We start from the raw sequence: 230686 nt of genomic DNA on the forward strand, positions 1-230686 counted from the left end.
GAGAAAATTATAGAAATACAAGAGAAATTAAACAATAGACCAAGAAAAAGATTTAATTTTGAAACACCTAATTATATGTTTAATCAAAAAGTTGCATTTATAACTTGAATCCTGCAAAGAAAAAAACCGGCGAAGAAAAAACAGTACGTGAAAGAGTGGAAGAAATAGAAGATGCGACAGGAGCAACATTTTAATAGGGAGGCAAAATCCATTTTAAGTATTGCTGAATGCTTCACTCTGCGCTTCATTCCTTAGGCTTTTCCTATTGGGATTGGATTAGTGCGAAAAATGACGCAAGGCAATCTAAATTTGTCTTATATCAACAGAATGATCACTTGGCGACAACCTTTTTTGTGTACTTTGTGCATCCATTAACCGGAAGTATTTATTCCTTTTATATTTTTTATTTACAGTAAAGCCTCTCATTTTTTGAGAGGCTTTTTTATTGTATAAATATTTTAGATTTCTATCGCCTAAAAAACTAAATCTTGAAGGTGATTACCGGTTTGATGGTATGATTTACTAAGTCTTCACTAATGCTACCGTTAAAAAAATGCGCTAATCCAGTTCTTCCATGTGTGCATAGGCCGATTAAATCAGCATTGATAGAATTAGTAAAATTGAGTATTCCGTTTTCAATGTTTGAATCGTTGAAAATGTGCATGGAATAGTTTTTTACATTAAAATTGGTCGCAAAATCATTCATTATTTTTTCCGCGGCAATGGTAGTTTTGAAGCTATTGGGAGTGCATATCATTACTAAAAACAGATTTGCATCAAAAATTTCGGTGAATTCAACCATTTTTTTAAACGGTTTTTTTATTTCTTGCGAAAAATCAGAGGCGAAAACGAAATTTTTAGCTTCAAATTTTGCAGGATCTTTTTTTATAACTAAAACCGGAATATCAGAAAGGCGTACCACTTTTTCGGTATTGGAGCCAATAAGAATTTCTTCAATTCCTGAAGAACCGTGGGAGCCCATAATGATTAAATCTATTTTATTTTTTTTGCTGAATGCTAATATGCCATGGGAAGCTCTCTCGAATTGGACGGTTTCTATAACCGATATTCCGTCAAGAAAGGGACTTTCCTTGATTTTTTGTAACGTCTCGTTTGCTTTTTTGATAAATAACATTACTTCCGGAATGTCACTTCCGCCTGAAACAGCATCGCTCATTTGGCTTGGTAATTCCAACATATGCAGCAAGAAAATTTCAGACTTATTTTTTTTTGCAATTTGAGCAGCTAGCTTTAAAGCGTTCTCGGCGTGTTTTGAAAAATCAGTTGGTACTAAAATTCGTTTCATAATTAAAAGGTTTAAATTATGGGAAAAAAACTATTATTTTATGACTTAATAAAGGTAAGAAATATTTTAACAGTAATTGATTATTTATTTTTATAAAAAAAAACACTATATTTGCACCGTTATTTATTAAAATCTAGATAATGAGGGGACTAAGTGTCCCCTCTTTTTATAAAAAATATGACATTTAAAGAAAAAGTAAATACAGTACTGGCGGAAGCCCTTTTAGATAAGCCTTCGGTTTTTCTGATTGACTTGATTATTACAGATGCTTTTAAGGTTATTGTGACCTTAGACGGAGATAATGGAGTGGTTTTGCAAGATTGTATAGACGTTAGTCGTGCAATAGAGAATAATATTGACAGAGAAGAACAAGATTTTTCTTTAGAAGTAGCTTCGGTTGGAGTTGGTTCGCCTCTAAAATTTGTGCGTCAGTACAAGAAAAATATTGGCAGAACATTGATTGTTAAGACTGGGTCAGAAATAATTGAAGCAGAATTAGTGGATGCTAATGATGATTTTGTAATTTTGTCGTGGAAAGCAAGAGAGCCTAAAAAGCTAGGAAAAGGAAAAGAGACAGTTCAAAAAGAACTAAAACTGCCTTACGCAGATATAAAAGAAGCAATTGTTACAGTAACATTTTAATTAAAGAATTCGCATGGAAAATTTAGCATTGATCGATTCATTCTCAGAGTTTAAAGATGATAAACTTATTGATCGTGTAACGCTTATGGCAATTTTGGAAGATGTATTTAGAAATGCATTGAAGAAAAAATACGGTTCAGATGATAATTTCGATATTATTATAAATCCTGATAAGGGAGATATGGAAATTTGGAGAAGAAGAGTAATCGTTGCTGACGAGGATTTAGATTTTGAAAACGAAGAGATTACTTTGACAGAAGCAAGAAAAATTGAAGCTGATTTTGAAATTGGTGAAGAAGTTTCTGAAGAAGTAAAATTAATTGATTTAGGAAGAAGAGCTATTTTGGCCTTGCGTCAAAACTTAATTTCTAAAATTCATGAGCACGATAATACGAATCTTTATAAGCAATTTAAAGATTTAATTGGCGATATTTATACTGCCGAAGTACACCATGTGCGTCCTAGAGTTGTAATTTTGGTTGATGATGAAGGAAACGAAATCATTTTGCCAAAAGAAAAACAAATACCTTCTGACTTTTTCCGCAAGGGAGATAATGTTCGTGGTATAATTGAAAGTGTTGAATTGAAAGGGAATAAACCTCAAATTATTATGTCTAGAACTTCAGAGAAGTTTTTGGAAAAATTATTTGAACAAGAAATTCCTGAAGTTTTTGACGGTTTGATTATGGTTAAAAAAGTGGTGAGAATCCCAGGGGAAAAAGCGAAAGTAGCCGTAGATTCTTATGACGACAGAATTGATCCTGTAGGCGCCTGTGTGGGTATGAAAGGTTCTCGTATTCACGGTATTGTTCGTGAATTAGGAAATGAAAATATTGATGTTATAAATTATACCAGCAATATTCAATTGTTTATAACTAGAGCGCTAAGTCCGGCTAAAGTTTCTTCTATTAAAATTAATGAAGAGACAAAACGAGCAGAAGTGTTCTTAAAACTGGAAGAAGTTTCTAAAGCAATTGGTAGAGGTGGGCATAACATAAAGTTAGCTGGTTTATTGACCGGATACGAATTAGATGTTATCAGAGAAGGTGATGTTGCCGGTGCAGCCACTGATGATGATGATGTTGAATTAACAGAGTTTTCAGATGAAATTGAAAGCTGGGTTATCGAAGAATTTGCAAAAATTGGTTTAGATACTGCAAAAAGTATCTTGAAACAAGATGTAGAAGATTTAGTAAGAAGAACAGATCTTGAAGAGGAAACAATTCAAGAGGTAATGAGAATATTGAAAGAAGAATTTGAGAGTTAATCAATCTGTCTTCAACGATAAACATGCCACTTTACATTGAATTCTTACTCGGTAGGTATCGAGTTGGGAGTAAAGTGAGGAATAACAAAAAAGGTAATAATAAAAAGGTTTTATGTCTGAAGAGAGAATTATTAGAATAAACAAAGTTTTAAGGGAATTGAATATTTCTTTAGAAAGAGCTGTGGATTATCTAAAAGATAGGGGAATTGCTATTGAAGCAAATCCAAACACAAAAATTTCTGATGATGTATACAATGTCTTGTGCGGTCAGTTTGCTGGTGACAAAGGGAATAAAGAGGCTTCTAAAGAAGTAGGGGAAGAGAAGAGAAAAGAAAAAGAAACTTTGCGTTTAGAACGAGAGAAAGAAATCGAAGACAAACGTAAACTTGAGGAAGAGCGTCTAAAACAACAAGAAGTTATAAAAGCGAGAGCAGTTATAGCAGGTCCTGTTCAAGTGGGTAAGATTGATCTTAATCCAAAGAAAGCTATCGTCGTTCCGCCTGTAAAAGCTGTTGAGAAAACTGTAGTTCCTGTGGCAAAAGCACCTGAGGTAAAACCGGTTCCAAAAGAAGTTTCAGCAGAAAAACCTTTGCAAGAAAAAGTTGTTTCAGACAAAAAAGAGGTAAAACCTGTTGTTGGGATTAAAGAAGTGAAATCAGAGGCTGTTAAAGAAGTCGCTGCCGAACCAAAAGAGACAGTAAAAGCGGAGATAGTTAAAACGGATGAAGCGCCAGTTGATGAAACCATCACAACGCAATATCAAAAACTATCGGGAACTACTTTGACGGGTCAGATAATTGATTTATCTCAATTCAACAAACCAAAAAAGAAAAAAGAAGAACCAAAAATCACTCCGAATAAACCGGGTGCTCCAGGTTCGGCTGCAGCCAATGCAAATAAAAACAAGCGAAAAAGGATTGCTCCTAAACCGGGTGCTCCAAGACCGCCGGCAACACCGGGAGTTCCTGGTGCTCCAAATCCTAACAAGATTACACCTAATGTAGGTGGTGGAGGTTTCAATGCTAACAGAAGTGCAAGACCTGGTTTCGTAAAAGGAAACAGACCTGCTATTGTTGCAAAAGTGGAGCCTACAGAAGAAGAAGTCAAAAATCAAATTAGAGAGACTTTAGAGAAACTACAAGGAAAAGGTGGTAAATCTAAAGCTGCTAAATATAGAAGAGATAAAAGAGATACGCACCGTCAGAAATCTGATGATGAGCAAAGAGCTATTGACGAAGGAAGTAAGACTATTAAAGTTACTGAGTTTGTTACTGTAGGTGAAATTGCAATCATGATGGATGTGCCAATTACTAAAGTTATTGGTACTTGTATGTCACTTGGAATCATGGTTACCATGAATCAGCGTCTTGATGCAGAAACATTGACTATTGTAGCTGATGAATTTGGTTATGAAGTTGAGTTTATTACTGTTGATATCGAAGAAGCAATTCAACTAGTTGCAGATAAAGAAGAAGATTTAGTCTTTAGAGCACCTATCGTTACTGTAATGGGTCACGTCGATCACGGTAAAACATCGTTACTGGATTACATTCGTAAAGAAAATGTTATTGCAGGTGAATCAGGTGGAATTACACAGCATATTGGTGCCTACGGAGTAACATTGGATAACGGACAAAAAATCGCATTTTTAGATACGCCAGGACACGAGGCTTTTACAGCGATGCGTGCCCGTGGAGCTCAAGTAACGGATATTGCTATTATTGTAATTGCAGCTGATGATGACATCATGCCACAAACAAAAGAAGCGATCAGCCATGCTCAAGCAGCAGGTGTGCCAATTATTTTTGCTATCAATAAAGTGGATAAGCCAAATGCTAATCCGGAGAAAATTAAAGAGAAATTAGCAGGTATGAACTTACTTGTTGAAGATTGGGGTGGAAAAATTCAATCTCATGATATCTCTGCAAAAGTAGGAACAGGTGTAAAAGAATTATTGGAAAAAGTATTGTTAGAAGCAGAACTTTTAGATTTAAAATCTAATCCAAATAAAGCGGCGTCAGGAACTGTTGTTGAAGCGTTCTTAGATAAAGGAAAGGGATATGTTTCTACTATATTAGTACAACATGGAACTTTAAAAATTGGAGATTATATGTTAGCTGGTAAGCATCATGGTAAAATTAAAGCCATGCATGATGAACGTGGGAATATTGTTACTGTTGCAGGTCCTTCGACTCCAGTTTCTGTTCTTGGTTTAGACGGTGCAGCAACTGCCGGTGATAAGTTCAATATTTTTGAAGACGAAAAAGAAGCAAAACAAATTGCATCTAAACGTTCTCAATTAATGCGTGAGCAATCAGTACGTACACAAAGACATATTACGTTAGATGAAATTGGACGTAGAATTGCATTGGGTCAATTTAAAGAATTGAACATTATCCTTAAAGGAGATGTGGATGGTTCTGTTGAAGCATTGTCTGATTCCTTCTCTAAATTATCTACTGAAGAAATTCAAATTAATATTATACATAAAGGTGTTGGAGCAATTACTGAAACTGACGTTATGTTGGCTTCTGCTTCTGATGCGATCATTATCGGATTTAATGTTCGTCCTGCTGGAAACGCAAGACAATTGGCAGACAAAGAGGAAATTGATATTCGTTACTATTCTATAATCTATGCAGCTATCGATGACTTGAAAGATGCGATGGAAGGAATGTTAGCTCCTGAGATGAAAGAAGAAATTCTGGGAACTGCCGAAATTAGAGAGATATTCAAAATCTCGAAAGTGGGTTCTATTGCTGGAAGTATGGTTATGGATGGTAAAATTGTTAAAAATGCTAAAATGAGAATTATTAGAGACGGTGTTGTTGTCTTTACTGGAGAATTATTAGCGTTGAAACGTTTCAAAGATGATGTAAGAGATGTCGCTAAAGGATATGATTGTGGTATTCAAGTAAAAGGATACAACGACATTGAAGAAAGAGATGTTATTGAATCCTACCATGAAGTAGCAGTTAAAAAGAAATTGAAATAAAATTTCGATATATTTATAAGAAATCCCGAGCAATCGGGATTTTTTTTGTTTCATGGTAACCCAGTTGTCAGGAGTGAGAGTTTTTTGGGTTTTATTTGGGCGTGCCACCAGCTAGAAAAAAGGGCTAGCAATTTACCGGTCATTGCCCTTTTTCCTACCCGCTGTCGGGCTATCCGCGCTACAGGGTAGCTAGCTTCTATCCCTCACGCAGGATTGCAATAAGAATGGCGTTTATCTATTTCAATAAAAATTGTAAGAAAATTTTAATATATTTGAGAAATTATAAAAACGCAACAAACTTTCGCTAATCTATCCAAATAGGTTGCGCTTTGCGAAAGTTTGTTGCGGGTACATGTAAGTTGTGCGCTATATTGCCAAAAAAAAACTGAAACATAAAAATGAATTTTAAAGATAAAATTGTACTTATTACAGGAGCAAATTCAGGAATAGGAAATTCGCTAGCAGAGAAACTAATTGCTGAAAAATATTTTGTGATTGGAACTTCCAGAAATGGGAAAATTGAAAATATTCAATCTGAAAACTTATTCGTCGTGGAATTAGATTTGACGAATCAGAAATCAATTGAAAATGCAAACACAATAATTAGAAGTAAATTCAACGGAATTGATATTTTGGTCAACAATGCAGGAATTGCTCCAGATTTGGATAAAACTGAACCAGATTTAGAAAGTTTGAGATCAACTTTTGAAACGAACGTTTTCGGACTTGTAAATTTCACTGAAACTATTTTAGATTTGGTAAATCAAAATGGAAAAATTTTAAATATTTCTTCAATTATGGCAACGTTGAACATAATATCAAAAATCGATTCAACAGCATATAGAATGTCGAAATCTGCGTTAAATATGTACACGAAAACTTTATCTGCAAGATTGAAAGTTAGAAATATTGATGTTAATTCAATTCATCCAGGTTGGGTAAATACAAAATTATCAACAGAAGGCGCACCATTAAAAACGGAATTTTCTGCAAACGGAATATTTAAATTGATAGAAACCGAAATGGAAACTGGAACTTTTTGGAACGCTGAATTGCAAGAAAAAATGTTGTGGTAATAAAAAATACAGCACACAACATTTAAACAGCTATTACAACGGATTTGGGCATTTGGCTTAATGGGAAAGTGGTTTTGTATTTGGGATGATTTGGCAAACCTTGAAGGCGCTGATATGCATTAAATATCTTGAGTTGGATAGTGCATTTTTTGCAAACTGTACCCACAAACAAAATCAAGTAATACAAACAAAGCCACTTCTTACGAAGTGGCTTTGTTGTGTAAAAAATGTAAGTATTGCGATAGATTATAAATTTTAAAATAGAATCTTCTTATTTGCTAGGTTTTATCAGGAGTATATTTTTGTATTTTTTTCTAATGTCAACCAAATTGCGTTCCGCTTCAATGCGAGTTTTAAAATTACCAACCCATACTTTATAATTAGGCGTGTTGAATACTATAGTTCCGTCGGTATCAGTAAATTCTTGCTTAAAGCTTCTCAACGTCTTTTTTGCATTTTCGCTGTCCCCACTAAATATTTGAATTTTATAACGGTCATTTACAGGGGCTGAAACATTTGATTTTCGCTTATCGTTTAATAATTGTTCAAATTTTGGGTCTTGACTTACTCTAACTTTTGCGTCTTGAGCATGCAGATAACAAGATGTAATTAGTAAACTTAGAGTATAAAAAATAACTTGTTTGGGAGCTAAAATTCTCATAATGTGATTGTTTTTATGCAAAAATAGTATTTATAGAATGAAACATAATATTAAATATTATTTAGAATTAATATAAATTGAATTTAAGACTATTTTACGTTTTTGTGAACAGTTCTTAAGTCGTATTTTTGTGCAAGTTTTAAAGAATGTATTAGTTTTTTCTAAAAGTATTACTAGAAAAAACCGTACCAATTTTAGTAGATAATCATTATACTATATGAAAAAGGTGGGTAACCATAATTCGATCACAAGAAAATTATATTTAAGCTTAGGGCTTACTTTAGTTTTCTCCTTAACATCAATTGCACAAGTTGCAGCCCCAGCGGCGGCAACACCAGCTCCAGCAGATGCTGTTGTTGCGTCAGGTGGTGACCCTGTAAAGGGAAAAGAGCTTTTTAATGCTAATTGCGCTGCATGTCATAAATTGGATGCCAAAGCAACAGGACCTATGTTGAGAGGTATATCTGCAAAGCATGAAATGCCTTGGCTTTACAAGTGGATTAAAAACAGCTCTGAATTGATAAAATCAGGTGATGCCGCTGCGGTAAAAGTATTTGAAGAAAACAACAAGTCGGTAATGACTGCTTTTCCTCAATTAACAAATGCTGATATCGACAATATTATTGCTTACACTTCGGAGCCAAAAGCGGAAGCTGCTGCTGCTCCTACGGGGACTGCTGGAGTTCCTGGTACTGCTGCTCCAGAAAATGCTATTTCAAACAATGTTATTCTAGGTGCGTTAGGTTTAGTTATGGCAATGTTGGTGGTTATGCTGTTGTTGGTAAATAAAGTTTTGTCTAAGGTGGCGAAAGCAAATGGAATAGAGGTTGCTCCAAAAGAGCCTACTATGCCAATTTGGAGAGCATTCGCAAAAAATCAATTTTTAGTTCTGGTTACTTCAATATTTTTACTGTTGACGGGAGCGTATCTGGTATATGGTTTCTTGATGCAAGTAGGAGTAGATCAGGATTACGAACCAATTCAGCCAATTCATTATTCTCACAGAATACATGCTGGTAGCAACGGAATAAGTTGTAAGTATTGCCACTCTTCTGCTAGAGTTAGTAAGCATTCTGGTATTCCTTCTTTGAATGTTTGTATGAATTGCCATAAAAATATTGCAGAGGTTTCTGATACAACGGCTACGCCAGAATATTCTAAACCTTTCTATGATGGTGAAATCCAAAAGTTATACAAAGCAGTGGGTTGGGATCAATCTACTCAAAAATATACCGGAAAAACGGAACCTGTAAAATGGATTCGCATTCACAATCTACCAGATTTTGTTTACTTTAATCACTCACAGCACGTAACTGTTGCGGGCATCGAATGTCAAACCTGTCATGGTCCTGTTCAGACGTACGAAGTGATGAAACAATTTTCTCCACTTACAATGGGTTGGTGTATTAATTGTCACAGAAAAACGGAAGTTAAAATGGAAGGCAATGAATATTATACCAAAATTCATGAGGAACTTTCTAAAAAATACGGTGTAGACAAATTGACTGCAGCGCAAATGGGAGGTTTAGAATGTGGTAAATGCCACTATTAATCAAATTATTAAGATTTTAATATTTATATATGTCATCAAACAAAAAATACTGGAAAAGTGTTGAAGAACTAGACGAAAATAGTTCTATTGTTGAGGCGCTTAAAAATAACGAATTTGTTGAAGAAATTCCTACTGATGAATTTTTAGGAAATAATGACGCTTTGTCATCTTCGTCAACATCACGTCGTGACTTTTTAAAGTACGTTGGGTTTAGTACTGCAGCAGCTACGCTTGCAGCTTGTGAAGGGCCGGTACACAAGTCAATACCTTATGTTCTACAACCAGAACAAATCATACCTGGAGTAGCGGATTACTATGCGACTACTGTTTTTGATGGTTTTGATTTTGCTAATCTATTAGTAAAAACACGTGAAGGGCGTCCTATTAAAATAGATAATAACACTATTGCAGGAGCGAAATTTGCTGCCAATGCTAGAATTCATGCGTCGATATTGTCATTATATGATAGTATGCGTTTGAAGGAACCTAAAATTGAGGGTAAAAATTCAACTTGGTCAGCTGTTGATTCGAAAATAAAGTCAAGTATTGCTGATGCGAAAGCAAAAGGTGGCCAAATAGTATTGTTGACTAATACATTGGCAAGTCCTTCAACAGAAGAGTTGATTGCGCAATTTATTAGTAAAAACCCAAATGCTAAACATGTTGTTTACGATGCGGTTTCTTCATCAGAAGCATTAGATGCTTTTGAGGCTGTTTATGGTGAAAGAGCTTTGGTTGATTACAATTTTTCAAAAGCCTCACTTATAGTTTCTGTAGGTGCTGATTTTCTTGGTGATTGGCAAGGTGGAGGATATGATTCAGGTTATGCTCAAGGCAGAATTCCTAAAAACGGAAAAATGTCTCGTCATTTTCAGTTAGAATCAAATATGACTTTATCTGGTGCTGCTGCTGACAAGCGTTTCGCAATGTCAACTGCAAATCAAAAACAAGCATTAGTACTTATGCATAATGTCATTACTGGTTCTTCTGCAGCTGTGAATTTAGATGATAAATTTAAAGATGAAGTTACTAAAGCGGCTCAACAATTAAAAGCTGCTGGTTCAAAAGGAGTATTGGTTTCTGGTATTCAAGATAAAAATGCTCAGCTATTAGTTTTGGCTATCAATCAAGTTTTGGCTAGTGAAGCTTTTACTACTTCAGGAACAAGACAAATCAGAAAAGGTTCTAACCAAAAAGTTGCTCAATTAATCAATGATATGAAAGCGGGAAGAGTTCATACTTTAATTATGAGCGGCGTTAATCCAGTTTATACTTTAGCAGATAGTAAAATATTTGTTGAAGCACTTAAAAAAGTAAAGACATCTGTTACTTTTTCCTTGAAAGAAGATGAGACTGCTTTACTTGCTACAATTGCAGCACCGGCTCCACATTATTTAGAGTCTTGGGGTGATTTGAGTTTAACTAAAGGTTCTTACAGTATTACTCAACCGACAATTCGTCCTTTATTTGATACTAAGCAATTTCAAGAAGTTCTAATGTCTTTGAATGGTATTACCGGCTCTTACTACGATTTTGTAAAAGCAAATGCTTCAACAATCGTTTCAGGTTCTACTTGGAATAAAGTATTGCATGACGGTGTTTATGTTGGTCCTGTATCATCAGTATCTGGTGGATCAGCTGATTATTCTGCTGCCGCTAATGCATTGGCTCAATCAAAACCAGCACAAGCTTTTGAATTAGTATTGTATACTAAAACAGGATTAGGAGATGGGCAACAAGCGAATAACCCTTGGTTACAAGAATTGCCGGATCCAATAACAAGAGTTTCTTGGGATAATTATGTTACTGTTTCGAATGCCGATGCTAAGAAATTAGGATTGTCTAATGAAATTGTTGCTAATGGTGGTTTGAATGGTAGTTATGCTACTATTACAATGATTGATGGTTTGAAATTAGAAAATGTTCCAGTAATAGTTCAGCCAGGACAAGCTGTTGGAACTGTTGGTTTAGCTTTGGGTTATGGACGTAAAGCGGCCTTAAAAGAAGAAATGCAGGTAGGTTTAAATGCTTACTCGTTATATAAAGGCTTTAATAATGTGCAGTCTGTATCATTAGCTAAGGCAGATGGAGAACATGAATTTGCTTGTGTTCAAGGTCAGAAAACATTAATGGGAAGAGGGGATATCATTAAGGAAACTACTTTAGAGATATTCAATACTAAAGATGCGGAATTTTGGAACAAACAACCAATGGTATCCTTGGATCACAAAGAAGTAGCGGCTACGTCAGTAGATTTGTGGGGTTCATTTGATCGTTCAACAGGACATCATTTTAACCTTTCGGTTGATTTGAATGCTTGTACTGGATGTGGAGCTTGTGTAATTGCCTGTCATGCTGAAAACAACGTTCCGGTTGTTGGAAAAGCAGAGGTTAGAAGAAGTCGTGATATGCACTGGTTGCGTATTGACAGATATTATTCTTCTGAAAGTAGTTTTGCTGGAGATAACGAAAGAAAAGAAAATATAGCTGGTTTGTCAAGTTCATTGTCTACATTTAATGAAATGGAAAAAGCTGGAGATAATCCTCAAGTTTCTTTCCAACCTGTAATGTGTCAGCATTGTAATCATGCGCCTTGTGAAACGGTTTGTCCAGTTGCGGCAACATCACACGGTCGTCAAGGTCAAAACCAAATGGCTTATAACAGATGTGTTGGTACGCGTTACTGTGCTAACAACTGTCCTTATAAAGTGCGTCGTTTTAACTGGTTCTTGTATAACAAAAACAGTGAATTTGATTATCATATGAATGACGATTTAGGACGTATGGTATTAAACCCAGATGTTAATGTTCGTTCTCGTGGTGTTATGGAAAAATGTTCTATGTGTATCCAAATGACACAGGCAACAATTTTAAATGCAAAAAGAGAAGGAAGAGTAATCGTAGATGGAGAATTCCAAACCGCTTGTTCAAATGCTTGTTCTACCGGAGCAATGAAATTTGGAGATGTAAATGATAAAGAAGCCGAAGTGACTAAATTAGCTGCTGACGATAGAATGTATCATTTATTGGAGCATGTTGGAACAAAACCAAATGTGATTTACCATGTTAAAGTTAGAAATACCTAGTACAAAAAATAATTAATTAAGAATCAATATAAAGGATTATGTCGTCTCACTACGAAGCAACCATTAGAAAACCCTTAGTTATAGGTGATAAATCTTATCACGATGTAACTGTAGATGTAGCTGCGCCTGTTGAAGGTAAAGCAAACAAACATTGGTGGATTGTATTTTCAATTGCATTAATAGCCTTCCTTTGGGGATTAGGTTGTATCATTTACACTGTATCTACGGGTATTGGAACATGGGGATTAAATAAAACTGTAGGTTGGGCTTGGGATATCACTAACTTCGTTTGGTGGGTAGGTATCGGTCACGCAGGAACTTTAATCTCAGCCGTATTATTGCTTTTCCGTCAAAGATGGAGAATGGCAATTAACCGTTCTGCGGAGGCAATGACCATATTTTCAGTAATACAAGCCGGTTTATTTCCAATCATTCACATGGGTCGTCCATGGTTAGCGTATTGGGTTTTACCAATTCCGAATCAATTTGGGTCATTATGGGTGAATTTTAACTCTCCTTTACTTTGGGATGTTTTTGCAATTTCGACTTATCTATCTGTTTCATTAGTTTTCTGGTGGACCGGTTTGTTACCTGATTTTGCAATGTTGAGAGACAGAGCGATTACTCCTTTTAATAAACGTGTCTATTCTATATTGAGTTTTGGATGGAGCGGTAGAGCGAAAGACTGGCAGCGTTTCGAAGAAGTTTCTTTGGTTCTTGCAGGTTTAGCGACTCCACTTGTACTTTCTGTGCACACTATTGTATCGATGGACTTTGCTACTTCGGTAATACCAGGATGGCATACAACAATTTTCCCTCCTTACTTTGTTGCTGGAGCTGTTTTCTCTGGATTTGCAATGGTGAACACCTTGCTTATCATTATGAGAAAAGTTTCTAATCTTGAAGCTTACATTACGATTCAACATATAGAATTAATGAACATTGTAATCATGATTACGGGTTCTATTGTTGGGGTTGCCTATATTACAGAGCTTTTTATAGCTTGGTATTCAGGAGTTGAATACGAGCAATATGCATTCTTAAACAGAGCAACAGGACCTTACTGGTGGGCATATTGGTCAATGATGACTTGTAATGTTTTCTCTCCACAATTTATGTGGTTCAAAAAATTAAGAACAAGTATTATGTTTTCTTTTATTATTTCAATTGTTGTAAATATTGGAATGTGGTTTGAAAGATTTGTAATTATCGTAACTTCATTACATAGAGATTATTTACCATCTTCGTGGACAATGTTTTCACCGACATTTGTTGACATTGGGATTTTCATTGGAACAATAGGTTTCTTCTTTGTGTTATTTTTATTATATTCTAGAACATTCCCTGTAATTGCTCAAGCGGAAGTAAAAACAATATTAAAAGGAACTGGAGATCATTACAAAAGAGAAAGAGAAGCAAATAAAGATTTACATCATGAGTAATAAAGTAATATACGCCATTTATAATGACGATGATATTTTGATGGACGCGGTTAAGAAAACCAGAGCAGCTCATCATCATATTGAAGAAGTTTTTACTCCATTTCCGGTTCACGGATTGGATAAAGCGATGGGACTTGCTCCTACAAGATTAGCCATATGTGCTTTTATCTATGGATTGTTAGGGTTGTCATTTGGAACCTGGATGATGAACTACATAATGATTCAAGATTGGCCTCAAGATATTGGTGGGAAACCAAGTTTTAGTTATATTGATAACATGCCGGCTTTCGTGCCGATTATGTTTGAAGAAACGGTATTTTTTGCTGCTCACTTAATGGTTATTACTTTTTATATGAGAAGTAAATTATGGCCTTTCAAAGTTGCCGAAAATCCAGACGTTAGAACTACAGATGATCATTTTTTGATGGAAGTTGCTGTAAATGATAATGAGGAGGAATTGATCTCATTTTTTGAAAGTACAGGGGCGGTAGAAGTTAAAGTAATTGTAAAGAATTAATTGTCGATATGAAAAGTCTATATAAAATAACATTTTTAATTTGTATTACTATTTTAGTTTCGTCTTGTCATAATAATTCAAGACCTAATTACGAATACATGCCTAATATGTATGAGCCCGTAAGTTATGAAACTTATGAGGAATCCAGTGCATTTAAGAACGGTAAGGAGGGTCAACTTCCTCCGGAAGGAACTATAGATAGAGGTTTTGAACCTTATGAATATGAAAATTCTACTGCAGGATATGATTTAGCAAAATTAAATTTAAAGACACCTCTGGATACTATATCTGAAAAAGATGTTGAAAAATCTAAGGAGTTATATGATATTTATTGTGCTATTTGTCATGGTACTGAAGGTAATGGTAAAGGGAAATTGGTAACACAAGGTAAATATCTTGGTGTTCCTAGCTATAAAGATAGGGTGATAAATGAAGGAAGTGTTTTTCATGTTCAAACTTACGGTTTAAATTCAATGGGGTCTTATGCGAACCAATTGAATTCACATGAACGTTGGTTAGTAGCAACTTATGTTATTAATCTGAAAGCTAAATTATAATTGTTGAACAAACTGATCGTATTAGATATGTATACATTTTCAAGTAAATTAAAAACATTTTCTTTTGTCTTAATGGCTGTTGGTCTATTAGGAATTGGATATGGTTTTTTAACTGCACCAAAAGATATTCAAGAAGTAGAACAAATTCTTGCTGCCGAAAGTAATGGTGGCCATGGTGAAGCTAAGCATGAAGCGACTACTTCTGCTGAACCCTCACATGAAGCTGCTGCTAACCAAAGTGAAGCTACCGAAGAGAAAAAAATGGAAGAATCTCATGAAGCGGCTGCTTCTGCGGATGATACTACTAAAGTTACTGAAGTTTCACATGCTGCGCCAATTCACGTTCAAGAAGCACCTAATAAGGGAGGACATGATGTCGCTGAAGCTGCGGAACATAAAGAACATGCAGAGCATGTTTTGCATCAATTACAAAATAAACCTTGGGCATCATTGTATGTAGCTTGTATTTTCTTTATGCTGTTATCAATGGGAGTTTTGGCTTTTTATGCCATTCAACAAGTAGCACAAGCTGGTTGGTCTCCTGTTCTGTTTAGAGTTATGCAAGGAATAACAGCGTATTTACCAGTAGGTTCTGTTATATTTTTTATTATACTTGTGATTTGTGGATTAAATATTTTCCACTCTAATAGTTTATTTATCTGGTTAGATCCGGAAGTTGTTGCACATGATAAAATTATCGCTAATAAATCGGGGTATTTGAACTTTCCTTTTTGGATTGTTAGGGCAGCAATATTTCTTGGAGGATGGAATTTATATCGTTATTTTTCTAGAAAAAATTGTCTAGCACAAGATGAGGCTGCAGATAATCTTAACTATAAGAAGAACTTTAAAATGTCAGCTGGGTTTTTAGTTTTCTTTATTGTAACGGAATCTATTATGTCATGGGACTGGATTATGTCTATTGATCCACATTGGTCCAGTACTTTATTTGGATGGTATGTTTTTGCTAGCTTCTTTGTAAGTGGTATAACTACTATTTGCTTAATTAGCTTGTACTTAAAGGCTAAAGGATATTTAGAATATGTTAATACAAGTCATATTCATGATTTGGCTAAGTTCATGTTTGGTTTCAGTGTATTCTGGACTTATTTATGGTTTTCCCAATTCATGTTGATATGGTACGCTAATATACCAGAAGAGATTACTTATTTTGTAACTAGAATTCAATTGTATAATCTTCCATTTTTTGGTGCAGTAGTTATGAATTTTTTATTCCCAATATTAATATTAATTAACACTGATTTCAAAAGGATTTCATGGATATTAGTAATGGCTGGTACGGTAATTTTATTAGGACATTATATAGATTTCTTTAATATGATTATGCCCGGAACAGTTGGAGACAGATGGTTCATTGGTGTCTCAGAAATTGCATCAGTTCTTTTCTTCCTTGGATTGTTTATTTTTGTTGTTTTCACGGCATTAACTAAAGCTCCCTTGTTGCCAAAAAGAAATCCATTTATAGAAGAGAGTAAACATTTTCATTATTAATATTTAAAATAAATAAACAGATGACAAGTTTGTTGGTAATTATAGTTTTAGTTTTATTGGCTGTTGCTTTATGGCAATTGACGAAAATATTTGACCTTACTCAGGTAGGGGCAAATTCGGACAGTTCGCAAGTAGCTTCTGATAATGATAATAATGTACAGGGTTATTTGATGTTTGGTTTCCTAGCATTCCTTTATATATTCACAATATATGGTTTGTTTAAATGGGGTCCGTTAGTTCTTCATACACCTGCTTCTGAACATGGTTCTTTAGTAGATAGTTTAATGAATATTTCATGGGTACTTTTATTTATAGTTCAGGCTATAACTCAGGTTTTGTTGCATTATTTTGCTTTTAAATATAGAGGTAAAAAAGGGCAAAAAGCTTTGTATTTTGCTGATAACAATAAATTAGAGGCACTTTGGAGTGTTATTCCGGCAGTAGTTCTTGCAGGTTTGATTCTTTATGGACTGTATGCCTGGACAAATATTATGTTCATCGATGAAGAGGAGGATACAGTTGTTGTTGAATTGTATGCACAACAATTTAAATGGACAGCTAGGTATGCTGGGCCTGATAATGTTTTAGGTAAAGCTAATGTTAGGTTAATAGAAGGTGTTAATACACTTGGTGTTGATTTGTCTGATCCATATGCTCAGGATGATATTGTAATTAGTGAATTGCATATACCTAAAGGTAAAAAAATTCATTTCAAAATGCGTTCACAAGATGTTTTGCATTCTGCTTATATGCCTTATTTTAGAGCGCAGATGAACTGTGTTCCAGGAATGGTAACGGAATTTGCTTTTACACCTATTTATACTACTGATGAGTATAGAGAATTACCGTTTATGGTGGAAAAAGTTGCAAATATTAATGCTATAAGAACTAAGAAAAGTGCGGAACTTGTTGCAAAAGGAGAAACAGCGTTAGATCCTTATGCCTTTGATTATTTATTGCTTTGTAATAAAATATGTGGTGCTTCTCATTACAACATGCAAATGAAAATAATCGTTGACACTCCTGAAGATTATAAAAAGTGGTTACAAGAAAAAGCTACAATAGTACAAGAAGTAAAAACAGCGAAAACTCCGGCAGCCCCTGTTGATGATGCTAAAGGATTGGATTCTACTAAAGGTAAGGATACTGCAGCAGCTGTTGTTAAAATAGCAATGAAATAATTTATTAAGAAAATTTAAAGTAAACGTATATGTCAGCAGAAGCTCACGATCACGGACACGATCTAGAACACGAACACCATCATAAAGAGACTTTTATTACTAAATATATTTTTAGTATAGATCATAAAATGATTTCCAAGCAATACCTAATTACAGGTATTATTATGGGTGTTATTGGTGTGGGAATGTCAATGCTTTTTAGAATGCAATTAGCTTGGCCTGAAGAATCTTTCAAAATCTTTAACGTATTATTAGGTGATAAATTTGCTCCTGACGGAGTAATGGCAAATGATATTTATTTAGCATTGGTGACTATTCACGGAACCATCATGGTTTTCTTTGTGTTGACCGCAGGTTTAAGTGGAACCTTTAGTAATTTATTAATTCCACTTCAAATTGGGGCAAGAGATATGGCTTCTGGATTCATGAATATGGTATCCTATTGGTTGTTTTTTGTTTCGGCTGTAATTATGTTGTGTTCTTTGTTCGTTGAAGCGGGTCCTGCATCTTCTGGATGGACAATCTATCCTCCTTTAAGTGCATTACCTCAAGCTATTCCAGGTTCGGGTATGGGAATGACTCTTTGGTTGGTTTCTATGGCGATATTTATTGCATCATCTTTAATGGGGTCATTAAATTATATTGTTACAGTTATCAATCTTAGAACTAAAGGTATGACAATGACTAGATTGCCATTGACAATATGGTGTTTCTTTGTTACAGCCATTATTGGGGTTGTTTCATTTCCTGTTCTATTATCGGCGGCTTTATTATTGATTTTCGACAGAAGTTTCGGAACTTCTTTCTTCCTGTCTGATATCTATATTGCTGGTGAAGTATTGCATTATCAAGGCGGTTCACCAGTATTGTTTGAACACTTATTCTGGTTCTTAGGTCACCCTGAAGTGTATATCGTAATTTTACCTGCAATGGGAATTGTTTCTGAAGTTATGGCTACTAATTCACGTAAACCTATATTTGGTTACAGAGCGATGATTATGTCTGTTTTAGCTATTGCATTTTTATCGACAATTGTTTGGGGTCACCATATGTTTATATCAGGAATGAATCCATTTCTAGGTTCTGTATTTACGTTTACCACTTTGCTGATTGCGATTCCTTCTGCTGTAAAAGCATTTAACTGGATTACAACTTTATGGAAAGGTAATTTACAATTGAATCCAGCAATGTTATTTTCAATTGGTATGGTTTCTACTTTTATTACTGGTGGTTTAACTGGGATTATTCTTGGAGACAGTACTTTAGATATTAACGTACATGATACTTATTTTGTTGTAGCTCACTTTCACTTAGTAATGGGTATTTCTGCACTTTACGGTATGTTTGCTGGGGTGTACCACTGGTTTCCTAGATTATACGGAAGAATGCTTAATAAAAATTTAGGATATGTTCACTTTTGGGTTTCAGCTATTAGTGCTTACGGGGTGTTTTTTCCAATGCACTTCATCGGTTTAGCGGGATTACCAAGACGTTATTATACAAATACGAACTTTCCGTTATTTGATGATTTACAAAACGTAAACGTTCTTATAACTACATTCGCTTTAATTGGTGGTATTTTCCAATTGGTTTTCTTGTATAACTTTTTTAGTAGTATTTTCTACGGTAAAAAAGCGGTTCAGAATCCTTGGAAATCTACTACTCTTGAATGGACTGCGCCAGTGGAGCATATTCACGGTAACTGGCCAGGTGAGATTCCTGAAGTACACCGTTGGCCTTATGACTACAGTAATCCTGCACATGATGTGGATTTTGTACCTCAAAATGTTCCAATGAAAGAAGGTGAAGAAGTTTTACATCACTAAAAGTTATATAATCAAGCCTCTGCGAAAGCAGAGGTTTTTTTTTGGCTTTTTCTATTAGTAGCTTTTTTTTGCGACCTTTTTTTGGAACCTCTTTTTTAATTCTGACTGCATTTATACTTTATAATTTAGAATTCAAATTTGCTTTCTTATCTTTGTTAAATGAATGAAAATTTAGACCCAACGACTAATGGTTATAATTCTGAAGAACTTGATCTTGAGAAAAGATTAAGGCCCCTTTCTTTTGATGATTTTGCCGGTCAAGATCAAATATTAGAGAACTTGAAAGTATTTGTTCAGGCTGCCAATCAAAGAAATGAAGCGCTGGATCACACTCTTTTTCATGGTCCTCCGGGTTTGGGGAAAACTACGTTGGCTAATATCCTTGCCAATGAATTAAATGTAGGAATTAAAATTACTTCCGGACCTGTTTTGGATAAACCTGGTGACTTGGCCGGTTTGCTGACCAATCTTGAAGAAAGAGACGTTTTGTTTATTGACGAGATCCATCGTTTAAGCCCTATCGTTGAAGAATATTTATATTCGGCAATGGAAGATTTCAAAATAGACATCATGATTGAATCCGGTCCTAATGCAAGAACAGTTCAAATCAATCTGAATCCTTTTACCTTAATTGGGGCAACAACTCGATCCGGTTTGTTAACAGCTCCTATGAGAGCTCGTTTCGGAATTGCTTCCCGTCTTCAATATTATACGACTGAATTACTGACATCCATTGTTGAAAGAAGTGCCAGTATATTTAAAATGCCTATTTCTATGGAAGCAGCTATTGAAATCGCAGGCAGAAGCAGAGGAACTCCGCGTATTGCCAATGCATTATTGCGAAGAGTGCGTGATTTTGCTCAAATCAAAGGGAATGGAACCATTGACATTGAAATTGCTCGCTATGCCTTAAAAGCGCTTAATGTTGATGCTCATGGTTTAGATGAAATGGATAACAAAATACTGACAACAATCATCGATAAATTTAAAGGTGGTCCAGTTGGTTTATCAACTTTGGCAACAGCCGTATCCGAAAGTAGTGAAACCATTGAAGAAGTCTACGAACCTTTCCTGATTCAAGAAGGTTTCATCATGAGAACACCCAGAGGAAGGGAAGTTACCGATAAAGCATATAAGCATATAGGGAGAATAAAGACCAATATTCAAGGTGGTTTATTCTAGTTTTGGAGCTATTTACTTCGTCAGTTCGCTACGCTCGTGCCCGGCTATTCGCTAAATCTATCTCGTTAAAAAAAAGTGAGAGGATGTCGCTTCAAACGAAGTTCACTGAACACCTATAAAAGTAGAAGTTAAGTGAAGTAATCACGGATAGAGTATAGAGTGCAAACTTAAAATATTTAAGTCATTATTCAAAAATCTAAATATACAGAATTCATTAAATCCGAAGCAAAACGCCTTGGATTTTTGGCTTGTGGCATATCTAAAGCCGGGTTTTTAGAAGAGGAAGCACCAAGGTTAGAAAATTGGTTAAACAAAAATAGAAATGGAGAAATGTCATATATGGAAAATCATTTTGACAAACGATTAAATCCAACTTTACTTGTTGATGATGCGAAGTGTGTAATTTCACTTTTACTAAATTATTATCCGGATCAATTTCAAAAGTCGGATTCTTATAAAATCTCTAAATATGCGTATGGACAAGATTATCACTTTGTAATCAAGGAAAAATTGAAAGAATTACTTTTTTCCATTCAGTCTAATATCGGAGATGTTTCTGGGCGCGCATTTGTAGATTCGGCGCCAGTACTTGATAAAGCTTGGGCTGCCAAAAGTGGTTTAGGTTGGATAGGCAAAAATAGTAATTTATTGACTCAAAAGGTAGGTTCTTTTTACTTTATTGCGGAACTTATTGTCGACTTAGATTTAGATTTTGATAATGCCACAACTGATCATTGTGGAACTTGTACTGCCTGTATCGATGCTTGTCCCACACAAGCCATAGTCGCTCCGTACATTGTCGATGGTAGTAAATGTGTCTCCTATTTTACAATCGAACTTAAAGAAAATATTCCTCAGGAAATGAAAGGTAAGTTCGATGATTGGGCTTTTGGTTGTGATGTGTGTCAAGATGTTTGTCCCTGGAATAAGTTTTCGAAACCACACAATGAACCTCTCTTTAATCCAAATCCGGAATTGCTTTCAATGTCCAAAAAAGACTGGAGAGAAATCACCGAAGAGACTTTTAAAGTAGTATTTAAAAATTCTCCTCTCAAAAGATCCAAGTTTCAAGGAATCAAAAGGAATATTGATTTTTTACAATAGAAGCTATTTTTTTTTAAAAGTAGATTCTCTTGCTATCACTTTTGTTTCGAGTTCTATAGTTCTAGGTGTAAAAGGAATTTCTTTTTTGTGACAATTCATTTCTTCTAATAATAATTTAAAAGAAGTTACTCCCATTTCATGACTAGGTTGGTCAACTGTACTAAGTTTAGGGGTTAGTACTCGAGACATAAACCAATTACTAAAGCCTATTACGGCTACTTGTTCCGGAATTTTAATTCCGATATCATTAAAATAAGAAAGTACTCCTACAGCAACAAGATCTGTAATGGCAAATATTCCTTCAACATCAGGATGGTCAGCCATTATTTGTTTTGCAAAATCTATTCCCTCTTGAAAAGTTACTTTTTCACATGTATAGACCAACGAAGCATCAAAAGGGATGTTGTTTATTTCTAACGCTTTTTTATAACCGATAAAACGGTCAATGGCATTTTGAGGATTTAAGGGGCCTCTTATATGGGCAATTTTCCGGTAGCCGTTATCTATTAAATGCTGAACCGCATTTCTGGCGGCAAGTTGATCGTTAATAACGACCTTAGAACTATGAATCAACTTTGCAATTTTGTCAAATTGCACAAACGGGATCTTCCGTGCTATAATTTCCTTAAGATGGCTGTCATCATTAGATTCGTTAGAGAGAGAAATAATTATTCCATCTACTCTTTTGTTAATTAGTAAGGCGACCTGTTTTTTTTCTAATTCTAATGATTCATTTGATTGTAGAATGATAACTAAGTAACCATTTTTTTCAGCTTCAGCAACAATCCCATTTATTACATTTGAAAAAAAATGATGAACGATTTCGGGAATAATTAAGCCAATTGTTTTTGATTCTTTTGTTCTTAGATTGACAGCAAAAGAATTAGGGCTGTAGTTGAGTTTTTTTGCTAATGAAATAACCGCATCTTTGGTTTTTAAACTAACGTCTGGATAGTCTTTTAATGCTTTAGAAACTGTGGTAATGGATATACCCAGTTTTTCTGCAATTTCTTTAAGAGTAGCTTCTTTCATGAGACAAATATGGTAAAATATTTTTTTATATCAAATCGAAAACGTTTTCGGTATTTCGAAAACGTTTTCGATTGTGTAATTCATTATTTTATTTCTTTATAATTATATATTTGACAATAAAACTAACTAAAATTTATTAACTAAATTATTTCAAAACCATGAAAAAACCTAATTTATTAATCAGGCAAATAGGCATGATTGTAGCTTTACTGCTATTTAATCTTTCTTTTGCACAAAACGCTACCGTAGCAGGAGTGGTTTCGGATGTTAATGGAGCACCAATACCAGGTGTTAATATTTTGATTAAAGATTCGTCAAAATCAGTTGTGACTGATATTGATGGAAAATATAATTTTTCAAATCTTCAAAATGGTACTTTTGACTTTATTGCTTCATACATTGGTTATAAAAATGTTGAGTTTAAAATTGATGTAAATGGAAATTTGATTAAAAATATTACATTAATCGAAGATACTAATGTGCTTGATGATGTTATAATTACTGGGGTAATTAATCCAAGAACAAAAATTAAATCGAGTGTTTCTATTACATCAATGAATACAAAGGAAATTGAGCAATCAGCACCAAGATCAACTGCTGAGATTTTTAGGACTATTCCAGGAATACGTTCAGAATCATCAGGAGGAGAAGGTAATTCCAATATTTCTGTCCGTGGGGTGCCAATATCATCTGGAGGTTCCAAATATTTACAAATTCAAGAAGATGGGCTTCCGGTATTATTATTTGGAGATATTGCTTTTGCAACAGCCGATATTTTTACAAGGTTTGATGGTAACGTAGCCAGAATTGAAGCTATTCGTGGAGGCTCAGCTTCAACTTTGTCTTCAAATTCTCCTGGAGGAATTATCAATTTCATTAGTAAAACAGGGAAAACTGAAGGAGGAACTTTAAGTACTACTTTTGGGCTAGATTATGAAAATTTCAGAACTGATTTAGATTATGGGACTAAAATAGGTGATGGATTGTATTTTCATGTAGGTGGTTTTTACAGATCAGGTGAAGGTGTTAGAAAAACAGGATTTAATAGCAATAATGGCGGTCAAGTAAAATTCAATGTTACAAAAGAATTCGAAAAAGGATCAGTAACAGTTTATGCTAAATTTTTAAATGATAGAGCAGTAGCATATATGCCAATGCCTGTTCAGGTTTCTGGAACTAATGCAAATCCAAATTGGACGAGTGTAGATGGCTATGATGCTACAAGAGGTGCGATGCAATCTATTTATTTAAACCATAATGTAGGACTTGGTACAGAAGGAAATGTAAGAAGAGAAAAAGTTGCTAATGGAATGCACCCTATTTCAAAATCCATAGGGGCAAATGCTACTTTTGATTTAGATAATAACTGGAAAGTTTCAGATAATTTACGTTACTCTGCAAACAGTGGCGGCTTTATATCTCCTTTTCCTGCTGAATTGGGTACAGCTTCTGCTATCGCAAGTTCTTTTGGTGCGGGTGCAACGCTAAGTTATGTAAATGATGGGACTGCTTTTAATACTCCTAATGGTTTAGTTGCTAGAGTTCATATGTTTGATACACAATTGAATGATATGAGTAATTTTATGAACGATTTGAGATTGACAAAAAAAATAGATAATGTAGGAATCACTTTTGGGTTTTTCAAATCAATGCAAAATGTTTCTATGTCTTGGCTATGGAATTCTTACCTACAAGAAGTATCGGATACTAATCCTCGTTTAATTAATGTAACGGATGTTAACGGTAATCTCTTGTCAGAGAATGGGCTCTATGCATATGGGACTCCTGCTTGGGGAAATTTAGCTAGAAATTACGACACGCAGTATAACGTGTCTGCCCCTTACGTAAATGTTTCATTTGATGCTTCTGAAAACCTTTCTTTTGAAGGTGGGGTACGATATGATAATGGAAAAGCCACAGGTTCTTTTACCGGGGGGACAGCGACACAATATGACATCAATAATGATGGAGTACTATCTGCACCGGAAAACAATGTATTTGCTGTGAATACTGCTAATGAAACTCCAGTTAATTATACTTACGACTATTTTTCATACACGTTAGGTGGAAACTATTTGTTAAATACGAAAAAATCGTTATTTGCTAGAGTTAGTAGAGGCGTTTCCGCGAAAGCTGATAGAATTTTATTTAGCGGATTGGATTATTTAGACGGAAATAAAATCAATGCTCTCGACTTTTTAATGCAGACAGAAATTGGCTATAAACAAAAATTCGATAGAGGATACCTTTATGCCACTGCCTTTAGTTCTAAAACAGATGAGCAAGCGGGTTATGAGGCTGGAGCAAATGTAATTAGACAAAATAATTACAAATCTTTAGGATTAGAATTAGAGTCAGCGTATGATTTGTCAGATAACTTGAACCTAAGAGGGTCTATGACGTATACCAAAGCAGAAATTACATCCGGCACTGATGAAGGAAATGAACCAAGAAGACAGCCTAAATTAATGTATGGTGTAATGCCAACGTTTAAATTTATGGATAGAAAAAACACATTAGGATTAAGTTTTATTGGGCAGACTAAAGCCTTTGCTCAAGATTCAAATCAACTCGTAATGAATGGTTTTGTAATTGTAAATGGTTTTGTTGAAGTTGGTTTGACAAAAGGGTTATCAGTAAATCTTTCTGGTAATAACATATTCAATACATTGGCAATTACGGAGTCAGAAGAGGGAAGTATAACTGAGAATACGGTAAACTACGTAAGAGCAAGATCATTGACCGGAAGATCAATTTCTATGGCCTTGTCTTATAGATTTTAATGAAATGTTTCATGATTAGTTAATTGTTGGGCAATTCCTATATTTTTAAATATAGGAGTTGTTTTTTTAAAATTAAAAAAAGAATAGGAGCATGTTTAAAAAGGTAAAACTCAATTTTTGGCAAATATGGAATATGAATTTTGGGTTTTTCGGAATTCAATTCAGTTTCGGGTTGCAACAAAGTAACATGAGTGCGATTTATAAATATTTAGGAGCTGATGAAGGTAGTTTGCCTATGTTATGGCTTGCAGGACCTATTACAGGTTTAATAATTCAGCCTATTGTTGGAGCGATTAGTGATGGCACTTGGTCGCCAAAATTTGGTCGCCGAAAACCATTTTTCCTTATAGGAGCTTTAATATCAAGTTTTGCGTTGCTGGTCATGCCTTTTTCTAATTCTATTTTTATGGCTGCGAGTTTGCTATGGATTTTAGATGCTGCAAATAATTTAGCCATGGAACCTTATCGTGCTTTTGTAGCCGATAAATTAGATCAAAAACAACAATCATTAGGTTTTTTAATGCAAAGTTTCTTTACAGGATTAGGTATTACATTGGCTAATTTCACACCCGCTATTTTAGTAGCATTAGGGGTTTTGGCAATTACGGATAAATTATCAAATGGGATTCCAACGTATACTTATTGGGCTTTTTTCATTGGAGCATTTGCTTCTATTGTATCGGTTCTGATTTCAGTTTTTACAACAAAAGAATATCCGCCTACTGATGAGGAGTTAGCATTGATTAATGAAAAGAAAAAACAAAATATTTTTAATACGGTTTTAGTTGACATTGTAAAGGCTTTCAAAACAATGCCCTTAACAATGAAACAATTAATACCCGTTAAATTCTTTACTTGGTATGCTATGTTTTGTTATTGGCAATACATCACATCCACACTTTCAATATCTATTTACAATACAACAGATCAGGCGTCACAAGGGTTTTCTAAAGCACAATTGTTGACAGGTAGTTTAAATGGGACCTATAATATAATTTGTTTTATGGTTGCTTTTTTACTGGTTCCTTTAGCACTTAAAATTGGGGCAAAAGGAGTTCATTTTTTTGCTTTATTATTGGGTGGAATAGGTTTATTGAGTATTCCGTTTTTAAACAATGTAGATGTTCTATTTGTAATGCACAATCCATTTGGACGAAACGTAGCAGTGACCACCATCTTTTTATACTCATTTGGTTTAGGGATTTCTTGGGCTTCTATGATGGCTATGCCTTATCAGCTTTTGGCTGGTTCTATTCCAAAAGATAAAACAGGTATTTATATGGGGATTTTTAATATGTTTATTGTAATACCAATGGCAATTCAAGTGTTGACAATGCAATATTTTGTGTATGATTTATTAGGGAGTAATCCATTAAATGTGATTAAATTAGCTGGTGTTTTTTTAATTTTGGGGGCAATTTTTACTCTTTTTATAACTGTTAAAAACAGAAAAGAAGCGATAGTATAATGAAAAATATAGATTATAAAAAAGCAATTGAATTATTGCAGAATGCTTCGTCTAAAGAAGGATTTTTAGCAAGCGCTCAAAACATTTCAAATTACAAAAGAGTTTGGGCTAGAGATGGAGTAATATGTGGTTTGGCAGCTTTAGCTACAGCTGATGAAAAATTGATTGAGACCTTTGGTAACACATTAGAAACATTAGCAAAAAATCAGCATTATAATGGTACAATTCCCTCAAATGTAATGACAGATGGAGATGTTGTAGAAGTGAGTTATGGAGGTTTAGCCGGAAGGGTAGATGCAGTGACTTGGTTTATTATTGGTGTTTGTCAATACGCTTTTTATAAAAAGGACCAGGCATTTATTCAAAAATATGATAGTAACATTCAAAAGTGTTTACAGCTTTTAGAAGCATGGGAATTTAATAATAAACATTTGCTTTATGTCCCTCTTTCAGGAAATTGGGCGGATGAATACATAACGGATGGTTATGTATTATATGATCAATTATTGAGAGTATGGGCTCTAAAAAGTTATAATTATTTTTGTAAAAGTGATTTGATAGCAGGTAAAATTGAACAAATAACGCAACAGTTAGCAATTAATTTTTGTCCTGATTCAGTAGGAGAGAAATACCATGAAAGGGCATACAAGGAAGCTAATATTCAAAATTTCATGCCTTGTTCGTTTTCGCCATCGGGTTATAAAATGCAGTTTGATGCTTTTGCGAATTCCTTAGCGCTACTTTTAAATATAGGGACAACTGCGCTTCAAGAAAATATTTTGTCATATTCTTTAGGTTTAAAAAACAAAATGCCATTAAAGTTATTGCCCGCTTTCTGGCCGCCAATAAAAGAAAATGATATCGACTGGAAGTTGCTTAAGAATAATTATAAATACGAATTCAGGAACTTTCCAAACGAATTTCATAATGGCGGAAGTTGGTCAATGGTTAATGGGTTTTATGGACTTGCGTTATTGAATTCAACAAAAAAAGAAGAAGCTATTGAAATACTGGAAGCTATAAATGCTATTAATAAAATTGAGAATTATAGTTTTTATGAAAACTTCAACAGTAAAACCCAATTGCCTAATGGGGTTTCGTATTGCGCATGGAGCGCAGCTGCAACCGTAATGTTGCATCAAAGTATTTATAGTGATTTTAAATATTTAGTTTAATAAAATGAAAAAATCTATTGATATAATTTGTATTGGGGAAGTTTTAATTGATTTTATTGGTCATCAAATTGATACTTCCATAAATAGAACTAAAGATTTTCACCGATTTTTAGGTGGATCCCCTACAAATGTTGCTGTTAATGCAACAAGATTAGGCTTGAATTCAGTTTTAGTAGCTACTTGTGGTCAAGATGGATTAGGAGAATATATTGTTCGTAAATTGAAGGCGAATAATGTCATTACTTCTCATGTAAAAAAAATTGATCATATGCCAACTTCGGTAATATTTGTTTCTAAATCTACGGGGACTCCTGATTTTATTCCATTTAGAGAAGCTGACTCTCAAATTGACCCGAGTCAAATTACAGATGATTTACTTGAAAGTGCTAAAATTTTTCATACAACTTGTTTCGCATTAAGTAAAGATCCTGCTCGCACCACAATTCTTGAAAGTGCTAAAAGAGCGAAGCAATTGGGACTGAAAACAAGTATTGATATTAATTTTTCGGAACGAATTTGGAATGATAGAGACGAAGCTAAATTGGTATTAAAAGAGTATTTAGCAACGGATCCTTTAGTGAAACTAAGTGAAGACGACTGCTACAGGTTATTTTCAGAATCAAAAACGGAAGATTTTATTTTTGAATATTTTCATAACTTGGGCGCTTCAACTATTTGCTTGACAAAAGGGAAAGAAGGAGTAGTTTTATCAGATAAAAAATTTGGGCTTTTTCATCAAAAAGCAATTCCAGTTCTTGAGATAAAAGATGCGACAGGTGCCGGTGATGCTTTTTGGACAGGTTTTTTGTATGCACAGCTTTTGAATAAAAATTTTAATGATACTATTACTATAGCGCAAAAACTAGCAGTGCTGAAATTACAAAATGTTGGTAGGCTTCCTGCTGATATTGACATTAGTTCTTTTATAGAATTGGAGTAATAAACCTCCGAAAGTTATTCTTATTAGAATTTATTTCCTTTTTATGTTTTTTTTTTTAACTTTATGGTCAACTTAAATTTTCGGTTATGACTGTAAATCAAATATTAAGCACAAAAGGAAAGGAAGTACATTCGATAGTTTCTACTATTACTGTATATGAAGCCTTAAAAGTGATGGGAGAAAAGAATATTGGAGCGGTATTAATAATTGAAGATAATGTTTTAAAAGGAGTTTTATCTGAAAGAGATTATGCCAGAAAAATTGTTCTTAAAGACAAATCTTCAAAAGAAACTTTCGTTCATGAAATTATGGAAAGAGAGGTGATTACCGTAAAGCCATCGGATAATATTGACTATTGTATGGAATTGATGACTGCAAGAAGAATAAGACATTTGCCGGTTTTGTTAGAAGGCGAGATTGTGGGGGTTGTCTCCATAGGTGATGTGGTAAAGGCGATAATCGAACTTCAAAAAAACACCATTCAATATCTGGATTCTTACATTAGTGGAAGCAAAATGTAATCGGGATTAAATTATAAATTAAAGTAGCTGCAATTTTTCGCAGCTATTTTAATTTACACATAATGACTTAGGCTGTTTTTTATAAAAGAATAAGATAATAGCTTAATTTTTGGACCAAGTGGTATATCTTTGTGAACTAGGATAAAATGTAAAAAATGGACAAAAACAGCAAAAGAAGAGAGGCATTATTATACCACGCAAAGCCTACTCCAGGTAAAATTCAAGTAGTTCCCACTAAAAAATATGCAACCCAAAGAGATTTGTCTTTGGCCTATTCGCCTGGTGTGGCAGAACCATGTTTGGAAATTGCAAAAGATGTAAACAATGTATATAAATATACCGCAAAAGGAAATCTTGTTGCTGTAATCACAAATGGAACTGCAGTTTTAGGACTGGGCGATATTGGTCCTGAAGCATCCAAGCCAGTAATGGAAGGTAAAGGTTTATTGTTTAAAATTTTTGCTGATATAGATGTTTTTGACATTGAGATTGGAACTAAAGATATTGAAGAATTTATCCAAACAGTCAAAAATATTGCGCCAACTTTTGGTGGGATAAATCTGGAGGATATCAAAGCACCTGAATCTTTTGAAATAGAAAGACGATTGGTTGAAGAATTAAATATTCCGGTGATGCATGATGATCAGCATGGAACTGCAATTATATCATCTGCAGCTTTGTTGAATGCATTGGAATTGGCAAATAAAAAATCAGAAGATGTAAAGTTAGTAGTTTCAGGAGCGGGCTCAGCAGCTCTTGCTTGTGCTAATTTGTATGTTTTGCTTGGAGTGAAAATTGAAAACATATTAATGTTCAATAGTAAAGGGGTATTAACAAAAGACAACAAATCACTTTCTGATTTACAACAAAAATATGCAAAAGACATCGCACCAATTAGTCTTGAAGAAGCATTAGTTGGAGCGGATGTTTTCTTAGGTTTGTCAACTGGAGACATTATGACTCCACAAATGTTATTGGGGATGGCTGAAAATCCAATCGTTTTTGCTATGGCAAATCCGGATCCCGAAATAGATTACGACCTTGCTATTGCAACTCGTAAAGATGTTATTATGGCAACCGGCCGTTCTGATCATCCTAATCAGGTAAATAATGTTCTTGGATTTCCATATATCTTTAGAGGTGCGCTAGATGTTAGGGCTACCAAAATAAATGAAGCGATGAAAATGGCAGCGGTAAGAGCTCTTGCGTTATTGGCCAAAGAATCAGTTCCGGAGCAGGTTAATGTTGCTTATGGAGCAACTAAGTTGATTTTTGGAAGAGAATATATTATTCCAAAACCATTTGACCCTAGATTGATTACTATAGTAGCTCCAGCCGTTGCTAAAGCAGCTATGGATTCTGGTGTAGCATTGAATCCTATTACAGATTGGAAAAAGTACGAAGAAGAGCTTTTAGACCGATTGGGGAATGATAACAAAATGGTTAGATTGATTACCAATAGAGCCAAAATGGATCCTAAAAGAATCGTTTTTGCGGAAGCCGATCATTTAGATGTTCTTAAAGCGGCGCAAATTGTATTAGAAGAAGGTATCGGTTTTCCAATTTTACTCGGGAACAAAGAGATTATTTTGGAATTAAAAGAAGAACTAGGTTTTGATGCTGAGGTTGAAATCATAGATCCAAAAGAAAAAGTAGAAGAGCCTAGAAGAAATAAGTTTGCTACTACCTATTGGTCATCCAGACAAAGACGTGGGATTTCACTTTTGGATGCTCAGAAATTAATGCGCGAAAGAAACTATTTCGCAGCCATGATGGTCAATGAGGGAGAAGTAGATGCATTAGTGACAGGATATTCCCGAAGTTATCCATCTGTGGTAAAACCAATGTTGCAACTTATCGATAAAGCTCCCGGAGCTTCGCTTGTTGCTACGACAAATATGATGATGACCACTCGTGGACCTATGTTTTTATCGGATACAGCTATAAACATTAATCCTTCAGCAGATGATTTAGCAAAAATTGCTATTATGACTGCTAAAACAGCGAAGATGTTTGGAGTAGAGCCGGTGATAGCAATGATTTCCTATTCTAATTTTGGGTCTTCAACAAATGAAAGTGCTTCAAAAGTGAGAGAAGCCGTAGCTTATTTGCATAAAAATTATCCCGAAATGGTAATAGATGGAGAACTTCAAGCTGATTTTGCTTTAAATCCGGAAATGTTAAAAGCAAAGTTTCCTTTTTCTAAACTAGCAGGTAAAAAAGTAAATACTTTAATTTTTCCAAATCTTGAATCGGCGAATATTACTTATAAACTATTGAAAGAGTTAAATAAAGTGGACTCAATAGGACCAATTATGTTAGGAATGGGGAAACCGGTTCATATATTTCAATTAGGTGCAAGTGTAGAAGAAATGGTAAATATGGCGGCTATTGCTGTGATTGATGCGCAAGAAAAACAAAAGAAAAAACAAGTTTAAGCGGTAATTTTTTTTGCAATAAAAAGATTTATAAAGATAAATTTGGTAAGATAATTTGTTAATTTTGTTATATTTGGTGACTTAAAAAAATAACAATGATAGCACATTTACAAGGGAAATTAGTAGAAAAGTCACCAACACAGGTAGTTCTTGATTGTGGCGGTGTTGGATATCATGTGAATATTTCTCTGCATACTTACTCCTTACTTCCTAATGCTGACTTCATAAAATTATATACGCATCTTCAAATAAAAGAAGATGCGCATACTTTGTTTGGGTTTGTAGAAAAATCAGAAAGAGAGATTTTTAAATTATTATTATCAGTTTCTGGTATTGGGGCCAGTATTGCCAGAACCATGTTGTCATCATTAGATCCCATACAAATAACAAATGCTATTGCATCAGGAGATGTAATTACCATTCAATCCATAAAAGGAATAGGTAGTAAAACGGCCCAAAGAGTAATACTTGATTTGAAAGAAAAAGTGTTAAAATTGTACGATTTAGACGAAGTTTCTTTATCGCACAACAATACAAATCGAGATGAAGCGTTATCTGCTTTGGAAGTATTAGGTTTTGTTCGAAAAACTTCAGAACGAATTGTAGAAAAAATTGTAAAAGAGGATCCAGACGCTACTGTTGAATCGATTATTAAAAAAGCTTTAAAAAACTTATAAAAGAGACTCAAAAAACGGATTATATGCATAAAATTTGTATTTTTTTGCTAGTCATATTTTGTGGTTTTGTATCGCAAGCCCAGGTAACACCAGCCGTTCAGGATACAGTTAAAACTGGTTTTTCTACTGGGAAAGTCCAACTTAAAAATCCCCAAAGTATTCTTTCAGCTTATTCTTATGACCCTGTCACAGATAGGTATATTTATACCAATTCTATCGACGGTTTTTCTATTGACTATCCTATTATATTAACTCCAAAAGAGTATGAAAACTTAGTTTTGAAAGAATCCATGCGGGATTATTTTAAGAAAAAGGTTGATGCTATGGAGGGGAAAAAAGAAGGAAGTGAAGAAGCTAAAAAAGATTTACTGCCACGATATTATGTAAAATCGGGGCTTTTCGAATCCATTTTCGGGAGCAATACCATTGATGTGAAACCAACAGGATCCGTAGAAATGGATTTGGGATTGCGTTACACAAAACAGGACAATCCCTCATTCTCTCCCAGAAACAGATCAAATCTTTCTTTTGATTTCAATCAAAGGATAAGTATGAGCTTGATGGGGAAAGTAGGGACCCGACTCAACGTAAATGCGAATTACGATACGCAATCTACTTTTGCTTTTCAAAATTTAATAAAGTTAGATTACGCTCCTACTGAAGATGATATTATTCAAAAAATTGAAGTTGGAAATGTAAGTATGCCTTTGAATAGCTCGTTGATTAGAGGTGCTCAAAGTTTATTTGGTGTAAAAACGCAATTGCAATTTGGTAAAACGACTGTGACTGGCGTATTTTCAGAACAAAAATCGCAAACCAAAAGCATAGTTGCTCAAGGAGGAGGAACGATTCAGGATTTTGAAATTTTTGCACTGGATTATGATAACGACAGACACTTTTTCTTATCACAATATTTCAGAAATAAATACGATGCTTCCTTAAAAAACTATCCTTTTATTGATAGCAGAGTTCAAATTTCAAGATTAGAGATTTGGGTTACCAATAAACAAAATCGTGTAACCACAACCAATAATAACCTACGAAATATCATTGCCCTTCAGGATTTAGGGGAAGGACAATTGACTGATTCGAATGGTAACCCAATAAATGATAATGAAGTGGTGGTGTTAGATCCTTCCACCGGAATTTTTAATAACCCAATTAATTCTCCTTCTGATAACTCCAATAACGATTATGACCCTGCACAAATAGAAGCCGGAAGTGGTTTGTTAAACAATAATATACGTGAAATAGTGACCTCAAGTTCGGGTTTTAATGTTACTGTAAGCGAAGGTCAGGATTATTCTAAACTGGAAAATGCCAGAAAATTGAACCCTAATGAATATACCTATAATGCTCAATTAGGATATATTTCGTTACAACAACGATTAGCCAATGATGAGGTTTTAGCGGTAGCATATCAATATACGATTGGTGACAAAGTTTATCAAGTTGGGGAGTTTGGAAATGATGGTGTAGATGCGACTATTGTAACGGGAACTAATCAATCAGATCAGGCAATTATTACGCAGAGTTTGATTTTGAAAATGTTGAAAAGTAATTTGACCAATGTCAAAAATCCGGTTTGGAACCTGATGATGAAAAATATTTATCAGATTCCAGGGGCGTATCAGGTGAAACAGGAAGATTTTAGATTTAATATCCTTTACACGGATCCTTCTCCATTAAATTATATAACCGAAGCAAAAGATGCTGCTGGAAATCCAGTTCCATTTCCTGAACCAGATCCATTAAAAACACCTAAGGAAAACGAAGAAAATAAAGTTGCTGAAACCCCTTTACTTAAAGTGTTCAATTTAGATAAGCTTAATTATAATAATGATCCACAAACAGGAGGAGATGGGTTTTTTGATTTCATGCAAGGCTTGACCATAGATGCTCAAAACGGGAGAATTATATTTACAACTAAAGAGCCCTTTGGAGAATTATTATTTTCTAAATTATCTAATACTGGTTCAGCAGAAAATTATAATATAGAGAGTAGCTATAATCCAAATCAAAAGAAATATGTGTTTAGAAATATGTATCGTAACACCCAATCCGGGGCTTTAGAAGATAGCGATAAAAACAAATTTTTATTAAGAGGAAAATATAAATCTACTGGTGGTGATGGAATACCAATAGGTGCTTTTAATGTTCCCAGAGGTTCAGTGGTAGTAACTGCCGGAGGAAGAATTTTAGTTGAAGGAATAGATTACAGTGTCAATTATCAATTGGGAAGAGTTCAAATTCTGGATCCTTCACTTCAGGCGTCGAATACGCCAATTAATGTTTCTTTGGAAAACAATTCCATTTTTGGACAACAGACCAGAAGATTTATGGGTGTTAATGTGGAACATAAAATTTCAGATAATTTTTTAGTTGGTGCGACTTTTTTAAAAATGAGTGAAAGGCCATTTACACAGAAATCAAGCTTTGGTCAGGAATCTGTGAATAATACTATTTTTGGATTCAACTCTAATTTTTCTACTGAGGTTCCATTTTTAACCCGATTAGTAAATAAATTACCAAATATTGATACAGATGTCCCTTCGAATCTTTCCATAAGAGGAGAAATTGCATTTTTGAAACCGGATTCGCCAAAAGCAGATCGTTTTGAAGGAGAGTCTACTATATATGTTGATGATTTTGAAGGTTCTCAATCGACCATCGATATGCGTTCTCCGTTTGCATGGAGTTTATCATCGACACCAGAAAGAAACGCTAGCAGTACTTATGATTTCAATGCCAATGCTAACGATTTGAGTTATGGTTTCAAAAGAGCAAAAGTAGCCTGGTATTCAATTGATCCTATTTTTTATACCCAAAAACCATCTGGAATTTCAAATGAGGATTTATCTTTTAATACGACCAGAAGAATTTATAGTGAAGAATTGTATCCTTTAACGGATATCGCACAAGGACAATCTCAAGTTGTTAACACATTGGATTTAAGTTATTATCCTTCTGATCGAGGACCTTATAATAATAGTTCCAATTACAATACAAGCCCGTCATCAAATTTTGGTGGGATTATGAGATCATTGAATTCTACTAATTTCGAGCAAGGAAACGTTGAGTACATTCAGTTTTGGGTATTAGATCCGTATGTAGGAAACGGAGAAATTCCTCAAACGAATACAGGTAAAATTTATTTCAATTTAGGGGAGATTTCTGAGGATGTATTGAAAGATGGAAGAAAACAATATGAAAATGGTCTTGGTCCAGATCAAATACTGGCAAATCCACCGTCTGTATGGGGAGATGTGCCTGCTTCGCAATCATTAATCTATGCTTTTGATACCAATGTTGATAATAGAAACAATCAGGATGTAGGTTTGGATGGTTTGACTAATGCCAAAGAAGCTACAACTTACAATAATTTTGCATCTGAGCCGGATCCCGCAGCAGATGATTACACGTTTTATTTGAACGCATCAGGAAATGTTACAGATCGATATAAAAAATACAATGGTGTGGATGGAAACTCCGCTGTTGATATTAATGACCCCAATAGAGGGGCCTCTACGGTTCCAGATGTGGAAGATATTAACAGAGATAATACTATGAATACGATTAACGCGTATTATGAATATAGTATTGATGTCAAACCCAATATGAGTATCGGTCAAAATTATATAACTGATATTAGAAATACTCAGGTCACTTTGGCAGACGGTTCTGTAACTGACGGAAGATGGATTCAGTTTAAAATTCCTGTTTCACAACCCGAAAACACCATTGGGAATATTTCGGACTTTAGATCAATACGTTTTATGAGAATGTTTATGACTGGTTTTAATGATCAGGTAACAGTTCGTTTTGGAGCTTTAGATTTAGTTAGAGGAGAATGGAGACGATATACAAATACACTGGATTTTAATGATACCAATGTCGCTGATGACAAAACGGATTTAGATGTATTGGCGGTTAATGTCCAAGAAAATAATGAAAGATGTCCGGTAAATTACATTACCCCTCCAGGGGTAGTAAGAGAACAATTGTACAATAATAATACGGTTATTAATCAAAATGAACAATCATTATCTCTAAGAATATCTGGTGATGGATTGGAACCAGAAGATTCGAGAGCTGTTTTTAAAAATGTGAGTATCGACATGCGTCAATTCAATAAATTAAAAATGTTCTTGCATGCTGAATCTTTGCCAAATGAAATCGCACTTCAGGATAATCAAATGGTCGGTTTTATTCGTTTTGGAAATGACTTTACCCAAAATTTTTATCAAATTGAAATTCCTTTAAAAGTTACGGTTCCTTCCTCAACTTCGAGTTCTGATTGTTCGGCTTTAAGTGCAGAAACAGTTTGGCCAGAAGAGAATGAAATTGATTTGTCTTTGGCGTTATTGACTCAATTGAAGATTCAAGCGATGAGTATTGATCTAAACACATTGCCTTTAGATGGGATTTATTATAAAATTGAAGATGAACTTGATCCGTTATTATCTAATAAACCTAATAAATTAAGATTAGGGATAAAAGGAAATCCTAATTTTGGACAAGTCCGAACTTTGATGGTTGGTGTTAAAAGTAATGAGACTCATCAGGATATTAAGGGCGAGGTTTGGTTCAATGAATTGCGTATTGCCGATATGGATAATCAAGGCGGTATGGCTGCAGTAGTGAATGTGGACTCGAACCTTGCGGATTTTGCTACTGTTTCTGCCACAGGGAAAATGAGCACTATAGGTTTTGGAGCGTTAGAACAAGGGCCAAATGAAAGAAGCCGTGAAGATACAAAGCAGTACAATATCGTAACAAATTTAAATCTCGGAAAATTATTGCCTCCAAAATGGGGCGTAAATTTACCTTTTAATTATGCCGTTGGTGAAGAAATGATTACCCCGGAATATGATCCTTTTAATCAGGATATTAGGCTAAAACAATTATTAGACAATACAGATAATCAATCCGAAAGAGATAATATTAAAAGCAGAGCAACTGATTATACAAAACGAACAAGTATCAACTTTATAGGAGTGCGAAAAGAAAGAAGCCCGGAGCAAAAACAACATGTTTATGATGTAGAAAATTTCACTTTTTCTCAATCTATCAATGAAGTGGAGCGGCATGATTTTGAAATCGAAGATTATATCGATCAACACGTAAGCTCCTCTGTTGATTATGGCTTTAGTTTTCAACCCAAATCAGTTGAGCCGTTTAAGAAAACAGCTTTCATGAAAAAAAGTGATTATTGGAAATTGTTAAGTGATTTTAATTTTAATTATTTGCCTTCCAATATCTCATTTAATTCTAATATTAACAGACAATACAATCGCCAACAATTCAGACAGGTTGAAGTTGAAGGAATAGGACTCGATCCTTTGTATCGGAGAAATTTTGCATTCAATTATCAATATGGATTTAATTATAATTTGACAAAATCATTAAAATTAAATTATACGGCTTCATCCAGTAATATTGTTAAAAATTATTTGAACCAGAACAATGAACCTATTGATACTTTTACTATTTGGGATAGTTATTGGGATATTGGAGATCCTAACCAACACATGCAACAATTGGTGTTAAACTATGAAATACCAATTAATAAAATTCCGCTTTTTAGTTTTGTAAAAGCTAATTATACCTATACTGGAGACTACAGTTGGCAACGTGCTTCTAATGCGTTGTCTCAAATAGAAATTGATGGGAACAACTATAATTTAGGTAATACGATTCAAAATGCAAGTTCAAATAATTTGAATGCTGCGTTCAACATGGATGCGTTATATAAGTATTTAGGATTGTCGAAAAACACGAATAAATCAGTGGCTAAGCCAAAGGCAGCTGTTCCAAAACCTGGTGAAAAAGTGGTGAATACAAATAACCAACAACCTGCGAAAAGCAATGAATTTGTAGATGGTTTGATTGGGGTTTTGACGAGTGTTAAAAATATTCAGATGAATTACACGCACAATAGTGGGACAATATTACCCGGATATACTCCAGGGGTTGGGTTTTTAGGGTCATCAAGACCTTCATTAGGTTTTATTTTTGGAAGTCAGGACGATGTGCGATATGAAGCGGCCAAGAACGGGTGGCTTACCACTTACCCTGATTTTAATCAGAACTATTCTCATGTAACTAATGAATTGTTTAAAGCTACAGCAAACGTTGATTTGTTTCCTGATTTAAAAATTGATTTATCTTTGGACAGAGCATTTTCTGAAAATTTTTCAGAGCAATACGATGTTACTGATGGACAGTATAATCCTCGCTCTCCATATAGTTACGGACTTTTTTCCGTATCGACTGTTCTAATAAAAACTTCGTTTTCAGTCAGTGATGAAAATGGATCTGCTGCATTTGATGATTTTAGAATTAACAGACTCGCAGTAGCAAATCGATTAGCTTCTCAAAGAGGAATAGATGTAAATAACCCGGCTAATCTTGATGCTGAGGGATACCCGTTAGGATATGGTAAAAATAATCAGGCGGTATTATTGCCTGCTTTTCTAGCCGCTTATTCCGGTTCTGGTGCTTCAGATGTTTCCCTTGGAATATTCAGGAGTTTTCCATTGCCAAACTGGGCTGTAAAATATAATGGTTTGATGCGTTATAGTTTTTTCAAAGAAAATTTCAAACGTTTTTCTATGCAGCATGGGTATAGAGCTTCGTATACGATTAATGCTTTTAGATCTAATTTCGAATATGATAAAACTCCGGATGGAGTGGATGCAAGTGGAAATTTTTTCAATAAAACAATTATGTCAAATATCAATTTAGTGGAACAATTTAGTCCGCTTGTTAGAATGGATTTCGAATTAAAGAGCTCGTTAAAGGTATTGGCTGAAATCAAAAAAGACAGAGCGTTGTCGATGAGTTTTGATAATAATTTATTGACCGAGGTAAAAGGGATAGAATATGTTGTTGGACTAGGATATCGTTTTAAAGATGTGATTTTTTCTTCCAGATTGGCAGATAATCCTACAGGAATTATTAAAAGTGATATTAACATAAAAGGGGATTTGTCGTATCGCAATAATCAAACAATTGTTCGTTACTTGGATTATGATAATAATCAATTAGCCGGTGGACAAAACATTTGGTCTATAAGAATCACTGCAGATTACGCGTTCAGTAAAAACTTAACGGCAATTTTCTACTATGATCATTCCTTTTCGAAAGCCGTAATCTCCACTTCATTCCCTTTGACAAACATTCGATCAGGATTTACGATGCGTTATAATTTTGGTAATTAATATTTCAAAAATCTAAACAAGATTTGAATAGAGATTGTTACATTTGTGGTATAAAATTTCAATTTTCAAACAGTAATTTTCAATAAATATTTTTATGAGTATACCAGCAAATTTAAAGTACACAAAAGATCACGAATGGGTTAGTTTAGAAGGTGATATTGCAACAGTAGGAATTACCCATTTTGCACAAAAAGAATTAGGAGATATCGTATATGTTGAGGTGGAAACTTTGGACCAAACTTTAGAAAAAGATGAGGTTTTTGGTACAGTTGAAGCAGTGAAAACAGTTTCTGATTTGTTTCTTCCTTTATCAGGGGAAATTATTGCCTTTAATGATGCATTAGAAAGTACACCGGAAGTGGTGAATTCGGATCCTTATGGAGCCGGATGGATGATAAAAATTAAAGTTGCAAATATGGATGAAGTTGATTCGTTGCTTTCTGACGAATCATACAAAGAACTTATTGGTGCCTAAAGGACTGTATTTTTGGATTGCATTATCTTGGACTGTTGTTATCGCTTATTTTTGTCTAACGCCATCAAGTAATCTTCCAAGTATAAGTATACTCTATTTAGACAAATTTGTACACGCAAGCTTTCATTTTGTATTTACCCTATTTTGGTTTTTGTTTTTAAAAAAACAAATAAACAGTACAAATGCCATTAAACCTTTAGGTTTGTCATTTGTACTTTCTATTTTTTTTGGAATAGGAATTGAGTTAGTGCAAGGATTATGCACAACAACCAGAAGAGGAGATGTAGTTGATGTTTTGGCAAATATGACAGGTGCAATTCTAGCGGTTTGTGTCATTCTAATATTTAGTAAGTATCAGAGGTTAGATAAAATTTAGCAGATAGTATAATCCCACCTAGGTGGGATTTTTTGTACTTATACATTTCTTTGCCAAGGAAGGATTTGTTAAAAGAGGTTGCAAGTTTAAAAAGTAAATGTTTATAGTAAAAATATGTGAATTTAAAATGTATTTTTGCTGATTAGACCTTATCTTATCATAAAATTAAAAGAACAATGAATATTAAGCAATATCTGGATTCAACCTATTTGAAAACGGCAACGCAAGCTGGGCTTAGTGAAGTTGAGAATATTATTGTGGTCAAGAAAAATATTCAAGAAGCGATTGAAGAGCAATTTAAACTCATAATGATTCGCCCTGATATGGTTTCATTGGCCAATAAAATGATTACGGCGGCTAATTCAACTTTGCAAATAGGAACTGTAATTGATTTCCCTGAGGGAAAGTCAGGCCTGGAAGATAAGCTTGATGAAGCGATTCAGGCAATTAAAGATGGAGCAGATGATTTAGATTTTGTTTGTAATTACGAAGCATTTAAAGATGGTAATCTGGATTTGGTAAAAGATGAGATTTTAAAATGCACACAATTAGGTTTAGAAAATGGTAAAGTTGTAAAATGGATTATAGAAGTTGCTGCACTTGATGATAAACAAATTATACAATTGTCAGCTTTTATTAAAAACATTGTTGTTTCAAATTTTAAACAAGAATCATTTCCTAATGTTTTTGTAAAATCATCCACTGGCTTTTATAAAACAGAAAACAATTTGCCTAATGGCGCCACGATTCCTTCTATTATTATGATGCTGGAAAATGCTTCGCCACTTTCGGTTAAAGCAGCAGGAGGAGTGAGAACTTATGAGGAGGCAGTTGAGATGATTCGGTTGGGTGTAAAAAGAATAGGCACTTCGGGTGCAAAAACAATTGCTAATGGGCAAAATTCAAACTCTGAGTACTAAATTCACAAAGAAAAGCAATATGAAAAAAGGTTTGTCAACTATACTTTTGTTATTTTATTCATTTTTTATTTATTCACAAGATGTAAATAACAGTTCGTTACAATCAGATCCTTCTGCTGAGCGGTTTCCTGTTTTTCCAAACTGTGAAAACCTGCAGAGTAATGAATTAAAAACTTGTTTTTATAATAAAGTGCTGGATTTTATTTTTCAAAATTTTGAAGTCCCGGAAAATTTAATACAAGCCAATTATCAAGGTAATGTAAAAGTGCTTTTTGAAGTGGACAGTAACGGTTCTTTCAAAGTTATTTATACGGATGCCATTGATGAAAATTTAATAAAAGAAACAAAAAGGGTCTTTGCTGTATTTCCAAAAATTAAGCCTTCAACTTATAATGGAAAACCGACCTACTCTAAATATACCATTACAATTGCAATACCGTTGAAAAGTCCGGAACAGTTAGCTTCTGAAGCACTTGTTCGAGCAGAAACGGTAAAAAACGATACAAAAAAATTAACGGAACTGGATAGTATAGTTTATAAAAAATTCAGAAACCCTGAGTTTGAAAGCCATTTGAATGTTCCTTTTTCTCATAGTTATTATTCTCAATTTGATGCTTCTTTAAATCAGGTAGGCAGTAATAATCATACTGCATCCAAACCATATACTTATGCAGAGGTTTCAAAATATTATGATCTTAAAACGGTTAATGATAAGCTTAAAAAAAACACTTCTGGTTGGTGGACCAGGAAATTATGGAACGAAAGTTTGGTTGAAATTCAAGGGGAAGGCTATTGGTTTACATTAAATCCGATATTGGATTTACAAGTTGGCAAAGCATCTCAGACCGAAGCGGATTACACCTATGTAAATACACGAGGGTTAAATTTTCGTGGTGGTATTGGGAAACAAATTAATTTCACTACTACGGTTTTTGAAAGTCAGGGGCGATTTGCGGATTATTTCAATCGTTATGCGGAGTCTATAAGGCCAGCGGGTGGGAATCCTGCAATTATTCCGGGTATGGGAATTGCTAAAAATTTCAAAACGGATGCATACGATTTTCCTTTGGCGGAAGCCAATATAACTTTTGCTCCCAGTAAACATTTTGATTTGCAATTGGGTTACGGCAGGAATTTTATAGGAGATGGATACCGATCTTTATTAGAAAGTGATGGGGCGAGTCCGTATCCATATTTCAAAATCAACACGAATTTCTGGAAAATAAAATATACCAATACGTATATGTGGCTTAAAGATGTTCGCCCGGAGGTTACACTTGAAAGAACGTATGCCACAAAATTCATGGCGAACCATTATTTGAGTTGGAATGTGTCGAATAAATTTAATCTTGGTTTGTTTGAATCGGTAATTTGGACAAACACGAACGATAGAGGATTTGATGTAAATTTTGTGAATCCAATTATATTTTATCGTTCGGTTGAATTTGCTTCTTCGGCTAGAAGTGGAAATGCCGTTTTAGGGTTGACCTATAAGTACAAATGGAATAATCAGATAAATGCGTACGGACAATTTATTCTTGATGAATTTTCTCTTGGGGATGTTAAAGAAAGAGATAATAGCTGGAAAAATAAATTTGGATACCAATTAGGGGTTAAATATTACAATGCTTTTAAGGTTGATAATTTAGTATTGCAGTTAGAATACAATCATGTTCGTCCTTATGTGTATTCTCACAGCAATCCTATTACAAATTACGGACACAACAATCAAAGTGTTGGACATCAATGGGGAGGGAATTTCAAAGAATTTTTAGCGATTGCCCGTTATCATAAAGGAAGGTATTTTGGAGATGCGAAATTCACAATAGGAACTCGAGGGTTGGATTTTGATACGGTTGATGATAGTTACAATTATGGAGGAAATATTTATAAGGATTATGATGAAAATAGACCTTTTGATTCAGGAGTAAAAGTGGGGCAAGGGAATAAAACGGCCGTTTTTATAGCAGATATTCAAGGAGGATATTTGATAAATCCATCTACAAATTTAAAACTTTTTGGAAGTTATATTTACAGAAGTTTTGATCCCGAAATGAATACAGCAACCACATTTAATCAAAGTACGAATTGGTTTACATTGGGTATACGTTCCGATGTTTTTAATTGGTATTTTGATTATTAGCTTTAATTATATTTCTAAAAAATCTTTTTTATGAATTGTTTTTTGTCAAATCCCTTTTGATGAACTACTTTTGCAAAAGTTTTTACAAAGCAAATAAACATTAGCATTGAACGCAACACAAAATACCCTTTCATTAAAGTCCGTCTACATTGATTTCCGCGAGATAACTAAGGCACGTCTCGCTGTTAGCGTAGTGTTTTCGTCTATTGCAGGCTTTATGCTTGGGATTACTGATATTCATTCTTTTAGTTGGATGGTATTGTTGAAACTTGCCGTAGGAGGGTATTGTATGGTAGGGGCTTCTAATGCTTTTAATCAGGTCATTGAAAAAGATTTAGACGCATTGATGGATCGAACAAAAAATCGTCCGGTTCCGGCAGGAAGAATGTCTTCCAATACAGCTTTGATTATTGCAAGTCTTCTTACTATTATTGGAATTGTATTGTTATATACAATCAATTCTCAAACCGCCATGTTTGGTGCAATATCTATTTTTCTTTATACGAGTGTATATACGCCTTTGAAAACAATGACTTCATTGTCCGTTTTTGTTGGAGCTTTTCCTGGTGCAATTCCTTTTATGTTGGGATGGGTTGCTGCAACCGGAGAATTTGGGATAGAAGCTGGAACTTTATTTTTGATCCAGTTTTTTTGGCAGTTTCCTCATTTTTGGGCCATCGGATGGTTTTTGTATGAAGATTATGAAAAAGCTGGTTTCTTTATGTTGCCTACGGGGAAAAAGGATAAATCAACCGCTTTACAGATTATTTTATATACGGTTTGGCTTATTATAGCTTCGCTTTTACCGGCTTTGGGTTATACCGGGCAGTTGTTTATTACTCCGATAGCTGCCGTTTTAGTGTTTTTATTAGGTCTTTGGATGCTTTATTATGGAGTGCAGTTATACAAAAAGAGAAGTGCTAAAGCAGCAAGAACCTTGATGCTGGTGAGTGTTTTGTATATTACTTTGTTACAGTTAGTGTATATATTTGATAAATTTTTAAGATAGTTATGGAAATCACAATGACAACCGCAGAAGAACACAAATCTAGAACGGCAAGATCTTATAAGTTACTGTTGCTTTTTGCAATGGTGAGCATGATAATGATGTTTGCGGGACTTACTAGTGCTTATGTAGTAAGCAAATCTAGAGCCGATTGGTTGAAAGACTTTCAGTTGCCAACAGCATTTTACTTTAGCACAATAGCAATTATAGGATGTAGTGTTACTTTTCATTTAGCGAAAAAAGCGATTCAAAAAGACAACCAAAGTGCCACTACTAAGTATCTTTTGTCTACTTTAGCATTGGGAATATTGTTTGTTATTTTGCAATTTGTTGGGTTCGGACAAATAGTGGAAAACGGGTATTATTTTACCGGAAGTGAAAGTTCAATAACGATGACATTTCTGTATGTTGTTACCGTTGTACACTTGATTCACCTTGCTGGTGGGGTGATTTCTCTTCTTATTATAATTTATAATCATTTTAAACAAAAATATAATTCATCTCAAACCCTTGGAATTGAACTGGGTGCAATGTACTGGCACTTTCTTGATTTATTGTGGGTTTATTTGTTTTTATTTTTATATTTCTTTAAATAAGAAAAAAACGTAAATTTGGGAACTTTTTAACGAATAACTTTTATGGAAGCGACAGTTACTACTGCAAATAGTGAAGAGAAAACTTGGGGAGGCGGCAATGAGCCAATGAAATCAAGTTATGGTAAATTAATGATGTGGTTTTTTATCGTATCAGATGCCTTAACGTTTTCTGGATTTCTAGCGGCTTACGGATTTTCTAGATTCAAATTTATCGAAACTTGGCCTTTGGCCGATGAAGTGTTTACACACTTTCCATTTATGCATGGGGTATCTGCTCCAATGTACTATGTGGCATTGATGACTTTTATTTTGATTTTTTCATCAGTAACAATGGTTTTGGCCGTTGATGCTGGTCATCAAATGAAAAAAGATAAAGTTGTTATTTATATGTTCTTAACCATTATCGGAGGTATGATTTTCGTTGGATCTCAAGCCTGGGAATGGAAAAATTTCATAAAAGGGGAATATGGTGCAATCGAAACAAAAGGAGGTAGTTTACTTCAGTTTGTGGATAAAGAGGGGCATCGAGTAGCTCTTGCTGATTTTGCAGCCACGCGACCAGAAGAAAGAGAACAATTGACAAGAAGTAAAGGAAAATGGTTCATGTCAGAATCTTCTTTGCCTTCTTATTCAGTTGCTGAAGTTCAGGCTGGATTTAAGGCACACCCGGATCTTTTGATTAGAACAGAGGTGATCACTAAAGAAAAGCAAAAAACAATTCTTTCCAGAAAAGATTCTGAATTGAGATTGACCCAAGCCAGCTTAGTAGTTGAAGGAGCCAATTTAACTCACAATGAATACGGAAGTAAATTATTTGCTGACTTCTTTTTCTTTATAACAGGGTTTCACGGGTTTCACGTATTTTCTGGGATAATTATAAATATTATAGTATTCTTTAATGTCCTTGTAGGGACTTACGAGAAAAGAGGAAGTTACGAGATGGTCGAAAAAGTGGGGTTGTACTGGCACTTTGTCGATTTAGTTTGGGTATTTGTATTTACATTTTTCTACTTAGTTTAATTTTAGATTTATCATTATGTCACACGAACATGTTTCTAATACAAAGAGAATTTGGACCGTTTTTGGTCTGTTGTCTGTAATAACGATTGTTGAGGTAATTTTTGGGATTATTAAACCAGATGTTCTTCACATGAATAGTTTTATGGCAATGAGTTTACTAAACTGGTTGTTTATAATCTTAACACTTGTAAAAGCATATTATATTGTATGGGCCTTCATGCACATGGAAGGCGAAAAAAGTACTTTAAAAAATGCAGTTGTTTTACCAGTAATTTTTCTAGTATTATATTTGCTTTTCATTCTTTTGACTGAAGGGAATTATATTTATGAGGTTTTTAAGAATTCTACTATCAAATGGAATTTTTAACAAGATATTAATTCAAAAAAAGGGTGCGCATTGCGTGCCTTTTTTTATTTTTGTACTTTAAATAATATTAAAATAATGAAAAAAAATATCGTTCTTTTTGTCCTTTTTATTTTGCCTATTGTTGCTTATCTTTTTTTTGCTTCAGGAATAAATAGTTTTACTAAGTTACCTGTAATTACTCCTAAAGTTGCTGATTTTGGGCAATGGAAATCTCTAAATGGAGAAAAAGTTAGTTTGGATAATAAAATTACTATTTTAGGATTTTCCGGCACAGAATTATTAAAAAACAGAGGTAATTATTTCAACTTAAACGAAAAAATTTACCAAAGATATCATGATTTCCAAGACCTTCAATTTGTTGTAGTTTGTCCATTAGGAACCGAAAATGAAGCCGAAAAAATTATAGACGCTTTAGATGATTTTACCGATGTTTCTCAGTGGCATTTCCTTTTTACTACTCCTCAGGAAATTAATGCCTATTATGATCAGCTAAATTTAGTTGGAAAATTAGACAAGAACTTAGGGACTCCAAATGTCTATATCATTGATAAAGAAAGAAGCCTAAGAGGAAGAAAAGAGAAAAAAGACTACAAAGAAGGATATAATACGTTTCATTTAGCCGAGTTGAGTAATGAAATGTTAGATGATTTTAAAGTGATTCTGTATGAATATCGTGCCGCGCTCAAAAAAAATAAGAATGCCACTAAAAAACTTTAATTCTTAGAAAATATGCTTAAAAATAAATCATATATAGGGATTTCATTTATCATCCTGCTTTTTGGGATATATGCTGTGCCAAAAATAGTAGAAAGAATACAGAATAATGATGTCGTAAAAGGAGATCGTTTGGATCAGATTGGTTCAACTGCAAAGGAAGATGGAAAATTAGTGAAAATTGGTCCGGCTCCAAAGTTTGAATTGGTGAATCAGGATAATAAAAAAATTACTAATGACACGTATAAAGGAAAAGTATATGTTCTTGAGTTTTTCTTTGTCACTTGTCCTTCAATTTGTCCAAAAATGAACCAGAGTATGTTGGCTATTGAAAATAAATTTTTCGGGAATCCAAATTTCGGAATTGTTTCTATCACCATAGATCCAGTGCATGATACTCCCGAAGTTTTGAAAGCGCATGCGAAATTACTGGGTGTTAAGTCATCTAATTGGAATTTCTTGACGGGTGAAAGAGCTTATATTTTTAATTTAGCTAACAAGGGTTTTAATCTTTATGCTGGTGAAAACAGTAAAGTAAATGGCGGTTTTGAGCATTCTGGCTTGTTTGCCTTGATAGATAAAAACGGAAATATTCGTTGTAGAAAAGATAATTTTGGGAATCCGATTTTGTACTATGACGGTCTAGATAAAAAAGGAGTAAGAGATATTCAACAAGACATTAATATTTTATTAAAAGATTAAAATGAAAGATAATTCGATCGAACAAAAATATAATAAATGGATTATTATCCTTTCCATACTTATACCAGTAGCTGTTGCCATACTTTTTAAAGTAAAACTTAGGGATTTTGGTATTCATGTTGCTCCTTTGCATTTTTTGCCATCTATATATGCTGGAATTAATGGTGTTACTGCTGTTTTATTAGTCTCGGCCGTTGTGGCTATCAAAAACGGAAAAAGAACGCTTCATGAGAATCTGATGAAATCAGCAATTGGTTGCTCCATTGCTTTTTTAGTGTTGTATGTTGTGTATCACATGACAACCGATTCCTCCATATTTGGAGACATAAATCACAATGGTGAATTAGACCTTGCTGAAAAATTGAATGTGGGGAATTTAAGGTTGGTTTATTTTTTAATTTTAATCACGCATATAATTTTATCAATTGCTATTATTCCATTAGTTTTAGTGACCTATGTACGCGCTTTGGCCGCTAAATTTGATAAACATAAAAAAATTGCCAAAATTACGTTCCCAATATGGTTATATGTTGCCGTTACCGGTGTAATTGTGTATTTAATGATTTCCCCTTATTATGTTCAATAAATTAAGTAATCAGCGTTTAGTATTCAGCATTCAGTCTTCAGTGTTCAGCATGAAATATTTTCTTTTTATTTTTTGCTTTCTGTTTTTTGGAGTTGCATCGTATGCGCAATGTGCTATGTGTCGTGCTGCATTGACTAGTGAAGGAAATACTGCAAAAGCGGCAGCCGTAAATGACGGTATTGTATATTTAATGGTAATTCCTTACCTGCTTGTTGGCGGTATTGGTTATGCTGTTTATCGAATGAGAAAGAATAAAAGTTAAGCTTCAGTTTCAAATAAAAAAATCAAAAAGCACTTTGCCTGAAAGGCTCCCACCCCTTGGGGAGTGGAAGGGATGTTTACTTCAACCCGTTTACGGATACATTTACGCTTCCTTTTACTTTTATAAAAGCGATTATTGCTTGATTGGTTAATTCAATTTTTTGAAATTGAATGTCTTCCATTTTTCCGTTTACATATACGCCTGGAATTGGTGAATAATTTTTTAAATAACTCATCATGCTTTGTTTGCCTTCTTCTAAATTTGGTTTTATTGAGTAGCGACAACTCTGTTGAATTTTTCTTAAAACCAATCCTTGAGTAAGCCAGTTTGCAGTGCGCATTAATTTGTTTTTGGTGTCAAGAGCATAGTCTAATTGATCAAAAAACACTTCTTTGGTTTGTTTATCATACTGCGGGAAACCTGCTAAATAAATGATTCCGTTAACAGATCCCATTACGTCTAAAGCGATTATCATTTTGCCTTTTTTTTGCCAAATGGCTACGTTTTGTACTTTTATTTTATTGCTGCCAGAGCCAAATTCCTGCCCATAAAAATTCTTGGTCATTATTTTTGAAGCCTCTTGATACGTTGAAACGGCAACTATAGTAGCGTTTATTTCCTCGTGGATTTTAGTGACAGATTTCAAAATGATTTTTGTCGCATCAAATTTGGATTCCGGTTTACTTCCTATTAAAGTTTCCATGTTGCATTTCATTCCCATTTCTAGCAGGAACGTATCGTTTTTCAATTTGGCGGTAGTAGAATAAATTTCAATGGGAACAATCCGAAGCCAACTTAGGTAAACGTCAATCAGTAGAAAAGGCGTGCAAACCTTTTCTAAAGCTTTCAAAACGTTAGGTTTAAAATCCATTGATTTTTCAATTGCACTGTCAATCTTCTTTTCAATTTTTGATTTAAAAAGTTTAACACCTGGTTTAATTAGATAAGTTACGGGTAGATTTTTACCAAAAACGGTCATCGTAGGACTTTCATTCCAATTTAATGATTTTAGCTCTGTAGTTGTATTTAGCTTCCAATTGGTCAAACTGACATCGCTTAGCAAAGTCACTACGCCGTTTAGATTGAATTCTCTGGTATCGTAAAGTGAAATGCCAAGTTTTTTTGTGCCAATTCTATATTTTACGATAACTTTTAATGGTAAAATTGTTTTTATTCTTTCTCCGGAAAGCCCATGGTCGTTCACGATAGTAATGGGTGCCAGTTTCCAAACTTTCATTTCAATATCATCGTCTTCAATGTTGTTGTCTTCATAAATCAAACCATTCAATAATGCGTTAGTTTGGTTCTCAATGTCCTTCAGTTTTACACTAATGGGCAAATTAATAAAGGAAGGCACATTTTCGTAAACTAAAGGAATGGCATCGTCAGGTTCCGGTTTTAGGGTCGCTATTTTTTGGGAGGTAGAACAGCCAGAAATCAATATGATAAATAGAACAACAAGCAGTATTGAAAAGAATTTCAGCATTTTATTTTAGTTTGAAGCAACAAAATTAAGAAAACAATTATATTTTAGGGTTAAACTGTAACATTTTCATAGCTATTATGTCTTATTGTTATATTATCTTAAAAATTAACAGAATCAGCATTGAATTTAAAAGCGAATTTATAGCTTTTTATAAAATTTAAATTAAAAATTAATGCCTAATAAATTGATTGTAAAATGAATAAGTTAATCCTTAAAAAGATAATTAGTTTTTAAAAAATTTTAAATTTGTGCAGTACCTTTGCTGCGCTTTTATCAAATGAATATGAAAAAAAAGAGTTGCATAAGTTTCGTTTTTATTGTTTTGTTTGGGCTGTCAGCTCAAGCGCAATCTAAAAAGTGGACCTTGGAAGAATGCGTAAATTATGCGGTGCAAAATAATATTTCCATCAAGCAAACCGAATTAGATTCTAAAACGGCAATGATTGATAAAAAAGGAGCTGTAGGTAATTTTTTGCCCTCGGTTAATGCTAATGCTTCTCACTCTTGGAATATTGGTTTAAATCAGGATATTACCACAGGACTTTTAAGAAATCAAACCTCGCAGTTTACTTCAGCAGGTGCAAGTGTGGGTATTGATATTTATAAAGGAATGCAAAACCAAAACACACTGCGAAGAGCCAATCTTTCAATAGTTGCTGCGAAATATCAGTTGTTAAAAATGAAAGAAGACGTCGCGTTAAATGTTGCGAACGCTTTTTTGCAAATCCTTTTTAATAAAGAAAATCTAAAAGTGCAACAGGAACAAAAGGCGTTTAATGAAAAGCAATACACCCGTTCTGAAGAATTGGTAAAAGCGGGATCCATTCCTCGTGGGGATTTATTGGATATAAAAGCTACTGTAGCGTCCAATAATCAAAGTGTTATTGCTGCAGATAATGCGCTGTTGATTTCTAAATTAAGTTTAGCGCAATTATTACAGTTAAAAGACTTTGAAAATTTTGATGTGATTGATGATACTTCAATTAAAGACGAAAATAATATTTTGGCCCAAACTCCTACAGCTATTTATGATAAGGCCAAGGAAAGCAGAACGGAATTAAAAATTGCCCAAACTAATTTAGAAATCGCTCAAAAAAATGTGGCTATTGCAAAAGGTGGTTTTCAGCCTACATTGCAAGCATTTTATAATTTTAACACTAGAGCTGGATATTCTGATAGAATTGTTGGTTTTGGTCCAGATACGAATAAGCCAACTTCAATTGTTGGTTATGTTGATGGAACGAATCAAAATGTATTGCAACCTAATTATACGCCAATTTCAGGAAAGGCATTGCCTGTTTTTGATCAATTTAGCGATAATAAAGGGCAATCTTTTGGAGCACAGTTATCGATTCCTATATTTAACGGGTTTTCAGTAAGAAATAATGTGGAGCGTTCTAAAGTAAGTTTAGAGAGATCAAAAATCGCATTAGAACAACAGGATTTAGATTTGCAAAGAAATGTGTATACCGCATTTACGGATGCAAAAGGAGCTTTGAATGCGCATGAATCTTCCATTGTGGCATTAGAGTCCAGACAGGAATCCTATAATTATGCTAAAGAAAAATATGCTGTTGGTTTAATGAATTCATTTGATTTTAACCAATCGCAAACCTTATTGTCAAATGCGCAATCTGAAGTTATTAGAACCAAATACGATTATATTTTTAAAATTAAAATACTGGAATTCTATTTTGGAATTCCAATTATCAAAAACTAATTTAACATGTCAAAAAAAACAATTTATATCTTAATTGGTAGCGTCGTAGTAATTATAGCATTATTGGTTGTACTTTCAAAAACGGGAGTTATTGGTAATAAAGATAAGGGAAAAGAGGTAGAAATAACCAAAGTGGATTCGTCAACAATCATCGAAACTGTTTCGGCTACAGGGAAAATTCAACCTGAAATAGAAGTAAAAATATCTTCAATGGTTTCCGGAGAAATTATTTCATTGCCTGTAAAAGAAGGACAAGTAGTGAAAAAAGGAGATTTACTGGTAAAAATCAATCCAGATTTATATACATCTGGTTTAAATAGAACAGTCGCCAATTTATCAGGAACTAAAGCTGGATTAAGTCAGGCGGATGCCTCTTTTAAAGAAGCCAAATCAAGTTACGACAGAAACAAAACTTTGTTTGAAAAGGGAATTATATCCAAATCAGATTGGGACAAAGCAATCGCTTCTTTTGAAGTGGCCAAAGCATCAAAACAAACTGCTTACTATAATGTTCAAAGCGCTTCAGCTTCTGTAAATGAAGCCAAAGACAATCTTGGACGTACCATTATTTATGCTCCCGCAGATGGGACGATATCTATGCTTAATGTTGAATTAGGGGAACGTGTTCTAGGAACGCAACAAATGGCAGGAACCGAAATAATGAGAGTGGCCAACTTGAATAATATGGAAGTTGAAGTAGATGTGAATGAAAATGATATTGTAAAAATAAAAGTCGGCGACGAAGCGAAAGTGGAAGTTGATGCTTATTTGAAAAAACAGTTTAAAGGAATTGTTACGAGTATTTCTAATTCGGCAAGTTCTTCTTTAACGGCTGATCAGGTGACTAATTTTAAAGTAAAAGTTAGAATACTTAAGGAATCATATCAAGATTTATTAGAAGGCAGACCATTGACTTATTCTCCTTTTAGACCAGGAATGACAGCGACTGTTGATATAATTACCAAAACAAAAAATAATGTTTTGTCCGTGCCAATCAGTTCAGTGGTCGTAAAATCAGATACTGCTGCGGTAGTTATAAGTAAAATGCCAGATTCTAAAACAGAAGTCAAAGATGCAACTCCTAAAAGTGATAAAAAATTTGAATGTGTTTTTGTAAAAGTAGGGGACAAAGCAAAAATCAGAATCATAAAAACGGGTATTCAAGACGATACGAATATTGAAGTTTTAACCGGTCTTAAAAAAGGAGATGTTATCATAACAGGTCCTTATACGACGGTGTCAAAGGATTTGAATTCTGGTGATAAAGTGACTTTGAAAACAGATAAAGACAAGGAGAAGAAGTAATTTTTTTTGTAAATTTTAGAATGCAAAGCTAAAATTCCAAGTTTTATAACCAGATTTGTAGTGTGATTTAGTTTGTCATAAAATAAATTACCCAAGTTTGTCATTCCGACAAAGGAGGAATATCATCATGTGATTCCTCCTTTGTCGGAATGACACTTTTTGGAAAAATAGAAACAAAAACAATTATGATTTTTGGAATTATTGCAGGCTTTATAATATATTTGTTTCTTCCAATAATTGGTTTAATTTGTTTTTTTAAAATTAAAAACAAAATGATTGTTGAAGGAATTAAAAATCAACCGATACTCGAAATATTTGTGCATTTCGTTACCTATGGTGGATTATTACTTGTGGTGCTGACATCATTGTTTTTGAAATGGTCTGTATTGGCTTCGCTTGGAACTTTCTATTTAATTATTGGAGCTCCAATTATCATGGGGATTGTAATATATAAGCAGGCAAAAAACAAAGAATTATCAAAATATCACTATTGGACTTACAACCTTAGTGTTTTGTATTTTTTAACAGCACCATTAACCTTTTTGGGCCTCTTTTTACTTGATTGAAAATAACTTTAAACTTTAAACTATTTTGTCCTACATACTCAACATCGAAACCGCTACTAAAAACTGTTCTGTTGCTCTCGCAAGAGAAGGAAAAACAATTCTATGCAAAGAAATTGCCGAAGAAGGGTATTCCCATGCCGAACGCTTGCATGTTTTTATTGAAGAAATCATAGCAGAAGCAGGAATTACAGTCAATGATTTAGTTGCGATCGCAGTAAGTCAAGGACCCGGCTCATATACTGGATTGAGAATTGGAGTTTCGGCAGCAAAAGGGCTCAGTTATGCTTTAGATATTCCATTAATTGCAGTTGATACTTTGAAAACGTTAGCTTCCCAGGCAGTTGTTTCAAATGGTTTAATTATTCCAATGATTGATGCCAGAAGAATGGAAGTTTACAGTGCCATATTCACTCCAAATTTAGAGCGCAAACGAGCAATTTTGGCTGAAATAATCACGGAAGATTCCTTTAATGATATAGAGGAAACGGTTTATTTTGTGGGTGATTGTTCCGAGAAATGCAAAACGGTTTTGACTAAAGAAAATTTTATTTTCTTAGATGAAATCAAGTATCCGTCTGCAAAGGAAATGAGTTTGCTGAGTTTTGAAAAATACAAAACAGGCGACACTGCAGATGTCGCTTATTTTGAACCGTATTATTTAAAAGATTTTATGATTACCACTTCAAAAAAATAAATTGTTCGGGATTATATTTTCGAAAATTCTTTTGCATAAGGCTGAACAACAATTCCGGCTGCATCAAATGCCAGTTTGCAATTTTCTAAAGTATCAGAGAAAATGGCGCCAAAATCTTCATTATTTGCCCAAGGTCTTACCGCAAGTTGGATAGCGTTATCCGTTAGGTTTTTTACGGAAACTTCAGCTATGGGTGTTTTAAGTATTTTTGGATTGTTGTTTAAAACGGTTGTAATGATGTCTTTTGCTTTTTTGATATCAGTGTCGTAGGAAATGGCGATTGTTAAGTCAGCTCTTCTGAATCCTTGCAACGAGTAATTGATGATAGTGCCGTTTGATAAAGATCCGTTTGGAACAAAAATGGTTTGGTTGTTGGCATTAATTAATTTGGTAACAAATATTTGAATTTCGCTTACTGTTCCAACAACGCCTTGCGCCTCTATTGTATGACCAACTTTAAATGGTTTAAAGAGAATAATTAACATCCCTCCCGCAAAATTTGATAACGAACCTTGAAGCGATAAGCCTACGGCAAGTCCCATTGCTCCAAGAATAGCGACAAAGGAAGATGTTTCTATTCCCAGATTTGAGATAAAAGTTATAAATAATAAAACCCTTAAAACCCAAAGCAGAATATCCGAAAGAAATTTAGTCAGCGTAGGGTCTAAATCTCTTTTTATCATCATGCTCCTAATGAATCTGTTGATAAGGCGAATGGTGTAAAGTCCTGCAAAGAGAATGAGAAATGCAGCTATTAATTTTGGGGAATAATCAATTAATACTTTAACAAAAGTACGGGCATAATCAGTAAGTTGATTAGGATCTAAGTTCATTTTTTTTAATAATAAAAAACCCTCTCATAGGAGAAGGTTCAGTTTCAGTGGCAAAAATACAAATTAATTATTTTTTTAATAGCTAATCTGCGTCTTCTTCTATTTTATTTATGGTTTTTTTGGCAATTTCTGCAGCTTCTGAATTGGCATCATTTACAAATTCGCTTGTTTTTTCAGAAATAGTTTCCGCGGTTTCTGAAGCAATAGCTTTAGATTCATCCACTATATCTTCAACTTTGTTTTTTGCAACGTCAGTAGTTTCTGAAGCAGTTGTTTTAGATTCATCTACCATACCTTCAACTTTGTCTTTTGCAACGTCAGCAGTTTCAGAAGCAGTTGTTTTAGATTCATCTACTATACCTTCAACTTTCTCTTTTGCAACGTCAGCAGTTTCAGAAGCAATTGTTTTGGATTCATCCACTACATCTTCAACTTTGTCTTTTGCAACGTCAAGGTTTTCTTTTGCACTTCCCGTCATTTTCGCAAAAGCATCTCCAGCTTTATCTGAATATTCGCTTACCACTTCCTTCGTTTTATCAGCGTATACCTCTGCTTTCTCTATAATTGGTGCTGCAGTTTCTTTTACTTTTTCTATTGTATCATGAGTAAATGATTCGGCTTTTTCAAAGTAAGGTGTTGCCGTTTCTTTTGCTTTTTCAATTGTTTCCTCTGCAAAAGTCTCTGCTTTTTCAAGATAAGGTGCTGCTTTTTCTTTTGCCTGGTCGTAAGTCGTTTCGGCTTTGTCGACCAATTCACCAGCTGTTTCTTTGGCTGAGCCAAATAAATTCTTTAAAAATGATAATACTCCCATGATATATTTATTTGATTAGTCTTACAATATTAAGCAATTTTTTTTAAGATTGTTCTAATGTATCGTTAATAGTTTGCTGAAAATCAGTGTTTGGTGTTAAACAGCTTTTGTTTTTAACATAGGTAAAATAATATTTCTTCATCTTTATAATTCTCAGTTGAAAAGGGCGATCTGAATTTTTTGGGTTGTAGCCAATCACAGAATTCCAAGCTTTCCAATGAACTGGATTGTTGATCTGTTGTAATAGATAAGGATTAGTTTCTTCTGAAGGTAGGTTTTTTTTTAGCCCCGCTAGCAGTGGAAATCCTTTGCAGTCCTGAACTTGTTCAGGGCTGGAAAGATTGAAACGAATAGCGGGAATAGCTCCTAAACTATATAAAAAAAAGCGTCTCGAATGAAACGCCTAAATTTTTTATTAAAATTAATCTATTCGAGTTCGAATGTCAATTTTAAATTTACTCTGTATTCTGTAATCTTACCATCTTTTACGGCTGCACTGTGGTCTTTAATATATGCTGATCGTATGTTTTTTAACGATGTAGCCGCTTTGGCAACTCCTTTTCGAGCTGCATCTTCCCAACTAATTTCTGAATTGGAAAGTACTTCAATTACTTTTAATACTGACATGATTTCTAGGTGTTAAATTAGATATTAAATGTACCAAATTTTTTAAAATTTTAATTTAAAATTGGCTGTTTTTTAATTTAATATTAACATTGTCAGTTGGTTGTGTTTTTATGCATTGACTGCTTCCACTTTGATGTTTTCATCATTAAGCATGCTTTTCAGCATATTTTCTATACCGCTTTTTAGTGTAAATGTTGATGAAGGGCAACCGCTGCAAGCACCTTGAAGTATTACTTTTACGGTTTTGTCAGTTTCGTTATACGAATCGAATGCGATATTTCCACCGTCAGCCTGTACGGCAGGTTTTACATACTCGTCCAGGATGTTGATGATTTGTTGTGAGGTCACATCCAGATTATCAAACTCTATTGCTTTAGTATCTTCTTTTGCTGTGACTGCTTGAATGAAATTTTCATCTAGAACTGTTCCTCCGTTCTCAATATATTGTTTAATGAAACTTCTTAATTCTAATGTTATTTCCTGCCATTCATTTATTTCATATTTAGTTACCGAGATATAATTTTCATCGATAAAAACTTCTTTCACATAAGGGAATTTGAATAATTCTTTTGCCAATGGTGATGCACCTGTTTGATCAATGTTTTTGAATTCGATAGCGTTTTTGGTCAACATTCTGCTAACCACAAATTTTAAAGCTGCCGGATTAGGAGTTGTTTCTCCGTAAACAGTTATTGGCTGTTTTTTTGTTTTATGTTCTTCTATATTGATGATTATCCCACCATTATTTACATATGTGTCTATTTGCTCCGAAACGGCATCCTTAACGTCTTCCCATTCCACAATGCTGTATTTTTCAATTGCAATAAAATTTCCGGAGATGTAAATTGTTTTTACAAATGGCAAGTAAAATAATTGTTGCGCAAGGGGAGAATCTTTAGCTTCATCTATGTTTTTGAATTCAAAACTTTCGTTTTGAGTGATGAAATCTTGGAATTCAAATTTAAGTATGGTAGGGTTTTGTGTTTCTTTTATGCTAACTTTTGTCATGATCTTTGTAAATTTCTACAAATTTAGTGAAGATATTTTCCACGAATCGCTATATTTGAATATTAATAAAATAAATTAACATTAATTTAGTTATCTAGCTAATTATTGTTAATTTTATTGGTTAGACAATCTTTTATATAATTGTATTTCAATGTATAACAAAATTAGACTTTTAGCACTCCTGTTTTTTATATCACACTATTCTTTTTCACAAGAAGGTGTAGCTGTTTATTCGGATTATTTGTCAGATAATTATTATTTGATTCATCCATCAATGGCTGGTGCTGCAAATTGTGCTAAAATTAGGCTAACTGCACGTAAACAATGGTTTGGTCAGGAAGATGCTCCGGAACTTCAAACACTAAGTCTTAATGGAAAAGTAAGTGAAAAAGCAGGAGCAGGGATTATTCTTTTTAATGATAAAAATGGATATCATTCTCAAAAAGGGGTTAAGCTTACCTATGCCTATCATCTTATGTTTTCAAGAGATGAAATAGATTTGAATCAATTGTCTTTTGGAATTAGCGCAGGTTTAATCCAAAGCCAATTAGACGAAACAGCGTTTATGCAATCGGGAGATTGGGATCCTATTATCGATGGAACCATAGTACAAAAAGATTCCTATTTCAATGCTGATTTCGGGGCTTCCTATAATTATTTAGACTTTTATGTTCATGGTACGGTTAAGAATGCAATTGAAACGAGGAGAGATATCTACACAGAATATGAAAGCGATAATTTAAGAAAATTTTTATTGAGTTCGGGTTATGTTTTTGGAGATAAAGACAAAATATTATGGGAACCATCAATTTTATTTCAATTGGTCGATAAGACTAAAGAGAAATCAATTGATCTTAATATGAAAGCCTACAAAGATTTTGATTTTGGAAAGCTATGGGGAGGCTTGTCTTATCGTAGAAGTTTTGATAGTGCTGAATATACAGATGGTTCCGGAGTTTCTAAACAGAGGCTTCAATATTTCACTCCAATTGTTGGGGTAAATTTCAATAATTTCATGTTTGCCTATACTTATTCACATGTTTCAGGCGCTATGAAATTTGATAACGGTGGCTATCACCAAATTACTTTGGGAATCAATTTATTTTGCAAACCTGAAAAATACGAATGTTATTGTCCTGCAATAAATTAATTTTATTTTATATCCATGTTAATTAAATCTGTAAACGGAAAATCTCCTTCTATACCGGAAGATTGTTATGTAGCCGAGAATGCTACTATTGTTGGTGACGTTAGTTTTGGTTCTTTTTGTAGTGTTTGGTTTAATGCTGTAATAAGAGGCGATGTAAATTTCATCAAAATAGGCAATAAAGTTAATATACAGGATGGTGCCGTTATTCATTGTACCTATAAAAAGCACCCAACAATTATAGGGAATAATGTTTCAATTGGCCACAATGCCATTGTACATGGTTGTACGGTTCATGACAACGTATTAATTGGAATGGGAGCAATTGTTATGGATAATTGTATTATTGAAAGCAATTCTATTGTTGCCGCCGGAGCTGTAATTACTCAAAATACGGTTGTTGCTTCAGGGTCTATTTGGGCCGGTGTTCCTGCCAAAAAGGTAAAAGACATCGACCAATCTGATTTTGCAGGGGAAATTGAACGTATATCCAATAATTACGTAATGTACTCCAGTTGGTTCAAGGAAGAAGTTTAACAAACCGAATTTATTAAAAATCAATTTTTTCTAAGGTGTATTTATTCTCTAAAATTTCAGCTAATACTTTTGAATCGGTATTAGTATAGAAAATCGGCTCCCCTTTTTCGGCCGAAGAAAAGCCTGTTTTTTCCCTTAATATTTTTTGGGTTTGTTTGGCAACGGCCTCTCCGGAATCAATAATTTGGATATGTGTTGGAAGTATTTTTTTTATTTGGGGAATAAGATAAGGGTAATGGCTACAGCCCAATACTAAATAATCGATATTAGCTTCAATCATCGGAGTAAGATAGGAGCGAAGCAATTTTGCCATTTCAGGTGAATTGATTCCTCCCTGTTCTATTAACTGAACCAATCCATGACCTATCTGTTCAATTATTTTGGTATCTTGATACTTCTCGGTGGTTTTGTTAAAAAGGGCACTGTTTAGCGTTCCTTGTGTGGCAAGAATTCCTATAATTTGTGTTTTCGAATGTGAAACGGCTGGCTTTATTGCCGGTTCTATTCCAATAAAAGGAACATCGTACTTTTCTCTCAATTCCTCTATTGCATTTGTAGTTGCGGTGTTGCAAGCCACTACTATCAATTTGCATTTCATGTTGAGAAGGAATTCAGTGTTTTTCATGCTTAGTGCAATAATCTCCTCTTTTGATTTCTGACCATAAGGAGCATTTTTGCTGTCGGCTAGGTATATTGTTTTTTCATTGGGAAGTAAATGATGTATTTCCTTCCAAATTGAAGTTCCTCCAATTCCTGAATCGAAAATACCTATTGGATTATTGTTGCTGTTCATAAAACAAAGTTAAGAGCTAAGATTTAAATATCCTAAAATTTATTTTGACAAAAAAAACTGCTCAATCCCAAATTTTGGGTGAGCAGTTTTGTAAACTAATTGCGTATTTTTTAGAAACCTAAATCTTTTTTCACATCAGCAGTCAAGTTTGGACCATCAGCTAATAAAAGTGTAGAGCCATCTAATACATATTGAAAACCTTTTGCTTTACCTACTTTCTGGATAGAAGTTCTTACTTTGTCCATTAATGGTTTAACGATATCTGATTCTTTTTGTTGCAATTCTTTTTGAGCATTGTCTCTGAAATCAACAATTCTTTTCTGCATATCTTGAACTTCTTTTGAACGTTCTCCATTAACTGCTTCAGTTACTGTTGCAGATTCTGCATCGTATTTTTTTAATTTTGTTTGGTATTCCTCAACCATTTTTTTATAATTCGCATCATAAGTACCACTCAATTTTTCCAATTGTTTTTGAGCGTCAATCATAGCTGGCATTTTAGACATAATTTCACTTACATCAACATGTGCTGTTTTTGCTTGTGCATTAATTGTTTGATTTGCGCCAAAGAATAGTATAGCGGCAATTAGTAAAGTTTTAATTTGTTTCATCGTTTTTAAAATATTTAATATTAATTTTTGTTTGTATTTTCTTTTAATTTTTCAGCGTTGGCTTTTTTCACCGCTTCTCTGTCTTCCAGTATTTTTTTCTTTTTTTCCTCTAACGCTTTTTTACGATCTTCGATTACTTTTTTACGTTGTTCTAAAACCGTTGCTCTTTCGTCAGCTTGTTTAATTTTGGCATCCTCAATAACTTTTTTTGAAGCTAATTTAGTGGAGTCATTTGCAACTTCGGTTGTTTTTGTTTCCTCTGTTTTTGATGAGGCAGAAACCGTGCCATTTTTTTTAGATTCTCTTTCGGATATAAGTTGTTTTCTTCTATCGTCAAATTCTTTTTTCTTTTGTTCTTGAAGCAATTTTCGATCAGCAATAACCTGATCTCTTGCTGCTTTTTTTTCATCTAAAGCTTTCTTTCTATCGGCTAAAACTGGATTTTCATCCAGTGCATCTTCTTTATTTTCTTTCGTTTCTTGATCCTTAAGCTGTTTTTTTGTTAACTGCTCTCTTTTTTCAGTACGATTCAGTACCCGTAAAACCTGCTCGCTGATGTCAAACCTTTTGGCTGTGAAAAGCATTGTCAAATCAGAAGATTTATCAAAAATAAAATCATATTTCTTTGCTTCAGCAATGTCCTGAATGGCAGTAAATACTTGGTCTTGTATTGGCTTTGACAAAACTAATTTTTGTTGAATTAAATCTCCATTTGGCCCAAATCTTTTCTGCTGATACTCTATTATTTCATTTTCAAGAAACTTGATTTCAGTTTCCCTTTCTTCAATGAGTTCTTTTGTTAACAAAGCTTTTTCTGCCTTTAGCGCCTCTTTAACTTTATTGACTTCTATCTTTTTCACCTCAATTTCCTGCTTCCATTTTTGGGCCTTTTGATCTAATTGGCTCTTCGCTTCCGTATAATCGGTTACATTTTGTAAAATATACTCCATATCAATGTAGCCGATTTTGGTACCTCTGGTTTGCCCATTCATTGTGCTTAGTACAATAAAGGCTAAAAATGGAAATAAAAATTGTTTTCTCATAACGGTGATGTATTAGAAAATTCTATGTCATTTTTAAAATTGTTGTCCAATTATAAAGTGTGTTTCCCATCCATTAGGTTTCGCTGTTCCTGGTAAAGCATCAAAGCCATATCCAAAATCAATACCTAATAATCCAAAGGCTGGCATAAATACACGTAATCCAACGCCAGCAGAACGACTTAATGCAAACGGATTATAATTTTTGAAATCTTTATAAGAAGAACCCGCTTCCAAGAAAGTCAAGGCATAAATTGATGCTGATGATTTTAAAGTTATAGGATAACGCATTTCTAATGAAAATTTATTATAAACTGTTGCTCCAATTTGTTCTCCTGTATCGTTTACCGGTGTCAATGAATTGTTTGGATAACCTCTTAATTGGATGTTTTCTCTTCCGTCCATCGCGAAATTCGCTAATCCATCACCACCTAAATAGAATCTTTCAAACGGTACAACACCTCTATCTTGGTTGTATGCCCCAAGGAATCCAAATTCAGTTAGTGTTCGAAGTACTAATTTACCATAAATTTTTGTGTACCAATCCGCTTTGAACTTTATTTTGTAATATTCTAACCAATTAAATTTCTTTTGGTCAACTAGTGCAGGGTCAGCAGCGGCATCTTGATAGTTGAAAACCTTATTTCCGGCTGCGTCTATATAGTCACCTATTTTAACAGTATTTCCGTTTGCATCAGGTGCATTTGATCGGTCAATGGTGTTTTTTAATTTATATTCTTCTTTGTCGCCCAATGTAGCATAATCAATTCCATTCATCAAAGAGTAAGGAGGCGTCACTTTCGCCGAAATACTAAATTCTGAACCATACATAGGGAAAATTGGGTTAGTTCCTTTGTTACTTCTTGTTAATCCTATCGTGTAAGCTAAGTTTCTGGATGTTCCATTTCCAAAAGTAAATAATCCAGTATTGTAATTATTTAAATCATAATGTTGGTAACTTACAGATTGAGACAATACAAAGAAATCATCTGGTTCAGTCAGTCTTTTTGCTAATCCTACGGACAATGTTAGAATATTAAAACTTTTAGTTTTGTCAACTCTTTGTGTAACAAAGTTATTTAAAAACTGTTTGCTGTACGATAAAGACGTGCTAAATTGTACTGGTTTTTTTTGTCCAAACCAAGGTTCAGAAAACGAGACACTGTACGTTTGAAAAAAGGTACTGGCTTGTAATCGTAAGGAAACTTTTTGCCCGTCACCCATAGGTAATGGTTTGTATGCTTCTTTATTCAAAAGGTTTCTTGCAGAAAAATTGTTAAATGACAATCCTAATGTACCTATGAAACCTCCACCACCGTAACCACCTTGAAGTTCTATTTGACTTGAACCTTTTTCTACAAGTTTATATTCTATATCAACTGTTCCGGCTCCAGAATCTACATTTTTAAATACAGGTTCAATAGCTTCCGGATCAAAGAATCCCAATTGTCCTATTTCTCGAACAGTTCTTACCGTTTCTTCTTTACTGTATTTTTCTCCCGGTTTAGTTCTTAATTCGCGGTAAATTACACGGTCATTTGTTTTGTCATTTCCTACAACCGTTATTTTGTTGAAATACGCTAATGGACCTTCGGTAACTCTAATCTCAAAATCGATAGTGTCGTTTGCGGTTTTTACCTCTACAGCGTTAATATTGGAAAATAAATAACCGTTATTTTGGTATAAATTGGTAATGTCCTCACCGTCTGGTTTAGATTTATCTGCAATTCTTTTTTCAAGAAGTACTCCGTTATAGGTTTCTCCTTTTTTAACACCTAATATTCTACCCAATAATTGATCTGAATAGACCGTGTTTCCTAAAAATTTAATGTTCCCAAAATAGTATTTGTTTCCCTCTTCAACATTTATTTTAATTGCTAACGCATTTTTATCTTTATTATAAGTAACCGAGTCCGAGAGTATTCTGGCATCACGATATCCTTTTTCTTTATAAGCGGCGATTACTTTTTCTAAATCGGTTTTGTATTTTGCCTGTACAAATTTAGATGCTTTTAAAACATGTAAAAGACTCTTTTGTTTGGTGTCTTTCATTGCTTTACGCAAATTCTTGTCAGATAGTTTGTCATTTCCTACAAAATCAATACTGTGAATTTTTACTTTATCCCCTTTATCAATAGTAACAAGCATGTTTACTTGATTTACAGTTGACGTATCTTTTATGGTAGTGATATTTACTTTAGTATTGTAATATCCATCTTTTTTGTATTTACTTTCGATGTAGTTTTTAGTGGTGGTAATTAAATTTTCATTTACTATTTTACCTTTAGTAAGACTGTTATCTTTTATTAAACCTTCCGTTTTATTTTTCTTAACTCCTACAAACTTAACTTCATTTAACTTTGGCAATTCTACTAAGTTTAAATCAAGGTAAATACTATCGTTTTGTATTTTATTTATGTAAAATGAAATTTCATCAAAAAGACCTAGTTTTCCAAGTTTTTTAATAGCGCTGCTTATTTCTTCGCCCGGAATGGTTATTTCCTGTCCTTTTTGAAGTCCTGCAAAAGTTATTACGGTCTGATTGTTAAAACTTATTTTACCAACAACTGCAACATCTGCTAGAATATATTTTTTTCCTTGGTCAAAAGGTACTCGATCTTGAGCTTTAATTTGGGTAAAACTTCCAAAAACTAATAAGGTAAGGGCTATTCCTATTTTTTTATGTAACACTAAAAAATTATTTAATTTGTTCACTTGTTTTTCCAAATCTACGTTCTCTTTTTTGATAACTAATAATAGCCTCATATAAATCTTGTTCTTTAAAGTCTGGCCACAATATATCAGTAAAATATAATTCTGCGTAGGCAATTTGCCACAGCAAAAAATTACTTATTCTATGTTCTCCGCTTGTTCGTATTAATAAATCTACATCCGGTAAATTTTGCGTGTAAAGATGCTCATTTATAATTGAATCATCAATAGTGTCTATTGAAATTATATTATTTTTAACTTTACTGCAAATGTTTTTTACAGCACTGACTATTTCTTCTCTGGATCCGTAGCTTAACGCCAGTGTTAATGTCATTTTTGTGTTGTCCTTTGTTTTATTTATCACATCAAGAAGCTCCTTTTGAGCAGATTTTGGTAATTTTTCCAAATTGCCAATAGCATTCAGTTTGATGTTGTTTTTTTGCAGTGTTACAAGTTCTTTTTTTAATGAATTGATCAGTACTTTCATTAAAGTTTCGACCTCTAGTTTTGGTCTGTTCCAGTTTTCAGATGAAAAAGCATATAAAGTAAGAAATTCAATTCCTAATTTAGCGCTAGCTTCGATGATTACTTTAACCGATTTTGTTCCACTTTGATGTCCCAAAGACCTCAAAAGGCCTTGTTGTTTTGCCCAACGGCCATTACCATCCATAATGATGGCTAAATGTTTGGGTAATTTGGTTGCGTCAATTGTATTTAATATATCCATTTTTTTATTCTACACAATAACAAGGTTTGTTTCCAAAAGTATATGTTAAGGTAAGTCCCGAGAAAACATACCAGTCATTATTGTTTATGTTGCCAAATTGTAAGTTTTGTAAGTTTTCATTCTTGGGATTGCTTCCGTCTATATCATCTGCATAGGTATATCTGGCACCCACTTCCAATCCTAAAACAAAATTAGATGTAATATTTGATTTTATACCTAAAATCATAGGTATCGCTATAGTTCCGTGATTAGCATCTGATCTTGCTGTTCCACCTACAAAAAATAAACCATCGTATCGAACATAGCTTAAACCAGAGTATACATAAGGTGTAATTTTGGGACGTAGTTCATGCAAATTAAAATCAAAAAAATTAAATTCGAGACCAGCAGAGAACTCTTTGATGCTGTTTTCAAAACGATAACCTCTCTGATTTCTACCAGCTTCTTCAGAATTTAGATCGTTTGCTGTAATTTTTGATTGTGTATATGAAAATCGATAGGAATGTCTTGGACTTTTATTCCATTTATAGAGCAATCCGATGGCAGGTTCATTGGGTGATATGTAAGAAGTAGAACCTACATCACCTATAAAGTTGATTCCGCCAACAAAAACACCAATCTCATGAATTTGAGCTTGTAATGCCATGAAAGGGAATAGCAATAGAAAAAAGTTAAAAATCCGGTTCATTTAATTAAAAATTGCGTGCAAATATAATAATTATCAATATGATTCAATACCTATTTAGTTAATTGTATGTTTTTTATAAAAACAAAGATAAATTGGTATTTTATTAATCCAAACGTAAAAAAGTTATGGAATCGTATAGGATTAATTATAAATGCTTTAATTCCTTTTGTCTTCTCCCCAAAGTAATTTGGTACGTAGGGTTTTTAAAAATGTTTCTTCGGGAATTTCTACCATGTTTATTTGAAAGGGAGTTTTCTTGATAGTTAGAATCGATTCGTTTTTCACTGATGTAATTCTGGAGTCTAAAGAAACGAGATAATTTTCCTCTCTACCGGTAATTTTTAATCGGATTTCAGTTTCATCTGGAACAACAAGCGGTCTTGCGTTCAGATTATGAGGAGCTATAGGTGTGATAACTAAACTTTTTACATCGGGGGTAAGTATGGGACCGCCACAACTCAAAGAATATCCCGTTGAACCCGTTGGTGTGGAAATAATCAAACCATCTGCCCAATAGGAATTTAAAAATTCATCATTCAGATAGGTATCTATTGTGATCATCGAGGTCGTGTCTTTTCTGCTGACAGTGATTTCATTCATTGCAAAATTAATATCCTGAATGGATTCATTATTTGGGGAACACGATAAACTCAGCAACGTTCTTTTTGAAAGGGTGTATTTTTTTTCAATTACAAATTGCATAAACGCTGCAATATTTTCTTTTTGCACCGTGGCTAAAAAACCCAAGCGGCCAGCATTTATGCCTAATATCGGCACACCAGAATCTCGAACTAAAGTAGCGGCTCTTAAAATAGTTCCGTCTCCGCCAATGCTGATCAGCATATCAAAACTTTGGTCTAATTCTGTATGAGATTCAAAAGTTTTGTATACTTTTCGAACAATGTTTTTTTTGTAAAGTATTTTCAAAAATTCAGAATCAATAACCATTTCTACCTTATTGGTATTAAAAAAAACGAAAATGTCTTTAATTATCGGTTCGGTGCTGTTTTGGTAATATTGTCCGTATATGGCTACTTTCATCTTGTTGTTTAATCGTTTAATCGCTGCTATGTTTATTCGGAGAACTGCTCAAACGATGAACTATATATTGAGATATTTATCTAAATAGTCAGAACGTTCTTTTAAGTTATTGATGTAATTGTCTTCTTGATGTTCGGATATAATTTCATAATTATACCTTCTGAAAGTCTGGATGATTTCATTCATTGCGCCCAGAGTTATTTTCAATGTAACTTGAACACTTTCTACATCCGCTTCAGAAATGAATAAGCCTAAAAGTTTTCCATTGTTGCTTTCAACTATTTGTGTGATTTGACTCATGGAATAATCTAAAACTGCTTTTTTAACAATAATAATTCCTCCTGGCTCTTTCAAAAACGGAGTTTCATGAAAAAATCTCATGATGTCTTCTAATTCGTAATAGCCTACATATTTATTATTTTCGTCCAAAACGGGAACTAAATTAGTATGATTCTTTGCGAAAATTTCTAAAACATCCAACCAGATTGTATTTGTTCTAGCAAAAAAACCATCTAGAGTAAATCGATAATCTGCTATTTTTTTGTCATTTTCAAAAGTCACAATGTCATCTTCGGCTACACTACCAATATAAACTCCCTCCTCAATTACGGGAAAATGCGAAAAGTGCAAATCATTAAATAAGTCTTGAACATCCGCAATCGTATCTTGGCTGTCAATCGCTTTAAAATCATTGGTAATATACTCTGTTATTTCTGTCATAAATCAATCTCAATATTTCATGCAAAATAATCAAAAATAAGCAAAAACTCCTAGGTTTTACTTTGTATTTTTGTCACAACAATTACTATTTTTCACAATCAAAAAGTGTTCCAATGACAAAGTTAAGTGTAAACATCAATAAAATAGCTACTTTACGTAATGCACGGGGCGGAAATGTTCCCGATTTATTAAAGGTCGCAGCCGATATTCAAAAGTTTGGAGGTGAAGGAATCACCATTCATCCCCGTCCAGATGAGCGTCACATCCGTTATCAAGACGCCCGAGATTTGAAATCCATTGTTTGCACCGAATATAATATTGAGGGAAATCCAGAAAAAACATTTATTGATCTTGTTCTGGAAATCAAACCGACCCAAGTTACTTTGGTGCCGGATGCTGTCGATGCGATAACTTCAAATGCCGGTTGGAACACCATAAAACATGCGGATTATCTAAAAGAAGTTGTACAAGAATTTCAGCGCAACGGAATTAGAACTTCTATTTTTGTCGACCCGGTTCTCGAAATGATTGAAGGCGCTAAAAAAATTGGAACCGAAAGAATCGAATTATATACCGAAGCATTCGCACATGAATACAGTTTGGGTAACAAAAGAGGCATACAACCGTATATGGAATCAGCAATTTTGGCCAACCAAATCGGATTGGGAATCAATGCAGGCCATGATTTAAGTTTGGATAATATTCAGTTTTTCAAAGAAAATATACCGGGATTAGTGGAAGTTTCTATCGGGCATGCCTTAATTTCCGAAGCTATTTATCTGGGTTTGGATAATGTAATCAACATGTATTTGCAAAAATTAAAGTAATTTTCTAAAATCATTAAGAAATTAAGACGGATTAAGTCAAAAGCTTAATAACCTTAATTTCTTAATGGTTTATAATTTAAATTATAACGCTAAAATCTAAAATCATATGCTTTTTTCAAAAATAGAAGGTTCAGGCAAACCACTTTTAATTCTCCACGGCTTTCTGGGAATGTCCGATAATTGGAAAACACTGGGAACGCAATTTGGCGCCGAAGGTTTTCAAGTTCACATGATCGATCTGCGCAATCATGGACGAAGTTTGCATTCGGAAGAATTCAGTTATGAAATAATGGTTCAAGATATTTTAGAGTATTGCCAAACTCATAATTTAGAAAAAATCAATATAATTGGACATTCCATGGGTGGGAAAGTGGCCATGATTTTGGCAATAACGCATCCGGAATTAGTAGACAAATTAATTGTTGCTGATATTGGACCAAAATTTTATCCGCAACACCATCAGGAAATTCTGGCGGGATTAAATGCCATTGATTTCTCCAAGAAACCAACCCGAAGCGAAGTAGAGGGAACCATGTCTCAATATATCTCTGATTTTGGAACGAGACAATTCTTAATGAAAAGTTTGTATTGGCAGGAGCCAGGACAACTCGCCTTCCGATTTAATCTGGAAGTTTTCAATAAAAAAATGGAGGAGATAGGAGTAGCGTTGCCGCAAAATACCATTTTTGAGAAACCAACATTATTCATACGAGGTGGAAAATCTAATTATATTTTGGACACTGATTTCGAAAACATAAAAGAGCATTTTCCGAATTCCATTTTTGAAACAATTCCTAATGTAGGGCATTGGCTTCATGCAGAAAATCCAACCTTATTTCATCAAATAACAAGTTCTTTCTTAAAATAAATTAATCAAATTTAAATTTTTCTTACATTTATTTAAATTTTAAAACAAAAATTATGAATTTATTGATCAGAATACTTGTTACATCAGGATTAGTTCTCCTTATTGCTCACTTTATGCCGGGTGTTCATGTGGCTGGTTTTACTACCGCCTTAATTGTAGCTGTAGTTCTTGGTTTACTTAATATATTTATTAAACCAATATTGGTAATACTAACTTTACCGGTGACCATTGTCACATTAGGATTATTCTTATTAGTCATTAATGCATTGATCATATTATTGTGCACCAATATTGTAGGTGGGTTTCATGTTGATTCATTTTGGACCGCACTAATTTTTAGTATTGTGTTGTCAATATTGCAATCCATTATGAATGGGATATTAGGTGAAGGAAAGTAATTGATTTTTTAACAAGTAATTAGGAGTTAATAAATTAGCAATAGTCTTTAATTTATTACCTTTGTTTTTTACAAAAGTTCTCTGATGACAAAAAAGTTTTACATAATGCTACTTATTATGCTTGGTTTCTTTATGGCACCAAGCGTAGCTTTTGCATGTGGAACTAAAGCTGACAAATCGTGTTGCAAAAAAGAATATTCTTCAGTAAAGGATAAAAAAGATTGTTGCAAGAAAGAAAAAAAATCGAATGAAAGTTCGCATGAGGGCTGCAAAGGTGCCTGTAAAGATGTTACTTGCAGCAGTTCAGCATTTCAATTGGGTTTAACTTTGGCGTTTTATACCGAATTAAACAACCAGATTTTTACTTTTTCTACTGAAAAACAAAACTATTATTACACGGAAATATTCATTTCTTCTGATTTTCGTTCCATTTGGCTTCCACCTAAAATAAGCTAAATACCCTTTATGACAGCCAAAAGACTGTCTTTTTTAAAGCATTTTATGCTTTTGCAATCATTAAATTTTAGTCCATTACAATTTGAAATGTAGCGAAACTAGCTATTGTTTTGAATGTTTTTTCGACTAATTCACTTCAAAATTATTTAAAACAATGAAATCAATAAAAAAAATATTGATGGCAATAACATTATTGCTTTCAATGACAATTGCTAACGCACAAATAAAAAATGCTAAAACCGAAACGGTAAAAATCTACGGGAATTGCGGAATGTGTGAAACAACCATAGAGAAAGCAGGAAATTTAAAAAAAGTAGCTCAGGTAGATTGGGATAAAGACACCAAAATGGCTACGCTAACCTATGATTCAGCACAAACGAATCAGGACGAAATCTTGAAACGTATTGCTTTAGCAGGTTACGACAGCGATAAATTTCTTGCGCCTGATACTACTTATGACGCATTACATGGATGTTGTCAATATGAAAGAGAAGCAAAAGTTGCCGTTTCTACAGAGATGAAAATGGAAACCACTACCACAGAAAATCATGCAAACCACGCCAATCACTCTGATGCTGCAGTTGCAAAACAAAAAGTGGAGACTAACTTAAAAGTTGTTTTTGACACCTATTTTCTTTTGAAAGATGCTTTGGTGAAAACTGACGGAAAAGCTGCTGCTACTGCAGCGAAAGACGTTCTTACAGCATTAAATGCAGTAAAAATGGACGAGCTTGCTATGGATGTGCACATGATTTGGATGAAAGAAATGAAAGGTTTAATGGCTGGTGCCAAGAATATTTCTGAAACTCAAGACATCAAACGTCAAAGAGAATTTTTTATTCCTTTTTCAAAATCAATGTACGAATTGATAAAAGTGGCTAAATATGAAACACTGGTTTATCTTCAGTTTTGCCCTATGGCAAACGATGGTAAAGGTGCAAATTGGTTGAGTAAAGAGAACGCGGTTAAGAATCCATATTACGGTTCTCAAATGATGACTTGCGGAAAAACAGTCGAAACGATTCAATAAGTGTTTAAAAGGAATAAAATATGAAAAAAATAATGCTGCTATTCAGTTTGATAATCAGTATTTCAACTGCAACTGCCCAAATGAAAATTGGAGACAGTTTGCCTGATTTTCAACTCAAAAATAATAAAGAAACAACAATAAACTTAGCTTTTCTGAAAGGGAAAACAGTCTTGATTGACTTTTGGGCTTCCTGGTGTGGGCCTTGCAGAGTGGCTAATAAAAAATTAGTTCCTTTTTACAATCAAAATAAAAGTGGCAATTTCGAAATTATTGGGATATCGCTGGATATTGATACTACTAAATGGAAAAATGCTATCGAAATAGACAAGCTGCCTTACACGCAACTAATAGATCCTAATGGTTTTGATGCAAAAACGGCGCTCCTCTTTGGAATTGAGCAATTGCCGAGTGCTTATTTATTTGACGAATCCGGAAAATTGATAGCTATTAATCCAACACTTGAAGAAATTTCAATACAATTAAAAAAATAAAATCATGAAAAACATACATTTAAAATTTATTATAGTTGCTTGTTTAGTTTTAATCACAAGCATAAAATCGTTTGCTCAAATCTCAAAAGCTGAGATCATTGCAACGGGTTTAACCTGTTCTATGTGTTCCAATGCTATAAACAAGCAGTTAAAAACATTGCCCGAAGTAGTTAATGTAGAAACCGATTTAAATACCAATACGTTCACCGTAACACTTAAGGAAGGTAATAATTTGAGTCCAAAAGTATTTAAGGAAAAAGTGGAAAAAGCAGGTTTTTTTGTCGGCTCTTTAGTGGTAACTTCAAAGCCCGAAACCATAACTAAAAGCTCGTATATCTTGGTTAATGACAAACTAAGTAATGCGAGTGAAATACAATTTAAAATACTTGACAAAGGATTTGTAACTGAAAAGGAGTTTAAAAAATTATCTAAAACCTATAAAAATGTCGAAACCTACGCTTCAAACAACGAAGATGATTTTCACATTAAATTGATAAACTAATGAGAAATGTAATTTTATTTTTTGTAGCAATCAGTTGCCAAACTATTTTTAGTCAAGAATTATTTGTAGTAACCGATCCTGCCAGTAATGTCCCAGCTAATTCGCTTGCTTTCAACGTGATGCAATCAGCATTTAAAGAGCAAATTAAAACAGGTTACAATTACCATTTAATGCCTGAGATAACTTATGGAATAAATAAGAATTTAATGGTAAGAGGTTCCGCTTTTATAAGCACAAGAACTAATGCCTTATATGCTGAAGGCGGTGGTGTAATGGCAAAATATCGGTTTTATTCTGAAGATGATTTAAATAGTCATTTCCGCATGGCAGCATACGGAAGATATAGTTTTAATCGGGCTGATATCCATCAAGAACAAATTGAAATCTTGGGGCACAATACAGGTTTTGAAACAGGTATAATTGCAACAAAATTATTGAAAAAAGTAGCCATTAGTGCATCTTTAAGTTTTGAGAAAGCACTAGACAACAAACCAAATTATCCTTTTCCAGATAATATAGGCGACAATGCTACCAATTATACCTTGTCTTTTGGGAAATTAATGTACCCAAAAAAATATACAAGTTTCAAACAAACTAATATCAATCTAATGTTAGAATTTGTAGGGCAAACCATAAACGAAAATGGAAAATCGTATGTGGATGTTGTACCAGCAATACAATTTATTTTTAATAGTCAGGCGCGATTGGATTTAGCTTACCGTCAAGAACTAATTAGTTCAATGCTACGTTCAGCACCAAACGGAGTGTACTTCAATTTGTATTATACGTTCTTTAACTTAAAAAAGCAAAACAATTAATTTTTTAAAACTAGTAATCATGAAAACACTATATATAATAGCTTTACTAGCTATCACATTAACTTCTTGCAATCAGAAAGCTAAGGAAACTGAAGCTGTAGAAACCACAACTACTGCAAGCGAATTATATGCTTGTTCTATGCATCCTGAAGTTACAGGTGAAAAAGGAGCAGAATGTCCGAAATGTGGTATGGAATTGACAGAGCCTGTTAATCAAGATGCAAAAGCCACCACAACTACAGTTGTTGAAACTAAATCAGAAACTGTTGTAACGACTTCCCAATCTGCTTTTTCTATCAATGAAATTGTAACCAATTATTTAAAGCTTAAAAATGCTCTTGTAAAAGATGATTCAAAAGGAGCTGCAAACGCCGGGAAAGCTTTATATGCGACGCTAAATACTTTAGATTCAAAATCACTAGATGCGAAATTGAAAAAGGAATATGTTGATATTGCCGATGATGCGAAGGAGCATGCAGAGCATATTGGTGACAATCCTGGTAAAATTGAACATCAAAGAGAACATTTTGCCATGTTGAGCAAAGACATCAACGATTTGATAAAAACTTTTGGAACTACTCAAAAATTGTATCAGGATTATTGTCCAATGTATGACGAAGGGAAAAGTGGTTATTGGATAAGTGAAACTAAGGAAATCAAAAATCCATACTTCGGTTCCCAAATGCTTACTTGTGGATCAGTAAAAAAAACATTCTAAATGAAAATTAATGTCAAAAAAATATTGACTTTAGGTTTGATTATTTTTTTGCTGATACAATTTTATCAACCTGCTCGCAATTTAGATTACGGGCAGGTTTTGCCAACCCATTTCACCAAAATCTACGCCGTTCCGTCAGATGTAAAAAGCATTTTACGAACTTCTTGTTATGATTGTCACAGTAACAACACAGAATATCCGTGGTACTCTTACATTCAACCCGCGAGAATGTTTTTGGATAGTCATATTAAAGAAGGAAAAGAAAACTTGAATTTCAGTACGTTTGGCGATTATTCTCAACGCAAGCAGGGAAACAAATTAGAACGAATTGTTAAGCAAATCAAATCGGATGAAATGCCATTAGCGTCGTACACTAGGATACATAAAAATGCCATACTAACGCAAGAGAATAAAAAGGTATTGATTAATTGGATAGAAAGCACAAGAGATAGTATATCAGGGGCCTATTAAAAAGCAATATAGCTTTTATACAAAAATGCCAAATATATAATGGTATGAAATTACAGGAAAAAGTTTGATACAGAATCTTAATTCTTTTTTTAGTTTAAAAAATGGATGAAATTAGGTCTATTTTATTGCTGATTTACAGTGAATTATATAATTTAAACCAATAAAAACACAACAAATTTAAAACTATTTTTTGTAATTTTAAAATGCAGAAATTCATCTGCAATTAATAAATTTTAACGATGAAAAATATATTTTTTTTTACCCTAATGGCGGCTTTTGTATTGATTTCTTGTAACCAAAAAAATAAAGAGAATCCAACAAATGATTCTCATATGATGGATGATAACACCACCATGATGAATTCTGACTCGGTCATGCACACTGATTCAACCATGATGGGAAATGACACAAAAATGATGAAAAATAATCCAACAATGTATGCTTGTCCAATGCATCCTGAAGTTCAAGGGAAACTGAATGATAAATGTCCTAAATGCGGAATGAAATTAACGGAGCCTGTTCCTGAGACTGCCGTAAAAAGCAACAAATAAAATAAGGATTTACCTTATTAACTCTTATCAACCTTGCCTCACATATTGCGGTAAGGTTGATTAAAAACACACTAAAATGAAGCATACCTACACTGTTACTGGAATGACTTGTAATGGCTGTCGTTCATCAGTTGAAAAAGCATTAAATTCTATTAAAGGTATCGAAGCAGTGGTTTCTCTGGATCCACCAATTGCTACCTTACTTATGAAAGATCATATACCATTAGTTCAACTACAAGAAACGCTTTCTAAAGCTGGCAAATATTCCATTTCTATGGAATCACCAACTGATACGATCTCAGAAACACCAAATGAACTTCCAATTAAATCATGTTGCAGTTCGAATAAACCACAGGAGAAATCAACAGTAATTTTACCCGCCAATGCACAAGGAAAGTATTATTGTCCGATGCATTGCGAAGGAGAAAAAGTCTATGATAAACCGGGAGATTGTCCAGTATGCGGAATGGATTTAGTTAAAGCTCCTGAACTAAATATTGGAAAAACGCTTTATACCTGCCCCATGCATCCTGAAGTTATCCAAGAAGGTCCTGGTTCTTGCCCTATTTGCGGAATGGATTTAGTGCCAATGGAACCAACCGAAAGTGAAGAAAATAAGGTATATAATGACTTGGTGCGTAAAATGAAAATCGCTGTAGTTTTTACGGTTCCGGTTTTCTTAATTGCCATGTCAGATATGATTTCCAATAATCCATTAATGAAAATAATGGAAGCTTCAAAATGGAATTGGGTACAGCTAATTTTATCGCTTCCGGTAGTTTTTTATTCGTGCTGGATGTTTTTTATTCGTGCTTATAAATCTATTATTACCTGGAATCTCAATATGTTTACGCTTATCGGAATTGGAACGGGAGTGGCATTTTTATTTAGTTTAGTTGGGATGTTTTTTCCTGATGTTTTTCCAAACGAATTCAAAACTCATAACGGAACGGTTTCCCTCTATTTTGAAGCAACAACGGTAATATTGACTTTGGTATTATTGGGGCAACTCCTAGAAGCCAGAGCACACAGTCAAACCAGCGGTGCGATAAAAGAATTGTTGAAATTAGCACCAACCGAAGCCACTTTGGTCATCGACGGAGCTGATAAAGTAATCTCCATTCATGATATTAAAAAAGGAGATTTATTGCGTGTAAAACCAGGAGATAAAATTCCGGTTGATGGGAAAATTACCGATGGAGAAAGTACGATTGATGAATCGATGATTTCAGGAGAACCTATTCCTGTTGATAAAAAAATAGATGACTCTGTAATAGCGGGAACCATAAACGGTAATAAATCTTTTGTTATGATTGCCGAAAAAGTTGGCTCAGAAACTTTGCTTTCGCAAATCGTTAAGATGGTAAATGATGCCAGTCGTTCCAGAGCACCCATTCAAAAGCTAGCGGATAGTATTGCTAAATATTTTGTGCCAATTGTAGTTGTAGTTTCTGTATTAACCTTTTTTGTGTGGGCAAAATTTGGACCGGAACCAGCGATGGTTTATGGATTTATCAATGCCATTGCGGTATTGATAATTGCCTGTCCTTGTGCTTTGGGACTGGCTACCCCCATGTCAGTAATGGTTGGTGTTGGGAAGGGAGCACAGTCAGGTGTTTTGATAAAAAATGCGGAAGCACTGGAAAATATGAACAAAGTAAATGTTCTGATTACAGATAAAACAGGAACAATTACTGAAGGAAAACCTTCTGTTGAAAAAGTCTTCTCCACTAATAATGATGATGATTCTTTGTTACAAAGCATTGCGTCTTTAAATCAGTATAGCGAGCATCCTTTGGCGCAAGCCGTAGTCAATTTTGCGAAAGCGAAAAAAGTTTCATTAATCGAAGTAAAGGATTTTGAAGCCATTTCAGGAAAAGGGGTTACAGGTACAGTTACCAATAAAAAAGTAGCTCTTGGAAATAAAAAATTGATGGAGCAAGTGAATGCTGCGGTTTCTGCCGAACTGGAAAATCAGATTATCGCCGAGCAGAAATTAGGTAAAACAGTTTCCTACATATCAGTTGACGGAATTGCGGTGGGGTTTGTGTCGATAACGGATGCCATAAAACCAACAAGTGTCGAAGCCATAAAAGAATTAATACGTCAAGGTGTTGAGGTGATTATGTTGACGGGTGACAATGAAAATACTGCAAAAGCAGTCGCTCAGGAATTGCATTTGAGTTCTTATAAAGCGGGTTGTTTACCAGAAGACAAGCTCAAGGAAATTAAACGACTACAATCCGAAGGGAAAATTGTAGCCATGGCAGGAGACGGAATCAACGATGCTCCGGCTTTGGCGCAAGCCGACATAGGAATTGCAATGGGAACCGGAACGGATGTGGCTATTGAAAGCGCCAAAATAACGTTGGTAAAAGGCGATTTACAAGGAATAGTAAAAGCCAAGAATTTAAGCCATGCGGTTATGAAAAATATTAAACAAAATTTGTTTTTTGCCTTCTTTTATAATGTGCTGGGAATTCCAATTGCTGCGGGAGTTTTGTATCCGTTTTTTGGAGTTTTGCTCTCGCCAATGATAGCGGCTTTGGCAATGAGTTTTAGTTCAGTTTCTGTTATTGCCAATGCATTAAGATTACGAAGTTTAAAACTTTAAATAAAGAAGTTGTTGCATTTTTTTGGAGGTACAACTTTTATATACTCGGTTGCAAATTAGGTTTTGGTTGTTTTAAATATAGAAAATTACAGCTGAGTGTGCAGAAATTTTCTTAAATTTATAGTACGATTTTAATTGGTTTTATTTTTTAATTGCCTGATATTCAATAACTAATAAATAGTATACTCAAATGAAAATAATATTAGCAACCGATGGTTCGCCTTTTAGTGTAGCAATGGTAAAAGAGTTTGCTCATAGGCCTTTACCTATAAACACAAAAGTAAAAATCATCTCCGTTTATGAAGCAGATAGGCTTATGAATGTGGCTCCAATGGGTGTTTTAACGGAATATTACGACGATGCCAATATGAATTCTTTGCAATTTGCAATGAAGTCTGTAGCTGCAGCAGCGAAATTAATTAGAAATAAAAATCCGGAACTTGCAGTTTTAACGCAGGCAATAGAGGGAGTTCCTAAAACTGTTATTGTCGATGAGGCCGAAAAGTTTGGCGCTGATTTAATTGTTCTTGGATCGCATGGTTATGGTCTTGTTGAGCGTCTTTTGTTAGGATCGGTCTCACAGTCCGTTGCACTTCATGCAAAATGTTCTGTTGAAATTGTTCGTAAAAAAACAAAATGAAAGTGCAACAGTAGCGTAATAGAAAAAGTACAAGTGATTTTCTATTAAATAAAGATGAAATCCGGTTAGTTGGCTAGTCTTATTTTTGAATAACAAAAGGAAGTAATTATATAAATTTTTTTCAAAATTAAACAAGGTTTTTTCGTTTTAAAACGCAGACCTTTAAAGGGTTAACAGGTTTGACAAATAAATTTAATATCATGAAAATAGTACAAAAAATTGCAGTATCGATTGGATTAATTGGGCTTCTATATTCTTGCCAATCAACTAATCAGGTTCTCTCAAAATCAGACAAGAGAATGGAAATTATGAACGAGATTGCCAATAATGAAAGTATGTCTAAAGAGATGATGGGAATACTTATGAACAGCAAAAGTGGTATGATGATGATGCAGGAGAAGGAAAAGGAAATGATGAAGGATAGTCATGCGCAAATGATGACAATGATGAAGGAAAATCCAGAAATGATGAAAAGTATGATGTCAGAAATGATGAAGAATAATCCAGAAATGATGAAAGAGAATCATGCTAAAATGATGGCAATGATGAAGGAAAATCCGGAAATGATGAAAGGTATGATGTCCGAGATGATGAAAGGAATGAAGAATGACCCTGAAATGATGAAAAGTATGATGGCAAAGATGATGGAATCATCAAAAGGGGATGATGCTATGATGGCTGGAATGTGTAAAGAGATGATGGGAAATAGACCTATGATGGATATGATGGAGAAAATGAAAAAAGAAAAAATGGACATGAATAAAATGAAAGGCATGGATAAAAAACCAGAAAAGAAAGAAGATCATAAAGCGCATCATTAATTTTTAATTTAACCATAATCTTAAAGAATCATGTTAAATAACGGTAACGGAGAAATGCATATGGGAGAATATTCTTTCATGGGAATGCACCCATTTTGGTTAATTTTAGTAATTGTGTTGCTTCTTTTTGCGTTGGTAATGTTAAACCGATTTAGAAAAAGAAAATAATTAATTCAAAATTTAGAATTTTAAAAATGAGAATAATAATAATAATAGTTTTGATTCTGTTTATTGGTCCTTTTGTGCAAGCGGAAAATAGCAATAACAGAAATATTTCCAAAAAATTGGATATTCAACAGGTACAGCCTGCAACCTATACTTGTGTAATGCATCCTGAAATTCATGCCGCTAAACCGGGAAAATGTCCCATATGTGGCATGGATTTGATTAAGGAAAAAGCAAGACCGGTAAAAAAATCCGTTCCAAAAAAACAAGTGCCAAAGGCAGTTATGAAAAAAGCAGTGCCTGCAAAAGCAACTGATATTAACACTAAAGCAACAAGTGATGATTTGGATCAAAATCAGACAAATGTTCCCGGAGATAACAGTAAACTCAAAGCAGAACCGGTTAAAAGAATAGTTAAAAATGCCCCGCCCAGAACTGTTCGGTATGATTTGTATGTTCGGGATACGATTGTCACTTTTGGTGATAAACCAAAAAGAGCGATTGCCGTAAACGGACAAATTCCGATGCCAACGCTCACCTTTACCGAAGGCGATATTGCCGAAATTTATGTGCATAATGAGTTGGACGAAGATACCTCCTTGCATTGGCACGGCCTAATGTTACCCAACAAAGAAGACGGCGTGCCTAATTTGACACAAATGCCAATCAAACCGCATACCACACATAAATATAGATTCCCAATCATTCAGCACGGAACGCATTGGTATCACAGTCATACTGGGTTACAGGAACAAATTGGGATGTATGGTTCTTTTGTCATGAATAAAAGAAACGAAGACCCAACTTTTAGAGCAGGAATAGATGATTTACCGACCGTTCCAATTATTCTTAGTGAATGGACCGATATGAAACCGGAAAATGTGCATCGGATGTTACACAATGCCACGGATTGGTTTGCGATTCAAAAAGGAACTACGCAAAGCTATTCTGAAGCTATAAAAGCGGGACATTTTAAAACCAAAGTCGCTAACGAATGGAAGAGAATGAACGCCATGGACGTCAGTGATGTGTATTACAACAAATTCCTGATCAACGGTAAAAATGAAAGTCAATTTTCGCAATTCAAAGCGGGTGATAAAGTGCGATTGCGAATTGCCAATGCCGGTGCATCAACCTATTTTTGGCTGAACTATGCCGGAGGAAAAATAACGGTGGTGGCCAGTGACGGAAATGATGTGGAACCTGTCGAAGTCGATCGATTAATCGTTGCCGTTTCTGAAACGTACGATGTGGTTGTCACTATTCCTGCTGAAAAAACGTCGTTTGAATTTTTGGTCACTTCTGAGGATCGCACAAAATCGGCTTCGTTGTATTTAGGAGATGGGATCAAGCAATTGATTTCTCCTTTGCCTAAATTAAAGTATTTTGAAGGGATGAAAATGATGAACAGCATGATGAAAATGAATGGTGATTTAGATGACATGGGTATGCAAATGTCTCTCAACCAAATGGATATGAATGTGGTGATGTATCCTGAAATTACAGGCCCTTTAAACGATAATGCAGGAACTCAAAAAGAAGTTCAAATGGATCATTCTTCGCATGATATGGGAAAAATGAAAATGGATGATTCTTCCGCAAAAAAGGGCAACATGAAAATGGATGATTCTTCTGCAAAAATGGATAACATGAAAATGACCGAAGCAGATTATAACAGCAATGAACTTTCAGATATCACGACCTTGAATTATGCAATGCTGAAATCACCCACTAAAACAACATTACCCAAAGACGCACCGGTAAAAGAATTGCGGTTTGAATTATCAGGAAACATGAATCGCTATGTTTGGAGTCTGGACAATAAAGTAGTTTCGGAAGCCGATAAAATTTTAATTAAAAAAGGAGAGAACGTCCGAATTGTACTCTTCAACGGTTCCATGATGCGCCATCCTATGCACTTGCACGGACATGATTTTAGAGTGCTGAACGGTCAAGAAGAATACGCACCACTGAAAAATATCATCGACATTATGCCGATGGAAACCGATACAATTGAGTTTAATGCGAATGTTAAAGGCGACTGGTTTTTTCATTGTCACATTCTCTATCACATGATGGCGGGAATGGGAAGGGTTTTTAGTTATGAAAATCAAGAGCCAAATCCTTTGATTCCAAATCCAAAATTAGCGCAACGCAAATTATTTGCTGATGATAGAGCTTTTCATGTGATGGCCGAAAATGATTTTGCCACCAATGGGAATGACGGAATGCTGATGATTCAAAATACGCGTTGGAGCATTGGTACCGAGTGGCGTTTGGGTTACAATAATAATCATGGTTATGAAACCGAAACGCATATCGGGAGATACATCGGGAAAATGCAATGGCTGATGCCGTTCATTGGTTTTGACTGGCGATATCGAAAAATGGAAATGGGAGAAATGGAAAAGAATCTTTTTGGTCAAACCAATACAAAAGACAATCGCGCCGTTTTCAGTGCAGGAGTCGAATATACGTTGCCCATGCTCATCAAAGCGCAAGCCGAAGTGTATACCGACGGGAATTTTAGATTGCAATTTGAACGAATGGATATTCCGGTTTCCAAAAGATTGCGTATGGATTTAATGTGGAATACCGACAAAGAATACATGGCAGGTTTGCGTTATATTGTCAAGAGAAACTTTAGTTTTAGAACCCATTATGACAGCGATATGGGATTAGGTTTTGGATTGAACCTGAATTATTAAATTGAGATTGATAGATCATAGATTTTTTATCTTGCGCTATCTAAAATTTTATTTAATCTTTAAAATATAAGCTATGTTTAATAACGATAATGGAGAAATGCACATGGGATCGTACTCATTTATGGGAATACATGTTTTTTGGTGGTTTTCAATAATCGTTTTAGGACTGGCATTACTAGTCGCAGCTCACAGATACAGGAGAAGAAAGTGATTTTGAAATGGACGCGATAATTAATTGAAATAGATTTTTTCAACTTATAAAAATATAACAATCATGGAATATTACTTTAGTAAAATAATTACAGATAGTTTCGAAAATGCGATTCAAAAAGTTACGGAAGCACTCAAAGCAGAAGGATTTGGAATATTGACAGAAATTGATTTGAAAGCGACATTAAAGAAAAAACTTGAGGTAGACTTTTATAATTATACCATACTGGGCGCATGTAACCCGCCATTCGCTTACAAAGCTTTATTGGCAGAAGATAAAATAGGGACAATGTTGCCTTGTAATGTAATTGTTCAAGAGAAAGTGGCAGGTCAGATAGAAGTGTCTGCAGTTGATCCTGCAGCTTCGATGCTGGCAGTTGAAAATAAGGAACTTGTTGAAATCGCAGCAGAAATTAGAGATCGATTAAAGAAAGTAATTGAGCAGTTGTAATCTTAAATTATGAAACAGTGAAAAACATTTTAAAAACAAAAGTAAAAATAAAATATCCCTTTTTAAACCCAAAATTACTGGTGGCGATAATCCTAATGTTAGCCGTCATGATAGGCGGTTGCAAGAACAGTGAAAAATCTAACTCATTACCGGCTAAGGTTTATGTGGCCAATGAAGATGGCGGTAGTATTTCTGTTATTGACCTACAAGACAGTGAAAAAAACACAGGAATTAATATAAGTGACAGTTCAGGGATGATGTATATGGCTCATAATGTTCAGGTAGCCCCAAACGGCAAATCGGTTTGGGTAACTGCCGTACCCATGGATAGCACGGAAACAAATCAGGTAGTGGTTATTGACCCAAAAACAAATAAAATTAAAAATCGTATATCACTTGGCAATAATTTGCATGTGGCTCATGTGGTTTTAGACAATGAATCAAAATATGCTTTTGTGACGGCAAAAGAAATCAACCAAGTTATTCAAGTGGATGCGACAACCTATAAAGTGGTGCGGAAATTTGATTTAGGAAAAGGACACTCTCCTCATGGATTGCGGTATTTTAATGGCAAATTATATGTTGCCAATATGGACACAAAAAACATGTCCATTGTTTCTATTTCTGATGGTAAAATTATAGATATACCATTGGGTGGAATGACTGTACAAACTGCGGTTACTCAAGACGGAAAATTTGTTTTTGCCACCTTATATGATACAAAAGAAGTGGTGAGATATGATATAAAGAACGCAGAAATAAAAAGAATACCATTGCCTATAGATGCGCAAGGTTCTATCCAATTGTACGCCACACCAGACAGTAAGTTGCTTTATGTTGCTGACCAGGGAGAACTAATGGAAAGACCTGTGTCAAACAAGGTTTTTGTTATCGATATACCCAATGCAAAAGTGATTAGTACCATTACAGTAGGAAACAAAGCTCATGGTGTTGTAGTTAGTAAAGATGGTAAAACAGTTTATGTTACTAATTCTTCCGACAATACAATTTCAATAATAGATGTAGCAACTCAAAAAGTAACAGCAACAATTCCCGTGGGTAAAGGTCCAAATGGAATTAGTTATTGGTCTGAAAAGGGTGGGATGCCTTAACTTATTAATTCCAATTATGGTAGATTAATACGTCATTTAGAAAAATCAATGTGTAATATAAGCATTATAGTATTGTGGGAGTATTGTTTTTGCGTTATTAATGAATTGAAAATTAAAATGAAATAGATTACGGGAAACGGTTTTATTTTAATTTTGTTAAAATGCAGCTCCGCACTACTAGGTCTTAATGGTATTTGCCAGCTAGCTATCGCTCGTGTCCTCCTTCGTCGGAATGGTATATTGCTTTTAGGTAAACTTCAAACAAATCTAATAATTGCTTAACGGATGTTTTAAAAAGCTAGGATTTTGCTCCTAGCTTTTTTGTATTGTGTCTTATTGTTGTGCAACATATTTATAAACAATCAAATCAATCTTTTTTATGTTGTTCCGTGTGATTTTGATTTGCGTTAATCGTATGATCCCCCACGTTCATTCCGTTTGACATTCCGATCATAAATGCAGTAATAAGTAGCGTAATTTTTCTTTTTATTCAAAGAATAAGGCGTTTAGATTGCTCTAAACGTGTTTTGTATATTTTGCCAATCGAATTCGTTTGAATTATTGATAGGTTGTTCAACGGGCCTGAATTTTGTTAGGTTTTTGAGCCTAAAATATTTTTTATTTGCGATTATTGATCCCTGGTATTTTAGTATCCGGTACGCTTGAACCTTCTTTATTTGAAAAAGGTGAGTCGTTTGTCTTTAACGGCATCAACGCGAAGCATTTTATAATCCAACACATAATTTTGGTAAACACGCCATGGTGCTTTGTTTCCCTGACTAGGAAGTGTATTCGCTGACCGGTTGATGTATCCGGAATTGAGGTTGAGTAACGGAACAGGTTTTAAATTTGTCTCGACTACTTTCGCCTGTACCGCTTTATAATTGTGTTTGTCTAAATACTTCAAAACGCGAGATATATATTTGCTGGTAAGGTCACTTTTCAACGTCCACGAAGCATTGGTATAGCCAACAAAAATAAAGAAGTTGGGCAGGTCGCTTAACATAAGGCCTTTATAGACAAAAGATTTAGAAACATCAAATGGTTTTGAATCCAGTTGGATTTTCACGCCTCCAAACGCCACTAATTCAAGCCCGGTTGCGGTGATTATAATGTCGGCGGCTAGTGTTTTGCCGGATTTCAGTAAAATTCCATTTGTTAGAAAGCGATCGATATGGTCCGTAACTACAGCTGCTTTCCCTTTTCTGATGGCTCTAAAAAAATCGCCGTTTGGGGCAATGCAAAAACGTTGTTCCCATGGATTGTAATTGGGTATAAAATGAGGGTCCACAGGAAAGTCACCCAGACCTTTTTTAGCTCCTTTTATGATAAAATTTTTCATTGCCTCCGGAAAGTACTTGCACAGATTAAAAAAGACAATAGCATAGAAAATGTTTTTATAACGAATCAGTCTATAGGCTACTTTTTTTGGGAACAGGCGTTTCAGGCGGGCAGCAATTTTGTCCTTATTGGGCAAAGCCGCAATATAGGTTGGCGATCGTTGCAGCATAACAACTTGTGCTCCTTCGGCGGCAAGCTCAGGAAGGATGGTGACAGCAGTGGCTCCGCTGCCAATTATAACCACTTTTTTATCGGCAACATGTAATTTTTCAGGCCATTTTTGAGGATGGACTATTTCACCTTCAAAAACGGATTGATCCTTAAATTCAGGAGTGTATCCTTTGTTATAATTATAGTAGCCGCTGCAGCTAAAAATAAACTGGCACGTATAAACCGTTTCTTCTTCATTGGCAGTGTTTTTAGCAGAGACCGTCCATAATTTCGCTTTTGTATCGAAGTTATAAGAAAGAGCGCGTTGATTGTAGAGGATATGATCACGTACTTTATATTCGTCTGCGGCTTCATTCAGGTATTTTAAAATAGAAGGTCCGTCAGCGAAAGACTTTTGGTCATCCCATGTTTTAAAGGAATAGCCAAAAGTGTACATATCCGAATCGGAACGGATTCCAGGGTATTGAAACAAACTCCAGGTGCCTCCAAGTTCTGCTCTGGCTTCTAAAATAACATAGGTTTTGTCTGGATTTTTGCGAGACAAATGACAGGCAGCGCCTATGCCGGATAATCCTGCTCCTATGATGATAATATCCGTATGCGTAGTATTCATGTTGTTATTTTAGAATTAAATGCCGTTGCAAAATACAAAATACTATCAACAATAAACACCTTTAAATTTTGATAAGTAATGGTGTTTATAATTGATGCGAAAACCTTTTAAAAGTGAAAAGGAATTGAACCTTTTGTAACTGGAACTTCAAAACTTATTTGTGAATCCCCAGATCAATCTTTTTTATCTTGCTGTTCTGTTTGATTTTGATTTCCGTGAATCATGTTGTCGCCCACGTTCATTCCGTTTGACATTCCGATCATAAATGCAGTAATAATTAGCATAATTTTTCTTTTAGCCCAAAGAATAGGGCGTTTAGATTGCTCTAAACGGGATTTGTTAGTGTGTTTATACATTTTGTAAATGATAAATGATTAGACATTTGGTATCATCTTTATGCAGGGAATTGCATAAATGCGTAGAAAGAAATTTCTAGGCTGTGTATAAACTTTTATAGGAATTTCGGGAAGTAATCATCTCATTTATGAAGATGTTTTGCATTGCAAATGAACTTACTTTTTGATAAAGCAGCGTTTGTAATTTTAGAAGAACCGGAATTTGAAGACAGTAAATATCTTTAAACTGAAGGAAAGCTAACTGAAATAGGAATATAGAAGTTTTTTCAGATGAGTTTATCTGATTGAACACATATAATTTCGAACCCTTATAGTTTAATTCACTTCTGAGGATTGCGTTAGAGAATTGAAAATAATCTGCTGAATTTGATGGAGAATTTAAAGCACCATCATTCACCATCAGGCCAAAAGCCAGAAAGAGTGAAATGAGATATTTTAAATACTTTGTCAATTTATTTATTTTGAATTATTGCTGTGTTGTATAACGTTCCTAGGTTTCGTTAAAATATTTTGGCTAAAATAATATTTATTTTTGGATTAGGACTATTTTATAGATTTGAGTTATTGGATGATTTCTTTCGAATCATTATATTCAATCCAAGATTTCATTCTTCCGATAAACATTTTTAGGTAATTTTCAGTCAAAAATATATTTGACCAATCAAATCGTTGCGATTGTACGCCAAGATAAAAAATCCAAATGGCGGCACCCGCATCAGGAATTATTTTTATTTCTTCTTTAGAGAGTGTTCTTATGTTTTGATATCCTTTTAAAAAACCTTCAACTTTTAGTTCATATTCATCTTTGTTGGCTTCGATATGGAACAGTTGTTTGCAGAAATAAGCAACATCAAAAATCAACAAGCCGTTTCCACAAAAATCAAAGTCAAAAATGGTTGCTTCGTTTTGGTCTGCAACGTTCATATTGTCATACCAAATATCCAAATGAACAATTCCTTTTGTGACCTTTGTGAAGTCTATTTCTTCAAAGTTTTTGCTTATTTTTTCGCTTTGCTTTTTTACGAATTGCATTTCCGCTAGTGACTCAGAAAAATGGCTTTTTGCATATTTATACGGTAATTGAACCAAGGTTTCTAAATCGTAATTGATACGGTCAATACTTTTGTTGGCAGTTACCGTATGGATTTTTGCCATCAGCGAACCAATAGAGAAACAAGTCGCAGCATCCATGAATCTTATTTTTTCTCCTTCGGCAAAGGAGAAAAGTACGGCGTGACGCATTCCTTCCGGTGCATTTAGATCTTGTATGAACTCGCCTTTTTTGTCCTCAATAGGAAAAGAGATGCTGATATTATTCTCTTTTAATAAAAGCAACAGCTTGATTTCTTCCTCGATTTGGGATTTAGAACGCCAATCGTAAAAGTAAACGCGTAATACATATTTTGTTTCGTTGTCAGCAATAAAATAGGTGTGATTAATCCCTGTTCGAAACAATTGGCACGTACAGTTTTCGCTCAGATTGTATTGTTCTGTAACAAATTGCCCTAATGCTGTGGCTGAAAGTGTTGAGGTTGTAACGGGGAATTGTGTCATTTTTTTAAAATTGAATATACGGATTGCAAATCTACATTATACTTTAGATTTGCAAAGTACAATCAATAATAAATGTTTCAAAGTCTGGAGCGGTAATGGAGTTTGTTGTTTATAAGATAATTTTTTAAAAAGCCCATATTCAGAGACATTTGCGAAGCATTAATTAGAAATTTATTCTTTAAAAGAAAACTTTGCGTTCACAATAATCACCTTCGCATTACACTTTAGGTTTTTTGTTTGAAAAATCAGGTTGATAAAAAACAATCGTATTATTGATAAGTGTCTGTTCTGAACTGATTACAATTTGCGAATGTAATAGTGACTGTTTTTATTGGAAGGTTTTTGGGTTTGGCTTTGTGCGTCTCAAAAATAGTGTTATTTTTGCACGCGAAATACAAAGCTTGGCCCGTTCGTCTATCGGTTAGGACGCATGGTTTTCATCCATGTAAGAGCGGTTCGATTCCGCTACGGGCTACAACTTATAAACACAATCTTAAAAAGCCTCGAAAATTATTTTTCGAGGCTTTTTTTGTACTGGTTTTGGCTGTTCTTTTTGTGAATTTTATTAAATAGGAGAATGCTTCGGCTTTCAGAAGTTTAGATTATGTAAAGAAATCATTATTAACTAATTAGGATTGTAAGACGCTGCGCAAAGTCTCCCGACTTTGTGCCAAATCCTATATGCAGTTAATTCTTTACATCAATTGATTATTTGCTCATTATTGTGGGCGTAAAGTCAGAGACATTTGCGCATCTTATACGATAAATTGATACTTCGAATGAACACTTTGCGGAGCTGGGTAAAAGCATCCCAAACCAGTGAAAGATCCGCAGCAAATTCTCTGTTTACGAATACAGTTTTTGTTGCTCTGTCAATGGTAAAATCAAATAACAAATTAGATTTCATTTTTCGGAATAATTAAAAAGGTTATTAGTAATTGTCGATTGGCTTGGTCGTCCTAAATTACGGCGAACATTTTGATAAATAGGATAAAGTGCGACAAACCCAAGCGGATAGAAGTAGATAAGTCTACCAAATAGCATCCTTTTTCGGTTTATCAAATATAACAATTAATCGTACCGTAAATAAATCATTGTCTTTATTTGTTGTTGGTATGTAGAGCGAGAAAGCCAAGTTCTACAACAGTACACCATCTAGCGCATGGCCGCGCAGAAATAATATTCTCAGTCTAATAAATTATGTAGTTTCAGATAGTCAAAAATCAATTTATCCACTTCTGAAATTTTGTCTTTGTCCGCATAGGTGAGCCACTTCATTTCTTCAATTTCTGAACTTGCTTTTAGTTCTCCGGAAAATGCACTTGAATAACAAGTCATTTTTACCAAAACGCCTTCCGGATGTCCGTGAGCTTGCGCTTCAAAAATGCCAACAAATTTCATTGTATTTGTATCAATACTCACATTAAGTTCTTCTAGAATTTCTCTCACTAAAGCATGCTCGTCCGTTTCGCCAATTTCTCTTTTACCGCCCGGAATATAATATTTGTCTTTCCCATAACTTTTTGTAGAGAGAATGGATTTGTTTTTTAGTTCTATCCAAGCCAGTTTGTCAATTGATTTCATATGTGGATACTGTTTTAGTATTTGAGTGTTTTGTAAGTGTTCCTATTCTTGATGTTTGTGAAAGTAATAAAAATGTGAGCATGTAACTAGCTATTCCATTAGCGCCTAAAATGCACGTCCTTTTTTGTTTAATTAATTTCCGATTAGTAATACTTTTTTTTGTAATTATTTTGTGGCTGTGCTAAAATTCACTTATATTTATATGATTCTATATATCAGCTGTTTAAAATTAAATTTTATCTATTTCAACAAAATAATAGTTGGATTTAAAAAAAAATAATATTAAATTTGTTTAACAATAACCTGAAAAATATAAACATAATGAAACATTTAAAAAAAAGTTTAGTAGTACTAGCGCTAGTGATTCCCTTCATTTTTAGTAGTTGTAACAATGATGATGCTCCAGCCCCAACAGTTCTGAATTCAAAAGTCTATGATTTAGGTGCGGTTGGGACTTCGGGAGTAACCGGAACAGCAACTATCATTGAAAAAAGTGATGCGACACTAAGTATTGAGTTAGATTTAAAAAATACTGTTGCAGGTGGTTTACATCCAGCGCACATTCACTTGAATACAGCGGCTGAGGGTGGAGATATAGCACTTACCTTAAAACCAGTTGATGGTGCGACTGGCAAAAGTATTACGACATTCAAAGCACTGGATAACGGCAGCCCCATTACATATCAAGCGCTGCTTGATTTTGATGGGTACATCAATGTGCATTTGAGTGCCGACAAATTGACTACACTTGTTGCACAAGGTGATATTGGACAAAATGACCTTACTGGGGTTTCTAAAGTGTATCCTCTAGGCAGCGTCGCTGTTCCGGCAATATCTGGTACTGCTACTTTTTATAAAAGAGTAAATGGAGAAGCATTAGCGATAGTACAATTACAAAATACTCCAGCTGGTGGGTCGCACCCTGGACACATCCATACCAATACAGCCGCTCAAGGAGGTGGAATTGCTTTTTCTTTTAAGCCCGTAAATGGGGATACAGGATTGAGCGCAACTAACGTCTCTAAATTGGATAATGGTACTGCTTTCGGGTACGATCAAGTACTAGCCTATAATGGCTACATCAACTTTCATTTAAGTTCGACTGCGTTAGCTACTCTTGTTGCTCAAGGGGATATTGGTCAAAATGAATTAACGGGCAAAAAAGTAAGTTACGTATTAGCCCAAAAAGACGTTGTAGGTATCAATGGAACGGTTGAATTTGCGGAACGTGTAAACCAAACTACGTTGGTAACCATTAAACTTGTGGGCACTCCTGCTGGCGGAAGTCATCCAGCGCACATCCATGAGAACAATGTTGCTACATCTGGAAATATCATTGCTGGTTTGAATCCCGTAAATGGAGACACTGGAATTAGTAAAACACAAGTAGCTACTTTAGTAGGTGGTGCTGCAGTAACTTACACTCAGTTTTTAACATTAAGCGGTTATGTGAATGTTCATTTAAGTGCTGCTGATTTAACTACCATAGTGGCGCAAGGGAATATTGGTTCAAGCGTAGGAAGTGGTTCTGGAAGTGTAGAAACAAAAACTTATAATGTAACCAATAGTGGGACTACTGCTTATATTTTTAACGGTGAAGGATTAACAAACGCAAGCAATCCAAACTTTACTTTTAAAAGAGGTGGCACCTATACTTTCAATGTTAATACTCCAGGTCACCCTTTCTATTTGAAGACAGTACAAGGCACGGGTACCGCCAATGCCTTTACTTCAGGAGTTACAAATAACGGTGCAGTATCAGGATCAGTAAAAATCGTTGTTCCTGCGAATGCCTCAAATACCTTGTACTACAACTGTGAATTTCACGGTTTGATGACGGGAACGATTAGCATTACCAACTAGTTTTAAATTTGTAGATTAGTAAAAGGGGGATGGTAAAACATCCCCCTTTTGCGTTTTAATAAGCGAAGTAAAATGGTATTGTAAATCTATTTTAAGATTAAGTATAAATCCGTAATTTATTTTAGGACGGGATATGTTTGTTTTCACAAGTGAGTTGCGTTCGCCTAAGTTTAAAATTAGAATGTGGATTCAAAATTGTTTTTTAAAAAATAGCTTGACAGTTAAAAACTCAAAATATATTCTACGTTGACTAAAGTTATTGATTTGGGATTGCCTAAATTAATGTTTAATGCAGATTCCTTGTCATAAGCAATTGTACAACTAGAATTTGCTAGAATTTGCGTGCAAAAAGGTTCAGTCGCAACTCCAAAGGTACTTACAACTACTCCGTCAGTATCTGTGGTGATTTTCGGAACTCCTTTAACAGTAAAGTTATTCGGGTTGATAAGTTTTATTTTATATTGCAATCTAGAGGTATTTTTACCGGTGTCAGGAGTAAAAACAAATTGTAAAACTTCGTAGGTGAGGTTTTCTAATTTCACTCCTTCGTTGATAGGAGTTACGACATAATCGCAAGGTACTACCCTCTCGTATGCGGGGCTGTAGGCAGTTCCGGTTGGGGATTGTATAACCTGTTCAGGAAATGTGATTGTTTTAGTGCAATCACCGCTTGAAGAGCAGCTTAATACTGAAATGGAGCTCGTTAATAAATATGTTAATCTTGCTACTTTGTTCATTTTTGTTTACTGAATGTGTTTGTGATTGTTGCTGTTTTATTATAATTTTTTAAAACCAAAAGGTAGTGTAATTTCTACTCAAGTGAAAGGGTAGCGCGACTCTGTACAAAGTTTCCCGACTTTGCAATCATATTTATCTGCATTTAAAACTTTATACTCATTGTTCTTGGCGCAAAGTCAGAGACATTTGCGCAGGGTATTAGATAAATTTATTCTTATAATGAACACTTTGCGGAGCGGGTTTTTGTGTAAATACAAAATAGAATGTGATGCACGAAATCCCGACTAGTGTAAATCTGTTTTTAGCGGTAGTCGATTTTTTCATTCGCTAGATAACTTAACTTTCAAATAGTTTAAATACTTTTTTTTCCATGATGTTTCAATAGAAAATATTTTACCGTTGTCCATTGTATTTCTGGGTAGCGACTATTATCGAGTTTTGCTATTTTTGAACGCTCATCTATCATATTGTGCATGTATTGCATTCCTTGCCAAGCAGGATAAAGTTCTTTTTCTCCTGGTGCTAATTTTCGTGCAATCTTTATAATTATAGCAAGAAGTCTTTGTCCACCAGGTCTAAATAAGCGAAACTTCTGCCCTGTTACCTGACTAGCTATTACTTTTACTTCGCGCGGACTTATTAGGTCACCTGCAATTCTAAGGTATCGAGGAGTATTTGAGTCCAGAGCTACTTTGGTTGTAAATTCTGCGGTATTGTCCATTGTGGTAAAGCCCAATTTGTAATCCTTATTTCCCCAATATAGAATCATTTTCTGCTTGAAAAGAATCATAGGCATTTCATCTATTAGTAATTCCGTAAAAGCTCCGTTAAAAATTGAAGTTGCACTAATTGAAGTTTTGTCAAGATATTCGTGAAATTCACGTCTTAGATCCAAGTTTCGGTTTTCGCCATATGAAAACTTGGTAAAATCTAATGAATAGTCTGATGGAATAAATCGAGGAACACCTGCTAAGATGGCGGCATCTAACAAAACTTTTTGGGCATCTATAACCACTTCACGTAATCCGGCTAAAGCGGAAATTACGCAGGAAACACCAATGCAAGAAGTTTTTAATTCTTCCAAATTCCAACTGCTCACCTTATAAATTTTAACACCTAAATTTTCAAGTTCTTTTATTTTTTCAATAGCACTGTTCGACCGAACAACTACAAGTATTTCAGCATCTTTATTTAGTAAAGCCTTTACTATTCTTAGCCCTAAATTACCTGTCGCACCGGCTACTAAAATTATTTTTTTCATTTCTCTATACTTTTTTCTATTGTCCGTAGAAGGGTTTTACAATTAATCAACGTTAGTTCGCCTAAAAATCGGCAAATTGGGTTGTTTTCCCTTAAAATACTTATTTAAAATATTTAATTTTTACAGGATAGGAATTCCTATACAGTGAATAATAAGTATTATTACAACTGTTATTCCAAAACTGCACAAAGTAAGAATACGCCAATAAGTAGACCTTCCATTCCCAAATCTCCAAATTCTTTCGCCAGTTTCTTTTCTGTTTGATTGTAAAGTATATTTCGCCAGTATATATGTTGAAACAATAAAAATTAGAATTGCAATTAACCAAAATTTCATCATAATTTATATTTTTAAAATGCAGTTCAATTTACGCTTTTTTTTCAAAATATTACCAACGTTCCTGCTGCGCAAAGTCTCCTGACTTTGTACCCAATCCTATATGCCGTTAATACTTTACATCACTTTATTATTGGCTCATTATTGTGGGCGCAAAGTCAGATACGTTTGCGCAGCTTTAAAGATAAATTTATTCTTCGAAAAAACACTTTGCGGAGCTGGGTTGTTTTGTCCTAATTACAAAGTAAATATAGATGATTTAGATTGTAATTAGTTTTTTTATAAAAAGAGATTGTATTGTAAATCTGACTTCATAGCTAGTAGGGTCTGCAAAATATCCAGACTACTAACAATGGTTATCTGCCGATTACACTTTACATCAATTGATTATTTGCTCATTATTGTGGTCGCAAAGTCAGAGACATTTGCGCAGCGTATACGATAAATTGATGCTTTGAATGAACACTTTGCGGAGCTGGGGATTTTTCTAATTTTGGAGATACCGCTACTTTATTGAATCCTGAAATTGTGGACAAAATTAAAGATAATAAAGTTTAAGGTTGAGAATTTGTCGAAAGATTTTTAACCTTTTTTTTATCATTTATAATGAATCTATAAATGAGATAAAACGAAGTGAAATGCAATATTCTATCAAAGGTGTTCAAAACTACATCTTCAATAAAATAAGTTCCAATAGCGGCAAAAATATCGTTAAAAATTAAAGCAAATGCACCAAAAAAGTAATAGTACGCTTTTTTGTTTCCAAATTTCCCCAGATATAAAACTGCTGTAACTCCAAGAAATACAGCTACTATTGCATTAAAAATCAAAATGATGTTAAGAAAATTATCATCAATAATAGACATTAAAACATATAAGATTGCTAATAAAAACAAACAATTTATGACTAATATAAAAAGTGAAAATCCTTTTGGTATCGTGTAAAGTTTTTTAGTTTTGATTGAATTGTAGCCTAAATTTATTATTGCTAAATAACAAAAGAAGGATGCCACTAATGCAGATCTGTACAGCGGTATTGCATCTTCCCACAACAAAAGTAATATCTCATTTAGATAAAAGAAAAAAACGTATAAATAATAATTTAGAGTAAGTTTCTCAAAATTACTCAATACGGCATAAATGATAAAAGTTGGAATTATAAAAGGTTTAATATAAATTATATGTGCCGGATTATAAAAAACTCCAGCACAAAAATAGACTATTAATAGAGTAATAGGTATAAATATTAATGATCTTCTAGTATTGATTGTGTACATAGATGTTAAGTTTGACGACATTGTTGATAGCGTTTCTCCCCGCTGCTGTCCACAATTTTTTCTATTTAGTTTGTTTTAATTCTACTTTTCGGTTGTCAATAAATAATCTACAGCTTACAGAAAAGAAACCTGAAATATTTGTTTTAATATTCAGCTTTTCTCCTTGTTTGTTAATTAGATTACCGGTCATATTACTGGGTGTAATAAAACTTAATTGTTCATCTTGCAATTCATTATTTACATAAAGTTTTTCACCACTAAACCAATTATTAGTTACTTTAATTTCGGTTTCTTCGTATTTTGCAATCCATTCACTTTTCATTATTTTATATTTTTTAGATTAATTTTTATTTTTCGATACGGTTCAAATCAAGTCCACTTCATAAAGTCTCCCTCCTTTGTGCGAAATCCTAAATGCCAGTAACACTTTACATCAATTTATTATTGGCTCATTATTGTGGGTGCAAAGTCGGAGACATTTGCGGAGCTTAAACGAAAAATTTATTCTTTAAATGAACACTTTTCAGAGTGTTTTTTTCATAATTTAAGAATCTATGTATCTTTGTATTTCGGTTAGTAATATTTTGGGGGATTTTCCCTGTTGCACTTTATTTATGATTCCATCTTCTAGAAAACGGTAGAGGGTAGAACGGCTGATCCCCATTATTTCGCATGCCTCACTTAGAGAAACACCTTCATTTTCTTCTCTTTTTTTTCTGATTTCTTCCCTGATTTTTTCAGAGTGTTCGCTTATAGGTTTCATTTTTTCTTTTTGTTAAATTATAATTACTTTCAGTATTTCGTTGTTGGGCTTTTGTACCTTCAAATTTTCTTTTTTTAGTTTCGAATTTTCTTCCATAACGTTCACTTGATACAAGAGTTTTGGGACTATAACAGCGTTATTTTTTCGGTTGATAAATGAATTTAAATTTACTGAAAACAACCTTCAAATTCAAGAATATTACCCCACTATAGAAAAGCGTGTGTTGGTAAATCGGTTTTATTTTTGATTTGCTTTTTTATCATCAGAATACATTTTATTTTGAATGTCTTCTGAAATCCTTTTTAAGGTTTTTGTCTGTTCTTTTTGGTTTAAGATTAATTCATCAATTCTTAACATCCAAGCACCAAATGCTCTAATTAAGAAAGCTAATCCAATTAATAAAGCACACACCATTATAAATGGCCCAATAGATTGTAAATTTTCCATATTTATTTTGTTAAAGGATTATTCATTCCGCCAATTTAAGTGAATGATTTTTTTAAATTATTTTTTATGATTGATTATGTAAACCATTTTTGTTGTATTGCTAATAATACAACACCAATTAATAACGGAATTACAATTTGCCAAAACCATCTACCAATACTTTCGGCAATTGCATTTTGTTGCTTTTCTTTTTCTTTGGGTTGGATTATTTTTTTTATTTCTGTTTTTACAACACTTAAATCATCTGATTGATTAAACTGTCCTATAGTAGAATTATTAAAGTTATTAGTTATGTTTTTAATTTCTAATTCACGTTCTTTTTTCAACTTGTAATATTCTTTAAATCCACCATTTTCAATAAAACGATCAGTATGATAATCACACCATATTTTTTGATAATGGCTACCTTTATCTAAAATGTTTCCAATATTAAATTCATTTGTAGATAAGTTACAAATTTGATTGTATAAAAATTCAAATTGCTCTAATGATATTTCGAAATGCTTTGCTAAATATTGATTATCATATTCACAATCTTTTAGGTTATTTAAGAATTTTAAAACTTCGTCTAACTTTAATATTTCTTCTTTTGAAAATTCCATATTTTCGGTGTTTCGGTTTCTCAAACTGTTCGCCAACTGGTATATAGCCGCTACTTTGTTTCGTTTTGTATGATTTCAAATATATAAATAAATTAGTACAAAATATTAAATAAATTTTTTATTATTAATACTCCAATTCGCGTGAAGGATGGCAGTGGAGCTCTTTATTGTTTTGTCCCGAAGGGCAAAACAATAAAAGCGGGAACGTACAGCCTGACCCGCAGTCTCGTCTTTTGGGACGAGACGGAGGGACACGCCCAAATTATTTTCGGTTTCAGACCTGTGATTTTTTCAAATAAACGGCTAAAATTCAATCCTGTTTCGCGTAGATGCTTCGGGATTGGGAACGTGAATAAAAAACTTGTTTGGGTTGCAAAAATTTTATAATTTTGCAGTCCGAATTTATAATATAAATAAAGAAGAAGATGGATATCAAAAGAGTAGCAACAGACGCAGTAACTGAGACAATTGTAATGACTGTAGTTCAGATGGATTACAAAGGTCAGGTTGCAAAAAGAATAAACGAAAAAATGCCTTTGGCAACTGTTAAAGGATTTAGAAAAGGGGCTGTGCCTAAAGATCTTGTTGAAAAACAATACGGTCGCGCCATCAAACAAGAAGAAGTTCAAAAAGTGGTTGACTTGGCCTTAGAGCGTTTCGTGCAATCAGAAAGATTAAACCTTCTTGGAACGCCATTGGCTAAAGTAAACGAAGATTTCTCTTGGGATACTGAAGAATTGGTTTTTGAATATGAAATTGGTTTAGTACCAAACTTCACTTTAGACTTAGAAGCTAAAAACGACATCTTAAAATATGTGGTTTCTGCTGATGATAAATTGATCGAAGGTCAAGTTGAAAGAATCCAAAAACAATTTGGTAAAGCGATTCCTCAAGAGGTGGTTGTAGCTGATGCTGATTTGACTGGAACTTTCACTAACGAAGAAAAAGAAATCAATAACACAACAACAATTGCTTTGGATATGTTCAAAGAGAAAGCTACTGCTGATAAATTCATCGGTAAAAAAGTAGGTGATGTTGTGACTGTAAATACAAAAGATTTATTCGAAGACGTACACCAATTGATGGACGTGTTGAAAGTAAGTCATGATGAGGTTCACGAATTGGCGGTTGACGTAGATTTCACTATCGAAGCGATCAATACTACTGAAATGGCTGAATTGAACCAAGAATTGTTCGATAAACTTTTTGGAGCTGGAACTGTAGCTTCTCTAGAGGAATTGAAAGCAAAAATCAAGGAAGATGCTGAATCTCAATTTGCACAACAAGCAGACCAAAAATTATTGGCTGATGTTCAGGATTTCTTGATTGCAAATACAAAATTTGACTTGCCATCTGAATTCTTGAAAAAATGGTTGCAAACTGTAGGTGAGAAAAAATTGTCTCCTGAAGAAGCTGAAGTAGAATATGCACGTTCTGAAAGAGGATTGCGTTTTCAGTTGATCGAAGGTAGAGCAATGGCTACAAGTGATATCAAAGTTAGTTTTGAAGACTTGAAAACATTCACTACAAAATCAATCCGTCAACAAATGGGTCAATTCGGACAAACAAATCCTACTGACGAAGAAGTTCAGGGAATTGTTGCAAGAGTTTTGTCTAACCAAGACGAAGTAAAAAGACTTTCTGACCAAGTGGTAGGAGAGAAAATGTTAGAATTGTTCAAAGAAAAAGCAAATCCAACTACTAAAGAAGTTACGTACGACGAATTTATTGCCGCTTCATACGGAGAATAAATAGGAGTCTGTACAGTCATAAAGTCGAAAGTCAAAAGCCCTAATAATGCAAGTGATTATTAAAATTTTATGATTTTATTACAGATACTAAACAATAAAAAATAGTTATATTTGAGCGTCAGAAAAAATATTTTTTGGCGCTCTTTTGTTTGAATTAATTTAAGGAGCAATTCCAGCTATCCGTTGCAAGTTTTTTTATTGCTGCCTTTTTTGTAAGGCAAAAAAAGAGCTTCCTTTGGTCGCTTTTTTTTACCAACAAAAAATAGTCAGCCATCGCAAAAAGCTTTTCACTGCTATCTGGGCTAAAAATAAGACATATTGACATCATTTGTAAATAGGTATGACCTTTGCATTAAATGGAATCACAAGATATACGAAAAACTTAGAACAAAAAAATATGAACTACGGTAAAGAATTTAAAAAATTTGCTACAAAGGACCACGGCGTAAACTCGATGTATTACGATAAAATCGTAGGCGCAATGACTCCTAAAAACATGACTCCCTATATCATCGAAGAACGCCAGTTGAACATTTCACAATTAGACGTTTTCTCCAGATTGATGATGGACAGAATTATATTCTTGGGGACGGGAATTGACGATCAAATTGCAAACATCGTTCAGGCACAGTTATTGTTCCTTGAAAGCGCCGATGCTTCTAAGGACATTCAAATTTATTTGAATTCTCCAGGAGGAAGCGTTTACGCAGGATTGGGAATTTATGACACAATGCAATACATCAAACCAGATGTAGCAACTATATGTACAGGAATGGCAGCTTCTATGGGAGCGGTGTTGTTATGTGCAGGAGCAGCTGGAAAACGTTCGGCATTACCGCATTCAAGAGTAATGATTCACCAACCATCAGGAGGAGCTCAAGGAGTTGCTACAGATATGGAAATCAACTTACGTGAAATGTTGAAACTGAAAGATGAGTTATATAAAATTATCTCTCAACACTCCGGACAAACTTTCGAGAAAGTACACACCGATAGTGAACGTGATTATTGGATGATTGCTGAAGAAGCAAAAGCATACGGAATGATTGATGAAGTTTTAGTAAGAGGATAAATTTAGTATTCAGTTTGCAGTCACAGTTTACAGTATTGTAACTGCGACTGCAAACTGAGACTGAGAACTAATAAAAATGGCAAAAGTAGTATTAGAATGTTCGTTTTGTGGAAGAAAGAAGCCAGAAACCAATTTGTTGATTGCTGGTATCAATGCACATATTTGTGATAAATGTATCGAACAGGCACACGGAATTGTTTTAGAAGAATTAAAATCCAGCGGAAGTTCAAAACTGGTTGGAGATTTGATTTTGAAGAAACCAAAAGAAATCAGAGCGTTCTTGGATCAATATGTAATTGGACAGGACCAAACCAAAAAAGTAATGTCGGTTGCGGTTTACAATCACTACAAGCGTTTGATGCAACAGCAACTGGACGATGAGGTAGAGATTGAAAAAAGTAACATCATCATGGTGGGACAAACAGGAACAGGGAAAACATTGGTGGCTAAAACCATTGCAAAAATGTTGGATGTGCCTTTAGCTATTGTTGATGCGACGGTTCTTACTGAAGCAGGTTATGTTGGGGAAGATGTCGAAAGTATTTTGACACGTCTTTTACAAGCTGCTGATTATGATGTTGCCAAAGCAGAACGCGGAATTGTATTCATTGACGAAATAGATAAAATTGCACGTAAAAGTGACAATCCGTCTATCACGCGTGACGTTTCTGGTGAAGGAGTGCAACAAGCATTATTAAAATTATTAGAAGGAACCGTTGTGAATGTGCCACCAAAAGGAGGACGCAAACACCCGGATCAAAAATTTGTTGAGGTAAATACACAAAACATTTTGTTTATCGCCGGTGGCGCTTTTGATGGAATCGAACGTATTATTTCTAAACGATTAAACCGTCAAGCCGTGGGGTATTCAACTTCAAAAAATGTGGATAATATCGATAAAGACAATTTGTTGCAATACATTATCCCAAAAGATATCAAAGATTTTGGATTGATTCCGGAGATTATTGGCCGTTTACCAGTATTGACGCACATGGATCCTTTAGACAGAGAAACTTTGCGTGCGATTTTGACACAACCTAAAAATGCGTTAATCAAACAATACGAGAAATTGTTTTTAATGGACGATGTTGAATTTACCATTACAAATGAAGCATTGGATTTTATTGTTGATAAAGCATTAGAATATAAATTAGGAGCTCGTGGATTGCGTTCTTTATGTGAAGCAGTCTTAACCGATGCGATGTATGAATTACCAAGTTCTGATGATAAAATATTAGAAATCGACGTGGATTATGCCAAAGAAACTTTGAATAAAAATTTATTGAAGCGATTGGAGATTGCATCGTAAATAAAATTCAAGCTCAATATAAAGTCATATAAAGCTCAAAAACATCTGTTTTTGAGCTTTATTCATTTGATAGGTGAACTTAAAGTAGTTTTTTGATGGTTGTGTTTTAAATAATACCTCAAATTGAATTTGTTTTTTTTGTAACTTTGATTAAACTAGATGATTATGGTAATTATCAAAATAAAACAAAACTCAAAGCAAGCAAAACTTTTTTTGGAGTATGTAAAACTTTATCTTTTGTAGAGGTCTTAGACGCAAGTGATAAGGCTTCAAGTAAGAGATAGATGTTACTGTCTGACATTGGAAAGGGATTGCAGGAAGTAAAAATTATTAGGGAAGGCAAAATAAAACCGTTTTCTATCTTTGATTTGTGGAATGATTACTCAAATTATACCACTTCATTCTTTTGTTACTGCTTTTAAGAGGTTTAATAAAAAATTTCCAAGTTTAAAAAACGACACAATGAATACTGAAGTTATAAAAAAAGAGTTGATTGAAATGCTTTTGAAGGAAAATAATACGTCCACCTTATTGGCAATAAAAAAAATATTGCAAAGTACTTCAGAAAGTGAGACTGATGTTAAAAACATAAAAAAGAAATTAGCAGAAAGCAAAAAACAATATCAAAACGAGGAAACAATAGCTTATGAAAGTATTCTAAAAGAATCGGAAACGAAGTATTTTGGTAAATGAAAATAGTTTGGACACCAATTGCTAAAGAATCCTACAATGAAATTGAAGTATTTTTAATGGTTCGTTGGAATATAAAAATCACAAAAGAGTTTGTAGTTGCTGTGAAACAAACTATGGATATTATCAAACAGCATCCCTATTGTTTTCAAAAATGGGAGCATGATAATTCCTATTTGAAAGGTATGGTGAATTCAAAAGTAAGCTTCTTCTATATAGTAGAAATAGATAAAATTGTGGTTCATTTATTTTGGAATAACATGCAAAATCCTGAAAATTTAGAAGAGAATTTAAGGTGATATTTTTTTGTCTACTGATGCGGATGTTTTTGTAAACCGATTACAAATTACAACCTAAAATTGCGTCTTTCTCAAAAATATAAACCTGTTCATTGATTTGAGCAGGTTTTTTTATGGGTAAATTAAACTATTTGTTATTGTTTAAAAAAACAAAGATGATTCTTTTTTTATCACCGTTAGAATGTCGATTTTTGTCTATTCTAAATCAAATAATTATAAAATGCAAGTCGAAGATATTGAGGTTATTTTATTAAAAGTTTCCGGTCAGGACAAACCTGGTGTAACTGCTGGTTTGACATCAATTTTAGCGAATTACGATGCTGTTATATTAGATATAGGACAGGCCGATATTCATGACACGCTATCTTTAGGTATTTTATTCGAAATAAAAGCGGGTTCTTCTTCGGGGCCTGTTTTAAAAGATTTATTGTTTAAAGCCTATGAATTGGGTGTTAAGGTCAAGTTCATTCCGATTTCTATTGCGGATTACGAAATTTGGGTAAAAGGACAACGCAAACAACGCTATACTATAAATGTTTTGGGTGAAACACTAACGGCGGTACAATTGGCAGCTGTGACTAGAATTCTATCCAACCAAAATTTAAATATTGATGCGATCAAAAGATTAACGGGTAGGGTTTCTATTATTGAAAAAGAAGAATTTCCACGTTCTTGTATCCAATTATCGGTTACAGGAACTATTGTCGATAAAACGTTTATGACAGCCAGTTTTATGGAAATTTCCAGAACTTTAGATGTGGATATTTCTTTTCAAGAAGACAATATGTATCGAAGAAATAGACGCTTGGTGTGTTTTGATATGGATTCTACCTTGATTCAAACCGAAGTCATTGATGAGCTAGCTGAGTTAGCGGGTGTGGGCGAGCAAGTAAGAGCCATCACGGAAGCCGCGATGAACGGCGAAATTGATTTTAGTGAAAGTTTCAAGCAACGCATGGCTTTGTTAGAAGGCTTGGGTGAAGAGGTGCTGCAAACGGTTGCTGAAAATTTGCCCATTACAAAAGGAGCACATCGTTTGATGAAGGCCTTGAAATATTACGGATATAAAACTGCTATTTTATCGGGAGGATTCACCTTTTTTGGTAAATACCTTCAAAAAGAATTGGGAATCGATTATGTTCATGCCAATGAATTGGAGATTATAGATGGTAAATTAACGGGCAAATATTTGGGTGAAATTGTTGATGGTAAAAAGAAAGCAGAATATCTAAAAGCCATTGCCGATAAAGAAGGAATACACATCAACCAAACCATTGCGGTGGGTGATGGCGCCAATGATTTGCCAATGTTGAATTTGGCGGGTTTAGGGATTGCTTTTCATGCCAAAGCTACGGTAAAAGAAAAAGCAGAAAGTTCTATTTCTAGTCTGGGTCTGGACGGGGTTTTATATTTGTTAGGTTACCACGACAGACATATTGATATGATGGAGGAGGAGTAAATAATGAAGAAAAATAATCCGAATCATGGTATTAAATATGCCGTTAGCCATTAAATACAGGTAGAAAACATGAAATTGAATGAATTTAGCGTGCCGTAGGTACGCAACAATTAGTGTTTTGTACCTACGGCACAATTGAAAATTTTAAACCTGACCTACCAATATATAGTACTTACCGGACAAAAAATATTTTCAACTTTTCACATTTATAAAAAAGGCTGTCCAAAAAGTGATTTTTGGACAGCCTTTTTCTATGCTTTAACGGTAAACGCTTTTTCAGGTTTTTCTTGTGTTTGTTTTTCGGGAGATTTACAAATTCCTCTTGCTCCACATCGCATTCTATGAGGTCCGCAGGAACTAAGTAAAATGATTGTTAGCAAAATGTAGTAGGGATTTTTCATATCCTCTTTTTTTATACAGTTTGAAACTGCATGCTTTTCAATTGTTCCAGATAATCTCTTTGGTTCGATAATCTAGGAATTTTGTGTTGTCCGCCCAATTTGTTTTTTCCTTTTAGCCAGTCATAAAATAAATTTTTACGGGCTACATTTATCACTAATGGATTCAGCGTCATGTTATTGTAACGTTTTGCCTCGTAATCAGAATTTAAGGATTGTATTGATTCGTCCAATGCTTTCTGGAATTGAGAAACATCAGCAGGATTATCCTTGAATTCAATCATCCATTCGTGTGCCCCTTTTTCTTTGCCTTCCATAAATATGGGCGCAACGGTATAATCGACAACTTCCATTTGAGTCATTTTACAGGCCTTGGCAATAGCCTGATCCGTATTTTCGACCATTAACTCTTCTCCAAAAACATTAATGTGATGTTTGGTTCTTCCGGTAACCCGAATTCGGTATGGATTCAATGAGGTGAAACGTACGGTATCGCCAATTAAATAGCGCCATAAACCAGAATTGGTGGTGATTACCAAAGCATAATTTTTGAAAAGTTCGACATCAGCCAAACGGATTACTTTTTGATCCAGTGTCCCAAAAGTATCCATTGGAATAAATTCATAGAAAATTCCGTAATCCAACATCAACAGTAAATCGCTGGAATAATTTAAATCCTGAATGGCGAAAAACCCTTCGGATGCATTGTATATTTCGTAATATTTAAAATCTTTTTTCGGGAGTATTTTTTTATACTGTTCTCGGTACGGCTCAAAATTCACACCGCCGTGAAAATACACTTCCAGATTGGGCCAAAGTTCAAATAAATTTCCTTTTCCGGTTTCCTCCAGCATTTTATTCATTAAAACCAGCATCCACGATGGAACTCCTGCAAAACTGGTTACGTTTTCGTTTTTTGTTTCGTTTATGATTGCAGCAATCTTTGTTTCCCATTCGCTCATCAAGGAAATTTTGTTGCTTGGCGTACTGCTGAATTCAGCCCAAACAGGCATGTTTTCGATTAATATCGCGGATAAATCGCCAAAGAATGTATTGTTGTCTTCATAAATTTGGGAGCTTCCGCCAAGACGAAGACTTTTTCCAAGAAAGAGTTCTGAATCCTCGTTGTTATTGAGATACAAACACAATAAATCTTTACTGCCTTTATAATGGCAATCTTCCAGCGCTTCATTGCTCACCGGAATAAATTTGCTTTTGGCATTCGTTGTCCCGCTTGATTTTGCAAACCATTTTATAGGCGTTTCCCAGAAAACATTTTGCTCTCCTGTACGAGTTCTCTCAATCAGCGGCTGTAATTCTTCGTAAGTAGAAATAGGGATTCTTTCTGCAAAAGTCGCATAGGAATTTATCGACGAATATTGATATTTTTTGCCTAAAACCGTATTTTTTGAAGACTGAATTAAATTCATAAGCAATTCTTCCTGAACTTCATTTGGATATTTCAAGAAAAGTTCGATCTGATGGATTCGTTGTTTAAGAACCCAAGAAGCAAACGAATTGATTATGGTTAGAGGCATATAGATTTCAGATTGTTGATTAACGATTTTATATTTCAGATTTCTTTCTAATGGAAAAAGACTCAAATATAAGATTTGAATATCGATTGACAAATACTAACTTTGTCAAAGTATCAAAAATAGTGTTTTTTTATAAAAAACAATTCTATATTGTAGTAAAGATTTTAACTCAGAAAAGGGATTCTAATAATCTAAATTCTAAAATGGGTACTGCGAATCTAAAAATCAACAATCGTTAATCAACAATCTAAAATCGCAAATGACTTACCAAGGTGTACTAAAAAAAATGCAGACTGAATTTGGAAACCCAATTCAATACTACTTGGTCTTTGAAAATAGTTTTTTGAATGTGAATCAATTGCTGAACAAAAATATCGAAATTAATTTTGTTGGATTTCAATGTCTGAATTGCGGAAAAAAGAAAAAAATATTCCGTCAAGGATTTTGCTACGATTGTTTCTATTCCAGCCCAGCTGTGGGAGATTGGATTATGAAGCCGGAACTTAGCACAGCACATCTGGGAATTCAGGACAGGGATTTAGTTTATGAAGAGAAAGTACAATTGCAGCCTCATATTGTGTATTTAGCTTTGTCAAGCGAAGTGAAAGTAGGAGTAACACGAAAAACACAAATGCCTACGCGTTGGATTGATCAAGGAGCAAACGAAGCCATTTCGATTGTTGAAGTCCCAAATCGATATTTAGCAGGAATCACTGAGGTTGCCTTCAAAAACCATTATGCCGATAAAACAAATTGGCGCAAAATGCTGACTAATACTATTGAACACGTTGATTTAATTGCCGAAAGATTGAAAGTGGAACATTTAATTCCTACAGAAGTTCAAGAGTATTTTCATTCTCAAAAGAATGATTTATATGAAATGCACTATCCTGTTTTAGAATATCCAAATAAAGTAAACAGTTTGAGTTTAGATAAAATGCCTCAATTTCAAGGAAAACTCACCGGGATAAAAGGCCAATATCTGATATTTGAAGGCGGGACGGTTTTTAATATCCGTGGTTCTGAAGGATATGTGGTAACGATTAATGTTTAAAAAAAATCCATAAAAAAAGCAGGAATCTCAGACAATTATTGAGATTCCTGCTTTTTAGAATGGAGAAAATCTACCATTTTGGTTCAATTGGCTTTTTTTAACCATTAAGAAATTAAGTTTCGTTAAGATTTAAGGCTTAATTTTTCTTAATTTCTTAATGGTTTATTTATAAATACAAGTTGTTTTTATAACACATTTAGAGAAGCCGCTATTTTAATTTAAATTATTCTTTATTGAACTTTTGGCTCCACTTTTGGCTCTTCCACTTTTTTCTTTTTGTTAAACAAACCATTTAATAATTCTGTCGCTTTTGTTTTTACCTCTTCCTTAGTTGCGGGAGTTGTAGGAGTAACCGTTTTTGTGGTGTCATTTGGTTTTTTGTTCTTATTGATATAATCAGTCAGAGCAGAAGTCCCTTGTTTCACTAATCGCTCTTTTTGTTGGTTTACCAGCTGAGTCGTCAACTTGGTTACCGCACTATTAATGTCAGTTGTGATTTTTGGAGTGGTAAAGTTACCTGTCAATACCGCATTTATAGGAAAGCTTTGCAATTTTGCAGCATCGGCCGCTGATAGTTTTGCAATTAGCGCATTGGCTTCCGAACCCAGATATTTTGCAGGGACATCAAATTTCAGATTGTAATTCATACTTTGATCAAAACTATGAGTTCCTCCAATAGTTGCTTTGATGTCTTTATACTTGATGTCAAATGGTTTTACATTCACTTTTCCATCTTTAAAGGTAATCGCTGCTTTCAAGTCATTCAAATTAATTTTGCTTACATCAATAAATTTCAAATTAGAACCTAATGCTGTCAACAAAGTTGAATTGGTAGAATTTACAGTAGTTGAAAGTAGTTGCCCCAGTAAATCTCCTGTCAAGGTTTTCAAATCAGGGGTCATTTCTTTTACGTCAAGATTTCCGTTTAGTTTAATGGTCGAATTCAACTTTCCGTTTATGATTCCGGATATAGGTGCGATTTTTTTCAACATGTCCAGTTGTGTAAAAGATTGTGCGATATCGACTTGATTTAATTTTAAATCCATATTAAAAACGGGTGTTTTTCCTTTTGTGGAAACAGCTCCATTTACGCCAATTGTTCCTCCAAAAATCGATGTTTTTACATTTTCTAAAGTTACTTTCTCATCTTTCACGATTAATTTTCCAGATACATCTTTCAAGGTTAAATTGTCATATAGAACCGTAGTCGCTTTTGCGGTAAGCGTACAGTTTAAGAAAGCTGGAATTTTCATGGCGTCTGCTTTTTTATCCCGAACCGTCGGGGCAGTTTTAGTCTTTTCGCCAGTTGTCATGAAATCACTTACAGCCAATTGCTTGGAATTCATATTGAAGTTTCCTTTTAATTCTTGGTTTTTAAATATAAAACCATAAAAATTCTCCAAAACCCCAGTTACGCTAATGTCACTTTTTCCCGTGGTGGCATTTAATTGTTTTAAATTGACCTGGCTTGGATTAAACTGAACTAAAGCATTGCTGATATTCATCGTTTTGCCGTTCTCATCCACGTAGTTGAAACCGGATAAACACATTGTTCCTGCATTGTTGATATTTTGATATTGACTTTTTTCCACGGATTCCATATCAAATTTAGTGGTCACATCAGCATTTAAAATACCAGATAAAGGCTTGTCTAATTTTATAGGATACGCCTTGGATACATTTGCTAGATTGATGGTTCCTTTTAATGCGGCATCTACTATGGGGTTTTTTGTGATATTTCTAATGTTTGCTTTGGCATTAAAAACATCCTGATCTATCTTAAAAGAAAGTTTATCCAGATTGATATACGTATCGTTCAGAATCCCCGTTTCATTGATGATTTTAGTGTCAATAACGATGTTTTGAACTGATTTCGGTAAATTAGGATACTTAAAGGATGCATTATTTGAAGCAATTGTTACATTGAATTTTGGAACGGTTGTATCTGAATACAATCCTTTCGCAAAACCCATAACGGTAAAATCTCCTGTCGTTTTTACATTATTCAAACTTGATGCATAAGCCGCCGGAATAACTCCCAAGAAATTTTTGAAGGAGGAAGTTGGCGTTTTAAATTTTAAATCATATTCCTGGCCCGCTTCTACCATTTGAATAAATCCATCAAATTCTAGTGGTAATTGGTTGATCAATGCTTTATTTTCTTTGAAAGTGTATTTGCTTTTATCTAAATCGATACCTAAAACTGCGTCTAGAGTCAAGGCAACATTTTTCATATAATTGACTTTGTCCATGTCTAAAGAAATTTTTGCAGTAGATTTCGTAACCAAATCTAATTTTTTAGCTGCAAAATTCCCGGTTCCTTCATGGTTCAGGCTATCGATTACCATTTTGATTTTTGAACTTTCGTCAAAATATTTGAACTTGAAATTCTCGATTTTATAATCCTGAATTTTTAATGATAGTGGACTGCTTTTACCATCGGCTTTATTGTTTTTGTCTTTTAATGCGATATCGTAATTTGCAATTCCGTCTTTATTGAATATGATATTGATTAGTCCGTTTTTTGAAGTTATTCCGTCAATATTTATCGCTTCGTCTTTGCCTTTAAAAAGTTCTTTGATTGACATTTTTAAATTCAATTCACCCAATGAAACTAAAGTGTCTCCTTCAAAAGGGGCTTTGTTTATAATGACTAATTTGTCTAATGTTACGTTTGAATTTGGGAAATTTTTGAACAAACTCAAGTCGGCATCCGCAAAGGAAACTTTGGCATCTACTTTGTCATTTATGGCTTGGGTAATTTTGGCTTTTATTTGGTCTTTAAAAAAATAGGGTACAGCAAATAACGCAACCGCGAATAGGAGAATTACAATTAATGTGATTTTTAAAATTTTATTTAACATGCTTTTCTTTATTTGGGTTGTATAAATTTAGGAAAAATCCTGCCTGATTTTTTACAAAAATAATAGTTTAAGATTTAGAACTTTGTAATATTATCCTAAATAATAGTGTAGTACAAAAAACGAATCCGTTTAAGCAAGTACTTAAACGGATTCGTTTTCAATGTAAATTGGAAAAATACTATCGGATATTGATTTCAAATGGCATCATGGCTTGAACTCCTTTTTGCGATTGTAATCTTTTTATTTGTTCCATGATTTTATAGTTTTCTTCTCCTATTTCTTCTTTGATAAAATCTTCTTTAGAGTTAGCAAATGGTAAACTTTCTAAAAGGTCATTTAGATTTTTCTCATATTCCGGGTAGTTTTGTGTACTGTAATTTTTTGTTTTAGCTAATCTTGCGGCTTCATGAATGGCATCATCCAAACCGCCAATTTTATCTACAAGTCCTTTTTTCAAAGCTTCAGAACCAGACCAAACTCTTCCTTGAGCGATTGCATCCACCTGAGCAAATGTCATTTTTCGTCCTTGAGCAACATGGGTAACAAATGTTTTGTAGATGTGTTCCACACCTTCAAGAGTAACGGCTTTAAATTTTTCGTCTAACGGTACAAAAGGACTATAATTTGCAGCGTTTTCGTGGGTTTTTACCTGCTCAGTGTTGATGCCTATTTTAGTAGCCAGCTTAGTGAAATTAGGCAGTATTCCAAAAACGCCAATAGAACCGGTTATCGTGTTGTTTTCGGCAAAAATAGTATTGGCATTACAGGCAATATAATATCCGCCTGAAGCCGCATAATTCCCCATAGAAACAACAATCGGTTTAACTTTTTTAGTCAATTCAATTTCTCTCCAGATCAAGTCAGAAGTCAAAGCGCTTCCTCCAGGGCTGTTGATGCGAAGTACAATTGCTTTCACATCTTTATTTTTTCGTGCTTCTTGTAACGAACGACGCATGGAACCTTCGCCGATCGTGTTTACATCACCTTCACCGCTCATAATTTCCCCTTGGGCGTAAATAATTGCAATTTGATCCTTAGCTTCGCTAATTTTTGAAGTCGTCGCCACATTTTTTGCGTAATCCAAAATGGTGACTTTATTGTAATCTTCATCTTTGTCAACTTTCAAAATGTTTTTAATAGCATTATGATAGACATCTTCGTAAGCAATGATATCGACTAATTTTTCTGCTTTTGCCATTTCAGGAGTTCTGGCTAAAAGTCCATTTGCAATTTCATTTAATTTGGCCACCGATACATTTCTGCTTTTGGATATATCAGTTACAATTGAAGCCCAAACGGAGTTTAATAAAGCGGTAACTTGTTCTCTATTGGCATCACTCATTTTATTTTCAAGGAAAGGTTCTACGGCACTTTTGTATTTTCCATGTCGTATTACTTCCATTTTTACACCTGATTTTTCTTGAAAATCCTTGAAAAACATGATTTCCGCTGAAAGACCTTTGAAATCCATATCTCCTACCGGATTCAAATAAACAGTATTGGCAACCGAGTTCAAATAGTACTCCTTTTGCGAATACGAATTGGCATAAGCCATTACAAATTTCCCTGATTTTTTAAAATCCTCTAGCGCATCTCTCAAGGCTTTGCTTTGGGCCATACCTAAAGAAGAATTGTTATTTAAAATTGAGATCCCTTTAATATCATCATCAGTTTTCGCTTCCTCAACGGCATTTATGATGTCTGTTAGACCTACTTTTTTGTTATCTGAAAAAATAGCCATCCAAGGATCTTTATATTTTCCTGCATAATCATTTTTTATGTCTTCTAAATTCAGTTCGATTACTGAATTGCTTTTTACGGTCACACCTTCAGATTCGCCTCCAAAAATGGCTCCAATAATCAGTATCCCGAAAAAGAACAGCATGAAAAAAACAAAAATACCTATGATGGTAGCCAGTACATTTCCTAAAAATTTCATATTTATATTTTTTTAATAAGTCTCAAATAAGGTCAATTTGTTACAACTTTAGGTTTTGAAATTCTAAAATTAGTTATCAACACTCTTTGCAAAGATACTCCTATTCTAAAATTCTTTTAGTTAATTTGCGCTTAATATGAAATCACAACATCAGGTCATTTTATCTCTGGGAAGCAATCAAGGGAATCGTTTGGAAAACATCGAACGTTGTTTGCAATTGATACATCAGGAAGTAGGAACGGTAATCAAAGTTTCCAGATTGTATGAAACTCCGGCATGGGGTTTTGAGAGTGATGTTTTTTATAATTGTGTCTTAGTTATTCATACTAACATCTCCGCAAATAAGATTTTAACTCAAGTTTTAAAAGTTGAAAAAAAATTAGGACGGGTTCGAAGTAACATTTCAGGGTATCAATCTCGAATTATAGATATAGACTTGATCTCTTTTGATGAGGAAATTATTGATTCTGAAAAACTCCAGATTCCACATCCTTTAATGCAAAACAGGAAATTCGTTTTGTTGCCTATCCAGGATTTAAATTTGGATTGGAAGCATCCTGTTCTCAAAAAGACAATTTCGGAGTTGCTGGAATCTTCGCCAGATCAAAGTGTTTGCAAGGTAATCCAGGAATTAAAAAGTCCTTTGCAAAGTATTTCATTGGAACAATTTAATTATGTTGCCTTTGAGGGGAATATTGGGGCAGGAAAAACAACTTTAGCCACAAAGATTTCAGAAGATTTCAATGCAAAAACCGTTTTGGAACGTTTTGCGGACAATCCTTTTTTACCCAAATTTTACAAAGACCAAAATAGATATGCGTTTCCGCTTGAAATGTCATTCCTTGCCGACAGGTATCAGCAATTATCAGATGATTTGGCGCAATTTGATTTATTTAAAGATTTTATTGTAGCCGATTATCATATTTTTAAATCCTTGATTTTTGCAAAAATTACTCTTGCAGATGATGAATATCGTTTGTACCGCAATCTATTTGACATCATTTATAGGGAAATGCCAAAACCGGATTTATATATTTATTTGTACCAAAATTCAGAACGATTGTTGCAGAATATCAAGAAAAGAGGTAGAAGCTATGAACAAGAAATTCCTGCTGAATATTTAGAAAAAATCAATAATGGTTATTTGGACTATATTAAATCACAAACCGAATTGAACGTATTAATCATTGATGTTTCGAATCGGGATTTTGTTAAAAACCAAGAAGATTATCTTTATATTTTAAATAAAATTCAGGAGAAAATAAGCTGATCTAAAACAGTCTGTCTTTTAAGAGAAAAATGGCCTCTGACTTCGGGCGTTGAATTGTCGATTTTTAAAACGTACCAATAATCGGATGCCGGTAATAAATTATTATTAAATGTACCGTCCCAAATCAGTTTTTTTGCATTTAGACGTGTAATCAACTTTCCATATCGGTCAAAAATTAACACTTCGGCTTCTGGATAGTTGACCAATCCTTTTACTTCCCATACATCATTATAAGTGTCATTGTTCGGGGTGAAAAACTTAGGAGTTATCAGAACGATAAAGGTTTTTGTATCATAACTGCAGAAATTAATTTCTCTCACATAAGCAGTTTGTAATCCACTCGGACTATTAAAAAACACATTAGAGCTTTGGTAATTAATTCCGTCAATGGAATATTCGAAATAAGTTTCTTCCTTTTTTAAATAAATTGCGAATGTTGTTTCGTTGACATCAACACGGTCGATCTCAGGAGTATTATGTTCAATAACAGTGATTTTTTTCCTGCTGGTACAGTTTTCTGGTGCGGGACTAATTACATCTACGAAATAATTTCCGCCAGTTTTAATGCTAATTGTTTGCGTGTTTTCGCCAGTTGACCATAAATAAGTCATATTAGGAATTTGAGCGTCAAGTGCTAGTGTTGCTGATTTGCACAAAGTTAATTCCTGATCCATAACTATAAGTGGCGTGTAGATTTTAATTTCAACGGGAATTCGGGTGTTACTATGGCAACCGTTATTTTGGGCTTCGGCATAATACGTTGTGTTTTGAGAAATAATAGGAGTGGTAAAACTTGTTCCAGTTCCTTCAATGTTTCCTCCGGTTGCAACGGAGTACCAATTGATAATCCCGGAGTCAGAAATTGCTTGAAGTGTCACTTGCCCAGTACCGCATCTTGAAACGGGGGTATTCGTTGAAGTTATTGCAGGAGGTGTATTTATAGTTGCAATAATTGGTGTTCTCGGATTAGTACAATTAGCTCCAGCAACTACATAATAAGTGGTGGGTGTAGATAAAAAGGGTGTTGAATAAGAGTTTCCTGTTGCTAAAAGATTTCCTCCGGTTGCAGCATCAAACCAATTTACAGTTCCGTCAGTAGCGATGGCCTTAAGTGTCACGCTCCCGGAACCGCATCTTAGAGAGGAAGTTGTATTTGTGATTTTGGGTATGGTGATTGTTGTACTTGCCGAAATTTGAAGTACAGGATCACCGGGCATTCCACCATATTCTACTATGTAACCTTTGGACTGGTAATTCCCTGTTGCATCACCGTTTAATTGTAAATCGTTCCAAGATCCGGGTGTTCCTGGAACTCCGGGAGCTTTAACGTGAGCATAATGTTCACTATTATTAGTATTGTTAGGTTCTCCACTGTTCCAATTTGCATAAGTTGGCGATATGCCATTCGCTCCTCCATTCCAGAATACAGTTCCATTTTCAGGACCTGTTACCCATTTCCATACTCCCTCTGTTTCTCTATCGGTGCCTCCAATCCATCCATTTCCGTTTGCTTGCGCTCCACAAAGTTGTGCTTCATCAAGGGCTGTGATCGTGGCTAGATAACCTTTTAGTCCAAAATAAGTGCTATTCTCTGCGGCTGCTTTTGCTGCTGTCCAACTGATTCCAGGATTAGAAATGTATTCATAATAATGACCGTTTCGGGCTAAGTAATTGGCTTGTCCTATTGTAATTGAGAAACTACGAATTCCTGATGGAGATGTATTGCTACTGGAATATTTTATATCTTTTATGGCGGCTATGAACGCTGCAGTGTTTGGTTGTCCTGTTGATCCTGTTAAGGTAAGTTTTCCTGTTACAAAATCCCAATTGGTTGTAATTGTGGGATGTGTTCCCGCTAATGTCAATAAATCTTCTCCGTTTATATAACCCGACGAAATCTGGATGTATATAGAAGTAATAACATTATCAGTATCGGTTATTGATATGTCATTTACTATATTTAGAGAACTTCCGGGGCAATAAATCTGGTTTCCACTTGCTGTAATTAATGGAGAGGAATTATTGTTTGGAATTGTTATAGCACCACAGGAATTAGAATAGCTCGCTGAGGCATCTTTGTACGATAACCAGTTCGTGTTGGAATAACTTGTATCATCTACTTGTATGCAGGTTAGGTTGGGGTTGGCGGTTAAGTTGAAAGAGTCTTTATTAATATTTGTATTCTTGCCATTTTTTAAATTGAGGCTGGTTAATTGATTATTTGAACAAGCGAAATCAGTCAAAGAAGTGTTTTTGATTACATCTAAACTGGTTAATTGATTATTATCACAATATAAAAGATTTAAAGAAGTGTTTTCAGAAACATTCAAACTGGTTAATTGATTGTTCCAACAAGTTAAAGCATTTAAGGAAGTGTTTTTTGTGACATCTAAATTAGTTAATAGATTAGAAGTACAATATAACTCCGTTAACTTCGTATTTTTAGTAACGTCTAAAATAGTTAATTGATTTGTAGAGCAAACTAAATAAGTCAAAGAAGTGTTCTCAATAACAGTCAAACTAGTTAATTGATTACTAAAACAAGATAGATAAGTCAAAGAATTATTTTTAGTAACATCTAAACTGGTTAGTTGATTTGAACTACAACCTAAACCAGTTAAAGCAGTATTTAAAGTAATATTAAAGCTAGTTAATTTATTATCATTACAAAATAAATATGTCAAGGCAGTATTTAGCGTAACATTAAGGCTAGTTAATTTATTAGCATTACAATCTAAATAAGTCAAAGAAAAATTTTTAGTAACATCTAAACTGGTTAGTTGATTGTTCCAACAAGATAGGTAAGTCAAAGAAGTGTTTTTAGTAACATCTAAGTTAGTTAATTGATTTTTAAAACAATTCAAATTGGTTAATGCTAAAAAGTCCTGAATTCCGGTTAAATTAGTTATATTTTTACTAGAAACATCCAAACTATTAAGTGTGCTAATATTAGCTGTAAGAACTTTGCCATCAGGTGCGCCACTATCAATTCTCATATCAATAAGTGCCTGTTCAAAATTCACATCAGGAATTAAAGTATATTGAGCATATCCAAAAACATTTGAAAGGATTAAAATTAGAAAGAATAGTTTTTTCATGTCAAAATAATAGGACAAGTTAAATATTAAATGTGTCTAAATCAACTTTTTTGCAATTGGATTTGACGAACCTACAAATTCCAATTTATTTTTTGAAACAAATCCCAAACTACTATTCCCGCACTCACGGAAATGTTCAAAGAGTGTTTTGTTCCCAGTTGTGGAATTTCAATTGAACCATCGCATAAAGCTACCGCTTCTTGTGAAACTCCATAGACCTCATTCCCAAAAACTAATGCGTATTTTTTGTCTTTTTCAACTTTGAAATCTTGCAGAAAAATAGCGCTTTCCACCTGTTCTATGGCCAGTGTGGTTATATTGTCTTTTTTTAAATTTTCAATGACTTCAAGGACATTATCATTGTGTTCCCAGATTACGGTTTCTGTGGCGCCAAGTGCGGTTTTATGGATTTCTTTATTTGGAGGAGTTGCCGTGATGCCACACAAATATATTTTTTCAATCAAAAAGGCATCAGCTGTGCGGAATACAGAACCAATATTATGTAAACTTCGGATGTCTTCTAAAACTAAGATAATAGGAGTCTTTTCAGATTCTTTAAAAGCTTCTATTGATTTTCTTTCCAGTTCGCTGTTTTCAAGCTTTCTCATAGTATCCAGGGTTTGTCTTAATAAAAAAAGCTTCCGAAATAAAGGAAGCTTTTTAATGTAATTAAATTAGGAATTAGCTTTTTGATGTACTTTCTGCTAAAACTGTTCCTTTTATTGTAAGTGTTTTTGTTGCTTGTCCAGCTGCGTTTGAGGTTACAGTCACTGTTTTTGTGAAAGGACCTACTCTGTCAGTTGCATATTTTACACCAATAACACCTTTTGCACCAGGCGCAATTGGTTCTTTTGGAGCTGAAGGAACTGTACATCCGCATGAACCTTGCGTATTAGTTATAATTAATGGTTTATTTCCATTATTAGTAAAAACGAATTCACGTTTTCCGTCTGCATTGTGGGCAATGTTCCCATAATCGATAGTTTCATTCACAAAAACAATTCCTGCTCCATCAACTTTTGGAGCTGAAATTTTAGCAGTTGAAGCTTTTATTTTTTTGGTAACTTTCGATGTTTCTTGCGCATTAGAAGCTGTAACTCCTAACACTAATAATAACGCTAGTGTAACTATTTTTTTCATTTTCTTGTTTTTTTAATTAGTGAAACAAATTTAAAGAAAAAATCATGCCATTAGCTTAATTTTTCCTTAAAAATATTTAATTTTTTATAGTCCAGTATAATTCGTTTTAAAATATATAAATTCGCTGATCAATTTTTTTTCATTTATTAAATATAAAATAACTTGACATCTAAAGATAAAACGGTTAAGGAAACGCCATTAATGAAGCAGTATAACGAGATCAAAAGGAAGTATCCTGATGCGTGTTTATTGTTTCGAGTAGGAGATTTTTATGAAACTTTCGGAGAAGATGCAGTGCGCGCGTCTAAGATTCTTGGCATTACCTTGACAAAACGGGGTGCAGGCTCCGAAACGGAAACGGCTTTGGCAGGATTTCCGCATCATTCTATCAATACTTATTTGCCAAAATTAGTAAAAGCAGGACTTAGGGTGGCTATTTGCGATCAACTCGAAGATCCTAAAATGACCAAAACTATTGTAAAGCGAGGAGTTACTGAACTGGTGACGCCCGGTGTTTCAATGAATGATGAGGTTTTGCAATCTAAAACAAATAATTTTTTGGCATCCATATATTTTGCAAATAAATCTATTGGAATTTCATTTCTGGATGTTTCTACAGGGGAGTTTCTTACTGCTCAAGGTAATGCCGAATATATTGATAAGCTTTTGCAGAATTTTAATCCCAGTGAGGTTTTAATTCCAAAAAACAACAAAAATGATTTTAGGGAGATTTTTGGGGAGGACTATCACAGTTTTTATCTGGAAGATTGGATTTACAAAGAGGATTACGCTTTCGAAGTCCTAACCAAGCATTTTCAAACCGTATCGCTGAAAGGTTTTGGAATAGAAGAATTAAAAGAAGGGATTATTGCTTCGGGAGCCATTTTGTATTATTTGTCCGAAACACAACACAATAGAGTACAACACATCACTGCCATTCAGCGTATTGCCGAAGATGCTTATGTTTGGATGGACCGATTTACAATACGCAATCTGGAGTTGTATCATAGTTACAATCCAAATGCGGTTACGCTTCTCGATGTTATTGATAAATCGCTTTCGCCAATGGGAGGTCGTTTGTTAAAGAGATGGTTGGCTCTGCCTTTGAAAGACAGTAATAAAATACGAAGTCGTCATCAAGTGGTTTCTTATTTAAAAGAAAATCAGGACGTTTTAAAAAATATTCAGCATCAAATCAAGCAGATTTCAGATTTAGAACGTTTGATTTCCAAGATTGCTGCCGGAAAAGTGTCGCCTCGCGAGGTAGTGTACTTAAAAGAATCGTTGGATGCTATCATTCCAATAAAGACTTTGGCGTTGCAAAGCCCCCAGGAAGCGGTGAAAGTAATTGGAGATAGTCTGCACAGTTGTGATTTACTCCGTGAAAAAATAAAAATAACGCTAAATCAAGATGCTCCGGTGGCTGTTTCTAAAGGGAATGCTATTGCAAAGGGAATAAATGCAGAATTAGATGATTTACGAGCGATATCAACTTCCGGAAAAGAATTCTTGGAAGGAATTGAAAAAAGAGAATCGCAATTGACGGGAATCTCCTCTTTGAAAATTTCCTTTAATAATGTTTTTGGATATTATATTGAAGTTAGAAATTTACATAAGGATAAAGTTCCTATAGAATGGATTCGAAAACAAACCTTAGTCAATGCAGAACGTTATATTACGGAGGAATTAAAAGAATACGAAACCAAGATACTTGGAGCCGAAGAAAAAATCCATAAAATAGAAGCAGAGTTATTTGAGCAATTAGTGAGTTGGATTGCAACTTACATCAAGCCGGTTCAAATGAATGCGAATTTGGTTGCGCAACTGGATTGTTTGTGTTCGTTTACCCAATTGGCAATCGAAAATAAATACGTTTGTCCGGAATTAGACGAAAGCTATGAATTGGAAATCAAAAACGGAAGGCATCCTGTTATCGAAAAACAATTGCCTGTTGGAATGCCTTATATTGCCAATGATGTTTTCTTAGACAGAGAGGTGCAACAATTAATTATGATTACCGGTCCCAATATGTCTGGTAAGTCGGCTATTTTGCGTCAAACGGCCCTAATTGTGTTATTGGCTCAAATGGGAAGTTTTGTTCCTGCTGATAGCGTAAGAATGGGGATTGTCGATAAAATATTCACCAGAGTAGGAGCGAGTGATAACATTTCGATGGGTGAATCTACTTTTATGGTCGAAATGAATGAAACAGCTTCCATCTTGAATAATATTTCCGACAGGAGTTTGGTGTTATTGGATGAAATTGGGAGGGGAACGAGTACCTACGATGGAATTTCAATCGCTTGGGCAATTGCAGAGTTCTTGCATGAACATCCTTCAAAGCCTAAGACTTTGTTCGCCACGCATTACCATGAGTTGAATGAAATGAGTGAGGCATTGCCCAGAATACAGAATTATAATGTTTCTGTAAAAGAACTAAAAGATACGGTACTTTTTATTCGAAAATTGGTAAAAGGAGGCAGTGCGCATAGTTTTGGAATACATGTTGCAAAAATGGCCGGAATGCCACAGATAGTGATACTAAAGGCTCAAAAACTATTGAAAAAGCTAGAGAAGAATCATTCAAGCGAGGCGTTAAACGGAATTAGATCTGCAAAGGAAGAAATGCAAATGAGTTTCTTTAATTTGGATGATCCTTTATTGGAAGAGATCAAAGAGGAGATTTTAAATTTGGATATAAATACCATAACTCCAATGGAGGCGTTGATGAAACTCAATGAAATTAAAAGAATGTTAACCAGAAAATAATTTCTTTTGTTTTAAAGTTGACGTTATCAGAATGTTAACTTTAATCTTTAAATTTTTTATAAAAAAGGCTTGTGTAATTCAATAAATGTCCTAAATTTGCATCCGCAATACAGAACAAGTATTGCGGTTCTTTTTAAGAATTGAAAATGCGAAAATAGCTCAGTTGGTAGAGCGCGACCTTGCCAAGGTCGAGGTCGCGGGTTCGAGCCCCGTTTTTCGCTCCACACCACATAATGCTCGGATGGTGAAATTGGTAGACACGCTGGACTTAAAATCCAGTGAACAGCAATGTTCGTGCGGGTTCAAGTCCCGCTCTGAGTACTAAACCGCTTCAATTGAAGCGGTTTTTTTTGTTTTTACAATTTTTCTTATAAAAATTAAATCTATCTGTGAACCAGTATCAACTTCTTTTTTTGGGATTTATAATTTGAATTTTTATTATTTTAATAAACTATGGGGGCTTTTGTAATTAGTAAAAGATTTAATGACGAGTATAAATTTGTTTTTACTTCCAGAAAAGGAAAGATCATTTTTACTAGTTTGAGTTATGAACTTAAGTTTGAGTGCGAGGAAGATATTGAAAAGTTAAAAGAAAATGTCGAATCAGCGGATTTTTTAAAGTTTAAATCTTCTAATGGAAAGTATTACTTTAAATTGATGCTAAAGGGAGGTCATCTAGCTACTAGTAGAAAATACACAACTTCTTTGAGACTTCAAAAAGGAATAGATGAAATTGTTAGATATGGATCCGTAGCCGAAATTTTAGATTTTTCGGCAAATGATTTTATTTTTGAAGATTAAGCTTAATTAGGGAGCAATATGTTAATAAAAAAGGAGAGCAATGGTAAATTTACCATTGCTCTCCTTTTTTATCTGTATGGCGCTCTAAAAACGGCAGAACAAATAATTAAAAAAGCCATCTCGCTTGCGCGGATGGCTTTAAAATTTTTAGAATTGAATTCTAATTATTTTTTTGCAGCTTCAGTAGCAGTTGCAGCAGCGTCAGTTGCAGTTTTTGCAGCGTCAGTAGCAACAGCAGCAGCAGAGTCAACAACAACAGCAGCAGAATCAACTACAGCAGCAGCAGAGTCAACAACAACAGCAGCAGAATCAACTACAGCAGAAGCGTCGTCAGCAGAAGCGTCAGCTTTTTTACATGATACAACAGTTAAAACAGCAACAACAGCTAAACTTAAAAATACTTTTTTCATCTTACTTTATTATAAAAGGTTAATTATTAATTCGGGGCAAAGATATAAATTTTTTAATATGTAAAATATTTTTTTATTTTTTTTTTGAAAAATAATATTTTTCGCCAACATTCTCATTTAAAGCAATTATTATGCCAGAGAGTCAATTTTGTGAAATATGACGGGTTAATTCAATGAGAGATACTTTGTGGGGCTTTTTTTATAATCTAATTATAACGAATCCCCTTTCTTAGTCAAAGAACTGACTTATTTAAATTTGATGTTTTTTAAAACAATAACATTTTATAAAATTATAGCAATTCAAAATTTGAGATAGTATTCATAATAATATCAGTGGCACCTTTATTCATTTGTACAAATGTTTCGCAGATATGACCTTTTTCTTGTCTTTCTACTTCAATAAGAATTAAGTTCACTAAAGTGGCTTCTAAGTCCTTTTTATTGGAAATAGAAATACAGCCTTCAAGGTTTACTAAAGCAATCGCCTCTGTAAAATGAGAGTAGTTCGGGCCAATCACAATCGGAACGCCATTGGTGGCCGGTTCAAGTAGATTATGCACGCCGGGATTTCCAAAACCGCCACCGACATAGGCAATGTCAGCATAACTATAAATTTTTGTCAAAATACCAATCGTATCAATTATAAAAACATCGTAATCAGCAAGATTTTTGTCATTTCTTTCGCTGAATAAAACTGTTTTTTTATTAATACTATTTTTTAGTTGTTGAATTTGTTCTGCTTTGATGTTATGCGGTGCAATTATAAATTTGACATTGTATTTATTGGAATTGATAAAATCAACTAACAAACTTTCGTCTTTTGGCCATGAGCTCCCCACAACTATGGTTAATGTGTCGTTTTTGAATTGGGAGATAAAATCCAAAGAATTGTCTTTTTCTAAAATTGCCGCCACTCGGTCAAAACGCGTATCTCCTGAAACTGCGACATTGGCTTTGCCTAATTGCCTTAAAAGTTTTTTAGAATTCTCGTTTTGTACAAAAAAATAAGTAAAAGCATCCAGTGCTTTTCTATAGAATCCACCATACCATTTAAAGAACATTTGGTTTTCTCTAAAAATCCCAGAAATCAGGAAAGTTGGCGTGTTTAACTCCTTTAGTTCACTTAAATAATTTAACCAATATTCGTATTTAATGAAGAAAACGAGTTCAGGATGTACTAATGATAAAAATTCTTTCGCATTTTTCTTGGTATCCAAAGGCAAATAAACGGTGACATCCGCAACCGCATTGTTTTTACGAACCTCATAACCTGAAGGCGAAAAAAAAGTAACTACAATTTTATGCGAAGGGAATTTTTCTTTAATTTTTTCAATCACAGGTAGTCCTTGTTCATATTCTCCTAAAGAAGCAGCATGAAACCAAATCGTTTTGTCTGTAGGCTTTATTTTTTGTTCCAAAACAGGAAAAACTACTTTCCTGCCGTCCACAAAAAGTTTCATTTTTGGACTGAAAACAGCGACTAGTTTTAAGGCTTGTGAAGCGAAAACCACAAATAAATTATAAAGGAAAAGCATCGTTAAAAATTTGTGTGCTAAATTACATCACTTTAAATAATTTTCATTGTAATAAGTCATTAAATAACTATTTTTGTTCTTCGTTTAAAAAAAGTGTTTAGATTGTTTTCCGACTTCAAACCTTAAACTAACGTCATCCTCAGATCAGTTGAAGGATAAATTTTAAAGAAAATCTCAATGAAAAAAATTCAAATGGTTGACTTAAAAAGTCAATACGCTAAAATTAAAGACACTGTAAATACGGCTATTCAAGACGTTTTAGATACTAATACTTATATTAACGGACCTCAAGTTCATCAGTTCCAAAAATCGTTAGAAGACTACTTAGATGTAAAACATGTTATTCCATGTGCAAACGGAACTGATGCGCTGCAAATCGCTATGATGGGGTTGGATTTAAAGCCTGGAGATGAAGTCATTACTGCTGACTTTACCTTTGCCGCAACTGTTGAGGTGATTGCTTTGTTGCAACTTACGCCGGTTTTGGTTGATGTTGATATGCATAATATGAATATTTCTATCGAAGGAATAAAACGCGCCATTACACCCAAAACTAAAGCGATTGTTCCAGTGCATTTATTTGGACGTGCGGCTAATATGGAAGCAATTATGGCTTTGGCTGCAACACACAATTTATATGTCATAGAAGATAATGCACAAGCTATTGGAGCCAATTGCAGGTTTTCTGATGGAACAAAAAAGAAAGCTGGAACGATAGGACATGTAGGATCTACCTCTTTTTTTCCATCTAAAAATTTAGGATGTTATGGTGACGGTGGGGCAATTTTTACAAATGATGATGCATTGGCTCACAAACTTCGCGGGATTGTAAATCACGGAATGTACGAACGCTATCATCATGATGTAGTAGGAGTGAACTCTCGTTTAGATAGTATTCAAGCAGCAGTTTTAAATGCAAAATTGCCTTTATTAGATGAATACAATAAAGCCAGACAAGATGCATCCAGAAAATATTCTGCTGCTTTTGTAGGACACAAAAATATTGTAGCGCCAAGTATATGTGACATTTGTGACTGCCATGTTTTTCATCAATATACATTGAGAATTATTGATGCCGATAGAGATGGATTAATGCAACATTTGCTTGACAAAGGCATTCCTTGTGCCATTTATTACCCAATTCCGTTGCATTCGCAAAAAGCATATTTGGATGTAAGATACAAAGAAGAAGATTTTCCTGTAACCAATCAATTAGTCAAAGAAGTGATTTCTTTACCGATGCATACCGAACTGGATGACGAACAAATTAAATTCATTACGGATAGCGTTTTAGAATTTCTAAAATAATAAATCATGAAAATACTAGTAACAGGAGGTTTAGGTTTTATAGGATCTCATACCGTAGTCGAATTACAAAATGAAGGTTTTGAAGTACTGGTTGTAGATAATCTTTCTAATACTTCTTTAAGTGTACTAGACGGAATTGAGGCTATTACCGGAAAAATTCCCGCATTCGAAAAGCTAGATTTACGTGAAAAAGATAAAGTGCAGGATTTTTTCAAAAGGCATCACGATATTTTTGGGGTAATCCATTTTGCTGCTTCAAAGGCAGTGGGTGAAAGTGTCGAAAATCCTTTATTGTATTATGAAAACAATATCAATACGTTGGTGTATGTTTTACAGGAATTAGAGAAAAAACCAGAAGCCAGTTTTATTTTTAGCTCCTCTTGCACCGTCTATGGTCAAGCCGAAAAAATGCCCATTACTGAAGATGCATCGATTCAAACAGCCATGTCACCTTATGGGAATACCAAACAAATAGGTGAAGAAATCATCACTGATGTTGTCAAGGTATCTAATATCAATGCCATTCTATTGCGCTATTTCAATCCTATTGGAGCACATCCATCGGCTGAAATTGGGGAATTGCCTATTGGCGTACCACAAAATTTAGTGCCTTTTATAACCCAAACCGGCTTTGGTTTGCGAAAAGAGTTATCCGTTTATGGTGATGATTATCCCACGCCTGATGGAACTTGTATACGAGATTATATCCACGTGGTAGATTTGGCGAAAGCCCACGTAATTGCTTTACAAAGACTATTAAATAAAAAGAATGGTGCCAAAGTGGAGACTTTTAATTTAGGGACAGGAACAGGAAGTTCTGTACTGGAAGTTATTCATAAATTCGAAAAAGTAAGCGGTAAAAAATTGCCATACAAAATCGTTTCTCGCAGAGAAGGCGATATTACGTCGGCTTATGCCAATACGTATAAAGCGAATGCTGTCCTTGGCTGGAAGGCTCAATCTACATTAGAACAAGCAATGGAAAGTGCTTGGAAGTGGGAGCAGAAGATTAGAAGTTAGATTTCAGGTTTCAAATTGCGGAAGGTAGCTTCTAGATTTAAAAATAAAAAAAATCCCAAATTATCGAAATAGTTTGGGATTTTTTGAATTACTTCTTAGCAGCTTCTTTTAATTTTTCCGCAGCTTGATCTAGTTTTTCTGCACTTTTTTCAAGAACTTTAGCTGTTTTTGATTGAGTGGAATCAATTGCCGTTTCAACTTTTGTGGAAACAGTATCCATTTTTTGTCCTACTTCATCTCCTACGGCTTGTGAAGCATCTTCAATTTTATCTTTCGTTTTGTCTTGGCAAGAAATCATTGCAACAGCTGTAAAAGCTAATGCTAAAATTGTTTTTTTCATTTTTGTTTTGTTTGAGGATTAATAAATATGACGTTTTATCTTGATGTTTTCCAAATATAAAAAAATCCTCATCAACTTTAGCTTGTGAGGATTATAAATTTAATTAAAAAAACTTTAATTATGCATTCGCCGTCACCGCTTCTCTGTCAATTTTCCCAATCAATCCAGCTAAAACTTTTCCTGGACCAACTTCGGTAAACAAAGTAGCTCCGTCTTTTATCATTTGCTGTACGGATTGTGTCCATTTTACGGGAGCTGTCAATTGTATGATTAGGTTTTTCTTGATCTCATTGGGGTCCGAAACCGCAGTAGCTGTCACGTTTTGATACACCGGGCAAATAGGAGTAGAGAACGTCGTTGCTTCAATAGCTGCTGCTAATTCTTCTCTTGCGGGTTCCATCATTGGAGAGTGAAAAGCACCTCCAACAGGCAATAATAAAGCTCTTTTTGCTCCAGCGGCTTTCATCGCTTCGCAAGCTTTTTCAACTGCGGTTGTTTCTCCTGAAATCACCAATTGTCCCGGGCAGTTATAATTTGCAGCGACTACAACTCCGTCGATCGAAGCGCAAACTTCTTCTACGATGTTGTCTGCTAATCCTAAAACGGCAGCCATAGTCGAAGGTTTTATTTCGCAGGCTTTTTGCATCGCCAAAGCGCGTTGGGAAACCAATCGCAATCCGTCTTCAAAAGACAAAGTGCCATTTGCTACCAATGCTGAAAATTCACCCAAAGAATGTCCCGCCACCATTTCTGGTTGGAAATCTTCCAAAGTTTTTGCTAAAATAACCGAATGTAAGAAAACTGCTGGCTGCGTAACTTTTGTCTCTTTCAATTCCTCAGCCGTACCTTCAAACATGATATCTGTGATGCGGAAACCTAATATTTCGTTCGCTTTTTCGAATAATTCCTTTGCTAATGGGGAGTTTTCATATAAGTCTTTGCCCATTCCGGTGAATTGTGCGCCTTGACCTGGAAATACGTATGCTTTCATTTTTTTAATTTAAAGATTGAAAAATGTAAAGATTGAAAGATTAGTTTCAACCGATGTGCAAAAATAGTATTTTTTTTAGGAGCACCAACTTTTGTTCTTCTTATCAACATTCCTCCTGCTGTACGCTGCAATCTCTGCGAGGATTTTCGCTTCCATCAGGGCTAAAGAGAAACTCTACAATCTCAAGAAACAAGAAAAGCGCCGTTTGTGTACGACGCTTTTCTTCCAAAATGAGATTTGTTATTTGTTCTGGTAATACGATAGGGCTCCCGAAGGACATTTTTTGACCGTATCAATAATTTTCTCCGTCGAAGAACCTTCAATTTTGATCCAAGGTTTTTCTCTGGGTTGAAAGACTTCTGGATTGTTTCGAACACAGTTGCCTGAGTGAATGCATTTACCAGATTGCCATACCACGGTAACTTCACCATTGGTATATTCTTTTTTAATGTCTTTAGGATCCATAATTATAATTTGGTGTTAATGATTATATTTCCTTTCAATATTTTAGAAACGGGGCATTTATTTGCAATTATTAATAATCGTTCTTTTTGTTCTGTAGTAATTTCAGTTGAGAAAGTAATACTTCTGGTGATGGTAGTTGTCAATTCATCCCCAGTTTCTTGTGTGGCATTTAATGTAATATTGATTTCTGGAATCACCCAGCCTTTTCGGTCAATATACATACGTAAGGTCGACAAAGTGCAACCTGCAAGTGAGGCGAGTAGTGTTGAATAGGGATCCGGACCAAGAGCTTTTCCTTCAACACTTTCGGGTTCATCCATAATAAGATGACCGTTTCTCCATGAAATGGTACATAAGTATTTTTGTAATCCAATATGACCGGTGATGTCTTGTTCTAATAAATATGTCATAATTTAATTTTAAATAATTAATTGGTTCAGCGTTGATTATAAGACGTCTCTGAATTTGGGTGTTTTGTCAAAAACACTTTTGGAAAACGGGCATAACGAAAGAATTGTTAAGCCTTTTTTTCTCGAGCAAATTCGACCGCTTTTCTCACCATCTTTTTCCAAAACCCTTTCCTTTATTGCCCGGGTTTACTTAGGTATGATCAATGATGATTTTATTTTAGCCTGCAAATAAAAACGTCATATTGCTTCGATTTTATCCTCAACCTTCACATAAAAGTTTCCTTTTTTATCGTTGTATTCTAATTCAACCATTTCAGTTCTAATTATTTTTTGTTAATGTTGCATTGGGATTTCCATCAATAAGAACTCCGCATCCGAACCGGCTTTAATATCCAAAGATTTGACATCCCAAATCCCACAACCATCTCGGGTTTCCAATTCCTGTCCGTTGATTGTTACATTTCCGGAAAGTATAAAGGCATAAACGCCATTTCCTTCTTTTTTTAAATCATAAGTTGCTGAAATTCCTTTGTCAAATTTACCCAAATGAAACCAAGCATCCTGATGAATCCAAACGCCTGAATCATCAGCATTAGGTGAAAGAATTTGTTGCAATTTGTTTTTTCGGTCTTCAGCGTTTAAAGTGATTTGCTGGTAGCGAGGCTCCACATTTTGTTTGTTCGGATAAACCCAAATCTGTAACAATTTTGTTCTTTGGTCCGCATTGGGATTGAACTCAGAATGTTTTACTCCAGTCCCGGCACTCATGACTTGAATATCGCCGCTTTTAATGGTCTCCGTATTTCCCATGCTGTCTGTGTGTGCTAAATCGCCTTCCAAAGGAATGGTGATAATTTCCATATTATCGTGCGGATGTGTTCCAAAACCCATTCCCGCTGCAATAGTATCGTCATTTAGAACACGAAGAGCGCCAAACTGAACTCTTTCCGGGTTATACCAACTGGCAAAACTAAAACTATGATAGGCATTTAACCAGCCATGATCGGCATGACCACGTGTATTGGCTTTATGTATGATTGTATTTTCCATGATGAAATAAATTTAATAATTATTATGATACAAATTTACAATCATTACTTGAAGAAGGCACTTAATGTAGATTAAGAAATAGTTTTCAGAAGACTGCAAACTGAGACTGACTACTATTTTCTCATCAGTCTCGATTTCATCTTACTAAAGAATTCTGGTGTTACACCAATATAAGAAGCAATTTGTTTTTGGGGAATATGTTGGATCAATGTTGGATATCTTTTGCAAAATTTTTCAAAACGCTCCTCCGCGGATAAACTTAAATTATCCATTAGTCGCTCTTGGTTTGCGACTAAGGAATTTTCGGTTAGAATTCTAAAAAAAGCGTTCCAGTTTTGGAATTTCTGTATAAAGTTGTTCTTGATTTTCTTTTGAAAGCCTAACGATTTCAGCATCTTCTAAAACTTCAATAAAAAGATTGCCCGGTTTTTGCGAAATTAAACTGTACATATCGCCAATCCACCAACCTTCGCAAGCAAAATTTAAAACATGCTCTACAATGCTGTCATTAATATTGAAACTTCTTAAGATTCCGGAGTTCACAAAATTAGAATGTTTGCAAACTTCGCCTGAATTGAGCAAAAGACTTTTGGCTTTAAAATGATGTGTTTCAATTTTAGACAAAAAAAGTTGCTCTTCTTCAGGAGTAAGAGTTACATGCTTGGCAATATTTTGAAGAATCAAAGACAATTTTGTTATTTTTTCTTTTCCTCAGGAAGTAATTTAAATTTAGAAACTACAAAACGGTTGTCTTTTATTTCACCAACAACTTCGGCTTTTCTAACAGCTGCACAAAAGCCGTCGTTCGCATGTGCATCACCATGAGAATCGATGGAGCTTCCATCTACAAAATAACTTTTCCCATCAATACGAACGGCTAACTCACAACCGTGTCCTTCCATTGCAAATTGGCATTGTCCGCAAGCGGCATCTACAATTTGGGTCTTTGGCTTTTCTTTTTTATCCTGTGCATTAACTGAAACTGCTAAAAACACAAATAGTACTGCTAATATATTTTTCATTTTTTAAGAATTTATTTTTACTAAGATAGCTGCTTTTTTGGCACGTTCGACAATTTTCTCGATTGGCGTTTCTAAGGTATCATTAACTAAAGCCACGCCCATTCTTCTGTACGGACGAGAAGTTGGTTTGCCAAAAATCCTGAAATCAGTTTTTGGTAAAGCGGCAATTTTTTCAATGCCCGAATATGTTGGGTTTGTTGAATTTTCTGAAGCTAAAATTACGGCACTAGCTCCCGCTTTTTCAAGAGTAATTTCGAAAATTGGCAGGCTCAAGATAGCACGTAAATGCAATTCGAATTCATTGAAGTTTTGCGTTCCCGCCAAAGTTACCATTCCCGTATCATGCGGTCTTGGTGATAATTCCGAGAAATAAACGCCGTCATCAGCCAAGAAAAATTCGACTCCAAAAAGTCCTGCGCCTCCCAACGCTTCGGTTACTCTTTCGGCCATGTCTTGCGCTTCGTATAGATCCTTGTTGGAAATTCTGGCGGGTTGCCAGCTTTCCTGGTAATCGCCACGTTCTTGTCTATGACCAATTGGCGCGCAAAATAAAGTGGGATTATTATTTTGGACAACGGTTAATAACGTGATTTCGGAATTGAATTTTACAAAAGCTTCTACAATAACTTCCACAACATCTCCACGGGAACCTTCCACGGCATAATTCCATGCTTTTTCGATGTCAGCTTCCGTTTTTATGGTGGATTGCCCTTTTCCTGAGGAACTCATTAATGGTTTTACGACACACGGCATTCCAACAGCTTCAACTCCTTTTTGTAATTCTTCGGCAGTTGTGGCGTATCGGTAATTAGCGGTTTTTAAACCTAATTCTTTCGAAGCTAAATCCCGAATGGCTTTTCTATTCATGGTGAAATTTGCCGCTTTCGCAGAGGGAACTACGGTAATTCCTTGCTTCTCGTAATCGTAGAAACGCTCGGTGCGAATGGCTTCGATTTCGGGTACGATAAAGTCTGGTTTGTGTTTGTCAACTATTCTATCTAAAGCGTCACCATCCAGCATGTTGATGACTTCAAAATCATGGGCGACTTGCATGGCAGGCGCGTTCTCGTAACTGTCAACCGCAATTACGGTTTGCCCGATGCGTTGTGCTGCGATTACAAATTCTTTTCCTAATTCGCCGGAGCCTAGAAGTAGTATTTTCATTTTTTTTGAAGTTTCAAGTTGCTTAATCGTATAAAAACGATTTAAATTGGAAACAAAAATAGTGTTTTTTTGCGTGAGGGATAGAAGTGGAAATCCTTTTTTATCTCGTTTTTTAACGAGGTAAAAAAGATTGTAGCGGATAGCCCGACCCTTGGGTCACGCCCATAAAAAAAATAGTTTAAAGTATAAAGCGCTAAAACTTTAAACCTTAAACTATTTTAAATTTTAAACGAATTTTATATTATGCAGGAACTTCAGTTAATGTTACTGCTTCTTTTATTCTTCTTAATGCTTCTCTCAATAAATCTTCGCTTGTAGCGTAAGAAAAACGGATACAGTCAGGGTTTCCGAATGCATCACCGGTTACCGTTGCTACATTGGCCTCGCCTAAAAGGTACATTGAGAAATCATTTGCATCTTTTATGAAAGTACCTTTCAACGTTTTTCCGAAGAAAGAAGAAACGTCTGGGAATACGTAAAAAGCACCTTCGGGAACGTTGATTTTTACTCCTGGAATTTCTTTCAATAATCCTACTACTAAATCTCTACGGCTATGGAAAGCATCAACCATGTGTTTTAATACACTTGGATCAGCATCTACTGCTGTAATGGTAGCGCGTTGTGCAATACTATTTGCTCCTGAAGTTACTTGACCCTGAATTTTTGTGCAGGCTTTAGCAATGAATTCCGGTGCGCCAATATATCCAATTCTCCATCCTGTCATGGCGAAAGCTTTAGCAACTCCATTTACAGTGATTGTTCTTTCTAACATTCCTGGGATTGATGCGATACTGCAAAAAGTTCCTGAGAAATTGATGTGTTCGTATATTTCATCAGCAACAACGTAAACGTTTGGATATTTCTCCAATACTTTAGCCAATGCCGTTAATTCTTCTCTATTGTAAACTGATCCACTTGGATTACAAGGCGAACTGAACCACATCATTTTAGTCTTTGGTGTGATTGCCGCTTCTAATTGTTCTGGTGTGATTTTGAAATCAGTATCTACAGAAGTGGGAACTACTACAGGAACTCCTCCGGATAATTTCACGATTTCGAAATAAGAAACCCAGTAAGGAGCAGGTAAAATCACTTCATCACCATCATTAAGCATTACTTGTGCAATGTTGTACAAAGATTGTTTTGCTCCGGTTGAAACTACAATTTGGGATGGTTTGTATTCTAAATCGTTGTCTCTTTTGAATTTTCTACAGATTGCTTCTTTTAAATCAGCATATCCTTCCACTGGAGAATAGGTGCTGTAATTTTCGTCAATCGCTTTTTTAGCCGCTTCTTTGATGAAGTCAGGTGTATTGAAATCAGGCTCGCCTAAACTTAAGCTGATAATATCTTTTCCTTGAGCTTTTAATTCTCTGGCCAAAGCAGCCATTGCTAATGTTTGTGATGTAGCTAGGTTGTTAATTCTGTCTGAAAGTGGATTCATTTCTATTAGTGGTTGTAGTTTAATATTGTGTTGATAGGTATTATGGAGATGTACTGTAGAGATGCACTGCAGTGCATCTTTACATCGATTACGTCAGTTCTGGTTTCATTCCCAATTCTTTCAAATGTTTGAAATGAGCAATAACTGCGCTTCGCATGGTTTTGTATTCGTAATAAGGCAAGTTACATTCTTGCGCGGTTTCTTTTACAATTTTTGCAATTTTACCGTAATGAACGTGACTGATATTTGGAAAAATATGGTGTTCGATTTGGTGATTTAATCCTCCTGTGTACCAGTTTACAATTTTGTTTTTTGGAGCAAAATTAGTTGTGGTAAATAATTGGTGAATGGCCCAAGTGTTATCCATTTCTCCTAATTCATTTGGTGAGGGATTAGTGGTTTCTTCCACAACATGCGCCAATTGGAAAACAACGCTTAGTATTAATCCTGCGGTATAATGCATTACAAAAAAACCAATAAGTACTTTCCACCAAGTGATTCCTATCACAATAGGCAACACAATCCAAATAGAAACGTAAATCACTTTTGTGATTATTAAAGTAGTCCAAAGTATTTTTGGGCTCTTTGCTTCTCCGTATGATAATTTTCTTTTTAGGTAGCTTCTCATTTGCTTAAAATCGGTTGTGATAGCCCAATTGAAAGTTAGCAATCCATATAGAAAAACAGAATAATATTGTTGAAAACGGTGAAAATTATACCATTTAGCATCTTTTGTAAAACGAATAACACGTCCAGCATCTAAGTCTTCATCATGTCCCGGAATGTTGGTATACGTATGGTGTAAAACATTATGTTGCACTTGCCAGTTGTATACATTTCCAGCAAGAACATAAATAGTTCCTCCCATGAATTTGTTTACCCAATTTTTATTTGAGTAAGAGCCGTGATTTCCATCATGCATCACATTCATTCCTACTCCGGCCATTCCAATTCCCATAACGATCGTTAAAAGAAGGTGTGCCCAAAATGGCATGCCGAGTGTTAGAATTAAAAAATAAGGTGCGAGAAAAACGGTAATCAAAATTATGGTCTTCAAATAAAGTCTCCAATTTCCTGTTTTTGAAATATTGTTTTCTTTGAAGTAATTGTTTACCCGTGAGTTAAGTGTTCTAAAAAATTTTAGATTGTCTTGCTTTGCAAATGTAGGTGCCGTATTGGTCATATGATTTAATAAAGTTCAAAGGTAATTATTATAAATTTTTGGATATGCAAAATTGGGATAAATATTTTAACTCTAAAGTATTACTTTTGTTAAAAAATTAGAACATGGACGAGATTCTTAAGTATTTTCCTAATTTGACTGATATTCAGAAAGATCAATTTCAAAAATTGGATTTTCTATACCACGATTGGAACGAAAAAATAAACGTTATTTCCAGAAAAGATATTGATGCTTTGTACACCAAACACATATTGCATTCTCTGGGAATAGCCAAAATTATAAAATTTGAGCCTGGAACGTATGTTCTTGATGTAGGTACCGGAGGAGGATTTCCAGGTATTCCTTTGGCCATTCTTTTTCCTGAAACTCGTTTTCATTTGATTGATATTATTGCCAAAAAAATTAAAGTGGTTCAGGCTGTTGCCGAAGGCTTAGACCTGAAAAATGTAAAAGCAGAACAATTGCGTGCCGAGTTAGTGAAAGGTGATTTCGATTTTATCGTGAGTCGTGCCGTGACTAATATGTCAGATTTTGTTTCTTGGGTAAAAGATAAAATTAAAAAGAAAAACAAGCACGAACTAAAAAATGGTATTCTGTATCTAAAAGGCGGTGATTTAACGGAAGAATTAAAGAATTTTCCGAAGGCCACTGAATATAATTTATCCGATTTTTTCGAAGATGAATTCTTTGAGACAAAGAAGGTGGTGCATGTGCCGTTGAAGTTTACAAGTTAGGTCATTGCGAGGAACGACGCAATCTCATAACGAGAGCAACAAATGCGATTGTTTCGTTCCTCGCAATGACAATAAAAAACAAACCCCACAGAAATTCAAAATTATTTGAATTCTTGTGAGGTTTTAAATCTTAAATCACAAATCGTTAATCTGCAATCCTAAATCTTTATTCTCCTAAAAACGCGTATCTGTAATCTTCGGGAGTGACGAAAGTTTCTTTAATCGTTCTTGGTGAAGCCCAACGCAATAAGTTCAATGCTGAACCTGCTTTGTCGTTAGTTCCTGATGCTCTTGCACCACCAAAAGGTTGCATTCCTACAATAGCTCCGGTTGGTTTGTCATTGATATAGAAGTTACCGGCTGCATTTTGCAATTTGGTAGTCGCTTGTTCAATAGCATAACGATCTTGACTGAAAACCGCACCTGTTAAAGCATATTCTGAAGTCGTGTCTACCAACTCTAAAGTTTCTTCCCATTTGTCGTCTTCGTAAACGAAAATCGTCATTACAGGTCCGAATAATTCGGTTTCCATTGTAGAATAATGAGGATTTGTGGTTACGATTATTGTTGGTTCAATAAAATAACCAACGGATTTGTCATAATTTCCTCCAACGATAATTTCGGCATCACCATCTTTTTTGGCTTGGTCAATAAAACCAGCCAATTTGTCAAATGAACCTTCGTGAATTACTGCATTAATAAAGTTACCAAAATCTTCCGGAGAACCCATTTTCATCGATTTTGTATCGGTGATTAATTGTTCTTTTATTGCTGGCCACAAACTTCTTGGGACATAAGATCTTGAAGCTGCTGAACATTTCTGACCTTGATATTCAAATGCACCACGAACAATTCCTGTTGCTACTTGTCTTGGATTTGAACTTGGATGAGCAATAATAAAATCTTTTCCTCCAGTTTCGCCTACTATTCTTGGGTAGGTTTTGTAATGGTGGATGTTTGTTCCAATTTTTGCCCAAATATCTTTGAATACATGAGTCGAACCTGTAAAGTGAATTCCTGCGAAATCACTACTTGCCAAAACAGTATCGGTAATCATTAAAGCATCTCCAAAAACAACGTTGATAACGCCATCTGGAACACCTGCTTCTTTGAACACTTCAATAATGATTTGTGCTGAGAATACTTGGCTGTCGCTTGGTTTCCAGATTACAACATTCCCCATCATTGCAGCACTTGCAGGAAGATTTCCGGCAATAGCAGTAAAGTTGAATGGTGTAATTGCGTATACAAAACCTTCAAGAGGTCTATATTCTAAACGGTTCCACATATCCGAATTAGACTTTGGCTGATCGTTGTAAATTTGAGTCATGAATTCTACGTTGAAACGTAAAAAGTCAATAAATTCACAAGAAGCATCGATCTCCGCTTGATGTATGTTTTTTGATTGCGCAATCATTGTTGCGGCATTTATTCTTGCTCTGTAAGGACCTGCAATCAATTCAGCTGCTTTAAGGAAAATAGCTGCTCTTTGTTCCCAAGCCATATTTGCCCATGCAGTTTTAGCTTCTAATGCGTTTGCAATTGCTTTTTCAACATGAGATTTTTCGGCTAAATGATACGTTCCTACGGCATGTTTGTGATCGTGAGGAGCGGTCATGTTTTTTGTGTTTCCAGTTCTAATTTCTTCGCTTCCGATATATAATGGCACATCGATTTTAGAATTCCACATTTTTGTGTAAGCTGCTTGAACAGCTGCTTTTTCTGGTGAATTTGGTGCGTATCCTTTTACTGGCTCGTTTACCGCTTTTGGTACATGAAAAAATCCTTTTAACATATTTGTAAAATTATAAAATTAGAAATCCTTGTAGTGTGTTTTTAAATAATTTACAAAAGTACGAAGGATTGTTTGAAAAAAGGATGTTTTTTGTTGTAAACTAAAAGTGATGCGTTTAGATGGAGTGTTTTAGCCCAGATAGAAATGAAAAGCTTTTTGTGGTCTCGTTATATTTTTTCTTGCAAAATAAGAGCGATTTTAAGAGCTCCTTATTTTACTTAGAAAAAAATAAACGAGATAACTAAAACTTGAAATGAAAGCTGGATGAGCTACTGAAAAAAATGGAAATAAATTCTAATTCAAGGCAAATGGAGCGCACAATCTAAAAGTGGGTACTATCACTTTGAAATTTTTTGTGGAAGTAAAATTGATCATGTTGAAATAGCCTTTCATTGCACCGTAAGGAGACGACAACAAGCAACCAGAACTGTACGTATGAAATTCTCCTGGTTTAAGAACTGGTTTTTTACCGATTATTCCTTCGCCATCTACTACTTCAATATCATTTAGGGAGTCAAAAATTTCCCAATGACGAGAAATTAACTGAACGGAATCTTTACTGTGGTTTTCGATTGTTATTTCATAACTAAAGGCAAAGTGAATCTTATAGTTTTTGAAGTAGGTTCCTTCAAAACTAGTCAATACCGATATTTTTATGCCTCTTGTTATTTGAGAAACCATACTAAATAAATGATTTACGTCCTTAATAACGACAAATTTACAAAAAATCGATTTCGTTTCCCTGTTTTTAGAAAAGTTTTTTTAGTTGATGATATTTAATGAATTGGCAATTCCTTTGCCGATTACTCTGTCATAACGGTCATTATTATCGCGGTAATAAACGATTATGGAATATTCATTTTCTGTTTGATAGAAATTTCCGTCAATTGCATTTTCATGGTCGATGATTCCTTTACTGTCCGCAACGGTATATTGGAAATTTGTAAACCCTTGTTTGATCAAAAGGGCTTTTTCATAGATTCCTTTTTGAGTATTATAATCCATTTTATATTCGGGGGTCAGATTGTAATTATTGAACATTCCGGTAATGTAAATGTCTTTATTAATTCTAAAAGTTGGAGCCGAAAGACTAAAATAGACCCAGGCATAATCGGCTTCAATTTCGTTCTTTTCCGCATTGATGTTTTTAACCACAAAATTCCCGTTGATGTCTTCGGTCAGTGAATATGGGGAATTAGCTCTGGCATTAGTGGTATATAAATAAGAACTGTAGATGTCATTAGCTGCATTTACTCTTGCTACATTATTATTTGCTGCCCTGATATCTTTATTTTCAAAATATAAAAACTCATTTCCGGCCCAAAATTGGGTTTGGGTATCATATTTATAGACTAAATCATTCCCAATAGTGTATTGAGGGACGATATTTTTAATAGCGTTGTTGAGTTGTCCATTTTGGAGCAGAACCACTTTTACGTTTTTTAACGGATTTTGAAATGTAATACTGTTTGATTTTATGGTAAAATCTACGTTGTGTTTGAAATCCAAATTGCTGACGGTGCGTGCTCTTTTTACCTGAATAGGAACTGTAGCCAGATCTTCATAGAGAATGAATCGTCTGGAAAAAACGACTTCTTTTTCTTCATTTAAAACTTTAAGAATGTAATTTCCGCTAATCAGTAATTGTGTAAATTGATTTGGAATCGATAGTCTGTAGTGCGAATAGATTTGCAAAGTGTTGAAAGAATTGGTGTAATCTGTGATTCTTTGGTTATCAAAACCTTTTAAATACTCGTTTTTTGGTATTTCTGATGGAATCCAATTGTAGTTGCAATGAATGATTTCGTAGTAATAGTTTGCCTCGTTGCCAAACAAATCATCAAATTGCAATTGAAATCCTTCTCCTAATTTCAATATTGGAATTGCATTTTGGTTGCTTTGCGAAAAAGAAATGGTTTTAATATTATATGGTGGAGCTACTTCATTTTCTGCTTGCGCAAAAGTGCAGTAGGAAGAAAAAAGCAGGAATAGCGAAAATGTTTTGAGAAAGGTTTTTGTCATCTTGTGTTTTGCTTGGACATTGTAAATATAGTCATTCGGATTCATTTTAATTAGAGTGTTTTTAGGATAAAAACGTGAATTGTGTTTGTGCGTAATTTCTGTTAAATATTATATAATAATTGATGAAAATTGAAGTAATATTTTTAGTTTTGACTAAGAATAAACCAACCAATATGAAACAACTTAGTAAATTAGCCTTAGGGCTATTGCTTTTTCCAGTTGCGATTTTCGCACAGGAAATTGATTATTCAAAAGCGATTCCTTTTGATTCCACTGTTAAAACAGGAAAACTTAAAAATGGTCTTACTTATTACATCAAGAAAAATGCCAAACCAGAAAACAAAGTCGATTTAAGGCTGGTTATCAATGCGGGTTCTATCCTTGAGAATGACGACCAACAAGGGCTGGCTCACTTTATGGAGCACATGAGTTTCAATGGAACCAAACGTTTTCCAAAAAACAAATTGGTTGATTATCTACAAAGTATTGGTGTGAAATTCGGGCAACACTTAAATGCGTATACGAGTTTTGACGAAACTGTTTATTTCTTGCCGATACCGTCAGACAGTTCAGAAAAATTAGAGAATGGTTTTAATATCATTGAAGATTGGGCGTTTAATGCCAACTTGACGCCGGAAGAAATTGATAAAGAAAGAGGCGTTGTGCTCGAAGAATACCGTTTGGGTTTAGGTGCTCAAAAAAGAATGATGGGTCGTTATTTGCCAAAAATGATGTACAAATCGCATTATGCGGATCGTTTGCCAATTGGTAAAAAAGAAATTTTACAAAATTTTAAATACGACAAACTTGTAAGTTTCTATAAAGATTGGTATCGCCCGGATTTAATGAGTGTTATCGTTGTTGGGGACATTGACGTAGCCGAAATGGAGAAGAAAGTTATTGCTCATTTTGCAAGCTACCAAAATCCTAAAAATGAAAAACCAAGAAAAACTTTTGAGGTGCCAAATCATAAGGAAACTTTTGTAGCAATTGAAAGCGATAAAGAAGCAACAAGCGCGCAAGTGCAATTGGTGTATAAGGATTATGGTATGCCAAAGCCCGTTGTTACGATAAAAGATTTTAAAGATTATGTAGTCGAAGGATTATTTACCACCATGTTGAATTCAAGATTGGGTGAGTTGGCTAATTCAGCAACACCTCCGTTTACTTATGGATATTCCTATCACGGTGAAACTTTTGCCAGAAACAAAAAAGCGTATCAGTCAGTAGCAATGTCGCAAGAAGATAAGCAATTAAATGCTTTGAAGGTTTTGGTTACTGAGAATGAAAGAGCTAAGAAATTTGGCTTTACGCAAGGAGAATTAGATCGATCAAAAGCAGAATTTTTAGCCACTATCGAAAAATCATATAATGATAGAAATAAAACCAATTCTGAAAGTTTTGTTGGTGAATACCAAGCTAATTTCTTAGAAAAAGAGCCAACTCCAGGAATTGAATGGACATTTGCTACAATGAAACAAATTTTGCCTACAATTGACTTGAAAGATGTAAATGGTTTTATAAAAGAATACATTAAAGATGACAATCGCGTTATTGTTCTAACAGGGCCTGAAAAAGTAGGTCTTAAAAAACCTTCAGCGCAAGATGTTTTGAACGCATTAAAGGTAGATGTTGACCAAATAAAGCCTTATGAAGATGTAGCTGTAGCAAAAGGGCTGTTGAGGGAAGACATTGTTTCAGGAACTATCATTAAACGAGAAAGTAATGATATTATGGGTACAAAAACGTTGTTTCTATCCAACGGAGTTAAAGTTACTTACAAAAATACCGACTTTAAAAATGATGAGATTCTTTTTGAAGCAGTAAGTTTAGGTGGAAGCAATCTGTATTCTAATGATGTGATGAAAAAAGTTCAGTTTGCTAATGGAGCTCTAACGGAAGCTGGTTTCTCCGGTTTAAAATTAAATGACATCAATAAATTCATGACGGGTAAAATTGCCAGTGTAAATCCTTATATCGGAAACACGACTGAAGGTTTGAGAGGAAAAACTACTCCAAAGGATTTAGAGTATTTGTTCCAAATGACGCATGCCTATTTTACAGATTTAAATTTAGACGTAACTGCTTTTGAAGGATACAAGCAAAAACAATCTGCTTTTTTTAATAATATGGCATCACAACCCGGATTCTTTTTTTAACAAGAATTTTATGGTTATTTGAACAAGGAAAATCCAAGATTTAATGGTTTGATTCCAAATGAAAAAACTTGGGGAGAAACCGATTATACTTTGGCATACAATAAATACAAAGAGCGTTTTGCAAATGCTGGAGATTTTGAATTTTATTTTGTTGGAAATGTAGATGACAAAACAATGGAAACTTATGCTGCTAAATATTTAGCGTCTTTACCTTCAATGGATAAGAAAGAAAAAGCGACTGATTTAGGCTACAGAATGCTTAAAGGTGATTTGAAAAAAGTGGTGGATAAAGGAACTGATCCAAAAAGTTCTGTAACTATCATGTATTATGGCGATGCCGTTTATTCTGATAAAGAAGCTGCAGCGATGGAGGCTTTAGGCGAAGTTTTGAGTATAAAATTAATCGAAGAGTTAAGAGAAAACGAAAGCGGAGTATACGGAATCAGCGCAAGGGGAAGTATGAATAAAGTGCCAAATGGTTCTTATAGTTTTAGTATTGGGTTTCCATGTGGTCCAGAAAACACGGAGAAATTAACGGCTTCTGCATTAAAGGAGTTACAAAAAATAATTGACAACGGACCTGAAGCAAAAGATGTTGTTAAATTTAAAGAAGCAGAATTACTTGACTACAAAAAGAATATTAAAGACAATAGGTATTGGTTAAGCAATTTTACGAAGTCGTTTGTAAACGGAACGAATCCAGCTGAGATTCTTCAAACGGAAGAAAAAATCAGTGAAATAACTGCAAAAGACATTCAGAATGTTGCCAAAAAATATCTGACAAAAGATAAAGTAATCGGAATGTTGATGCCGGAGAAAAGCTAAAAGAATTTGGTTATTTAATACTAAAAAGCCCGCTAAATATTTTTTTTAGCGGGCTTTCTTATTTATTGTCTGTTCTGGTTTATTTAAAGCAAACCGGAATGATTTCTCCTTTGGCCAGACAATATTTTTCCGCTAATTCAGGTGCTATTTTGTTGGTGTAATCTTCCTCAATTACTTTGAAACCGATGCTTCTTAATTTATCAAAATAATCTCTGCCGTAAATACGTACATGGTCGTACTGGCCGAAGATTTTAGCACGCTCTTTCTGATCCGTAATCGTATCATCTGCAAAAGTAGTGGCTCTGGACAAATCTTGTGGGATTTGTAAAATTGCCATTCCGCCTGGTTTTAACACACGATATAATTCCCGCATAGCTTTGGTATCATCCGGAATGTGTTCCAAAACGTGATTGCAAAGTATAATATCATACTGATTATCCTCGAAAGGCAAATCGCAAATATCCGCTTTCACATCGGCTAATGGAGAAAATAAATCGGTTGTGGTGTAGTCGAGATTTTTTTGATTTCGAAACAATTTATAGAAAGCTTGTTCTGGTGCAAAATGCAATACTTTCTTTTTTGTCGTCGAAGTAAAAAAATCAGTTTGCTCATTCAAATATAGCCAAAGCAATCGGTGTCTTTCCAGTGAAAGTGTACTTGGTGAAAGTACATTGTTTCGTTGCGTTCCGTATCCGTAAGGCAAGAACATTCTAAAACTTTTCCCGTCAATAGGATCCGTGAATGTGTTTCCTTTTAAAGCAAAGGCAAGAACGGGACGCGCTACATAACTTAATCGTATCAATAAAGGACGCGGTATAGTATTGAGTATTAATTTAAAGAGTTTTTTCATTACAAGACTAAAGGTGTTTTCCTAAATTCATCCTCTTCAGTACTCACGATTCCTAATGCTTTATATACATAAGCAAAAGTCGATAATATCTCTGGTTTTCCATCAATTATAGCTACATCATGCTCAAAATGGGCGCTTGGTTTTCCATCGGCAGTAAGGATTGTCCAGCCGTCTTTGAGTTGTTTGATGTTTCTGGTTCCCATGTTAATCATAGGTTCGATTGCCACAACCATTCCTTCAACAAAAAGCTTTCCTCTTCCTTTTTTACCATAGTTAGGCATTTCAGGATCTTCATGCATTTTTTGTCCTAGTCCGTGTCCTACCAGTTCACGAACGACACCATAACCATGTGCTTCAGTATATCGTTGAATAGCATTTCCAACATCTTCCACGCGGTTTCCTAATTTCAATTCTCGGATTCCTACGTACAAAGATTCTTTGGTTATTTGTAATAATTTTTTGGTTTCAGGAGCAACTTCACCAATTTCAAAAGAGTAAGCATGATCGCCGTGGTATCCGTTTTTATACGCGCCGCAATCTACAGAGATTACGTCGCCACTTTCTAATGGTTTGTTGTTTGGAATTCCATGAACCACTTGAGCGTTTGGACTCATGCAAAGTGAATTTGGAAAATCATATAATCCAAGAAAACTTGGTTCAGCGCCATGGTCACGAATGAATTCTTCGGCTAATTTGTCCAGATATAAAGTAGTAACTCCTTCTTTGATTTCAGAAGCAATCATCCCTAATGTTTTTGATACGATTAATGCACTTTCGCGCATTAATTCTATTTCTTCACGTGATTTTACTATAATCATAATTTTGAATTTTCAGTTTGCAAAAGTACGATTTTATAAATTATTTAATCCGGATTGGCCATAATTTTAAATAGCTCCGAATTTGAAATGAAAAAACGGTTCTCCAAAGCTATCTTTGAAAGCTGTGCGCCGACTAAATTATTCTCTCTGGTATTAATTAGAAATAACGAACTTTCACCAAAAGAAAATAATCTTTCCTCGGAATTTAACATCGTTAGATTATCTTGAACTAACCCTTTGATGAGTTCTTTTTGGATTAATAAGGATTCAATTTCCATTTTTTGGGCATTGATTTTATTAGTCAATTGTACTTTTTCAAGGTCTAATGCGAATTCGGTTTCCTGTACTTTGTATTTCGCTAATTTCAAACTTCCGCGTTCTTTTCTAAGAAATAAAGGGAAATAAAAATCCAATCCAATTTTATAATCTTGAAAACGGTAGTTGTCAATGTAACTCGGTTCCGATAAATAGGAATAGCCAACATCGATTTTTGGCAAAAGCATATTGGCTTTGAGCTTTCTCTCCACATTGAGCATGTCAATCTTGCTTTGCAACGCATTGATTTTTGGATGATTGGTGATCGAGAAATCCGTATTTAATAAATCATTTGTTTTTAAACTTTCCTGAATCGTCAATTCTAATTCTGTTTCGGGAATTAACTCATCGGATAATTCCAGCGGAATATTGTTTTCCAACCAAAGAAAATTTGCGAGTTCTAATTTGGCTTTAGCCAATTTAAGATTTGAATCTTCTAAGCTGAGTTTTCTGTTTTTAACAATAATTCCTGCTTCAATACTATCTATCGCTGGTTTGTCTCCTTGTTTGATTAAAGATTGAATACCAGTAAACCTAATTTCTGCATTACTATTGTACTGTTCATAAAGTTGTACTTCATTAAAGTTTTTTTTCCAGTTAAAATAAGCAAGGGAGGCGTCATACAATACAGCAATAGCTTGTAGTTTTCGTTCTGCTTGGCTTAATTGCATCTGCATTTTTGCTTTTCGTACATCCGCCATTCTTTGATTGATAAACAATCCTTGTCCAAGTGGTACGGTCACGCCCAGCGAAGTTAATCCTTGATTAGGAACAGTGTTTTCAGGATTTAAATACAGACCTTCATTATTGTCAAAGCCAGCCTTTATCTCGATTCCATACCAAGTGGGAATTTTAAAACGGCTGTTCAATAGTGAATAATATTCAGTGTCTTTGAATTGTTTTTTGCTGAAATCAACCTCAATTTTTGGGTCAAATCCACCACGGGCCATCATCAAATTAGCTTGTGCCTTATTAATTTCTAAGTTGGCATTTCTCACCAATGGATGGTATTTCTTTACATATCCAAGAAATTCATTATAAGTAAATTCTTTTGAATTAATATCTTGCGCTGATGCAACAAACCCTGAGAATAAAAACGCTAGAAGTAGATGTTTCATTATTTCTTTTCTTTTGTATTTTTGGATATTGGTTTGTAATAATTTGGTGGAAATCCGTTCAGTGATCGCCACAATTCAAACCAAACAGGCACATTATTTAGCAGAGCGATAGTTTGTGCACCAGCTCCAATACTAAGTTGTGTAGGCCATTTATGATCATTTTTATCAGGTGAAATCAAAACGCGATATTTACCGTTCTCACTGATGAAGTTTTCAATGGCTACAATTTCACCACCAAAAGTTCCGTACGACATGTTTGGCCATCCGGAGAATACAATCGTAGGCCAGCCATCAAACCAAACCCTAACTTTTTCTCCTTTGCTTAATAGCGGAAGGTCAATTGGGTTTACAAAAGTTTCGACGGCAATATCATATTTTGAAGGCATTATGGTTGCAATTGGCGTTCCTTCTTTGATGGTTTCTCCTATTCCGGATTGCAATGCCCTGTTGATGTATCCGTTTTGCGAGGCTTTGATATAATACATTCCGTTTCTAATGCTGTAATTTGCATATTGATTTTCAAGTTTATTCACTTGCGCATCGGTGTCGTACTGACTGCTAAGCGCTGTAAATTTGTCACTATTGGCTTTTGAGACCTTCTCAGCATACTCCGCGATTATTCTGTTTATCTCAACTTTAGCATTAATTAACTCGTTTTTGCTGGTTAAGTATTTATTTTCCTGAGTGATAATTTTCGCTTCCACTTCTTGTAACTTCAGTCTTTTTTCTTCAATATCAGTCAGAGGTTTCAATCCTTCCTTATTCAGCTGAACGGAACGATCATATTGCGTATTGGCTATCTTTAGCTGGGTTTTCACGGCAACTAAATCCATACTGTCACTTTTTATTTTCAAAACCGATTGTTTGATTTTATTTTGTGCTTGTTCGAGTTTCAAAACTTTTTCTCTTTCAATCGCTTGTACCTGACCGGAAAGCGTGCTTACTTTTGAACCATACGATTGCAAAGATTGTTTTTTTGCATCTATTTGATTTTTTGTGTTTTGAACTAAATTTGGATCCATATAATCCTCTTTTATCTCTGAAATGAATACAATTGTATCGCCTTTCTTTACAAAATCACCTTCCTGAACATACCATTTTTCAAGTCGACCAGAAATAACACTTTGAATAGATTGCGGTCTTTGGCTTGGTTTTAATGTGGTTACAGCTCCGGTTCCTGAAATGTTTTGTGTCCAAGGTAAAAACAGCGCAATCACGCCAATTATTGAAACGCCGGCTATAATTCTGTTTAAGATTTTATAGTGAGGTCTGTTGGCTAAGTTTTTCACTGTTTCGTATTGATTTAGTGACGGAAGTTTTGTTTTATTTTCGGATATGTTTAGCATGATGTTTCAGTTTTTGAGTCCAATTTGATGAATCCGTTTTGCATCGTAATTTTTCGGCTGCATTTAGTTTTCCAATATGGATTTTTTGAGGAAACAATAATGGTCCATTTGTTTGTATCGGAAGTGATAAAATCAATAATTTCATTGGCTACTTTTTCATCCATGCTATCGGTTGGATCTTCGTAAAAAAGTATTTTGGGCCTGTGAATAATACTTCTTGCCAATAAGATTTTGTGTGCATTAGACGAAGATAATTGTTTTCCTTCGGGGAAAATCTTTGAATCTAAACCGTTGGGTAGTGATTTGATATAATTGCTTAGTTGAACGCCATCAATAGCCCATTTTATATCTTCGAAAGATATTGATGGGTCTTTAAAAGTAATGTTTTCTAATATTGTTCCTTCAAATGGAGTTTCACTGTGGATAACGCCGCCTATTTGAGTTCGGTACTGTTTTAGGTTTATTTTTCGGAAAGTATCGTCATTGATGTAGAAAGAGCCGGATGTAGGTTGCAGTAAACCAGCTAGTAGTCGAATTAGGGTTGTTTTTCCGGATCCGTTTTCTCCATCAATTACTATTTTTTCTCCTTGCTCAACTTTTAGAGTGATTGCATTTAAAATTTCGTTGTCAGAGTCAGGGAATTTGAATTTAATGTTTTCTGTTTCTAAAACTATTTTCGTGTAGCAACTGTCATTTTTGACAGTTGTATCATCTTCTAATTCTAAATCGGTTACTTGTCCGATTTTTTCAACTGAAGTTAGTACATCATAAAAAGTTTCCAATCCAAGGATTATTTTTTCGACTGAATTAATTACCAATAAAATAATGATTTCTGCAGCAACAAACTGCCCAATATTCATTTGCTGAGACAATACTAAAAATCCACCTATCGATAATAAACTGGCCGTAATAATTATTTTAAAAATAATTAATTGACTGAATTGTCTTTTAATTATATTAAAATGTTTTTCACGGTAATTGAGGTAATCAGAAACAATATGATTGTTTTTTTCTAAAGCAAAATCATAATGAAGTTCATTTTTGAAACTGAAATTATTACGAGCCATTTCCTGCAACCAACCGGCCACTTTATATTTGAATTTTGATTCTTTTAAACTGGTTTCTAAGCCAGATTTGTACGAAAATTTGAAGATGAAATAGAGAAGAAAGAGCAATAAAATACCAAATACGATGAAGTAGGGGTGGTACAATGACAATAATAGAATTCCAAAAACAATTTGAAGTAAGGCAGCGGAAAAATCTATTAATAACTTAGAAGTTCCTTTTTGAATAGTCATCGTGTCAAAAAATCGATTGGCTAGTTCAGGTGGATAGGAATTATACAATTGATCCATTTTTATTTTTGGCAATCGGCCTGCAAATTCAAAAGAGGACCGAACAAATATTTTTTGCTGTAAGTTTTCTGTAATTCGCAATTGCATTAGGGACAAAACACCTACCAAAGCTACGCCAAAAACGACCAAAATAACAAGTACAATCCAAGAAGCACTGACTCTGCCTGATTGAATAAAATTGATGATCGCCTGAATTCCCAATGGAAGAGACAAACTGATTAATCCTGCAAAAATGGCATAGAAAAATATTTGATAGACATCTTTTTTGTCTAATTCGAGTAAGTTATAAAATCGTTTTAAAGGAGTCATAATAGCTTTGATTTGTTTTATCGTAAGACATTTTTAATAAGATTCAGGTAAAATTGGGTGGTGGTTATGGATTCATTACAATCAGTTATGGTTTTTAAATGCTCCTTTAGGAAATGTTGGTGTAAGCTACCCTCAACTATTGTTGAAACTAGTGATTTTGCGAAGGGATAACTTGGATTGACCTCGTTTACTATAGCCACAATTTGATTAATTACCCTTTTATATATCAGAAAAAAACCTTCTTTATTTTCCTGATCAATCTCTTTTGTCTGAAATGTTTTCGTGAATTCTGCAATAATAATTTTATTTAAAATAGCTTCATTAATATGTTCAGTATCGGTGTCATCTGTAACTTTTTCAGTTACGATGGTTATTGCTTTGTTCAGTTTTTCAAATGGGTCTGTGATATTCGTTGTAGCAAAAAGAAGTTTATATTCCATCCAACTCCAGTACCACGAGGATAAATAGACTAATAATTTATGTTTATTCTCGAAATATCTATATATGGAGCTTTCATTGGAGCCAATTTTTTCACCCAATTTTTTGAACGTGAAATTATCAAATCCAATTTCGTCAATCAAAATAATACCATGTTCTATAATTTTTTTACCTAAGGGTGATGTTTCTGGATTCTTAACGTATATTTTTTCGTTGACTTTTATCGTTAAGTTGGTTAAGATTGTATTCATAATTGATAATGTTTGTGTAAATGCTTCAGCAATGACGTGTTTAAAAAAGCGTTTCGTTAAATGAAGTATAACGATTAATTTCGCACTTTAAAATTCAAAGTATAATATTTAATGTTTAAATTTCTTATAAAAACCATCGTAGAGGCAATAATACGGTGAGAAATATAAATGAACATTTAGTATAAAAGGGATCTTTTTAACTTAGCACTGTTCTAACAATTTAGTTAGTATTGGTAAAAAGTTACATTAAAATTAAAATGAACGTCATTGGGCTTTATTTTAAAATAAATTTCGCAATGCCAATAATTAAATTTTGCAATTACTAAAACATTTACTTTTCTTATTTCGTTTATTACAGTTTGATTCTGAATCCAAAATTCAAATTTTCTCCAGAACGATCTGGAATTATGATTTTATTATCTCGCATATCTAGGAACTGTAAATGCTCTAATTGTTTAATTTCCTTAGGAATTTCCTTAAATTGATTATTATTTAAATACAAAAATTCTATGTTTTTCAAACTTCCAATAGAATTTGGTACACTATTTAAATTGTCATTTTCTAAATGTAATATTCGTAGAGAAGGCATTTTGCTCATTATTTTGATGTTTGCTTCTAAATTTAAATTCTTTTCATCATTTAAAAACAGTTCCTCTAAACTTCTTAACTTCCAAAAATCTTCTGGCAATACTGAAAAATCATTTCCACTTAATTCTAGTGTTTTAAGTTTTGACAAAAGGATTATCTCCTTAGGAAGTTCCTTTAAGTGGTCGTTTTTTAAGCTCAAATATTCAAGATTAATAAATTCTGACCAATTAACGCCGTCTAGTTTTAATGTTTGATTACTTAAGTTAAGGCGAAATACTTTTTCCGGATCCTTCAATGCTAGTTCTATATTCGTAAACTCCTTTTTGATATCATTTGAATCAGCTATTTGCCCAAAGCTAAAGTGGGAAATAAGAATAACGGCGATGGTGTATATAGTTTTCATTTTGTTATGTTTAATCGGTTTTTTATTACCATTAAAGCAGTGTTAACAACTATTATTTAAGATTCATGTAATCGTTTATTTCAAGAATCCCGCGTGTTATTACAAAGCAATATATTTTACTTGCAAATATAATAGTAATACTATTGATTATGATAATATTTAACTTTTATTTATAAAAAAGCTACTCGAATGGAGTAGCTTTTTTTAAAAATAGTAGGAATTAAGTAGACTTATAACAAAGAATGACAAGTCATAACTTCTGGTTTTTCTATTCCCATTAATTCTAATATAGTTGGAGCAATATCGCCAAGAACTCCATCATGAACCACTCTTAAATCTTTGTCCACTAAAATAATTGGAACTGGATTTGTAGTATGCGCGGTATTTGGACTTCCATCAGGGTTAATCATCGTCTCACAGTTTCCGTGATCCGCAATTACAATAGTTGTATAATTATGAGCTAATGCTGTTGTAATTACTTTTTCGACACATTTATCAACGGCTTCGCAGGCCTTTATAGCTGCATTCATCATGCCGGTATGACCTACCATGTCACAATTGGCAAAGTTCAGACAAACAAAATCTACTTCTTCTTTTTCCAATTCAGGAACTAAAGCATAAGCCAATTCAAATGCGCTCATTTCTGGTTGCAAGTCGTAAGTAGCCACTTTTGGAGAATTTTTCAGGATGCGGCTTTCGCCAATAAAAGGTAATTCTCTACCGCCAGAAAAGAAGAAAGTCACATGAGGATATTTCTCTGTTTCGGCAATACGGATTTGTTTTTTTTGTGCTTTCTCGATAACTTCTCCAAGAGTTTCAGTAAGGTTATCTTTATTATAAACAACTTTTACGTTTTTATAGGTTTCATCATAATTAGTAAGCGTTACATAATACAAATTGAGTTTGTGCATGTTTTGTTCATGACAATCCATTTGCGTCAATACTTCTGTTAATTCTCTTCCTCTGTCCGTTCTGAAATTAAAGAAAATAACGACATCATCTTCTTCAATTGTGGCTAATGGTCTGTCATATTCATCGACCATAACTGTAGGATGAATAAATTCATCGGTTACATTAACTTCATAACTTTCTTCGATGGATACAACCGCATTTGTTGAATGTGTTCCAATTCCATTTACCAACAAATCGTAGGCAAGTTTTACTCTTTCCCAGCGTTTATCACGATCCATCGCATAATAACGTCCCACAACCGAAGCCAGTTTTACGGTTGTATCAGCAATATAATCCTGTAAATCCTTAATGTAATGTTTACCGGATTTTGGATCTACATCACGACCATCCGTGAAGGCATGAACAAAAACTTTTTGTAATCCGTGTTGTTGTGTCGCGTCAATCAAGCCAAGTAAATGAGAAGTATGCGAGTGTACACCACCATCAGAAACTAATCCTAAAAAGTGTACTTTTTTATTGTTTATTCTGGCATAAGTAAAGGCATCAACTAAAACTTGCTCTTTTGCTAAAGTTTCATGTGCAACAGCAAGATTAATTTTGGCTAAATCCTGATAGACAATTCTACCGGCACCAAGATTCATGTGTCCTACTTCGCTGTTTCCCATTTGTCCTTCCGGTAGACCTACGTTTAAGCCATCGGTTCTAAGTTGAGCACTTGGATAGTTTCTATAGAGACTGTTAATAAATGGGACGTTTGCATTGTCAATTGCTGATACTTTCGGGTCAGGGGATTTTCCCCAACCGTCCAAAATCATAAGAATTACTTTTTTGTTCATTGTACTGTGTTTTAAACAAAGATAAAGTATTTCTAAAAATGTTCGAATGTATGGAAATCACTATTATACATTCAGTGGTTATCCACAATAAAAAATGATTATTTTGTTGCGGATAGTTGTCTTTTTTAAAATTAATGCATTTAGAATTTATTCTTAACCTGATTGTAATCTATAAAATAACGCACACTTATGGAGAAAACATGACTCAAGGCATCGTTATTCAGTAAATTGGTGACGTTCTCCGTAAATTCTTTATTGATGTTTCTGTCAAATCCACCAGCATTATTTCGGTATAAAACAGAAATTTGACTTCCCGGCGCAAACCACCAAGAATAAGACAAGTCAGCATTCCACGAATAAAAACTGGAATTTTTGTTGTCTGTGTATCCGGAAAAATTAGTCAATCTTCCGTTTTGTTCTAATGATAAAGTATTTTTATTTTCGGCGTATGACCAGTATTGGCGTAACGAAATATTAAATGTCATCTGGCTGTTAAGTGAATACTTTCCAGAAAGTGTATTGGAGTAGGTAATTACATTTCTATTTGCAAAAATTATAGTATTTGGAGTAGCCGAACTCATGTCGTCATTGATACTGTCAATGTATCCTTTGTTATTGTTTTGTCTGAAAAAGTTGAAGTTGTAATTCAGTGATAATTTGTTATTAAAACGATATCTTGGACCCAGAGAAAACCCATAGGAATTTCTTCCCGGCTCATCAAAAATAGCGTAAGATGGATTGAAATCAATGGCAAAACTATTGTTATAATTGGTCGAGATGTATATAAATCCACCAATTTTAGTGGGTTTTATTACAAATCGGTCTGCTGTTCTAGGTTCGTAATAATCGTAGGTTTCCACCGGATTGGCATCGAAACCTATTCCGAAGTAATGATTTTTTTTGTTCTTCGAATTAATCTGAAAGTTAATATTACCGGACTGTAACTTACCCTTTTCTTTTTGAAATTGTGAATAAGCATTTATTCGGGCATCGAAAGTGTTAAAATACTTCGTCGGATTAAGGATTCGATAACTGCTATTAGCGTATAAACTGTAATAATTAGTTTCAAAATTGATTCCTAAGTCATTATTGTCAAAATCTTTGGTTGTAACATCAGCCCCTACACCATAACGGAATTTGCCGCTGGTTTCAGAAAAATTCAATTGAGAATTAATTCCTTTTTTAGCTTCTACACCATTTATATAACTGTACTTGAAATCACCAGCAAGGTTGTAGGTGTTTTTCTTGGTGTTCAAATCCCAAACTAATGCGGTCACATTTCCATCTCTAAAACTTCCATTTCTTGTCACGTTCGTGTTTACAAAGGCAACTGATGAATTTTTGCGAAAGCGTTGGTCTAAAACCAAAACATTGTAATTTGACAGCGGTTCAACTATTTCTTTTCTTATTTCCTGAGTATCGTTATTTCGAATGGTTGCAGTTGTTTTTTCGGTAACGGCATTTAAGATTCCAACTCCCAATCCATTTTTGGTTCTCCCAGATATTTTCAAAGCATTGATAAGATTTACACTTGCGGGATTATCAATAATTTCTTCATTTGCAGCTGCAGTAGGATAATTGATTGGATTTCCTCCAATTCGTCTGGAATAAACCAAATTCCCTTTGCTAAACAAGTCTGTTCCTTCCGTAAAAAAAGGTCTGTTTTCATTGAACTGTTGTTCGAATGGACCTAAATTCAGAATTTGATCATCGTATTTTGTTTGTCCAAAATCAGGAATTAGAATCATATCTAGCGTAAAAGCGTCGTTTATTCCATACTTTAAATCCAATCCGCCTTTGAGCGTTCCGTATGTCTTTTGTCTTGCGTCAGCATTTACATAAAAAGAGGAATACGGTAAAAGGAAAAGTCGGATAGGTGGTTTTATATTTTCAATTCCTTCTAAAACTCCGGTTTGTTGGGTGAATGTTCCCAATTTCGAATCAATAAAGTTCCAAGTAAATTTTTGTCGGTCTCGTCTTATTTCTCTAAAAAAATTAATGCCCCAAGTTTGTTTGTTTTCTCCTGAAAAACGGAGTGCAGCGTATGGAATTCGTATTTCTACGACCCAGCCTTTATCCGTAATTACGGCTTTACTTTCCCAAACCGCGTCCCAAGAATAATCCTCCCCATTGGTATCTGTGGTAATGCAATCCGCCTGACCATCAGCAGCATTTACAAAAAATTGAAAATCTTGTTGTCCATCATTAAAACCATTTATAAAAACACCAAAAAGGTCAGAAGTACCAAAATCATCTCGTTGTGAAATTTCTTTCATGATTTTGTTTGGTTCATTGTCATACATCAACGCAGCAACATAGATGGCGTCATTATCATATAAAACTTTTACTTCGGTTTTTTTGTTTTCTGGAATTGGCTTACCGTTATCAGGGTCAAACATGATGAAATCGGTTGCTACCGGAGCTGATATCCATGCTGCTTCCTCTATTTTTCCATCAATGGTTATGTTTTCTGAAATAGACCTAGTTTGTAGTGTTTTTTTTTGGCCGTAGCCAAGTAATGAAAAAAAGAGAATGATTATAAGAAGTAATTTTCTCATGTAATTTTGATTGATATAGATGATTGATGAAATTCTTTTGATTGAATTTTAATAATAGACTATAGTTTTAAGAATTTGTTACAGTTTTTAAGAAAAATTAAACTCCATTATATTGCAAAAAAAAATGAGATTGAACACTAGGTGTTTTCAATCTCATTTTTTATGAAGATAGTCCTAAGGTTTAAAATGTATTTTTCACCACATTGTAATCAATAAAATAACGAAGACTTACTGAAAATACGTTAGTTAGATTGCCGTTAAAAACACTTTTAAAGTTCGTGTTTAAATTCTTTTCAACAATGCTGGCTCTTTCCAGTGAATAATTTCGATACAAAAAAGATATTTCACTTCCTGGAGCAAACCACCAGGAATAGGATAAATCAAAATTCCAAGAATTAAAATTTCGATCTTTATTGGTCGAATAGACATTGTTTGGAATCAGATAACCATTGTTTTGCAGGGTATAAAATTCATGGTTTTGAGAATAGGACCAGTAATAACGAGCGGTAAGATTAATAGTCATCTTATCGTTTATGGCATATTTTCCGGTTATGTCATTTTGTAGTATTTCCCTATTTCGTTCTGCAAAAATAATTCCAGCATTGTCAAAAGCCACCCAGCCTATGTCATTTTTTTTAATGGTATAATCTAATACATAGGATAATGAAAATTCGTCATTAAACCTGTATTTTGGGCCTAAAGCAAGCCCGTAATTAATTCGGCCATCCTGATCATATATTGCGAAACTTGGAGTGAAGTCAAAAGTAAAAGCATTATTACTGTTGAATTCAGTTCCAAAATAAGATGAAATTCTTCGTGGGATTTGCAGGTATCTGCCGTTTTCACGCGGTTCATAAAAATCGAAAGTTTCTAATGGATTTATTACCAAAGCCAATTCAAAGTAATTATTGTTCCGTGATCTGGCCTTTATGACCGTTTTATACCAGCCCTCTTGCAATTTACCGGTTGTATTCTGAATTTCCAGATTCAATTCCTGTTCTATCTTAAAAGTATTAAAAAACTTTATAGGATTTAAGATTCTATAACTGCCATTTGCAAAAGCACTGTGATAATTCGTATAGAATATAATTCCTAAATCATTGATGTCATAATCTCTGGAAAGATATTTTCCGGAAAGATAATATCGATATTTTCCGCTTGTTTTTGCAAAGTTTAACGACGTCTTAAAACCAGTGTAGTCTTCTGTTGTATTGATGCTACTATACTTAAAATCCCCATATAAATTATACATATTTGCTTTGGTATTCAAGTCAAATAATAATGCGGAAACATTGGCATCCCTGAAATTTCCATTTCGGGTGGTATTGGCATTGACAAAAGAAACAGATGAGTTTTGGTTAAAACGCTGATCCAGAACTAACATATTATAATTAGTTAAGGGTTCAATAACTTCTTTTCTGTTTTCGTTGGTGTCATTATTTCGGATGGTAGCGTAGGTTTTTTTAGTAATGGCATTCAAAAAACCAATTCCCAAACCTTTCTCCGTTCTGCCTGATACTTTTACCGCATTGATTAGTTTTACGCTACTCGGGTAATTGGTGATTTCTTCATTATCTGCAATTTGTGGTTCCGTGCTTGGTGCGCCACCAATTCTTCTGGAATAAAACAATCCACCTTTGCTAAATAAATCCGTTCCTTCAGTAAAAAAAGGTCGATTTTCATCAAACCTTTGTTCAAAGGGCTCGAGATTTAATATAGCATTATCAAATTTTGTCTGTCCAAAGTCAGGTACTAAAATAGCATCCAGTGTAAAGGAATCATTAATTCCGTATTTTAGGTCTAAACCAGCTTTGAATGTAGTGCTGGATCCTATGTCATTTTGTTGGTAATAAGCAGATGTGTATGGAATAAAGAAAAGCCGGGTAGGTGTTTTTATATTTTTTATTCCTTCAAGGATTCCTGCTTGCGGAATTACAGCGCCAATTTTAGTATCTATGTGATTCCAAGTATATTTTTGAACATCTCGTTTTATTTCACGCATAAAATTGAGTCCCCAAGTTTGTTTTTCAGCATTTGAAAATCGTAACGCCGCATATGGAATTTTCATTTCTACAACCCATCCAAAGTCCGTAAGTGTTGCTTTACTGTCCCAAATGGCATCCCATGTAAAATCTTCACTGTGTTCTGTTGCTAAACAATCCATCTGAACCCCGGCTGAACTCACATAAAATCTAAAATCTTGCTGTCCGTCATTAAATCCGTTGATATAAACAGAAAAAACATCTGAAACTCCAAAAACATCCCGGTTGGTTATCTCTGTTTTTATTTTGGCAGGATTATTGTCATATAGTAAAGCGGCAACGTAAATGGCATTATTATCGTATAATATCTTTACGTCTGTTTTTTTATCGGTACTAATCGGTTTGCCGTTATCAGGCTCATACATGACGAAATCGGTAGCCACTGATGCAGTTTTCCAAACTTCTTCATTTATTTTCCCGTCAATTGTAATGTTTTGAGTTATACGTGCTGTATGAAGAGCTTTTTTTTGACTATAGGTGCTAATACTGCAAAAAATTAAAAAAAGTAATGATAAATAAGTGTATTTCGGCATAAATCAGTATTGAATAAGGACAAAAATAGCAAAATTAACAGATAATGTATTTTTATTTTTATTTTAATACACAATATTTTTCAATTTATTTTGTTATATAATAATTAAATTTTTCATAATTTTTGTTTCTACTGTGAATTTATGTGTACGTTTGCCATCCCAAATTAATGTTTAACTTAAAGATATTCAATGATTTATAAGATATTTCCCGCTATTTTGTTTTTGCTTTTTTCGTTTACGACTAGCAAACCAAGTCTTCCTGAAACCAAGACCACTAAAACTGTACTATATGCCAAAACAATGACCAACAGCATAGATGCTAAGATTGAAATGGTTTATAATAGCTTACATTCCAATGAATTTGGCTTGCCTAAGCTAGAAAGCTTTACGGAAGCTTTGAAAGGTTTTTATTTGCTGAAAGAAAAAGGATTAGTTCAGAAAGACATATTGACTTTAATTGATTTCAGTTTGTCATCGAGCACCAAAAGACTTTGGGTAATCGATTTGACAACAAACACCATATTATATAATTCCCTTGTTGCACATGGAAGAAATACAGGTGAGGATTTTGCTTCTTCTTTTTCAAATGCAGCAGAATCCTATAAAAGTAGTTTAGGGTTTTACTCAACAGGTGAAATTTACAACGGAAAACATGGAATGTCACTTAAACTTGACGGACTGGAAAAAGGAATTAATGATAATGCAAGAAACAGAGGTGTGGTAATGCATGCAGCAGAGTATGTTTCTAATTCATTTGTAAAAAATAATCATAGATTAGGAAGAAGTCAAGGTTGTCCTGCTGTACCGGTAGAATTATCTAAGGATATTATCAATTCGATAAAAAACAAATCATGTTTCTTTATTTACCATCCTTCAAGAAGTTTTAAATTGGCTTCTGAATTAGTTTCATAAATTTTTGAACATTACAACATGTTCCCCAATATTTTCGATTTCAAATGGCATACCTTTTTTTTGGTATGCCATTTTTTGGTAAAAACCAACAGCGTCTTTTCGGGCATTGAACCAAATTAAATTTGCATTTCGGGTAATGCAGTATTTTTCACAATGGAGTATAAGGGCCTCAATCAATCCTTTTTTTCTGTAATTTTCTAAAACGGCCATGCCCTTAATTTGGTATTGGATATTTTCTGCAAATAAATCGGTGATGTTTTTAAATAATGAAATTACCCCTTTTAATTCCTGTTCTAGAAAAAGACCAAAATGAACGGTACTCTCAAAATTGTCGCCATCAAAATGACAGGTTTCTTTTGGTTTTCCAGCCCGAAGAACAGGATGTCTTACCGAAAAGGTTTCTTTTGCAGTTATTTCTTTGATGTTTTGCATTTTTTTTTAAATAAATTTTTAAGCAAATTAAGGTATAATAATTTCATATTAAATTCTTTATGTCTGAGAGATGCTTTTTTAAAAAGCTTTTGGGTGTAATTTTATGATTTTTTTCAAAAAAAAAACTTGCATTGAACCTATTTTATTATCTATATTTGCACCGTTGTTAATGCGAAAGTAGCTCAGTTGGTAGAGCTCCAGCCTTCCAAGCTGGTTGTCGCGAGTTCGAGCCTCGTCTTTCGCTCTAAACCTCAAATTTTTGGTTTGAGGTTTTTTATTTTACTGTTTTAATGCGAAAGTAGCTCAGTTGGTAGAGCTCCAGCCTTCCAAGCTGGTTGTCGCGAGTTCGAGCCTCGTCTTTCGCTCCAAAAACCTCAAACTTTTGTTTGAGGTTTTTTATTTAGAAGTTACGCGAGTCCCGAAACTTCGGGACATCCCGTGAAAGAAGAGATACGGGAAGCCTCGTCTTTCGCTCTTCAAAGCCGAAACTTAATTGTTTCGGCTTTTTTATTTATGCTCAGAATCATTTTATAGAACTCAAATCAGATCCGCTTTCTAATTCTTCAGGAGCTTGGTTTTGTCTAAAAAGTCTGGCTGATAAAGTACCTTTCAAAATAATTTTTGACTCTTTTACATCCAGCCAACTTCCTTCTCGTAACCCTAAAACAGGAACAGAGTTAAAAGCGTGAAATTCTTGTATTCTTGTTTCTCTTGTTTCTCCCATGTGTTTCGATTGAATATCCGCATCCAAATAATGAGGATTCAAATTGAAAGGAATCCATCCTAAGGTTTTAAAACTTGGAGGATAAATAATAGGCATGTCATTGGTGGTTTGCATCGTCAGTCCGCAGATATTACTTCCTGCGCTTGTTCCTAAATACGGAGTTCCGTTTTTGACTGTTTCTGCAAGAACAGTCATGACGTTGTTTTTGTACAATTGGGATACCAATAAAAATGTATTGCCACCACCGGTAAAAATTCCTTGAGCATTTTGAATTGCTGATGCTGGATCTTCAAATTCATGAATTCCTTTGACGGCTATATCCATTTTGGCGAAAGCCGAAGCTACTTTTGCAGTATATTCTTCATGTGATATACCGCCAGGACGTGCGTATGATATAAAAAGAATCGTTTTGCAATCCTTGAAATGCAATTGTAATTCAGGTAAAAGATAATCTAAATAGTCTCCACCGTGCAGGGTAGAAGTGCTGGCGATAATAATATTTTTCATTTTTATTTAGGTGAAAATAGTTTGGTATAAAGATATTAAATCATGCTTTTTAAAGTTGCATTTTAGAATGTTTAATTAACATATTTTTACCAAGTCATTAGTAATTAATTTAGAAAAGAGTAGGATACTTTTACGATTCTTATAATAATTCAAATTTGACTGTAAACCAATGACTAGAGCTGTATGCGTTTTTTTTATTTTGATGGCAACAAAGGCATTAGCGCAGGAACCAATTCCTGAGAACTTGAATGGAAAAATTATTGCAAGCTTGTCAAACCTAGAAGGGATTCATGTCTTTAATTTGAAAACCAAAAAAGCTGTAATTACAGATAATGAGGGACGTTTTTCAATATCCGCAACAGTTGGAGATACACTAATTTTTTCAGCTGTACAATTTAAAACAAAAAGAGTTGGTTTGACTTCGGAATATTTTGAACAAGATTTGTTTTATGTTACAATGACTCCAATTGTGAATCAATTACAAGAAGTTATCGTTAAAAAACAGGCAAATATCAATGCGGAGTCTTTGGGGATTATTTCAAACGGTCAAAAGAAATATACTCAAGCGGAAAGGAAATTAAAAACGGCGGGTGATTTTAAACCCATTAATTTATTGGGATTGCTTGGAGGGTCATTAGCCGGAGATCAAATTATAAATAAAATCAATGGAAAGACAGCGATGCTTAAAAAAGAGATTGAAGTCGAGAAGAAAGAGTCCTATTTGAACCAACTGGATAATTTATTCGATATCGATTATTCTGTAAATAAGTTAAAAATCCCTTCTGAATATGTAAAAGGATTTGAATATTATGTTGTAGAAAATGAAAAATTCACGACTATTTTAAAATCGAATAATAAAACAATGACCTCTTTTTTGATTGGGGAATTAGCCACTAAGTATAACGAAATTATATCCAGTGAAAACAAATAATACACTACTGTTTGTTTTCTTTTTTCTAACTCAAATTATTTTTGGACAAAATACTGCCGAAAAAGAAATTCGAGGAAAAATCACCGCTGAATCGGTTGCTGTCGAAGGGATAAACATATTGAATTCAACGAATCAAAGAATAACTGTTTCAGATAGAGACGGTTTCTTTTCGCTATTTGCAAAAGAAGGTGATATTTTAGTATTTTCAGCTGTGAATCTCGTAACTTTACGTAGGAAAGTCACTAACGGAGATTTTATTTCGAATGGGATTCAAATTCAAATGACGACGCAAAGCATTCCTTTAAAGGAAATCGTTATCCATGATAATTCAAGAGTAACAGCCGAAAACTTAGGAATTATCCCTTATGGACAAAAAAAATATACCCCAGCGGAAAGGAAATTATATACCGCAACTTCTGGCGGAGGTATTGACGGTTTGTTAAATACGATTTCTGGACGTAAAGCAATGCTTAAAAAAGAAATGGTTATTGAGAAAAAAGAAAATTCGTTATCCAGACTTGAAGTTCTTTTTGAAAATAAATATTATATAGAAACTCTCAAAATTCCTGTTGACTATATCAGGGGTTTTCAATATTATTGTATAGAAGATGCTGGATTTTCAGATGCATTGAGCACTAAGAACAAAACGTTAGCGATGTTTTTGATTGTCAGTTTAGCTGAAAATTATAATAAAACCATTGAAAATGAAAAATAAAATAACAATCCTTGTTTTGTGTTTATTTTGTCAATTTTGTTTGAGTCAGGTATTGACAAGAAAAACGTTGCATGGTCAGGTGGTAAACGATTCTATTAAGTTAGAAAATGTGATTGTTTTTAATGTAAATTCTAAAACAGGAATGCTCATCGGGCCTCGAGGTTTTTTCAGTATCCTGGCAAAAGTCAATGACACTTTGGTTTTTTCAAGTCTGGCATTCAAATCCAGAAAAATTGTTCTTACTGAAAAACAACTTTCTGCCCCGATGTTAAGAGTGAAAATGGAGGCTTTTACGAATCAATTAGCTGAAGTGCTTGTACCTGCAAAAAAAGGGGTAAAACCAATTAGCGGAAATACTCAGGCTATTGTTGATAACCAATATTTTGATGACGAAAAGTCTTCTCCAAAGAATAGAACAATGCCACCGGATGGGACTATTGAAAATGGGATGAACTTTGTCCGAATTTATAAAGACGTTTTAAAAACATTAAGAAAAAACAATCCTGAGGTAATAGATTTTACACAAAATAAAAGTTTTACCGAAGTGGCTTTGAAAAGGGTTGGTTATGATTTCTTTGCCAATACTTTGCAATTAAATGATGACGAAATTAGACTTTTTCTTATTTTTTGTGAGAATGATTCTAAATCAAAAACGCTTCTTAAAGCGGAAAGTGAATTTCAATTAATTGACTTTTTGGTTACTAAAAACAAGGAGTATAAAAAAGTTACGGCCATTGAAAACAAAAAAATGTAATAGCAGTTTTAGGAATTGAAAAGCGAATAGACTTTATAAATATTGGTGGTATGATTGTTGTTTACTTTATTAAAAATAAACCTAAAAAACAAAGAGTTTAAAACAATCACTACTTTTGCTAAATGAAAAAAACAATCTTATATACCTTTTTTGTGCTTTTGATTTTGACCACATCAGCTTTTAGTGTTCATAAATTTTATATGGCAATATATCAGCTAAATTATGCTCCCGAAAAGAAAATGTTGCAAATTACTTCTCGAATTTTTGTGGATGACCTGAATAAGGCTTTGGAGAAAAAGTACAACAAGAAATTGAATTTAGGAACTGATAAAGAAGCGTCTGAGGAAATAGTATTGCTAAAAAAATATCTGGCAGAAAATTTTTCCATTAAAGTAAATGGGCAGTCGAAACCTATGACTTTTTTGAGCAAAGAATTAGATGGTGACGTTTTGGTGTGCTATTCTAATATTAAAGGGATATCCAAAATTAATTCTCTTGAAATTTTTAATTCAGTTTTGATAGATTGGAACACAGAACAGCAAAATATCACTCATGTTACTGTACTCGGCGTAAAAAATAGCCTACTCTTAACAGATTCTTCAAGGAATGGAGTGTTAAAATATTAATATTGCGAGTATCTTTTGTTAAAAATTGTTATTTTCACAAACTGAAATAACCACGTTTACCTTATGAAAAAAATATCTTTATTATTTTTTCTTCCGGCGATTTTATTAGCCCAAGAAAAAACTACTACCGTAACCCCAAAACAATCAGCAAAGTACGACACCAACAAGTTCAGTCAAATGTATGATTTATTAGCAACGCCCAATATGTTTCGTACTGCATCAGGAGCTCCTGGACCAGCTTATTATCAGCAACAAGCGGATTATAAAATTGACGTGGAATTGGATGATAAAAACGCGAAACTAAGTGGTTCTGAAACAGTGACTTACTATAACAATTCTCCGGATAATTTAGAGTATTTATGGGTACAATTAGACCAAAATCAAGCAGCTAAAAATTCACAATCTCCATTGGCCGAAAATGAGAAAATAGAACAAGTTTTGCCTGCGGAAAAATTCGCTAATGAGTTTTTGAAGCAAGGAACAGATCGAGGGTTTAAAATTGAATATGTAAAAGACGTGAAAGGAAATCCTTTGTCTTATGTCATAAATCAAACCATGATGCGTATTAATCTGGCTACTCCTTTGAAACCAGGTGAAAAATTTATATTTTCTACTAAATGGTGGTACAATATTAATGACTACATTCAAGATGGAGGTCGTTCTGGTTATGAACCTTTCGAAAAAGAAGGAAATAAATTGTATGTAATTGCACAGTTTTACCCTAGAATGGCAGTTTATAATGATGTTGAAGGTTGGCAGAATATGCAATTTTGGGGAGGTGGAGAATTTGCTTTGCCTTTTGGGAATTTTGATGTGAACGTTACCGTTCCTGCGGATCACGTTATGGATGCGACAGGAGAATTGATGAATAGAGGCGAAGTGTTTACGCCAGCACAAGTTAAAAGATATGAGTTGGCTCAAAAATCATTTGACAAACCTGTTGTAATTGTAACTCAAGCTGAGGCTGAAGCCAATGAAAAAGGGTTTTCTGATAAGAAAAAAACATGGAAATTTAGTGCCAAAAACGTAAGAGATTTTGGAATTGCCACATCTAGAAAGTTTATTTATGATGCAATGGCAGTGCAGTTGAGTACTAAAGTTGTGATGGCAGAGTCGGTTTATCCTAAAGAAGCGAATCCGCTTTGGGGAGAAACGTCTACTAGAACAGTTGCTCATACCCTAAAAAGTTATTCATCTCACACTTTCGATTATCCTTATCCAAAAGCAGTTTCCGTTTCAGCGGAAGATCAAGGAATGGAATATCCTATGATTTGTTGGAATTATGGACGTCCTGACGAAAAAGGCGTTACAAGTGAGCGTACAAAAAACGGAATGATTGGAGTGGTAATACATGAAGTAGGGCATAACTTTTTCCCTATGATTGTAAATTCTGATGAGCGTCAATGGACTTGGATGGACGAAGGATTAAACTCGTTTATGCAATTTATGGCCGAACAGGAATTAGGGACTAATTTCCCTTCGAATCGTGGAATTCCCAGTAAAATTGTCCCTTACATGAGTGGAGACCAAAAATTATTGGAGCCTATTATGTCTAATTCAGAGAGCATTATTCAATTTGGCAATAATGCCTACGGAAAACCAGCTGCAGGTTTAAATATTCTTAGAGAAACCATTATGGGAAGAGAATTGTTTGACCATGCATTTAAAGTATATTCTAACAGATGGAAATTCAAACACCCAACGCCGGAAGACTTTTTTAGAACAATGGAAGATGCTTCGGCAGTAGATTTAGACTGGTTTTTTAGAGGATGGTTTTACTCAACAGATTTTGTTGATATTGGTATAAATGAAGTAAAACAATATTTTGTTACTGAAACACCAACTGCAGAATTGAAAGATGTCAAGGTAAGAAAAGGACGTTTTGGTTTGGATAAAGGACCATTTGTATATTTAGTCTCCGATAAAAGCGATGAATTAAATTCGGCATCAAAGAAACCATTGAAAATGGAGGAAGTAAAATTACTTTCGGAATATGTAAACCAAAAATTTTCAGCTGAAGAAAAAGCAAGTCTAAAAGCACCTAAGTATTTTTACGAAGTAGAATTCAATAAACCAGGAGGAATGCTAATGCCTATTATTGTTGAAATGACTTATGAGGATGACACCAAAGAAGTTTTCAAATATCCGGCACAAATCTGGAGAAAGAATAACGATACCGCTAAGAAAGTATATGCTACTGAAAAAGCAATAAAAAAGATTCAGATTGACCCAAAATTAGAAACTGCAGATATTGATGTAACCAATAACACTTGGCCAAAAGTTGAAACTAAAACTAAATTTGATTAAGGAAAAATAAAAATAAAAAAAGACTCAATTTTGAGTCTTTTTTTTATGAAAAATTTAAAACACAAAGTTTCAAAAAATGATATCTTTGTACCAATAAAAAACAAAAAATATGTTTGGCATAGGAGGAGGCGAATTGGTTTTTATCATTTTTATTGTATTGATGCTTTTCGGTTCTGATAAAGTCCCTGAAATAGCACGTACTATGGGAAAAGCAATGGCACAAATAAAAAATGCGACCAACGATATAAAAAGTGAAATCCAAAAAGGTGCTGAAGCTAATGGATTTGATGCGAAATCATTGACTGACATGACAGGGAATATTTCATCAGAAATCAGTAAGGCCAAGGAAAATCTTCTGGGAGAAACTGCCACTCCTATTGAAAAAATCAAGGAAATAATTGAAGACGTTGCAGGTCCTATTAAACGTCAAATGTAATGTTGGAAAAATTACTTTCCCTTGATACCCAATTATTTATTTATTTGAATGGTTTAGGTTCAGAAACCTTTGATCCGCTTTGGTCAATGATTACCAAACAATTCAATTGGTTGCCGTTTTTTCTGCTATTGGCGTATTTGATTTTTAAAAAATTAGGTACGAAGCAAACCTTGATTTTATTTTTGTTTATAGCCGTTTTAATAACTATTACAGACCAAACGACCAATTTATTCAAAAATGGCTTTCAACGATTGAGGCCCTGTAACGATCCTGCACTCAATACTTTTATTCGAGTAGTAAAAAAGAGCTATTCGTTTAGCTTTTTCTCTGGTCATGCAGCAAATACAATGGCTGTTGCCACCTTTTTATATTTTAATTTCAAAAGTAAAATTAAGCATTTAGGTTTTCTTTTCTTGTGGCCATTAATATTCGCTTACAGCAGGATATATTTGGGATTGCATTACCCAATAGATATTCTTATGGGCTATTTTTGCGGATTTATTTTCGGATTTATGATGTACGTTATTTACGATCTGGTACAACAAAAATATTTTTCTCAAGCCAAATGATGTAGTGTTTTTCAGTAGCTTTTTCCTGCTGTACGCTCTATCTTTTCTAATCCTGAACTTGTTTCAGGATCCTGAAACAAGTTCAGAACTAGAAAAGGATGCCGCTTCCATCAGGGCTAGGATATTGGTTTCCAAAATGTCTTTTTAATTTCCAAAAGGCTAAAACCTAAAGCACCCGACTCACGGTCAATCCATCACGAATGGGCAATAAAACGGTTTCTACTCTAGGATCGTTTTTTAATAAAAGATTGTATTCCATTATAATTTTTGTGCTCAAATCATTGGTTTGTAAAGGTTCTAAAACCTTACCGCTCCACAATACATTATCTGATAAAATAATACCTCCCTTATTCATTTTAGGAAGAATCAATTCAAAATAGTTGAGGTAATTTTCTTTGTCGGCATCAATAAAAACCAAATCAAATTTTAATTCAAGAGTTGGTATTATCTCAACTGCTTCTCCAAGATGTTGCACAATTTGTTTTCCCCATGGTGATTTGTCAAAATGTTTTCGCTGAAAATCTACCAATTCTTCTTTGATGTCAATGGTATGAAGTTGCCCGCTTTCCTGCATGCCTTCGCATAGACACAATGCGGAATAGCCCGTATAAGTCCCAATTTCAAGAATATTTACAGGCCGAATCAGTTTAGACAGCATACTTAAAACGCGTCCCTGAAAATGCCCACTTAACATGCGAGGCAACAAAATCTTCTGATATGTTTCTTTATTGAGTGCTGCTAATAATGCAGGTTCTTTTTCAGAATGTTGCTCGATATAGTCTTCTAATTCTTGGGAAATGAAATGCATTTTTTTAAATTTTTCACAAAATTACAAATATCCAAATTCACAAATAACGAAAACCTCAAAATACTTACTAACTTTGCACCATGCAAATTGAGAAAAAAGACATACGAGCCTTATCAAAAGAACAATTACGAGAGTTTTTTGTGGCTAATGACGACAAATCCTTTCGTGGGAATCAAGTTTATGAATGGTTGTGGAGCAAAGGCGCACATAGTTTTGAGGATATGACCAATGTTTCTAAGGAAACACGTTCTATGCTTGAGGCAAACTTTGTAATCAATCATATCAAAGTAGATACCATGCAGCGCAGTGAAGACGGGACTGTAAAAAATGCGGTACGTTTGCACGATGGGTTAGTGGTAGAATCTGTTTTAATCCCTACAAATACAAGAACAACCGCTTGTGTTTCCAGTCAAGTGGGTTGTAGTTTAGATTGTAACTTTTGCGCAACAGCGCGATTAAAAAGAATGCGAAATCTGGAACCCGCTGAAATTTACGATCAGGTTATTGCTATAGACAAAGAAAGTCGTCTGTATTACAATCATCCGTTATCGAATATTGTTTTTATGGGAATGGGAGAGCCACTCATGAATTATAATAATGTATTGAAAGCAATCGAAATGATTACTTCTCCGGAAGGTTTAGGCATGTCGCCAAAACGTATTATGGTTTCTACTTCGGGAGTGCCAAAAATGATAAAAAAACTGGCTGACGATGACGTAAAATTCAAACTAGCCGTTTCTCTGCATTCTGCAATCGATGAAATACGTTCTAGAATTATGCCGTTTAGTGCTAATTTCCCTTTGGCAGATTTACGCGAATCATTGGAATATTGGTATAGAAAAACCAAAAGTAAAATCTCCTACGAATATGTCGTTTGGAAAGACATCAACGACAATAAAGCTTCAATTGACGCATTAGTGAAATTCTGTAAATATGTTCCTTGTAAAGTCAATTTGATAGAATACAATCCTATTGATGATGGAGAATTCCAGCAAGCTTCGGAAGAATCGATAAACGAATATATCAAGGCACTTGAAGCAAGTGGTATAGTTGTAAAAGTCCGAAGAAGCCGCGGAAAAGATATTGACGCTGCCTGTGGTCAACTGGCAAATAAAGAAGCATAAAAAATGGAGTTCATAATTGAACTCCATTTTTAGTTTTGAATCTTTCTAGAAATTAATTGCCCAGAACAATTGGAGTTGCGGTGGCACCATCAATGGACAGCATGGCTAAATTATCACAATCTCCGTTTCCGTAGTCAATTGTTGAGGTATGAGTTTTTTTTGTAAGTTTCAATTTACCGGATACTGGAAAAGGCATTGGGACTTGTTGCAAGTTACAAGCAGTTTTATTGATTAAAGGAGTCGCCATTTCTATTAAAGAGGTGAAAACAGATCCGTTTGGATGTGTAGTTGTAAATGTACCATAGGTTGAATATACATCGTCAGTTGGGCTTGAACGAGTTAGGAAACCAGCAGTCATTTCTCTTGTTCTTTCTCCATTACGGGTGTAAACTCCCGCTTTTGTAGTCAACGTCATCCCTGTCATTGTAAATGCAGTTTTAGGATGTAAAGTGACTCCATCACCAATCATTTCTCTTTTCCAAGTTGACATTCCTTCCAGTTTATTGTTATTTATATACAGATTGCTATAAGTAACAGTCATTATTTTAGGAAAAGTAGTTCCTATGGTACGAGTTAAAGTGATTTGACCTTTTATGGAGTGACCTCTAAACAAACAAGCTGACGTTGTAGTTCCAAAAGTAACAGTGATAACTCTTACAGAAGTTGTTGAGCCCGCATCGCTAACTATTGCACAGCTTGGCAGAATTGAATAATAATTGCCTACCGTTTTACCTGTTGGAGAACCTTCACTTAATTCATATTGATTATCAACAATAAGGGAGACGTCATCAATGGCATTATCCATACTCTGATTCGCTGCAACATCATTGCTCGTTACCGCTGCATCAGCTGTTGTGGTATTAGAGTCCGATGTGCAACTGGTAAATGCAGTGATACTCAAAAGCATTCCAAATAATAAAATTTTCTTTTTCATAATAAATGGTTTTTAAGTTAAGGCTTTGATTACTAAAAGTATAAAAGGTTTAATTGGGGCTCAATTAAGTTATAAATGTATAAAAAAGAATAACATGAAGGAGTTTTTTAAATTGTAATTGATGAATTTAAAATTTATAAGACTAGGGGAAAAAATATATTTTAGGAATTGTATAATAAAACACATACTTAATTTAAATAGGTGACTTTTTTATTAAAAATAGTATCTTTGAATTCTAATGAATGTGACCTCTCAAATTAAACAGCCCATTTTCAACGAAATGGAACTTTTTGAAAAAAAGTTCTACGAATCGATGACTTCTCAAGTGGCTTTGCTCAACAGAATCACGTATTATATCGTTAATAGAAAGGGGAAGCAAATGCGTCCCATGTTTGTTTTTCTGACTGCCAAAATGGTTTCGGCAGGTATTGTAAACGAGCGAACCTATCGCGGAGCTTGCGTTATCGAGCTGATTCATACCGCGACCTTAGTTCATGATGATGTTGTTGATGACAGCAATCGTCGAAGAGGTTTTTTCTCTATTAATGCTCTTTGGAAAAACAAAATTGCAGTACTTGTTGGAGATTATTTGTTGTCGAAAGGATTATTGCTCTCTATTGATAATGGGGATTTCGATTTACTTCGAATCATCTCAGTAGCCGTTCGCGAAATGAGTGAAGGAGAGTTACTCCAAATAGAAAAAGCTCGAAGGTTAGACATTACGGAAGACATTTATTACGAAATCATTCGAAAAAAAACAGCAACACTTATTGCTGCCTGTTGTGCTCTTGGAGCAAAATCCGTTATTGAAGATGAAGTTCAGGTGGAGAACATGCGTAAATTTGGAGAACTCATTGGAATGGCTTTTCAAATAAAAGATGATTTATTTGATTATACGGATGAAGCCATTGGAAAACCAACCGGAATTGACATCAAAGAACAAAAGATGACTTTACCGCTGATTCATGTTTTGAATACGTGTACTTCAAAAGAAAAAAGCTGGCTGATTAATTCCATTAAAAACCATAATAAAGATAAAAAACGCGTAAAAGAGGTTATTGCTTTTGTAAAAAACAATAATGGATTACTATATGCGGAACAAAAAATGGTTGAATTCCAGCAAGACGCACTTTTACTTCTGGATAATTATCCGGATTCTGACTTTAAACACGCGCTAATTTTGATGGTCAATTATGTGATTGAAAGAAAAAAATAATTTTTTTAAAATAATTTTCTCTCGTTAACTATTGATTTTGTTGCTTTTTCTAGTTTTCGAACTCTAAAAATTCATTTTTTTTTAAATTGCGGTGCAACCTTTTTGCATTGTTAATCGTCTATGCTAATAGAAACACTTTATAACTATTTTGAAAGTAATCAACTTACATCAGGAGGAAAATGAATTAATCCAGTTAGCTGTCGAAAGTAATCGGCAGGCGCAACAGAAAATTTATGTCCAGTTTTCTCCAAAAATGTTAAGCGTTTGCCGCCAATACATAAAAGACATTCATCAGGCCGAAGATATCATGATTACTGCTTTTATGAAAGTGTTTACGAATCTGAAAAATTTTCAACATAAAGGAAGTTTTGAGGGTTGGATTAGAAGAATTATGGTGAACGAATGCATTTCTTTTATCCGAGTTCAAAAAAAGGTGAAATATATTGAAGATGAAGATTATTTTGAAGAAAGTTTCAATAACATAGAAAGCCAATTTTCAATTGATGACATTCAGTTTTTGATAGACAGCTTACCGGATGGTTATAAAATGGTTTTCAATTTATATGCCATCGAAGGATTCAAACACCACGAAATTGCCGGTATGCTTGGGATTAATGAAGGAACCTCAAAATCGCAGTTGTCACATGCCAGAAAAATGTTGCGAGGACAGATTAATACTTTAAAAAATTACGAGTATGGAACCGAATAAACTAGAAGCAAATTTCAAGGAGCAATTGAATTCTCGGGAGATCAAACCATCAGAAATGGCTTGGGGCAAACTGGATGCAATGCTTACAAATGCTGAAAAACCAAAAGCGAAGTTTCGTTGGATGTATATTGCGGCAAGTTTTGTTGGATTTTTATTGGTTGGGACAATTTATTTCAGTCAAAATAAAAACGAAATTGGAAAACAAAAAAATGAGGTTGTTATTCAAAACGGGATTACTCCTAAAGCTGCTGTAATTCCGGACAATGTTATCGACCTTAAAGCAGAGGAAAGAAAAAGTTTAGTTACCAATGTTGTCCAAAAAGTAACTTTGGGTGCGAACAAAAGCCCTAAATTAAAAAAAGAATCAATAGTTATTAAAAGTAATTCAAATCAAAATCAAATAGCAGAAGTTTCAATCAGTAATCAAAAAACAGAACAACAATCAATCAAACAACAAACAAAGACTGTCCCAGTTGACGAACTGCTAGCAGCTGTTGAAAATCCTTCGAAAAAGGAAAGTCAATTAAATCAAAAGCCTGTTATACATGTAAATGCCATTAATTTGCTTTCACAGGTGGATGGAGAATTAGAGCTTTCCTTTCGAGAAAAAGTAATTACCAAAGTGAGCAAAAATTACCAAACTGTAAAAGTAGCTTTAGCGAATCGCAACATAGAATAAAAATCATCAATCATCATTAAAATCAAAACACTATGAGAAATTTTACCATTTACTTAGCACTATTATTATGTCTTTTAGCCAGCAAAATGCTTGGACAGGAAACATTTGAAAAACGGGCAAAAAATATTGCGTCAAAAATTGAAACTATTACAAAAGAAGAAAAAGCCGCCTTAAAAATTGAAGTTGAGGCCGTTAACAATCAATTAATTAATGGCACGATTTCCAGAGAAGTAGCTGAAAATAAAAAGAAAGCATTAGCAGAAGCCAGAGCAATCAATATAGAGTCGAGAGTGGCTCAGGAACAGGAAAATTTAAAAAATTTAGTCCAGGAAAAAGTGGACGGAAAAATTAAAGAGCAAGATTCTACAAGAAGATACAGTTTTAGTTTTCATAAAAACAAGAATAAAAACAATGATAAGGACAGTATTCAAAGTGAAAAGAGAACAACTTCTCAATTTGTACTAGCAGCAGGTTTAAATAATTTATTATCAGATGCCAAGCTGGAGGATTCTGATTATAGGTTTCTAGGCTCTCATTTTTATGAATTAGGTATAACCTATAATAGCAGAATTTTAAAAAGCGACAATCTTTTGCACGCTAAATACGGCTTGTCATTAATGTATAATAATTTACGTCCCACAGAAAACCGAAGTTTTGTAGTAAACGGTAATCAAACTAATTTAGTTGTCAATGCTATCGATTTGAATGACTCTCGTTTTAGAAATGTATATTTAGTGGCGCCAGTTCACTTAGAGTTTGATTTTTCAGGGAATAAAATGAAAGAAGGGAAATCCTTTTTCAAAACACACCAAAGTTTTCGTCTTGGAGTAGGTGGTTATGCAGGAATTAACTTAAAGTCAAAACAAATTACTAAGTACGACGATACCAATCTAAAAGCTACGGAAAAAGTCAGAGGAGATTTCAATACTACTAATTTTATTTATGGATTGAGTACTTATATTGGCTATAAAGAAACCAGTTTGTATTTGAAATATGATTTGAACCCTTTGTTTAAAGATAATGCAATGAAACAAAACAATGTTTCCTTAGGATTGCGTTTTGATTTAAATTAAAATTTGTTTGGTTAGTTTTTTAAGAACCCTTTTAGAGTTTCAAACTCTGAAAGGGTTTATATATTCAAAAACTTTGTAACTTTGACCCTTTATAACTTTGACCCTAAATTAAATTGATTTCAAAAGCCTCTATAGATACTGTTTTCGAAACTGCTCGTGTAGAGGAGGTTATCGGTGATTTCGTAAACTTGAAACGTGCAGGAAGTAACTTCAAGGGATTGAGTCCTTTTTCTGAAGAGCGCTCTCCTTCCTTTATGGTTTCGCCAGCCAAAGGAATTTGGAAAGATTTTAGTTCTGGAAAAGGCGGGAATTCCGTGGCTTTCCTGATGGAACACTCCCATTTTACCTATCCGGAAGCCATTCGATACTTAGCTAAAAAATACAATATCGAAATCGAAGAAACCGAACAAACTGATGAAGAGAAAGCAATTACAGATGTAAGAGAAAGTATGTATCTGGTTTCTGAGTTTGCTAAAACCTATTTTAATAATACCCTTTTTAATTCTGAAGAAGGCAAAGCAATTGGGTATTCTTATTTTAAAGAAAGAGGATTCACTAATGACACGATTAAGAAGTTTAGTTTAGGATATTCACCTGAAGCTTGGGATGCTTTTACCAAAGAAGCATTGGGGAAAGGATATAAATTAGAGTTTCTGGAAAGTACAGGGCTCACAATTCCCAGAGATGACAGACCTTTCGACAGGTTCAAAGGACGTGTCATGTTTCCTATAGAAAGTATGTCAGGAAGAGTGCTGGGCTTTGGAGGTCGTATTCTTACCAATGATAAAAAAGCCGCAAAATATCTGAATTCACCAGAAAGTGAAATTTACCATAAAAGTAAAGTCCTTTACGGGATTTTTCAGGCCAAACAATCTATTGCAAAATTGAATAATTGTTATTTGGTAGAAGGATATACAGATGTAATTCAATTCAATCAATCCGGAATTGAGAATGTCGTTAGTTCTTCGGGAACTGCTTTGACACCAGACCAAATTCGTTTGATAAACAGATTAACAAAGAATATTACGGTACTTTTTGATGGTGATGCAGCAGGATTACGCGCGTCTGTCCGTGGAATCGATTTGATTCTGGAGGAAGGGATGAATGTAAAAGTATGCACTTTTCCTGACGGAGAAGACCCAGACAGTTTTGCCAAAAAAACATCTTATGATGATTTGGTTTTATATCTCGAGAATAATGCTAAGGATTTCATTCAGTTCAAAGCATCGCTTTTGATGAATGAGGCCAAGAATGATCCTATAAAAAAAGCAGATTTAATCAGGGATATGGTGGTGAGTATTTCCAAGATTCCGGATAGAATTCAAAGAGAGATTTACATTCAGGAATGTTCCCGAATTATGGATATTTCGGAGCAGGTTTTGCAAAGTACCTTGGCGCAATTAGTTCAAAAAGATGTTTCCGAAGTTGGTAAAAAACAAAAACAGGAACAACAAGCTTTTGAAGTTGTCAAAAATGAAAATCCGATTGATACAGAAAAAGTTGATGTTTTATATCGTTTAGAAAGAAAAATTATTGAGATTCTTTTGTTGTATGGAAATAAAACCGAAGAGTTTGAGGATGCATTCTTGAAAACAAATGAGGACGGTGAAATCGAAAATGTTATAGAAAAGAAAGAATATAAAGTCTATCAGAGGATTTATTTAAGCTTACAGGAAGATGAGGTTGAGCTCGCTAATCCTTTGTTTCGAGCTATTTTTAATGATTTAATCAACTTCTACCATCAGAATGAAAACTTCAGTTTAGAAAAATACTTAATGCAGTTGCAACCTGATTTTGCACAAGAAATTACTGATATTTTAATGGAAGATGAAAGAGTAGTATTGCACAATTGGGAAGGACAAAATATTTTCCCGAAAGCTAAAAATGAGACTATAAGTCAAAATGTCTCCGAAACGATCCTAACTTTACGATGGTATCTTGTGGGTAAAATAATTGATGAACTAAAAAGCTCTCTATCATCTGAACCTGATTCAGATAATACAGAGCCTCTATCTTTGACAATGGATTACAACACATTAATTCATTCGTTTTCAAAAAAATTAGGAAGAGTAATGTCTAGATACTACTAGACTAAACTATTTCTAATGTTTTTGCTTTGTTTACCAAATCGACTAAATTAGTGACATTTAATTTAGTTAAGAGACGTAATTTATACGTACTAATTGTTTTTTCGTTAAGACTTAGAATTTCAGCAATCTCATGATTCTTTTTTCCATCACTTAAATAACGTAAAACTTCTACTTCACGATTGGAAAGCTTTCGATATAATCGTTCGCTCTTGCTTTGTTTTGCAATTAATGCCAGATTTTTCTTAACTGTTTCATTCATGATTATTTTTCCTTGATGGACTTTAATAATCGAAATTCCTAAGGTTTCTAGTTTCTCTTTTTTGTGAATAAACCCAGAAACACCAGCTTTTATGGCATTAGGTGCATAAATTTGTTCTGAAAGACCACTGAAAATAATAATTTTAGTTTTTGGGAAGTTTTTCAAGACATTTTTCACTTCGAAAATGCTCGAAAGACCTTCCAGTTCCAGGTCTAATATTAATACATCAATGTCCTTGGTAAGTAGTATATCCCGAACCATCAAAAAATTCCCAACATTGGCAACTATTGATATTTCTGCGTGATCCTTAAAGTAAGATTTTACTCCAAAATGCACTACGGGATAATTGTCGGCTAAACATACTTTAATCATAATTTTAATTTTTAGTGTTGTTTGAATTTTGGATAGTAAATTTAATAAATAAATTCTGTAAATAACTGAAAATCAGCATAAAATGTAAATAATTTAGTTTATTTATAGTAAACAAACTGGTATTGCTATCATTTTATGCTGGTTGATAGTATTTAATCGCTTGTAAATTTCGAAAACAGTTTTTTCTCTTCCTGAAAAATCGTTGGCTGATTTTCCTGATTCATCTTGAATCATTGCCCATTCTAATTCATTGTAACTGGCTCCTAATTGGTCTTCATCGGTTCTTTCGTCTCCAAATAATCCATCAGATGGAGAGGCTTTTAAGATTGAATCCGGTATTTTTAAATAACTGCCTAAAATGTATACCTCTGATTTCATTAAATCAGCAATTGGACTTAAATCGACCCCGCCATCTCCATATTTGGTGAAAAATCCAACGCCAAAATCTTCTACTTTATTCCCGGTCCCTGCAACCACTAATCCATGAATACCTGCGAAATAATATAAAGTAGTCATTCGTAAACGGGCACGAGTATTAGCTAAGGATAAATGAAGTTTATTTGTTTCTACATCATCTGGAACAATTTTCTTGAAAGATTCAAAAACCGAAGTCAAATCAGCTTCTATGCTGGTTACGTTTGGGAATCTATTTTTTAATTGTTCTATATGTTCCCGTCCGCGGGTTATGTGGCTAGCGGCTTGATGTATAGGCATTTCAACACATAAAACTTGTAATCCGGTTTGTGCGCAAAGCGTTGAGGTTACTGCTGAATCAACTCCACCAGAGATTCCTATGACAAAACCATTAACTTTTGCGTTTTCTGCATAGGTCTTTAGCCAATCTACAATATGTGTATTTGTTTTTTCAACTTGCATGGTGGTATTTTTAATCATAATAGTTTAGGTATTAAAAAGGAGGAATGTATATTTGCAATATCATTCGTAGTTTATTCTTCCCTATTACTTTGGCTACAAACTTACTTAATAAATATGAAAATACACCTGTTTTTAACTGTCTTTTGTCTCTTTTTTTTGTCATGTGATAAAAAACAGACTATAGAAAATGCAGTTGATAAAATTCCTGTGGAAGTTGAAGTAGTGCGTTTTGACAAAATATTTTTCGAAACTCCGCCTCAGGATTTAAGAAAAATTAAAGAAAAGTTCCCTTATTTCTTTCCTGGTGGAAATGACGATAGTATATGGATTGATAAAATGCAAAATCCATTATGGAGAGAGTTATACGGAGAAGTACAAAAAAAATATGTAGATTTTAAACCGGTAAAAGAGGAGTTAAATTTACTTTTTAAGCATATAAAATATTATTTTCCCAAGACTAAAACGCCTAAAGTTATTACAATAATCTCTGAAATGGATTATAATAATAAAGCAATTTATGCAGATAGTTTGGTGATTATTTCTCTTGAATTGTATTTAGGAAACGAGCATAAATTTTATCAGTTTCCAAATTATATAAAACAAAACCTGGAGCAGGGACAAATAATGCCCGATATAGTTTCTAGTTTTTCTATTAGAAAAATTGCACCTGTTTTAGATAAAAATTTACTGAGTCAAATGGTCTACTTTGGAAAACAATTATATTTAAAAGACTTACTTTTGCCTGATTATAATGATGCGGATAAAATGGGTTATACTGCGGAACAGATTAAATGGTGTCAGGAAAATGAAAGTTATATGTGGCGTTATTTTATAGAAAAGGAAATGCTTTACAGTGATGATCAAAAACTACAGCCTCGTTTTATCAATGCAGCTCCATTTTCTAAGTTTTATTTAGAAATTGATAATGATTCACCAGGACGTGTTGGTGCTTGGATTGGCTGGCAAATTGTGCGTTCTTACATGAAAAATAATGATGTGCCAATCGCGGATTTATTAAAAACAGATGCAAAAGAAATATTCGAAAAATCAAAATACAAACCTAAAAAGTAATGTCAGATATAAACACCTCAGAAATTAAATTTCTAATCGAATTAGACGATAACCGTGTTCCGGAAAAATTAATGTGGTCTGCAAAAGACGGTGGAGTTGAGGCGCAGGAAGCCAAAGCTATTATGTTGTCTATTTGGGACAGTAAGGCCAAAGAAAGTATGCGTATCGATTTATGGACTAAAGACATGCCGGTAGATGAAATGAAGATTTTCTTTCATCAAACTTTAGTGGCGATGTCTGAAACTTTCAAACGCGCTACCGATGATGAAAAAATGGCTAATACAATGAAAGATTTTTGCGATTATTTTGCAGAAAAATTAGAGCTAACGAAATAAATTAGATTCTTTATCTTAAAAAGTAAATCCCAAAACTCTTATTTAAGTTTTGGGATTTTACTTGTTTTAAAATGTGAAGAAGAGAGTTTCTAAAACTGATTGTTATTTTTGAAAACTTCTTGATTTACTTCATCAATATAACTTAATAATTCTTCTTTTCCAGTAGATTCAGTTGCTGATGTAACAAAATAATGAGGCATTTCGGCCCAGTTATTTGCAAACATTTTCTTTTTGTAAGCGGCAACGTGAGAGTCAATTTTTACTTTACTGATTTTATCAGCTTTGGTGAAAACAATACAAAACGGAATTTCACTTTCTCCCATGTATGACATGAATTCAATGTCTATGGTTTGGGCTTCGTGACGAATATCAATCAAAACAAAAGCACAAACTAATTGCTCTCTTGTTTCAAAATAATCTGTGATAAATTCCTGAAAAATAGATTTTGTCTTTTTAGAAACTTTGGCATAGCCATAACCCGGTAAATCGACAAGAAACCAATTGTTATTAATTAAAAAATGGTTAATCAATTGTGTTTTTCCTGGTCTTCCAGACGTTTTTGCTAATTTTTTTTGATTAGTCAGCATATTGATCAATGAGGATTTACCAACATTTGATCGGCCTATAAAAGCATATTCTGGCATAAAGTCTTTGGGACATTTTGCTACATCAGAGTTGCTAATAATAAATTCGGCAGTATTAATTTTCATGATTTGCGTATCTAATTATTCTTTTTTAAGGGTGTACTTGTAAATGGGTTACTGATAGCCATTCTTCCAGCAAACGGTTAAATTCTTCAGGCTGTTCCATCATGGCGGCATGGCCACAGTGATCAATCCAATATAAAGTTGAATTTGGCAACAATTTATTGAATTCTACAGCGACATCCGGAGGAGTTACTTTGTCGTTTTTACCCCAAATGATGCAAGTTTGCACATGCATTTTTGGTAAATCTTTAGCCATATTATGACGAATGGCACTTTTGGCAATCGTCAATGTTTTTATTAATTTTATTCTGTCATTTACGGAAGCATAAACTTCATCAATGAGCTCTTTGGTTGCTACTTTTGGATCATAAAATACATCTTCTGCTTTTTTCTTGATGTATTCATAATCACCTCTTTTTGGGTAACTGTCTCCCATCGCACTTTCGTAAAGACCAGAACTTCCGGTAATTACGAGACCAGCTACTTTTTCAGGGTACATTTTTGTATGGTATAAAGCGATATGTCCTCCTAATGAATTTCCCAAAAGGATTACTCGTTCTAAACCTTTAAACGTAATAAAATCTTTAACGTATTTTGCAAAGCTCTTAACGTTAGTTTTTAGAATGCTTTGTGTGTATATTGGTAAATCAGGGATTATTATTTTGTATCCTTTGTTAGAAAAATAACTGGCAACAGCATCAAAGTTACTTAATCCTCCCATCAGGCCGTGAAGGATGACAATAGGGATTCCTTCTCCAGCTTCATAATAGCTGTATTTACCTTCTTTTTTATAGTATTTTTCCATGTTTTTAGAATCCGGATTTTCAATTTTGACAAATATAGGATTTAAAAAATAAAAATGATTTTTTACGACAATTTTAATTAGTTAATTAAGATAAATTTTGCATGTTTTTGAGCTAAAATGTTAATTATTTGCTCTTTTTTGCCAAAAGTATAATTGAAATTGTATTGTTTTTTTAGTCTTCTTTTTTAATGATGTTATCTTTCTTACAAATAAAATAAAATTGACATAACCTCCTGACTGTCCAAAAATTAAGGGTTTTTATTCAAAAGTGGTGAAACTTATTAACAAAGTGGTATATAGTGGTAAAATGTGGTAATATTTTTTATATTTTTGCTCTACACCATTTAATACATTTTGCTTGGATACAATTGTTGGAACATATGAATGTAAAGTCGATGCTAAAGGAAGGTTGTTGTTGCCAGCACCTTTAAAAAAGCAGTTGGCCTCTTCTCTTCAAAACGGATTCGTTTTGAAGCGTTCCGTTTTTCAGCCCTGTCTGGAGTTGTACCCTATGCAGGAATGGGTGTTGATGACGGAAAAAATCAGTAAGTTGAATCGATTTGTTAAAAAAAACAATGACTTTATCCGAAGGTTTACAGCTGGGGTAAAAATTGTTGAGATCGATGCTTTGGGGCGACTATTAGTGCCAAAGGATTTAGTTCTTTTTGCTAATATTAGTAAAGAGGTAGTGTTTTCTTCAGCGATCAATATTGTAGAAATTTGGGATAAAGACTTATATGAAAAATCTATAGGTGATGAAGAAATAGATTTTGCAGATTTAGCAGAAGAAGTAATGGGAAATATAAATGACAATGACTATGGAATATCATAATCCGGTTTTGCTTCAGGCATCAGTAGATGGTTTAAATATTAAGCCAGACGGCATTTATGTTGATGTGACTTTTGGTGGCGGTGGTCATTCAAAAGAAATTTTAAAAAGACTTGGTCCAAACGGAAAATTATTTGCTTTTGATCAAGATGAGGATGCGTTAGCGAATGCTTTGGCTGACGAAAGATTTACACTTATCAATGAGAATTTCAGGTTCATTAAACGTTTTTTGCGTTTTTATGGAGTGAAAAGCGTTGATGGAATTTTAGCTGATTTGGGTGTTTCGTCTCATCAGTTTGATGTGGCTGAACGAGGTTTTTCTACCCGTTTTGATGCTGAGCTGGATATGAGAATGAGTCAGAAAAATGATTTAAATGCCTATCGTGTAGTTAATGAATACGATGAAGCAAATCTGAAAAGAGTGTTTTTAGATTATGGTGAATTAAAAAATGCACCTGTTTTAGCAAGAACAATTGTAGAAGCAAGAGAAGAGCAGCCAATCAAAACCACGGATAAATTGAAAGAGGTTTTAGCGAAATTTTTGCCTGAAAGAGTTAGAAATAAGATATTGGCGCAAATCTATCAGGCGATTCGAATTGAAGTAAACCAAGAGATGGATGTTTTGAAAGAGTTTTTGGAGCAATCCTTAGAAATTTTAAATCCAGGCGGCAGATTAAGCGTGATTTCGTATCATTCTTTAGAAGATAGATTGGTAAAGCGATTTGTAAAAAACGGAATGTTTGAAGGAGAACCTGAGCGTGACTTTTTTGGTAATTTTTCAGTTCCATTCAAAACAGTTGGAAAATTAATTGTGCCGGATGCTGCTGAAATAAAAGAAAATAACAGAGCAAGAAGTGCCAAATTGAGAATAGCGGAAAAGATATAATCCCCACCCGGCCTCCCCAAAAGGGAGAAGCCAAGGAGGAAAAATAAATACTAACTTTTAATATCTCGGCTCCCTCTCCTTTGGAGAGGGTCGGGGAGAGGACAAATGAAAAACGGAGTTTACAATCTTTTAAAAGCAAGGTTTCTGATAGATGATGATGCTGTTAAAAACTGGCGTTTCATTGTTTTTGTAATTGTTTTGGCTATAATTATGATTGCTAATACGCAGCGATTCGAACAAAAAGTGTTTAAGATTAACGAGTTGACAAACAAAGTAAAAGAATTGCGTTCGGAATTTGTAGACAGACGCTCGGAGTTAATGAAATTGAAAATGGAATCGACAGTTTCTGAAAAAATGGTAGAAAAAAATATTTTTCCGTCAACAGTTCCTGCGGTTAAAATCGAAGTTAAAAAAGAAGAAGAAAAAAGTTTCTTCAAAAAAATATGGCAGTAGAAGATAAACACATATCGTACAGAATTTATCTGGTTGCATTCGCTATCTTTTTGATGGCAATTGCGATTGCTGTAAAGTTGACAAATATTCAATGGGTGGAAGGGGATTATTATAGAAAATTGGCCAAAGAAAGAACGGTTAGAAATTTTGTGATTCCAGCTAATAAAGGAAATGTTTACTCTGCAGACGGAAGCCTTTTGGCAACTTCTATTCCTAATTATGAAATACGTTTTGATGCCGTTACTCCAAAAGCAGAAGCGTTCGAAAAAAATGTGAAATCATTATCTGATTCGTTAGCTTCAGTTTTAGGAAAACCATCAAGCTATTTTCAAAATGAATTAAGAAAAGCTAGAGCAAACAAAAACAGATATTATTTGGTTGCTCGTGATTTAAGCTATACCGAATATTTTAAAATCAAAGGATTTCCACTGTTTAATTTGGGAAGTAATAGAGGTGGAATTATAATTGAACAAGAAACCGTTAGAGAACACCCAATTGGTAAAATCGCTGAAAGAACCATTGGTTACGATAGAATTGACGAAAGTGGTCAATTAAAACGAGTAGGAATAGAAGGTGCTTTTGGAAAATATCTAAACGGAAAAGACGGTAAAATTTTAAAACAAAAAATTGCAAAAGGACAATGGAAACCCATTCGTGATGTAAACGAAGTTGATCCGCAAGATGGATACGATGTAATTTCTACTATTGATGTTTACATTCAAGATATTGCGCATCATGCCTTGTTGAAACAATTGGAAGAATATGGCGCTGAACACGGTTGTGTGGTGGTTATGGAAACAAAAACAGGTCAGGTTAAAGCGATTTCTAATTTGGGAAGAGACGAAAAATCAGGTAATTACTACGAAACTATAAATTATGCTGTTGCAGAATCTCATGAACCAGGTTCTACGTTCAAATTGGTTGATATGATTGCGCTTTTGGATGATAATAAAGTCGATACATCGAAGGTTTACGATAGTCGTGGTGGCGTTATAACTTACAGAGGTGATAAAGTTCGTGATTCGCATAAAGGGGGATATGGAAAAATATCGCTTGGAAAAGGCTTTGAAGTTTCTTCTAATACTATTTTAGTTCAAGCTGTTGTAGAAAATTATAAAAATAATCCACAACAATTTATCGATAGAATAAATAAAATGGGTTTGAACAAACCTCTTGGATTACCATTTCAAGGCGAAGGAAAACCTATTGTTCATCAAACATCAGATAAAAATTGGAATCCTAATATTTTACCATGGATGGCTTTTGGATATAGTGTTGCAATGACACCTTTGCAAACTTTGACTTTGTATAATGCTGTTGCGAATAACGGAGAAATGGTAAAACCACAATTCGTTTCAGAAATTAAAGAATGGAATAAAACCATCAAGAAATACGATAAACAAATTATCAATCCGAAGATTTGTTCTGATGAAACTATCAAAAAATTAAAAGCGCTTTTATCAAATGTGGTAAAAAGAGGAACAGGTGCAAAACTTTATTCTAAAGATTTTTCTATGGCAGGAAAAACGGGAACGGCTGCGGTGAATTATGCAAAAGATGGTGGTTCAGGTAAATATTATGCTTCTTCATTTGTTGGATATTTTCCGGCAGATCACCCAAAATATTCTTGCATAGTTGTCGTTCATAAGCCAAGTACAGTCAATAATAATTATTACGGTGCGGATGTGGCAGGTCCCGTTTTTAAAAGGATTGCTCAAAAGATTTTTACAGATGCTCCTTCAACTAATAAAATTAAAAATTTAGACAGAAAAATACAGAAACAAGAAAATAATTATGATTCTTATTTTGTAAAATCACAAATGAAGTCGCCATCAATTCCTAATGTAAAAGGAATGTCAGGGATGGATGCATTGGCTTTATTAGAAAATTTAGGTTTAAAAGTGAAAGTTACCGGAATAGGAAAGGTAAAAAAACAATCACTTCAAGCGGGGCAAAACATTGTGAAAAACACAACTATACTATTGGAATTATCATGAGTATATTAAAAGACATATTATACAAAGTAGCTATCGAAGCCGTAAAAGGTTCGACGGATATTGCTATCGACAAAATGGATTTCGACTCAAGAAAAATTGAGAAAAATGATGTTTTTATAGCTGTTCGTGGTTCTATTTCTGACGGCCATGATTATATAGAAAAAGCAATTCAACAAGGAGCTGTTGCAATTGTATGCGATACTTTTCCGGAGACTATTACAAAAGGAATCACTTATGTTCAGGTAAAAGACACTAATTCAGCCTTGGCATTTATGGCTGCAAATTATTTTGGAGATCCTTCTGAAAAATTGAAATTGGTTGGTATCACAGGAACAAACGGTAAAACTACCATTGCTTCGTTGTTGTACCAATTGTTTAAAAAAGCAGGTTTCAAAGTTGGATTGTTATCTACAGTGAAAATTTTAGTTGACGTGCAAGAATATAAAGCGACACATACTACTCCAGATTCAATTACAATTAATCATTATTTGAAAGAAATGGTGGAGAATGGAGTTGAATATTGTTTTATGGAAGTGAGTTCGCATGGAATTCACCAAAAAAGAACGGAAGCGTTACATTTTGTTGGCGGTATTTTCACCAATTTGTCTCACGATCATTTGGATTATCACCCAACATTTGCCGAGTACAGAGATGTGAAAAAATCATTTTTCGATAATTTGCCTAAATCAGCATTTGTATTAGTAAATATTGATGATAAAAATGGGCCAGTTATGTTGCAGAATACGGCAGCAAAAAAATTGACTTATGCTTTAAAAACCTATGCTGATTATAAAGCACAAATCCTGGAAAATCAATTGTCAGGTTTATTATTGAAAATTAACGGAAATGAAGTTTGGGTAAAGCTGATAGGCACATTTAATGCGTATAATTTATTGGCTATCTACGGAACTGCCGTTCAATTAGGAATGGAAAGCTTGGAAGTACTTCGCTTATTATCAGATTTAGAAAGTGTTTCGGGACGTTTTCAATTTATTGTTTCTGCTTCAAATATTACCGCTATTGTAGATTACGCGCATACGCCGGATGCATTAGAAAATGTGCTGAAAACAATCAATGACATTCGTACTAAAAACGAACAATTGATAACAGTTGTAGGTTGTGGAGGAAATAGAGACAAAACAAAACGCCCAGTTATGGCTGGGATTGCATCAGATCTTAGTGATAAAGCAATACTAACTTCAGATAATCCAAGAAATGAAGCTCCTGAAACTATTATTAGTGAAATGGAGCAAGGTGTTGCCCCTCAGAATTACAAGAAATTGTTGACTATTACGGATAGAAAACAGGCTATAAAAACAGCTTGTCAATTGGCTCAGCCAAATGATATTATATTAATTGCAGGAAAGGGTCATGAAACCTATCAGGAAATAAATGGTGTTCGTCACGATTTTGACGACATGAAAATTGTTAAAGAAATATTAGAACAACTCCATAAATAGAAAAATATGCTGTATTACTTATTTGAATATTTGGACAAAATATTAGATGTTCCTGGAACAGGTGTTTTTCAGTACATTACTTTTAGATCTGCATTAGCATTGATGCTTTCTTTACTGTTGTCTACAATTTATGGTAAAAGAATCATTCATTTCCTTCAAAGGCAACAAGTAGGTGAAACCGTTCGTGAACTGGGTTTAGCTGGCCAAAATGAAAAAGCGGGTACACCAACAATGGGGGGGTTAATTATCATATTTGCCACCTTGGTTCCTGTTATTCTTTTTGCAAAGTTGCATAACATTTATATTGTTTTATTGATTGTTACCACACTTTGGATGGGAACGATCGGTTTTATAGATGATTATATCAAAATTTTCAAAAAAGATAAAGAAGGTCTAAAAGGGATATTTAAAGTTTTTGGTCAAGTAGGTCTTGGTTTAATTGTAGGTACGGTCCTTTATTTTAGTCCGGCTGTAACTGTACGTACGGATACATCTACATCGGATATATTCAAAACACCTACTGAAAATGTAATTGTTCAAGCTCCAGTTGAAGAAAAATCTACCGCAACTACGATTCCGTTCTTTAAAAATAATGAATTTGATTATGCTGAATTATTAGCTTGGACAGGTGAAGGTTATGAAAAATGGGCATGGTTGATTTTTATTCCGGTCGTGATTTTTATTATTACCGCAGTGTCTAATGGTGCAAATTTAACGGATGGTATTGATGGACTGGCTGCAGGAACTTCAGCTGTTTCGGTCTTGGCATTGGGGATATTTACATTCGTTTCGGGGAATATTATTTTTTCTAATTATTTGAATATTATGTATATCCCTCATTCGGGGGAAATGACGGTCTTTATAGCCGCATTTGTGGGCGCTTTAATTGGATTTCTTTGGTACAATTCTTATCCAGCATCTGTTTTTATGGGGGATACAGGAAGTTTGACTATTGGAGGAATTATTGCGGTTCTGGCGATTGCTGTTCGAAAAGAAATGTTGATTCCATTATTGTGCGGAATTTTTCTTGTCGAAAATTTTTCAGTCGTTTTGCAAGTCGCTTATTTTAAATATACAAAGAAACGCTTTGGCGAAGGCCGAAGAATCTTTCTAATGTCGCCTTTGCATCATCATTATCAGAAAAAAGGATATCACGAAAGTAAAATTGTCACCCGTTTTTGGATTGTTGCCATAATGCTGGCCATATTATCAATTGTTACTTTAAAATTAAGATAGTATGAGGCTAGTAATTTTAGGTGGTGGGGAAAGCGGAATAGGAACGGCTATTCTGGGTAAGAAGAAAGGGTATGATGTATTTGTGTCTGATTTTGGAAAGATAAAAGAAAATTATAAAGAGGTTCTTATCATTAATGAAATTGCTTGGGAAGAGGAAAAGCATACTGAAGATTTGATTCTGAATGCTGATTTGGTGATGAAAAGCCCGGGAATTCCGGATAAATCGCCAGTAGTTAAAAGGCTTAAAGAGAAAGGAGTTCCGGTGTTGTCGGAAATTGAGTTCGCAGCCCCTTTTACAAACGCTACTATAATTGGAATTACAGGCAGCAATGGAAAGACAACCACCACAATGCTTACACACCATTTGCTGAAATCAGCAGGTTTGAATGTAGGATTAGGAGGGAATATTGGAAAGAGTTTTGCTTGGCAGGTGGCAGATAATAATTATGATTCTTATGTGCTGGAGTTGAGTAGTTTTCAACTGGATGGAATTGTGAATTTCAAACCTCACATTGCTATTATTACGAATATCAGTCCGGATCATTTAGATCGATACGAGTACAAATACGAAAATTACATTGATTCAAAATTTAGAATTACAAAGAATCAAACCGAGGAAGATTACCTCATATATGATGCGGATGATGAAGCCATTACAGAATGGTTTAAAACACATACAACTAAAGCCAAATTAATTCCTTTTTCATTGACTAAAATTCTCAGCGAAGGAGCTTATATAAAAAACAACAAAATGGAAATTTCAATTAATCAAGAAGAGTTTACAATGGATACAGAGCATATTGCCTTGGAAGGAAAACATAACATGAAAAACGCAATGGCAGCAACCTCTGTGGCAAAATTGATGCAAATTAGAAAGTCGACAATACGTGAAAGTTTGTCAAACTTTCAAGGAGTAGAACATCGTCTTGAAAAAGTATTGAAAATTCAAAATGTACAGTACATCAATGATTCAAAAGCGACTAATGTAAACGCCACTTTTTTTGCATTAGACAGCATGAATACACCTACAGTGTGGATTGTGGGAGGTGTTGATAAAGGAAATGATTACAATGAATTGATGTCATTAGTTCGTGAAAAAGTGAAAGCGATTATCTGTCTTGGAGTTGATAATAAAAAAATAATAGATGCTTTCGGGAATGTGGTAGATATGATGGTCGAAGTGGATAACATGAACGATGCAGTGATAATGGCGCAGCGTTTAACCGAAAAAGGAGATACGGTTTTATTGTCGCCAGCATGCGCTAGTTTTGATTTGTTTGAAAACTATGAAGACAGAGGAAACCAATTTAAACAAGCCGTTAAGAATTTATAATAAAAAAGTTTTATTTATTTAGATTTTAAGGCTCCCCAACCTGAAATTTAAACAAATAAAACTTTAAAAAAACAGTAAAATGAAACAACTAATAAACAATTTAAAAGGAGATAAAGGTATTTGGTCATTCGTGGCCTTATTGGCCTTGTTTTCGTTTATGCCTGTTTTTAGTGCGAGTAGTAACTTGGCTTATATAGGCCAGGGAAACGGAAATACATTGGGGTATTTGGTAAAACATTTGGCTCATATCTGTATTGGTTTTGCCATTATCTATTGGATTCACAAAGTTCCGTATCATTATTTTAGAGCAATCTCTAAAGTAGGATTACCCGTTGTTTGGATTTTATTAGCCTACACTTTAATTAAAGGAACTGTTATCGCCGGTGCAAATGCCAGTAGATGGATTCAAGTGCCATTTATTGGAATAACATTTCAAACATCAACATTGGCGTCTATCGTGTTATTTATTTTTGTAGCACGTTATTTGTCTAAAACCAGAGAAGAGCCTATTACATTCAAGGCGTCTTTTTGGGAGCTTTGGTTACCGGTATTTTTCACTTTGATATTAATTTTGCCTGCGAATTTTTCTACAACAGCGTTGATTTTTTCGATGATATTGATGTTGACTTTTATTGGTAAATACCCATTAAAATATATTGGAATTATTATTGGATCGGGAATATTATTTCTCGCTTTTTTTGTTCTTCTATCCAAAGCTTTTCCTGATTCCAGATTTTTTAGCAGGGTACATACTTGGGAAAGCAGAATCGAGAATTTTAGTACAGATAAACCGGATGAAGACGATTATCAAATCGAGAAGGCAAAAATTGCAATTGCATCAGGTAAAATATATGGATTGGGCCCAGGTAAAAGTGTTCAAAAGAATTTCTTGCCGCAATCTTCTTCTGATTTTATTTATGCCATTATTGTTGAAGAATATGGACTTATAGGTGGCTTAGGTGTTCTTGCTTTGTATTTATTATTGTTGTTCCGATTTATTATAGCCTCTCATAAGGCCAATTCATTATTTGGGAAATTAGTGGTTATAGGATTAGGCTTTCCCATGATATTTCAAGCAATGATTAATATGGCCGTGGCGGTAGAATTATTACCTGTCACGGGACAGACATTGCCATTGATAAGTAGCGGAGGGAGTTCTATATGGATGACTTGTTTTGCACTTGGAATCATAATAAGTGTAACTAAGAAAGAGGAAGAGATTGCGCAAGAATTAAAAGAGTCTGCTTTAAGAGACGAAGCGCTTCAAAAATTAATTGACAAACAATTAGAAGACGACTACAGTACAGATAATGATTATTCTATAGAGGATAAAACTAAGAATCCAATGAATGCAGTTTTAAATAAATAATCGGTTTTAAGATTAAATAATTTTTGAAAACATAGGAACTCAGTAACATTATACAAATGAAACAATACAAATTCATATTAAGCGGTGGCGGAACTGGAGGACATATCTATCCTGCCATTGCGATTGCCAATGAATTAAAATCCCGTTTTCCGGATGCTGAATTCCTTTTTGTAGGAGCTCAGGATAAAATGGAAATGCAAAAAGTACCGCAGGCTGGATATAAAATAAAGGGACTTTGGATTTCTGGTATTCAAAGAAGGTTGACATTTGATAATTCACTTTTTCCACTCAAATTACTGGCGAGTTTATTAAAATCCAGAACAATAATAAGAGAGTTTGAACCTGATGCTGTTATAGGGACGGGAGGTTTCGCAAGCGGACCTTTATTGCAGGTGGCAGCAATGGCCGGTATACCAACAGTGATTCAAGAACAAAATTCCTATCCTGGAATCACCAATAAATGGTTGAGCAAAAAAGCAAACAAAATTTGTGTTGCTTATGAAAATCTGGAACGTTTTTTTCCAAAAAAAAAATTGATTTTGACTGGAAATCCAGTTCGACAAGATTTAATTGATATTGAAAGTAAAAGAGCCGAAGCAATTCCATTTTTTAATTTAGATGCTAAAAAGAAAACGTTGTTGGTTCTTGGTGGAAGTCTAGGGGCAAGAAGAGTAAACCAACTAATTGAAAAGGAGCTGAAAAATTTGCTTTCACAGAATGTTCAGGTGATTTGGCAGTGCGGAAAATTATATTTTGAAGATTATAAAAAATATAGTCAAGGGGATGTTCAAGTAATGGCTTTTATTGAAAGAATGGATTTGGTTTATGCCGCCGCCGATATTGTCATTTCTCGTGCAGGTGCGTCATCGGTTTCGGAATTGTGTCTTGTGGGAAAACCTGTGATTTTCATTCCTTCTCCTAATGTAGCTGAAGATCACCAAACTAAAAATGCTCAGGCAATTGTTGATCGAAAAGGTGCAATTATGTTGAAAGAAACAGAGCTGGATTCACAATTTGGTCTTGTTTTTGAAGCTTTACTTAAAGATCAAGGAAAGCAGAATCAGTTAATTGAGAATATAAAAAAATTGGCTAAACCCGAAGCAACAAAACAAATTGTTGATGAAATTGTAAAATTGATTTAGTAGCATATGAATGATTCTTTTAAAAGTTGTATTTTTCTTTTAATAGCTATTGTCACTTTGTCTTACGTATTCACTAAAAGAAGTAAACATAAAGATGTGAATGATTGGAGAGGTTTTATTGGGGTTTTGGCTCTATTATATTCGGCTCCTATCTAATCATACAATCATTGAAATAAATATTTTAAATAAAATTTGTGTCTTAGCGCCTTTGTGGCAAAATAATAATAATATGAATTTAAATCAAATACATAACGTCTATTTTATAGGAATTGGAGGCATCGGCATGAGTGCTCTGGCTCGTTATTTCAAAAATATCGGTAAGCAAGTCTCTGGGTATGATAAAACGCCTACGATGCTTACAGGTGAATTAATAGAAAGTGGTATTTCAATTCATTTTGAAGATAATATTGATTTAATTCCAGAAGATTTCTACTCAGAAAACACCTTGGTTATTATTACGCCAGCAGTTCCAAAAAATCATTCCGAGTGGAATTATTTCTTGGAAAGAGACTATCAGGTAAAAAAAAGAGCGGAAGTTTTAGGAATAATCACCAAAGACACTTTTTGTTTTGCAGTTGCCGGAACTCATGGTAAAACAACTACCTCTAGTATTTTAGGACATATTTTATTTGAAAGCGGTGCTGATGTTACTGCTTTTATTGGAGGAATTGTAGAAAATTATAATTCAAATTTAATTGGAAGCGGTAAAACAGTTACTGTTGTTGAAGCAGATGAATTTGATCGTTCGTTCTTGCATTTGCATCCTAATATTGCCTGCATTACATCTATGGATGCCGATCATTTGGATATTTATGGAACCAGTCAGGCAATTGAAGAATCTTTTATTGAATTTGCTTCTAAAGTGGAAGATAAAAATAATCTTTTTATAACGAAAGAATTGACAATTGAAGGAGTTACCTGTGCGGTAAATGAAGATGCTATTTTTAAGGTATTTAATGTTAGAATTGGAAATGGCAGCTACACATTCGATGTACAAACTCCCACTGAAATAATAAAAAATTTACAATTTGGATTACCTGGGAAACACAATTTAATGAATGCTTTAATGGCTATCGCAATGGCAAAATTATTCGGCACCCCAACCAATGCCATTGCAAAAGCCATAGCATCATTCAAAGGCATAAAGAGAAGATTTTCTTATCAAATTAAAACGGATAAGTTAGTTTATATAGACGATTACGCACATCATCCAACGGAAATAAATGCCGTGCATCAGGCAGTTACAGAATTGTATCCAAATCAGAAAGTTTTGGCTATTTTTCAACCCCATTTATTCAGCAGAACCAGAGATTTTTCAGATGATTTTGCCAAAAGTTTATCCGCTTTTGATGAAGTTGTTTTATTGGATATTTATCCTGCCCGTGAATTGCCAATGGAAGGAATAACTTCGCAATGGTTAATGGATAAAATGACAAATAATGATAAAAAATTGGTCATAAAAAATGATTTAATTCCAACTATTCTTGCATCAGATGCTACAGTTATTGTGACAATTGGCGCAGGAGATATAGGAGAACTGGTTCCAACAATTAAAAAAGCGATAAATGAAACTCTTTAATTGGACAAATATTCGATTAATACTGATGTTTGCATTGGTTATTTTTCTGTTTTCTTTTACGTCAAATCGAAATGAAAATAGAAAATTAACTAAATCTACCGTTATTTTTGTGGGAGATATCGCTCCTTTTGTTAAACAAGAAACGGTTAATAAATTGTTAATAGAAAATAAAAGAGATGCATCGAGCATTCAAAAAGTTAATTTAGATTTGAATAAGCTGGAGAAAGCTTTAGATGCACAAGAAATGATTGAAAAGTCAGATGTATTTGTGAGTATCGATGGCGTTTTAAAAGCAGTAGTGAAACAAAAGACTCCAATAGCTAGGGTTTTTGATAATGGAGCTTCTTTTTATATTGATTACAAAGGGAATAGAATGCCATTATCAGCAAATTTTACAGCTAGAGTTCCACTTGTTTTAGGGGGAATTAATAAAAAAAATAACGAAGATTTGGCTGATTTATTTCGCATAATCTATGAAGATGCTTTTTTGAAAAAAAATATCATTGGAATTCAAATTATGCCGAATGGCAGCTTATTAATGCTCAATAGAAATTTTGATTTCCAAATTGATTTTGGCAGATTGATAAATGTGGAGCTAAAATTTAAAAATTATAAAGCTTTTTTTCAAAAAGCAGTTTTAGATAGTTCGTTGTATAAATATAAAAAAATAGATCTCAGATTTACGGAACAAGTAGTTTGCACTAAATAATAGATAATGGAAAAAGAGAATATTGCAGTAGGTCTAGATATTGGGACAACCAAAATTGTTGCCATGATAGGCAAGAAAAATGAGTATGGGAAATTAGAGATTTTGGGAATTGGAAAATCCAAAAGCTTAGGAGTGGCAAGAGGTGTTGTGAATAACATAACTCAAACTATTCAATCTATCCAACAAGCAATTCAAGAGGCTGAAAATAATTCAGGTTATAAGATTAAAGACGTAGTTGTTGGAATCGCTGGTCAACACATCCGCAGCATTCAACATACAGATTATATTAGCAGAAATAATCCTGAAGAAGTTATCGGGGAGAATGACATACAGCTTTTGATTGATCAGGTAAATAAATTGGCCATGTTGCCGGGTGAAGAAATTATACACGTATTGCCACAGGAATTTAAAATTGACGGACAATCTGAGATTAAGGAGCCTATAGGAATGTATGGGGGAAGATTAGAGTCCAGCTTTCATGTTGTAGTGGGTCAAGCATCATCGATACGCAATGTAGGAAGATGTATCCAAAGTTCAGGAATAGAATTGTCAGGTTTGACTTTAGAGCCATTAGCGTCTGCTGATGCTGTTTTGAGTCAGGAAGAAAAAGAAGCAGGTGTTGCGCTTATCGATATAGGTGGCGGAACAACGGATTTGGCCATTTTTAAAGATGGTATTATTCGTCATACTGCTGTAATACCTTTTGGAGGAAATGTAATTACAGATGATATTAAAGAAGGCTGTTCCATCATTGAAAAGCAAGCTGAGTTATTAAAAGTTAAATTTGGTTCTGCTTGGCCAGGGGAAAATAAAGACAACGAAATTGTTTCTATTCCCGGATTAAGAGGCAGAGAGCCAAAAGAGATTTCGTTAAAGAATCTTTCGAAAATAATTCATGCTCGTGTAGTAGAAATTATAGACCAGGTTTTCACCGAAGTAAAAGCATACGGACATGAAGACCCTCGTAAAAAACTGATTGCAGGAATAGTACTTACTGGTGGTGGTGCTCAATTGAAACACATCAAGCAGTTAGTGGAATATATTACCGGAATGGATACCAGAATTGGCTATCCAAACGAGCATTTGGCTGGAAATTCTGATGAAGAGATTTCAAGTCCTTTATACGCTACAGCAGTAGGATTAGTAATGAACAGCATTCAAAATAATTCTCAAAGCGCGTTAAGAATGGATGCAATAGAGCCTCCAAAAGCTACAGTTTACAGAGCTCCGGTTGTACAAAATTATGAAGTTGAAGTGCCGGTAGTTGAAGTAGAAGAGGAAGTAAAACCGGTATCTACGGGAGATAAAATACAAAGATCATTTTTTGACAGGTATGTTGATAAGATTAAGGATTTCCTGGATAACGCAGAATAGCTAAGTAAGTAATAAACATTTCAATTCTCCTTTTTGCCCCAAGCCTTAAGAAGAAAAAAAATAATTAAACATTAAAAAAACCAAATAAAATGATGAGCAACTCAGAATTTGGAAGTATTTCATTTGATTTACCAAAAAATCAATCAAATGTAATAAAAGTAATTGGTGTAGGTGGAGGCGGAAGTAACGCCATCAATCACATGTTCAAACAAGGTATTAAAGGCGTTGATTTCATCGTTTGTAATACAGATTCACAGGCTTTGCAAAATAGTTCTGTGCCTAACAAAATACAGTTAGGGGTACATTTGACAGAAGGACTTGGTGCTGGAGCAAATCCAGATGTAGGTCAGCAATCCGCTATTGAAAGTATTGCCGATATTGAAAAAATGTTGGATCGCAATACTAAAATGGTTTTTATCACTGCAGGAATGGGTGGTGGAACTGGAACAGGAGCTGCGCCGGTAATCGCACAATTGGCTAAAGAAAGAGATATTCTTACGGTAGGAATTGTGACTTTACCTTTCTTGTTTGAAGGGAAAGTGCGTCAGGAACAAGCCTTAATAGGTATCGATAAATTACGTAAACAAGTCGACTCATTAATTGTTATCAATAATAATAAATTAAGAGAAGTATACGGAAATCTTGGTTTTAAAGCAGGTTTTTCAAAAGCGGATGAAGTTTTGGCGACAGCCTCAAGAGGTATTGCCGAAGTAATTACACATCACTATACTCAAAATATCGATTTAAGAGATGCTAAAACAGTATTGTATAATAGCGGAACGGCTATCATGGGATCTTCTGTTTCTTCAGGCGAGAATAGAGCTAAGGAAGCAATTGTAGCTGCTTTAGATTCTCCTTTGTTAAATGATAATAAAATTACTGGTGCCAAAAACGTATTGTTGCTTATCGTTTCTGGAACTAATGAAATTACAATTGATGAAATTGGAGAGATAAATGACCATATTCAAATCGAAGCAGGTCATAATGCAAATATTATCATGGGGGTTGGTGAAGACGAATCGCTTGGAGATGCTATTGCAGTTACCATAATCGCTACAGGATTCGATATTGAACAACAAAACGAAATTGTAAATACGGAGCCTAAAAAAATAATTCATACCCTAGAGGACGAGCAAAGAAGTGTTCACAATTTAAGTAATAGAACCGTTGCTGCATTCGATTTAAATAACGTAACGCCTGCATCAAACTCTAACGAAAGAATTGTTTTCGATTTATTAGAAGACACTACAGTAGTAGCTCCTGAACCAGTTATAACAGCACCAGCGCCAACAATCAATAAAGAAGAGTTGATGGTGATGTCTGAATTTATAAAAAATTTAGACGTGACTTTCGAAATCGTTTCTCCAATTAATGATAGTGAATTTACTTTTACCTCACCAGAAGTTAAAGAAGTAAAAGCAGTTCAGCCAAAAATTGTAGAAAGACAAGAACAAACGGCTTTCTCTTTTGATTTGCCGCTTTTCAAAGCAGAGCCGGTTGCTCAGGGTGAGGAAAACAAAGTTTTATTTGAACTAACGAATGAAACTCGTGATATCAAAGTCAATGAAGCAGTACAATTTGTTCCGGTAACAGAATTGTCTGATAGAGGAATTATCAAATATTCTCTTGAGGAGTACATGGAAGCAGATACTGATTTCGAGGTTAAACCAATTGCAAAAGTAGTTGAAGTTACTGTTCCTGCCGAGTTGAATATTACAATGAAACAAGTGGATGTAGTTACAAATGCACCAACTCATTTCGAAAGTATTTCTCCAATGGAAATGACAATTGAAGAAACGTTGAAGCTTCGCGCTGACGAAAGAAGAAAAAAATTAAAAGAATTCAATTACAAGTTTCATAATAATGTTTCTAAAATTGATGAGTACGAAAAAGAACCTGCTTACAAAAGATTAGGAATAGATATTTCAAATAATCAACCAAACAATACAAATTCGAGAATTTCTGTTGGAACAGACAGCAACAATGACCTACAGTTGCGTTCTAACAACTCGTATTTGCATGACAATGTAGATTAACTAACTCAAACCAAAATGAGATAGCCCGAAAATTCAATTTAATTTTCGGGTTATTTTTTATGTAGAGAGAAGAAAGTAATCTATTGTTAATTCAAGTAAATTTCTTTAAATTTGCGAGGCCTTAGTCCAGCTGTCGTTTCAAGCTTTTTCTCGAAAATGCTTTTTTCTAAGCCCTTAAAAGAGCTTCCTGCGGTCGCTTTTTAAGCGCAAGAAAAAATACATTTTCTCCTAAAAAGGCTTTTCACTATCATCTGGGGCATTAAAAAATAATCAGTTTGCACTTTTCAGTTTTTAAATTGAAACGCAAATTTAAAAGTAAATATTATTATGAGTTTATCAGTACAAATCATGGACGAAATGAAAACCGCCATGAGAGCCAAAGATACAGTTGCACTAGAAGCGTTAAGAGCTATCAAATCTGAAATCCTTTTAGCTCAGACAGCTACAGGGTCAAAAGAAGAAATAACAGAAGATGACGAGGTTAAATTGCTACAAAGACTAGTAAAAACTCGTAAGGAAAGTGCTAGAATTTTTACGGAGCAAAACCGTTTAGATTTGGCTGAACCAGAATTAGCACAAATAGCAGTAATCGAAAAATTCTTACCAGCGCAATTAAGCGAAGAAGAAGTAGAAGCGGTGATTGCAAAAATCATTGCAGAAACTGGAGCGTCAGGAATTGCATCAATGGGAAAAGTAATGGGATTAGCAGCTGCACAATTAGGCGGAACAGCTGAAGGAAAGACAATTTCTACAATAGTTAAAAAACTATTAGTATAATAATTGCTAATTTCAAATTACGAATTACGTTTGTATAATTCGTAATTTGAAATTCGTAATTAAAATAGGGCTGCGTAGTTCAACTGGATAGAATATCAGATTTCGACTCTGAGGGTTGCAGGTTCGAACCCTGTCGCGGTCACTTTTTTAAACCTAAACCTATTGTTAATAATGGTTTAGGTTTTTTCATTTTTAAATTTAGTCAGTATTTAGTCAGTAATATTAAAAAACATAAAAATTCGCATAATTTTTCAAGTAAAAAAACCTCTCATTTCTGAAAGGTTTCGGTTTTTAATTTATAGTGCTGATAGAATTGCAATCAAAATAATTAATATAATCAACTGCGGTGCTAAGTCTGTTTTGTTTTTTGGTTCCATGATTTTTATTCTTATTAATTATTATTTCTTTTATCTGCTAATAGTTCTCCAAAGATTTTAACGACTATATTACATTAGGTCACTATAATGAATATTACTTTTTTCTAATTTCTAGTTACTGCCCAACAAAATTGGTTTTAACTCCAAAAGTTTTATATCGTATTCGTCTTTATTTATTAATCCTAAATCTAAATACTTTTTCAAATCTTCAATTTTTAATAAGGCTTGTTCTTTAGTGTAAATATAATTTGAGATCAATGGTTTTAAAATTTCGCCATAACTCAAATTTTTAGATAGGGACTCATAAACCATTTCGCCGTCGGCATTTTTAATTGAAAGTAATGTAATTCTATTGTCCTCGCCTTGATCTTCTCTCATCCAATTAAGAAAAAGAACTTCTTTGTTATTAATCAAATGATCAGGTATTTTTTTTTCGTTTTTAATTTCTTTGCCTCTTGAATTAAAATCTTTAGCCGCATCAATTATAATATATTTTTTTGCACCTGTTAACGCTTCTAACAAAGTTGCTTTGTTACCTTGAGGCATCCAGCCCCCCACATTTTCAACAACAATATATTTGTATTTTTTTGAATTGTTAATGAGATTATCAGTAGTTATTTTAGAGTAATTATTTTTTAGAGCCTCATTGTAAGCGGAATTATTAGAGGCTTGCGCCTCAGATTCATTTGCTCTTGCTATTCTATTTGCGACTGCATCTTGTGAAATTCTGTTTAATGCTTCTCCCATTGGGTTTGGTTTACTTACATTAACATTTAAAGTGCCATACTGACTGAAACTTATTTGTATTGACAATGTCATAACTAGTGTTAGGATTCCTTTTTTCATTTTTTATGATTTATATTACTTGATTGGACCTATCTGTTTGTGAGTAAATAAACAATTAATAAACATAAACTGCAATACCCACTTTTAGTGATATTTAGATTTGATTCATGGTGTATTTGTTTTACTACTGTGCAAAAATACTCAAAAAATTAACTTGTTCAGGTGGGTAAATCCTGACTTGTTTTGTCTTTTGGTTGTTCTTTGCGTTCCTGATGTTATGAGCAATCTCTATTATTTGCGTTTCGAAATCCGACGACGACCAACGACTTGATAAATACCGTCTTTTGATTTGTGCAAATACCTTTTTGTCGGTTTTGTAATAGTATTTCAGTCCAGTATGTGAAAGCGAATTACTATTATCTTTTTGCATCGAAATATTTAAACCGGTTACTTTGCAAAGGCGTTTTTTAATCTTATTTTCATATTCCAATACTATCTGTTTTGACTTTATAGTTAAATGGTCAATATGGATAGTCTTGCCGTTTACAAAATCAATCTTTTTGCTTATTATTTCGGCGGTTAAATCTTGCACTTTATTTGAGTTTCTGGAAACGATTTTTTTTAATTGATTTCTGTGGTATGTAAAATTTTTAGTTTGATTGTTGGCCAGCAATCGGGTCCAGTAATTATTGTTTGAATATTCTAATACCGCTCTTTTTAAATTTGTGCTTAAAAGGTCAATTTGGATAGTGTTATCATAATACAACACGTTTTGCCATTCATTCAAAACCTCATCTTTGAAATTATGTAAACCATAATTTACTAAATCCTGTAAACTATAAATCCCACGTTCGTTTAGTTTTTGCATCTTTAGATATTTAATCTCAAAACGCATTATTTCGGTGTCAATATCAAAATGCTTTTTGTATTGTAATGCCTTGTTATATAGTTTGATAATGTATTGAGAGTGTCGCCATTGTTTGTAATTCCCCTCGTCTGAATTGTGCTTATGCTCAAAAGTTTTTGTTTTATGTAAAAAACAATTGTCTATAATTACATTTGTGTGGATTGGCGGAAAAATGTTAATTCCTATCTCTAAACACTTCAAAATACATTGTTCGGGTTCTATGTTGAATTTCTTTTTCAAGTCCCGTAAAACCCATAAAAAGGCCACATTATTAAAGTCATTGTAATTGTGCGCTCCATTATTCCAGTATTTGTGCAAACTTCCCGCAAGAGTAATAGTTCCAGAGTCGTAAATCTTAAATTCTAAACCGTTGTAGGTTGCGTTTTTTGAAGGTGTAACCTTGTGGCCATTCCTATTGATTGTTTTTATTTCTCCGGTTGATAGATTTACGGTATCGTAAAAATCCAATAATAAATTCGCCTCTAAAATAGCGGGGTTTAAATTCTTTATAATAATTTTAATATAGTCAGTCAATTGAGTATCTTTGATTAAGTTTTTTACAATGCCTGTTGAAAACTGAACTTTTGAACAAAGAATAAACGAGCCCTTGAACAAGGCTCGTTTTTTGTTTTTAAGTACTTAGTTTATGAATTTTAAAACTTCGCTTAGGTTGGCTGTATAATAGCCTTTGAGGTAGTAAACCGTTAGATCTCTTTCGTAGTTAGAAAGTTTAACAATTAATAGATCCTCTTTTCGATTGTTGATGCCTTTGTCGGCGAAGTAAATTCCAGGAGAAGGGGTTTTAAAAAGTCCTGTAAAGTTTACCCAACGTTTCCCATTTCTGATTTTTAGCCAAAAACTTGGTGCTGATTTTGCAAAACCTCTATCAATGACGATATTAATTAAATCGGATAGTTTTTGAGTTCCGTTTTCTACCTCAACAAGTTGGTAATGTTTTGTAGTTTTAAATTTACCCCCATTTATTTCTTTGTAAATGTGGGTTGTCGGTTTTGGGATAAAGCCTGTTGAATTCATAATCTTAAACGTTTAAGGGTTTAAGACTTGCTTCAACTTCGGAACGTAAAAAGTATACGCGTGAACCAATCCCGAGAGGATTTAAACGTTTAGACTTACACCAATTGTGAACCGTTGAAATGTCAACGCCAAACATTTTAGAAACGTCTTGACGTGATAAATATTCTTTTGGTTGTGTTGGTGTGAAGTGTTTTAAAAATTCCTGTAATTGAATTTCTACCCTGTTTGAAATTTTGTTTTCAAGTTGTTCAGGGCTTGTTTGGATAAACTGAATTGTTTGCATATCGAAATATTTTTTAATTAATACTTCAGCAAAATTCAATCTATTTAAACCCTTCAAAAGGTTAGTGAAGGGTTAGTAACGTGTATTATTTTTTTGTTTAGAGTGTAAAATGATTGCGTAGAGAAATTTTTAATTTGTCCAAGAACAAAGTTTCGCTACCGTTATTTCTTGATTTTAATTTAGTCAAGGTTTGGTCAGGATTTTTGATTTCAATATCAAAAAATTTAGAGCAAAGTTCTATATTGTCTTTTTGAATTCCTTTAAGGTTTCCGTTTTCTGTCAAAGCCTTAATAAGTTCTATAAATTCTGTTTGGCTTCCATGAAATTTTACTTTTGGAAAACGACTACTGTTTGCACCAGTATTTATTTTGATGCGTAAATATTCTATGATTTTTGAAAAACTAGTAGTTAATTGATCGCAAATTTCTATATCATAACCATCTGTAAGCCATTTGCTTTCGTCTTTAATTAGGGATTTAATGTCATAGTTTTCCTCTCCTGTTGGTTCTTCATTGTTTATTACGTCAAACTCAAATTCATTTAAATAACAATATTTATATTCTGGGTAATCACTGTTGTATTCCAATACTCTCCTTTCACTGACATTTGCGGTACTAAAACAGTTTTGATAAAAATATAGTTCTTTATTTATGAAATGTAACTCGTCGTAGTCTACATATTTTGATTCATGGTCATTTAAACGTGACAAGTATGTTTCTTTGTATTCTTTTAAAGTTGTTATTATTTTTTCTCTCATTTGCCTGTTTATTATATTTTGAACTTAGTCTTGAGATCCGTCAACGTCGATGTTTAATTTAATTTTACGTTTGCTTCTCTAAACAAATTAATCAATTCATTTTTTACAAACTCTGAATCAATTGTTTTAATAAAATTCTTTTGAATATTATTAAGTTCTACACTTTCGCTATTGACGATTTTAAATTGTCTTTTAATTTTCTTTGCCTGTTTTTGGTTTACTACTGTTTTTAAATAGCCTTTTTGTACTTGATTTAGATTGCTCATTTTGTTTGCTTTTATTAAGGTTAATTTTTGTGTTTACAAATAGTGGGTATAGGTTATCTACTGTTTTACGGGTGTTACTTTTTAAAACGAAAGTCTTTTTATTATGGGTACGGGGTCTTTTTTTTGGTTTTTATTTTCAAATTTATTTTAAATTCTATCCGTTTGTTGTTGGTTACCTCTGTGGGGGTTTATAAATATAAAATTCAAATATAATAAATTGATTTGCTCTTAAAACATGACAAACGTTTGTTGTTATTTGTACTTAAATAATAGGGCGTGAGTAACTGGTTTTATTGATGCTCTGTAATAATTTTTATTGTTTACATTGTCGAGGTGTCTATACTCATTGTTAGTATTCGCCATCGTCGGAGAATAGTTTGTAATTTGTTTGATTTCGGTGTTTATTGTTTCGATGCGTTTTAGTTGTTAGTTCCGCTCTTTATTACTTTCATTTCGGGTGCTTTGTCTTTGTTGAGGTCTTCATAAAATTTCATGAATAAATCGGCGTTCGCGTCTTTGTCTTCGCGTTTGTTTATGTAGGCTAAAAATAAACTTTCTTTTGAATGTCCAGTTATTCCGATTAATACTGCAGTAGGTATCTTTTTATAGTAATTAGAGGCAAAAGAACGTCTAAAACAATGCGAGGCAATCAATTCATACTTTGGATATTTGCCTAATTCCTTTCGGTTGGTTTCGGTGTTTAGTTTTGTTCCCTTGACAACCTCAATAATTCCCGCCATTTTACAAATAACTTTTACATAATTGTTTAATTTCTGGTGTGGTATCTCTTTGGGTAAATCATTTTCTATTATGTCAATTACGTGAGGCGCAATTATGCCAATGGTTACACTTTTATTTGTTTTCTGTTGAATTATATCTAAGTACATATTCCCGCCCTTATATCGAATGTTTTCAGTAGTGATTTTTAGTAAATCCCCGCCACGCTGTCCAATTTCACAACCGATCAAAATCCAGTTTTGCGCGTTGTTTAGTGTCTCAGGTGTTAGTAAAAGGTTCTTTGTTAATTGTGGGTTCGCTATCTTAAATTCTTTGATTTGTTCAACGTCTGTAAAATTGGTGTTTTTGATTTGGTCAAGTTCGTCAATTGATAATGTTTGAATATAGCGGTCTTTGTCACTTTCGCTAAAATGTTGGATTGTTTTAGAATAGGGTGTTACTGGAATTTCATTTTTTTCAGCATCAATACAAACCGTTTTTAAGATTTGTAATTCTCGGCCTGTTGTATTTGCGGAATATTTTTTGGTATTAACGAGCCAGTTTGTGAATTTGTCAACAAAGGTATTTGTAATCTCGATAAACTGGATTTGTTTTTTAATGGTTTTTTGATACTCTAAGATTATGTTTTTAAAAACAGTATAGTTTTTTATGGTTTCCTTACTTAATCCAATTTTTACCCCGCCGTTTGTTCTTACTTTGCGCGTGTTTGAATTATCGAGAATGTACTGAATGTGATTAATTAATAAACCTGTATCTGTTTTTACAACTCGTTTAAAACAATTGTTAATTTGGGTTTCTAACCAATACGCGTCAATTAAAACACTATTCGCTAAATCTTTGTTTAGGTTTTCTAAAACAAAGGTCTCCAATTTTTTGAGGTTGTTGGATAATGTTTTGTTTTCGTTTTTGGTTTGTTTGGGTAAATTTGACTCGCTCCAATCTTTAGGGTTTATAGAGAACCCCGTTTTTTTCTTAAGTGAAACATATTGACTTATTGAAACTCTAATGTATATTTGAGAGTTTTCGGACTTACTTTGAAGTAAAAATTTAATCTTTGCCATATTTTGAACTTTTGAACTCTCAAATTTAAAACATTAATTCGATTAAAAAAAACTTTAGTCAGTATTTAGTCAGTAAGTAGTCAGTATTATTAAATGTTATTCTATTTCATTCTATTATTTGAAATTACGTTTAACTTGTTGTTATAGTTGAATTTGTTGAAGTTAGTAGTTATTTTTATAGTGGTTTTGCGAAGTCGTTCGAAGTGTGTTATTGAGTGTTCAAGGTTTCAGGTTCGAACCCTGTCGCGGCCACAAACACAAATAGAAATGCTTCAAAAAAATCAAGTTTGCTTGAAATATTTTGAAGCATTTTTCATTTTAAAACGTTTATAAAATATGTCTCTTCAACTTTTTATTTCGGTACTTTTTGGGACATTATTTCTCCTGCTTTTAATTTTTAGAGTCGTGGAACCAGCTTACGTGCTTTTATTCAATAAGCCGCTTTATATTCATTGGTATCCTTTTTCTAAGAAATTAAAATTAAGCCAACGCCAAATTTTAGTAAATGATTTTCCGTTTTATAATGGGCTTTCCCCTAAAAGAAAAATGTATTTTGAACATCGTGTGAACGAATTTATTGCAACCTATCAGTTTGTAGGCAAGGAGATTGTTATTACGGAACAAATGCAAATGCTGATTGCTGGAACTTATGTGATGTTAACTTTCGGGATGCGAAATTATCTTATCCATTTGTTCAATAAAATAATAATTTATCCATCCAGTTATTATTCTACCGTAAATCAAACATATCATAAAGGAGAATTCAATCCAAAAATGAAAGCAATCGTTTTTTCTTGGGAAGATTTCTTATTGGGACATTCTACATCAAATGACAATATTAATCTTGGTTTACATGAGTTTTCTCATGTGTTACATTTTCATTGCTTAAAAAGTAATGATCCAAGTGCTATAATCTTTTTTGATGAATTCAAAGAAGTCATAAAATATTATATCGACCCAAATCTAAATAATGTGCTGAAACAAAAAGGATACTTTAGGTTGTATGCTTATGGAAATCAATTTGAATTTTTATCTGTGATCTTGGAACATTTTTTTGAAACACCTCATGTATTTAAAGCAACGCATCCAGAATTATACGCACACATTGTGGCAATGATCAATTTTAATGAAGAATATTTTAAATAAAAAATGGCGCTCAAGGCGCCATTTTCTTTAGAAGCTTGTCAGCTTCTTTAAATCTTGTATGGTTTGGGTGGGATTTTCGGCTTTAAAAACAAAACTTCCGGCTACAAGAACATCCGCTCCTGCTTCAACAAGTTGTTTTGCATTTTTATTAGTAACTCCACCATCAATTTCAATCAATGTACTTAGACCTTGGTCGGTAATCATTTTTCGAAGTTTTCGAACTTTATTATAGGTGATTTCTTCAAATTTTTGCCCACCAAAACCTGGGTTTATCGACATGATTAAAACCATATAGCATTCTGAAAGAATGTCTTCTAAAACCGAAACGGGAGTCGATAAATTTAAAACTACTCCAGCTTTACAGCCAGCGGCTTTTATTTGTCTAAGTGTACGGTGTAAATGAACAGTAGATTCGTAATGAACAGTAATAATATCGGCGCCAATTTTCACAAAATCCTCAATGTATCTTTCTGGTTTTTCAATCATCAAGTGTACATCTAAGGGTTTGGTTGCGTGTTTTTTGATAGCTTCAATTACAGGCATACCATACGATATGTTAGGTACAAAATGTCCGTCCATTACATCAATATGAAACCAATCGGCTTCGCTGTTGTTGATCATTTCGATGTCGCGTTGCAGATTAGCAAAATCAGCAGCGAGAACTGATGGAGCAATAAGTGTATTCTTCATTGTGTAGTTGTATTGTTTGTGCAAAAGTAGTTTTTTTAGAGCAATTGACGAAAGTTTTTTATGATTCAGTTCGTGAGTTGTTCCTGCGATTTGCGTAAGGGATAGAGGTGATATCCTCGAAGTGCAACGGAGAGATAAAGCCGAAAGCCCGACCCGAAGTTTTTACGGAGGGTTACGCCAAAATTATTTTAGAAGGGAATAGATTCAAGGGAATCTGAAATGAATTCAGATTAAAAAATAAAACTCCGGTAATCAGCCGGAGTTTCAATCATCAATCAAAAAACGAACAGTCAATCAAACTGTTGTTTACTGTAAAATTTCAAATCCCAAAAGATTGGGATTTGAAATTTATTTTTGGATATTATCCAAGGTATGTTTTTAGTATTTTACTTCTTGAAGTGTGTTTTAATCTACGGATTGCTTTTTCCTTGATTTGGCGTACACGCTCACGAGTTAGGTCGAAAGTTTCTCCAATTTCCTCTAATGTCATTGGGTGTTGATCGCCAAGACCAAAGTACAAACGAACTACATCAGCCTCTCTTGGAGTCAATGTTTCTAATGAACGCTCGATTTCGGTACGCAATGATTCGTGAATTAATTCTCTGTCTGGATTTGGAGATTCACCAGAACGTAAAACGTCATAAAGGTTTGAATCTTCTCCTTCTACAAGAGGCGCATCCATTGATAAGTGACGACCGGAGTTTTTCATGCTCTCTTTTACGTCATTTACAGTCATGTCAAGCTCTTTTGCAATTTCCTCAGCAGATGGTGGACGCTCGTTAGATTGCTCTAATAATGCGTACATTTTGTTGATTTTATTGATAGAACCAATTTTGTTCAAAGGCAAACGAACGATACGGGATTGTTCAGCCAATGCTTGTAATATAGATTGACGAATCCACCAAACGGCATACGAGATGAATTTGAAACCACGTGTTTCATCAAAACGTTGTGCTGCTTTTATCAATCCTAAATTTCCTTCGTTAATTAAATCAGGAAGTGTAAGTCCTTGATTTTGGTATTGTTTTGCTACCGAAACCACGAAACGTAAATTGGCTTTTGTTAATTTTTCCAGGGCTTTTTGATCCCCAGCTTTAATCTTTTGTGCTAATTCTACTTCTTCGTCAGCGGTAATAAGGTCAACTTTTCCAATTTCTTGTAAATATTTGTCTAATGATGCAGTTTCACGATTCGTAACCTGCTTGGTGATTTTAAGTTGTCTCATGTTTTTGTCTCCTCAATTTTTTAAGTGTACAAATGATTATACGTATGGAGTTTCAAAAAAGTTACAAAAAATAGAAAATATTTAAAACTCCTGCTCCAGAAAAAGTATTTAGACAATAAAAAGAGTTTGCGAAAATAGCGATAGTTTAAAAACCATTAATTACCATAATCATGGTATTGAAAAAAATAGGATTAGAAATCTAAAAAATTTTCAACATTTTCACCATTCCACTGGCCTGAAAATTTATAGGGAATAAATCTTGCAAACAGCTCTTCTTTATACCATTTGAGTTTTCTGGTAAGACGAACGACCTCTTTGTGTTTTTCATTTTTGTAGGCATAATCAATCATTTCGGCTTGAGTTTTCCATATGCTTAGTGTAGCTTGCTGTATTAGAGGCCATTCGCCAACGCCGATAGATAGCGCTAATCCATTATAACTCTCTAAACTTTTGCTCACATCACCAACTTTTCTCCAAAAAGAAATTAATTTTGAAAGTCGAATACTGGCTCGTGTTAAAACCATAACTGGCTTATCTATAGCCAAATAGGCATGAGAAATAAAAGGCTGCTTTCCGTCCCATTTTCCGTGTGCTTCTGCTGCATGTGCAAAAACGTTGAATGATTCAGAACTTCTGGATTTATAGTTGTTAAAAAATAAATTTTTTTCAAAAAAATTATTTGCATCTATTTCTGACACCCAAATACATAATAATGCATAAGTTCCAAAGTTTGGTTTTGAACTAAAACCATTTTCAGCACCTGAGCCCAATAATTTGTAAAACACTAATCCTTCAATATTTTTGAAATGAGCGTGTCCTAATTGCATTTGCGAAAATGCCCAAAGTTTGTTGGAAAAACTTTCCAATTTAAAAAAAGTACAAGTGGTTATTTGGCTCATGAGTTTGTGTTATATTTTGAATGGGTTTGTGATTGTAAATCAGATTATTTTTTTTCAACCACTAAAATTTGTACGCCCAACGGAAATAGTTTTTCAAACACAAAAATAGGGGATGTAATCACTTTTAAAAGAACAAGCATCCAAAAATGATTAGACATATTCCCCGACCAATCTATCCCTTTTTTTTCCATTCTACCAAGCCACCATAGGGTAAACGCATCAAGGGTTCCGTATCGCAAATGTTTTTTAATTTCCCATTTATCTTTAGGAAACAAAAGCGCAAAACCTTTATTTGTTAATAATGACAGGTGTCTTGGACTATGCCATCCTTGCCAATATGATTTTTGAATTTTTGCACTTATACTTTTATAATCAGGTATTTCGATAATTATTTTCCCACCTTGTTTTAAGCAATTATAGAGTGTTTCAATAGTTTGATGTGGGTTGTAATCGTGCTCTAAATAATGCCATAACGTGATTACATCAAATTCGGTCTTAGTATTATAATCTTCAATAGAAACTTTTTTAAGTTCTAATTTAGGGTAATTTTTACCCTTCCAACCCGAATCTGAAAAATCAATTCCAGTGCAATTTACTTTTGAGTCTTGTTGCAAAAGTTCTAAAAAACTCGGATTACCACATCCTACATCTAAAATATTAAAATTAAGGTCGTTTTTTTTAAGATATTTTTTTACAAAATTTACGCGCTTTAAATCTAAGTTTTTTTGACTGTTTACTACAAAGGAAAAATACTTTCCCCATGCTAAAGAACCTCTGTAGGGTAAATAGTTTTCGGTGTAGTAATCCTCTAATCTTTCCGGCATTACCGGATTTGTTAGAAACACTGTTTCGCAATTATTACAAACATTAAAAGCATAAAGCTCATTATTTGGCTCATGCATTAATGCATTTGTTGATATGTAATAAGAAGTTTCGGTTTTTTTACAAATCAGGCAATTGACAGCATTTGTATATTCCATTTGATAGTTTAATTTTATGTAAAGCCAATGAATAATCTATACGATAAACAAAAGCTAAAGCGCAAAACTTTAAACTAAAGAGTAAGATATTTATCCATACGAATACTGTGTTATGTGTAAAGGGTTTTAGATTGTTTTGAGGCAGCTTGAATGTATTTTTTCTTAATAATTAACATTCCAAAACTTTCGCCACCTTGTTTTCCCGTATTTTTGTGATGCATTTTGTGCGCACGGCGCAACGCTAAAACAAATACATTTTTTGTTTTAGTAAATACTTTGAAGCGTTGGTGAATTATCAGGTCGTGTACAAAAAAATAAGCTAAACCGTAGAGTAATATACCAAAACCAACCCATGTGTACCAGGCATATTGGTTCATCATTCCAAACATTATTAGTAACCAACTTGGCACGGCATAAATGATAAAAAACAAGTCATTTCGTTCAAACCAGCTTTCATGGTCTTTTTTGTGATGATCAGCATGAAAATACCACATAAAACCATGCATTACGTATTTGTGATTTGCCCATGCAGAAAATTCTGTTAGTATAAAAGTGACTAAAACTATGCTAGAATTAATTATTATTTCCATATTAAATAAATATAAATAAAAAGGTGAAGAATATAATTTGTAAAATCAATATTATTAAAGACACCTTGCGATTCCCTTTTATAATTGTAGGGTAAAAAAAGTAAGATGTAAAAAAAGCAACGCCAATCCAACTTAAATAATTCTGTAAATCAGGTAGTCCACCTTCAAATTGCCAAAAATTAAGTTTCGGTGCCACTTGCTCAATAAGTAAATCAATAAGCGTTACGAGTAAAGAAGCCACAGCCAAAACCGTTATTTTGTTTGCAAAGATACGACTTACTACTATGATTCCAGCACAAATAAGCATTGCCCAATTGATCGAAATAACCAGAGGAACATTAAGAAATTTATAGCCTAATCCGTCGCCATACGAATATTTCCCAAAAATTAATCCAGTTTTTACGCCAATTACTTCAATAATAAAACCCAAAGATGCAATAGAAAAAAACGCAATTATAAATTTTTTGTCTGATAAGGGACTATGAATTAAAAAAACGAAACAAGTAAGTAATAATGTATAAGGTGTAAAAGGACTAAAAAAAGAAGGATTGACTACAAATCCAATCGAGCCAGAAATATAGACCAGAATTAAGAAATATAAAAAATATGATTTGTATGTTTTTTTCATTTCATTTCTTGTTCTACTATAATTTGACTGGCTATTTTTGCGCTAAAAAGGCATAGCGGAATACCTCCTCCTGGATGCACGCTTCCTCCCACAAGAAACAAATTTTTAATACTTGACGAAAAATTAGCATGTCTTAAAAATGCGGCAAATTTATTGTTGCTAGAGTTACCATACAGTGATCCGCCTAGAGAAGATGTTTGGTTTTCTATATCAATTGGATTTAAAGTACTTTCGCTAATAATATATTTTTCGATATCTGTTTTCAGCATCATATTAATTTTGTCAACTACATTCTTTCTAATTGCTTCGGCATAATTTATACTCTCGCTTTTATTGTGAGGTACATTTACCATTACAAACCAGTTTTCGCAACCCTCTGGTGCATCATCTTTGCAATATTTTGAAGTAATATTTATATAAATAGTAGGGTCTTCTGTTGGATATTGTTTTGAAAACAAATAATCAAATTCCTTTTTATAATCATCACTGAACAGAATATTATGCAATCCTAATGATGCAAATTCTTTGTTTATTCCCCAATAAAAAACATAGGCACTACTAGATTTTTCTTGTTTAATTAGCTTTTTGGGGGTAAAAGAATTTGGCAATAAATATTTGTAGAGGGCATGAATATCTATATCGCTTGCCACAATATCAAAGGGATAGCTGACACCATTACCTTTAATGGAGGCAATCCTATTATTAGATTCAACATTTAAGGTTTCAACAGTTGTATTATATTTAATTTCCACATTAGCTTCTTCTGCTAGTTTGACCAAATGTGTTGTAATTTGATGCATACCTTTTTTAGGTAAGTACGCACCAAGATTAAATTCTAAATGCGAAATCATATTTATTAAGGCAGGAGCTTGGTAAGGATTAGAACCGTTATAGGTTGCAAATCGATTAAACAATTGTACCGTTTTTGGATTCGAAAATGTTTTTTCGTTTTTTTTATGCATAGTACTAAATAAACCCAAGAATGGGGCAAATAATATACCTTTTACTGTCTTAAGATTAATAAAATTTTTCAGCTGATGTAACGATTGTTTCAAAAACAAATCTTCAGTGGTTTTAAAGTAAAAAGCGTTGCGCTTTATGTGTTTTAAAACAGTTTCTTTATTTTCATTTAATTTTAAATGTATTTCCGATGCAAATTCTTCTACATTAGCAGATGCTTTTAATTGCGTTCCATCCGAATAAAAATAGTTAGTTATGACTTTTAATTTCTGGTATTCAAATTTATGCGAGCTTCCTTGCAAATTAGTCAATTCATCGATTAGCTCGGGCATAGTAAATAATGATGGACCTTTATCAAATCGAAATCCATTCATATTAAGTTCACTCAATTTACCTCCTGGGTAACTATTTTTTTCAAAAATGGTTACTTTAAACCCTTGATTTGCTAGTCGAATTGATAATGCAAGACCTCCTATTCCAGCTCCAATCACACCAACGGATTTAGTCATTTTTATTGATTAAGTTCAAAATGTAAAAATAGTTTTTTTTTAATAGGAAAATTGTATAACAATAGTTAAAAAATCCTATAAATAGTAAACTAACAACCAAAAATAATTAAATCCACAAGTTTATACAATCATAAAAACCCAATCTCAATTGCACAAATTGAGGTTCTAATAAACAACATAACGTAAATTTGTTTTCGTTAATTTTTCTGTTTCTGAATGATCCTTGCTTTTATCTTTTGGGCTAGTTCTGCTTTTTCATCAACAGTAATAACATATATTTTTCCAATATTTAGTAAATACTTGTCTAATGATGCAGTTTGACGATTGGTTACTAGTTTGGTATTTTTAAATTCTCTTATAGTTGTGTTTCTTCAGTTTTTTAAGTGTACAAATGGTTATAAGCTTGGAGTTCCAAAAAAGGTCAAAACGGCTTAAAATAGTTTTATCTAACAAAAATCCCGTTTCAAATACATGAAACGGGATTTTATATAAATAAACCTTTAGTAAACTAAGATCTGATTACTCTTTTCTTTCCTCACGTGGAGGTCTTGGCAAAAGTGCTTTTCTTGACACTTTTTCTTTTCTTGTTTTTGGATCCATACCTAAGTATTTCACTTGAAAAACATCACCCATTTTCACAACATCAGAAACATTTTCTGTGCGTTCCCATGCAAGCTCAGATACGTGAAGTAATACTTCATTCCCGGGTGCTTCTAGGTATTCCACTACCGCACCAAAATCAAGCATTTTGATTACTTTCACATCATAGGCTTCATTCATTTGTGGTTTGAAAGTGATTGACTTGATTTTAGCCAATACTGCTTCAATTCCAGCAGGATCTGTTCCTAAGATTTCAATAACACCTTCTTCAGTAGTTGGGTCTTCATTGATAACAATTGTTGTTCCTGTTGTTTTTTGTAATTCTTGAATCACTTTTCCACCAGGTCCAATCAACGCACCAATAAATGCATTAGGAATTCTTCTTGTAATAATTTTTGGAGCATACGCTTTAACATCTTCTTTAGGCGATGCCAAAGTTTCAATTAATTTTCCAAGGATATGTAAACGACCGTCACGAGCTTGCGCCAATGCTGCTTCCATAATCTCATATTTCAATCCGTCAATCTTGATGTCCATTTGACAAGCTGTAATTCCTTCAGAAGTTCCAGTTACTTTAAAGTCCATATCTCCTAAGTGATCTTCGTCACCAAGAATATCAGACAATACTGCAAAACGTTCTCCGTCAGTAATCAATCCCATTGCAATCCCAGAAACGGGACGAATCATTTGGATACCTGCGTCCATTAATGCTAATGTTCCAGCACAAACGGTAGCCATAGAAGATGAACCGTTAGATTCTAATACTTCAGATACAACACGGATTGTGTAAGGACAATCAGCAGGAATCATGTTTTTTAAGGCTCTTTGTGCTAAGTTTCCGTGACCAACTTCTCTTCTTGAAGTTCCTCTTAAAGGACGAGCTTCACCAGTTGAGAAAGGAGGAAAGTTATAGTGTAAGTAGAAACGCTCTTCACCTTGTTGAGATGGAGAGTCAATTTGGTTTGCTTCTCTAGATGTTCCTAAAGTGGCTGTAGCCAATGCTTGAGTTTCTCCACGTGTAAACAATGCAGATCCGTGTACAGATGGTAAGTAATCTACTTCACACCAGATTGGTCTGATTTCTGTAGTTTTTCTTCCGTCTAAACGTGTTCCTAAATCTAGTGTTACATTACGAACTGCTTCTTTGTTAGCTTTGTAAAAGTATTTAGAAACTAAATCGCCATTTTCAGCCAATTCTTCTTCTGTAAATAACGCTTTTACTTCTTCTTTTACTGCTGCAAATTGAGCTGTTCTTTCTTGTTTGGCTGTACCTTGTTTTGCGATAGCATAACACATATCGTAAGATGCGGCTTTTACTTTAGCGTAGATTGCTTCGTCTTCTCTCTCTCCTTCGTAAGTACGAGTTTCTTTTTTTCCAAAAGCAGCTTGTAAACGTAGTTGAGCAGAAATTTGATTTTTGATATGTTCGTGAGCAAATTTAATTGCTTCAAGCATTTCTGCTTCTGAAATTTCTTTCATCTCACCTTCTACCATTGCGATAGAATCCATAGAAGCTCCAATCATCATATCGATGTCTGACAATTCTAATTGGGCACGACTTGGATTGATAATGAATTTTCCGTCAACTCTACCAACTCTAGCTTCAGAGATTAATGTTTCAAATGGGATATCAGACAAAGCTAAAGCTGCTGATGCTGCTAAACCTGCTAATGCATCTGGCATTACGTCTTCGTCATGAGACATTAATTGAATCATTACCTGAACTTCTGCATGGTAATCATCTGGAAAAAGCGGACGTAAAACACGGTCAACTAAACGCATTGTTAATACTTCGTTATCACTTGGTCTTGCTTCTCTCTTAAAGAAACCACCTGGGAAACGTCCTGCTGCAGCAAATTTTTCACGATAATCTACCGTAAGCGGAAGAAAATCGATACCTGGACTTGCTTTTCTTGAAGATACAACTGTACCTAAAATAACAGTTTTACCTATTCTTACTACTACAGATCCATCCGCTTGTTTGGCTAAACGACCTGTCTCGATTGTGATGTTTCTGCCATCACCTAAATCGATACTTTCTACAAATAATTGTGGAATCATAAATTTAATTTATTAGTTAAACATGGGTTCTAGTTGTGTTGTAGTTGTTGTTTTGCGTAGTTAATGCCTAAAACCCAATGAAAAACCAAACTTTTTTTATTATTGTATATAAAAACAAAAAGAGGCACTTTCGCACCTCTTTTGTATTGATTATTTTCTGATATTCAATACTTTGATAATCTCACGATATCTGTTGATTTCTGTTTTCTTCAAGTAATCTAACAAAGATCTTCTTTTTCCAACTAGCAATACTAATGAACGCTCTGTGTTGTAATCATGACGATTTTTTTTCAAGTGCTCCGTTAAGTGGCTAATTCTGAAAGTGAACAAAGCAATTTGACTTTCTGATTTTCCAGTGTTTGTAACATCTCCGTGTTTAGCGAAAATTTCTTCTTTAATCTCTTTAGTTAAATACATTCCAATATTTGTTTAATGATTTTTATGTATGTCATACATCTATTGTAAGACGGGTGCAAAGATAATATTTATTTTTAAAAAGGCAAGATAAAAAGCGTCTAAGCTTTAATAATTTAATTTTCAGCGTATTATGCTGTAAATAATTTCGCAATTTCTTGATTTACAAATTCTAAAAATTTCTCGTCAGCTTCAGTAAATGGATCAATGACATGACTGTCAATATCAATTTGCCCAATATTTTCGCCGTTCACAAAAAGAGGCACTACGATTTCTGATTTTACAGTAAAACTGCAGGCTATATAATTGTCTTGTGCCGAAACGTCCGGAACAACAAAATTCTCATTAGAAACCGCCACTTGTCCGCAAATTCCTTTTCCAAAAGGGATTACCGTATGATCCGTTTCGGCTCCTACATAGGGTCCAAGATGTAATGTTTTAGACTTTTGATTGGCAAAATAAAATCCTACCCAGTTGTAGTAGTCAATTGAGTCACTCAAAAGCTGACAAATAGATAAAAGTTTTTCGTCTCTTGAAAGCGTTGTATTTAATGTGATTTGGGTTACTTTTGGTTGTAATTCTTGAAATGTCATGGTTTTTATTTATATTTATACAAAAGTAATTTAAAGCAGGTTTCAAAAATTACATAAATTTGTTAAAAAATTGATTTTGAAAAAATATTTTATTCTCTACAAACCTTTTTTGCTTTTTCTGACTACCTTTTTTTTTACATATATAGTGTTGACTGTTCTTTATCAAGAATATCTAAATAGCTTTGGAGAAAATAAATTGGATGCCATAACAAGAATGGTGGCTAAGAATACAGATCAATTGTTGCATTTTTTTTGTTTTAATTTTTCAATTCAAGAGAATCCATCGCATTCCTTTATTAAACTGATATTTAATCAGAAATATGTAGCTCGAATTATTGAAGGCTGTAATGCCGTCAGTGTGATTATTTTGTTTGTTTCTTTTGTGGTTGCTTTTTCTGGAAAGCTAAAGCCTACTTTGCTTTTTATTTTTGGCGGAAGCCTACTTATTTATGTTTTAAATGTGTTTCGAATAGCATTGTTATGTGTGCTGATGTTTCATTTTCCAAAACAGGAGAAATTTTTACACGGAGTACTTTTTCCGTTATTTATTTATGGGGTGGTTTTTATTTTGTGGGTAATTTGGTTACGTAAATTTTCAAAATATGCTTCGAAAGATACTAAATAATAAAATCAGATTAGCACAATTCCTTTTTTTGGTGGTCTTGTTAGCGCTTATCCGAGCATTTGAAGACCAATTATTTTATGACCCTTTTTTGGACTATTTCAAAAATGATTTTGCTAATTTACCCCTGCCTAATTTCGATCCATTTCAATTGTTTTTTGGACTGCTGTTTCGCTATACATTGAATACTGTTGTATCATTAGGGATTATCTATGTCCTTTTCAAGGAAGTTCAAATGTTGAAATTTGCCCTTGTTCTGTATTATTTTTTCTTTATGTTTTTAATCATTTCTTTTTTCTTTATAATCTACTATATCAAAGGGCATAATAATTTTGCACTTTTTTATGTTCGTAGATTTCTCATTCAACCCATTTTTGTCATGCTGTTTGTTCCGGCATTTTATTATCAAAAACAGAAATAAGTAGTCTTTTTTTCGTTATCTTTATTGGGTTTAATTTGTTTATTGTCAAATAAATAACAATATGAAGATAGTCAAACATTCCGGAGATATTGTAGATTTTAATCCTGATAAACTTAAAACTTCGTTATTAAAATCTGGAGCAGGTATTAATGAGGTTGAAAGTATTCTAAAATCGATTCAAAATAAAGTTTACGAAGGAATTTCAACTAAGGAAATTTACAAAATGGCTTTTGGATTATTAAAAAAAACGGCTAATTCTCATGCAGCACGTTATAATTTAAGGGAAGCAATTCGGTTATTAGGTCCCGCGGGTTTTTTCTTCGAAAAATATATCGCTCGACTTTTTGCCTCAGAGCATTATACAACGGTGACTAATTTAACCTTGTTTGGAAAGTGTGTTTCTCATGAAATTGATGTTTTGATAAAAAAGGACCAGATTATTTCTATGGTGGAGTGCAAGTATCATGTGGGAAGAGATGCCGCAACCGATGTAAAAGTCCCTATGTATATCTTGTCTCGGTACAATGATATTAAAGACAGGCATCATCCCATTTTTACTCGGAAAGATTCTGTTTTGGGTTGTTGGATTGTAACTAACAATCGATTCACCTCTGATGCTGTCGATTTTGCAAAGTGTTCGGGATTGAATTTGTTAAGTTGGAATTATCCCACGAATAATAATTTAAAAACAAAAAATGATACCGCTAATCTTTATCCAGTGACTTGTTTAACCACTTTAACCCTCGTTGAAAAAGATAAATTATTGATATTGGATGTGATTTTGGTGAAAGAAATAATAAACAATTCGGATTGTTTAGAGAAAATTGGATTGAGTTCAAATCGAATAAAGAATGTTTTAAAAGAAGCCTCTGAATTATGTAGATATTTTTAATAATACAGGTTGCTGATTTGTTTAATTTTAAATCGGAAAAAATGAAAGTCAAATTTATTGGTGGAGCAGGGACCGTTACGGGTTCGAAAACATTAATCGAAAGCAACGGCGTTAGAATTTTAATCGACTGTGGACAATTTCAGGGCATTAAGCCTTTGCGGGAGCTCAATTGGGAGCCATTGCCCATTTTGCCTTCAACAATAGATTTTGTTTTGTTGACCCATGGACATTTGGACCACTGTGGCTGGTTACCCAGATTAGTAGATCAAGGTTTTAAGGGGAAAATTTATTGTACGAGTCCCACAAAAGACATAACAAAACTAATTCTTTTGGACAGTGCCAAAATTCAGGAAGAAGAAGCGAATAAAGCCAATAATGAAAAATTTTCCAAACACGAAAGTGCGCAGCCACTATATACCGTAGCTCAAGCTGAAAAGGTATTCCCGCTTTTCAGAGTGATTAAAACCAATGAATTAATCCCGTTGGATGCCGAAATTACGGCGGTTTACTCTAATGCTGGGCACATCCTGGGAGCCTGTACCATTGAATTACAGCTCGAAAACAAAATCTTGGTTTTTTCTGGAGATATCGGTCGTGATAACGATGTATTAATGTATCCGCCAACCAAACCAAAAAGAGGCGATTATATATTTCTGGAAAGTACGTATGGAGATCGTCTTCATCCGGATATAGATGTCAAAGCGGAAATGGAAATGTACATCAATAATACTGTTGAGAAAGGCGGAACCATCATTATTCCTAGTTTTGCTGTAGAGCGCGCACAAACGGTTATGTATTTATTATGGCAACTCAAAGAAGAAGGCAGAATCCCAAATATTCCCTATATTATTGATACCCCAATGGGAATAAGTGTTTTGGATATTTTTGAAAATAATAGAAAATGGCATAAATTACCGGAGCAGGAATATATTGCGATGTGCAAAATGTTTTCGATGATTACAGATTATCAGGAAACTATTGAAACCATATTTAATAAACAACCCAAAGTGGTTATTGCCGCCAGCGGGATGATTACGGGTGGCAGAGTGCTGAGTTATCTAGAACGATATATTGGTTTGCCGGAAACCACTGTAATCATTATTGGCTTTCAGGCAGCGGGAACTCGTGGAAGAAAATTGTTGGAAGGAGCCAAGGAAATTAAAATTCACGGTAAATATTATCCGGTATTGGCGAATATTCTCGAAATAGAAAGTTTGTCAGCTCACGGAGATCAGGGGGATTTGCTGAACTGGCTTTCGGTTTTAGAAAATAAACCTATTAAGGTGTTTCTGGTTCATGGCGAAAACAAACCAATGGATGAGCTTCGTATAAAAATCAATGAAACATATCATTTTGATTGTAAAATTCCTTTAATGGGACAAGAATTTGAATTGTGATTTTTAACACTATTTTTGGTTTTAAGAGTTGCTTTATTAACTAATTTTGCGTCATGAGTATTAAAAAATGCACGAGTTTATTTTTAGCCTTTCTGCTATTGGTTTCCAATGTAGGATTGGCTTTTAATGTGCATTATTGTGGAGAACAAATTGCTTCGGTTTCTTTGAATACGAATGTCTCTCAACCAACAGAAAAAGGATGTTGCGAAAAAATAGTTGCCAAAAAGGACAGTTGTTGTAAAGACAAAGTCTTTAATTTTCAAAAAAAATCGGATAATGCGACAATTAAAGCGTTTCCCTTTGATTCTCATTTTTCTTTTCTCATTCAGGACTGGCAAACAATAGTTTTTTCTTCTAATAAAAATTTCAAAAATACTCAAACGACGGTTTCTTATTTTTGCGATGCAAATGCGCCGCCACTTTTTAAGTTGTACAGCCAATATATTTTCTACGCTTGATTTTAATGTTTTAAAAGTCAAATCACTTCTTGTGATTTGGATCTACTTTTTACAAACATTAAAATATTGTATGATGCAAAAAATAATAACGCTTTTTGTTGTGATTTTTCTTTCCATTCCTGCTTTTTCTCAAGAAAATCTGGAAGAGGTAAAAGTCATAAAAAAGCGAAAAGGAATTCAAAAATCCTTTACGGTAACAGGAAACACGACACTCATAACAAGCAAAGAATTGCTAAAAGCTGCCTGTTGTAATCTTGCAGAAAGTTTTGAAACGAATCCTTCTATAGATGTCAATTTCTCGGATGCTTTGACAGGAACAAAACAAATCAAAATGCTGGGACTAACCAGTCCGTATTTAATGATAACCGAAGAAAATGTGCCGTCTGTTCGTGGCGCCTCTCAAGCTTATGGATTGTCGTTTACACCTGGAACTTGGGTTGAAAGTATCCAAATTACAAAAGGTGCTGGGAGTGTTGTCAATGGATACGAAAGTATTTCGGGCCAAATTAACACGGAATTATTAAAACCTTTAAGTGACATTCCGTTTTTCTTGAATGCCTATGGTTCGACAGATTCGCGGTTTGAATTGAATACCCATTTCAATGCTAAACTTTCGGATAAATGGAGCAGTAGCTTGTTCCTTCACGGCAATTCGCGGGTTTCCAAAATGGATAGGAATAATGATGGTTTTCTGGATAATCCTTTGGCAAAACAAATCAATATTCTCAATAGATATCAGTATTATAATGCCGAAAAAGGCTGGGTGAGTTTTATCAATTTCAGATATATGAACGATAAAAAACAAACGGGAGAATTGAATTTCAATCCAGACAGAGACAAAGGAACAACCAATTACTGGGGTTCTGAAATTAATACAGAGCGATTAGATGTTTCAACAAAAGTGGGCTATGTTTTTAAAGATATGCCTTATCAAAGCATAGGTTTTCAAAACGCTTTTAACAGCCACGACCAAAAGTCTTACTTTGGCTTAAATCAATATAATATTAAGCAAAGCAGTTATTATTCGAACTTGATTTTTAATTCGATTATTAGCAATACGATGAATAAATTTGCTGCAGGTTTGAACTTCACTTATGATAAATATCAAGAGTTTGTTAACGTGAATGATTACAGCAGAATAGACAATTCAGTTGGAGCTTTTTTTGAATACACTTACGACAACGCAGATAATTTTAGTGTAATTCTTGGAGGAAGAATCGATAATCATAACCGTTTAGGTACGTTTCTAACACCGCGATTACATGTTCGTTACAATCCTTGGGAAAAAGGAGTTCTGCGATTTTCAGCGGGAAGAGGGAAGCGTTCAGCAAATATTTTTGCCGAAAACCAGCCTCTTTTTGCCAGTTCAAGAACCTTTGATGTTTTAGATACAAACGGAAAAATTTATGGCTTAAATCCTGAAATTGCCTGGAATTACGGTTTGAGTTTTGCCCAAAAATTTTCACTCTTCGGTAAAAGTGCCGATGTTGGTTTTGATTTCTACAGAACCGATTTTCAGAATCAGGCAGTGGTTGATGTGATGCAAAGTCCTCAGCAAGTTTTGTTCTATAACTTGAATGGGAAATCCGTTGCTAATAGTTTGCAATTGGAATTTAATTATGAAATTTTTAATCATTTCAATTTGCGTTCCGCCTATAAATTTTACGATGTAAGAACGGACTATCTTTCAGGAAATTACCAAAAGCCATTGCAGGCGAAACATCGTTTTTTTGGTAATTTAGAATATGAAACGCACATTGGTGAGAAAGGGAAACAATGGAAATTTGATTATACGTTCAATTGGATTGGTCAGCAACAATTGCCTAATACGGCTTCAAATCCTATAAATGATAGATTACCGGAATTTTCGTCGTCTTATTCTTTAATGAATGCGCAAATTACAAGGACTTTCTCTTCGACGTTTGAAATGTATATTGGAGGAGAAAATATAGGAAATTACAAACAGGAAAAGGCTATTCTTGGCAGTGAGAATCCTTTTGGCCCCACTTTTGACGCATCAATTGTATATGCGCCGGTCTTTGGACAAATGTATTATGCAGGATTGCGATTTAAAATAAAATAAGCTCAGTATAAAAAATTAATAATCACAATAAAAAAAGTAAAAATGAAAAATATTATTTTAATTCTACTGGTAAGTTTTCTTGGATTTGCCGCTCAGGCTCAAGAAAAAAAGAATAAAAATGCTAAATATATCACTGAAGTAAATGGTAATTGTGAGCAATGCCAGAAACGAATCCAAAAAGCGGCTTATTCAGTGACTGGAGTTAAATCAGCAATTTGGGATATAGAAACACATCAGTTGAGTTTGATATTTAATGAAGAAAAGTCGTCTCCATTGGATGTAAAAAAAGCAATTGCCAAAGTAGGTCATGATACGGATGAAGTGAAAGCGACAACTGAAGATTATGACAACCTCCATAGTTGTTGTAAATATGAACGACTATAATTTTGAAACCCAAAGTAGAAAGCTTTGGGTTTTTAATTTTTTAAATGACGATATTTAAAATTGGCTTGTAATTGCGTTTATCATAGTAGCTATAATGCTTTTAAGCGTTAATTAAACTTTAAAGTACGGCAATATATTGCGGTTGAGCTAAATTATTATTACTTTCACGACCAATAAATTTAATTACAAATCGTTTTTATGAATAATTTTGATTGGACACAATTACTTAATCCAGAATTTTATATTAACCTTCAAATAGGAGGAGTTCAAATAGGTTTGTATATAATTTTATTTATAGTTTTTGCCGAAACTGGTCTTTTTGCCGGTTTTTTTCTTCCTGGAGACAGTTTGCTTTTTCTTGCAGGAATTTACAGTAAAGATTTGATCCAGAATATGGTTGCTATAGAAAGCGATTTTATTAATGTTACTTTATTGTCGTTATTGGTTGCTGCTGCTGGAATTGTGGGTAATACGGTTGGCTATTGGTTTGGAGCAAAAAGTGGATATTATTTATTTAAAAAAGAAGATACTTTTTGGTTCAAGAAAAAATACCTTTTGCAGTCAAAAGATTTCTTTGAAAAATATGGAGGGAAAGCAATTATATTTGCCCGTTTCTTGCCAATTTTCAGGACTTTCGCGCCAATTGTTGCCGGAATAGTATCCATGGACAAAAGTAAATTTATGTTTTTCAATGTTTTAAGCTCATTTTTATGGTCCTTTATTTTAATTTTTTCCGGGCATTATCTACACGGTATCTTTTTAGATAAATTTGGAATTGATTTGAAAGAGCATATCGAATATATCATAATAATAATTGTACTTATTACCACTGTTCCTGTTTTATTCAAGCTTTTGAAAAAAAGGGTGCATATAAAATAAGAGGACTGTCCGTTATTTATACCAAAAAAAAAATCAATCTCTTTGTTAAAATTTAAACTTACAAAAATACTTTGTAAGCCCCTGTAAATCTAGAATATGACAACTAAAACATTGTAATTTTTAAACAGTGAGTCTTAGAGGTTAAGAGATGCTGGTTTTGTTTTGTTTTTGCAATGAAGTTTAGCTTTTTTTAAACAAAGAAATAAAGATATCAAGCGGGATTCACGACATTTAATATTTTTTTTACAACATTAACTCTTAATCTCCTTATTGGTGATGGTAAAAAAATAATGATGGTCCGTTTAGCGGACAGTCATAATAAAATAATCACTCTCATTACTATAAAAAAACTCCGTTTCAATTAAGAAACGGAGTTTTTTGTTTAAAAAGGAGAATGAATTACATCATTCCCGGCATACCGCCACCCATTGGGTTTCCGCCGCCATTATCTTCTTTAATATCAATCAAAGCACATTCTGTAGTTAAGATCATACCTGCAACTGATGCTGCATTTTCTAAAGCAACACGTGTTACTTTTTTAGGGTCGATAATACCTGCTTTTAGCATATCTACATATTCATCTGTTTTGGCATTGTATCCAAAATCACCTTTTCCTTCAGCAACTTTTGCAACAACTACTGAACCTTCAAGTCCTGCATTTTCAACAATAGTTCTCAATGGAGATTCTACTGCACGAGATACAATTTGAATTCCTGTTGCTTCATCAGCATTGTCCGCTTTGATAGTGTTTAGTACAAGTTTAGCTCTTAGTAAAGCAACACCACCTCCGGCAACAATTCCTTCTTCAACAGCAGCACGAGTAGCATGAAGCGCGTCGTCAACTCTGTCTTTTTTCTCTTTCATCTCTACTTCAGAAGCAGCTCCAACATAAAGAACAGCAACTCCACCAGCTAATTTAGCCAAACGCTCTTGTAGTTTTTCTTTGTCATAATCAGAAGTTGTAGCTTCCATTTGACCTTTGATTTGGTTGACACGATTTTTGATCATATCAGCTTCACCAGCACCACTTACAATAGTCGTGTTATCTTTGTCGATAGTTACTTTTTTAGCAGTTCCTAGCATTTCGATAGTCGTGTTTTCTAAAGTATAACCTCTTTCTTCTGAGATTACAGTTCCACCGGTTAAGATAGCGATATCTTCTAACATTGCTTTTCTTCTGTCTCCAAAACCAGGTGCTTTTACGGCAGCGATTTTCAAGGCTCCACGTAATTTATTTACCACCAATGTAGATAATGCTTCACCATCAACATCTTCAGCTATTATCAATAATGGTTTTCCAGATTGAGCAACCGGTTCCAAAACTGGTAACAATTCTTTTAAAGAAGAAACTTTTTTATCGTACAAAAGGATGTAAGGATTTTCTAATTCCACTTCCATTTTTTCTGGATTGGTAACAAAGTATGGAGAAAGATATCCTCTGTCAAATTGCATTCCTTCCACAACATCTACATAAGTATCAGTTCCTTTGGCTTCTTCAACGGTAATAACTCCTTCTTTTCCAACTTTTGCGAAAGCAGCAGCGATTAGTTCACCAATTACTTCATCATTATTAGCTGAAATGGATGCAATTTGTTTTATTTTTTCAGAATCGCTTCCTACTACTTTGGCTTGTTTAGCCAAATCAGCTACAATAGCTTCAACCGCTTTGTCAATACCGCGTTTCAGATCCATTGGATTGGCTCCTGCAGCAACGTTTTTCAAACCTTCTTTTACGATCGCTTGAGCCAAAACAGTTGCAGTTGTAGTTCCATCACCGGCTAAATCATTAGTTTTAGAAGCAACTTCTTTAACCATCTGAGCACCCATGTTTTCTAATGGATCTTTTAACTCTATTTCTTTTGCAACGGTAACACCATCTTTAGTAACTGTTGGACCTCCGAAAGATTTACCAATAATTACATTACGACCTTTTGGTCCAAGTGTTACTTTTACAGCATTTGCTAATGCATCAACACCACGTTTTAATCCGTCACGTGCTTCAATATCAAATTTTATATCTTTTGCCATTTCTTTTTATTTAAACTTTTAAATTGTCTTAATACTTAATTCTTCAGACTTAATACTTATTAGATTATCGCTAAAATATCATCTTCTCTCATTATCAAATAATCTTTTCCTTCCAGTTTCAATTCCGTACCAGCATATTTTCCGTAAAGAACTGAATCTCCAATTTTAACAGTCATTGTGTGGTCTTTTGTGCCATTTCCCACAGCAACAACAGTTCCTTTTTGTGGTTTTTCTTTGGCGGTATCCGGAATAAAAATCCCTGACGCAGTTTTGGTTTCAGCAGCGACTGGTTCGATAAGAACTCTGTCTGAAAGCGGTTTGATGTTTAAAGCCATGATTTTATGTTTTAATTATTTTTTTTATGATTGCTTATAGGATTTCAGAAATTGTGCCAACCTATTTAAACTGACATATTTTCTTATAAAAAATGCCAGCTTTGACAGGCTGGCATTTAGAATAAGTAGGTAATAATTTATTTTGCTGGATTTGTCGCAGCAGGTGTATTTTGAACTGGAGAAGCTGGTGCAGCAGTTGTTGGTGCAGTAGTTTCTGTTGGCTCAATAATTTTTGAATCATTATCACTTAATGCTCCTGTAAAGCTTAAACTTGAAAGAAGTATTAATACAATTAAAACAGTAGCAAGTGTCCAGGTACTTTTGTCTAAAAAATCAGTTGTTTTTTGTACGCCACCTAACATTTGAGAGCCACCTACTGTAGAAGATAATCCGCCACCTTTAGGGTTTTGAACCATTATTACTACGATTAATAGGAAACAAACTATTGTTATTAAAACTAAAAAAATTGAAAATGTGCTCATTGTTTAATTGTTATAATTATTTTGTTGTAAAATCTTAATATCCGAGATACGGTCTGCAAAGAAACTACTTTTTTCTGGATATTTCAAAATTAATATTTGATAAGCTTGAATCGCTTTTAGATATTTTTTTTGTTCCAAATATACTCTTGCTAAAGTCTCCGTCATCAAGTAGGCGTTGTCATCTTTATTTAGGTCGAAAGTCACTGTGGATGTCACGCCGTGTTTTACAGGAGGAATCTTTGGACTGGTTTCTATAAACTTGTCGATTAGCTCCGCTTTTTTCTGTTTGTTATCATCTATTGGTAACGTTTTAGGACTAACCGTATTTTCCGTTCCTCTATCAATAGGGAGTGTTCGGGATAATTGTAACCATTCTTGAAAGGAATGTTTTTCATTTACAGAGAAATCCAAAGGTTGACCGATAGCCAATTTTTCTTCAAATATTTTAGCAGTATCATCAGATTCTAATGGTAAAGCCTCCCTTATAGAGGTTAGAATTGATTGTTCTAAAGTATTTGTTTTATACTCCAGTTTTTCTTCGTGAATAATTATTTCACTATCTATTACATGGATGTTGTGGAGTTCAATTATTTTTTTATCGTAAAATTCTTTTTGTATGGCGGTAAAACTGTCTGATGTAATAAAATCAAACAGAACGGTTCTGTCTGTGGTGTGTGCTGCCGTAACTTTAAGGGCCAAATTATATTTAAAACTATTTAGGTTGTAAAGTCCTTTTAATGTTAAAGCCCTGGCACTTTGAAAATAAGGAAATTCATCCAGTACTTTTTCCAAGGCAGCCGTTTGCTTCTCATTCATAGCATTTGGCCTGTTAATTAAATAAGTATAATCGGTTACGTTCATTTTTTGAGTGTTCAATGTTCAGTAATCAGTGTTCAGTAATCAGTGTTCAATTTTTAGTGTAGCTAACTGAATACTAAAAACTGCCAACTGAAGACTTCTTCATTTACCATTTAGCTAAAGATTCATTAAAGATATCTTGGGTTATTCTTTCAAAAATTTCTTTCAAAGTACTATTTAATGTAGACCCTAGCAATTGTTGTTCCGCAGGATAATCATAAAAAAACTCAAATGTTTTTTCGAAATTATCGACCTCTTTATTTTTATTGGTAAACCTTACATTTACTCTTATTTTTAATCTATTTTGAGAAGCTTGCTGATCTGCAGTCGCTGTCATTGGGCTTATTCTGTAATCTACAATTTCTCCTTCGTAAGTTAAGTCGGCACCGTTTTTGACCAAATTCAAATTTGTTTGATTCAGAATTATGTCTTGCAAAGCAAGAGTAAATGTCCGGTCTATTCCAGGCTCGATTATTTCCGCATTATTCTGAAAAAAATTGACCTGAAAAGTTTTTGCATCAATTTTTCCGGTTCCTGTGAAGTTATAAACAGAGCAGCTGTTGATGCTGAATATAAGTATTGTAAGAAGAATAAGTTTTATGTGTTTCATTTTTTATTTTAAAAATTGCTTCGTCCGTTCGCCAACGCTCTGGTCAAAGATATTCATTTTCAATCAAATCATTTACGTCTATTTGATCGGTGTATAAAAGCTACAAATCAAATTGTTTTATTTTTCGATATAAAGTTCTTTCGGATATCCCCAATTCATCGGCTGCGGCTTTTCGTTTCCCTTTATTTTTTTCCAATGATTTTTTAATCATTTCAATTTCTTTCTGCTCTAATCGCAATATCTCCTCTTCCTCTTCGACAGTTTCCGCAAATAAATAGTTGTCGTCATTCTCTTGATAACGTTCTTCTTTATTTTGAGCTGCAATCAAAGCGGTTCTTGGCTCTTCTTCAAAATCTATTTCGCTATCATTTTCTTTAGAGCCGTATATTTTTGTAATTAGATTTTTATTGGTTTCCTGCACTTTAGAACTGCCATTTTCCATTAATTCTAAAGTAAGTTTTTTCAAGTCATGCAAATCGCTTTTCATATCAAAAAGTACTTTGTATAAAATTTCTCTCTCGTTACTAAAATCGCTGTCACTTTTTTTGTCTTTTATCACTGACGGTAAATTACTGCCTTCAGCAGGCAAGTAGGATTGTAAAGTTGCAGCCGAAATTTCGCGATTTGTTTCCAATACTGAAATTTGTTCCGCTACGTTTCGCAACTGACGAATATTACCACTCCAGCGGAATTTTTGCAAAACAAGAACGGCACTTTCTTCTAATCTTAAAGGAGGCATTTTATATTTATGCGCAAAATCTGAAGCGAATTTTCTGAATAACAAATGAATGTCTTCTTTTCGTTCTCGCAGTGGTGGCAAAGTAATATCTACCGTACTCAAACGATAATACAAATCTTCACGGAATTTTCCTTTTTCGATAGCATTAAACAAATTAACATTGGTCGCGGCCACAATTCGCACATCCGTTTTTTGTACCTGAGAAGAACCAACTTTTATAAATTCTCCATTCTCTAATACACGCAACAATCGTACTTGAGTGGTCAACGGCAATTCTCCAACTTCATCCAGGAAAATAGTCCCGCCATTGGCAACTTCAAAATAACCTTCACGGGTATTGGTTGCACCTGTAAAGGACCCTTTTTCGTGACCAAAAAGTTCACTGTCTATAGTTCCTTCTGGAATAGCACCACAGTTTACAGCAATGTATTTTCCGTGTTTTCTATGTGAAAGGGAATGAATAATTCTTGGAATATTCTCTTTCCCAACACCACTTTCACCCGCTACTAATACCGAAATGTCAGTAGGAGCAACCTGAATGGCTTTTTCTATTGCACGATTGAGCTTCGGGTCATTCCCAATAATCTCAAATCGTTGTTTTATAGCTTGAACTGATTCCATATTGTCATTGCGAGGCACGAAGCAATCTCATTAATGTTATTTTTTAACCGCTCCCGATAGTTATGGGATTTCCAAATTATTAAAACTAATTTCCGTTTAATAATGTATTCTATTTCGCAATAACCTATTGCTTTGGTTTTGCTAATGTGTCTTTTGCAGAAACTATTTTTTCCACTTTTTGTTTTGGAAAATAAGTTCTAATGGTAAAAAATGTAACCCCAAATCCAATTATAAAAGTAACTAAACCAATTAGTATATTCTTTTTTGACATCTTTATCTTTGTTTTAAAGGTTTTGTCCGTTTAAGGTTTGAAGCTCTCTCGAAAAGTTTAAACCTTAAACTTTAAACTTTAAACTTTTTTAATTCATCTCACTCAATCCAACTGCTTCTCCTTTTAGAGTTCCGCTCGTACAACTCAAAATTCTCACATTTACAAAATCACCAATTTTATAATTCTCTTTTGGAAAAACCACGGTGATACTTTGCGAATTTCTTCCTGAAAATTCTTCTGTCGATTTTTTTGAAACTTTCTCTACCAAAACTTCCACTGTTTGACCAATGAATTCCTCAGAGCGCAACCAAGCGTGTTTTTGTTGTAAATCGACAATTTCCTGCAATCTTCTTGCTTTGGTTTCTTCAGTAACATCATCTTCCATTTTTCTTCCCGCCAATGTTCCTGGTCTTTCAGAATACGAATACATATAACCAAAATTATATTTCACGTATTCCATCAAACTCATGGTATCTTGATGATCTTGTTCCGTTTCTGTTGGGAAACCAGCAATCATATCTTGTGAAATCGAACCATTTGGAATAATAGTCCTGATTTTATCAATCAAAATCATGTATTGTTCACGCGTGTGCAAACGATTCATTTCCTTCAAAATTCGGTTGCTTCCGGACTGAACAGGCAAGTGAATGTGCTTGCATATATTAGGGTATTTCGCAATTACATGCAAAATACTTTCGTGCATGTCTTGTGGATTTGAAGTCGAAAATCGGATTCTCATTTTAGGAAAACCAACGGCCACCATTTCTAGCAATTGGTCAAAATCAACCGCGGTAGCTTTTTGCATTTCGGTAGCATTTTCAAAATCTTTTTTCAATCCGCCACCGTACCATAGAAAACTATCTACGTTTTGTCCCAAAAGTGTAATTTCCTTAAAACCTTTGTCCCACAAATCCTGAATTTCCTTCATGATGCTTTGCGGTTCACGGCTGCGTTCGCGTCCACGGGTAAAAGGCACCACGCAAAACGTGCACATATTATCGCAACCACGCGTGATAGAAACCAAAGCGGTAATTCCGTTGCTCATCAATCGCACCGGTGAAATATCGCCATAGGTTTCATCTTTGGACAAAATCACATTAATTGCATCGCGACCTTCTTCCACTTCTTGTAAAAGGTTCGGCAAATCTTTATACGCATCAGGACCTACAACAAGGTCTACAATTTTTTCTTCTTCCAGGAACTGACTTTTCAATCGTTCCGCCATACAGCCTAAAACGCCAACTTTCATCTTTGGATTGATACGCTTCACAGCATTGTATTTTTCCAAGCGTTTGCGAATCGTTTGTTCCGCTTTATCCCGAATAGAGCAGGTATTCACCAAAACTAAATCGGCTTCTTCCAGAATTTGCGTCGTATTATACCCGTTTCCGGATAATATAGAAGCTACAATTTCGCTATCCGAAAAATTCATCGCGCAACCGTAACTTTCAATAAAAAGTTTCTTCGTATTCTCGGGTTTATGTTCTAGAACAAGACTTTCGCCTTGTTTACTTTCTTCAATAATCTTTTCCATCCTATATTTTCAAAGCGCAAAGATAAAGTAATTTCAATAAATATGACAAGATGTCAGCCGAAGATTTAACATTGTTTTAAGTGATTTCAAATTGTTCTGTTTTTAGGAGCAATTTCCCGCTTTCCGCTACAATTCCTCGTCTCGTTGGCAAGATTTTTTAAATACCTGCAAGAGCTTCCTTTGGTCGCTTTGCAGCCATAAAAAATGTAAGCCAGCGAGACTCCGGGATTTCCACTTTAATCGGGGCTAGGGCATTTGAATTAAAATTATTGTTACAAATTGTACGATGAGATTTTTATTATTTGCTATTTAATTCTTCAAAATTCAATTCAATTAAGATCATCTTAAACTTGCATTTCAACGAGAATTTTGACTTTTAAAATTTAAAAAACTCAAAATTTAAAAAAATCATATACTTTTGCCGACATAAACAATCGGGACATGGCAAAGAATTTAGTTATAGTTGAGTCACCTGCAAAGGCAAAAACAATTGAAAAATTTCTGGGAAGTGATTTCCAAGTGGAGTCAAGTTATGGGCATATTGCCGACTTGCCTTCCAAAGAAATTGGGGTAGATGTAGAAAATGGTTTTAAACCTAAATATGAAGTTTCTGCTGATAAGAAAGCGTTGGTTTCCAAACTTAAAACTTTAGCCAAGAATGCCGAAATGGTTTGGTTAGCAAGTGATGAGGATCGCGAGGGAGAAGCTATTTCTTGGCATCTTGCCGAAGAATTAAAATTAGACAAAACCAAAACTAAGCGTATCGTTTTTCACGAAATTACGAAGACAGCGATTCTAAAAGCGATTGATAATCCACGTGAAATCGATTATAATTTAGTTAATGCACAACAAGCCCGTCGTGTTTTGGACAGATTAGTTGGTTATGAATTGTCGCCTGTACTTTGGAGAAAAATAAAAGGTGGACTTTCTGCCGGACGTGTACAATCAGTTTCCGTTCGTTTAATTGTGGAGCGCGAACGTGAAATTCAGAATTTCAAAGCCGTGGCGACGTATTCTATTGTAGCAGAATTCACTAATGAAGCAGGGAAAGCATTCAAAGCAAAACTGCCTAAAAATTTCAATACTAAAAAAGAAGCTGAAGATTTTTTAAATAAAAATATCGGTTCTACATATAAGGTAGCGGATTTAGAAACGAAACCTACCAAAAAATCACCAACGGGTCCATTTACCACTTCGACTTTACAGCAAGAAGCCGCTCGTAAATTGTATTTGCCTGTTGGAATTACGATGCAACTCGCTCAACGTTTATACGAAGCCGGACTTATCACGTATATGAGAACGGATAGTGTGAACTTATCCAAAGATGCGATGGAAGCTGCTCAAGCTGAAATTATCAAATCCTACGGAAAAGAGTTTTCAAAACCTCGAACTTTTGTCAATAAAAGCAAAGGAGCACAGGAAGCACATGAGGCGATTCGTCCTACGGATATGTCACGTCACACGGTAAATATCGACAGAGATCAAGCGCGTTTGTATGATTTGATTTGGAAAAGAACCTTGGCTTCGCAGATGAGTGATGCGCAATTAGAACGTACAAACGTAAAAATTGAAGCAAACAATCACGGTGAAATTTTTACGGCATCTGGTGAAGTGTTGCTTTTTGAAGGTTTCTTGAAAGTGTATTTGGAAGGTCATGATGACGATGAAGAAGAACAAGAAGGAATGCTTCCAGCGATGAAAGTCAATGAAAAATTAGGAAACAATTACATCACTGCGACAGAAAGATATTCTCGTGCAGCTGCAAGATATACGGAGGCTTCTTTGGTAAAGAAATTAGAAGAATTGGGAATTGGTCGTCCTTCTACCTATGCACCAACCATTTCTACCATTATCAACAGAAATTATGTCGAGAAAGGAAATCTAGACGGACAAGAACGTAATTATACGCAATTGACATTGCAATGCGGGAAAGTAGGAGAGAATTTGCTGAAAGAAAATACTGGTTCTGATAAGGGGAAATTAGTTCCTACAGATATCGGAACTATCGTTACTGATTTCTTGGTAAAGAATTTCGGAAATATTTTGGATTATAATTTCACCGCAAAAGTGGAACAAGATTTTGATGAAATTGCCGAAGGAAATATTGAATGGACAAAAATGATGCAGGAGTTCTACGATAAATTTCACCCAACGGTAAAAGATGTCGAAGCCAATGCCGAAAGAGAAAGTGGCGAAAGAATTCTAGGAACGGATCCAAAAAGCGGTAAGCCAGTTTCGGTTCGTTTAGGGAAATTTGGACCGATGGCTCAGATTGGAGCTGCAGATGATGAAGAGAAAAAATTCGCCAGTTTAATGTCGGATCAAAATATTGGAAATATAACTTTGGAGGAAACTTTAAATTTATTTTTGTTGCCAAAAAATCTTGGAGAATATAAAGATGAAGAAGTTGAGGTCAGTAATGGTCGTTTTGGTCCTTACATCCGTCACGGAGCAGCTTTTGTTTCCTTGCCAAAAGGCGAAAATCCTTTGGACGTAGATTTAGAAAGAGCTAAAGAATTAATCGACGAAAAAGCATTAGCTGATGCGCCGATCGCAATTTACAAAGGCGAAGGTGTTCAAAAAGGAACAGGTCGTTTTGGTCCTTTTATCAAATGGGACGGTTTGTTTATAAATGTAAGCAAGAAATATGATTTTGATAATTTGTCTCAAGCAGATATTGAAGCGTTGATTGAAGACAAATTGCAAAAAAATATTGATAAGGTTTTACACAATTGGGAAGATGAAGGAATTTTAGTTGAAAAAGCCCGTTGGGGACGTTCTGTGATCACCAAAGGAAAAATAAAAATTGAACTGAGTAAAGATGTTGATGCAACAAAATTGACATTAGCTGAAGTTCAGGAAATGATTGCCAAGAAAACGCCTGCTAAAAAAGTTGCGGCTAAAAAAGCGCCAGCAAAGAAAGCTGTGGCAAAAAAACCAGCAGTAAAGAAACCAGCGGTAAAAAAGTAATAAACAATAACTAATTTCCAGTTTCATTTCTCTCCTGCTCAGGAGAGAGTAGGGAAGCGGTCAAAAAAAGAAATAAAATGGAATTTGATTTTCTAAAACCAGTAGATAATGAAATCCTTGACTATATAAGTGGATTGACTTCTCAGCAACTGGGAAGCAAAATTGTGTTGCATACAAAAGAGCAATTTCCGGATTTAAACAACATTAAAATTGCAGTAATAGGCGTTTTAGAAAATCGAGGCGATAAAAATGCTATTTCTGATGTCGATTTGATTCCACTGAGGAAAGAGTTGTATGGATTGTTTCCAGGAAACTGGGATGCTTCAATTGCTGATTTGGGCGATATTCTGGCAGGAAATTCAAACGATGACACTTATTTTGCACTGAAGAAAGTAGTGGCAAGGTTAATCAAAAAAAAGATTATTCCCATTGTTGTAGGCGGTTCCCAAGATTTGACATATGCGCTTTATAGAGCTTATGATGATTTAGAGCAAATGGTCAACCTAGTTTCTATAGATAATAAATTTGATTTTGGAAAGGAAAGTGAAGAAGTTTCAGCCTCTTCTTATTTGACAAAAATAATTATTGACGAGCCTAACAACCTATTTAATTATTGTAATATTGGTTATCAAACGTATTATAATTCCCAAGAGGAGATTGATTTGATCGAAAAATTATTTTTTGATGGGTACCGATTAGGGGAAATATCTAATAATATTTCACTTTCGGAACCTGTTTTCAGAGATGCAGATTTAGTGAGTATTGATTTGACTGCTATTAAATCTTCGGATTCAGGAAATTTTATTTCGTTTACGCCAAATGGGTTTAATGGAAAAGAAATTTGTTCTTTATCGAGGTATGCCGGAATAAGTGATAAAGTGTCCTTGTTAGGAATTTTTAATCATAATAATTCAGCACAAGAATCGGCTATAATGGCCCAAATAATTTGGTATTTTATTGAAGGATTCCATTATCGTTCTAATGAATATCCTTATGGCAGCAGGGAAAATTATATTAAATACATAGTTCCAATGGAAGAAGAGGAGCTTGTTTTTTACAAAAGTGATAAAACCGATCGTTGGTGGATAGAGATTCCTTTTATTTCAAACGGAAATAATAAACTAAAAAGAAATACGTTATTACCATGTTCCTACGATGAATATTTATTGGCATGCAATCAGGAGTTGCCGGAAAGATGGTGGAAAGCACAAAGAAAAAATATTTTATGATTAATTGTTTTGTAATTTTATGAGATCGCTTTGCTACTTAATGTGATTTATGCGTGTAATATTA

Annotated in this window: 209 protein-coding genes, 6 tRNA genes and 2 pseudogenes; 122 read left to right on the forward strand and 95 right to left on the reverse strand. The window is 34.1% G+C overall.

The window, feature by feature from the left end; genetic code table 11:
• Nucleotides 1-108 (forward strand): annotated as a pseudogene (locus ACFX5E_RS16230) (IS30 family transposase); the annotation flags it as partial.
• A gap of 373 nt (nt 109-481) precedes the next feature.
• On the opposite strand, the gene ACFX5E_RS01590 reads toward ACFX5E_RS16230, so the two are convergent.
• Complete coding sequence (locus ACFX5E_RS01590) at nt 482-1306, reverse strand: universal stress protein (protein WP_379853419.1); 825 nt, start codon at nt 1304-1306, stop codon at nt 482-484.
• 177 nt (nt 1307-1483) lie between these two features.
• Between ACFX5E_RS01590 and rimP the strand changes: the two genes are divergently transcribed.
• From rimP to ACFX5E_RS01610, 4 genes are all read left to right on the forward strand, one after another.
• Nucleotides 1484-1948 (forward strand): ribosome assembly cofactor RimP, encoded by a 465-nt coding sequence (rimP, locus tag ACFX5E_RS01595; protein ID WP_379853420.1) that lies wholly within the window; start codon nt 1484-1486, stop codon nt 1946-1948.
• A 13-nt stretch (nt 1949-1961) separates the two neighbouring features.
• Entirely contained in the window at nt 1962-3215 is a 1254-nt protein-coding gene (gene nusA, locus ACFX5E_RS01600; protein ID WP_073204480.1) for a transcription termination factor NusA, read from the forward strand.
• A 112-nt stretch (nt 3216-3327) separates the two neighbouring features.
• Nucleotides 3328-6210: a translation initiation factor IF-2 gene (gene infB / locus ACFX5E_RS01605; RefSeq protein WP_379853421.1), complete on the forward strand. Its 2883-nt coding sequence runs from the start codon at nt 3328-3330 to the stop codon at nt 6208-6210.
• A 398-nt stretch (nt 6211-6608) separates the two neighbouring features.
• A complete protein-coding gene (locus ACFX5E_RS01610; RefSeq protein WP_379853422.1) occupies nt 6609-7286 on the forward strand; it encodes an SDR family NAD(P)-dependent oxidoreductase in 678 nt (225 codons plus the stop codon).
• Nucleotides 7287-7557: 271 nt separating this feature from the next.
• On the opposite strand, the gene ACFX5E_RS01615 is transcribed toward ACFX5E_RS01610, so the two are convergent.
• Nucleotides 7558-7947 (reverse strand): SPOR domain-containing protein, encoded by a 390-nt coding sequence (locus ACFX5E_RS01615; protein WP_379853423.1) that lies wholly within the window; start codon nt 7945-7947, stop codon nt 7558-7560.
• Nucleotides 7948-8164: 217 nt separating this feature from the next.
• Here ACFX5E_RS01615 and ACFX5E_RS01620 point away from each other — a divergent pair, with 217 nt between their 5' ends.
• From ACFX5E_RS01620 to queG, 10 genes are all read left to right on the forward strand, one after another.
• Complete coding sequence (locus tag ACFX5E_RS01620) at nt 8165-9499, forward strand: c-type cytochrome (protein WP_379853424.1); 1335 nt, start codon at nt 8165-8167, stop codon at nt 9497-9499.
• 29 nt (nt 9500-9528) lie between these two features.
• Entirely contained in the window at nt 9529-12585 is a 3057-nt protein-coding gene (locus ACFX5E_RS01625) for a TAT-variant-translocated molybdopterin oxidoreductase (protein ID WP_379853425.1), read from the forward strand.
• 38 nt (nt 12586-12623) lie between these two features.
• The gene (nrfD, locus tag ACFX5E_RS01630) at nt 12624-14027 is read left to right on the forward strand and encodes an NrfD/PsrC family molybdoenzyme membrane anchor subunit (protein ID WP_379853426.1); all 1404 of its coding nucleotides are present in this window, start codon (nt 12624-12626) and stop codon (nt 14025-14027) included.
• A complete protein-coding gene (locus ACFX5E_RS01635; protein ID WP_379849213.1) occupies nt 14020-14544 on the forward strand; it encodes a DUF3341 domain-containing protein in 525 nt (174 codons plus the stop codon). The genes nrfD and ACFX5E_RS01635 overlap by 8 nt, the downstream gene beginning before the upstream one ends.
• A gap of 8 nt (nt 14545-14552) precedes the next feature.
• Nucleotides 14553-15101, forward strand: a complete 549-nt coding sequence (locus tag ACFX5E_RS01640; protein ID WP_379853427.1) for a c-type cytochrome — start codon at nt 14553-14555, stop codon at nt 15099-15101.
• 27 nt (nt 15102-15128) lie between these two features.
• A complete protein-coding gene (locus ACFX5E_RS01645) occupies nt 15129-16613 on the forward strand; it encodes a quinol:cytochrome C oxidoreductase (RefSeq protein WP_379853658.1) in 1485 nt (494 codons plus the stop codon).
• A gap of 20 nt (nt 16614-16633) precedes the next feature.
• Entirely contained in the window at nt 16634-17794 is a 1161-nt protein-coding gene (locus ACFX5E_RS01650) for a cytochrome c oxidase subunit II (protein WP_379853428.1), read from the forward strand.
• A 29-nt stretch (nt 17795-17823) separates the two neighbouring features.
• Nucleotides 17824-19620 carry a cytochrome c oxidase subunit I gene (locus ACFX5E_RS01655; protein ID WP_379853429.1) on the forward strand — a complete coding sequence of 599 codons (1797 nt, stop codon included), beginning with the start codon at nt 17824-17826 and terminating at the stop codon, nt 19618-19620.
• A gap of 159 nt (nt 19621-19779) precedes the next feature.
• On the forward strand, nt 19780-20802 hold the full coding sequence (gene ruvB, locus ACFX5E_RS01660) for a Holliday junction branch migration DNA helicase RuvB (RefSeq protein ID WP_379853430.1): 1023 nt from the start codon (nt 19780-19782) through the stop codon (nt 20800-20802).
• Between the two features lie 183 nt (nt 20803-20985).
• A complete protein-coding gene (queG, locus tag ACFX5E_RS01665; RefSeq protein ID WP_379853659.1) occupies nt 20986-21906 on the forward strand; it encodes a tRNA epoxyqueuosine(34) reductase QueG in 921 nt (306 codons plus the stop codon).
• A gap of 3 nt (nt 21907-21909) precedes the next feature.
• On the opposite strand, the gene ACFX5E_RS01670 is transcribed toward queG, so the two are convergent.
• Nucleotides 21910-22938 (reverse strand): LacI family DNA-binding transcriptional regulator, encoded by a 1029-nt coding sequence (locus ACFX5E_RS01670; protein ID WP_379853431.1) that lies wholly within the window; start codon nt 22936-22938, stop codon nt 21910-21912.
• 158 nt (nt 22939-23096) lie between these two features.
• Between ACFX5E_RS01670 and ACFX5E_RS01675 the strand changes: the two genes are divergently transcribed.
• The 20 genes from ACFX5E_RS01675 to ACFX5E_RS01770 all read left to right on the forward strand — a co-directional run bounded on the left by ACFX5E_RS01675 (nt 23097) and on the right by ACFX5E_RS01770 (nt 49330).
• On the forward strand, nt 23097-25721 hold the full coding sequence (locus ACFX5E_RS01675; protein ID WP_379853432.1) for a TonB-dependent receptor domain-containing protein: 2625 nt from the start codon (nt 23097-23099) through the stop codon (nt 25719-25721).
• Nucleotides 25722-25812: 91 nt separating this feature from the next.
• The gene (locus ACFX5E_RS01680; protein WP_379853433.1) at nt 25813-27189 is read left to right on the forward strand and encodes an MFS transporter; all 1377 of its coding nucleotides are present in this window, start codon (nt 25813-25815) and stop codon (nt 27187-27189) included.
• A complete protein-coding gene (locus tag ACFX5E_RS01685; RefSeq protein WP_379853434.1) occupies nt 27189-28364 on the forward strand; it encodes a glycoside hydrolase 100 family protein in 1176 nt (391 codons plus the stop codon). The genes ACFX5E_RS01680 and ACFX5E_RS01685 overlap by 1 nt, the downstream gene beginning before the upstream one ends.
• Nucleotides 28365-28368: 4 nt before the next feature.
• Entirely contained in the window at nt 28369-29304 is a 936-nt protein-coding gene (locus ACFX5E_RS01690) for a carbohydrate kinase family protein (protein WP_379853435.1), read from the forward strand.
• Nucleotides 29305-29390: 86 nt separating this feature from the next.
• On the forward strand, nt 29391-29825 hold the full coding sequence (locus tag ACFX5E_RS01695) for a CBS domain-containing protein (protein WP_379853436.1): 435 nt from the start codon (nt 29391-29393) through the stop codon (nt 29823-29825).
• Between the two features lie 155 nt (nt 29826-29980).
• Nucleotides 29981-32263: an NADP-dependent malic enzyme gene (locus tag ACFX5E_RS01700; protein WP_379853437.1), complete on the forward strand. Its 2283-nt coding sequence runs from the start codon at nt 29981-29983 to the stop codon at nt 32261-32263.
• A 95-nt stretch (nt 32264-32358) separates the two neighbouring features.
• Nucleotides 32359-32940, forward strand: a complete 582-nt coding sequence (gene ruvA / locus ACFX5E_RS01705; protein ID WP_379853438.1) for a Holliday junction branch migration protein RuvA — start codon at nt 32359-32361, stop codon at nt 32938-32940.
• A gap of 23 nt (nt 32941-32963) precedes the next feature.
• Nucleotides 32964-40163, forward strand: coding sequence for a T9SS outer membrane translocon Sov/SprA (sov, locus tag ACFX5E_RS01710; RefSeq protein WP_379853439.1), 7200 nt, complete (start codon nt 32964-32966; stop codon nt 40161-40163).
• Between the two features lie 94 nt (nt 40164-40257).
• Nucleotides 40258-40638 carry a glycine cleavage system protein GcvH gene (gcvH, locus tag ACFX5E_RS01715; protein ID WP_379853440.1) on the forward strand — a complete coding sequence of 127 codons (381 nt, stop codon included), beginning with the start codon at nt 40258-40260 and terminating at the stop codon, nt 40636-40638.
• Nucleotides 40631-41014: a VanZ family protein gene (locus ACFX5E_RS01720; RefSeq protein ID WP_379853441.1), complete on the forward strand. Its 384-nt coding sequence runs from the start codon at nt 40631-40633 to the stop codon at nt 41012-41014. The genes gcvH and ACFX5E_RS01720 overlap by 8 nt, the downstream gene beginning before the upstream one ends.
• 176 nt (nt 41015-41190) lie before the next feature.
• Nucleotides 41191-41934 carry a deoxyribose-phosphate aldolase gene (gene deoC / locus ACFX5E_RS01725; protein ID WP_379853442.1) on the forward strand — a complete coding sequence of 248 codons (744 nt, stop codon included), beginning with the start codon at nt 41191-41193 and terminating at the stop codon, nt 41932-41934.
• A gap of 19 nt (nt 41935-41953) precedes the next feature.
• On the forward strand, nt 41954-44077 hold the full coding sequence (locus ACFX5E_RS01730; RefSeq protein ID WP_379853660.1) for an energy transducer TonB: 2124 nt from the start codon (nt 41954-41956) through the stop codon (nt 44075-44077).
• A 106-nt stretch (nt 44078-44183) separates the two neighbouring features.
• Nucleotides 44184-45086, forward strand: coding sequence for a heme o synthase (cyoE, locus tag ACFX5E_RS01735; RefSeq protein ID WP_379853443.1), 903 nt, complete (start codon nt 44184-44186; stop codon nt 45084-45086).
• Nucleotides 45087-45088: 2 nt separating this feature from the next.
• Nucleotides 45089-45679 carry a cytochrome c oxidase subunit 3 gene (locus ACFX5E_RS01740; RefSeq protein ID WP_379853444.1) on the forward strand — a complete coding sequence of 197 codons (591 nt, stop codon included), beginning with the start codon at nt 45089-45091 and terminating at the stop codon, nt 45677-45679.
• A gap of 42 nt (nt 45680-45721) precedes the next feature.
• Nucleotides 45722-46699, forward strand: coding sequence for a cytochrome c oxidase subunit 3 (locus ACFX5E_RS01745; protein ID WP_379853445.1), 978 nt, complete (start codon nt 45722-45724; stop codon nt 46697-46699).
• Nucleotides 46700-46715: 16 nt separating this feature from the next.
• A complete protein-coding gene (locus ACFX5E_RS01750) occupies nt 46716-47066 on the forward strand; it encodes a cytochrome C oxidase subunit IV family protein (RefSeq protein WP_379853446.1) in 351 nt (116 codons plus the stop codon).
• A 75-nt stretch (nt 47067-47141) separates the two neighbouring features.
• Nucleotides 47142-47783: a hypothetical protein gene (locus ACFX5E_RS01755; protein ID WP_379853447.1), complete on the forward strand. Its 642-nt coding sequence runs from the start codon at nt 47142-47144 to the stop codon at nt 47781-47783.
• A 12-nt stretch (nt 47784-47795) separates the two neighbouring features.
• Nucleotides 47796-48482, forward strand: a complete 687-nt coding sequence (locus tag ACFX5E_RS01760) for an SCO family protein (protein ID WP_379853448.1) — start codon at nt 47796-47798, stop codon at nt 48480-48482.
• 1 nt (nt 48483) lies between these two features.
• Nucleotides 48484-49068: a DUF420 domain-containing protein gene (locus ACFX5E_RS01765; protein ID WP_379853449.1), complete on the forward strand. Its 585-nt coding sequence runs from the start codon at nt 48484-48486 to the stop codon at nt 49066-49068.
• 49 nt (nt 49069-49117) lie between these two features.
• Nucleotides 49118-49330 (forward strand): hypothetical protein, encoded by a 213-nt coding sequence (locus ACFX5E_RS01770; protein WP_379853450.1) that lies wholly within the window; start codon nt 49118-49120, stop codon nt 49328-49330.
• A 76-nt stretch (nt 49331-49406) separates the two neighbouring features.
• Here ACFX5E_RS01770 and ACFX5E_RS01775 read toward each other — a convergent pair whose 3' ends face one another.
• Nucleotides 49407-50816, reverse strand: coding sequence for a DUF4403 family protein (locus ACFX5E_RS01775; RefSeq protein ID WP_379853451.1), 1410 nt, complete (start codon nt 50814-50816; stop codon nt 49407-49409).
• Nucleotides 50817-51099: 283 nt separating this feature from the next.
• Between ACFX5E_RS01775 and ACFX5E_RS01780 the strand changes: the two genes are divergently transcribed.
• The 4 genes from ACFX5E_RS01780 (at nt 51100) to tsaB (ending at nt 55101) form a co-directional block, all read left to right on the forward strand.
• Nucleotides 51100-52536, forward strand: a complete 1437-nt coding sequence (locus ACFX5E_RS01780; protein WP_379853452.1) for a TolC family protein — start codon at nt 51100-51102, stop codon at nt 52534-52536.
• 6 nt (nt 52537-52542) lie between these two features.
• Nucleotides 52543-53841, forward strand: a complete 1299-nt coding sequence (locus tag ACFX5E_RS01785; RefSeq protein ID WP_379853453.1) for an efflux RND transporter periplasmic adaptor subunit — start codon at nt 52543-52545, stop codon at nt 53839-53841.
• Nucleotides 53842-54026: 185 nt separating this feature from the next.
• Complete coding sequence (locus ACFX5E_RS01790; protein ID WP_379853454.1) at nt 54027-54407, forward strand: hypothetical protein; 381 nt, start codon at nt 54027-54029, stop codon at nt 54405-54407.
• A 25-nt stretch (nt 54408-54432) separates the two neighbouring features.
• A complete protein-coding gene (gene tsaB / locus ACFX5E_RS01795) occupies nt 54433-55101 on the forward strand; it encodes a tRNA (adenosine(37)-N6)-threonylcarbamoyltransferase complex dimerization subunit type 1 TsaB (protein ID WP_379853455.1) in 669 nt (222 codons plus the stop codon).
• 11 nt (nt 55102-55112) lie between these two features.
• On the opposite strand, the gene ACFX5E_RS01800 is transcribed toward tsaB, so the two are convergent.
• From ACFX5E_RS01800 to ACFX5E_RS01815, 4 genes are all read right to left on the reverse strand, one after another.
• The gene (locus ACFX5E_RS01800; protein WP_379853456.1) at nt 55113-55934 is read right to left on the reverse strand and encodes a mechanosensitive ion channel family protein; all 822 of its coding nucleotides are present in this window, start codon (nt 55932-55934) and stop codon (nt 55113-55115) included.
• A gap of 82 nt (nt 55935-56016) precedes the next feature.
• Complete coding sequence (locus tag ACFX5E_RS01805) at nt 56017-56745, reverse strand: hypothetical protein (protein ID WP_379853457.1); 729 nt, start codon at nt 56743-56745, stop codon at nt 56017-56019.
• A 426-nt stretch (nt 56746-57171) separates the two neighbouring features.
• Entirely contained in the window at nt 57172-57372 is a 201-nt protein-coding gene (locus tag ACFX5E_RS01810) for a dodecin family protein (RefSeq protein ID WP_073204318.1), read from the reverse strand.
• Between the two features lie 108 nt (nt 57373-57480).
• On the reverse strand, nt 57481-58380 hold the full coding sequence (locus ACFX5E_RS01815; RefSeq protein WP_379853458.1) for a NifU family protein: 900 nt from the start codon (nt 58378-58380) through the stop codon (nt 57481-57483).
• A gap of 151 nt (nt 58381-58531) precedes the next feature.
• On the opposite strand from ACFX5E_RS01815, the gene ACFX5E_RS01820 reads away from it, so the two are divergent.
• Entirely contained in the window at nt 58532-59530 is a 999-nt protein-coding gene (locus ACFX5E_RS01820; RefSeq protein WP_379853459.1) for a PorP/SprF family type IX secretion system membrane protein, read from the forward strand.
• 15 nt (nt 59531-59545) lie between these two features.
• The gene (locus ACFX5E_RS01825; protein ID WP_379853460.1) at nt 59546-60064 is read left to right on the forward strand and encodes a gamma carbonic anhydrase family protein; all 519 of its coding nucleotides are present in this window, start codon (nt 59546-59548) and stop codon (nt 60062-60064) included.
• 13 nt (nt 60065-60077) lie between these two features.
• Here ACFX5E_RS01825 and murI read toward each other — a convergent pair whose 3' ends face one another.
• From murI to ACFX5E_RS01865, 8 genes are all read right to left on the reverse strand, one after another.
• Nucleotides 60078-60857, reverse strand: coding sequence for a glutamate racemase (gene murI, locus ACFX5E_RS01830; RefSeq protein WP_379853461.1), 780 nt, complete (start codon nt 60855-60857; stop codon nt 60078-60080).
• Between the two features lie 110 nt (nt 60858-60967).
• Entirely contained in the window at nt 60968-61468 is a 501-nt protein-coding gene (locus ACFX5E_RS01835; protein ID WP_379853462.1) for an OmpH/Skp family outer membrane protein, read from the reverse strand.
• Nucleotides 61469-61488: 20 nt separating this feature from the next.
• Nucleotides 61489-62511 carry an OmpH family outer membrane protein gene (locus ACFX5E_RS01840; RefSeq protein ID WP_379853463.1) on the reverse strand — a complete coding sequence of 341 codons (1023 nt, stop codon included), beginning with the start codon at nt 62509-62511 and terminating at the stop codon, nt 61489-61491.
• Nucleotides 62512-62544: 33 nt separating this feature from the next.
• Nucleotides 62545-65274, reverse strand: coding sequence for an outer membrane protein assembly factor BamA (bamA, locus tag ACFX5E_RS01845; RefSeq protein ID WP_379853464.1), 2730 nt, complete (start codon nt 65272-65274; stop codon nt 62545-62547).
• Nucleotides 65207-65947 (reverse strand): isoprenyl transferase, encoded by a 741-nt coding sequence (locus ACFX5E_RS01850; RefSeq protein WP_379853465.1) that lies wholly within the window; start codon nt 65945-65947, stop codon nt 65207-65209. The genes bamA and ACFX5E_RS01850 overlap by 68 nt, the downstream gene beginning before the upstream one ends.
• 4 nt (nt 65948-65951) lie before the next feature.
• Entirely contained in the window at nt 65952-66635 is a 684-nt protein-coding gene (gene porG, locus ACFX5E_RS01855) for a type IX secretion system protein PorG (protein WP_379853466.1), read from the reverse strand.
• Between the two features lie 156 nt (nt 66636-66791).
• Nucleotides 66792-67676 carry an NAD kinase gene (locus ACFX5E_RS01860; RefSeq protein ID WP_379853467.1) on the reverse strand — a complete coding sequence of 295 codons (885 nt, stop codon included), beginning with the start codon at nt 67674-67676 and terminating at the stop codon, nt 66792-66794.
• Between the two features lie 60 nt (nt 67677-67736).
• Nucleotides 67737-68396 (reverse strand): CBS domain-containing protein, encoded by a 660-nt coding sequence (locus ACFX5E_RS01865; RefSeq protein ID WP_379853468.1) that lies wholly within the window; start codon nt 68394-68396, stop codon nt 67737-67739.
• 113 nt (nt 68397-68509) lie between these two features.
• Between ACFX5E_RS01865 and ACFX5E_RS01870 the strand changes: the two genes are divergently transcribed.
• From ACFX5E_RS01870 to ACFX5E_RS01955, 18 genes are all read left to right on the forward strand, one after another.
• Entirely contained in the window at nt 68510-69223 is a 714-nt protein-coding gene (locus tag ACFX5E_RS01870; RefSeq protein ID WP_379853469.1) for a pyridoxine 5'-phosphate synthase, read from the forward strand.
• Nucleotides 69224-69329: 106 nt separating this feature from the next.
• Nucleotides 69330-70091, forward strand: coding sequence for an alpha/beta fold hydrolase (locus ACFX5E_RS01875; protein WP_379853470.1), 762 nt, complete (start codon nt 69330-69332; stop codon nt 70089-70091).
• A gap of 53 nt (nt 70092-70144) precedes the next feature.
• On the forward strand, nt 70145-70489 hold the full coding sequence (locus ACFX5E_RS01880) for a phage holin family protein (RefSeq protein ID WP_379853471.1): 345 nt from the start codon (nt 70145-70147) through the stop codon (nt 70487-70489).
• Between the two features lie 105 nt (nt 70490-70594).
• Nucleotides 70595-70945 (forward strand): hypothetical protein, encoded by a 351-nt coding sequence (locus ACFX5E_RS01885; RefSeq protein ID WP_379853472.1) that lies wholly within the window; start codon nt 70595-70597, stop codon nt 70943-70945.
• Between the two features lie 154 nt (nt 70946-71099).
• Nucleotides 71100-71975 carry a DUF3347 domain-containing protein gene (locus ACFX5E_RS01890; protein WP_379853473.1) on the forward strand — a complete coding sequence of 292 codons (876 nt, stop codon included), beginning with the start codon at nt 71100-71102 and terminating at the stop codon, nt 71973-71975.
• A gap of 20 nt (nt 71976-71995) precedes the next feature.
• Entirely contained in the window at nt 71996-72466 is a 471-nt protein-coding gene (locus ACFX5E_RS01895) for a TlpA family protein disulfide reductase (RefSeq protein WP_379853474.1), read from the forward strand.
• A gap of 4 nt (nt 72467-72470) precedes the next feature.
• Entirely contained in the window at nt 72471-72968 is a 498-nt protein-coding gene (locus ACFX5E_RS01900) for a heavy-metal-associated domain-containing protein (RefSeq protein ID WP_379853475.1), read from the forward strand.
• Entirely contained in the window at nt 72968-73786 is an 819-nt protein-coding gene (locus ACFX5E_RS01905; RefSeq protein ID WP_379853476.1) for a hypothetical protein, read from the forward strand. The genes ACFX5E_RS01900 and ACFX5E_RS01905 overlap by 1 nt, the downstream gene beginning before the upstream one ends.
• 19 nt (nt 73787-73805) lie before the next feature.
• Nucleotides 73806-74504, forward strand: a complete 699-nt coding sequence (locus tag ACFX5E_RS01910) for a DUF3347 domain-containing protein (RefSeq protein WP_379853477.1) — start codon at nt 73806-73808, stop codon at nt 74502-74504.
• Complete coding sequence (locus ACFX5E_RS01915; RefSeq protein ID WP_379853478.1) at nt 74505-74975, forward strand: heme-binding domain-containing protein; 471 nt, start codon at nt 74505-74507, stop codon at nt 74973-74975.
• Nucleotides 74976-75214: 239 nt separating this feature from the next.
• Nucleotides 75215-75526 (forward strand): heavy metal-binding domain-containing protein, encoded by a 312-nt coding sequence (locus ACFX5E_RS01920; RefSeq protein WP_379853479.1) that lies wholly within the window; start codon nt 75215-75217, stop codon nt 75524-75526.
• Between the two features lie 76 nt (nt 75527-75602).
• Nucleotides 75603-78140 (forward strand): heavy metal translocating P-type ATPase, encoded by a 2538-nt coding sequence (locus tag ACFX5E_RS01925; protein WP_379853480.1) that lies wholly within the window; start codon nt 75603-75605, stop codon nt 78138-78140.
• A 190-nt stretch (nt 78141-78330) separates the two neighbouring features.
• Complete coding sequence (locus ACFX5E_RS01930; RefSeq protein WP_379853481.1) at nt 78331-78780, forward strand: universal stress protein; 450 nt, start codon at nt 78331-78333, stop codon at nt 78778-78780.
• Between the two features lie 200 nt (nt 78781-78980).
• On the forward strand, nt 78981-79601 hold the full coding sequence (locus ACFX5E_RS01935; RefSeq protein ID WP_379853482.1) for a membrane or secreted protein: 621 nt from the start codon (nt 78981-78983) through the stop codon (nt 79599-79601).
• Nucleotides 79602-79795: 194 nt separating this feature from the next.
• Nucleotides 79796-82474 (forward strand): multicopper oxidase domain-containing protein, encoded by a 2679-nt coding sequence (locus ACFX5E_RS01940; RefSeq protein WP_379853483.1) that lies wholly within the window; start codon nt 79796-79798, stop codon nt 82472-82474.
• A gap of 73 nt (nt 82475-82547) precedes the next feature.
• The gene (locus ACFX5E_RS01945) at nt 82548-82685 is read left to right on the forward strand and encodes a hypothetical protein (RefSeq protein ID WP_379853484.1); all 138 of its coding nucleotides are present in this window, start codon (nt 82548-82550) and stop codon (nt 82683-82685) included.
• A gap of 63 nt (nt 82686-82748) precedes the next feature.
• Nucleotides 82749-83135: a DUF302 domain-containing protein gene (locus ACFX5E_RS01950; RefSeq protein ID WP_379853485.1), complete on the forward strand. Its 387-nt coding sequence runs from the start codon at nt 82749-82751 to the stop codon at nt 83133-83135.
• Nucleotides 83136-83152: 17 nt separating this feature from the next.
• Nucleotides 83153-84247, forward strand: coding sequence for a YVTN family beta-propeller repeat protein (locus ACFX5E_RS01955; protein ID WP_379853486.1), 1095 nt, complete (start codon nt 83153-83155; stop codon nt 84245-84247).
• 673 nt (nt 84248-84920) lie between these two features.
• Here the strand turns inward: ACFX5E_RS01955 and ACFX5E_RS01960 are convergent.
• The 4 genes from ACFX5E_RS01960 to ACFX5E_RS01975 form a co-directional block, all read right to left on the reverse strand.
• A complete protein-coding gene (locus tag ACFX5E_RS01960) occupies nt 84921-86372 on the reverse strand; it encodes a flavin-containing monooxygenase (RefSeq protein ID WP_379853487.1) in 1452 nt (483 codons plus the stop codon).
• 173 nt (nt 86373-86545) lie between these two features.
• On the reverse strand, nt 86546-86728 hold the full coding sequence (locus tag ACFX5E_RS01965; RefSeq protein WP_379853488.1) for a hypothetical protein: 183 nt from the start codon (nt 86726-86728) through the stop codon (nt 86546-86548).
• A gap of 76 nt (nt 86729-86804) precedes the next feature.
• Nucleotides 86805-87179 (reverse strand): hypothetical protein, encoded by a 375-nt coding sequence (locus ACFX5E_RS01970; RefSeq protein WP_379853489.1) that lies wholly within the window; start codon nt 87177-87179, stop codon nt 86805-86807.
• Between the two features lie 110 nt (nt 87180-87289).
• A complete protein-coding gene (locus ACFX5E_RS01975) occupies nt 87290-88282 on the reverse strand; it encodes a phosphotransferase (protein WP_379853490.1) in 993 nt (330 codons plus the stop codon).
• Nucleotides 88283-88685: 403 nt separating this feature from the next.
• Here ACFX5E_RS01975 and ACFX5E_RS01980 point away from each other — a divergent pair.
• Nucleotides 88686-88757 (forward strand) — tRNA-Glu (locus tag ACFX5E_RS01980).
• Nucleotides 88758-89467: 710 nt separating this feature from the next.
• On the opposite strand, the gene ACFX5E_RS01985 is transcribed toward ACFX5E_RS01980, so the two are convergent.
• Complete coding sequence (locus ACFX5E_RS01985; protein ID WP_379853491.1) at nt 89468-89866, reverse strand: NUDIX hydrolase; 399 nt, start codon at nt 89864-89866, stop codon at nt 89468-89470.
• A gap of 321 nt (nt 89867-90187) precedes the next feature.
• Between ACFX5E_RS01985 and ACFX5E_RS01990 the strand changes: the two genes are divergently transcribed.
• Nucleotides 90188-91729: a hypothetical protein gene (locus tag ACFX5E_RS01990; protein WP_379853492.1), complete on the forward strand. Its 1542-nt coding sequence runs from the start codon at nt 90188-90190 to the stop codon at nt 91727-91729.
• A gap of 221 nt (nt 91730-91950) precedes the next feature.
• Here the strand turns inward: ACFX5E_RS01990 and ACFX5E_RS01995 are convergent, their stop codons facing one another.
• The 8 genes from ACFX5E_RS01995 to ACFX5E_RS02030 form a co-directional block, all read right to left on the reverse strand.
• Complete coding sequence (locus tag ACFX5E_RS01995; RefSeq protein ID WP_379853493.1) at nt 91951-92466, reverse strand: hypothetical protein; 516 nt, start codon at nt 92464-92466, stop codon at nt 91951-91953.
• Between the two features lie 353 nt (nt 92467-92819).
• Nucleotides 92820-93728: an NmrA family NAD(P)-binding protein gene (locus tag ACFX5E_RS02000; RefSeq protein ID WP_379853494.1), complete on the reverse strand. Its 909-nt coding sequence runs from the start codon at nt 93726-93728 to the stop codon at nt 92820-92822.
• A gap of 120 nt (nt 93729-93848) precedes the next feature.
• Nucleotides 93849-94067, reverse strand: coding sequence for a hypothetical protein (locus ACFX5E_RS02005; RefSeq protein ID WP_379853495.1), 219 nt, complete (start codon nt 94065-94067; stop codon nt 93849-93851).
• Nucleotides 94068-94618: 551 nt separating this feature from the next.
• Nucleotides 94619-95341, reverse strand: coding sequence for a hypothetical protein (locus tag ACFX5E_RS02010; RefSeq protein ID WP_379853496.1), 723 nt, complete (start codon nt 95339-95341; stop codon nt 94619-94621).
• Nucleotides 95342-95402: 61 nt separating this feature from the next.
• Nucleotides 95403-95663 carry a hypothetical protein gene (locus tag ACFX5E_RS02015; protein ID WP_379853497.1) on the reverse strand — a complete coding sequence of 87 codons (261 nt, stop codon included), beginning with the start codon at nt 95661-95663 and terminating at the stop codon, nt 95403-95405.
• Nucleotides 95664-95885: 222 nt separating this feature from the next.
• Nucleotides 95886-96104, reverse strand: a complete 219-nt coding sequence (locus ACFX5E_RS02020) for a helix-turn-helix domain-containing protein (protein WP_379853498.1) — start codon at nt 96102-96104, stop codon at nt 95886-95888.
• A 237-nt stretch (nt 96105-96341) separates the two neighbouring features.
• Nucleotides 96342-96551 (reverse strand): hypothetical protein, encoded by a 210-nt coding sequence (locus ACFX5E_RS02025; RefSeq protein WP_379853499.1) that lies wholly within the window; start codon nt 96549-96551, stop codon nt 96342-96344.
• 74 nt (nt 96552-96625) lie between these two features.
• Entirely contained in the window at nt 96626-97153 is a 528-nt protein-coding gene (locus ACFX5E_RS02030) for a hypothetical protein (protein ID WP_379853500.1), read from the reverse strand.
• Nucleotides 97154-97578: 425 nt separating this feature from the next.
• Between ACFX5E_RS02030 and ACFX5E_RS02035 the strand changes: the two genes are divergently transcribed.
• The 6 genes from ACFX5E_RS02035 (at nt 97579) to serB (ending at nt 103733) form a co-directional block, all read left to right on the forward strand.
• Nucleotides 97579-98904, forward strand: coding sequence for a trigger factor (locus ACFX5E_RS02035; RefSeq protein ID WP_379853501.1), 1326 nt, complete (start codon nt 97579-97581; stop codon nt 98902-98904).
• Between the two features lie 397 nt (nt 98905-99301).
• Nucleotides 99302-99976 carry an ATP-dependent Clp endopeptidase proteolytic subunit ClpP gene (clpP, locus tag ACFX5E_RS02040; RefSeq protein ID WP_379853502.1) on the forward strand — a complete coding sequence of 225 codons (675 nt, stop codon included), beginning with the start codon at nt 99302-99304 and terminating at the stop codon, nt 99974-99976.
• Between the two features lie 76 nt (nt 99977-100052).
• Nucleotides 100053-101285, forward strand: coding sequence for an ATP-dependent Clp protease ATP-binding subunit ClpX (gene clpX / locus ACFX5E_RS02045; protein WP_379853503.1), 1233 nt, complete (start codon nt 100053-100055; stop codon nt 101283-101285).
• Nucleotides 101286-101747: 462 nt separating this feature from the next.
• Nucleotides 101748-101978, forward strand: a complete 231-nt coding sequence (locus tag ACFX5E_RS02050; protein WP_379853504.1) for a hypothetical protein — start codon at nt 101748-101750, stop codon at nt 101976-101978.
• On the forward strand, nt 101975-102274 hold the full coding sequence (locus ACFX5E_RS02055; RefSeq protein ID WP_379853505.1) for a type II toxin-antitoxin system RelE/ParE family toxin: 300 nt from the start codon (nt 101975-101977) through the stop codon (nt 102272-102274). Before ACFX5E_RS02050 ends, ACFX5E_RS02055 begins: the two co-directional genes overlap by 4 nt.
• Nucleotides 102275-102494: 220 nt before the next feature.
• Complete coding sequence (serB, locus tag ACFX5E_RS02060; RefSeq protein WP_379853506.1) at nt 102495-103733, forward strand: phosphoserine phosphatase SerB; 1239 nt, start codon at nt 102495-102497, stop codon at nt 103731-103733.
• 251 nt (nt 103734-103984) lie between these two features.
• On the opposite strand, the gene ACFX5E_RS02065 is transcribed toward serB, so the two are convergent.
• Entirely contained in the window at nt 103985-104134 is a 150-nt protein-coding gene (locus ACFX5E_RS02065) for a hypothetical protein (RefSeq protein WP_379853507.1), read from the reverse strand.
• A gap of 11 nt (nt 104135-104145) precedes the next feature.
• Entirely contained in the window at nt 104146-105669 is a 1524-nt protein-coding gene (locus ACFX5E_RS02070) for a GH3 auxin-responsive promoter family protein (RefSeq protein ID WP_379853661.1), read from the reverse strand.
• Nucleotides 105670-105928: 259 nt separating this feature from the next.
• On the opposite strand from ACFX5E_RS02070, the gene ACFX5E_RS02075 reads away from it, so the two are divergent.
• Nucleotides 105929-106723, forward strand: a complete 795-nt coding sequence (locus ACFX5E_RS02075; RefSeq protein WP_379853508.1) for a DUF2797 domain-containing protein — start codon at nt 105929-105931, stop codon at nt 106721-106723.
• A 230-nt stretch (nt 106724-106953) separates the two neighbouring features.
• On the opposite strand, the gene ACFX5E_RS02080 is transcribed toward ACFX5E_RS02075, so the two are convergent.
• Together ACFX5E_RS02080 and sppA are read right to left on the reverse strand one after the other, a co-directional pair.
• A complete protein-coding gene (locus ACFX5E_RS02080; protein WP_379853509.1) occupies nt 106954-109587 on the reverse strand; it encodes an AsmA-like C-terminal region-containing protein in 2634 nt (877 codons plus the stop codon).
• A gap of 178 nt (nt 109588-109765) precedes the next feature.
• Complete coding sequence (sppA, locus tag ACFX5E_RS02085) at nt 109766-111526, reverse strand: signal peptide peptidase SppA (protein ID WP_379853510.1); 1761 nt, start codon at nt 111524-111526, stop codon at nt 109766-109768.
• A gap of 136 nt (nt 111527-111662) precedes the next feature.
• Here sppA and folK point away from each other — a divergent pair, with 136 nt between their 5' ends.
• Nucleotides 111663-112796: a 2-amino-4-hydroxy-6-hydroxymethyldihydropteridine diphosphokinase gene (gene folK / locus ACFX5E_RS02090; RefSeq protein ID WP_379853511.1), complete on the forward strand. Its 1134-nt coding sequence runs from the start codon at nt 111663-111665 to the stop codon at nt 112794-112796.
• On the opposite strand, the gene ACFX5E_RS02095 is transcribed toward folK, so the two are convergent.
• The 3 genes from ACFX5E_RS02095 to ACFX5E_RS02105 all read right to left on the reverse strand — a co-directional run bounded on the left by ACFX5E_RS02095 (nt 112778) and on the right by ACFX5E_RS02105 (nt 117034).
• Nucleotides 112778-115894, reverse strand: coding sequence for an Ig-like domain-containing protein (locus ACFX5E_RS02095; protein WP_379853512.1), 3117 nt, complete (start codon nt 115892-115894; stop codon nt 112778-112780). The two genes, folK and ACFX5E_RS02095, sit on opposite strands and share 19 nt — an antisense overlap.
• A 71-nt stretch (nt 115895-115965) precedes the next feature.
• Nucleotides 115966-116502 (reverse strand): RNA methyltransferase, encoded by a 537-nt coding sequence (locus ACFX5E_RS02100; protein ID WP_379853513.1) that lies wholly within the window; start codon nt 116500-116502, stop codon nt 115966-115968.
• A gap of 73 nt (nt 116503-116575) precedes the next feature.
• Nucleotides 116576-117034 carry a DUF1573 domain-containing protein gene (locus ACFX5E_RS02105; RefSeq protein ID WP_379853514.1) on the reverse strand — a complete coding sequence of 153 codons (459 nt, stop codon included), beginning with the start codon at nt 117032-117034 and terminating at the stop codon, nt 116576-116578.
• A 201-nt stretch (nt 117035-117235) separates the two neighbouring features.
• On the opposite strand from ACFX5E_RS02105, the gene mutS reads away from it, so the two are divergent.
• From mutS to ACFX5E_RS02125, 4 genes are all read left to right on the forward strand, one after another.
• On the forward strand, nt 117236-119803 hold the full coding sequence (gene mutS / locus ACFX5E_RS02110; protein ID WP_379853662.1) for a DNA mismatch repair protein MutS: 2568 nt from the start codon (nt 117236-117238) through the stop codon (nt 119801-119803).
• Nucleotides 119804-119951: 148 nt separating this feature from the next.
• A tRNA-Gly gene (locus tag ACFX5E_RS02115) sits at nt 119952-120027 on the forward strand.
• A gap of 11 nt (nt 120028-120038) precedes the next feature.
• A tRNA-Leu gene (locus ACFX5E_RS02120) sits at nt 120039-120124 on the forward strand.
• 132 nt (nt 120125-120256) lie between these two features.
• Nucleotides 120257-120604: a YegP family protein gene (locus ACFX5E_RS02125; protein WP_379853515.1), complete on the forward strand. Its 348-nt coding sequence runs from the start codon at nt 120257-120259 to the stop codon at nt 120602-120604.
• A gap of 164 nt (nt 120605-120768) precedes the next feature.
• Here ACFX5E_RS02125 and ACFX5E_RS02130 read toward each other — a convergent pair whose 3' ends face one another.
• Nucleotides 120769-121014, reverse strand: coding sequence for a hypothetical protein (locus ACFX5E_RS02130; protein ID WP_379853516.1), 246 nt, complete (start codon nt 121012-121014; stop codon nt 120769-120771).
• Nucleotides 121015-121304: 290 nt separating this feature from the next.
• Nucleotides 121305-122549 (reverse strand): 3-deoxy-D-manno-octulosonic acid transferase, encoded by a 1245-nt coding sequence (locus tag ACFX5E_RS02135; protein WP_379853517.1) that lies wholly within the window; start codon nt 122547-122549, stop codon nt 121305-121307.
• Between the two features lie 177 nt (nt 122550-122726).
• Between ACFX5E_RS02135 and ACFX5E_RS02140 the strand changes: the two genes are divergently transcribed.
• Both ACFX5E_RS02140 and galE read left to right on the forward strand, forming a co-directional pair.
• A complete protein-coding gene (locus tag ACFX5E_RS02140; RefSeq protein WP_379853518.1) occupies nt 122727-123857 on the forward strand; it encodes a DegT/DnrJ/EryC1/StrS family aminotransferase in 1131 nt (376 codons plus the stop codon).
• Between the two features lie 6 nt (nt 123858-123863).
• Entirely contained in the window at nt 123864-124877 is a 1014-nt protein-coding gene (gene galE, locus ACFX5E_RS02145; protein ID WP_379853519.1) for a UDP-glucose 4-epimerase GalE, read from the forward strand.
• Between the two features lie 88 nt (nt 124878-124965).
• Here the strand turns inward: galE and ACFX5E_RS02150 are convergent, their stop codons facing one another.
• From ACFX5E_RS02150 to ACFX5E_RS02195, 10 genes are all read right to left on the reverse strand, one after another.
• Entirely contained in the window at nt 124966-125217 is a 252-nt protein-coding gene (locus ACFX5E_RS02150; protein ID WP_379853520.1) for a hypothetical protein, read from the reverse strand.
• A gap of 118 nt (nt 125218-125335) precedes the next feature.
• Nucleotides 125336-126208, reverse strand: a complete 873-nt coding sequence (fabD, locus tag ACFX5E_RS02155) for an ACP S-malonyltransferase (RefSeq protein ID WP_379853521.1) — start codon at nt 126206-126208, stop codon at nt 125336-125338.
• Between the two features lie 240 nt (nt 126209-126448).
• Nucleotides 126449-126673: a (4Fe-4S)-binding protein gene (locus ACFX5E_RS02160; RefSeq protein WP_379853522.1), complete on the reverse strand. Its 225-nt coding sequence runs from the start codon at nt 126671-126673 to the stop codon at nt 126449-126451.
• A 2-nt stretch (nt 126674-126675) separates the two neighbouring features.
• Entirely contained in the window at nt 126676-127083 is a 408-nt protein-coding gene (locus ACFX5E_RS02165; protein ID WP_379853523.1) for an OsmC family protein, read from the reverse strand.
• 333 nt (nt 127084-127416) lie between these two features.
• Nucleotides 127417-128133: a pirin family protein gene (locus ACFX5E_RS02170; RefSeq protein ID WP_379853524.1), complete on the reverse strand. Its 717-nt coding sequence runs from the start codon at nt 128131-128133 to the stop codon at nt 127417-127419.
• Between the two features lie 315 nt (nt 128134-128448).
• On the reverse strand, nt 128449-128817 hold the full coding sequence (locus ACFX5E_RS02175; protein WP_379853525.1) for a Crp/Fnr family transcriptional regulator: 369 nt from the start codon (nt 128815-128817) through the stop codon (nt 128449-128451).
• Between the two features lie 11 nt (nt 128818-128828).
• The gene (locus tag ACFX5E_RS02180; protein ID WP_379853526.1) at nt 128829-129155 is read right to left on the reverse strand and encodes a DUF6370 family protein; all 327 of its coding nucleotides are present in this window, start codon (nt 129153-129155) and stop codon (nt 128829-128831) included.
• Nucleotides 129156-129158: 3 nt separating this feature from the next.
• Nucleotides 129159-130319 (reverse strand): formate-dependent phosphoribosylglycinamide formyltransferase, encoded by a 1161-nt coding sequence (gene purT / locus ACFX5E_RS02185; RefSeq protein ID WP_379853527.1) that lies wholly within the window; start codon nt 130317-130319, stop codon nt 129159-129161.
• Between the two features lie 241 nt (nt 130320-130560).
• Nucleotides 130561-131763: a pyridoxal phosphate-dependent aminotransferase gene (locus ACFX5E_RS02190; RefSeq protein ID WP_379853528.1), complete on the reverse strand. Its 1203-nt coding sequence runs from the start codon at nt 131761-131763 to the stop codon at nt 130561-130563.
• Nucleotides 131764-131851: 88 nt separating this feature from the next.
• The gene (locus ACFX5E_RS02195; RefSeq protein ID WP_379853529.1) at nt 131852-132946 is read right to left on the reverse strand and encodes a fatty acid desaturase family protein; all 1095 of its coding nucleotides are present in this window, start codon (nt 132944-132946) and stop codon (nt 131852-131854) included.
• Nucleotides 132947-133050: 104 nt separating this feature from the next.
• Between ACFX5E_RS02195 and rsmG the strand changes: the two genes are divergently transcribed.
• Nucleotides 133051-133680, forward strand: coding sequence for a 16S rRNA (guanine(527)-N(7))-methyltransferase RsmG (rsmG, locus tag ACFX5E_RS02200; protein ID WP_379853530.1), 630 nt, complete (start codon nt 133051-133053; stop codon nt 133678-133680).
• Nucleotides 133681-133846: 166 nt separating this feature from the next.
• Here rsmG and pruA read toward each other — a convergent pair whose 3' ends face one another.
• The 3 genes from pruA to ACFX5E_RS02215 all read right to left on the reverse strand — a co-directional run bounded on the left by pruA (nt 133847) and on the right by ACFX5E_RS02215 (nt 137497).
• A complete protein-coding gene (gene pruA / locus ACFX5E_RS02205) occupies nt 133847-135475 on the reverse strand; it encodes an L-glutamate gamma-semialdehyde dehydrogenase (RefSeq protein WP_379853531.1) in 1629 nt (542 codons plus the stop codon).
• A 294-nt stretch (nt 135476-135769) separates the two neighbouring features.
• Nucleotides 135770-136156: a Co2+/Mg2+ efflux protein ApaG gene (apaG, locus tag ACFX5E_RS02210; RefSeq protein WP_379853532.1), complete on the reverse strand. Its 387-nt coding sequence runs from the start codon at nt 136154-136156 to the stop codon at nt 135770-135772.
• A gap of 81 nt (nt 136157-136237) precedes the next feature.
• Nucleotides 136238-137497, reverse strand: coding sequence for a type IX secretion system plug protein (locus ACFX5E_RS02215; protein ID WP_379853533.1), 1260 nt, complete (start codon nt 137495-137497; stop codon nt 136238-136240).
• A gap of 173 nt (nt 137498-137670) precedes the next feature.
• Between ACFX5E_RS02215 and ACFX5E_RS02220 the strand changes: the two genes are divergently transcribed.
• Complete coding sequence (locus tag ACFX5E_RS02220; protein ID WP_379853534.1) at nt 137671-139656, forward strand: M16 family metallopeptidase; 1986 nt, start codon at nt 137671-137673, stop codon at nt 139654-139656.
• A gap of 18 nt (nt 139657-139674) precedes the next feature.
• On the forward strand, nt 139675-140481 hold the full coding sequence (locus ACFX5E_RS02225; protein WP_379853535.1) for a M16 family metallopeptidase: 807 nt from the start codon (nt 139675-139677) through the stop codon (nt 140479-140481).
• A 79-nt stretch (nt 140482-140560) separates the two neighbouring features.
• Here ACFX5E_RS02225 and ACFX5E_RS02230 read toward each other — a convergent pair whose 3' ends face one another.
• The 10 genes from ACFX5E_RS02230 to ACFX5E_RS02275 all read right to left on the reverse strand — a co-directional run bounded on the left by ACFX5E_RS02230 (nt 140561) and on the right by ACFX5E_RS02275 (nt 155153).
• Nucleotides 140561-141331 carry a class I SAM-dependent methyltransferase gene (locus ACFX5E_RS02230; protein ID WP_379853536.1) on the reverse strand — a complete coding sequence of 257 codons (771 nt, stop codon included), beginning with the start codon at nt 141329-141331 and terminating at the stop codon, nt 140561-140563.
• The gene (map, locus tag ACFX5E_RS02235) at nt 141331-142149 is read right to left on the reverse strand and encodes a type I methionyl aminopeptidase (protein ID WP_379853537.1); all 819 of its coding nucleotides are present in this window, start codon (nt 142147-142149) and stop codon (nt 141331-141333) included. The genes ACFX5E_RS02230 and map overlap by 1 nt, the downstream gene beginning before the upstream one ends.
• Nucleotides 142150-142193: 44 nt before the next feature.
• The gene (locus ACFX5E_RS02240; RefSeq protein WP_379853538.1) at nt 142194-143582 is read right to left on the reverse strand and encodes a TolC family protein; all 1389 of its coding nucleotides are present in this window, start codon (nt 143580-143582) and stop codon (nt 142194-142196) included.
• Nucleotides 143582-144928 (reverse strand): HlyD family secretion protein, encoded by a 1347-nt coding sequence (locus ACFX5E_RS02245; RefSeq protein ID WP_379853539.1) that lies wholly within the window; start codon nt 144926-144928, stop codon nt 143582-143584. The genes ACFX5E_RS02240 and ACFX5E_RS02245 overlap by 1 nt, the downstream gene beginning before the upstream one ends.
• Nucleotides 144922-146592: a peptidase domain-containing ABC transporter gene (locus ACFX5E_RS02250; RefSeq protein WP_379853540.1), complete on the reverse strand. Its 1671-nt coding sequence runs from the start codon at nt 146590-146592 to the stop codon at nt 144922-144924. Before ACFX5E_RS02250 ends, ACFX5E_RS02245 begins: the two co-directional genes overlap by 7 nt.
• 17 nt (nt 146593-146609) lie before the next feature.
• Nucleotides 146610-147281: a TetR/AcrR family transcriptional regulator gene (locus tag ACFX5E_RS02255; RefSeq protein WP_379853541.1), complete on the reverse strand. Its 672-nt coding sequence runs from the start codon at nt 147279-147281 to the stop codon at nt 146610-146612.
• 352 nt (nt 147282-147633) lie between these two features.
• Nucleotides 147634-148272, reverse strand: a complete 639-nt coding sequence (locus tag ACFX5E_RS02260) for a leucine-rich repeat domain-containing protein (RefSeq protein WP_379853542.1) — start codon at nt 148270-148272, stop codon at nt 147634-147636.
• A 230-nt stretch (nt 148273-148502) separates the two neighbouring features.
• Nucleotides 148503-150020, reverse strand: coding sequence for a 2,3-bisphosphoglycerate-independent phosphoglycerate mutase (gene gpmI, locus ACFX5E_RS02265; RefSeq protein WP_379853543.1), 1518 nt, complete (start codon nt 150018-150020; stop codon nt 148503-148505).
• A 140-nt stretch (nt 150021-150160) separates the two neighbouring features.
• A complete protein-coding gene (locus ACFX5E_RS02270; RefSeq protein WP_379853544.1) occupies nt 150161-152578 on the reverse strand; it encodes a DUF5916 domain-containing protein in 2418 nt (805 codons plus the stop codon).
• 181 nt (nt 152579-152759) lie between these two features.
• Entirely contained in the window at nt 152760-155153 is a 2394-nt protein-coding gene (locus ACFX5E_RS02275) for a DUF5916 domain-containing protein (protein ID WP_379853545.1), read from the reverse strand.
• Nucleotides 155154-155342: 189 nt separating this feature from the next.
• Here ACFX5E_RS02275 and ACFX5E_RS02280 point away from each other — a divergent pair, with 189 nt between their 5' ends.
• Nucleotides 155343-156065: a murein L,D-transpeptidase catalytic domain family protein gene (locus ACFX5E_RS02280; protein WP_379853546.1), complete on the forward strand. Its 723-nt coding sequence runs from the start codon at nt 155343-155345 to the stop codon at nt 156063-156065.
• Here the strand turns inward: ACFX5E_RS02280 and ACFX5E_RS02285 are convergent.
• On the reverse strand, nt 156060-156497 hold the full coding sequence (locus ACFX5E_RS02285) for a GNAT family N-acetyltransferase (protein ID WP_379853547.1): 438 nt from the start codon (nt 156495-156497) through the stop codon (nt 156060-156062). The genes ACFX5E_RS02280 and ACFX5E_RS02285 overlap by 6 nt on opposite strands.
• Nucleotides 156498-156668: 171 nt before the next feature.
• On the opposite strand from ACFX5E_RS02285, the gene ACFX5E_RS02290 reads away from it, so the two are divergent.
• Together ACFX5E_RS02290 and ACFX5E_RS02295 are read left to right on the forward strand one after the other, a co-directional pair.
• Nucleotides 156669-156741, forward strand: a tRNA-Gly gene (locus tag ACFX5E_RS02290).
• 48 nt (nt 156742-156789) lie between these two features.
• Nucleotides 156790-156865, forward strand: a tRNA-Gly gene (locus tag ACFX5E_RS02295).
• 155 nt (nt 156866-157020) lie between these two features.
• On the opposite strand, the gene pepE is transcribed toward ACFX5E_RS02295, so the two are convergent.
• Nucleotides 157021-157728 carry a dipeptidase PepE gene (gene pepE, locus ACFX5E_RS02300; RefSeq protein WP_379853548.1) on the reverse strand — a complete coding sequence of 236 codons (708 nt, stop codon included), beginning with the start codon at nt 157726-157728 and terminating at the stop codon, nt 157021-157023.
• Between the two features lie 169 nt (nt 157729-157897).
• Here pepE and ACFX5E_RS02305 point away from each other — a divergent pair, with 169 nt between their 5' ends.
• The 7 genes from ACFX5E_RS02305 to ACFX5E_RS02335 all read left to right on the forward strand — a co-directional run bounded on the left by ACFX5E_RS02305 (nt 157898) and on the right by ACFX5E_RS02335 (nt 164066).
• Nucleotides 157898-158659: a carboxypeptidase-like regulatory domain-containing protein gene (locus ACFX5E_RS02305; protein WP_379853549.1), complete on the forward strand. Its 762-nt coding sequence runs from the start codon at nt 157898-157900 to the stop codon at nt 158657-158659.
• The gene (locus ACFX5E_RS02310; RefSeq protein ID WP_379853550.1) at nt 158646-159374 is read left to right on the forward strand and encodes a peptidase associated/transthyretin-like domain-containing protein; all 729 of its coding nucleotides are present in this window, start codon (nt 158646-158648) and stop codon (nt 159372-159374) included. Before ACFX5E_RS02305 ends, ACFX5E_RS02310 begins: the two co-directional genes overlap by 14 nt.
• Nucleotides 159364-160128, forward strand: a complete 765-nt coding sequence (locus ACFX5E_RS02315; RefSeq protein ID WP_379853551.1) for a peptidase associated/transthyretin-like domain-containing protein — start codon at nt 159364-159366, stop codon at nt 160126-160128. Before ACFX5E_RS02310 ends, ACFX5E_RS02315 begins: the two co-directional genes overlap by 11 nt.
• Nucleotides 160129-160250: 122 nt before the next feature.
• Nucleotides 160251-160754 carry a DUF6702 family protein gene (locus ACFX5E_RS02320; protein ID WP_379853552.1) on the forward strand — a complete coding sequence of 168 codons (504 nt, stop codon included), beginning with the start codon at nt 160251-160253 and terminating at the stop codon, nt 160752-160754.
• A 63-nt stretch (nt 160755-160817) separates the two neighbouring features.
• Complete coding sequence (locus ACFX5E_RS02325) at nt 160818-163061, forward strand: M1 family metallopeptidase (protein WP_379853553.1); 2244 nt, start codon at nt 160818-160820, stop codon at nt 163059-163061.
• 109 nt (nt 163062-163170) lie between these two features.
• Nucleotides 163171-163497, forward strand: a complete 327-nt coding sequence (locus ACFX5E_RS02330; RefSeq protein WP_379853554.1) for a twin-arginine translocase TatA/TatE family subunit — start codon at nt 163171-163173, stop codon at nt 163495-163497.
• Entirely contained in the window at nt 163497-164066 is a 570-nt protein-coding gene (locus ACFX5E_RS02335; protein ID WP_379853555.1) for a phosphatase PAP2 family protein, read from the forward strand. Before ACFX5E_RS02330 ends, ACFX5E_RS02335 begins: the two co-directional genes overlap by 1 nt.
• Before the next feature lie 166 nt (nt 164067-164232).
• Here ACFX5E_RS02335 and ACFX5E_RS02340 read toward each other — a convergent pair whose 3' ends face one another.
• Complete coding sequence (locus ACFX5E_RS02340) at nt 164233-164874, reverse strand: O-methyltransferase (protein WP_379853556.1); 642 nt, start codon at nt 164872-164874, stop codon at nt 164233-164235.
• An 80-nt stretch (nt 164875-164954) separates the two neighbouring features.
• On the opposite strand from ACFX5E_RS02340, the gene rlmN reads away from it, so the two are divergent.
• Nucleotides 164955-165998 (forward strand): dual-specificity RNA methyltransferase RlmN, encoded by a 1044-nt coding sequence (gene rlmN / locus ACFX5E_RS02345; RefSeq protein WP_379853557.1) that lies wholly within the window; start codon nt 164955-164957, stop codon nt 165996-165998.
• Between the two features lie 52 nt (nt 165999-166050).
• Here the strand turns inward: rlmN and ACFX5E_RS02350 are convergent, their stop codons facing one another.
• Nucleotides 166051-166932: a hypothetical protein gene (locus ACFX5E_RS02350; protein WP_379853558.1), complete on the reverse strand. Its 882-nt coding sequence runs from the start codon at nt 166930-166932 to the stop codon at nt 166051-166053.
• 238 nt (nt 166933-167170) lie between these two features.
• Between ACFX5E_RS02350 and ACFX5E_RS02355 the strand changes: the two genes are divergently transcribed.
• The 5 genes from ACFX5E_RS02355 (at nt 167171) to dnaG (ending at nt 172699) form a co-directional block, all read left to right on the forward strand.
• Nucleotides 167171-168148 (forward strand): polyprenyl synthetase family protein, encoded by a 978-nt coding sequence (locus ACFX5E_RS02355; RefSeq protein WP_379853559.1) that lies wholly within the window; start codon nt 167171-167173, stop codon nt 168146-168148.
• 148 nt (nt 168149-168296) lie between these two features.
• Nucleotides 168297-168857: an RNA polymerase sigma factor gene (locus ACFX5E_RS02360; protein ID WP_379853560.1), complete on the forward strand. Its 561-nt coding sequence runs from the start codon at nt 168297-168299 to the stop codon at nt 168855-168857.
• Complete coding sequence (locus ACFX5E_RS02365; RefSeq protein WP_379853561.1) at nt 168844-169536, forward strand: hypothetical protein; 693 nt, start codon at nt 168844-168846, stop codon at nt 169534-169536. Before ACFX5E_RS02360 ends, ACFX5E_RS02365 begins: the two co-directional genes overlap by 14 nt.
• Before the next feature lie 32 nt (nt 169537-169568).
• Entirely contained in the window at nt 169569-170609 is a 1041-nt protein-coding gene (locus ACFX5E_RS02370) for a hypothetical protein (protein ID WP_379853562.1), read from the forward strand.
• 113 nt (nt 170610-170722) lie between these two features.
• The gene (gene dnaG / locus ACFX5E_RS02375; RefSeq protein WP_379853563.1) at nt 170723-172699 is read left to right on the forward strand and encodes a DNA primase; all 1977 of its coding nucleotides are present in this window, start codon (nt 170723-170725) and stop codon (nt 172697-172699) included.
• Between the two features lies 1 nt (nt 172700).
• Here the strand turns inward: dnaG and ACFX5E_RS02380 are convergent, their stop codons facing one another.
• A complete protein-coding gene (locus ACFX5E_RS02380; RefSeq protein WP_379853564.1) occupies nt 172701-173330 on the reverse strand; it encodes a LuxR C-terminal-related transcriptional regulator in 630 nt (209 codons plus the stop codon).
• A 102-nt stretch (nt 173331-173432) separates the two neighbouring features.
• Entirely contained in the window at nt 173433-174224 is a 792-nt protein-coding gene (nadE, locus tag ACFX5E_RS02385; RefSeq protein WP_379853565.1) for an NAD(+) synthase, read from the reverse strand.
• 96 nt (nt 174225-174320) lie between these two features.
• Here nadE and gldB point away from each other — a divergent pair, with 96 nt between their 5' ends.
• Entirely contained in the window at nt 174321-175277 is a 957-nt protein-coding gene (gene gldB, locus ACFX5E_RS02390) for a gliding motility lipoprotein GldB (protein ID WP_379853566.1), read from the forward strand.
• A complete protein-coding gene (gldC, locus tag ACFX5E_RS02395; RefSeq protein WP_379853567.1) occupies nt 175277-175612 on the forward strand; it encodes a gliding motility protein GldC in 336 nt (111 codons plus the stop codon). The genes gldB and gldC overlap by 1 nt, the downstream gene beginning before the upstream one ends.
• An 89-nt stretch (nt 175613-175701) precedes the next feature.
• Here the strand turns inward: gldC and yihA are convergent, their stop codons facing one another.
• On the reverse strand, nt 175702-176322 hold the full coding sequence (gene yihA, locus ACFX5E_RS02400; protein WP_379853568.1) for a ribosome biogenesis GTP-binding protein YihA/YsxC: 621 nt from the start codon (nt 176320-176322) through the stop codon (nt 175702-175704).
• Nucleotides 176323-176347: 25 nt separating this feature from the next.
• Complete coding sequence (locus ACFX5E_RS02405) at nt 176348-177124, reverse strand: alpha/beta fold hydrolase (RefSeq protein WP_379853569.1); 777 nt, start codon at nt 177122-177124, stop codon at nt 176348-176350.
• A 358-nt stretch (nt 177125-177482) separates the two neighbouring features.
• Here ACFX5E_RS02405 and mraZ point away from each other — a divergent pair, with 358 nt between their 5' ends.
• The 15 genes from mraZ to ACFX5E_RS02480 all read left to right on the forward strand — a co-directional run bounded on the left by mraZ (nt 177483) and on the right by ACFX5E_RS02480 (nt 194446).
• The gene (gene mraZ, locus ACFX5E_RS02410) at nt 177483-177956 is read left to right on the forward strand and encodes a division/cell wall cluster transcriptional repressor MraZ (protein ID WP_379853570.1); all 474 of its coding nucleotides are present in this window, start codon (nt 177483-177485) and stop codon (nt 177954-177956) included.
• The gene (gene rsmH / locus ACFX5E_RS02415; protein ID WP_379853571.1) at nt 177931-178839 is read left to right on the forward strand and encodes a 16S rRNA (cytosine(1402)-N(4))-methyltransferase RsmH; all 909 of its coding nucleotides are present in this window, start codon (nt 177931-177933) and stop codon (nt 178837-178839) included. Before mraZ ends, rsmH begins: the two co-directional genes overlap by 26 nt.
• A 105-nt stretch (nt 178840-178944) precedes the next feature.
• The gene (locus ACFX5E_RS02420) at nt 178945-179292 is read left to right on the forward strand and encodes an FtsL-like putative cell division protein (protein WP_379853572.1); all 348 of its coding nucleotides are present in this window, start codon (nt 178945-178947) and stop codon (nt 179290-179292) included.
• On the forward strand, nt 179283-181289 hold the full coding sequence (locus tag ACFX5E_RS02425; RefSeq protein ID WP_379853573.1) for a penicillin-binding protein: 2007 nt from the start codon (nt 179283-179285) through the stop codon (nt 181287-181289). The genes ACFX5E_RS02420 and ACFX5E_RS02425 overlap by 10 nt, the downstream gene beginning before the upstream one ends.
• A complete protein-coding gene (locus tag ACFX5E_RS02430; protein WP_379853574.1) occupies nt 181286-182749 on the forward strand; it encodes a UDP-N-acetylmuramoyl-L-alanyl-D-glutamate--2,6-diaminopimelate ligase in 1464 nt (487 codons plus the stop codon). Before ACFX5E_RS02425 ends, ACFX5E_RS02430 begins: the two co-directional genes overlap by 4 nt.
• A gap of 6 nt (nt 182750-182755) precedes the next feature.
• On the forward strand, nt 182756-183985 hold the full coding sequence (gene mraY / locus ACFX5E_RS02435) for a phospho-N-acetylmuramoyl-pentapeptide-transferase (protein ID WP_379853575.1): 1230 nt from the start codon (nt 182756-182758) through the stop codon (nt 183983-183985).
• A gap of 1 nt (nt 183986) precedes the next feature.
• On the forward strand, nt 183987-185318 hold the full coding sequence (murD, locus tag ACFX5E_RS02440) for a UDP-N-acetylmuramoyl-L-alanine--D-glutamate ligase (RefSeq protein WP_379853576.1): 1332 nt from the start codon (nt 183987-183989) through the stop codon (nt 185316-185318).
• Between the two features lie 79 nt (nt 185319-185397).
• Nucleotides 185398-186687, forward strand: a complete 1290-nt coding sequence (locus tag ACFX5E_RS02445; protein WP_379853577.1) for an FtsW/RodA/SpoVE family cell cycle protein — start codon at nt 185398-185400, stop codon at nt 186685-186687.
• A 56-nt stretch (nt 186688-186743) separates the two neighbouring features.
• Nucleotides 186744-187829: an undecaprenyldiphospho-muramoylpentapeptide beta-N-acetylglucosaminyltransferase gene (gene murG / locus ACFX5E_RS02450; protein WP_379853578.1), complete on the forward strand. Its 1086-nt coding sequence runs from the start codon at nt 186744-186746 to the stop codon at nt 187827-187829.
• 229 nt (nt 187830-188058) lie between these two features.
• Nucleotides 188059-189408 (forward strand): UDP-N-acetylmuramate--L-alanine ligase, encoded by a 1350-nt coding sequence (gene murC / locus ACFX5E_RS02455; RefSeq protein ID WP_379853579.1) that lies wholly within the window; start codon nt 188059-188061, stop codon nt 189406-189408.
• Nucleotides 189395-190117 carry a cell division protein FtsQ/DivIB gene (locus ACFX5E_RS02460; RefSeq protein WP_379853580.1) on the forward strand — a complete coding sequence of 241 codons (723 nt, stop codon included), beginning with the start codon at nt 189395-189397 and terminating at the stop codon, nt 190115-190117. The genes murC and ACFX5E_RS02460 overlap by 14 nt, the downstream gene beginning before the upstream one ends.
• A gap of 6 nt (nt 190118-190123) precedes the next feature.
• On the forward strand, nt 190124-191491 hold the full coding sequence (ftsA, locus tag ACFX5E_RS02465; RefSeq protein ID WP_379853581.1) for a cell division protein FtsA: 1368 nt from the start codon (nt 190124-190126) through the stop codon (nt 191489-191491).
• A gap of 89 nt (nt 191492-191580) precedes the next feature.
• The gene (ftsZ, locus tag ACFX5E_RS02470; RefSeq protein ID WP_379853582.1) at nt 191581-193527 is read left to right on the forward strand and encodes a cell division protein FtsZ; all 1947 of its coding nucleotides are present in this window, start codon (nt 191581-191583) and stop codon (nt 193525-193527) included.
• A gap of 327 nt (nt 193528-193854) precedes the next feature.
• Nucleotides 193855-194304, forward strand: a complete 450-nt coding sequence (locus ACFX5E_RS02475; protein ID WP_379853583.1) for a GatB/YqeY domain-containing protein — start codon at nt 193855-193857, stop codon at nt 194302-194304.
• A 68-nt stretch (nt 194305-194372) separates the two neighbouring features.
• Nucleotides 194373-194446 (forward strand) — tRNA-Arg (locus ACFX5E_RS02480).
• A gap of 346 nt (nt 194447-194792) precedes the next feature.
• Here ACFX5E_RS02480 and ACFX5E_RS02485 read toward each other — a convergent pair.
• From ACFX5E_RS02485 to ACFX5E_RS02515, 7 genes are all read right to left on the reverse strand, one after another.
• Entirely contained in the window at nt 194793-195527 is a 735-nt protein-coding gene (locus ACFX5E_RS02485) for a hypothetical protein (RefSeq protein WP_379853584.1), read from the reverse strand.
• Nucleotides 195528-195651: 124 nt separating this feature from the next.
• The gene (locus ACFX5E_RS02490; protein ID WP_379853585.1) at nt 195652-196908 is read right to left on the reverse strand and encodes a hypothetical protein; all 1257 of its coding nucleotides are present in this window, start codon (nt 196906-196908) and stop codon (nt 195652-195654) included.
• Nucleotides 196909-197013: 105 nt separating this feature from the next.
• Nucleotides 197014-197409 carry a hypothetical protein gene (locus tag ACFX5E_RS02495; protein ID WP_379853586.1) on the reverse strand — a complete coding sequence of 132 codons (396 nt, stop codon included), beginning with the start codon at nt 197407-197409 and terminating at the stop codon, nt 197014-197016.
• 4 nt (nt 197410-197413) lie between these two features.
• Nucleotides 197414-197692, reverse strand: coding sequence for a helix-turn-helix domain-containing protein (locus ACFX5E_RS02500; RefSeq protein ID WP_040473713.1), 279 nt, complete (start codon nt 197690-197692; stop codon nt 197414-197416).
• Between the two features lie 97 nt (nt 197693-197789).
• Nucleotides 197790-198449 (reverse strand): RteC domain-containing protein, encoded by a 660-nt coding sequence (locus tag ACFX5E_RS02505; protein ID WP_379853587.1) that lies wholly within the window; start codon nt 198447-198449, stop codon nt 197790-197792.
• A gap of 53 nt (nt 198450-198502) precedes the next feature.
• The gene (locus ACFX5E_RS02510) at nt 198503-198715 is read right to left on the reverse strand and encodes a hypothetical protein (protein WP_379853588.1); all 213 of its coding nucleotides are present in this window, start codon (nt 198713-198715) and stop codon (nt 198503-198505) included.
• A 419-nt stretch (nt 198716-199134) separates the two neighbouring features.
• Entirely contained in the window at nt 199135-200514 is a 1380-nt protein-coding gene (locus tag ACFX5E_RS02515) for a phage integrase SAM-like domain-containing protein (protein WP_379853589.1), read from the reverse strand.
• Between the two features lie 336 nt (nt 200515-200850).
• Between ACFX5E_RS02515 and ACFX5E_RS02520 the strand changes: the two genes are divergently transcribed.
• On the forward strand, nt 200851-201660 hold the full coding sequence (locus ACFX5E_RS02520; RefSeq protein WP_379853590.1) for a zinc-dependent peptidase: 810 nt from the start codon (nt 200851-200853) through the stop codon (nt 201658-201660).
• Between the two features lie 27 nt (nt 201661-201687).
• Here ACFX5E_RS02520 and rpe read toward each other — a convergent pair whose 3' ends face one another.
• From rpe to ACFX5E_RS02575, 11 genes and pseudogenes are all read right to left on the reverse strand, one after another.
• Nucleotides 201688-202350: a ribulose-phosphate 3-epimerase gene (gene rpe / locus ACFX5E_RS02525; protein WP_379853591.1), complete on the reverse strand. Its 663-nt coding sequence runs from the start codon at nt 202348-202350 to the stop codon at nt 201688-201690.
• A 361-nt stretch (nt 202351-202711) separates the two neighbouring features.
• Nucleotides 202712-203575 (reverse strand): sigma-70 family RNA polymerase sigma factor, encoded by an 864-nt coding sequence (locus ACFX5E_RS02530; protein WP_007137700.1) that lies wholly within the window; start codon nt 203573-203575, stop codon nt 202712-202714.
• 191 nt (nt 203576-203766) lie between these two features.
• Nucleotides 203767-204474: a DUF3291 domain-containing protein gene (locus tag ACFX5E_RS02535; RefSeq protein WP_379853592.1), complete on the reverse strand. Its 708-nt coding sequence runs from the start codon at nt 204472-204474 to the stop codon at nt 203767-203769.
• A gap of 44 nt (nt 204475-204518) precedes the next feature.
• Nucleotides 204519-205454, reverse strand: a complete 936-nt coding sequence (locus tag ACFX5E_RS02540; RefSeq protein WP_379853593.1) for a class I SAM-dependent methyltransferase — start codon at nt 205452-205454, stop codon at nt 204519-204521.
• A gap of 110 nt (nt 205455-205564) precedes the next feature.
• Nucleotides 205565-206044, reverse strand: a complete 480-nt coding sequence (locus ACFX5E_RS02545) for a sterol desaturase family protein (protein ID WP_379853594.1) — start codon at nt 206042-206044, stop codon at nt 205565-205567.
• A gap of 1 nt (nt 206045) precedes the next feature.
• On the reverse strand, nt 206046-206672 hold the full coding sequence (locus tag ACFX5E_RS02550) for a carotenoid biosynthesis protein (protein ID WP_379853595.1): 627 nt from the start codon (nt 206670-206672) through the stop codon (nt 206046-206048).
• On the reverse strand, nt 206669-208141 hold the full coding sequence (gene crtD, locus ACFX5E_RS02555) for a 1-hydroxycarotenoid 3,4-desaturase CrtD (protein ID WP_379853596.1): 1473 nt from the start codon (nt 208139-208141) through the stop codon (nt 206669-206671). The genes ACFX5E_RS02550 and crtD overlap by 4 nt, the downstream gene beginning before the upstream one ends.
• A 171-nt stretch (nt 208142-208312) precedes the next feature.
• Nucleotides 208313-208500 (reverse strand): annotated as a pseudogene (locus ACFX5E_RS02560) (RNA polymerase subunit sigma); the annotation flags it as partial.
• Between the two features lie 160 nt (nt 208501-208660).
• Nucleotides 208661-210802 carry a polyribonucleotide nucleotidyltransferase gene (locus ACFX5E_RS02565; RefSeq protein WP_379853597.1) on the reverse strand — a complete coding sequence of 714 codons (2142 nt, stop codon included), beginning with the start codon at nt 210800-210802 and terminating at the stop codon, nt 208661-208663.
• A 150-nt stretch (nt 210803-210952) separates the two neighbouring features.
• Nucleotides 210953-211219, reverse strand: coding sequence for a 30S ribosomal protein S15 (rpsO, locus tag ACFX5E_RS02570; protein ID WP_073203920.1), 267 nt, complete (start codon nt 211217-211219; stop codon nt 210953-210955).
• A 128-nt stretch (nt 211220-211347) separates the two neighbouring features.
• Nucleotides 211348-211809: a GAF domain-containing protein gene (locus ACFX5E_RS02575; protein WP_379853598.1), complete on the reverse strand. Its 462-nt coding sequence runs from the start codon at nt 211807-211809 to the stop codon at nt 211348-211350.
• A 76-nt stretch (nt 211810-211885) separates the two neighbouring features.
• On the opposite strand from ACFX5E_RS02575, the gene xrtF reads away from it, so the two are divergent.
• From xrtF to ACFX5E_RS02615, 8 genes are all read left to right on the forward strand, one after another.
• Nucleotides 211886-212434 (forward strand): exosortase family protein XrtF, encoded by a 549-nt coding sequence (gene xrtF, locus ACFX5E_RS02580; protein ID WP_379853599.1) that lies wholly within the window; start codon nt 211886-211888, stop codon nt 212432-212434.
• Entirely contained in the window at nt 212412-212852 is a 441-nt protein-coding gene (locus ACFX5E_RS02585; RefSeq protein ID WP_379853600.1) for an exosortase F system-associated membrane protein, read from the forward strand. Before xrtF ends, ACFX5E_RS02585 begins: the two co-directional genes overlap by 23 nt.
• A gap of 61 nt (nt 212853-212913) precedes the next feature.
• Nucleotides 212914-213744 carry an ATP cone domain-containing protein gene (locus ACFX5E_RS02590; RefSeq protein WP_379853601.1) on the forward strand — a complete coding sequence of 277 codons (831 nt, stop codon included), beginning with the start codon at nt 212914-212916 and terminating at the stop codon, nt 213742-213744.
• A gap of 41 nt (nt 213745-213785) precedes the next feature.
• A complete protein-coding gene (locus tag ACFX5E_RS02595) occupies nt 213786-215141 on the forward strand; it encodes an MBL fold metallo-hydrolase (protein ID WP_379853602.1) in 1356 nt (451 codons plus the stop codon).
• Nucleotides 215142-215194: 53 nt separating this feature from the next.
• Nucleotides 215195-215599, forward strand: a complete 405-nt coding sequence (locus tag ACFX5E_RS02600; RefSeq protein WP_379853603.1) for an HYC_CC_PP family protein — start codon at nt 215195-215197, stop codon at nt 215597-215599.
• A gap of 73 nt (nt 215600-215672) precedes the next feature.
• Nucleotides 215673-217682 carry a TonB-dependent receptor plug domain-containing protein gene (locus ACFX5E_RS02605; RefSeq protein ID WP_379853663.1) on the forward strand — a complete coding sequence of 670 codons (2010 nt, stop codon included), beginning with the start codon at nt 215673-215675 and terminating at the stop codon, nt 217680-217682.
• A 42-nt stretch (nt 217683-217724) separates the two neighbouring features.
• Nucleotides 217725-218066, forward strand: coding sequence for a heavy-metal-associated domain-containing protein (locus tag ACFX5E_RS02610; protein WP_379853604.1), 342 nt, complete (start codon nt 217725-217727; stop codon nt 218064-218066).
• Between the two features lie 198 nt (nt 218067-218264).
• Complete coding sequence (locus tag ACFX5E_RS02615; protein WP_379853605.1) at nt 218265-218945, forward strand: DedA family protein; 681 nt, start codon at nt 218265-218267, stop codon at nt 218943-218945.
• A 399-nt stretch (nt 218946-219344) separates the two neighbouring features.
• On the opposite strand, the gene groL is transcribed toward ACFX5E_RS02615, so the two are convergent.
• From groL to miaB, 8 genes are all read right to left on the reverse strand, one after another.
• Nucleotides 219345-220973, reverse strand: a complete 1629-nt coding sequence (gene groL / locus ACFX5E_RS02620) for a chaperonin GroEL (protein ID WP_379853606.1) — start codon at nt 220971-220973, stop codon at nt 219345-219347.
• Between the two features lie 59 nt (nt 220974-221032).
• Nucleotides 221033-221308, reverse strand: coding sequence for a co-chaperone GroES (locus ACFX5E_RS02625; protein ID WP_035670228.1), 276 nt, complete (start codon nt 221306-221308; stop codon nt 221033-221035).
• 137 nt (nt 221309-221445) lie between these two features.
• Nucleotides 221446-221790 carry a preprotein translocase subunit SecG gene (secG, locus tag ACFX5E_RS02630; protein WP_379853607.1) on the reverse strand — a complete coding sequence of 115 codons (345 nt, stop codon included), beginning with the start codon at nt 221788-221790 and terminating at the stop codon, nt 221446-221448.
• A 3-nt stretch (nt 221791-221793) separates the two neighbouring features.
• Nucleotides 221794-222651 (reverse strand): hypothetical protein, encoded by an 858-nt coding sequence (locus ACFX5E_RS02635; protein WP_379853608.1) that lies wholly within the window; start codon nt 222649-222651, stop codon nt 221794-221796.
• A gap of 103 nt (nt 222652-222754) precedes the next feature.
• Nucleotides 222755-223258, reverse strand: coding sequence for an LptE family protein (locus ACFX5E_RS02640; protein ID WP_379853609.1), 504 nt, complete (start codon nt 223256-223258; stop codon nt 222755-222757).
• 100 nt (nt 223259-223358) lie between these two features.
• Nucleotides 223359-224618 (reverse strand): sigma-54 interaction domain-containing protein, encoded by a 1260-nt coding sequence (locus ACFX5E_RS02645; protein WP_379853610.1) that lies wholly within the window; start codon nt 224616-224618, stop codon nt 223359-223361.
• A gap of 124 nt (nt 224619-224742) precedes the next feature.
• Nucleotides 224743-224889 (reverse strand): hypothetical protein, encoded by a 147-nt coding sequence (locus tag ACFX5E_RS02650; protein ID WP_379853611.1) that lies wholly within the window; start codon nt 224887-224889, stop codon nt 224743-224745.
• A gap of 88 nt (nt 224890-224977) precedes the next feature.
• Nucleotides 224978-226423, reverse strand: a complete 1446-nt coding sequence (miaB, locus tag ACFX5E_RS02655) for a tRNA (N6-isopentenyl adenosine(37)-C2)-methylthiotransferase MiaB (RefSeq protein WP_379853612.1) — start codon at nt 226421-226423, stop codon at nt 224978-224980.
• A gap of 441 nt (nt 226424-226864) precedes the next feature.
• Here miaB and topA point away from each other — a divergent pair, with 441 nt between their 5' ends.
• Together topA and ACFX5E_RS02665 are read left to right on the forward strand one after the other, a co-directional pair.
• Complete coding sequence (gene topA, locus ACFX5E_RS02660) at nt 226865-229393, forward strand: type I DNA topoisomerase (protein WP_379853613.1); 2529 nt, start codon at nt 226865-226867, stop codon at nt 229391-229393.
• 77 nt (nt 229394-229470) lie between these two features.
• Nucleotides 229471-230622, forward strand: a complete 1152-nt coding sequence (locus tag ACFX5E_RS02665) for a formimidoylglutamase (RefSeq protein ID WP_379853614.1) — start codon at nt 229471-229473, stop codon at nt 230620-230622.
• The last annotated feature ends 64 nt before the right edge of the window (nt 230623-230686 follow it).

The sequence above is a fragment of the Flavobacterium xylosi genome (genome assembly GCF_042787345.1).
GTDB classification, from domain to species: Bacteria; Bacteroidota; Bacteroidia; order Flavobacteriales; family Flavobacteriaceae; genus Flavobacterium; species Flavobacterium xylosi.

What these genes read in the sequence shown, in the direction of transcription:
- ACFX5E_RS01590 (WP_379853419.1), bottom strand. Translation starts at nt 1,306, where the DNA reads ATGAAACGAATTTTAGTACCAACTGATTTTTCAAAACACGCCGAGAAC.
- rimP (WP_379853420.1), top strand. Translation starts at nt 1,484, where the DNA reads ATGACATTTAAAGAAAAAGTAAATACAGTACTGGCGGAAGCCCTTTTA.
- nusA (WP_073204480.1), top strand. Translation starts at nt 1,962, where the DNA reads ATGGAAAATTTAGCATTGATCGATTCATTCTCAGAGTTTAAAGATGAT.
- infB (WP_379853421.1), top strand. Translation starts at nt 3,328, where the DNA reads ATGTCTGAAGAGAGAATTATTAGAATAAACAAAGTTTTAAGGGAATTG.
- ACFX5E_RS01610 (WP_379853422.1), top strand. Translation starts at nt 6,609, where the DNA reads ATGAATTTTAAAGATAAAATTGTACTTATTACAGGAGCAAATTCAGGA.
- ACFX5E_RS01615 (WP_379853423.1), bottom strand. Translation starts at nt 7,947, where the DNA reads ATGAGAATTTTAGCTCCCAAACAAGTTATTTTTTATACTCTAAGTTTA.
- ACFX5E_RS01620 (WP_379853424.1), top strand. Translation starts at nt 8,165, where the DNA reads ATGAAAAAGGTGGGTAACCATAATTCGATCACAAGAAAATTATATTTA.
- ACFX5E_RS01625 (WP_379853425.1), top strand. Translation starts at nt 9,529, where the DNA reads ATGTCATCAAACAAAAAATACTGGAAAAGTGTTGAAGAACTAGACGAA.
- nrfD (WP_379853426.1), top strand. Translation starts at nt 12,624, where the DNA reads ATGTCGTCTCACTACGAAGCAACCATTAGAAAACCCTTAGTTATAGGT.
- ACFX5E_RS01635 (WP_379849213.1), top strand. Translation starts at nt 14,020, where the DNA reads ATGAGTAATAAAGTAATATACGCCATTTATAATGACGATGATATTTTG.
- ACFX5E_RS01640 (WP_379853427.1), top strand. Translation starts at nt 14,553, where the DNA reads ATGAAAAGTCTATATAAAATAACATTTTTAATTTGTATTACTATTTTA.
- ACFX5E_RS01645 (WP_379853658.1), top strand. Translation starts at nt 15,129, where the DNA reads ATGTATACATTTTCAAGTAAATTAAAAACATTTTCTTTTGTCTTAATG.
- ACFX5E_RS01650 (WP_379853428.1), top strand. Translation starts at nt 16,634, where the DNA reads ATGACAAGTTTGTTGGTAATTATAGTTTTAGTTTTATTGGCTGTTGCT.
- ACFX5E_RS01655 (WP_379853429.1), top strand. Translation starts at nt 17,824, where the DNA reads ATGTCAGCAGAAGCTCACGATCACGGACACGATCTAGAACACGAACAC.
- ruvB (WP_379853430.1), top strand. Translation starts at nt 19,780, where the DNA reads ATGAATGAAAATTTAGACCCAACGACTAATGGTTATAATTCTGAAGAA.
- ACFX5E_RS01670 (WP_379853431.1), bottom strand. Translation starts at nt 22,938, where the DNA reads ATGAAAGAAGCTACTCTTAAAGAAATTGCAGAAAAACTGGGTATATCC.
- ACFX5E_RS01675 (WP_379853432.1), top strand. Translation starts at nt 23,097, where the DNA reads ATGAAAAAACCTAATTTATTAATCAGGCAAATAGGCATGATTGTAGCT.
- ACFX5E_RS01680 (WP_379853433.1), top strand. Translation starts at nt 25,813, where the DNA reads ATGTTTAAAAAGGTAAAACTCAATTTTTGGCAAATATGGAATATGAAT.
- ACFX5E_RS01685 (WP_379853434.1), top strand. Translation starts at nt 27,189, where the DNA reads ATGAAAAATATAGATTATAAAAAAGCAATTGAATTATTGCAGAATGCT.
- ACFX5E_RS01690 (WP_379853435.1), top strand. Translation starts at nt 28,369, where the DNA reads ATGAAAAAATCTATTGATATAATTTGTATTGGGGAAGTTTTAATTGAT.
- ACFX5E_RS01695 (WP_379853436.1), top strand. Translation starts at nt 29,391, where the DNA reads ATGACTGTAAATCAAATATTAAGCACAAAAGGAAAGGAAGTACATTCG.
- ACFX5E_RS01700 (WP_379853437.1), top strand. Translation starts at nt 29,981, where the DNA reads ATGGACAAAAACAGCAAAAGAAGAGAGGCATTATTATACCACGCAAAG.
- ruvA (WP_379853438.1), top strand. Translation starts at nt 32,359, where the DNA reads ATGATAGCACATTTACAAGGGAAATTAGTAGAAAAGTCACCAACACAG.
- sov (WP_379853439.1), top strand. Translation starts at nt 32,964, where the DNA reads ATGCATAAAATTTGTATTTTTTTGCTAGTCATATTTTGTGGTTTTGTA.
- gcvH (WP_379853440.1), top strand. Translation starts at nt 40,258, where the DNA reads ATGAGTATACCAGCAAATTTAAAGTACACAAAAGATCACGAATGGGTT.
- deoC (WP_379853442.1), top strand. Translation starts at nt 41,191, where the DNA reads ATGAATATTAAGCAATATCTGGATTCAACCTATTTGAAAACGGCAACG.
- ACFX5E_RS01730 (WP_379853660.1), top strand. Translation starts at nt 41,954, where the DNA reads ATGAAAAAAGGTTTGTCAACTATACTTTTGTTATTTTATTCATTTTTT.
- ACFX5E_RS01740 (WP_379853444.1), top strand. Translation starts at nt 45,089, where the DNA reads ATGGAAATCACAATGACAACCGCAGAAGAACACAAATCTAGAACGGCA.
- ACFX5E_RS01745 (WP_379853445.1), top strand. Translation starts at nt 45,722, where the DNA reads ATGGAAGCGACAGTTACTACTGCAAATAGTGAAGAGAAAACTTGGGGA.
- ACFX5E_RS01750 (WP_379853446.1), top strand. Translation starts at nt 46,716, where the DNA reads ATGTCACACGAACATGTTTCTAATACAAAGAGAATTTGGACCGTTTTT.
- ACFX5E_RS01755 (WP_379853447.1), top strand. Translation starts at nt 47,142, where the DNA reads ATGAAAAAAAATATCGTTCTTTTTGTCCTTTTTATTTTGCCTATTGTT.
- ACFX5E_RS01760 (WP_379853448.1), top strand. Translation starts at nt 47,796, where the DNA reads ATGCTTAAAAATAAATCATATATAGGGATTTCATTTATCATCCTGCTT.
- ACFX5E_RS01765 (WP_379853449.1), top strand. Translation starts at nt 48,484, where the DNA reads ATGAAAGATAATTCGATCGAACAAAAATATAATAAATGGATTATTATC.
- ACFX5E_RS01770 (WP_379853450.1), top strand. Translation starts at nt 49,118, where the DNA reads ATGAAATATTTTCTTTTTATTTTTTGCTTTCTGTTTTTTGGAGTTGCA.
- ACFX5E_RS01775 (WP_379853451.1), bottom strand. Translation starts at nt 50,816, where the DNA reads ATGCTGAAATTCTTTTCAATACTGCTTGTTGTTCTATTTATCATATTG.
- ACFX5E_RS01780 (WP_379853452.1), top strand. Translation starts at nt 51,100, where the DNA reads ATGAAAAAAAAGAGTTGCATAAGTTTCGTTTTTATTGTTTTGTTTGGG.
- ACFX5E_RS01785 (WP_379853453.1), top strand. Translation starts at nt 52,543, where the DNA reads ATGTCAAAAAAAACAATTTATATCTTAATTGGTAGCGTCGTAGTAATT.
- ACFX5E_RS01790 (WP_379853454.1), top strand. Translation starts at nt 54,027, where the DNA reads ATGATTTTTGGAATTATTGCAGGCTTTATAATATATTTGTTTCTTCCA.
- ACFX5E_RS01800 (WP_379853456.1), bottom strand. Translation starts at nt 55,934, where the DNA reads ATGAACTTAGATCCTAATCAACTTACTGATTATGCCCGTACTTTTGTT.
- ACFX5E_RS01805 (WP_379853457.1), bottom strand. Translation starts at nt 56,745, where the DNA reads ATGGGAGTATTATCATTTTTAAAGAATTTATTTGGCTCAGCCAAAGAA.
- ACFX5E_RS01810 (WP_073204318.1), bottom strand. Translation starts at nt 57,372, where the DNA reads ATGTCAGTATTAAAAGTAATTGAAGTACTTTCCAATTCAGAAATTAGT.
- ACFX5E_RS01815 (WP_379853458.1), bottom strand. Translation starts at nt 58,380, where the DNA reads ATGACAAAAGTTAGCATAAAAGAAACACAAAACCCTACCATACTTAAA.
- ACFX5E_RS01820 (WP_379853459.1), top strand. Translation starts at nt 58,532, where the DNA reads ATGTATAACAAAATTAGACTTTTAGCACTCCTGTTTTTTATATCACAC.
- ACFX5E_RS01825 (WP_379853460.1), top strand. Translation starts at nt 59,546, where the DNA reads ATGTTAATTAAATCTGTAAACGGAAAATCTCCTTCTATACCGGAAGAT.
- murI (WP_379853461.1), bottom strand. Translation starts at nt 60,857, where the DNA reads ATGAACAGCAACAATAATCCAATAGGTATTTTCGATTCAGGAATTGGA.
- ACFX5E_RS01835 (WP_379853462.1), bottom strand. Translation starts at nt 61,468, where the DNA reads ATGAAACAAATTAAAACTTTACTAATTGCCGCTATACTATTCTTTGGC.
- ACFX5E_RS01840 (WP_379853463.1), bottom strand. Translation starts at nt 62,511, where the DNA reads ATGAGAAAACAATTTTTATTTCCATTTTTAGCCTTTATTGTACTAAGC.
- bamA (WP_379853464.1), bottom strand. Translation starts at nt 65,274, where the DNA reads ATGAGGCTATTATTAGTTATCAAAAAAGAGAACGTAGATTTGGAAAAA.
- ACFX5E_RS01850 (WP_379853465.1), bottom strand. Translation starts at nt 65,947, where the DNA reads ATGGATATATTAAATACAATTGACGCAACCAAATTACCCAAACATTTA.
- porG (WP_379853466.1), bottom strand. Translation starts at nt 66,635, where the DNA reads ATGAACCGGATTTTTAACTTTTTTCTATTGCTATTCCCTTTCATGGCA.
- ACFX5E_RS01860 (WP_379853467.1), bottom strand. Translation starts at nt 67,676, where the DNA reads ATGAAAGTAGCCATATACGGACAATATTACCAAAACAGCACCGAACCG.
- ACFX5E_RS01865 (WP_379853468.1), bottom strand. Translation starts at nt 68,396, where the DNA reads ATGACAGAAATAACAGAGTATATTACCAATGATTTTAAAGCGATTGAC.
- ACFX5E_RS01870 (WP_379853469.1), top strand. Translation starts at nt 68,510, where the DNA reads ATGACAAAGTTAAGTGTAAACATCAATAAAATAGCTACTTTACGTAAT.
- ACFX5E_RS01875 (WP_379853470.1), top strand. Translation starts at nt 69,330, where the DNA reads ATGCTTTTTTCAAAAATAGAAGGTTCAGGCAAACCACTTTTAATTCTC.
- ACFX5E_RS01880 (WP_379853471.1), top strand. Translation starts at nt 70,145, where the DNA reads ATGAATTTATTGATCAGAATACTTGTTACATCAGGATTAGTTCTCCTT.
- ACFX5E_RS01885 (WP_379853472.1), top strand. Translation starts at nt 70,595, where the DNA reads ATGCTACTTATTATGCTTGGTTTCTTTATGGCACCAAGCGTAGCTTTT.
- ACFX5E_RS01890 (WP_379853473.1), top strand. Translation starts at nt 71,100, where the DNA reads ATGAAATCAATAAAAAAAATATTGATGGCAATAACATTATTGCTTTCA.
- ACFX5E_RS01895 (WP_379853474.1), top strand. Translation starts at nt 71,996, where the DNA reads ATGAAAAAAATAATGCTGCTATTCAGTTTGATAATCAGTATTTCAACT.
- ACFX5E_RS01900 (WP_379853475.1), top strand. Translation starts at nt 72,471, where the DNA reads ATGAAAAACATACATTTAAAATTTATTATAGTTGCTTGTTTAGTTTTA.
- ACFX5E_RS01905 (WP_379853476.1), top strand. Translation starts at nt 72,968, where the DNA reads ATGAGAAATGTAATTTTATTTTTTGTAGCAATCAGTTGCCAAACTATT.
- ACFX5E_RS01910 (WP_379853477.1), top strand. Translation starts at nt 73,806, where the DNA reads ATGAAAACACTATATATAATAGCTTTACTAGCTATCACATTAACTTCT.
- ACFX5E_RS01915 (WP_379853478.1), top strand. Translation starts at nt 74,505, where the DNA reads ATGAAAATTAATGTCAAAAAAATATTGACTTTAGGTTTGATTATTTTT.
- ACFX5E_RS01920 (WP_379853479.1), top strand. Translation starts at nt 75,215, where the DNA reads ATGAAAAATATATTTTTTTTTACCCTAATGGCGGCTTTTGTATTGATT.
- ACFX5E_RS01925 (WP_379853480.1), top strand. Translation starts at nt 75,603, where the DNA reads ATGAAGCATACCTACACTGTTACTGGAATGACTTGTAATGGCTGTCGT.
- ACFX5E_RS01930 (WP_379853481.1), top strand. Translation starts at nt 78,331, where the DNA reads ATGAAAATAATATTAGCAACCGATGGTTCGCCTTTTAGTGTAGCAATG.
- ACFX5E_RS01935 (WP_379853482.1), top strand. Translation starts at nt 78,981, where the DNA reads ATGAAAATAGTACAAAAAATTGCAGTATCGATTGGATTAATTGGGCTT.
- ACFX5E_RS01940 (WP_379853483.1), top strand. Translation starts at nt 79,796, where the DNA reads ATGAGAATAATAATAATAATAGTTTTGATTCTGTTTATTGGTCCTTTT.
- ACFX5E_RS01945 (WP_379853484.1), top strand. Translation starts at nt 82,548, where the DNA reads ATGTTTAATAACGATAATGGAGAAATGCACATGGGATCGTACTCATTT.
- ACFX5E_RS01950 (WP_379853485.1), top strand. Translation starts at nt 82,749, where the DNA reads ATGGAATATTACTTTAGTAAAATAATTACAGATAGTTTCGAAAATGCG.
- ACFX5E_RS01960 (WP_379853487.1), bottom strand. Translation starts at nt 86,372, where the DNA reads ATGAATACTACGCATACGGATATTATCATCATAGGAGCAGGATTATCC.
- ACFX5E_RS01965 (WP_379853488.1), bottom strand. Translation starts at nt 86,728, where the DNA reads ATGTATAAACACACTAACAAATCCCGTTTAGAGCAATCTAAACGCCCT.
- ACFX5E_RS01975 (WP_379853490.1), bottom strand. Translation starts at nt 88,282, where the DNA reads ATGACACAATTCCCCGTTACAACCTCAACACTTTCAGCCACAGCATTA.
- ACFX5E_RS01985 (WP_379853491.1), bottom strand. Translation starts at nt 89,866, where the DNA reads ATGAAATCAATTGACAAACTGGCTTGGATAGAACTAAAAAACAAATCC.
- ACFX5E_RS01990 (WP_379853492.1), top strand. Translation starts at nt 90,188, where the DNA reads ATGAAACATTTAAAAAAAAGTTTAGTAGTACTAGCGCTAGTGATTCCC.
- ACFX5E_RS01995 (WP_379853493.1), bottom strand. Translation starts at nt 92,466, where the DNA reads ATGAACAAAGTAGCAAGATTAACATATTTATTAACGAGCTCCATTTCA.
- ACFX5E_RS02000 (WP_379853494.1), bottom strand. Translation starts at nt 93,728, where the DNA reads ATGAAAAAAATAATTTTAGTAGCCGGTGCGACAGGTAATTTAGGGCTA.
- ACFX5E_RS02005 (WP_379853495.1), bottom strand. Translation starts at nt 94,067, where the DNA reads ATGATGAAATTTTGGTTAATTGCAATTCTAATTTTTATTGTTTCAACA.
- ACFX5E_RS02010 (WP_379853496.1), bottom strand. Translation starts at nt 95,341, where the DNA reads ATGTACACAATCAATACTAGAAGATCATTAATATTTATACCTATTACT.
- ACFX5E_RS02015 (WP_379853497.1), bottom strand. Translation starts at nt 95,663, where the DNA reads ATGAAAAGTGAATGGATTGCAAAATACGAAGAAACCGAAATTAAAGTA.
- ACFX5E_RS02020 (WP_379853498.1), bottom strand. Translation starts at nt 96,104, where the DNA reads ATGAAACCTATAAGCGAACACTCTGAAAAAATCAGGGAAGAAATCAGA.
- ACFX5E_RS02025 (WP_379853499.1), bottom strand. Translation starts at nt 96,551, where the DNA reads ATGGAAAATTTACAATCTATTGGGCCATTTATAATGGTGTGTGCTTTA.
- ACFX5E_RS02030 (WP_379853500.1), bottom strand. Translation starts at nt 97,153, where the DNA reads ATGGAATTTTCAAAAGAAGAAATATTAAAGTTAGACGAAGTTTTAAAA.
- ACFX5E_RS02035 (WP_379853501.1), top strand. Translation starts at nt 97,579, where the DNA reads ATGGATATCAAAAGAGTAGCAACAGACGCAGTAACTGAGACAATTGTA.
- clpP (WP_379853502.1), top strand. Translation starts at nt 99,302, where the DNA reads ATGAACTACGGTAAAGAATTTAAAAAATTTGCTACAAAGGACCACGGC.
- clpX (WP_379853503.1), top strand. Translation starts at nt 100,053, where the DNA reads ATGGCAAAAGTAGTATTAGAATGTTCGTTTTGTGGAAGAAAGAAGCCA.
- ACFX5E_RS02050 (WP_379853504.1), top strand. Translation starts at nt 101,748, where the DNA reads ATGAATACTGAAGTTATAAAAAAAGAGTTGATTGAAATGCTTTTGAAG.
- ACFX5E_RS02055 (WP_379853505.1), top strand. Translation starts at nt 101,975, where the DNA reads ATGAAAATAGTTTGGACACCAATTGCTAAAGAATCCTACAATGAAATT.
- serB (WP_379853506.1), top strand. Translation starts at nt 102,495, where the DNA reads ATGCAAGTCGAAGATATTGAGGTTATTTTATTAAAAGTTTCCGGTCAG.
- ACFX5E_RS02065 (WP_379853507.1), bottom strand. Translation starts at nt 104,134, where the DNA reads ATGAAAAATCCCTACTACATTTTGCTAACAATCATTTTACTTAGTTCC.
- ACFX5E_RS02070 (WP_379853661.1), bottom strand. Translation starts at nt 105,669, where the DNA reads ATGCCTCTAACCATAATCAATTCGTTTGCTTCTTGGGTTCTTAAACAA.
- ACFX5E_RS02075 (WP_379853508.1), top strand. Translation starts at nt 105,929, where the DNA reads ATGACTTACCAAGGTGTACTAAAAAAAATGCAGACTGAATTTGGAAAC.
- ACFX5E_RS02080 (WP_379853509.1), bottom strand. Translation starts at nt 109,587, where the DNA reads ATGTTAAATAAAATTTTAAAAATCACATTAATTGTAATTCTCCTATTC.
- sppA (WP_379853510.1), bottom strand. Translation starts at nt 111,526, where the DNA reads ATGAAATTTTTAGGAAATGTACTGGCTACCATCATAGGTATTTTTGTT.
- folK (WP_379853511.1), top strand. Translation starts at nt 111,663, where the DNA reads ATGAAATCACAACATCAGGTCATTTTATCTCTGGGAAGCAATCAAGGG.
- ACFX5E_RS02095 (WP_379853512.1), bottom strand. Translation starts at nt 115,894, where the DNA reads ATGAAAAAACTATTCTTTCTAATTTTAATCCTTTCAAATGTTTTTGGA.
- ACFX5E_RS02100 (WP_379853513.1), bottom strand. Translation starts at nt 116,502, where the DNA reads ATGAGAAAGCTTGAAAACAGCGAACTGGAAAGAAAATCAATAGAAGCT.
- ACFX5E_RS02105 (WP_379853514.1), bottom strand. Translation starts at nt 117,034, where the DNA reads ATGAAAAAAATAGTTACACTAGCGTTATTATTAGTGTTAGGAGTTACA.
- mutS (WP_379853662.1), top strand. Translation starts at nt 117,236, where the DNA reads ATGAAGCAGTATAACGAGATCAAAAGGAAGTATCCTGATGCGTGTTTA.
- ACFX5E_RS02125 (WP_379853515.1), top strand. Translation starts at nt 120,257, where the DNA reads ATGGGGGCTTTTGTAATTAGTAAAAGATTTAATGACGAGTATAAATTT.
- ACFX5E_RS02130 (WP_379853516.1), bottom strand. Translation starts at nt 121,014, where the DNA reads ATGAAAAAAGTATTTTTAAGTTTAGCTGTTGTTGCTGTTTTAACTGTT.
- ACFX5E_RS02135 (WP_379853517.1), bottom strand. Translation starts at nt 122,549, where the DNA reads ATGCTTTTCCTTTATAATTTATTTGTGGTTTTCGCTTCACAAGCCTTA.
- ACFX5E_RS02140 (WP_379853518.1), top strand. Translation starts at nt 122,727, where the DNA reads ATGAAAAAAATTCAAATGGTTGACTTAAAAAGTCAATACGCTAAAATT.
- galE (WP_379853519.1), top strand. Translation starts at nt 123,864, where the DNA reads ATGAAAATACTAGTAACAGGAGGTTTAGGTTTTATAGGATCTCATACC.
- ACFX5E_RS02150 (WP_379853520.1), bottom strand. Translation starts at nt 125,217, where the DNA reads ATGAAAAAAACAATTTTAGCATTAGCTTTTACAGCTGTTGCAATGATT.
- fabD (WP_379853521.1), bottom strand. Translation starts at nt 126,208, where the DNA reads ATGAAAGCATACGTATTTCCAGGTCAAGGCGCACAATTCACCGGAATG.
- ACFX5E_RS02160 (WP_379853522.1), bottom strand. Translation starts at nt 126,673, where the DNA reads ATGGATCCTAAAGACATTAAAAAAGAATATACCAATGGTGAAGTTACC.
- ACFX5E_RS02165 (WP_379853523.1), bottom strand. Translation starts at nt 127,083, where the DNA reads ATGACATATTTATTAGAACAAGACATCACCGGTCATATTGGATTACAA.
- ACFX5E_RS02170 (WP_379853524.1), bottom strand. Translation starts at nt 128,133, where the DNA reads ATGGAAAATACAATCATACATAAAGCCAATACACGTGGTCATGCCGAT.
- ACFX5E_RS02180 (WP_379853526.1), bottom strand. Translation starts at nt 129,155, where the DNA reads ATGAAAAATATATTAGCAGTACTATTTGTGTTTTTAGCAGTTTCAGTT.
- purT (WP_379853527.1), bottom strand. Translation starts at nt 130,319, where the DNA reads ATGAAAATACTACTTCTAGGCTCCGGCGAATTAGGAAAAGAATTTGTA.
- ACFX5E_RS02190 (WP_379853528.1), bottom strand. Translation starts at nt 131,763, where the DNA reads ATGAATCCACTTTCAGACAGAATTAACAACCTAGCTACATCACAAACA.
- ACFX5E_RS02195 (WP_379853529.1), bottom strand. Translation starts at nt 132,946, where the DNA reads ATGACCAATACGGCACCTACATTTGCAAAGCAAGACAATCTAAAATTT.
- rsmG (WP_379853530.1), top strand. Translation starts at nt 133,051, where the DNA reads ATGGACGAGATTCTTAAGTATTTTCCTAATTTGACTGATATTCAGAAA.
- pruA (WP_379853531.1), bottom strand. Translation starts at nt 135,475, where the DNA reads ATGTTAAAAGGATTTTTTCATGTACCAAAAGCGGTAAACGAGCCAGTA.
- apaG (WP_379853532.1), bottom strand. Translation starts at nt 136,156, where the DNA reads ATGGTTTCTCAAATAACAAGAGGCATAAAAATATCGGTATTGACTAGT.
- ACFX5E_RS02215 (WP_379853533.1), bottom strand. Translation starts at nt 137,497, where the DNA reads ATGACAAAAACCTTTCTCAAAACATTTTCGCTATTCCTGCTTTTTTCT.
- ACFX5E_RS02220 (WP_379853534.1), top strand. Translation starts at nt 137,671, where the DNA reads ATGAAACAACTTAGTAAATTAGCCTTAGGGCTATTGCTTTTTCCAGTT.
- ACFX5E_RS02230 (WP_379853536.1), bottom strand. Translation starts at nt 141,331, where the DNA reads ATGAAAAAACTCTTTAAATTAATACTCAATACTATACCGCGTCCTTTA.
- map (WP_379853537.1), bottom strand. Translation starts at nt 142,149, where the DNA reads ATGATTATAGTAAAATCACGTGAAGAAATAGAATTAATGCGCGAAAGT.
- ACFX5E_RS02240 (WP_379853538.1), bottom strand. Translation starts at nt 143,582, where the DNA reads ATGAAACATCTACTTCTAGCGTTTTTATTCTCAGGGTTTGTTGCATCA.
- ACFX5E_RS02245 (WP_379853539.1), bottom strand. Translation starts at nt 144,928, where the DNA reads ATGCTAAACATATCCGAAAATAAAACAAAACTTCCGTCACTAAATCAA.
- ACFX5E_RS02250 (WP_379853540.1), bottom strand. Translation starts at nt 146,592, where the DNA reads ATGACTCCTTTAAAACGATTTTATAACTTACTCGAATTAGACAAAAAA.
- ACFX5E_RS02255 (WP_379853541.1), bottom strand. Translation starts at nt 147,281, where the DNA reads ATGAATACAATCTTAACCAACTTAACGATAAAAGTCAACGAAAAAATA.
- ACFX5E_RS02260 (WP_379853542.1), bottom strand. Translation starts at nt 148,272, where the DNA reads ATGAAAACTATATACACCATCGCCGTTATTCTTATTTCCCACTTTAGC.
- gpmI (WP_379853543.1), bottom strand. Translation starts at nt 150,020, where the DNA reads ATGAACAAAAAAGTAATTCTTATGATTTTGGACGGTTGGGGAAAATCC.
- ACFX5E_RS02270 (WP_379853544.1), bottom strand. Translation starts at nt 152,578, where the DNA reads ATGAGAAAATTACTTCTTATAATCATTCTCTTTTTTTCATTACTTGGC.
- ACFX5E_RS02275 (WP_379853545.1), bottom strand. Translation starts at nt 155,153, where the DNA reads ATGCCGAAATACACTTATTTATCATTACTTTTTTTAATTTTTTGCAGT.
- ACFX5E_RS02280 (WP_379853546.1), top strand. Translation starts at nt 155,343, where the DNA reads ATGATTTATAAGATATTTCCCGCTATTTTGTTTTTGCTTTTTTCGTTT.
- ACFX5E_RS02285 (WP_379853547.1), bottom strand. Translation starts at nt 156,497, where the DNA reads ATGCAAAACATCAAAGAAATAACTGCAAAAGAAACCTTTTCGGTAAGA.
- pepE (WP_379853548.1), bottom strand. Translation starts at nt 157,728, where the DNA reads ATGAAAAATATTATTATCGCCAGCACTTCTACCCTGCACGGTGGAGAC.
- ACFX5E_RS02305 (WP_379853549.1), top strand. Translation starts at nt 157,898, where the DNA reads ATGACTAGAGCTGTATGCGTTTTTTTTATTTTGATGGCAACAAAGGCA.
- ACFX5E_RS02315 (WP_379853551.1), top strand. Translation starts at nt 159,364, where the DNA reads ATGAAAAATAAAATAACAATCCTTGTTTTGTGTTTATTTTGTCAATTT.
- ACFX5E_RS02320 (WP_379853552.1), top strand. Translation starts at nt 160,251, where the DNA reads ATGAAAAAAACAATCTTATATACCTTTTTTGTGCTTTTGATTTTGACC.
- ACFX5E_RS02325 (WP_379853553.1), top strand. Translation starts at nt 160,818, where the DNA reads ATGAAAAAAATATCTTTATTATTTTTTCTTCCGGCGATTTTATTAGCC.
- ACFX5E_RS02330 (WP_379853554.1), top strand. Translation starts at nt 163,171, where the DNA reads ATGTTTGGCATAGGAGGAGGCGAATTGGTTTTTATCATTTTTATTGTA.
- ACFX5E_RS02335 (WP_379853555.1), top strand. Translation starts at nt 163,497, where the DNA reads ATGTTGGAAAAATTACTTTCCCTTGATACCCAATTATTTATTTATTTG.
- ACFX5E_RS02340 (WP_379853556.1), bottom strand. Translation starts at nt 164,874, where the DNA reads ATGCATTTCATTTCCCAAGAATTAGAAGACTATATCGAGCAACATTCT.
- rlmN (WP_379853557.1), top strand. Translation starts at nt 164,955, where the DNA reads ATGCAAATTGAGAAAAAAGACATACGAGCCTTATCAAAAGAACAATTA.
- ACFX5E_RS02350 (WP_379853558.1), bottom strand. Translation starts at nt 166,932, where the DNA reads ATGAAAAAGAAAATTTTATTATTTGGAATGCTTTTGAGTATCACTGCA.
- ACFX5E_RS02355 (WP_379853559.1), top strand. Translation starts at nt 167,171, where the DNA reads ATGAATGTGACCTCTCAAATTAAACAGCCCATTTTCAACGAAATGGAA.
- ACFX5E_RS02365 (WP_379853561.1), top strand. Translation starts at nt 168,844, where the DNA reads ATGGAACCGAATAAACTAGAAGCAAATTTCAAGGAGCAATTGAATTCT.
- ACFX5E_RS02370 (WP_379853562.1), top strand. Translation starts at nt 169,569, where the DNA reads ATGAGAAATTTTACCATTTACTTAGCACTATTATTATGTCTTTTAGCC.
- ACFX5E_RS02380 (WP_379853564.1), bottom strand. Translation starts at nt 173,330, where the DNA reads ATGATTAAAGTATGTTTAGCCGACAATTATCCCGTAGTGCATTTTGGA.
- nadE (WP_379853565.1), bottom strand. Translation starts at nt 174,224, where the DNA reads ATGATTAAAAATACCACCATGCAAGTTGAAAAAACAAATACACATATT.
- gldB (WP_379853566.1), top strand. Translation starts at nt 174,321, where the DNA reads ATGAAAATACACCTGTTTTTAACTGTCTTTTGTCTCTTTTTTTTGTCA.
- gldC (WP_379853567.1), top strand. Translation starts at nt 175,277, where the DNA reads ATGTCAGATATAAACACCTCAGAAATTAAATTTCTAATCGAATTAGAC.
- yihA (WP_379853568.1), bottom strand. Translation starts at nt 176,322, where the DNA reads ATGAAAATTAATACTGCCGAATTTATTATTAGCAACTCTGATGTAGCA.
- ACFX5E_RS02405 (WP_379853569.1), bottom strand. Translation starts at nt 177,124, where the DNA reads ATGGAAAAATACTATAAAAAAGAAGGTAAATACAGCTATTATGAAGCT.
- rsmH (WP_379853571.1), top strand. Translation starts at nt 177,931, where the DNA reads ATGACAATGACTATGGAATATCATAATCCGGTTTTGCTTCAGGCATCA.
- ACFX5E_RS02420 (WP_379853572.1), top strand. Translation starts at nt 178,945, where the DNA reads ATGAAAAACGGAGTTTACAATCTTTTAAAAGCAAGGTTTCTGATAGAT.
- ACFX5E_RS02425 (WP_379853573.1), top strand. Translation starts at nt 179,283, where the DNA reads ATGGCAGTAGAAGATAAACACATATCGTACAGAATTTATCTGGTTGCA.
- ACFX5E_RS02430 (WP_379853574.1), top strand. Translation starts at nt 181,286, where the DNA reads ATGAGTATATTAAAAGACATATTATACAAAGTAGCTATCGAAGCCGTA.
- mraY (WP_379853575.1), top strand. Translation starts at nt 182,756, where the DNA reads ATGCTGTATTACTTATTTGAATATTTGGACAAAATATTAGATGTTCCT.
- murD (WP_379853576.1), top strand. Translation starts at nt 183,987, where the DNA reads ATGAGGCTAGTAATTTTAGGTGGTGGGGAAAGCGGAATAGGAACGGCT.
- ACFX5E_RS02445 (WP_379853577.1), top strand. Translation starts at nt 185,398, where the DNA reads ATGAAACAACTAATAAACAATTTAAAAGGAGATAAAGGTATTTGGTCA.
- murG (WP_379853578.1), top strand. Translation starts at nt 186,744, where the DNA reads ATGAAACAATACAAATTCATATTAAGCGGTGGCGGAACTGGAGGACAT.
- murC (WP_379853579.1), top strand. Translation starts at nt 188,059, where the DNA reads ATGAATTTAAATCAAATACATAACGTCTATTTTATAGGAATTGGAGGC.
- ACFX5E_RS02460 (WP_379853580.1), top strand. Translation starts at nt 189,395, where the DNA reads ATGAAACTCTTTAATTGGACAAATATTCGATTAATACTGATGTTTGCA.
- ftsA (WP_379853581.1), top strand. Translation starts at nt 190,124, where the DNA reads ATGGAAAAAGAGAATATTGCAGTAGGTCTAGATATTGGGACAACCAAA.
- ftsZ (WP_379853582.1), top strand. Translation starts at nt 191,581, where the DNA reads ATGATGAGCAACTCAGAATTTGGAAGTATTTCATTTGATTTACCAAAA.
- ACFX5E_RS02475 (WP_379853583.1), top strand. Translation starts at nt 193,855, where the DNA reads ATGAGTTTATCAGTACAAATCATGGACGAAATGAAAACCGCCATGAGA.
- ACFX5E_RS02485 (WP_379853584.1), bottom strand. Translation starts at nt 195,527, where the DNA reads ATGAAAAAAGGAATCCTAACACTAGTTATGACATTGTCAATACAAATA.
- ACFX5E_RS02495 (WP_379853586.1), bottom strand. Translation starts at nt 197,409, where the DNA reads ATGAATTCAACAGGCTTTATCCCAAAACCGACAACCCACATTTACAAA.
- ACFX5E_RS02500 (WP_040473713.1), bottom strand. Translation starts at nt 197,692, where the DNA reads ATGCAAACAATTCAGTTTATCCAAACAAGCCCTGAACAACTTGAAAAC.
- ACFX5E_RS02505 (WP_379853587.1), bottom strand. Translation starts at nt 198,449, where the DNA reads ATGAGAGAAAAAATAATAACAACTTTAAAAGAATACAAAGAAACATAC.
- ACFX5E_RS02510 (WP_379853588.1), bottom strand. Translation starts at nt 198,715, where the DNA reads ATGAGCAATCTAAATCAAGTACAAAAAGGCTATTTAAAAACAGTAGTA.
- ACFX5E_RS02515 (WP_379853589.1), bottom strand. Translation starts at nt 200,514, where the DNA reads ATGGCAAAGATTAAATTTTTACTTCAAAGTAAGTCCGAAAACTCTCAA.
- ACFX5E_RS02520 (WP_379853590.1), top strand. Translation starts at nt 200,851, where the DNA reads ATGTCTCTTCAACTTTTTATTTCGGTACTTTTTGGGACATTATTTCTC.
- rpe (WP_379853591.1), bottom strand. Translation starts at nt 202,350, where the DNA reads ATGAAGAATACACTTATTGCTCCATCAGTTCTCGCTGCTGATTTTGCT.
- ACFX5E_RS02530 (WP_007137700.1), bottom strand. Translation starts at nt 203,575, where the DNA reads ATGAGACAACTTAAAATCACCAAGCAGGTTACGAATCGTGAAACTGCA.
- ACFX5E_RS02535 (WP_379853592.1), bottom strand. Translation starts at nt 204,474, where the DNA reads ATGAGCCAAATAACCACTTGTACTTTTTTTAAATTGGAAAGTTTTTCC.
- ACFX5E_RS02540 (WP_379853593.1), bottom strand. Translation starts at nt 205,454, where the DNA reads ATGGAATATACAAATGCTGTCAATTGCCTGATTTGTAAAAAAACCGAA.
- ACFX5E_RS02545 (WP_379853594.1), bottom strand. Translation starts at nt 206,044, where the DNA reads ATGGAAATAATAATTAATTCTAGCATAGTTTTAGTCACTTTTATACTA.
- ACFX5E_RS02550 (WP_379853595.1), bottom strand. Translation starts at nt 206,672, where the DNA reads ATGAAAAAAACATACAAATCATATTTTTTATATTTCTTAATTCTGGTC.
- crtD (WP_379853596.1), bottom strand. Translation starts at nt 208,141, where the DNA reads ATGACTAAATCCGTTGGTGTGATTGGAGCTGGAATAGGAGGTCTTGCA.
- ACFX5E_RS02565 (WP_379853597.1), bottom strand. Translation starts at nt 210,802, where the DNA reads ATGATTCCACAATTATTTGTAGAAAGTATCGATTTAGGTGATGGCAGA.
- rpsO (WP_073203920.1), bottom strand. Translation starts at nt 211,219, where the DNA reads ATGTATTTAACTAAAGAGATTAAAGAAGAAATTTTCGCTAAACACGGA.
- ACFX5E_RS02575 (WP_379853598.1), bottom strand. Translation starts at nt 211,809, where the DNA reads ATGACATTTCAAGAATTACAACCAAAAGTAACCCAAATCACATTAAAT.
- ACFX5E_RS02585 (WP_379853600.1), top strand. Translation starts at nt 212,412, where the DNA reads ATGCTTCGAAAGATACTAAATAATAAAATCAGATTAGCACAATTCCTT.
- ACFX5E_RS02590 (WP_379853601.1), top strand. Translation starts at nt 212,914, where the DNA reads ATGAAGATAGTCAAACATTCCGGAGATATTGTAGATTTTAATCCTGAT.
- ACFX5E_RS02595 (WP_379853602.1), top strand. Translation starts at nt 213,786, where the DNA reads ATGAAAGTCAAATTTATTGGTGGAGCAGGGACCGTTACGGGTTCGAAA.
- ACFX5E_RS02600 (WP_379853603.1), top strand. Translation starts at nt 215,195, where the DNA reads ATGAGTATTAAAAAATGCACGAGTTTATTTTTAGCCTTTCTGCTATTG.
- ACFX5E_RS02605 (WP_379853663.1), top strand. Translation starts at nt 215,673, where the DNA reads ATGCAAAAAATAATAACGCTTTTTGTTGTGATTTTTCTTTCCATTCCT.
- ACFX5E_RS02610 (WP_379853604.1), top strand. Translation starts at nt 217,725, where the DNA reads ATGAAAAATATTATTTTAATTCTACTGGTAAGTTTTCTTGGATTTGCC.
- ACFX5E_RS02615 (WP_379853605.1), top strand. Translation starts at nt 218,265, where the DNA reads ATGAATAATTTTGATTGGACACAATTACTTAATCCAGAATTTTATATT.
- groL (WP_379853606.1), bottom strand. Translation starts at nt 220,973, where the DNA reads ATGGCAAAAGATATAAAATTTGATATTGAAGCACGTGACGGATTAAAA.
- ACFX5E_RS02625 (WP_035670228.1), bottom strand. Translation starts at nt 221,308, where the DNA reads ATGGCTTTAAACATCAAACCGCTTTCAGACAGAGTTCTTATCGAACCA.
- secG (WP_379853607.1), bottom strand. Translation starts at nt 221,790, where the DNA reads ATGAGCACATTTTCAATTTTTTTAGTTTTAATAACAATAGTTTGTTTC.
- ACFX5E_RS02635 (WP_379853608.1), bottom strand. Translation starts at nt 222,651, where the DNA reads ATGAACGTAACCGATTATACTTATTTAATTAACAGGCCAAATGCTATG.
- ACFX5E_RS02640 (WP_379853609.1), bottom strand. Translation starts at nt 223,258, where the DNA reads ATGAAACACATAAAACTTATTCTTCTTACAATACTTATATTCAGCATC.
- ACFX5E_RS02645 (WP_379853610.1), bottom strand. Translation starts at nt 224,618, where the DNA reads ATGGAATCAGTTCAAGCTATAAAACAACGATTTGAGATTATTGGGAAT.
- ACFX5E_RS02650 (WP_379853611.1), bottom strand. Translation starts at nt 224,889, where the DNA reads ATGTCAAAAAAGAATATACTAATTGGTTTAGTTACTTTTATAATTGGA.
- miaB (WP_379853612.1), bottom strand. Translation starts at nt 226,423, where the DNA reads ATGGAAAAGATTATTGAAGAAAGTAAACAAGGCGAAAGTCTTGTTCTA.
- topA (WP_379853613.1), top strand. Translation starts at nt 226,865, where the DNA reads ATGGCAAAGAATTTAGTTATAGTTGAGTCACCTGCAAAGGCAAAAACA.
- ACFX5E_RS02665 (WP_379853614.1), top strand. Translation starts at nt 229,471, where the DNA reads ATGGAATTTGATTTTCTAAAACCAGTAGATAATGAAATCCTTGACTAT.